The sequence below is a fragment of the Aeromonas sp. AE23HZ002T15 genome (assembly GCF_054165525.2).
Window position 1 is genome coordinate 4104223 of record NZ_CM201342.1, and the last position, 226901, is coordinate 4331123.

General features: G+C 62.6%; 201 protein-coding genes, 2 tRNA genes, 1 pseudogene and 1 riboswitch (3 of these 205 cut by a window edge). Of the genes and pseudogenes, 96 read left to right on the forward strand and 108 right to left on the reverse strand.

Going from position 1 to position 226901, the window contains the following annotated elements; all coding sequences use genetic code 11:
* A protein-coding gene (locus tag ACT5M9_RS19235; RefSeq protein WP_457979582.1) for a hypothetical protein crosses the window boundary here: on the reverse strand, position 1 shows a 1-nt sliver of it. It extends 500 nt beyond the left edge of the window; just 1 of its 501 coding nucleotides falls inside the window; only part of the start codon is in view: it crosses the left edge, with 1 base visible at position 1; its stop codon lies beyond the left edge, outside the window.
* On the reverse strand, positions 1-569 hold the 5' portion of the coding sequence (locus ACT5M9_RS19240; protein ID WP_438549958.1) for a TetR/AcrR family transcriptional regulator. 13 nt of this gene lie to the left of the window's left edge; 569 of the gene's 582 nt are visible here — the first part of the coding sequence; it begins with the start codon at positions 567-569; its stop codon lies beyond the left edge, outside the window. The genes ACT5M9_RS19235 and ACT5M9_RS19240 overlap by 14 nt, the downstream gene beginning before the upstream one ends.
* 8 nt (positions 570-577) lie before the next feature.
* The gene (locus ACT5M9_RS19245; protein WP_457979580.1) at positions 578-2011 is read right to left on the reverse strand and encodes a coniferyl aldehyde dehydrogenase; all 1434 of its coding nucleotides are present in this window, start codon (positions 2009-2011) and stop codon (positions 578-580) included.
* 210 nt (positions 2012-2221) lie between these two features.
* Between ACT5M9_RS19245 and ACT5M9_RS19250 the strand changes: the two genes are divergently transcribed.
* Positions 2222-2515 (forward strand): hypothetical protein, encoded by a 294-nt coding sequence (locus ACT5M9_RS19250; protein ID WP_457979578.1) that lies wholly within the window; start codon positions 2222-2224, stop codon positions 2513-2515.
* Positions 2516-2572: 57 nt separating this feature from the next.
* Here ACT5M9_RS19250 and ACT5M9_RS19255 read toward each other — a convergent pair whose 3' ends face one another.
* The 8 genes from ACT5M9_RS19255 to ACT5M9_RS19290 all read right to left on the reverse strand — a co-directional run bounded on the left by ACT5M9_RS19255 (position 2573) and on the right by ACT5M9_RS19290 (position 10680).
* Positions 2573-3028 carry a C40 family peptidase gene (locus ACT5M9_RS19255; protein WP_438549955.1) on the reverse strand — a complete coding sequence of 152 codons (456 nt, stop codon included), beginning with the start codon at positions 3026-3028 and terminating at the stop codon, positions 2573-2575.
* Positions 3029-3157: 129 nt separating this feature from the next.
* Positions 3158-4078: a hydrogen peroxide-inducible genes activator gene (locus tag ACT5M9_RS19260; RefSeq protein ID WP_457979576.1), complete on the reverse strand. Its 921-nt coding sequence runs from the start codon at positions 4076-4078 to the stop codon at positions 3158-3160.
* A gap of 303 nt (positions 4079-4381) precedes the next feature.
* A complete protein-coding gene (locus tag ACT5M9_RS19265; protein WP_438549953.1) occupies positions 4382-5347 on the reverse strand; it encodes an alpha-L-glutamate ligase-like protein in 966 nt (321 codons plus the stop codon).
* 3 nt (positions 5348-5350) lie between these two features.
* A complete protein-coding gene (locus tag ACT5M9_RS19270; protein WP_438549952.1) occupies positions 5351-6889 on the reverse strand; it encodes an inactive transglutaminase family protein in 1539 nt (512 codons plus the stop codon).
* Positions 6890-6892: 3 nt separating this feature from the next.
* Positions 6893-7681, reverse strand: a complete 789-nt coding sequence (locus ACT5M9_RS19275) for an ATP-dependent zinc protease family protein (RefSeq protein WP_457979574.1) — start codon at positions 7679-7681, stop codon at positions 6893-6895.
* A 52-nt stretch (positions 7682-7733) separates the two neighbouring features.
* Positions 7734-8711 carry a tRNA 5-methoxyuridine(34)/uridine 5-oxyacetic acid(34) synthase CmoB gene (gene cmoB / locus ACT5M9_RS19280; RefSeq protein ID WP_457979572.1) on the reverse strand — a complete coding sequence of 326 codons (978 nt, stop codon included), beginning with the start codon at positions 8709-8711 and terminating at the stop codon, positions 7734-7736.
* Positions 8708-9448: a carboxy-S-adenosyl-L-methionine synthase CmoA gene (gene cmoA / locus ACT5M9_RS19285; protein ID WP_371157288.1), complete on the reverse strand. Its 741-nt coding sequence runs from the start codon at positions 9446-9448 to the stop codon at positions 8708-8710. The genes cmoB and cmoA overlap by 4 nt, the downstream gene beginning before the upstream one ends.
* A 383-nt stretch (positions 9449-9831) precedes the next feature.
* Positions 9832-10680 (reverse strand): DUF72 domain-containing protein, encoded by an 849-nt coding sequence (locus ACT5M9_RS19290; protein WP_457979570.1) that lies wholly within the window; start codon positions 10678-10680, stop codon positions 9832-9834.
* Positions 10681-11095: 415 nt separating this feature from the next.
* Here ACT5M9_RS19290 and aspS point away from each other — a divergent pair, with 415 nt between their 5' ends.
* From aspS to ACT5M9_RS19305, 3 genes are all read left to right on the forward strand, one after another.
* Positions 11096-12874 (forward strand): aspartate--tRNA ligase, encoded by a 1779-nt coding sequence (gene aspS, locus ACT5M9_RS19295; RefSeq protein ID WP_457979569.1) that lies wholly within the window; start codon positions 11096-11098, stop codon positions 12872-12874.
* Between the two features lie 68 nt (positions 12875-12942).
* On the forward strand, positions 12943-13683 hold the full coding sequence (locus tag ACT5M9_RS19300) for a YebC/PmpR family DNA-binding transcriptional regulator (protein ID WP_005325689.1): 741 nt from the start codon (positions 12943-12945) through the stop codon (positions 13681-13683).
* A gap of 354 nt (positions 13684-14037) precedes the next feature.
* Positions 14038-15663 (forward strand): phosphoethanolamine transferase, encoded by a 1626-nt coding sequence (locus tag ACT5M9_RS19305; protein WP_457979567.1) that lies wholly within the window; start codon positions 14038-14040, stop codon positions 15661-15663.
* A gap of 186 nt (positions 15664-15849) precedes the next feature.
* On the opposite strand, the gene nagC is transcribed toward ACT5M9_RS19305, so the two are convergent.
* From nagC to nagB, 3 genes are read right to left on the reverse strand one after another with little or no spacing between them, the layout of a single operon-like run.
* Positions 15850-17064 carry a DNA-binding transcriptional regulator NagC gene (nagC, locus tag ACT5M9_RS19310; protein ID WP_025326348.1) on the reverse strand — a complete coding sequence of 405 codons (1215 nt, stop codon included), beginning with the start codon at positions 17062-17064 and terminating at the stop codon, positions 15850-15852.
* 4 nt (positions 17065-17068) lie between these two features.
* A complete protein-coding gene (gene nagA / locus ACT5M9_RS19315) occupies positions 17069-18214 on the reverse strand; it encodes an N-acetylglucosamine-6-phosphate deacetylase (protein WP_457979565.1) in 1146 nt (381 codons plus the stop codon).
* Between the two features lie 9 nt (positions 18215-18223).
* On the reverse strand, positions 18224-19024 hold the full coding sequence (gene nagB / locus ACT5M9_RS19320; protein WP_438549943.1) for a glucosamine-6-phosphate deaminase: 801 nt from the start codon (positions 19022-19024) through the stop codon (positions 18224-18226).
* 270 nt (positions 19025-19294) lie between these two features.
* On the opposite strand from nagB, the gene nagE reads away from it, so the two are divergent.
* The gene (nagE, locus tag ACT5M9_RS19325) at positions 19295-20749 is read left to right on the forward strand and encodes an N-acetylglucosamine-specific PTS transporter subunit IIBC (RefSeq protein ID WP_457979564.1); all 1455 of its coding nucleotides are present in this window, start codon (positions 19295-19297) and stop codon (positions 20747-20749) included.
* A gap of 121 nt (positions 20750-20870) precedes the next feature.
* Complete coding sequence (gene nagA / locus ACT5M9_RS19330; RefSeq protein ID WP_457979562.1) at positions 20871-23534, forward strand: beta-N-acetylglucosaminidase NagA; 2664 nt, start codon at positions 20871-20873, stop codon at positions 23532-23534.
* Between the two features lie 263 nt (positions 23535-23797).
* On the opposite strand, the gene ACT5M9_RS19335 is transcribed toward nagA (ACT5M9_RS19330), so the two are convergent.
* Genes ACT5M9_RS19335 through ACT5M9_RS19355 form a run of 5 tightly spaced genes read right to left on the reverse strand, consistent with a single transcriptional unit; the run spans position 23798 to position 29957 of the window.
* The gene (locus ACT5M9_RS19335; RefSeq protein WP_457979561.1) at positions 23798-24364 is read right to left on the reverse strand and encodes a nucleotidyltransferase family protein; all 567 of its coding nucleotides are present in this window, start codon (positions 24362-24364) and stop codon (positions 23798-23800) included.
* Positions 24365-24402: 38 nt separating this feature from the next.
* Positions 24403-25392, reverse strand: a complete 990-nt coding sequence (locus ACT5M9_RS19340) for an XdhC family protein (RefSeq protein WP_457979559.1) — start codon at positions 25390-25392, stop codon at positions 24403-24405.
* On the reverse strand, positions 25385-26602 hold the full coding sequence (locus tag ACT5M9_RS19345; RefSeq protein ID WP_457979558.1) for a c-type cytochrome: 1218 nt from the start codon (positions 26600-26602) through the stop codon (positions 25385-25387). Before ACT5M9_RS19345 ends, ACT5M9_RS19340 begins: the two co-directional genes overlap by 8 nt.
* On the reverse strand, positions 26599-27129 hold the full coding sequence (locus tag ACT5M9_RS19350; protein WP_457979556.1) for a (2Fe-2S)-binding protein: 531 nt from the start codon (positions 27127-27129) through the stop codon (positions 26599-26601). The genes ACT5M9_RS19345 and ACT5M9_RS19350 overlap by 4 nt, the downstream gene beginning before the upstream one ends.
* On the reverse strand, positions 27126-29957 hold the full coding sequence (locus ACT5M9_RS19355) for a xanthine dehydrogenase family protein molybdopterin-binding subunit (protein ID WP_457979554.1): 2832 nt from the start codon (positions 29955-29957) through the stop codon (positions 27126-27128). Before ACT5M9_RS19355 ends, ACT5M9_RS19350 begins: the two co-directional genes overlap by 4 nt.
* Positions 29958-30485: 528 nt before the next feature.
* Here ACT5M9_RS19355 and glnS point away from each other — a divergent pair.
* On the forward strand, positions 30486-32147 hold the full coding sequence (gene glnS / locus ACT5M9_RS19360) for a glutamine--tRNA ligase (RefSeq protein ID WP_457979552.1): 1662 nt from the start codon (positions 30486-30488) through the stop codon (positions 32145-32147).
* Positions 32148-32251: 104 nt separating this feature from the next.
* Here glnS and fur read toward each other — a convergent pair whose 3' ends face one another.
* Positions 32252-32680, reverse strand: coding sequence for a ferric iron uptake transcriptional regulator (gene fur, locus ACT5M9_RS19365; protein ID WP_100860447.1), 429 nt, complete (start codon positions 32678-32680; stop codon positions 32252-32254).
* A 243-nt stretch (positions 32681-32923) separates the two neighbouring features.
* Here fur and ACT5M9_RS19370 point away from each other — a divergent pair, with 243 nt between their 5' ends.
* Positions 32924-33406, forward strand: coding sequence for a DUF4442 domain-containing protein (locus tag ACT5M9_RS19370; RefSeq protein WP_457979550.1), 483 nt, complete (start codon positions 32924-32926; stop codon positions 33404-33406).
* 61 nt (positions 33407-33467) lie between these two features.
* On the opposite strand, the gene fldA is transcribed toward ACT5M9_RS19370, so the two are convergent.
* The 4 genes from fldA to ACT5M9_RS19390 are packed head-to-tail and all read right to left on the reverse strand — an operon-like array spanning position 33468 to position 35391.
* Positions 33468-33992, reverse strand: a complete 525-nt coding sequence (gene fldA, locus ACT5M9_RS19375) for a flavodoxin FldA (protein ID WP_349921596.1) — start codon at positions 33990-33992, stop codon at positions 33468-33470.
* Between the two features lie 40 nt (positions 33993-34032).
* Positions 34033-34329: a LexA regulated protein gene (gene ybfE / locus ACT5M9_RS19380; protein WP_005309699.1), complete on the reverse strand. Its 297-nt coding sequence runs from the start codon at positions 34327-34329 to the stop codon at positions 34033-34035.
* Between the two features lie 20 nt (positions 34330-34349).
* Complete coding sequence (locus tag ACT5M9_RS19385) at positions 34350-34571, reverse strand: DUF2788 domain-containing protein (RefSeq protein ID WP_042077338.1); 222 nt, start codon at positions 34569-34571, stop codon at positions 34350-34352.
* A 55-nt stretch (positions 34572-34626) separates the two neighbouring features.
* Entirely contained in the window at positions 34627-35391 is a 765-nt protein-coding gene (locus ACT5M9_RS19390) for an alpha/beta fold hydrolase (RefSeq protein ID WP_457980603.1), read from the reverse strand.
* Between the two features lie 289 nt (positions 35392-35680).
* Between ACT5M9_RS19390 and seqA the strand changes: the two genes are divergently transcribed.
* Positions 35681-36193, forward strand: coding sequence for a replication initiation negative regulator SeqA (gene seqA / locus ACT5M9_RS19395; RefSeq protein WP_438549932.1), 513 nt, complete (start codon positions 35681-35683; stop codon positions 36191-36193).
* A 57-nt stretch (positions 36194-36250) separates the two neighbouring features.
* A complete protein-coding gene (gene pgm / locus ACT5M9_RS19400) occupies positions 36251-37915 on the forward strand; it encodes a phosphoglucomutase (alpha-D-glucose-1,6-bisphosphate-dependent) (protein WP_457979548.1) in 1665 nt (554 codons plus the stop codon).
* Positions 37916-37989: 74 nt separating this feature from the next.
* Here the strand turns inward: pgm and ACT5M9_RS19405 are convergent, their stop codons facing one another.
* Complete coding sequence (locus ACT5M9_RS19405; RefSeq protein ID WP_457979546.1) at positions 37990-38871, reverse strand: DMT family transporter; 882 nt, start codon at positions 38869-38871, stop codon at positions 37990-37992.
* 94 nt (positions 38872-38965) lie between these two features.
* Between ACT5M9_RS19405 and ACT5M9_RS19410 the strand changes: the two genes are divergently transcribed.
* On the forward strand, positions 38966-39448 hold the full coding sequence (locus ACT5M9_RS19410) for a MarR family winged helix-turn-helix transcriptional regulator (protein ID WP_457980601.1): 483 nt from the start codon (positions 38966-38968) through the stop codon (positions 39446-39448).
* Between the two features lie 43 nt (positions 39449-39491).
* On the opposite strand, the gene mltB is transcribed toward ACT5M9_RS19410, so the two are convergent.
* From mltB to ACT5M9_RS19460, 10 genes are all read right to left on the reverse strand, one after another.
* On the reverse strand, positions 39492-40583 hold the full coding sequence (gene mltB, locus ACT5M9_RS19415) for a lytic murein transglycosylase B (RefSeq protein WP_457979544.1): 1092 nt from the start codon (positions 40581-40583) through the stop codon (positions 39492-39494).
* Positions 40584-40678: 95 nt separating this feature from the next.
* Positions 40679-41284, reverse strand: coding sequence for a CDP-alcohol phosphatidyltransferase family protein (locus ACT5M9_RS19420; RefSeq protein WP_457979542.1), 606 nt, complete (start codon positions 41282-41284; stop codon positions 40679-40681).
* The gene (locus ACT5M9_RS19425) at positions 41277-41939 is read right to left on the reverse strand and encodes an ABC transporter ATP-binding protein (protein ID WP_457979540.1); all 663 of its coding nucleotides are present in this window, start codon (positions 41937-41939) and stop codon (positions 41277-41279) included. The genes ACT5M9_RS19420 and ACT5M9_RS19425 overlap by 8 nt, the downstream gene beginning before the upstream one ends.
* Before the next feature lie 14 nt (positions 41940-41953).
* Positions 41954-43585 carry an ABC transporter permease gene (locus ACT5M9_RS19430; protein WP_457979539.1) on the reverse strand — a complete coding sequence of 544 codons (1632 nt, stop codon included), beginning with the start codon at positions 43583-43585 and terminating at the stop codon, positions 41954-41956.
* 39 nt (positions 43586-43624) lie between these two features.
* Entirely contained in the window at positions 43625-44812 is a 1188-nt protein-coding gene (locus tag ACT5M9_RS19435; protein WP_457979537.1) for an ABC transporter substrate-binding protein, read from the reverse strand.
* A 22-nt stretch (positions 44813-44834) separates the two neighbouring features.
* A complete protein-coding gene (locus tag ACT5M9_RS19440) occupies positions 44835-46973 on the reverse strand; it encodes a dihydrolipoyl dehydrogenase family protein (RefSeq protein ID WP_457979536.1) in 2139 nt (712 codons plus the stop codon).
* On the reverse strand, positions 46970-47605 hold the full coding sequence (locus tag ACT5M9_RS19445) for a carboxymuconolactone decarboxylase family protein (protein ID WP_457979534.1): 636 nt from the start codon (positions 47603-47605) through the stop codon (positions 46970-46972). Before ACT5M9_RS19445 ends, ACT5M9_RS19440 begins: the two co-directional genes overlap by 4 nt.
* A gap of 7 nt (positions 47606-47612) precedes the next feature.
* A complete protein-coding gene (locus ACT5M9_RS19450; protein ID WP_457979532.1) occupies positions 47613-48299 on the reverse strand; it encodes a DUF1499 domain-containing protein in 687 nt (228 codons plus the stop codon).
* A gap of 329 nt (positions 48300-48628) precedes the next feature.
* Complete coding sequence (locus ACT5M9_RS19455; RefSeq protein WP_349921608.1) at positions 48629-48907, reverse strand: peptidylprolyl isomerase; 279 nt, start codon at positions 48905-48907, stop codon at positions 48629-48631.
* Between the two features lie 118 nt (positions 48908-49025).
* Positions 49026-49400, reverse strand: coding sequence for a hypothetical protein (locus ACT5M9_RS19460; protein ID WP_438549920.1), 375 nt, complete (start codon positions 49398-49400; stop codon positions 49026-49028).
* 539 nt (positions 49401-49939) lie between these two features.
* On the opposite strand from ACT5M9_RS19460, the gene tamA reads away from it, so the two are divergent.
* Both tamA and tamB read left to right on the forward strand, forming a co-directional pair.
* Positions 49940-51712: an autotransporter assembly complex protein TamA gene (gene tamA / locus ACT5M9_RS19465; RefSeq protein ID WP_457979531.1), complete on the forward strand. Its 1773-nt coding sequence runs from the start codon at positions 49940-49942 to the stop codon at positions 51710-51712.
* A gap of 121 nt (positions 51713-51833) precedes the next feature.
* Positions 51834-55682, forward strand: coding sequence for an autotransporter assembly complex protein TamB (gene tamB, locus ACT5M9_RS19470; protein ID WP_457979530.1), 3849 nt, complete (start codon positions 51834-51836; stop codon positions 55680-55682).
* A 115-nt stretch (positions 55683-55797) separates the two neighbouring features.
* On the opposite strand, the gene ACT5M9_RS19475 is transcribed toward tamB, so the two are convergent.
* Both ACT5M9_RS19475 and ACT5M9_RS19480 read right to left on the reverse strand, forming a co-directional pair.
* Positions 55798-55882 (reverse strand) — tRNA-Tyr (locus tag ACT5M9_RS19475).
* A gap of 32 nt (positions 55883-55914) precedes the next feature.
* A tRNA-Tyr gene (locus ACT5M9_RS19480) sits at positions 55915-55999 on the reverse strand.
* Between the two features lie 126 nt (positions 56000-56125).
* Between ACT5M9_RS19480 and ACT5M9_RS19485 the strand changes: the two genes are divergently transcribed.
* Positions 56126-56650 (forward strand): VC2046/SO_2500 family protein, encoded by a 525-nt coding sequence (locus ACT5M9_RS19485; RefSeq protein WP_457979528.1) that lies wholly within the window; start codon positions 56126-56128, stop codon positions 56648-56650.
* A 77-nt stretch (positions 56651-56727) separates the two neighbouring features.
* Here ACT5M9_RS19485 and hpf read toward each other — a convergent pair whose 3' ends face one another.
* Positions 56728-57066 (reverse strand): ribosome hibernation-promoting factor, HPF/YfiA family, encoded by a 339-nt coding sequence (hpf, locus tag ACT5M9_RS19490; RefSeq protein WP_438549916.1) that lies wholly within the window; start codon positions 57064-57066, stop codon positions 56728-56730.
* Positions 57067-57454: 388 nt separating this feature from the next.
* On the opposite strand from hpf, the gene ACT5M9_RS19495 reads away from it, so the two are divergent.
* The 5 genes from ACT5M9_RS19495 to yciA all read left to right on the forward strand — a co-directional run bounded on the left by ACT5M9_RS19495 (position 57455) and on the right by yciA (position 64822).
* Positions 57455-59980: a putative bifunctional diguanylate cyclase/phosphodiesterase gene (locus ACT5M9_RS19495; RefSeq protein ID WP_457979526.1), complete on the forward strand. Its 2526-nt coding sequence runs from the start codon at positions 57455-57457 to the stop codon at positions 59978-59980.
* 75 nt (positions 59981-60055) lie between these two features.
* Entirely contained in the window at positions 60056-61972 is a 1917-nt protein-coding gene (locus tag ACT5M9_RS19500) for a transglycosylase SLT domain-containing protein (RefSeq protein WP_457979524.1), read from the forward strand.
* A gap of 181 nt (positions 61973-62153) precedes the next feature.
* Entirely contained in the window at positions 62154-63152 is a 999-nt protein-coding gene (locus tag ACT5M9_RS19505; protein ID WP_438549913.1) for a LacI family DNA-binding transcriptional regulator, read from the forward strand.
* A gap of 245 nt (positions 63153-63397) precedes the next feature.
* Entirely contained in the window at positions 63398-64213 is an 816-nt protein-coding gene (locus ACT5M9_RS19510; protein ID WP_457979522.1) for an NAD-dependent epimerase/dehydratase family protein, read from the forward strand.
* Positions 64214-64423: 210 nt separating this feature from the next.
* Entirely contained in the window at positions 64424-64822 is a 399-nt protein-coding gene (yciA, locus tag ACT5M9_RS19515) for an acyl-CoA thioester hydrolase YciA (RefSeq protein ID WP_438549911.1), read from the forward strand.
* A 6-nt stretch (positions 64823-64828) separates the two neighbouring features.
* Here the strand turns inward: yciA and ACT5M9_RS19520 are convergent, their stop codons facing one another.
* Positions 64829-65053, reverse strand: a complete 225-nt coding sequence (locus ACT5M9_RS19520; protein WP_438549910.1) for a hypothetical protein — start codon at positions 65051-65053, stop codon at positions 64829-64831.
* A gap of 111 nt (positions 65054-65164) precedes the next feature.
* On the opposite strand from ACT5M9_RS19520, the gene ACT5M9_RS19525 reads away from it, so the two are divergent.
* Complete coding sequence (locus tag ACT5M9_RS19525; protein ID WP_438549909.1) at positions 65165-66010, forward strand: endonuclease/exonuclease/phosphatase family protein; 846 nt, start codon at positions 65165-65167, stop codon at positions 66008-66010.
* Positions 66011-66077: 67 nt separating this feature from the next.
* On the opposite strand, the gene ACT5M9_RS19530 is transcribed toward ACT5M9_RS19525, so the two are convergent.
* Together ACT5M9_RS19530 and gloB are read right to left on the reverse strand one after the other, a co-directional pair.
* On the reverse strand, positions 66078-67625 hold the full coding sequence (locus ACT5M9_RS19530; protein WP_457979520.1) for a lytic transglycosylase: 1548 nt from the start codon (positions 67623-67625) through the stop codon (positions 66078-66080).
* Positions 67626-67693: 68 nt separating this feature from the next.
* Positions 67694-68458 carry a hydroxyacylglutathione hydrolase gene (gene gloB, locus ACT5M9_RS19535; protein WP_457979519.1) on the reverse strand — a complete coding sequence of 255 codons (765 nt, stop codon included), beginning with the start codon at positions 68456-68458 and terminating at the stop codon, positions 67694-67696.
* Between the two features lie 81 nt (positions 68459-68539).
* On the opposite strand from gloB, the gene ACT5M9_RS19540 reads away from it, so the two are divergent.
* Positions 68540-69262, forward strand: coding sequence for a methyltransferase domain-containing protein (locus ACT5M9_RS19540; RefSeq protein WP_457979517.1), 723 nt, complete (start codon positions 68540-68542; stop codon positions 69260-69262).
* Positions 69263-69308: 46 nt separating this feature from the next.
* Here the strand turns inward: ACT5M9_RS19540 and rnhA are convergent, their stop codons facing one another.
* Entirely contained in the window at positions 69309-69773 is a 465-nt protein-coding gene (gene rnhA, locus ACT5M9_RS19545; protein ID WP_438549904.1) for a ribonuclease HI, read from the reverse strand.
* A gap of 52 nt (positions 69774-69825) precedes the next feature.
* On the opposite strand from rnhA, the gene dnaQ reads away from it, so the two are divergent.
* Both dnaQ and ACT5M9_RS19555 read left to right on the forward strand, forming a co-directional pair.
* Entirely contained in the window at positions 69826-70560 is a 735-nt protein-coding gene (gene dnaQ / locus ACT5M9_RS19550) for a DNA polymerase III subunit epsilon (protein ID WP_438549903.1), read from the forward strand.
* A complete protein-coding gene (locus ACT5M9_RS19555) occupies positions 70557-71801 on the forward strand; it encodes a TIGR03503 family protein (protein ID WP_457979515.1) in 1245 nt (414 codons plus the stop codon). The genes dnaQ and ACT5M9_RS19555 overlap by 4 nt, the downstream gene beginning before the upstream one ends.
* A gap of 60 nt (positions 71802-71861) precedes the next feature.
* On the opposite strand, the gene ACT5M9_RS19560 is transcribed toward ACT5M9_RS19555, so the two are convergent.
* Both ACT5M9_RS19560 and fadE read right to left on the reverse strand, forming a co-directional pair.
* On the reverse strand, positions 71862-73379 hold the full coding sequence (locus tag ACT5M9_RS19560; RefSeq protein ID WP_438549901.1) for an HD domain-containing phosphohydrolase: 1518 nt from the start codon (positions 73377-73379) through the stop codon (positions 71862-71864).
* A gap of 166 nt (positions 73380-73545) precedes the next feature.
* On the reverse strand, positions 73546-76002 hold the full coding sequence (fadE, locus tag ACT5M9_RS19565; RefSeq protein WP_457979514.1) for an acyl-CoA dehydrogenase FadE: 2457 nt from the start codon (positions 76000-76002) through the stop codon (positions 73546-73548).
* 252 nt (positions 76003-76254) lie between these two features.
* On the opposite strand from fadE, the gene lpcA reads away from it, so the two are divergent.
* The 3 genes from lpcA (at position 76255) to ACT5M9_RS19580 (ending at position 78376) form a co-directional block, all read left to right on the forward strand.
* Positions 76255-76833, forward strand: a complete 579-nt coding sequence (lpcA, locus tag ACT5M9_RS19570) for a D-sedoheptulose 7-phosphate isomerase (RefSeq protein ID WP_039038837.1) — start codon at positions 76255-76257, stop codon at positions 76831-76833.
* Positions 76834-76942: 109 nt separating this feature from the next.
* Positions 76943-77740, forward strand: a complete 798-nt coding sequence (locus tag ACT5M9_RS19575) for a class II glutamine amidotransferase (RefSeq protein WP_457979511.1) — start codon at positions 76943-76945, stop codon at positions 77738-77740.
* 300 nt (positions 77741-78040) lie between these two features.
* Entirely contained in the window at positions 78041-78376 is a 336-nt protein-coding gene (locus ACT5M9_RS19580) for an Hpt domain-containing protein (RefSeq protein ID WP_438549898.1), read from the forward strand.
* 15 nt (positions 78377-78391) lie between these two features.
* Here the strand turns inward: ACT5M9_RS19580 and ACT5M9_RS19585 are convergent, their stop codons facing one another.
* On the reverse strand, positions 78392-79315 hold the full coding sequence (locus ACT5M9_RS19585; RefSeq protein ID WP_457979509.1) for a gluconeogenesis factor YvcK family protein: 924 nt from the start codon (positions 79313-79315) through the stop codon (positions 78392-78394).
* A gap of 108 nt (positions 79316-79423) precedes the next feature.
* Between ACT5M9_RS19585 and ACT5M9_RS19590 the strand changes: the two genes are divergently transcribed.
* Complete coding sequence (locus tag ACT5M9_RS19590) at positions 79424-80608, forward strand: FIST signal transduction protein (protein ID WP_457980599.1); 1185 nt, start codon at positions 79424-79426, stop codon at positions 80606-80608.
* A 23-nt stretch (positions 80609-80631) separates the two neighbouring features.
* Positions 80632-82713: a response regulator gene (locus ACT5M9_RS19595; RefSeq protein WP_457979507.1), complete on the forward strand. Its 2082-nt coding sequence runs from the start codon at positions 80632-80634 to the stop codon at positions 82711-82713.
* Between the two features lie 264 nt (positions 82714-82977).
* Here ACT5M9_RS19595 and ACT5M9_RS19600 read toward each other — a convergent pair whose 3' ends face one another.
* The 4 genes from ACT5M9_RS19600 to narQ form a co-directional block, all read right to left on the reverse strand.
* Complete coding sequence (locus ACT5M9_RS19600; RefSeq protein WP_438549894.1) at positions 82978-83553, reverse strand: LON peptidase substrate-binding domain-containing protein; 576 nt, start codon at positions 83551-83553, stop codon at positions 82978-82980.
* 316 nt (positions 83554-83869) lie between these two features.
* On the reverse strand, positions 83870-84295 hold the full coding sequence (locus ACT5M9_RS19605; RefSeq protein WP_457979506.1) for a globin domain-containing protein: 426 nt from the start codon (positions 84293-84295) through the stop codon (positions 83870-83872).
* Positions 84296-84507: 212 nt separating this feature from the next.
* Positions 84508-85146, reverse strand: a complete 639-nt coding sequence (gene narL, locus ACT5M9_RS19610; RefSeq protein ID WP_438549892.1) for a two-component system response regulator NarL — start codon at positions 85144-85146, stop codon at positions 84508-84510.
* The gene (gene narQ / locus ACT5M9_RS19615) at positions 85146-86858 is read right to left on the reverse strand and encodes a nitrate/nitrite two-component system sensor histidine kinase NarQ (RefSeq protein WP_438549891.1); all 1713 of its coding nucleotides are present in this window, start codon (positions 86856-86858) and stop codon (positions 85146-85148) included. The genes narL and narQ overlap by 1 nt, the downstream gene beginning before the upstream one ends.
* Positions 86859-86937: 79 nt before the next feature.
* Positions 86938-87078: riboswitch (molybdenum cofactor riboswitch) on the forward strand.
* Between narQ and moaA the strand changes: the two genes are divergently transcribed.
* From moaA to ACT5M9_RS19705, 18 genes are all read left to right on the forward strand, one after another.
* On the forward strand, positions 87066-88058 hold the full coding sequence (gene moaA / locus ACT5M9_RS19620; RefSeq protein ID WP_457979503.1) for a GTP 3',8-cyclase MoaA: 993 nt from the start codon (positions 87066-87068) through the stop codon (positions 88056-88058). Its footprint overlaps the riboswitch before it by 13 nt.
* 237 nt (positions 88059-88295) lie before the next feature.
* Positions 88296-88808: a ferredoxin-type protein NapF gene (napF, locus tag ACT5M9_RS19625; RefSeq protein ID WP_457979502.1), complete on the forward strand. Its 513-nt coding sequence runs from the start codon at positions 88296-88298 to the stop codon at positions 88806-88808.
* 82 nt (positions 88809-88890) lie between these two features.
* Positions 88891-89157: a chaperone NapD gene (locus ACT5M9_RS19630; RefSeq protein ID WP_438549888.1), complete on the forward strand. Its 267-nt coding sequence runs from the start codon at positions 88891-88893 to the stop codon at positions 89155-89157.
* A 193-nt stretch (positions 89158-89350) separates the two neighbouring features.
* Entirely contained in the window at positions 89351-91840 is a 2490-nt protein-coding gene (gene napA, locus ACT5M9_RS19635) for a nitrate reductase catalytic subunit NapA (protein WP_457979501.1), read from the forward strand.
* A gap of 13 nt (positions 91841-91853) precedes the next feature.
* A complete protein-coding gene (gene napG / locus ACT5M9_RS19640) occupies positions 91854-92588 on the forward strand; it encodes a ferredoxin-type protein NapG (RefSeq protein ID WP_457979500.1) in 735 nt (244 codons plus the stop codon).
* Entirely contained in the window at positions 92585-93460 is an 876-nt protein-coding gene (gene napH / locus ACT5M9_RS19645; protein WP_457979498.1) for a quinol dehydrogenase ferredoxin subunit NapH, read from the forward strand. The genes napG and napH overlap by 4 nt, the downstream gene beginning before the upstream one ends.
* Positions 93460-93915 (forward strand): nitrate reductase cytochrome c-type subunit, encoded by a 456-nt coding sequence (locus tag ACT5M9_RS19650; RefSeq protein WP_438549884.1) that lies wholly within the window; start codon positions 93460-93462, stop codon positions 93913-93915. Before napH ends, ACT5M9_RS19650 begins: the two co-directional genes overlap by 1 nt.
* A gap of 11 nt (positions 93916-93926) precedes the next feature.
* Positions 93927-94517, forward strand: coding sequence for a cytochrome c3 family protein (locus ACT5M9_RS19655; RefSeq protein ID WP_438549883.1), 591 nt, complete (start codon positions 93927-93929; stop codon positions 94515-94517).
* A 177-nt stretch (positions 94518-94694) separates the two neighbouring features.
* Positions 94695-95201 carry a molybdenum cofactor biosynthesis protein B gene (moaB, locus tag ACT5M9_RS19660; RefSeq protein ID WP_438549882.1) on the forward strand — a complete coding sequence of 169 codons (507 nt, stop codon included), beginning with the start codon at positions 94695-94697 and terminating at the stop codon, positions 95199-95201.
* A gap of 47 nt (positions 95202-95248) precedes the next feature.
* The gene (moaC, locus tag ACT5M9_RS19665; RefSeq protein ID WP_457979497.1) at positions 95249-95743 is read left to right on the forward strand and encodes a cyclic pyranopterin monophosphate synthase MoaC; all 495 of its coding nucleotides are present in this window, start codon (positions 95249-95251) and stop codon (positions 95741-95743) included.
* Positions 95740-95985 carry a molybdopterin synthase sulfur carrier subunit gene (moaD, locus tag ACT5M9_RS19670; RefSeq protein ID WP_457979495.1) on the forward strand — a complete coding sequence of 82 codons (246 nt, stop codon included), beginning with the start codon at positions 95740-95742 and terminating at the stop codon, positions 95983-95985. The genes moaC and moaD overlap by 4 nt, the downstream gene beginning before the upstream one ends.
* A 2-nt stretch (positions 95986-95987) precedes the next feature.
* Positions 95988-96467 (forward strand): molybdopterin synthase catalytic subunit MoaE, encoded by a 480-nt coding sequence (gene moaE / locus ACT5M9_RS19675; protein ID WP_457979493.1) that lies wholly within the window; start codon positions 95988-95990, stop codon positions 96465-96467.
* A 62-nt stretch (positions 96468-96529) separates the two neighbouring features.
* Complete coding sequence (gene modA / locus ACT5M9_RS19680) at positions 96530-97243, forward strand: molybdate ABC transporter substrate-binding protein (protein ID WP_457979491.1); 714 nt, start codon at positions 96530-96532, stop codon at positions 97241-97243.
* A 204-nt stretch (positions 97244-97447) separates the two neighbouring features.
* The gene (gene modB / locus ACT5M9_RS19685; RefSeq protein WP_457979489.1) at positions 97448-98128 is read left to right on the forward strand and encodes a molybdate ABC transporter permease subunit; all 681 of its coding nucleotides are present in this window, start codon (positions 97448-97450) and stop codon (positions 98126-98128) included.
* Entirely contained in the window at positions 98125-99180 is a 1056-nt protein-coding gene (gene modC, locus ACT5M9_RS19690; RefSeq protein WP_457979487.1) for a molybdenum ABC transporter ATP-binding protein, read from the forward strand. Before modB ends, modC begins: the two co-directional genes overlap by 4 nt.
* Positions 99181-99285: 105 nt before the next feature.
* Positions 99286-100065 (forward strand): alpha/beta fold hydrolase, encoded by a 780-nt coding sequence (locus tag ACT5M9_RS19695; RefSeq protein WP_457979486.1) that lies wholly within the window; start codon positions 99286-99288, stop codon positions 100063-100065.
* A gap of 110 nt (positions 100066-100175) precedes the next feature.
* On the forward strand, positions 100176-101219 hold the full coding sequence (gene parM, locus ACT5M9_RS19700; RefSeq protein ID WP_520395650.1) for a plasmid segregation protein ParM domain-containing protein: 1044 nt from the start codon (positions 100176-100178) through the stop codon (positions 101217-101219).
* On the forward strand, positions 101212-102036 hold the full coding sequence (locus ACT5M9_RS19705; protein ID WP_457979485.1) for a hypothetical protein: 825 nt from the start codon (positions 101212-101214) through the stop codon (positions 102034-102036). Before parM ends, ACT5M9_RS19705 begins: the two co-directional genes overlap by 8 nt.
* Positions 102037-102120: 84 nt before the next feature.
* Here the strand turns inward: ACT5M9_RS19705 and moeB are convergent, their stop codons facing one another.
* Complete coding sequence (gene moeB / locus ACT5M9_RS19710; protein WP_457979483.1) at positions 102121-102876, reverse strand: molybdopterin-synthase adenylyltransferase MoeB; 756 nt, start codon at positions 102874-102876, stop codon at positions 102121-102123.
* Entirely contained in the window at positions 102873-104099 is a 1227-nt protein-coding gene (gene moeA / locus ACT5M9_RS19715) for a molybdopterin molybdotransferase MoeA (protein WP_457980595.1), read from the reverse strand. Before moeA ends, moeB begins: the two co-directional genes overlap by 4 nt.
* A gap of 303 nt (positions 104100-104402) precedes the next feature.
* Here moeA and folE point away from each other — a divergent pair, with 303 nt between their 5' ends.
* From folE to ACT5M9_RS19730, 3 genes are all read left to right on the forward strand, one after another.
* Complete coding sequence (gene folE, locus ACT5M9_RS19720; RefSeq protein WP_438549872.1) at positions 104403-105059, forward strand: GTP cyclohydrolase I FolE; 657 nt, start codon at positions 104403-104405, stop codon at positions 105057-105059.
* Positions 105060-105387: 328 nt separating this feature from the next.
* On the forward strand, positions 105388-107043 hold the full coding sequence (locus ACT5M9_RS19725) for a methyl-accepting chemotaxis protein (protein WP_457979482.1): 1656 nt from the start codon (positions 105388-105390) through the stop codon (positions 107041-107043).
* Positions 107044-107305: 262 nt separating this feature from the next.
* A complete protein-coding gene (locus ACT5M9_RS19730; RefSeq protein WP_457979480.1) occupies positions 107306-109393 on the forward strand; it encodes a methyl-accepting chemotaxis protein in 2088 nt (695 codons plus the stop codon).
* A 144-nt stretch (positions 109394-109537) separates the two neighbouring features.
* Here the strand turns inward: ACT5M9_RS19730 and ACT5M9_RS19735 are convergent, their stop codons facing one another.
* Entirely contained in the window at positions 109538-111268 is a 1731-nt protein-coding gene (locus ACT5M9_RS19735) for a formate--tetrahydrofolate ligase (RefSeq protein ID WP_457979478.1), read from the reverse strand.
* A gap of 66 nt (positions 111269-111334) precedes the next feature.
* Between ACT5M9_RS19735 and ACT5M9_RS19740 the strand changes: the two genes are divergently transcribed.
* On the forward strand, positions 111335-111769 hold the full coding sequence (locus tag ACT5M9_RS19740) for a hypothetical protein (protein ID WP_457979477.1): 435 nt from the start codon (positions 111335-111337) through the stop codon (positions 111767-111769).
* A gap of 251 nt (positions 111770-112020) precedes the next feature.
* On the opposite strand, the gene ACT5M9_RS19745 is transcribed toward ACT5M9_RS19740, so the two are convergent.
* Positions 112021-112923: a LysR family transcriptional regulator gene (locus ACT5M9_RS19745; RefSeq protein WP_457979476.1), complete on the reverse strand. Its 903-nt coding sequence runs from the start codon at positions 112921-112923 to the stop codon at positions 112021-112023.
* Between the two features lie 110 nt (positions 112924-113033).
* Here ACT5M9_RS19745 and ACT5M9_RS19750 point away from each other — a divergent pair, with 110 nt between their 5' ends.
* From ACT5M9_RS19750 to ACT5M9_RS19765, 4 genes are all read left to right on the forward strand, one after another.
* Positions 113034-113594, forward strand: coding sequence for a YceI family protein (locus ACT5M9_RS19750; RefSeq protein WP_457979474.1), 561 nt, complete (start codon positions 113034-113036; stop codon positions 113592-113594).
* Positions 113594-114331: a hypothetical protein gene (locus ACT5M9_RS19755; RefSeq protein ID WP_457979472.1), complete on the forward strand. Its 738-nt coding sequence runs from the start codon at positions 113594-113596 to the stop codon at positions 114329-114331. The genes ACT5M9_RS19750 and ACT5M9_RS19755 overlap by 1 nt, the downstream gene beginning before the upstream one ends.
* 185 nt (positions 114332-114516) lie before the next feature.
* Entirely contained in the window at positions 114517-115638 is a 1122-nt protein-coding gene (locus tag ACT5M9_RS19760) for an adenosylhomocysteinase (protein ID WP_457979470.1), read from the forward strand.
* Entirely contained in the window at positions 115635-115940 is a 306-nt protein-coding gene (locus tag ACT5M9_RS19765; protein WP_438549863.1) for an Rdx family protein, read from the forward strand. Before ACT5M9_RS19760 ends, ACT5M9_RS19765 begins: the two co-directional genes overlap by 4 nt.
* An 83-nt stretch (positions 115941-116023) precedes the next feature.
* Here ACT5M9_RS19765 and olsF read toward each other — a convergent pair whose 3' ends face one another.
* Entirely contained in the window at positions 116024-117727 is a 1704-nt protein-coding gene (gene olsF / locus ACT5M9_RS19770) for a bifunctional ornithine lipid synthase OlsF (protein ID WP_457979468.1), read from the reverse strand.
* A gap of 118 nt (positions 117728-117845) precedes the next feature.
* Positions 117846-119069 carry a peptidase T gene (pepT, locus tag ACT5M9_RS19775; protein WP_457979466.1) on the reverse strand — a complete coding sequence of 408 codons (1224 nt, stop codon included), beginning with the start codon at positions 119067-119069 and terminating at the stop codon, positions 117846-117848.
* Positions 119070-120137: 1068 nt separating this feature from the next.
* Between pepT and speA the strand changes: the two genes are divergently transcribed.
* Complete coding sequence (speA, locus tag ACT5M9_RS19780; RefSeq protein WP_457979464.1) at positions 120138-122039, forward strand: biosynthetic arginine decarboxylase; 1902 nt, start codon at positions 120138-120140, stop codon at positions 122037-122039.
* A 112-nt stretch (positions 122040-122151) separates the two neighbouring features.
* On the opposite strand, the gene ACT5M9_RS19785 is transcribed toward speA, so the two are convergent.
* On the reverse strand, positions 122152-123258 hold the full coding sequence (locus ACT5M9_RS19785; protein ID WP_457979462.1) for an LPS O-antigen chain length determinant protein WzzB: 1107 nt from the start codon (positions 123256-123258) through the stop codon (positions 122152-122154).
* Between the two features lie 564 nt (positions 123259-123822).
* Between ACT5M9_RS19785 and ACT5M9_RS19790 the strand changes: the two genes are divergently transcribed.
* A complete protein-coding gene (locus tag ACT5M9_RS19790) occupies positions 123823-124410 on the forward strand; it encodes a histidine phosphatase family protein (RefSeq protein ID WP_457979460.1) in 588 nt (195 codons plus the stop codon).
* A 92-nt stretch (positions 124411-124502) separates the two neighbouring features.
* On the opposite strand, the gene ACT5M9_RS19795 is transcribed toward ACT5M9_RS19790, so the two are convergent.
* Both ACT5M9_RS19795 and ACT5M9_RS19800 read right to left on the reverse strand, forming a co-directional pair.
* Complete coding sequence (locus ACT5M9_RS19795; protein WP_520395651.1) at positions 124503-126602, reverse strand: EAL domain-containing protein; 2100 nt, start codon at positions 126600-126602, stop codon at positions 124503-124505.
* Between the two features lie 369 nt (positions 126603-126971).
* Positions 126972-127730, reverse strand: a complete 759-nt coding sequence (locus ACT5M9_RS19800) for an HNH endonuclease (protein ID WP_457979456.1) — start codon at positions 127728-127730, stop codon at positions 126972-126974.
* 183 nt (positions 127731-127913) lie between these two features.
* Between ACT5M9_RS19800 and ACT5M9_RS19805 the strand changes: the two genes are divergently transcribed.
* Positions 127914-128282, forward strand: coding sequence for a VOC family protein (locus tag ACT5M9_RS19805; RefSeq protein WP_457979454.1), 369 nt, complete (start codon positions 127914-127916; stop codon positions 128280-128282).
* Positions 128283-128391: 109 nt separating this feature from the next.
* Here the strand turns inward: ACT5M9_RS19805 and ACT5M9_RS19810 are convergent, their stop codons facing one another.
* A complete protein-coding gene (locus tag ACT5M9_RS19810) occupies positions 128392-128607 on the reverse strand; it encodes a DUF3955 domain-containing protein (RefSeq protein WP_457979452.1) in 216 nt (71 codons plus the stop codon).
* Between the two features lie 175 nt (positions 128608-128782).
* Positions 128783-130129, reverse strand: coding sequence for an NADP-specific glutamate dehydrogenase (gene gdhA / locus ACT5M9_RS19815; protein WP_457979450.1), 1347 nt, complete (start codon positions 130127-130129; stop codon positions 128783-128785).
* A gap of 594 nt (positions 130130-130723) precedes the next feature.
* Here gdhA and rluF point away from each other — a divergent pair.
* Positions 130724-131749, forward strand: coding sequence for a 23S rRNA pseudouridine(2604) synthase RluF (rluF, locus tag ACT5M9_RS19820; protein ID WP_457979448.1), 1026 nt, complete (start codon positions 130724-130726; stop codon positions 131747-131749).
* A gap of 42 nt (positions 131750-131791) precedes the next feature.
* Here the strand turns inward: rluF and ACT5M9_RS19825 are convergent, their stop codons facing one another.
* Together ACT5M9_RS19825 and ACT5M9_RS19830 are read right to left on the reverse strand one after the other, a co-directional pair.
* Entirely contained in the window at positions 131792-133054 is a 1263-nt protein-coding gene (locus ACT5M9_RS19825; RefSeq protein WP_457979446.1) for a cyanate transporter, read from the reverse strand.
* Positions 133047-133547 carry a nucleoside deaminase gene (locus tag ACT5M9_RS19830; protein ID WP_457979444.1) on the reverse strand — a complete coding sequence of 167 codons (501 nt, stop codon included), beginning with the start codon at positions 133545-133547 and terminating at the stop codon, positions 133047-133049. Before ACT5M9_RS19830 ends, ACT5M9_RS19825 begins: the two co-directional genes overlap by 8 nt.
* A gap of 127 nt (positions 133548-133674) precedes the next feature.
* On the opposite strand from ACT5M9_RS19830, the gene ACT5M9_RS19835 reads away from it, so the two are divergent.
* Positions 133675-134514 carry a LysR family transcriptional regulator gene (locus ACT5M9_RS19835; RefSeq protein ID WP_457980593.1) on the forward strand — a complete coding sequence of 280 codons (840 nt, stop codon included), beginning with the start codon at positions 133675-133677 and terminating at the stop codon, positions 134512-134514.
* Between the two features lie 13 nt (positions 134515-134527).
* Here ACT5M9_RS19835 and ACT5M9_RS19840 read toward each other — a convergent pair whose 3' ends face one another.
* The 5 genes from ACT5M9_RS19840 to ACT5M9_RS19860 all read right to left on the reverse strand — a co-directional run bounded on the left by ACT5M9_RS19840 (position 134528) and on the right by ACT5M9_RS19860 (position 136970).
* Entirely contained in the window at positions 134528-134995 is a 468-nt protein-coding gene (locus ACT5M9_RS19840; protein WP_457979442.1) for a GyrI-like domain-containing protein, read from the reverse strand.
* Between the two features lie 83 nt (positions 134996-135078).
* Positions 135079-135258 carry a pleiotropic regulatory protein RsmS gene (gene rsmS / locus ACT5M9_RS19845; protein ID WP_457979440.1) on the reverse strand — a complete coding sequence of 60 codons (180 nt, stop codon included), beginning with the start codon at positions 135256-135258 and terminating at the stop codon, positions 135079-135081.
* A gap of 70 nt (positions 135259-135328) precedes the next feature.
* Positions 135329-135799 (reverse strand): acyl-CoA thioesterase, encoded by a 471-nt coding sequence (locus ACT5M9_RS19850; protein ID WP_438549847.1) that lies wholly within the window; start codon positions 135797-135799, stop codon positions 135329-135331.
* A 20-nt stretch (positions 135800-135819) separates the two neighbouring features.
* Complete coding sequence (locus tag ACT5M9_RS19855) at positions 135820-136122, reverse strand: hypothetical protein (protein WP_457979438.1); 303 nt, start codon at positions 136120-136122, stop codon at positions 135820-135822.
* The gene (locus ACT5M9_RS19860) at positions 136119-136970 is read right to left on the reverse strand and encodes a DMT family transporter (protein ID WP_457979436.1); all 852 of its coding nucleotides are present in this window, start codon (positions 136968-136970) and stop codon (positions 136119-136121) included. The genes ACT5M9_RS19855 and ACT5M9_RS19860 overlap by 4 nt, the downstream gene beginning before the upstream one ends.
* A gap of 62 nt (positions 136971-137032) precedes the next feature.
* Between ACT5M9_RS19860 and ACT5M9_RS19865 the strand changes: the two genes are divergently transcribed.
* Together ACT5M9_RS19865 and ACT5M9_RS19870 are read left to right on the forward strand one after the other, a co-directional pair.
* The gene (locus tag ACT5M9_RS19865) at positions 137033-137683 is read left to right on the forward strand and encodes a tellurite resistance TerB family protein (RefSeq protein WP_457979434.1); all 651 of its coding nucleotides are present in this window, start codon (positions 137033-137035) and stop codon (positions 137681-137683) included.
* A gap of 142 nt (positions 137684-137825) precedes the next feature.
* A complete protein-coding gene (locus ACT5M9_RS19870) occupies positions 137826-138284 on the forward strand; it encodes a GNAT family N-acetyltransferase (RefSeq protein ID WP_457979433.1) in 459 nt (152 codons plus the stop codon).
* 74 nt (positions 138285-138358) lie between these two features.
* On the opposite strand, the gene ACT5M9_RS19875 is transcribed toward ACT5M9_RS19870, so the two are convergent.
* From ACT5M9_RS19875 to ACT5M9_RS19895, 5 genes are all read right to left on the reverse strand, one after another.
* A complete protein-coding gene (locus ACT5M9_RS19875) occupies positions 138359-139066 on the reverse strand; it encodes a hypothetical protein (RefSeq protein WP_457979431.1) in 708 nt (235 codons plus the stop codon).
* Positions 139051-139569, reverse strand: a complete 519-nt coding sequence (locus ACT5M9_RS19880) for an RNA polymerase sigma factor (RefSeq protein ID WP_457979429.1) — start codon at positions 139567-139569, stop codon at positions 139051-139053. Before ACT5M9_RS19880 ends, ACT5M9_RS19875 begins: the two co-directional genes overlap by 16 nt.
* Before the next feature lie 7 nt (positions 139570-139576).
* Positions 139577-139996: a COG4315 family predicted lipoprotein gene (locus tag ACT5M9_RS19885; RefSeq protein WP_457979427.1), complete on the reverse strand. Its 420-nt coding sequence runs from the start codon at positions 139994-139996 to the stop codon at positions 139577-139579.
* A gap of 15 nt (positions 139997-140011) precedes the next feature.
* Positions 140012-140830 carry a substrate-binding domain-containing protein gene (locus ACT5M9_RS19890; RefSeq protein ID WP_457979425.1) on the reverse strand — a complete coding sequence of 273 codons (819 nt, stop codon included), beginning with the start codon at positions 140828-140830 and terminating at the stop codon, positions 140012-140014.
* A gap of 105 nt (positions 140831-140935) precedes the next feature.
* A complete protein-coding gene (locus ACT5M9_RS19895) occupies positions 140936-142360 on the reverse strand; it encodes an aminotransferase-like domain-containing protein (RefSeq protein ID WP_457979424.1) in 1425 nt (474 codons plus the stop codon).
* A gap of 120 nt (positions 142361-142480) precedes the next feature.
* On the opposite strand from ACT5M9_RS19895, the gene ACT5M9_RS19900 reads away from it, so the two are divergent.
* Genes ACT5M9_RS19900 through cydX form a run of 3 tightly spaced genes read left to right on the forward strand, consistent with a single transcriptional unit; the run spans position 142481 to position 145317 of the window.
* Positions 142481-144052, forward strand: coding sequence for a cytochrome ubiquinol oxidase subunit I (locus tag ACT5M9_RS19900; RefSeq protein WP_457979422.1), 1572 nt, complete (start codon positions 142481-142483; stop codon positions 144050-144052).
* Entirely contained in the window at positions 144052-145179 is a 1128-nt protein-coding gene (gene cydB / locus ACT5M9_RS19905) for a cytochrome d ubiquinol oxidase subunit II (RefSeq protein ID WP_457979421.1), read from the forward strand. The genes ACT5M9_RS19900 and cydB overlap by 1 nt, the downstream gene beginning before the upstream one ends.
* Before the next feature lie 24 nt (positions 145180-145203).
* Positions 145204-145317 carry a cytochrome bd-I oxidase subunit CydX gene (gene cydX / locus ACT5M9_RS19910; RefSeq protein WP_005310033.1) on the forward strand — a complete coding sequence of 38 codons (114 nt, stop codon included), beginning with the start codon at positions 145204-145206 and terminating at the stop codon, positions 145315-145317.
* 63 nt (positions 145318-145380) lie between these two features.
* On the opposite strand, the gene ACT5M9_RS19915 is transcribed toward cydX, so the two are convergent.
* From ACT5M9_RS19915 to ACT5M9_RS19945, 7 genes and pseudogenes are all read right to left on the reverse strand, one after another.
* Positions 145381-146559 (reverse strand): MFS transporter, encoded by a 1179-nt coding sequence (locus ACT5M9_RS19915; RefSeq protein WP_457979418.1) that lies wholly within the window; start codon positions 146557-146559, stop codon positions 145381-145383.
* Positions 146560-146899: 340 nt separating this feature from the next.
* Positions 146900-147703 carry a 2,5-didehydrogluconate reductase DkgB gene (gene dkgB, locus ACT5M9_RS19920; protein WP_457979416.1) on the reverse strand — a complete coding sequence of 268 codons (804 nt, stop codon included), beginning with the start codon at positions 147701-147703 and terminating at the stop codon, positions 146900-146902.
* A gap of 110 nt (positions 147704-147813) precedes the next feature.
* Positions 147814-148087, reverse strand: a pseudogene (locus ACT5M9_RS19925) (putative quinol monooxygenase).
* A 115-nt stretch (positions 148088-148202) separates the two neighbouring features.
* The gene (locus ACT5M9_RS19930; protein ID WP_408819997.1) at positions 148203-148841 is read right to left on the reverse strand and encodes a HEPN domain-containing protein; all 639 of its coding nucleotides are present in this window, start codon (positions 148839-148841) and stop codon (positions 148203-148205) included.
* A 43-nt stretch (positions 148842-148884) separates the two neighbouring features.
* Positions 148885-149247: a VOC family protein gene (locus ACT5M9_RS19935; RefSeq protein ID WP_457979414.1), complete on the reverse strand. Its 363-nt coding sequence runs from the start codon at positions 149245-149247 to the stop codon at positions 148885-148887.
* A 46-nt stretch (positions 149248-149293) separates the two neighbouring features.
* Positions 149294-149680, reverse strand: coding sequence for a DUF6404 family protein (locus ACT5M9_RS19940; RefSeq protein WP_457979412.1), 387 nt, complete (start codon positions 149678-149680; stop codon positions 149294-149296).
* Positions 149681-149910: 230 nt separating this feature from the next.
* A complete protein-coding gene (locus ACT5M9_RS19945) occupies positions 149911-150258 on the reverse strand; it encodes a GFA family protein (protein ID WP_226044456.1) in 348 nt (115 codons plus the stop codon).
* 195 nt (positions 150259-150453) lie between these two features.
* On the opposite strand from ACT5M9_RS19945, the gene ACT5M9_RS19950 reads away from it, so the two are divergent.
* The 3 genes from ACT5M9_RS19950 (at position 150454) to ACT5M9_RS19960 (ending at position 154518) form a co-directional block, all read left to right on the forward strand.
* The gene (locus ACT5M9_RS19950) at positions 150454-151935 is read left to right on the forward strand and encodes a DUF1254 domain-containing protein (RefSeq protein WP_457979410.1); all 1482 of its coding nucleotides are present in this window, start codon (positions 150454-150456) and stop codon (positions 151933-151935) included.
* 67 nt (positions 151936-152002) lie between these two features.
* Positions 152003-153466, forward strand: a complete 1464-nt coding sequence (locus ACT5M9_RS19955; protein ID WP_457979408.1) for a DUF1254 domain-containing protein — start codon at positions 152003-152005, stop codon at positions 153464-153466.
* A 149-nt stretch (positions 153467-153615) separates the two neighbouring features.
* Complete coding sequence (locus ACT5M9_RS19960) at positions 153616-154518, forward strand: LysR substrate-binding domain-containing protein (RefSeq protein ID WP_457979407.1); 903 nt, start codon at positions 153616-153618, stop codon at positions 154516-154518.
* Positions 154519-154631: 113 nt separating this feature from the next.
* Here ACT5M9_RS19960 and glpK read toward each other — a convergent pair whose 3' ends face one another.
* Together glpK and ACT5M9_RS19970 are read right to left on the reverse strand one after the other, a co-directional pair.
* A complete protein-coding gene (gene glpK / locus ACT5M9_RS19965; protein WP_457979405.1) occupies positions 154632-156134 on the reverse strand; it encodes a glycerol kinase GlpK in 1503 nt (500 codons plus the stop codon).
* Between the two features lie 28 nt (positions 156135-156162).
* A complete protein-coding gene (locus tag ACT5M9_RS19970; RefSeq protein WP_457979403.1) occupies positions 156163-157011 on the reverse strand; it encodes an MIP/aquaporin family protein in 849 nt (282 codons plus the stop codon).
* A gap of 487 nt (positions 157012-157498) precedes the next feature.
* On the opposite strand from ACT5M9_RS19970, the gene glpT reads away from it, so the two are divergent.
* The 6 genes from glpT (at position 157499) to tyrA (ending at position 165440) form a co-directional block, all read left to right on the forward strand.
* On the forward strand, positions 157499-158854 hold the full coding sequence (gene glpT, locus ACT5M9_RS19975) for a glycerol-3-phosphate transporter (RefSeq protein ID WP_438549776.1): 1356 nt from the start codon (positions 157499-157501) through the stop codon (positions 158852-158854).
* Between the two features lie 100 nt (positions 158855-158954).
* The gene (locus ACT5M9_RS19980) at positions 158955-159713 is read left to right on the forward strand and encodes a DeoR/GlpR family transcriptional regulator (protein ID WP_349921707.1); all 759 of its coding nucleotides are present in this window, start codon (positions 158955-158957) and stop codon (positions 159711-159713) included.
* 373 nt (positions 159714-160086) lie between these two features.
* Entirely contained in the window at positions 160087-161574 is a 1488-nt protein-coding gene (glpD, locus tag ACT5M9_RS19985) for a glycerol-3-phosphate dehydrogenase (protein ID WP_457979401.1), read from the forward strand.
* Between the two features lie 100 nt (positions 161575-161674).
* Complete coding sequence (gene glpQ, locus ACT5M9_RS19990; RefSeq protein WP_457979399.1) at positions 161675-162757, forward strand: glycerophosphodiester phosphodiesterase; 1083 nt, start codon at positions 161675-161677, stop codon at positions 162755-162757.
* A 345-nt stretch (positions 162758-163102) separates the two neighbouring features.
* Positions 163103-164176 (forward strand): 3-deoxy-7-phosphoheptulonate synthase, encoded by a 1074-nt coding sequence (locus ACT5M9_RS19995; RefSeq protein ID WP_100859538.1) that lies wholly within the window; start codon positions 163103-163105, stop codon positions 164174-164176.
* Positions 164177-164300: 124 nt separating this feature from the next.
* Positions 164301-165440 carry a bifunctional chorismate mutase/prephenate dehydrogenase gene (gene tyrA, locus ACT5M9_RS20000; RefSeq protein WP_457979398.1) on the forward strand — a complete coding sequence of 380 codons (1140 nt, stop codon included), beginning with the start codon at positions 164301-164303 and terminating at the stop codon, positions 165438-165440.
* A gap of 78 nt (positions 165441-165518) precedes the next feature.
* Here the strand turns inward: tyrA and hdfR are convergent, their stop codons facing one another.
* From hdfR to ACT5M9_RS20050, 10 genes are all read right to left on the reverse strand, one after another.
* Positions 165519-166394 (reverse strand): HTH-type transcriptional regulator HdfR, encoded by an 876-nt coding sequence (gene hdfR / locus ACT5M9_RS20005; protein WP_457979397.1) that lies wholly within the window; start codon positions 166392-166394, stop codon positions 165519-165521.
* Entirely contained in the window at positions 166394-166753 is a 360-nt protein-coding gene (gene maoP / locus ACT5M9_RS20010; protein WP_438549751.1) for a MaoP family protein, read from the reverse strand. Before maoP ends, hdfR begins: the two co-directional genes overlap by 1 nt.
* Positions 166754-167045: 292 nt before the next feature.
* Positions 167046-167528, reverse strand: coding sequence for a serine protease inhibitor ecotin (gene eco, locus ACT5M9_RS20015; protein WP_438549750.1), 483 nt, complete (start codon positions 167526-167528; stop codon positions 167046-167048).
* A 199-nt stretch (positions 167529-167727) separates the two neighbouring features.
* Positions 167728-168285: an Lcl C-terminal domain-containing protein gene (locus ACT5M9_RS20020; protein WP_457979395.1), complete on the reverse strand. Its 558-nt coding sequence runs from the start codon at positions 168283-168285 to the stop codon at positions 167728-167730.
* Entirely contained in the window at positions 168282-169640 is a 1359-nt protein-coding gene (locus tag ACT5M9_RS20025) for an Lcl C-terminal domain-containing protein (protein WP_457980592.1), read from the reverse strand. The genes ACT5M9_RS20020 and ACT5M9_RS20025 overlap by 4 nt, the downstream gene beginning before the upstream one ends.
* A gap of 71 nt (positions 169641-169711) precedes the next feature.
* On the reverse strand, positions 169712-172126 hold the full coding sequence (locus ACT5M9_RS20030; RefSeq protein WP_457979393.1) for a proprotein convertase P-domain-containing protein: 2415 nt from the start codon (positions 172124-172126) through the stop codon (positions 169712-169714).
* Positions 172127-172167: 41 nt separating this feature from the next.
* Positions 172168-174189: a prolyl oligopeptidase family serine peptidase gene (locus ACT5M9_RS20035; protein WP_457979392.1), complete on the reverse strand. Its 2022-nt coding sequence runs from the start codon at positions 174187-174189 to the stop codon at positions 172168-172170.
* Positions 174189-176354 carry a TonB-dependent receptor, heme/hemoglobin family gene (locus ACT5M9_RS20040; RefSeq protein WP_457979390.1) on the reverse strand — a complete coding sequence of 722 codons (2166 nt, stop codon included), beginning with the start codon at positions 176352-176354 and terminating at the stop codon, positions 174189-174191. Before ACT5M9_RS20040 ends, ACT5M9_RS20035 begins: the two co-directional genes overlap by 1 nt.
* Positions 176355-176639: 285 nt before the next feature.
* Entirely contained in the window at positions 176640-178487 is a 1848-nt protein-coding gene (locus ACT5M9_RS20045; RefSeq protein ID WP_457979388.1) for a DUF3413 domain-containing protein, read from the reverse strand.
* 44 nt (positions 178488-178531) lie between these two features.
* Positions 178532-178759, reverse strand: a complete 228-nt coding sequence (locus ACT5M9_RS20050; protein ID WP_043761594.1) for a YejL family protein — start codon at positions 178757-178759, stop codon at positions 178532-178534.
* 73 nt (positions 178760-178832) lie between these two features.
* On the opposite strand from ACT5M9_RS20050, the gene yejK reads away from it, so the two are divergent.
* The 6 genes from yejK (at position 178833) to ACT5M9_RS20080 (ending at position 186301) form a co-directional block, all read left to right on the forward strand.
* Positions 178833-179888 carry a nucleoid-associated protein YejK gene (gene yejK, locus ACT5M9_RS20055; protein ID WP_457979387.1) on the forward strand — a complete coding sequence of 352 codons (1056 nt, stop codon included), beginning with the start codon at positions 178833-178835 and terminating at the stop codon, positions 179886-179888.
* Positions 179889-180282: 394 nt separating this feature from the next.
* On the forward strand, positions 180283-181464 hold the full coding sequence (malE, locus tag ACT5M9_RS20060) for a maltose/maltodextrin ABC transporter substrate-binding protein MalE (RefSeq protein WP_438549742.1): 1182 nt from the start codon (positions 180283-180285) through the stop codon (positions 181462-181464).
* Positions 181465-181539: 75 nt separating this feature from the next.
* Entirely contained in the window at positions 181540-183192 is a 1653-nt protein-coding gene (malF, locus tag ACT5M9_RS20065; protein ID WP_438549741.1) for a maltose ABC transporter permease MalF, read from the forward strand.
* A 12-nt stretch (positions 183193-183204) separates the two neighbouring features.
* Positions 183205-184095 carry a maltose ABC transporter permease MalG gene (malG, locus tag ACT5M9_RS20070; protein WP_438549740.1) on the forward strand — a complete coding sequence of 297 codons (891 nt, stop codon included), beginning with the start codon at positions 183205-183207 and terminating at the stop codon, positions 184093-184095.
* 62 nt (positions 184096-184157) lie between these two features.
* The gene (locus ACT5M9_RS20075; protein WP_457979385.1) at positions 184158-185294 is read left to right on the forward strand and encodes an ABC transporter ATP-binding protein; all 1137 of its coding nucleotides are present in this window, start codon (positions 184158-184160) and stop codon (positions 185292-185294) included.
* A gap of 206 nt (positions 185295-185500) precedes the next feature.
* The gene (locus tag ACT5M9_RS20080; RefSeq protein ID WP_457979383.1) at positions 185501-186301 is read left to right on the forward strand and encodes an alpha/beta fold hydrolase; all 801 of its coding nucleotides are present in this window, start codon (positions 185501-185503) and stop codon (positions 186299-186301) included.
* An 82-nt stretch (positions 186302-186383) separates the two neighbouring features.
* Here ACT5M9_RS20080 and ACT5M9_RS20085 read toward each other — a convergent pair whose 3' ends face one another.
* From ACT5M9_RS20085 to ACT5M9_RS20095, 3 genes are all read right to left on the reverse strand, one after another.
* The gene (locus tag ACT5M9_RS20085) at positions 186384-187193 is read right to left on the reverse strand and encodes a MipA/OmpV family protein (RefSeq protein ID WP_457979382.1); all 810 of its coding nucleotides are present in this window, start codon (positions 187191-187193) and stop codon (positions 186384-186386) included.
* A gap of 255 nt (positions 187194-187448) precedes the next feature.
* Positions 187449-188519 (reverse strand): AI-2E family transporter, encoded by a 1071-nt coding sequence (locus ACT5M9_RS20090; protein WP_438549736.1) that lies wholly within the window; start codon positions 188517-188519, stop codon positions 187449-187451.
* Between the two features lie 69 nt (positions 188520-188588).
* Positions 188589-188831 carry a sulfurtransferase TusA family protein gene (locus tag ACT5M9_RS20095; protein WP_457979380.1) on the reverse strand — a complete coding sequence of 81 codons (243 nt, stop codon included), beginning with the start codon at positions 188829-188831 and terminating at the stop codon, positions 188589-188591.
* Between the two features lie 128 nt (positions 188832-188959).
* Between ACT5M9_RS20095 and bepA the strand changes: the two genes are divergently transcribed.
* Positions 188960-190414: a beta-barrel assembly-enhancing protease gene (gene bepA, locus ACT5M9_RS20100; RefSeq protein ID WP_438549734.1), complete on the forward strand. Its 1455-nt coding sequence runs from the start codon at positions 188960-188962 to the stop codon at positions 190412-190414.
* An 82-nt stretch (positions 190415-190496) separates the two neighbouring features.
* On the opposite strand, the gene ACT5M9_RS20105 is transcribed toward bepA, so the two are convergent.
* On the reverse strand, positions 190497-190946 hold the full coding sequence (locus ACT5M9_RS20105) for a TlpA disulfide reductase family protein (protein ID WP_438549733.1): 450 nt from the start codon (positions 190944-190946) through the stop codon (positions 190497-190499).
* 84 nt (positions 190947-191030) lie between these two features.
* Here ACT5M9_RS20105 and arsC point away from each other — a divergent pair, with 84 nt between their 5' ends.
* From arsC to bsh, 3 genes are all read left to right on the forward strand, one after another.
* Positions 191031-191381: an arsenate reductase (glutaredoxin) gene (gene arsC / locus ACT5M9_RS20110; RefSeq protein WP_457979378.1), complete on the forward strand. Its 351-nt coding sequence runs from the start codon at positions 191031-191033 to the stop codon at positions 191379-191381.
* The gene (locus ACT5M9_RS20115; protein ID WP_457979376.1) at positions 191378-191758 is read left to right on the forward strand and encodes a DUF2069 domain-containing protein; all 381 of its coding nucleotides are present in this window, start codon (positions 191378-191380) and stop codon (positions 191756-191758) included. Before arsC ends, ACT5M9_RS20115 begins: the two co-directional genes overlap by 4 nt.
* A 225-nt stretch (positions 191759-191983) precedes the next feature.
* The gene (bsh, locus tag ACT5M9_RS20120; protein ID WP_457979374.1) at positions 191984-193045 is read left to right on the forward strand and encodes a bile salt hydrolase; all 1062 of its coding nucleotides are present in this window, start codon (positions 191984-191986) and stop codon (positions 193043-193045) included.
* A gap of 37 nt (positions 193046-193082) precedes the next feature.
* Here the strand turns inward: bsh and ACT5M9_RS20125 are convergent, their stop codons facing one another.
* Positions 193083-193688 carry an acyl carrier protein phosphodiesterase gene (locus ACT5M9_RS20125; protein WP_457979373.1) on the reverse strand — a complete coding sequence of 202 codons (606 nt, stop codon included), beginning with the start codon at positions 193686-193688 and terminating at the stop codon, positions 193083-193085.
* A gap of 159 nt (positions 193689-193847) precedes the next feature.
* Here ACT5M9_RS20125 and iadA point away from each other — a divergent pair, with 159 nt between their 5' ends.
* Entirely contained in the window at positions 193848-194978 is a 1131-nt protein-coding gene (gene iadA / locus ACT5M9_RS20130) for a beta-aspartyl-peptidase (RefSeq protein WP_457979371.1), read from the forward strand.
* Between the two features lie 102 nt (positions 194979-195080).
* On the opposite strand, the gene ACT5M9_RS20135 is transcribed toward iadA, so the two are convergent.
* On the reverse strand, positions 195081-195983 hold the full coding sequence (locus tag ACT5M9_RS20135; protein ID WP_457979369.1) for a LysO family transporter: 903 nt from the start codon (positions 195981-195983) through the stop codon (positions 195081-195083).
* 532 nt (positions 195984-196515) lie between these two features.
* Between ACT5M9_RS20135 and ACT5M9_RS20140 the strand changes: the two genes are divergently transcribed.
* The 4 genes from ACT5M9_RS20140 to ACT5M9_RS20155 all read left to right on the forward strand — a co-directional run bounded on the left by ACT5M9_RS20140 (position 196516) and on the right by ACT5M9_RS20155 (position 199786).
* On the forward strand, positions 196516-197286 hold the full coding sequence (locus tag ACT5M9_RS20140; protein WP_457979368.1) for an ABC transporter ATP-binding protein: 771 nt from the start codon (positions 196516-196518) through the stop codon (positions 197284-197286).
* Positions 197287-197350: 64 nt separating this feature from the next.
* Entirely contained in the window at positions 197351-198124 is a 774-nt protein-coding gene (aotJ, locus tag ACT5M9_RS20145; RefSeq protein ID WP_100859508.1) for an L-arginine-binding protein AotJ, read from the forward strand.
* A gap of 225 nt (positions 198125-198349) precedes the next feature.
* Positions 198350-199090, forward strand: a complete 741-nt coding sequence (locus tag ACT5M9_RS20150) for an ABC transporter permease (protein ID WP_438549725.1) — start codon at positions 198350-198352, stop codon at positions 199088-199090.
* A 3-nt stretch (positions 199091-199093) separates the two neighbouring features.
* A complete protein-coding gene (locus ACT5M9_RS20155) occupies positions 199094-199786 on the forward strand; it encodes an ABC transporter permease (RefSeq protein WP_457979366.1) in 693 nt (230 codons plus the stop codon).
* Between the two features lie 72 nt (positions 199787-199858).
* On the opposite strand, the gene ACT5M9_RS20160 is transcribed toward ACT5M9_RS20155, so the two are convergent.
* The 8 genes from ACT5M9_RS20160 to ACT5M9_RS20195 all read right to left on the reverse strand — a co-directional run bounded on the left by ACT5M9_RS20160 (position 199859) and on the right by ACT5M9_RS20195 (position 209758).
* Positions 199859-200500, reverse strand: a complete 642-nt coding sequence (locus ACT5M9_RS20160) for an energy-coupling factor ABC transporter permease (RefSeq protein ID WP_457979364.1) — start codon at positions 200498-200500, stop codon at positions 199859-199861.
* Positions 200501-200582: 82 nt separating this feature from the next.
* The gene (pflA, locus tag ACT5M9_RS20165; RefSeq protein ID WP_438549722.1) at positions 200583-201428 is read right to left on the reverse strand and encodes a pyruvate formate lyase 1-activating protein; all 846 of its coding nucleotides are present in this window, start codon (positions 201426-201428) and stop codon (positions 200583-200585) included.
* Between the two features lie 76 nt (positions 201429-201504).
* On the reverse strand, positions 201505-204441 hold the full coding sequence (locus ACT5M9_RS20170; protein ID WP_457979362.1) for a sensor domain-containing phosphodiesterase: 2937 nt from the start codon (positions 204439-204441) through the stop codon (positions 201505-201507).
* Positions 204442-204592: 151 nt separating this feature from the next.
* Positions 204593-205012 (reverse strand): ion channel, encoded by a 420-nt coding sequence (locus tag ACT5M9_RS20175; protein ID WP_438549720.1) that lies wholly within the window; start codon positions 205010-205012, stop codon positions 204593-204595.
* A 1-nt stretch (position 205013) separates the two neighbouring features.
* Positions 205014-206039, reverse strand: coding sequence for a hypothetical protein (locus ACT5M9_RS20180; RefSeq protein ID WP_457979360.1), 1026 nt, complete (start codon positions 206037-206039; stop codon positions 205014-205016).
* Between the two features lie 7 nt (positions 206040-206046).
* Entirely contained in the window at positions 206047-207141 is a 1095-nt protein-coding gene (locus ACT5M9_RS20185; protein ID WP_457979359.1) for an HlyD family secretion protein, read from the reverse strand.
* A complete protein-coding gene (locus ACT5M9_RS20190) occupies positions 207134-208660 on the reverse strand; it encodes an efflux transporter outer membrane subunit (RefSeq protein ID WP_457979357.1) in 1527 nt (508 codons plus the stop codon). The genes ACT5M9_RS20185 and ACT5M9_RS20190 overlap by 8 nt, the downstream gene beginning before the upstream one ends.
* Before the next feature lie 3 nt (positions 208661-208663).
* Positions 208664-209758 carry an AI-2E family transporter gene (locus ACT5M9_RS20195; RefSeq protein ID WP_457979355.1) on the reverse strand — a complete coding sequence of 365 codons (1095 nt, stop codon included), beginning with the start codon at positions 209756-209758 and terminating at the stop codon, positions 208664-208666.
* A 514-nt stretch (positions 209759-210272) separates the two neighbouring features.
* Here ACT5M9_RS20195 and ACT5M9_RS20200 point away from each other — a divergent pair.
* The gene (locus tag ACT5M9_RS20200; RefSeq protein WP_457979354.1) at positions 210273-215138 is read left to right on the forward strand and encodes an alpha-2-macroglobulin family protein; all 4866 of its coding nucleotides are present in this window, start codon (positions 210273-210275) and stop codon (positions 215136-215138) included.
* Positions 215139-215145: 7 nt separating this feature from the next.
* A complete protein-coding gene (pbpC, locus tag ACT5M9_RS20205; protein ID WP_457979352.1) occupies positions 215146-217512 on the forward strand; it encodes a penicillin-binding protein 1C in 2367 nt (788 codons plus the stop codon).
* A 101-nt stretch (positions 217513-217613) separates the two neighbouring features.
* Here the strand turns inward: pbpC and ACT5M9_RS20210 are convergent, their stop codons facing one another.
* Positions 217614-218573, reverse strand: a complete 960-nt coding sequence (locus ACT5M9_RS20210) for a hypothetical protein (protein WP_457979351.1) — start codon at positions 218571-218573, stop codon at positions 217614-217616.
* Positions 218574-218767: 194 nt separating this feature from the next.
* Between ACT5M9_RS20210 and thiI the strand changes: the two genes are divergently transcribed.
* Positions 218768-220216, forward strand: coding sequence for a tRNA uracil 4-sulfurtransferase ThiI (thiI, locus tag ACT5M9_RS20215; protein WP_438549712.1), 1449 nt, complete (start codon positions 218768-218770; stop codon positions 220214-220216).
* Between the two features lie 66 nt (positions 220217-220282).
* On the opposite strand, the gene ACT5M9_RS20220 is transcribed toward thiI, so the two are convergent.
* Complete coding sequence (locus ACT5M9_RS20220; RefSeq protein WP_457979349.1) at positions 220283-220690, reverse strand: hypothetical protein; 408 nt, start codon at positions 220688-220690, stop codon at positions 220283-220285.
* A gap of 101 nt (positions 220691-220791) precedes the next feature.
* On the reverse strand, positions 220792-221424 hold the full coding sequence (locus ACT5M9_RS20225) for a trimeric intracellular cation channel family protein (RefSeq protein WP_457979347.1): 633 nt from the start codon (positions 221422-221424) through the stop codon (positions 220792-220794).
* Between the two features lie 390 nt (positions 221425-221814).
* Here ACT5M9_RS20225 and ACT5M9_RS20230 point away from each other — a divergent pair, with 390 nt between their 5' ends.
* The 5 genes from ACT5M9_RS20230 to fliD form a co-directional block, all read left to right on the forward strand.
* The gene (locus ACT5M9_RS20230; protein ID WP_457979345.1) at positions 221815-222735 is read left to right on the forward strand and encodes a flagellin N-terminal helical domain-containing protein; all 921 of its coding nucleotides are present in this window, start codon (positions 221815-221817) and stop codon (positions 222733-222735) included.
* Between the two features lie 605 nt (positions 222736-223340).
* The gene (locus ACT5M9_RS20235) at positions 223341-224246 is read left to right on the forward strand and encodes a flagellin N-terminal helical domain-containing protein (RefSeq protein ID WP_457979343.1); all 906 of its coding nucleotides are present in this window, start codon (positions 223341-223343) and stop codon (positions 224244-224246) included.
* A gap of 572 nt (positions 224247-224818) precedes the next feature.
* Positions 224819-225703 (forward strand): flagellin N-terminal helical domain-containing protein, encoded by an 885-nt coding sequence (locus ACT5M9_RS20240; RefSeq protein ID WP_457979341.1) that lies wholly within the window; start codon positions 224819-224821, stop codon positions 225701-225703.
* 37 nt (positions 225704-225740) lie between these two features.
* On the forward strand, positions 225741-226199 hold the full coding sequence (locus ACT5M9_RS20245) for a flagellar protein FlaG (RefSeq protein ID WP_457979339.1): 459 nt from the start codon (positions 225741-225743) through the stop codon (positions 226197-226199).
* 30 nt (positions 226200-226229) lie between these two features.
* On the forward strand, positions 226230-226901 hold the 5' portion of the coding sequence (gene fliD / locus ACT5M9_RS20250; protein WP_457979337.1) for a flagellar filament capping protein FliD. Its footprint extends 741 nt past the window's final position; 672 of the gene's 1413 nt are visible here — the first part of the coding sequence; the start codon lies at positions 226230-226232; its stop codon lies beyond the right edge, outside the window.

The window sequence follows — 226901 nt, forward strand, 5'->3', positions numbered from 1 at the left end:
TGGGCACTCCTCGCGATGGCGGACCAGAACAGGGTGAAGGCGCCCTCCTGCCAGTCGGCGTCTCGCCCAAGCTCGGGCCGGTCGACGAAGAGGGAGGCGCAGGCCAGGAACTGGCTCTGGCACACCTCCAGCATCAGCTCGGGGGGAACGGGATGCAGGGCGCCGTCGGCCTGACCCCGGGCCAGCAGCCGGGGCAGGAAGCGCAGGGTGTCACTCAAGATCTGGCTGCGCAGGGGGCGTGCGAGCAGGGGGGAGTGGAAGAAATCCAGCACGAACTTGAGCTCATAAGGATGTTCGATCATCCAGACCATGGCCTGGCCCCAGTAATGGCGGGCCTGCTCCCTGAGGGGCAGGGCAGGCTCCGCCTCGCTGATGGCGGCCCCGAGGCGCTGTTTGATGTCCTGATAGAGCTGCTGGATCAGCACCTCCTTGCTCGGGAAATGGTGAAACAGGGTGCCGTTGGCCACCCCGGCAGCCTTGGCGATCCGGGCGGTGGCGGCCCCCTGCAGGCCATCTTCGGCGCACAGGGTCAGGGCGGCTTCCAGGATCTGGCGGCGTTTGTCTGTCATGGGAACTCCTAGCGCAGAAACAGGGCCATCATCAGTCGCTGATACCAGCGGCCATAGGGGGGGTGAACCAAGGCTCCCGGGTTGAATTTGCCCCGGCGCAGCACCGTCTTTGCCTTGGAGAAGGTGAGGAACCCCTCGTGGCCGTGATAGTGACCCATGCCGGAGGGGCCGATGCCGCCGAAGGGGGCGTCGTCCGCCGCCACCTGGAACAGGCTCTCGTTGATGGCCATGCCGCCGGCGTGGGTCTCCCGAATGACGCGGGCCTGCAGCGCCGGATCCAGCGTCATCAGATAGAGAGCAAGCGGGCGAGGGCGGGCGGCGATATAGGCCAGCGCCTGGTCCAGATCGTCGTAGGGGATGAGGGGCAGCAGGGGGCCGAAGATCTCCTGCTGCATCAGCTGGCAGTGCTCAGGCACCTCGGTCAGCAGGTGGGGAACCAGCCGCCGGCTGCCGTCATCCCGGGCCGGCGAGGCGCAAGGGTGCAGCTGGGCGCCCGCCTGCTCGGCCTCCGCCAGCCAGGCGGTGAGGCGCTGGTACTGGCGCTCGTTGATGATGGCGCCGTAGTCCGGGCTCGCCACCCCCTTGGGATAGAGGCGAGTGAAGTGGCGCCGGTAGGCGTCGATGAAGGCCTGCTCCTGACCGCAGGGCAGCAGCACATAGTCCGGGGCCACGCAGATCTGGCCGGCGTTGAGGCTCTTGCCGAAGATCATCCGCTCCACCGCCAGGGCCAGAGGCATGTCGGGGGCGACGAGGCAGGGGCTCTTGCCGCCGAGCTCCAGGGTCAGCGGCGTGAGCTGGGGGGCCGCCGCCGCCATTACCTGGCGGCCCACAGCGGTCGAGCCGGTGAACAGCAGGTGATCGAAGGGCAGGGTGCTGAAGGCCGCCGCCACCTCGGCATCCCCCTCGATGACGAGCACCTGATCTTCATCGAACACCTCGGCCAGCAGGGTGCGCAGGGCGGCATTGGTGTGGGGGGTGAACTCGGAGAGCTTGATCATGGCCCGGTTGCCGGCGGCGATGGCGCTGATGAGGGGGCCGAGACTCAGCATCACGGGGAAGTTCCAGGGCACCATGATGCCCACCACGCCGAGGGGCTGGTAGTGCACCTCGACGGTGGCCGGCGCCAGCAGCAACCCGGGGTGGCGCCGCTCGGGTTTCATCCAGCGGCCCAGGCGCTTGCGGCAGTAGTTGATCTGCATGACGCAGGGCAGGATGTCGGCGATCAGGGAGTCATGGTCGCTGCGCCGGCCGTAGTCGCTGGCCAGGGCCTGGCAGAGGGCTTGTTTGTGGGCGAGCAGGGCCTGCTTGAGCCGCAGCAGGCTATCCTTGCGCACATCCAGGCTCGGCATGGGCTCTGCCTGATAGGCCTGCCTGAGGCGAAGCAGTCGATCTGGCAGGGCAAACTTGTCGGTCTCTGTGGCGTGCAGCTGTATGGCTTCCATGAAAGACTCCGTTCGAAAAGTGGCCGACTGATTAGTCGGTCTGAATTTACCCTGATGTTGATAATTTGTAAATATCTGATGATGTGCACACTCACAGGGGGAGGGATAGGGGCCGTGAACTGTGCTCTGAGCCACAATTTTTGGGAGTACGGATTGGGTTTATATCTAATAGTGGGTAGTTTTGATGTGTCTATCTTATGGAGAGCAGCGATGACCAAGGAACTACACAGCCTGTTGGCCAGGCTCGACGATGTGATCGAGCGCATGCCGGAGAGTTTCAACACCTATGAGTTTGTCCAGAAGCTGGCGCTGCAACACCAGAGGGAGTATTTCGCCGCGGGCCACTCCCTGGCCGGGCAGGAGAAGAACCTGCTGCGGCTGCTCCATGAGAAAATTGCCGAGGCGCTGGCCGCGTGTGATGGGGTGATAGAGGGGGCCCTGCTGCCCTGCACCACCCCCTGGGGGGAGAGGGCCACCTCGCCCCGCTGGCACCGTAAACACTGAGGGGGCAGGCAGATAAAAAACAGGGCCCAATGGGCCCTGTTCGCTTCTCTGGCGTCCTCACTGGGTCAGGCGGCGGGCCTGCCAGTAGCGGCTGTTCCAGTAGACGTTGTCGAGACGGGAGCGGATCACCCCCTTGCTGGTGGAGGCGTGGATGAACTCCCCCGCCCCCGTGTAGACGCCGACGTGATACTGCTGCCAGCCGGTCTTGAAGAACACCAGATCGCCGTACTGCAGGCGGTAGCGATCCACGGGGCGGCCGAGGCTAGCCTGGGACTCCGTGGTTCTGGGCAACTGGTAGCCCAGCACCTGGCTGTAGGCGAGCTGGGTGAAGGCTGAGCAGTCAAGGCCGGCGCGATCCTCGCCCCCCATGCGATAGGGGACGCCGCGCCACTGCTGATAGAAGCCATCGAAGGCGCCGCTCTGGCGGGGCGCCACGGGCTGGGGCTCCGGGGTGCTGGAGCAGGCCGTCAGCAGCAGGGCCAAGAGGGGAGGTAGCAGCGAGGTGCGAAGCATCCGGACTCCTTCATGGGATACGAGGCTCATCATAGCCACATCATTCTGCCTGTAACCTGAATATCGATAGCATAACGTGCTGCATTTCGCTGATATTTTACTGGCAGCAAGGTGCCATTCAGGCAATTTCTATTCGGCCAGCTCCTTGGGAGGGGCGATCAGCGGTGCCAGCAACTCCGACAGCTTGTAGAAGGTCTGCACCCTGGTGGTGCTGGGGCGCCACACCAGACCGATCTCGCGATAGGGTTTCTCGCCGGGCAGGGGGATGGCCACCAGATCCGAGTTGTCCAGGATGCCGGCATCTATGGCCATCTGGGGCAGGAAGGTGGTGCCGAGGCCGGCACCCACCATCTGCACCAGGGTGTGCAGGCTGGTGGCGGCGAAGGGGTTGATCTTGCTCTTGTCCCGCAGCCGGCAGGCGCTCACCGCATGCTCAGTCAGGCAGTGTTCTCGCTCCAGCAGGAAGATGCTCTGGTTGGGCAGCTCCTTGTAGTCGAACGGCATGTGCAGAGTGGCAGCCATATTTGACGGCATCACCATGTGGAAGGGATCTATGCCCACCACCTTGCTGTGGAAGCCGCCGATCTCCACCGGCAGCGCCAGGATCAGCAGATCGAGCTGCCCCTGCTCCAGCTGCTTGAGCAGGTTGGTGGTGGTGTCTTCCCGCAGCAGCAGTTCCAGCTCAGGGTAGGCCTTGCCGCATACCTGCAGTAGCTTGCTTAGCAGGAAGGGGGCTATGGTGGGGATGCAGCCGAGCCGGACGGTGCCGTGCATGACCCCCCCCTGCTGCTGGCCGAGCTCCATCAGATCCCGGGCGTCGGAGAGCAGGTGGCGGGCCCGCTCGACGATCTCCATGCCCACCGGCGTCATGATGAAGCTCTTGTGATCCCGCTCCACCAGTTGCAGCCCCATCATGTCCTCCAGGGTCTGGATCCCGGTACTCAGGGTGGACTGGCTGACATGGCAGGCCTTGGCGGCGCGGTTGAAGTTCTTGTGCTCGTCAAGAGCGACCAGATATTGCAGCTGTTTCAGGCTGGGCCAACGTTGCATAAAGAAACCCGATAGTTGCTATCTATTTGATTTAATTAATCTACCATCGGCAAACGGGTTTGTCGCCGGGATTAGGCGCCAATCTGGTTGCTGGCAGGGCGTGGAACGCGTCCCCTGGCGGCGCCGTGGCAGGCCGGTACAGGGGCTCTGGCAGCTTATCCTCTTCATCCGCGCCGTTGAAGTGCCCCGGCGAGGGGATGTGATGGGGATCCGCATCGGACGCCGTGCCTCGCCTCTTCACCCGAGAGCGCCATAAAAAAACGCGCCATTGGGCGCGTTTTTACGATGGACTGCATCTCTGGGCTACTCGTCGAAGATACCGAAGTGATCCTTGGCGAAGTTGACCCGCTGATCCACCGTCATCTTGACCTGACCCAGCTTCTCGATGGTCTTGAGGTTGGGCACCAGGCCGCGGCCGTTGGCGATCTGGATGGCGAGGCCTGGACGGGCGTTCAGTTCCAGCAGCATGGGGCCGCGGAACTTGTCGAGCACCATGTCGGTGCCGATGTAGCCAAGCCCCGACATCTCGTAGCAGGAGGCCGCCAGGTTAAGCAGGGTATCCCAGTGGGGCACCTTGAGCTCGTAGAGATCCAGGCCGGTATCTGGGTGATGGCGCAGCGGGTTGCCGAACTGCACCGCCCGCAGGGCCCGGCCGGTACGCAGGCACAGACCCACCCCCACGGCGCCCTGGTGCAGGTTCGCCTTGCCGTCCGAGGCCGAGGTGGAGAGGCGCATCATGGCCATCACCGGGAAGCCCTTGAAGATGATCACCCGGGCATCGGGGACCCCTTCGAAGGAGTAGCCGTCGAACACGTCGTCGAAGTTGATGAGGCCTTCCACCAGCGCCACGTCAGGCTTGCCGCCGAGGGAATAGAGGCCTGCCAGGATATTGGAGACATGACGCTCCAGATCCTGACCGTTGCTGGCGCTGCCGTTCGGCTTGTAGAAGAGGCCATCTTCCTGGCGCAGGATCACCAGGATCCCCTTGCCGCCCGAGCCGCGGGCCGGCTTGATGCAGAAGCCGGGCCAATCCTTGACCAGGGTCGTGATCCGCCCCACGTCGTGCTGTTCGCGGATGGTGCCGATGAGCTCGGGCACCGTCACCCCCGCATCCAGCGCGATGCGCTTGGTCTTGAGCTTGTCATCCACCAGCGGGTAGAGGCTGCGCGGATTGTAGCGGCTGATGTAGGAGTGGTTGCGCTTGTTCATGCCGAGGATGCCTGCCTGGGACAGGCTCCACGGACTGGTGTATTTCTGCCAGAACCACATCTGTTACTTGTCCTTACCCGGGGTACCGCCGGACTTCATCTCGTCTACCAGCGGCTTGAAGCGCTTGAGCTCGCTCAGCTTGTAGCCGGTGTAGTTACCCATCAGCAGCACGGTGGCCATCAGCACCAGCTGCAGGCCGAGGAAGTTGAAGGTCAGGTGACGGATGAGCTCGTTATCCATGGCCAGGTAGGCGATGACTGCCACCAGCAGGGAGCCTCCACCCTGGCGAACCACCTCCTTCGGACCCTCTTCTTCCCACAGGATGGACATCCGCTCTATGGTCCAGGAGAGGATGATCATCGGGAAGAAGGTGATCTTCATGCCGTCTGTCAGCCCCAGCTTGAAGGCCAGCGCTGAGAAGATGCCGATCATCGAGATCACCATGATGATGATCGCCGATATTCGGGCCACCAATAGCAGGTTCAGTCTTGAGAGGTAGGACCGGATGATGAGGCCGGTACCGACGATGAGCAGGAAGCCCACCAGACCCGTGATGAGGGAGGTCTGGATGAAGGCCACCGCGATCAGCACCGGCATGAAGGTCCCCGAGGTCTTGATACCCACGATGACTCGCAGGAACACCACCATGAGCACACCGATGGGGATCAGCAGCAGCCCCTTGAACAGGGCTTGCTCTTCCAGGGGCAGGCTGTGGATGGAGAAGTTCATCATCTCAGACTTCTCGAACTTCTGGGCCAGGGCCACGTTCACCGGTTGTTCCTGCTCGATCATCGAGAAGGTCACGCGGGAGTTGTGGCCGCCGGTCACGTCCAGCAGGGCGCCTGAGTTGTATTCCCACAGCAGCAGGTTGGCCGGCTGGCCCTGTTCACCGGTCTGCGGGTTGAACAGCTTGTAGTCGGTCGGGCTGTTGAACACCTGCAGATAGTCCACCAGCTCCTGGCGGCGGCGACCATCTTCCATGTTCAGGGCATGAACCACCCGGGCCGGCACATCGGCGTTATTGAGCAGCTCGGCGATGAGGTTGGCGCGGGTCTTGTGGGATTTCAGCAGCTCGGCGTTCTGTTCCTGCTTCTCGATCTCCTTGATGATCTCGCGAGTCAGGGTGTAGCCGTCGGCGGAACGCTCCTGCGCCCGCTCCAGGATCTGCTTCATCGCGGTGGCGTAGGGCTCACTCTCGATCTGCTTCTCGATGGCAGGGGGCTGGGGGTTGGCGGCCGGCTTGGCATGGGCATCGGCCATCATGTCGACGCGGTAGTAGAGCTCCTGACGACCGGAGGCGGTGCGGATGGACCACTCGGCGCGGGCATCCCCGTCCTTCTCGACGAACGACAGACCATAGCCCGGGCTCGCGGCGTTCTCGTTCATCAGGGTGAAACCGGGCTGGGTGCCCGGGATGGCCAGGGAGGCGATGACGGGCTCACCGGTCGCCTCGAACTCCAGCTTGGCTTCGATGGACCAGATCTGACGTTTCTCACCGGGCGTCAGGGGAACATCCAACGCGGCGTGGTGATAGATAGTCATACCCAGGCCGACAATGTACAGCAGGGCAACCAGCAGATAGAACGGCTTGCGGGAGACCATGAATTATTTCACATCCTTGAGCTTGGGTTTGGGTTGGATATATTCGCGGGCCACATCGACCACGGCGATGTCTTTAAGGAATTCACGGCCCAGCAGCACGGGGAAGGTCATGTCGCTGCGATCTTTCAGGGTAAATTCGGCTTTCTCGGTCATATCGCCGATGCGCACCGCGAGGCGTACCACGGGGCGACGGTCGAGATCGTCGGCGGAGGCCTGACGGACGCGAACGTGACGCACCAGGGGGGCCTCGATCTGGATCTTGTCATCCATCTCCTGATGACTCAGGAAGAAGCGCACCCAGTTCTTGCCGTTGCGCTCGAAGATGGTGATCTCCTGAGCGCTGATGGAGGAGGTGGTGGCGCCGGTATCGACCCGAGCCTGGAAGGCATCGTTGGCCGCATCGACCCAGATCCACTCGGCTTCACCCACCAGCAGCTTGCCATCGACGGTGTGACCCTGGCTCGGCGCCGGGCACTTCTCGGTCGGGATGGGTATGGCCTTGGGGGGCTCTGGCGGAAGCTGAGCCAGCTTGCTGTCGACTTTATTCACGGACTCTTTCATGTTGGTGACATCGGTGTTGAGCTGAACCAGCAGGTGCTGTTGCTGCACATACTGCTTCTGTTGCTGTTCCATGGATGTTTGCAGGCGTTGTTCGCTGAGGCTTATCTCGTTGCGAAGGTCGGCCAGCGTCAGGGTCGGAACCGGGGGCGCTTTCTCCATACTGACACACCCGCCGAGACTGAGCAGGGAGAGCAGGGTCATTCCTTTTAATTTGCTTTTCATGTCATTCATTTAACTGTGCTTCCTGGAATTGGGTCAGTGTAACTTCCACAGGCGCCATCGGCTAGTCTTTGGCCTTCCTGGCAATCAGTACGGCACGCTTGGGTGCCGGATATCCTTCCACCGTGAGCGCCGGATCGGCGGGATCCAGATAATCGCTCAGGGATTCATTGATCATCCAGTCGGTACGACGCTGTTCGTCGGTGCTGGTCATATTCTCGTCCACGATCCGCACGTCCTTGAATCCGCAGCGTTCGACCCAGAGTTTGAGGGCAGCGCTCGAGGGGATGAACCAGACGTTGCGCATCTTGCCGTAGCGATCCGTGGGCACCAGGACGTCATTGACGCCACCGTCGATCACCAGTGTCTCCAGCACCAGCTCCCCATCGTCTTTCAACTGGTTGCGCAGCTGTTCGATGTGCTCGATGGGGGACTTGCGGTGGTAGAGCACCCCCATGGAGAAGACGGTGTCGAAGGCGCGCAGCTCCGGCAGCTCCTGGATGCCGAGGGGCAGCAGGTGGGCTCGGCTGTCGCCCCCGGCGAAGTGACGGATGGCCTCGAACTGGCACAGGAACAGGGGGCTTGGATCGATGCCCACCGCGAGCCTGGCCCCTTCCCCCACCATGCGCCAGAGGTGGTAGCCGCTGCCGCAGCCCACATCCAGCACGTAACGCCCTTCGAGCGGGCTGATGTGGGGCAGCACCCGATCCCACTTCCAGTCGGAGCGCCACTCGGTGTCGATGTGGATGCCGTGCACGGTAAAAGGCCCCTTGCGCCAGGGCATGAAGTGGCGCAGCAGGCTCTCGGTCTTCTTGCGCTCCCCTTCGTTCATGCTCTCAAGGCTGCCGATCTCGACCCGGTTCTTGAGCTCGATCTCGCCAGGGGCGACGACGGGCAGCTTGTTGAGGGCCCGGTTCCAGCGCGGCAGATCCCCGTGGAGGTTGTCGTGCTGCCAGGCGTGCAGCTGGGCGGGCAGGGTATGCAGCCAGTGGCTCAGCCGGTTCTTGGCGATCAGTTGATAAAAGTTGGCGAAATCGATCATGGCTGGGCGTCGCTTGATTTGATGGCAATCATGGAGCCGAAGTTGAAGCACTGGAACCAGAGATCCTGATGGGTGAAACCGGCGTCCCGCAGGCGGGCACGGTGGGTCTCCAGGCTGTCGGTGCGCATCACGTTCTCCAGCGCCGTGCGCTTCTGGCTTATCTCCAGCTCGCTGTAGCCGTTGGCCCGCTTGAAGTCCAGATGCAAGTCGATGAGCAGGGCGTTGACCTGCTCGTCCTCGAAGCGGAACTTCTCGCTCAGGATGAGGATGCCACCGGGGCGCAGGCCGTCATGGATGCGCGCGATGAGGGCGGCCCGTTTCTCGGGGGCGACGAACTGCAGGGTGAAGTTGAGCACCACCACTGAGGCGTTCTCGATGGCGATGTCGCAGATGTCCGCCTCCACCAGCTCCACCGGCACCTCGGACTTGAAGCCCGACAGGTGGGCGCGGGCGCGCTCTATCATGGGGTGGGAGAGATCCACCGCCGTGATCTGGCAGCCCGGCTGGTTGACATGGCGGCGCATCGCCTGGGTCGCCGCGCCAAGGGAGCAGCCGAGATCGTAGAGGCGGCTCTGGGGCTGGGCGTAGCGGGCGGCCATCATGCCGATGGCGGAGATGATGTTGCTGTAACCCGGCACAGAGCGCTGGATCATGTCGGGGAAGACATCGACGACCTGTTCGTCAAAGCAAAAATCCCCCAATTGGGCGATGGGGGCGGCAAAAATCTGATCGTGCATGCTGGCGCAACCTGACAGCCGGTGCGCGAACCGACTGTGTGTTCAATGGAGTCGTTGGGTGACGCCCGTCCGGGTCGTCACCGGTTTACGAACGGGGTGGCTGGCCTTGAGATCCTTCGGGCCCGCCCTGTTCGCAATGGACCATCATCCTGGTCCTTTATGGGGATGAGCCGTCTGCGGCAGGTGTTGCCATGGACAGCGGTCAGAGCCCTTTACCGGGAGCCGGACGGTCGCCTGCAACACTATGCAATGGCGGGCGTCCGGGTCCTTGCTTGGGGCGGTAGTGTAGAGGAAAGGTGGGCGTTTGTCTTGACGCCGAGCCCCGTGGGGCCACAAAAAAACGGCTTTTTTTAGCGGTGAAACAGGGGCGGGGAAGGGAGCGGCTAAAAGGGCAGCACGCCCTGGCGCGCGCGATCGTTTTCCCCCGGCCAGGGAGCCATCTCCTGACCGAGCAGCCGACTGACCTGACGGGCCAGCTCGGGGGCCCGGGCATTGTCGGCGGTATGGATAAAGAGGTAGAGATCCCTCCCCTCTGCCAACCATTGTTTCCAACGGGGCAACCATGAGGGCAAAAAGGGGTGATTGTCCTCGGGATGAGGAAGGCCGATGAGACGCACCACCGGACTGTTGGCCGTGGCGAGCAGGTGCACCGGCAGCCTCGGCTTCTTGCCCTGGGCGTCGACGAGGGCCGGCGTAGTGGCTGGCACCGAGAAGAGCGGTCGGCTGTCGAGCATGATGCGGTTGATGCCTTTTTCCATCAGCAGCCGGTTGAGAGCGCGCTCCGCCTCTCCCTTGGCGAAGAAGTCGGGGTGGCGCACCTCGAGGGCATAGGTGAAATCCCGCGGCAGCCGCTCGAAGAAGGCACCCAGACGGGCCAGCCCCTGTGGCCCGAAGCGGGCGGGCAGTTGCAGCTTGAGCAGCCCCAGCCTGTCGTGCAGGGGCGCCAGCAGCCGAATGAAGTCCGTCACCTGTTTGTCGGCGCTCACCAGATCGCTCTGGTGGCTGATTTCTTTCGGGAACTTGAAGCTGAAGCGAAAGTGGTCGGGGACCGCATCGGCCCAGCGGCGCACCGTTTCCGGGGTGGGGGAGGCGTAGAAGGTGGTGTTGCCCTCCACCGTATTGAACACCCGGGCATAGTGGGCGAGGTGCTCGGCGTGCCTGGCGCCCACCCCCAGCAACTGGCCGGGCCAGGCCGGGTGTGACCACTGGGGTAGACCCAAATAGAGGCTCATAGGGGATCCTGTCTGCGGGTTTGTCTCGTTTCGTACCCATTTTTGCGCCAGGACAAGAAAAAACAGGGCAAAGGAGGCTGCGGGCTATTTTACCCAAATGGGGGTTTTCCTCTATAATGCCAGCCCTTTTGTTTGCCAATTCGTTGTGACTCATGCGCTCATGTACCCGGAGAGGTCATGATGGCGCCCACGAATTGAGCAGACACGACGCTGCCGATGCCATCGTAGAGCCCTATCCGGGACCTGTGGTTGCACCGCCTCGGCAGTACTTATCCGGCTCGGGGGAGCCGGATGATATGAGACTGATTTCAAACCGGGTAAGAACCAAGATCTGGCCAGCTATGAGACAGACGGTGCTTGCCAGTCGTGCCCGGCGACCCAAACCGTCTCTCTACTATTTCGAAGGAAGAAGTCCATGCGCTCTATCTATTGCGGACAGGTCAATGAGGCCCATGCAGGGCAGACCATTACATTGTGCGGTTGGGTCCATCGTCGTCGTGATCTCGGTGGTCTGATCTTTATCGACATGCGTGACCGGGAAGGGATCGTGCAAGTGTTCTTCGATCCGGACAAGCCGGATGCCTTCGCCCTGGCCTCCGAACTGCGCGGTGAATTCTGCATCCAGGTGACCGGCGTGGTGCGCACTCGTCCCGAGTCCCAGCGCAACAAGGAGATGGCCACCGGTGCCATCGAGGTGTTCGCCCATGAGCTCACCATCATCAACCGTTCAGAGCCGCTGCCCATCGACTTCAACCAGGTCAACAGCGAAGAGGTGAGCCTCAAGTACCGCTATCTGGACCTGCGCCGTCCCGAGATGGCCAAGTACCTGAAGACCCGTGCCAAGGCCAGCGCCTTCGTCCGTCGCTTCATGGACGAGCAGGGCTTCCTCGACATCGAGACCCCCATGCTGACCAAGGCGACCCCGGAAGGAGCCCGTGACTACCTGGTGCCGAGCCGGGTGCACAAGGGCAAGTTCTACGCCCTGCCGCAGTCCCCGCAGCTGTTCAAGCAGTTGCTGATGATGTCCGGCTTCGATCGTTACTACCAGATCGTCAAGTGCTTCCGCGACGAGGACCTGCGTGCCGACCGCCAGCCGGAATTCACCCAGATCGACGTGGAGACCTCCTTCATGACTGCGCCGCAAGTGCGTGAAATCATGGAAGAGATGATCCGCAAACTCTGGATGCACATCCTGAACGTGGATCTCGGCGACTTCCCTATCATGACCTTCGACGAGGCCATGCGTCGCTTCGGCTCCGACAAGCCGGACCTGCGCCTGCCCATGGAGCTGGTGGATGTGGCAGATCTGCTGACCGCAGTCGAGTTCGCCGTCTTCGCCGGCCCCGCCAACGATCCCAAAGGCCGCGTGGCAGCCCTGAAAGTCCCGGGCGGCGCCGAGCTGTCTCGCAAGCAGATCGACGAGTACACCAAGTTTGTCGGCATCTACGGTGCCAAGGGCCTGGCCTGGATGAAGGTCAACGCCGCCGCCAATGGCATCGAGGGCGTCCAGTCTCCGGTGGCCAAGTTCCTGTCCGACGAGATAGTGCGCGAGATCCTGGCCCGTACCGGCGCCGCCGATGGCGACATCCTCTTCTTCGGCGCTGACTCCAAGAAAGTGGTGTGCGACGCCATGGGCGCCCTGCGCCTGAAGGTGGGCCGCGATCTGGGTCTGGTGGAGAACGTCTGGAAGCCGCTCTGGGTCATCGACTTCCCCATGTTCGAGGAAGATGGCGAAGGTGGCCTGGCTGCCATGCACCACCCCTTCACCGCCCCGAGCAACCTGGGCCCGGCCGAGCTGAAAGCCAACCCCCTGGGTGCCTATGCCAACGCCTATGACATGGTGATCAACGGCTACGAAGTGGGCGGCGGCTCTGTGCGTATCCACAACAGCGAGATGCAGTCCACCGTGTTCGACATCCTGGGGATCACCCCGGACGAACAGCGTCTGAAGTTCGGCTTCCTGCTGGATGCCCTGAAATACGGTACCCCGCCCCACGCCGGTCTGGCCTTCGGCCTGGACCGCCTCAGCATGCTGCTGACAGGTACCGACAACATCCGGGACGTGATCGCCTTCCCGAAAACCACGGCAGCGGCCTGCCTGATGACGGATGCTCCCAGCTTCGCCAACCAGGCCCAGCTGACCGAGCTGGCCATCGCCACCGTTGCCAAGGCCGATGCCAAGGCTGACGCCTGAGAAGATTGAAGAACGGGTCGCCATGCGACCCGTATCCCATTGATTTCAAATTATAACGGAGAGTTTTTATGGCAGGTCACAGCAAATGGGCCAACATCAAACACCGCAAGGCGGCGCAAGACGCCAAGCGTGGCAAGATCTTCACCAAGCTGATCCGCGAAATCACCACCTCGGCTCGCCTCGGTGATGCTGATCCCGCCAACAACCCGCGCCTGCGCGCGGCGGTAGCGGCTGCCCTGACCGGCAACATGACCCGCGACACCATCAACCGTGCCATCCAGCGCGGCGCCGGTGGTGGCGATGGCGAGCAGCTCGAGACCATCGTCTACGAAGGTTACGGCCCGGCGGGCTCCGCCGTCATGGTGGAGTGCCTGACCGACAACCGTAACCGCACAGTGGCGGAAGTGCGTCATGCCTTCAGCAAGTGCGGCGGCAACCTGGGCACCGACGGCTCGGTGGCCTACCTGTTCAGCAAGAAGGGTCTGCTGACCTTCGTGGGCGTGGACGAGGATGCCCTGATGGACGCGGCCCTGGAAGCGGGCGCCGATGACGTTGTCACCGAAGAGGATGGCTCCATCGAGGTCTACACCACCCCGAACGATTTCGGCACCGTGCTCGATGGCCTGGAAGCCGCCGGCTTCAAGCCCCAGAGCGCCGAAGTGACCATGATCGCCTCCACCGAAGCCGAGCTGGATGCCGACACCGCACCCAAGCTGATGCGCCTCATCGACATGCTGGAAGATCTGGACGACGTGCAGGAGGTCTACCACAACGGCTCCATCTCCGACGAAGTGGCCGCGCTGCTCTGATCGCCAGGTAGAGCACGTGTGAGAGAGGGGCACCACAACGGTCTCACCTCCCTCCGCCGAAGTGGCTGCGCTGCTCTGACAGCACAGCTTCTAGCCCCTGACTGGGGATAAACACCAGACGGCAGCCTCAGGCTGCCGTTTTTTTTTTATCTCCCAGACTCTTCTCAGACGCCATTTCCTTCGCTGTGCCTTCCTTAATTCCCGCTTAAGTTTGCTTTCTTACTCTTTCCTTGCATCCGGGCCGCTGTGCCCATCACCACCTTGTCTGCTCGGGAAGAGAGACGGGTGGCAGGGATGCCCACAACGGAGTCCCCATGCAGGGTCTCCAGATCACTGGTTTGTCGGAGTCTTCTTATGCGCCTCACTCTGGGAGTGATGAAGGTCAATCTGTTGCTGGTGCTGCTGTTTGCACTGGTGTTCAACTGGCCAATTTTCCTGCACTTTTACCGTATTCTCAGCGCCCTCGAGCACGTCAAGGCGGGTTTTGCCCTCTCTATCCCCCTGGTGCTGGTCGCCGCCCTCAATGCGGTCTTCCTGCCGTTCACCTTCCGCTATCTGCTCAAGCCCTTCTTCACCTTCCTGATCGTCACCGCCTCCCTGGTCAGCTACGCCATGCTCAAATACGGCATCATCTTCGATGTGGGCATGGTGCAGAACATACTCGAAACCAACAGCGGGGAGGCCACTTCCTACCTCAATGGTTCAGTGGTGCTCTGGTTCCTGCTGACCGCCGTGCTGCCGGTGCTTGGCCTCTTGTGGCTGAAGATCGAATACCCAACCCCCTGGTACAAGGGGCTGGCCCAGCGTCTGGCGGGGATCGCCCTCTCCCTGCTGTTCCTGGTCGGCGTCGCCGCCCTCTATTACCAGGATTACGCCTCGGTCGGGCGCAACAACCATACCATCGTCAAAGAGATAGTCCCCTCCAACTACGTGCGCGGTCTCTATCGCTACGCCCGGGATATTCTCTTCGCCACCCCTGTCCCTTATCAGCCGATAGGCGCAGATGCCAGGGTGGTGGACAAGGGCGGCAAGCCGACCCTGATGTTCCTGGTGGTGGGGGAGACGGCCCGCAGCCAGAACTACTCCCTCAACGGCTACCAGAAGCAGACCAACGACTTCACCATGAAGGAGCCGGATCTCGTCTCCTTCAGGGACGTGCGCTCCTGTGGCACCGCCACCGCAGTCTCGGTGCCCTGCATGTTCTCCAACCTCACGCGCCGGGAATATGACGAGACCCTGGCCAAGTCCAGGGACGGCCTGCTGGACGTGCTGCAACACGCCGGTGTCTCAGTGCTGTGGAAGGAGAACGACGGCGGCTGCAAGGGGGTGTGCAATAACGTGCCCACCCTGGAGATCGAGCCCAAGGCCTTCCCCCAATACTGTGAAGGGGACTCCTGCTATGACGAGGTCTTGCTGCAGGGGCTGGATCGGCAGATCGCCGGGATGAAGGGCAAGCAGGGCAGCAAGCTGGTGGCCTTCCACCTGATGGGCAGCCATGGCCCGACCTACTATCGCCGCTACCCGGCCGAGGATCGCGTCTTCCTGCCGGACTGCCCGCGCAGCGACATCGAGAACTGCAGCAATGAGGAGCTGGTCAACACCTATGACAACACCATTCGCTATACCGACAAGGTGCTGTCCCAGCTTATCGCCAAGCTCAAGACCCTGGAGAGCCAGTACAACGTGGGGCTGGTCTACCTGTCGGATCACGGGGAATCCCTGGGGGCGCTGGGGCTCTACCTGCACGGCACCCCCTACAAGTTTGCCCCGGACGATCAGACCCGGGTGCCCCTGCTGACCTGGTTCTCTCCCCAGCTGCAGCGGGATCGCGGGCTCAATCAGGATTGCCTGCGCCAGGAGGCGGACAGCAAGCGCTTCTCCCACGACAACCTGTTCCACTCGATGCTCGGCATCATGGACGTGCAGACCCAGGTCTATGACGGCAAGCTTGACCTGTTCAAGCCCTGCCGGGCAGGGTGAGCCAGGCTAACCGAACGCGACAACCTGCTGCCCCGCACCATGCTCGGCATCATGGACGTATAGACCCAGGTCTATGACGGCAAGCTTGACCTGTTCAAGCCCTGTAGGGCAGGGTAAACCGGCGAAAACAGACCATAAAAAACGGCAGCCACTGGCTGCCGTTTTTGTTTCCCAAGGCTTGGACCTTTACTTCTGCTCCATGATGATCTGCAGCAGATCCCCTTCCAGCAGGGAGCGCTTCACCAGGGCGAAGCCGCCTATGGTGGGCTGGTTCTGGAAGCGTGCCTTCACGATGGGCAGGCCACGGTGGAAGCTCGGCAGGGACTGGTGCTCGACGCAGCGACGGATGGCCGGGATCAATATCTCCTCGGCGGCGGTGATTTCGCCGGCGATCAGCACCTTCTGAGGGTTGAACAGGTTGACCGTGATGGCGATGGCCCGGCCCAGGTGTTCTCCCACGTTCTCGATCACGCTGCGTGCCAGTTCGTCACCGGCCACGGCGGCCTTGCACACCTCCTGGATGGTGATGTGCTTCTCCTGCAGCGAGCTCAGGTGGCCGCGGCTGATGAGCTCCTTCACCTTGTCGACGATGGCCTCGTTGGAGGCGATGGTCTCGAGGCAGCCGAAGTTGCCGCAGTGGCAGCGCTTGCCGAGGGGCTCGACCTGGATGTGGCCTATCTCGCCGACGTTGCGGTTATGACCGAGGAATACCTGCCCCTTGGTGATGATGCCGGAGCCGGTGCCCTGGTGGACGCTCACCAGGATGGAGTCCATGCAGTCGCGGGACTCGCCGAAGAAGTGTTCGGCCAGCGCCAGGGAACGGGTGTCGTTGCCCACGTAACAGGGGAGGTTGAAATGGTGCTCCAGCAGCTTGGCGAGCCCCAGGTTGCGGATCTGGTAGGTGGGGGTATAGATGACCATGCCGGATTCCGGGTTGACCAGACCCGGCATGGTGAGGGCGACACTGATGAGGTTGCGGCTGCGCTCGGTATTGGCGTCGATGAAGGCGCCAATCTCCCGCAGCAGCATGTCGACCACGGGCTGTTGCTCTATCTCTGTCACCTGGGTGATGTGCTGATCGAGCTCCTTGCCGTCGAGATCATACAGGGAGAGCTGCAGATAGCCGCGGCCAAGCTTGGCGGAGACAAACTGAAAGCGATGCTTGATGGTGGTCAGGGAGATGGCGCGTCGTCCGCCGGTTGACGCCTGGGGCGACGTCTCCCTGATCAGCCCATGCTCGATCAGTTGCCGGGTTATCTTGGTCACGCTGGCCGGGGCCAGCTGACTCAACTCGGCAATTTTGACCCGCGAGATGGGCCCCTGCAGGTCAATGAGTCGATAGACGACGGCACTGTTCACCTGCTTGATAAGATCTACGTTTGCTATTTGTCCGCCAGTCATAGTGTCACTGTGTTGTGTAGTGTCCGTTAACCACGGTCCCGCAGACCGTGAAGGCCTGATCAAAGACGGTGAGGTTGGCAATTTTTCCGACCTGGATACTACCGAGACGTGAGTCCCATCCAATGGCGCGAGCGGGATAAAGGGTGGCCATTCTCAGTGCTTCATCGAGCGGTAATCCGACCTGTTTGACCAGATTCTCCACCCCTTCAATCATGGTGAGGGCAGAGCCGCCGAGTGTACCATTCTCATCGACGCACTGACCATCGCGGAAATAGACGGTTGCGCCACAAAAATCAAACTGCTCAAAGCCTTCCGGTGCACCGGCCGCGGCGGTGGCATCGGTGACCAGCACCAGTTTCTCGCCGAGGATCCTGTGTGCCAGGCGCACATTGGCCCAGTGCACATGGTGACCGTCGACGATGATGCCCGCATAGACATCCTTGCGATCGTAGATGGCACCGACTACGCCAGGCTCACGGCCGTTCACGGTCGGGGTCATGGCGTTGTAGAGGTGGGTCGCGAAGCGGATGCCGCTGTCAAAGCCGGTCATGGCCTGCTCGTAGTTGGCGGCGGTGTGGCCCGCTGAGACCAGGATGCCGGCCTCTACCAGGCGGCGGATGTGCTCCGGCTTGTTGCGCTCCGGCGCCAGGGTGATCTTGGCGATGGCGTCGCCGTTGGCGCAGAAGAAGTCGATCATCTCGTCGGCGGGCTGGCGGATCTGCTCGGCCGGGTGGATCCCCTTGCGTTTGAGGTTGGTGTAGGGACCTTCCAGATGGACGCCGAGCACCTCGTTGGGGCGGGCGGCCATGTAGTCGCGAGTGACCGCCACCGCCTGCTTCATGTCCGCGTCCGGGCTGGTGATCAGGGTCGGCAGGAAGCTGGTGGTACCTGACCTGAGGTTGGCCGCCTGCATGGTGGCCAGGGTCTCGACCGAGATGTGGCCGTTGAACATGACGCCGCCGCAGCCGTTGAGCTGGACGTCGATGAAGCCGGCGCTCAGGTTGGCGCCGTGCAGATCATGTTGTTTGACACCGGCAGGCAGTTCGTCCTGACGCAGGATGGCGACGATGCGGTCGCCATCGATCAGGACGCCATGGCCGGTCAGCACGCAGCTGCCGGTATAGATGGTGCAATTAGTCAGTGCGTACATGGGGACTCCTCACAGGTGCTTGATGTTGTCGACTTCCAGTTGCTGGAAGTAGCGCACTGTCTTCACCTTCAGCTCCATGGTGGAGGGCTCGTCACACACGACGATGCCTTTCGGATGCAGCTGCAGGGTGGAGATGGTCCACATGTGGTTGACGCTGCCTTCTACCGTGGCCTGCAGGGCCTGGGCCTTGGCGTGACCGATCACCAGGATCAGGATCTCCTCGGCGTCCATCAGGGTGCCCACACCCACGGTCAGCGCCAGCTTGGGCACCTGATCCATGTCGCCGCCGAAGAAGCGGGAGTTGGCGATGCGGGTATCCTCGGTCAGGGTCTTGACCCGGGTACGGGAGGCCAGGGAGGAGGCCGGCTCGTTGAAGGCGATGTGGCCGTCGTTGCCGACGCCGCCCATGAACAGGTTGATCTTGCCGTAGGACTTGATCTTGTCCTCGTAGCGCTGGCACTCGGCCACCAGATCCGGCGCATTGCCGTTGAGGATGTTGATGTTCTCCGGACGGATGTTCACGTGGTTGAAGAAGTTGTTGTGCATGAAGCTGTGATAGCTCTCGGGGTGTTCCTTCGGCAGGCCCACGTACTCGTCCATGTTGAAGGTGACCACGTGCTCGAAGCTCACCTCACCGGCCTGGTACAGCTCGATCAGACGCTTGTAGGTGTTGAGCGGGGTGCCGCCGGTGGGCAGGCCCAGTACGAAGGGGCGGTCACTGGTGGGCTTGAACGCATTGATGCGGTCAACGATGTAACGGGCAGACCAGAGACCCACTTGGCTGGCAGACTTCAACGGGATCAGGCGCATTTCTATACCTCTGTACGGGTTGCGGCAGTCTATCGACGGCAAGGACGAGACACTTTTTTAAGTTGTTTTATAGCGTAAATAAAGATTGCGGACTAAGCCACATCAATCGACTACTTTTATCTCTGTTGAGTGATAATGATCACGAATGCTGGTTTATTAATTTGCGCAGCGAAATAAAACCCATAGACTGCCAATCAAGCCTTGATGGCTTATGCGTCGAACGTGATAAGCACTTAATTTCTAGAAAAACACCAACTAAGGAGAGGAACCGTGAACATTCTCGGTTATTTACAAAAGATCGGCCGCGCCCTGATGGTGCCGGTGGCGGTATTGCCTGCCGCAGCGATCCTGATGGGGATTGGCTATTGGATTGACCCGAACGGCTGGGGCGGTGGTAGCCCACTGGCCGCGTTCCTGATCAAGGCGGGTGCCGCCATCATCGACAGCATGCCCGTGCTGTTTGCCGTGGGTGTTGCCTACGGCATGTCCAAAGACAAAGACGGTTCCGCCGCGCTGGCCGGTCTGGTCGGCTTCCTGGTGGTGACCACCCTGCTGAGCCCGGGCGCCGTTGCCCAGATCAAGGGTATCCCGGCCGATCAGGTCCCGGCTGCCTTTGCCAAGATCAGCAACCAGTTCGTCGGTATCCTCTGTGGTGTCATCGCCGCCGAGCTGTATAACCGCTTCAGCAGCGTCGAGCTGCACAAGGCGCTGGCCTTCTTCTCCGGCCGTCGTCTGGTGCCGATCGTCACCTCCGTGGTCATGATCGTGGTCTCCTTCATCCTGATGGCCGTCTGGCCGGTCATCTACGGTGGCCTGGTCTCCTTCGGCGAATCCATCGTCAGCATGGGCTCCACCGGCGCCGGTATCTACGCCTTCTTCAACCGTCTGCTGATCCCGGTCGGTCTGCACCACGCCCTGAACTCAGTATTCTGGTTCGATGTGGCCGGCATCAACGACATCCCGAACTTCCTGGGCGGTCAGAGCTCCATCGACGCGGGTAAAGCCGTGGTGGGCGTCACTGGTATGTACCAGGCTGGCTTCTTCCCCATCATGATGTTCGGTCTGCCGGGCGCCGCGCTGGCCATCTACCACTCCGCCAAGAAAGAGAACAAAGAAAAAGTTGCATCCATCATGATCGCAGCCGCCTTTGCCGCCTTCTTCACCGGGGTGACCGAGCCGCTCGAGTTCTCCTTCATGTTCGTGGCGCCGGTACTGTACGTCATCCACGCCGTGTTGACCGGTATCTCCGTGTTCATCGCCGCCAGCATGCACTGGATCGCCGGCTTCGGCTTCAGCGCCGGTCTGGTGGATATGGTGCTCTCCAGCCGCAACCCGCTGGCGACCCACTGGTACATGCTGCTGGCACAAGGCCTGGTGTTCTTCGGTCTCTACTACGCCATCTTCCGCGCCGTGATCGTCAAGTTCAACCTGAAGACCCCGGGTCGTGAAGACGACGAAGCCGTACCGGTACAGGCTCAGACTACTGACCGCACCGAGCTGGCCAAGCAGTATCTGGAAGTGCTGGGTGGTCAAGACAACCTGGTCACCATCGACGCCTGCATCACCCGTCTGCGTCTGACCCTGAAGGATCGCAGCATCGTCGACGAGCGCAAGCTCAAAGCCCTGGGCGCGGCCGGTGTGGTCAAACTCGGTGAGCAAAACCTGCAGGTGATCCTTGGCCCCTTGGCCGAAATCATCGCCGGTGAGATGAAAGCCCTGCGTTAATCGAGCACGAGCTCACCTCAAGACTAAGTCCATTGTTGACATAAATAAGGGCCCCGCTCTGGGGCCCCATATAAAAAAAGCCAAGAAAATCCAACCTTTACTTCAAACGAGAGCAGCAGTTATGAACTTGAAACATTCTCTGTTAGCCATTGCCATGTCTACCGTTTTTACCGCCCAGGTACAGGCAGCCGATACCGCCAAGCAAGCCGTGGTCGATTCCATCGCCAATAACCTCGTCGTCAAGTACGAAGTGGTGACCAACGATGGGGCCGGTGCCGGTCTGGATTGCCAGGCGCTCGGTTCCGAGTGGGCGAGCTGCGGGGTGGCCAAGCTGCACCTGACCAACACGGGTGCGGACGTGACCTCCAAGGACTGGAGCATCTATGTCTCCTCCATCCGCCGCATTCAGCGCGTCGACAACGACCAGTTCACCATCACTCACCTGACCGGTGACCTCTATCGCCTCTCCCCGACCGACAAGTTCCAGGGCTTTGCCAAGGATGCGACGGTCGAGGTGCCCATGGTGGTGGAGTACTGGGTACTGTTTGAAACCGACATCATGCCGAGCTGGTACGTGACCGCCGAGGGCGCGGAGCCCAAGGTGATCGCCAGCATGAGCAACATCGACGATGCCACCACCTACGAGAAGCCGATGCCGGCGGATGGCTGGAAGCGTACCAAGGATGACAACAACATCCTGATGAACAGCGAGACCCGTTTCGCCGCCAACCAGTCCAGCACCCTGTTGCCCGCCAAGCAGATCGATGATCGCATCCTGCCGACCCCGCACAAGCAGGTGATCAAGGCTGGCCCCCAGGTGGATCTCTCCACCATCAAGCTCAATGCGCTGGACTTGCCGTCCGACCGCGCCGACGTCATCAAGGCTCAACTGACCAAGCTAGGTGTTACCCTCTCCGACACCGGCTATCCAGTGACCGTCAAGCTCGGCAGCAAGAACAAGCAGGCTGAAGGTTATGACATGACCATAGGCCAGAAGGGCGCCGTGATTCAGGGACACGACATCCAGGGTGCCTTCTGGGGGGCGCAGTCCCTCATCTCCCTGCTCGGGGTGGATGACAAGAAAGTGAGCCAGATGGTGGTCGAGGATGCGCCACGCTTCGAATACCGTGGCATGCAGACCGACGTGGCTCGCCATTTCCGCAACCCGGAAACCCTGCGCAAGCTGATCGACCAGATGTCCGCCACCAAGCTGAACACCCTGCACCTGGGTCTGACCAACGATGAGGGCTGGCGCATCGAGATCCCGGGCCTGCCGGAGCTGACCGAGGTCGGCAGCGAACGTTGCCACGATCTCTCCGAGACCCAGTGCATACTGCCGCAGCTGGGCTCAGGCCCTGGCAGCGACAACATGGGGACCGGCTTCTACAGCAAGGCCGATTACATCGACCTGGTGCGCTATGCCAAGGCCCGCGGCGTGACCGTGATCCCCGAGATCAACATGCCGGCCCACGCCCGTGCCGCCGTGGTCTCCATGGAGGCGCGTTACAAGCGTCTGATGGCGGAAGGCAAGGAAGTGGAGGCGAACCAGTATCGCCTGACCGATCCGGCGGACACCTCCAACGTCACCTCGGTCCAGTTCTACGACAAGATGTCCTTCATCAACCCCTGCCAGCCGGGCGCCGCCACCTTCGTGGCCAAGGTAATGGACGAAGTGGCCAAGATGCACGAGGCCGCAGGTCAGCCGCTCACCGCCTGGCACTATGGTGGTGACGAGGCGAAGAACATCATGCTGGGCGGTGGTTATCAGGATCCCAACACCACCAAGAAGGAAGAGCTGGTGGCCTGGAAGGGCAACACCGACTGGAGCAAGCAGGACAAGCCGTTCGGCAAGTCCCCCATGTGCCAGAAGATGATCGAGGATGGCAAGATCAAGGACGTGGCCGAGCTGCCTGTCTACTTCGCCAAGGAAGTGAGCGAGATGGTCAAGGGCCACGGCTTCTCCACCCTGCAGGCGTGGGAAGATGGCCTCAAATACGCCAAGGATGCCAGCGTCTTCGCCACCGACAAGACCCGGGTCAACTTCTGGGAAACCCTCTACTGGGGCGGCTTCAACGAGGCGATGAAGTGGGCGCACAACGGCTATGACGTGGTGCTCTCCAACCCGGACTACCTCTACTTCGACTTCCCGAACGAGGTGCACCCGGCCGAGCGTGGCTACTACTGGGCCACCCGCTTCAACGATACCCGCAAGGTGTTCGCCTTCGCGCCGGAGAACCTGCCGCAGAACGCCGAGACCTCGGTGGACCGCGACGGCAACGCCTTCGTCGCCAAGGGTGATCAGGAGCCGGTCAAGTTTAAGGGGATCTCCGGTCAGCTGTGGAGTGAGACGGTACGCACCGACGCCCAGTACGAGTACATGGTCTATCCGCGTATCTTCTCGGTGGCCGAGCGTGCCTGGCACAAGGGCGGCTTCGAGCTCGACTACGTGAAGGGTCGTGAGTTCTCCGGTGCCACCAAGTTCGTCAACAAGGCGACGCTGAACAAGGAGTGGAACCAGTTCGCGAACCTGCTGGGTCAGCGTCAGCTGCCGAAGCTGGATCAGGCCGGGGTGGAATACCGCCTCTCCGTACCGGGCGCCAAGGTTGTCGACGGCGTGCTGGAAGCGAACGTGGATCTGCCGGGTCTGCCCATCCAGTACAGCCTGGATGGCAAGAGCTGGAGCGCCTATGACGCCGCGGCCAAGCCGAGCGTGACGGGCAAGGTCTACCTGCGTACCACCAGCTTCGATGGCAAGCGTACCAGCCGCGTCACCGAGCTGAACTGATAGGCCGATAGATTGGCACAGGGTGGGTCGTAAGACCCACCTTTCCCAAGGCCGCCTCGGGCAGGCTGCATAGGTGCGGACTTGGGAAAGGTTGACTGTGCGTGTGAACCTTTGTTGTGTGTGTATTGTCTGTTTTTCATCACTTGTGACCCCGCCTAGTGCGGGGATTTTTTTATCTGCCGAGCGGCAATCTTTCGGTGGGAATGTCGTTGGCGTTGGCCGATGACAGAGACAAACACTGCCAAATAGGGAGGGGTCGCCGATCAGAGGGGGTCGTTTGGCCAGTCGATGTCTTGCACACAGCCGGGATCATCGAGTGGCAGGCAGCGCAGGCGCGCCTGGTGATGGGCCACTACGCGCTGCGCCCCCCGTTCACCGCTGAGGCTGGCCAGCTCGGGCAGCAGGTCGGCGGGGAAGCTGACGGGGTGACCGGGTTGCCCCAGGTAGAGGGGGCGGACTATCTCCCGTCCCGACTGGGCGCCCTGGAGCGCCAGCAGGCTGGTGGACGAGAGGTGGGGCATGTCGGCCAGGGCTATGGTCAGGCTGTGGATGGAGCGGCCTTGGGCCAACAAGGTCCGGACGCCGTGGGCCAGACTGTCCCCCAGGCCCCCGTCAAGGGGCACCTGGGTCAGCTCGGCCCCGGAATCCGCCAGCAGGTGGCGCAGCGCCTCGTCGTCTCGGCGCAGCACCACCAGCATGCGGTCATGCCAAGGGAGCAAGGTGGCGAGGGTGCGCAGGATCAGCGGTGGTGAGCCGGCGAAGCGCTTGTCGCTGCCGTAGCGGCGAGAGAAGCCCGCGGCCAGCAGCAGGGCAACCCGTTCAGGCGGCATCTGGGGTACTCCTCAATATGAGTTCATGCAGGGTTGGTTCAGGCCACATGGGCGGTGCGCTCCAAGGTGATGCCCTGGCGCACGGCGATCAGCTCCGCCAGCACGGCGATGGCGATCTCGATGGGGGTCTTGCTGCCGATGGGCAGCCCGATCGGTGCGTGGATCCGCGCAAGCTGGCTCTCGCTCGCCTCGCAAACCCGCTGCAGCCGCTCCAGCCGACGCGAGCTGGTATGGATGGAACCCATGGCGCCGAGATAGAAGGCTTCGGACTCGAGCCCCGCCATCAGGCCGGCGTCGTCGATCCTGGGATCGTGCGCCAGCGCGAGCACGGCGCTCTGGGCCGTGGCATGGCGCTCGACGAAACGCTCGGGATCGCACCATTCCACGTCGATGCCCCCCTGCTCAGGCCCCCAGTGCCAGTCGGTGCGGTAGGGCTCACGGGTATCGCACAGCCGCACCTCGAAACCGGCGGCCTGGCCGAGCCGTGCCACCTGCTCGCTCACCTGGCTGATGCCGAGCAGCAGCAGGCGCCAGCGCTGGGCATAGGCGAGCCGCACCCTGCCGGGCTCTTCCAGCTTGCTCTGCTCCTTGTTTTCACCGGCGAGATAGCGGCGAACCCCTTGCTCAAGCAGCAGCTCCCGCACGAAGGGGAGGCCTCCTTGCAGCCGGGTCAACCACTCATCCAGATCCGCCATGGCCTCGTCCCCCGAGAGGCGCTCCACCAGCAGCCGGATGCGGCCACCGCACGGCAGCTCGAACGCGCTGCCGTCGGGGGCGAGATGGGCGCCATAGTCCAGCAGGCTCAAGGTTGAGTCATGCTCCCCCCTGGCCAGCATGGCGACGAAGGCATCCTCGATGCAGCCGCCCGAGATGGAGCCGCTGCGGCTCGCACCGTCGGTGGCGAACAGGGCCCCCTTGGGACGGGGGGCCGAGCCATAGGTGTCGACTATGCTGCACAGCCAGATGCATTTTCCCTGAGCGAGCCAGGCGAGGCTCTGGCGCAGCACCTCCAGCTGGGCGCTACTCATCGTGCCCCCCGACAATCTCCTGCCTGAGCGCCTTGATGTCGTTGGCCGTCAGGGTCGAGGGCTGGTGGGCCCAGGTCTGGCGCAGGAAGTTCACCAGATCCGCCAACTGTTGTTCATTGAGCTCCTTGGCGTAGCTTGGCATGGGGGCGAAGCGCTCGGTCTGGCTGTAGCTCTGGGCCGGGATCCCGCGCAGCAGCACCGCCAGGGTGTTAGTCGGCGTCTTCTGATCCAGGGTGGCGTTGGTGTACATGGACGGCGTCACGTTCGGCTTGCCCTGACCCTCCTGGCCATGGCAACCGGCGCAGTAGCTGTTGTAGAGCGCATAGCCGGGGTGCGCGCTATCAAGCCGGACCGGCTTGGGTTCTGGCACAGGCAGCGGGGTGTCGCTATCGAGCAGATAGCTGGTGACGGCGTGCATGTCCTCGTCGGTCAGGTAGGCGAAGCTCTTCTCGACCACGGGATACATGCCGGCGAAGACGCCCCCCTTGACCGAGTAACCCTTGCGCAGCAGCTTGGTCAGGGAGTCGTGGGTCCAGCCCTGGCGCCTGAGCTCGGTGGCGGTGATCTCCGGCGCCATCACCCCCTCGATCATGTTGCCCTTGAGGTAGTTGGCTTGATCCATCGCCATGAACACGTTGCGCGGTGTGTGGCACTCGCCGCAGTGGCCCAGCCCGTCCACCAGATAGCGGCCGCGGTTCCAGTTGCTGCTCTTGGCCGGATCCGGCTGGAAGGGGCTGTCGTCGTGGGCCACCAGGTTCCAGGCCAGTAGACCGGTGCGTATGTTGAAGGGGAAGGGGACGTCGTTGTCACGGTTCGGGGTGGCGGCCGGCCTGGTCTGCATGAAGTAGGCGTAGAGCGCCTTCATGTCCTCATCCGTGACCAGATGATAGGAGGTGTAGGGCATGGCGGGATAGAGCCGCCCCTTGGGGGCGTCGCCGTTGTGCATCACCTCGCGAAACTGCTCGTAACTGTACTGGCCGATGCCCTGGGTCTTGTCCGAGCTGATGTTGGTGGAGTAGACGACGCCAAAGGGTGTCTCGAAGCCGAGCCCTCCAGCGTACTTCTGGCCGCCTTCTGCGGTGTGGCAGGCGGCGCAGTCACCGACCCTGGAGAGGTAGGCCCCTTGTGCGACCAGGGGATCCTGGGCGTCGGCCGCTTGCACCGTGCCTGCGCCAAGCAGCAGCGCGAATGTGAGTCTGGATAGCATCATGTGCGTACAACCCCCTCCGCGATCAACATGGCCTTGACCCCCTCGTAATACTTCTTGTAACCGGTGCAGCGGCAGACGTGATCCCTGAGTGCCCCCTCTATAGTGGACTCGAGATCGGCCATGGCCACCGGCTGTTTGCGCAGACGCTCAAGTAGGACTGTCGTCTCGTTGACGAAACCTGAGGTGCACCAGCCGCACTGGAAGGAGAAGTGATCGAGGAAGGTCTTCTGCACCGGGCTCAGGGCGATCACCTTGCCGAGGCTGTTGCGCTTGGCGTGGCCTTCCACCGTGCGTATGCGCTGGCCGTTGAAGCGACCCACCCCGTTGATGCAGGTGCGCACGCTCTCGCTGGTGCCGTCCGCCCCGTCGACGACTATGGTGCAGGCGTGGCAGACACCGACGCCGCAGCCGAACTTGGTACCGGTCAGATTCACATACTCGTGCAGGAAGTCGATCATCATGGTGTTGTCATCCACGTCGATCGGGCCGATGAGACTGTCGTTGATGGTCATGTTTACGGTGATCATTGGATGGCCTTCTGAATGTCGGTTGCAGTGACGGGAAGATGATAGAAGCGGGTACCGGTCGCCTGATAGATGGCTTCGACCAGGGCGGCGACGACGGGGATCATCACCACCTCGCCTATGCCCTTGGTGGCATCGGTGGGGGAGAGGGGTTCCAGCAGGGTGTGGGTCAGGTTCCAGACCGGCAGTTGATGGGCGAGCGGCACCTGATAGCGGTTCAGGTTCCAGGTACCGTTGCCCGGCCCCTCTTGTCCCGGTGGCAGGTATTCATAGAGGGCGTGGCCGACCCCCATGGCGAGACCTCCCTGGATCTGGCCTTCCACCAGTTCGGGAACGATGACCCGGCCGGCGTCCAGCCAGCTGTGGGCGGACAGGATATGCACCTTGCCCGAGCCCTTCTCCACTGCGATCTCGACCAGGGTGGCGCAGGGGGCGTAGTAAGTCACCATGGCGTTGTTCAGGCTGGTGCTGGGGTAATGGGCCTGGGTGCGCTCGAGCAGGTGATAACCGTTGGCATCGGCCTGGGCCCGCAGCTCGCTGCTGGCACCCTCGCCGTAGCGCAGCGCCAGCGCGTCTATGGGCAGGCGCTTGCTCTGACCCTCGATGGTGAAGTCGCATTCGGCCCAGGCCCAGCGGTTGAAGGCGTGCACCATGGCGCCGGTGATGAGGCCGTTGGCGTGGGCATGGGCCGCCAGCAGGGAGAGGGGCAGTGGCGGCATGCCACGGGTCGTGAGTCCTGCCGGGGTCCAGCTCGCCTCGCTGGAAGGGCCCAGATCCAGATTCGCCTGACCGACGAAATACTGCTTGCGCCAGATGGCGGTCGCCGCCGGCCAGAGTGACTGCTCAAACAGGAGGCGGGCCGCCGCTGCGGTGACGTGGCTCTGGAAGTAGGAGGAGATGGAGGCCGAGGAGGCCTGCGGAATGGCAAGCGTCCAGCGCGGGTTCTTCTGCATCTCGTCCTGGCGCTCCTGGGAGATGGTGTAGGGGTTGTCCGTCTCTTCCAGTTTGAAGCTTTCCCAGAGCGCGATTTCGGCGAGATCTATGGTGTCGGCCGGCTGGCCAAGGTAGCGGCTGACGATCTCGGCCTGGGAGGTCTGGATCCCGGTGCCCATCTCCATGCCGCTGATCTTCAGCAGTATCTCCCCCTTGCTGGTCAGCTCGACGCAGGCCGAGGGCGCCACGGCACCCGTGCCGTAGTCCTTGGTGGTGATGCTGAACCCTGTGCCGTGCAGGCGATCGGGGTGCTGGGCCTCATAAGCCTGCTTCCTGCTCTCACGCTGGGCCCAGACCTCGTGTTGCCCGGCCATCGCCAGGATCTCGGGGTAACGATTGTTGCCCTCGGGGATGGCACCCTGGGTATTGGGCTGACCGGGTTTAATGAGGTTGCGGCGCCTCAGCTCCAGGGGATCCATCTTGAGCAGTGCGGCGGCCTCGTTGACCATCATCTCCATGGCCGCCATGGTCTGCAGGGAGCCATAGCCACGCATCGAGCCGCAATCCGGGTTCTCGGACGGCAGGGCGACCGCCGTGATGTCGTTCCTAGGCAGGTAGTAGACGCCCTGAATGGCACTGGCCCCCACGCTGGCGACTGAGCCGGTGAAGTTCAAGCGACCGCCACCGTCCACCGTCATGGAGGAGATGAGGGCGCGTAACTGGCCGCTCTGCTTGTCGAGCACCAGCTTGTTTTTCATGTTGAACGGATGACGCTTGAGGCCACCCTGGAACTGCTCGAAACGGTCGTTGGCCAGGCGCACCGGGCCGTTGCCATAGATGGCGGCGAGCAGGCCATAGAAGGGGAATATAGTGTGATCCTTGGCGCCGAAGCCACCGCCGATGAAGGGGGAATGCACCACCAGCTTGTCGACCTTGCCCGCCAGCGGCCCCTTGGCCAGCATCTCGGCGGCTTCGTAGTAGAAGTCGTGAGGGGACTGGGTGCTCACCACCAGGTGCATGGTGCGCGCCTTGGCGTCGAACCAGCCGTTGAAGTTTTCCGGCTCCATCATCATGGGTTCGATGAACTGGGTCTGATAGGTGCGATCCAGCACCAGGGCGTCGTCGGCCTTGAGCTCCTCGTGCACCAGCTCGGCCTGATACATGCCCTGTTCGCCCGCATCGCCATCGGCCTTGGGGGTCGGCCAAACCGGCTGGTGATCGACGATGGCCGGGAAGAAGAGGCCGTTTTTCAAGGCGCTGTATTGATCGGCCATGCCGAGCTTGCCCTCGATCCGGATGATGCGCCAGCAGGCCCAGGGATCGCGGGAAGTTGCGACCAGCGGCGTCACGTCGCCGTAGCGCACCACCTTGTCATTGAATTGCAGGATCTGCTTGGCCCGATTGAAGGTGGCAAAGTCCGGGAAGAGGAGCATGGCGGCGGCCTGGCCCAGATAGTCCGGGGTGGCCCCTTCGCTCACCAGCATATTGATGCCGTAGAAGGCGGGCAGCTCGACGCCGTCGCGCAGCAGATCGGCTGCGGTGATCACCCGGCTGGGCTGGGCATTGGCAGGCAGCACGGAGAGATCCAGCCCCAGATAGCGGCGATCTGCCTTGTCGAGCCGGATCAGCAGCGCATGTTGCTGCTGGGACGGCCAGCCAGCCAGGTCCTGGGCGCGATAGTCCCGGCTGTAGATCTTCTGGCCGGTCACCTTGGCCAGGCCATCGCTGCGAAACTTGACCTTGCCCCCCTGTTTCCACTGGCCGAGCAAGGCGGGATCGAAGACCTCGTCCTCCATGCCGGACAGGGAGAGGTTCGCGAGGAGGGGGGCGCTGTAGACGGCGATGCCGGCGATGACGCACTGCTTGATGAATTCACGTCTTGATAAGGGATAGGACATGGTTCGGCTACCTGTGTGAGGGAGGCGGGTGGCAAGGGGGAAAGGGACAGGGCTGTCGACCATCTTCCCTGATGCCACAACAGAAAATGACAATGTTATAAATAAGATACTAGGGTGATGCGATTTGGAAAATGTCGGGTTTTTATTTATGCCAACTCGATCCGGTTTGGCGGCGCGATGCACTGATTGTTGGCAGTTAGTTTCGTCATGTTGGAATTTAATAGTGAAATGTTGGCAATCAATGGTGTTTTGTTTGTTCTCATAAGACGCCTATTTGTGCTCGGGTGACTCGCCCCACCTGTCATTCTGATCCGATAATCGCCTTTTGGGGTCACGATTGAGGCTTTGCCAAGGGGTTCTGAACTCGGGGAGCAGGCATCGCCCAAATGTGAACGGGGCTCTGTGTGATGTCATACAGAGCGCGGCGGCAAATTCCTGTTGAGCCTCATGGGTGAATAGTGGATCATTGTCGGTTTCTAAGCGGGGGCGCGCGGTTGCCCCATGAGCTGAGACTTTCGAGGTGAATTCATGAGCGAGGCGAGCAGCCCAACCAACTTTATCCGTCAGATCATCGATGAGGATCTGGCCAGCGGTAAGCACAAGAGCGTGCATACCCGTTTTCCACCCGAGCCGAACGGTTATCTGCACATCGGCCACGCCAAGTCCATCTGCCTGAACTTCGGCATCGCCCGCGACTACCAGGGCCAGTGCAACCTGCGCTTCGATGACACCAACCCGGCGAAGGAAGACATCGAGTTCGTGGAGTCCATCAAGCAGGACGTGCAGTGGCTCGGCTTCCAGTGGAATGGCGAGATCTGCTACTCCTCCGACTATTTCGACAAGCTGCACGGCTATGCCGTCGAGCTGATCGAGAAGGGCCTGGCCTATGTGGACGAGCTCACCCCCGAGCAGATGCGCGAATACCGTGGCACCCTGACCAGCCCGGGCAAGAACAGCCCGTTCCGTGATCGCAGCGTCGAAGAGAACCTGGCCCTGTTTGCCAAGATGAAGAACGGCGAGATGGCCGAGGGCAGCGCCTGCCTGCGCGCCAAGATCGACATGGCATCCCCCTTCATCGTGATGCGCGACCCTGTCATCTATCGCATCAAGTTTGCCCACCATCACCAGACCGGTGACAAGTGGTGCATCTACCCCATGTATGACTTCACCCACTGCATCTCGGACGCCCTGGAGGGGATCACCCACTCCCTGTGCACCCTGGAGTTCCAGGACAACCGCCGCCTGTATGACTGGGTGCTGGACAACATCAGCATCGACTGCCACCCCCGTCAGTACGAGTTCTCCCGTCTGAACCTCGAATACACCGTCATGTCCAAGCGCAAGCTGAACCTGCTGGTGACCGAGGGGCACGTGAGCGGTTGGGACGATCCGCGCATGCTGACCGTCTCCGGCCTGCGTCGCCGTGGTTACACCCCGGCCTCCATCCGCGAGTTCTGCAAGCGCATCGGCGTGACCAAGCAGGACAACATCGTCGAGATGAGCATGCTGGAAGCCTGCATCCGCGAGGATCTCAACGAGAATGCCCCGCGCGCCATGGCCGTGCTGCACCCCCTGAAGGTGGTGATCGAGAACCTGCCTGCCGACGAGGTGCTGAGTGCGCCGGCGCATCCGAGCAAGGCCGAGATGGGCAGCCGTGAGCTGACCTTCAGCCGCGAGATCTTCATCGACGAGGCGGACTTCAAGGAAGAGGCGAACAAGCAGTTCAAGCGTCTGGTGCTGGGCAAGGAAGTGCGTCTGCGCAACGCCTATGTCATCAAGGCCGAGCGGGTCGAGAAGGATGCGGACGGCAAGGTGACCTGCATCTACTGCTCCTATGATCCCGAGACCCTGGGCAAGGATCCGGCCGATGGCCGCAAGGTGAAGGGGGTGATCCACTGGGTCAGCGCCACTCACTCCCTGCCGGCGGAGATCCGCCTCTACGATCGCCTCTTCAAGATGCCGAACCCGGGTGCGGAGGATGACTTCGAGGCGGCCCTGAACCCGGACTCTCTGGTCATCATCGAGGGTGCCCGTGTCGAGGCCTCCCTGAAAGATGCCAAGCCGGAGTTTGCCTACCAGTTCGAGCGTGAAGGTTACTTCTGCGCCGACAACAAGCTCTCCAGCCCGGATCACCTGGTGTTCAACCGCACCGTGGCCCTGCGGGACGTCTGGGGCAAGGCCGAAGGCTGATAGCCAGATTTAGGGCAGGGGAGACCCTGCCTTGTTTAGCGGATAACGGATACAAAAAAAGCCAGCGTGATGCTGGCTTTTTTTATGGGCAGTGGCAGCAGGAGTTACTCCTCGTGCTTGCACTCACCGGAGGCGCAGTGACCGTACAGATAGAGGCTGTGGTTGGTCAGGCGGATGTTGTGGGCCTTGGCGATGTCCCGTTGACGCTGCTCGATGACCTCATCGGAGAACTCGATCACCTTGCCGCAGTCGAGGCAGACCAGGTGGTCGTGGTGCTCCTGGGTCGCCAGCTCGAACACCGACTTGCCCCCTTCGAAGTGGTGGCGAGTGACGATACCGGCATCATCAAACTGGTTGAGGACGCGATAGACGGTGGCGAGACCAATCTCTTCACCCTGATCGATCAGCCGTTTGTACAGATCTTCCGCACTGGTGTGCTGGCAGTCCGGCTGTTGCAGGATTTCCAGGATTTTGACGCGGGGCAAGGTGATCTTGAGCCCGGCCTTTTTCAATGCTTGGTTGTTGTCAGCCATGTTCTATTTATTCGCATTCTCGAAGGTGTGGTTATTCTGATTGACTGCCGAGGGAATGGCAACCACGAACTCGCTTGGCCTGTCATTATAGGTCGTAGCCATGCGGAAAATAAACCCAGTGATTCAAGGGCTTTTGTGGGTTAATGCCCTCGCGGGACAAATTGTGCCTGTGGTGTTCAGGCTTGCTCATGAAGGGAATGTTGATAAGATGTAACTTCTTCATAATCTGGTCGGATGAGATCCATGGATTGGCTTTTTGACAACGCGGCCTGGGTGCGCCGCGCCCTCAACGCCTGGCCCCCCTTCTGGGGCGCGGGCATCAAGATAGAGACCCTGAGCGATGACTTTCGCTTCTGCCGGGTCACCCTCAAGTCCCGCTGGTGGAACAAGAACGCAAACCGGACCCAGTTCGGTGGCAGCATGTTCGCCATGACGGATCCCATCTATCCGCTGATGCTGATGGGGCACTTCAAGAACCGTTACTACGTCTGGGACAAGGCGGGCAGCATCAACTACATCAAGCCGGGCAAGGGGATGCTGGTGGCGGAGTTCAACCTGACCGACGCCAAGCTGGCCTCCATCGTCGCGGCCACCGAGCGGGGAGACAAGCACTTTCCCGAGTTCGAGGTGCAGGTGCTGGACAAGGGGGGGGAGCTGGTGGCTCAGGTCAGGCGCACCCTCTATGTGAGATCCAAGCCGGAGCACAGGACGACCGGCCAGGGTTAACGGTGACTGCCACAAAAACAACAAGGGCCCCAGCGGGGCCCTTGTTGCGAGAGGAGGTGGATCAGGCCAGTTCGCCCAGATTCAGCTCGTCGTGCAACTGCTTGCACCAGCCCTTGACGCGCTCGGCGGTCAGCTCGGGTTGGCGGTCCTCGTCGATGCCCAGGCCGACGAAGTGCTTGTCGTCCACCAGGGCCTTGGAGGCTTCAAATTCGTAGCTGGCGGTCGGCCAGTTGCCGATGACGATGGCGCCCTTGGCTTCGACGATGTCGCGCAGGGTGCCCATGGCGTCGAGGAAGTACTCGGCATAGTCTTCCTGATCGCCGCAGCCGAAGATGGCTACCAGCTTGTTGGTGAAGTCGATCTCTTCCAGTTCGGGGAAGAAGTCATCCCAGTCGGCCTGGGCTTCGCCGTAGTACCAAGTCGGGATACCGAACATCAGCAGATCGAAGCTGTCGATGTCGGCCTTGCTGCTCTTGGCAATGTCACGGACTTCAATCAGTTGTTTGCCCAGTTCTTTCTGGATCATCTTGGCGACAGCTTCGGTATTACCGGTATCGCTGCCGAAAAACAGACCTACACTAGCCATAGTGTTTAGTTACCCGTATTTGGTGTTGATGCTTAACGGTTCAGATTGCGATGCCTGCTGCAAAAGCAGACTCAATCTGTTGCTTCAGGATAGATTGGATCAGCTCGGCTCGGCTGACGTTCTGTTGCAGCGCAAGTTGGTTCAGGCGCTCCAGCAACTCGGCCTCCACCTTTAACTCAACCCGTTTCAGACCGTTCTCCCGATCGCGCTTGAGCTGGTTGCGCTTGTTGATCTTGAGCTGGGTCTCACGGGGGAGTGGATTGGTCTTTGGCCTGCCGGGGCGCTTCTCATTGGCGAACAGATCCAGTGTTGTTCGATCAGTTTGCTGTTTGGCCATACATCACAGATGAAAAGTAGTTAGCCGATCCCTGAGCCTTCCCAGCCCATTTCGATCAGCCCCTTGGCGACAAAACCCGCGCAACCCAGAAACAGAACCAGCCAGACGACGAAACGGCCGAAACGGGGCACGTTGCCGCGTTTGAGCACGTCTTGAATGGCCAGACCAATCAGCAGGAAGATGGCCACGAAGAATAGCTTCAGGCCCAGACTCTCGATCAGATCGATATGTTCACTCAGCATGGATTGCGCACACTCCTTATGACGGGCGCACTATATCACAAAGGATTTGAAACTGTTAACCGCCTGTGGACAGGAAATCCACAACCAATTTATTGAACAAAACCGGTTTTTCGGCGTGCAGCCAATGACCGGTGCCGGCGATGACGCGGGCCTTGGCGGCCGGGAATTGCGCCATCACGGTCTGGGTGTATTCGGGCAGCACATAGTCAGAATCCCCCCCCTTGATGAAGAGGGTCGGCCCCTCGAAGCGGCTCTGTGCATCGGGCCAGCCCATGATGTTGGCGTAGTTGTGCTCGAGCGCCGGCACGTTGAAGCGCCATCCCCAGCCAGCGTCATTCTTGGCAAAGGATTTGAGCAGGAACTGACGCACCCCCGGGATCTCGATGTGCCGGGCCAAGGTGGCTTCGGCCTCGCTGCGGCTCTGGGGCGGATTGGCGAGGGTGGCGTTGAGGCCGGCGAACACATTCTTGTGACGGGCGTGGGGATAGGCGACCGGGGCTATGTCGGCCACCACCAGCTTGCTGACCCGCTCGGGGGCCTGCTTGGCCAGCTGCATGGCGACCTTGCCCCCCATGGAGTGACCCACGATCACCACTTGCGCCAGACCCAGGTGGTCCAGCAGGGCGAGCACGTCGGCGGCCTGCTGGGGATAGGTCATTTCCCCCGAGTGGAAGGAGGCGCCGTGGTTGCGCAGATCGATGCTGATGACGCGAAACTGCTCGCTCAAGGGACGGGCCAGCAGGCCGAGGTTGTCCAGACTGCCGAACAGGCCGTGGATCAGCACGATGGGGGCACCCTGGCCCTGTTCCTTGAAGTTCAAATACGGATTCTGTTGCAAAATGACACCCTATCGGTCGATGGCGCTATCGCCAGATTTTTAATGCATTGAAAGAAAAGGATTTCACTCTTTCGCGGAGATTTTTTTGTGGTTTTTTTTCAAAAAAATCCCCCCGGGATCGGCTATCAGTGCGGGGGATCACACATCTGGTTGCGCATTATGCCGTATTCTCCATGAGATTCATGCACATCTGTCCGCCCCTTGCTTGGGCTGCCGGGTTTGCCTATGTATAATCGCCGCATCCGAACTTCGACGAGCCCAGCGCATCCCTATGAAAACCATCGAGCTTGATGACGATCTCTACTTCTTTATCGCGAGCCAGACCCGGCACATCGGCGAGAGTGCGTCCGATATTCTGCGTCGCCTGCTGGAGCAACCCGGTCAGCGTACGCCGGTCGCCAAGGCCGTGGCGCCAGTCCAGGCTCAGCCCCAGCCGGTGGCTGATGCGCAAGGGCTGCAGGCCCTGCTCGATGCCGGGACCTTGCAGCAGGAAGAGAAGTCCATCAACCGCTTCATGCTGGTGCTGAGTACCCTCTATCGGGACAACCCGGAGGGCTTTACCCAGGCCACCGAGATCAAGGGGCGCAAGCGCGTCTATTTCTCCCGGGATCCGGAGGCGCTGAGGGCCAGTGGCAGCACCACCAAGCCCAAGCAGGTACCGGATACCCCGTTCTGGGTGATCACCAATACCAACACCAGTCGTAAACAGAACATGGTGGCCCAGCTGATGAACAGCATGGGTTATGACGAGGATTTGACTGCTCGGGTGTGCGCAGCGGTTTAACGGTTTATTGACTCAAGGCCTTGCCAGGCAAGGCCGCCATCAAGCAAGGAAAACGCCATGGCACAGCATCCTCACGCCGGCAAGCCGGCTCGTCTTTGCGATCTGACCAACATCCCCCGTCTGGTCAGCGCCTACTACCTGAACAAGCCGGACATGAGCCGCCCCGAGCAGCGAGTGGCCTTCGGCACCTCCGGCCATCGCGGCAGCGCCCTGCACAGCGCCTTCAACGAATCTCACATCCTGGCGGTGACTCAGGCCCTGGTGGAATATCGCCAGCAGGCCGGCATCACAGGGCCCCTGTTCGTGGGCATGGATACCCACGCCCTGTCGGAGTCCGCCTTCGCCAGCGCGGTGGAGGTGCTGGCGGCCAACGGGGTCGAGACCCGCATCCAGGCCGGCCTCGGCTTCACGCCGACCCCGGTCATCTCCCACGCCATCCTGCGCCACAATGCTGGTAAAGAAGGGGCGGGCAAGCCGGCGGCCCTGGCAGACGGCGTGGTGATCACCCCGTCCCACAACCCACCGGAGGACGGCGGCTTCAAGTACAACCCGCCCCACGGTGGCCCCGCCGAGGGTGAGATCACCAAGTGGGTGGAAGATCGCGCCAATGCGATCCTGGAGGCGAACCTCGCAGGGGTGAAGCGGATGCCCTTTGCCGAGGCGCTCAAGAGCGCTCTGGTTGTCGAGCACGACTACGTCACCCCCTATGTGGACGATCTGGAGAACGTGCTGGATCTGGCGGCCATCAAGCGTGCCGGCATCAAGATAGGGGTTGACCCCCTCGGCGGCTCAGGCGTCGCCTACTGGGACGTCATCGCCAAGCGTTACGATCTCGACATCGAGGTGGTCAACTACCGCGTCGATCCGACCTTCTCCTTTATGACGCTGGACAAGGACGGCAAGATCCGGATGGACTGCTCCAGCCCCTTCGCCATGGCGGGCCTGATCGCGCTCAAAGACAAGTTCGACATCGCCCTTGGCAACGATCCTGACTACGACCGTCACGGCATCGTCACCAAGGCCGGCCTGATGAACCCGAACCACTACCTGGCGGTGGCCATCCAGTACCTGTTCACCCACAGAACCGGTTGGGCAAAAGAGGCCGCCGTCGGCAAGACGCTCGTCTCTTCCTCCATGATCGACCGGGTCGCCGGCGAGATCGGCCGCACCCTGAAAGAGGTGCCGGTCGGCTTCAAGTGGTTCGTGGATGGCCTCTATAGCGGCGAGTTCGGCTTCGGCGGCGAGGAGAGCGCAGGCGCCTCCTTCCTGCGTAAAGACGGCACCGTCTGGACCACCGACAAAGATGGCTTCATCCTGGCCCTGCTGGCCGCCGAGATCCTGGCCGTCACCGGCAAGGATCCCCAGGCCCACTACGATGCCCTGGAGGCCAAGTTCGGCCGCTCCAGCTATCGCCGCATCGATGCCCCGGCCAACGGCGCACAAAAAGCCGTGCTCTCCAAGCTGGATCCGGCGCTGGTGGAAGCCTCTACCCTGGCGGGTGACCCCATCCTCGCCAAGCTGACCAAGGCCCCCGGCAACGACGCCGCCATCGGCGGATTGAAGGTCGTGACCGAACACGGCTGGTTCGCGGCGCGCCCCTCCGGTACCGAGTCCATCTACAAGATCTACATGGAGAGCTTCAAGGGCGAATCCCACCTGGACCTGATCCAGCAGGAGGCTCAGCTGATCGTCTCCGCCGCCCTGGCCAAGGCCGGCGTCTGACCCTTTCTGGCATCAACCCATGTGAATGAGGAGCCCTGGTGGCTCCTCTTTTTTTATGTCGTTTTTGGCACCTGTTAACCGTTATCAGTTCTATCGGTGGCGGCCTTGCGGGTCTGCCAGCGTTTGAAGAAGGGGCGGGCCGGCAGCTTCATCAGGAACAGGGAGAGCAGGATCACCCCGATGCCGAGCCACTGGCGACCATCCAGGCTCTCTCCCACCATCAGCACCCCGAGGGACACCGCCACCATGGGGTTGGTGAGGGCCAGCATGCCCATCACCTCGGGGCCGTGACGCTTGAGGCCCCAGAGCCAGGCCCAGTAGGCGAGCGCCGTGTTGAGCAGGATGAGCCAGCCAAAGGCGGGGGCACTCGCCAGGTGAGGCATCGGCATGGGCCCCGCCAGCCACCAGGCGATCGGGATCAGCATGAGGCCGCCGAGCAGCAGCTGCCAGGCAGTGAGGGCCAGCAGATCGCTCACCGGCCAGCGCTGCATCCAGCGACTGGATTGACCGATGAGCACGGTGGCGAGCAGGGCGCAGGCTACCCCGACGGGATCTAGATTGGCGGAGGGGTTGAGCAGCAGCAAGACACCGGCCAGCCCCATCAGCCCCAGCAGCAGCCACTTGAGGGTGGGTCTTTTGCCATCCTGTAGCCAGGCCAGCGCCATCAGGATCAGCGGCAGGGTGGCGCCCAGGGTGCCCGCAACGGCGCCTGGCAGGCGGAAGGCCGCCACGAACAGCAGGGCGAAGAAGGCGGTGATGTTGCAAAACGCCAGCAGGAATTGGCGGCTCCAGGTGAGCGGCGGCCAGCGCGGATGCAGCAACAGCAGCAAGACGCCGGCGGGCAGCGCTCGCCATACCGCCACCCAGTAAGGGGAGTAGTCGGTCAGGTAGAGGCTGACGAGGGCATAGGTGCTGCCCCACAGCAGGGGGGCGAGCAGGGCGATCAGCAGCGGCATGGTTATCTCATGAAGAAGTATCTTTAAGTAAAGATACATTAGCCACGAGTTGGTTTATTATCAAGTATCTTTATGAAAAGATAGTGGAGCCATGATGGAGACAGATCACGTGGATCAGCTGCTGGGGCAATGGGCCCGGCAGCGGCCGGATCTCGACTGCAGCCCCATGGGGGTGTTTGGGCGGGTGGCGCGGATGGCTGCCATCGCCGGGCGCGAGATCAACGAAGAGCTAAAAGAGTGCGGCCTGCTGGGCTCGGACTTCGACATTCTGGCGACCCTGCGCCGCGCCGGTGAGCCGCTGACCCCGACCGCGCTCTACCAGTCCGCCATGCTCACCTCGGGGGCCATGACGGCGCGCCTCGACAAGCTGGCGGAGCGTGGCCTTATCGAGCGGCAGGCCGCCCCGAGCGACAGGCGGAGCCTCCTGGTCTGCTTGACGGCAGAGGGACGGGAGCTTATCGATCTGGCGGTGGAGCGGCACGTGGCGAACGAGCAGCGCCTGCTGGCACCGCTTAGCGAGTCTGAGCAGACGCAATTGGCGGCCTTGCTCAAGCGCTGGCTGCTGGAGAACGAATAGCAAAACGGGCCTGATGGCCCGTTTTTACGCTTTAGCAGGATGATCAATAACTGCCCTTGGCATCCCTGACCGCCAGACCCAGCTGCCACACCGCCATGGCGTAGTGGGTGCTGTGGTTGTAGCGGGTGATGGCGTAGAAGTTCGGCAGGCCGTACCAATATTGATAGCCGGTCCCCACGTCCAGACGCAGCAGGCTCGCCTCCTTGTGGTTGCCCAGGGATGCGATGGGGGCGAGGCCGGCACCGCGCAGGGTGGCGACCGGGTAGCGGGTCTGGAAGCCGTGTTCATAGCCGGGCAACTGGCCCTGGCCGCGCACTGCCACCGGTTGTCCCTTCTCCCAGCCGTGGGCCTTGAAGTAGTTGGCGACGCTGCCGATGGCATCCACCGGATCCCAGAGGTTGGTGTGACCGTTGCCGTTGAAGTCCACCGCATAGCTGCGGAAGCTGGATGGCATGAACTGGCCATACCCCATGGCACCGGCGTAGGAGCCCTGCGGCTCGGCGGGATCCATGCCCTCGTCCCGGGTCATCACCAGGAAAGCCTCCAGCTCGCCGGTGAAGAACTCGGCCCGGCGCGGATAATCGAACGCCAGGGTCGCCAAGGCATCCAGGATGCGGGTCTTGCCCATCACCCGACCCCAGCGGGTCTCCACCCCTATGATGCCGACGATGATCTCCGGCGGCACCCCGTAGATCTGTTGCGCCCGATTGAGCTCGCTCTCGTATTCGCGCCAGAAGTTGACGCCGTTCTGGACGTTGTCCGGGGTGATGAACTTGGCGCGGTAGCGATTCCAGGCACCGGTCGGCCCTGTGGGGGGCGTGCTGGTCGGGGCCTGGGCATCCATCAGACGGATGATCCAGTCATAGCGCTGGGCCTGGGCCAGTACCTGATGCAGCTCGGCGTCGTTGAAGCCGTGCTTCTGCACCATGCGCTGCACGAACCTGTCCACGTTCGGGCGATTGGCGAAATCCCCCTTGCTGACCTCCTGGCTGTACATCGGTTTGCTCGGCGGCGTCTGATTGATGAAGGCGCTGTTGGGCTGTGGCTTGACCACGGGCTTGGGTGCCGGTGTGCTGCTGCAGCTCTGGAGCAGCGGCAGGGCGGAGAGGGTGAGAAGGCAGACAAGGCGGTGCATAGGGATCTCAAAAGGCCTGAAACTGAGTGTCGTCATGGTAGAGCATTGGCGCCGGTGCGCAAGTGCCGAGTCGCATCGCCACCTCTCAAATGAATCTAGTCCCGCAGGGTGTGATAACCGCTCCAGAGCCGGGTGAGCGTGGTGATGAGGCAGAGCAGGGCGAAGCCGTAGGCAAGCGCCGGGAAGGCGACGGGCCAGAGGCACATCAGCACGAACAGGGCTAGGGTCTCGCTCCCCTCGGTGAGGCCGCCGAGATAGTAGAGGGACTTGTGGTGATAGACGGGATTCTCGATCCCCCGTTTGCCCGCCATGATGGCAAAGGCCAGGAAGCTAGACCCCGTGCCCATGAAGGCGAACAGCAGGGTGGCGGCGGGCAGGGCATTGGCGGGGGTTGTGAGGGCAAATCCCAGCACCACGGCGGCGTAGAAGATGAAATCCAGCGTGATGTCGAGGAAGCCGCCGCAGTCTGTGATGCCATTCAGGCGCGCCACTGCGCCATCCAGCCCGTCCAGCAGCCGGTTCGTGAGGATGGCGAGCAGGGCCCAGCCGTGCAGCTCCAGCGCCAGCAGCGGCAGGGCCAGCATGCCGATGGCAAAGCCGGCGAGGCTTATCTGGTTGGCGCTCACCCCGGCCCGGCACAGGGGGCCGGCCATGAGCGCAAGGGGGCGACGAATAAGGGGAATGATATGGCGATCAAGCAAGGCTTTGTTCCTCGAAGGGTAGGAGATTGAGTATGGCGCCCGGCGCATCCTCTTCATCGTGGGTGACCAGTATGGCCGGGATCCGGCGCGCGGCGATGCGCTCGAATACCTGGGTGCGGAACGCGGCGCGCAGGGGTTTGTCGAGGCGCGAGAAGGGCTCGTCCAGCAGCAGGGCCGAGGGCTCGGCGAGCAGGGTGCGCATCAGGCTGACCCTGGCCTTCTGGCCGCCGGAGAGCTGGCCCGGCAGCTTGTCGGCCTCGGCGGCCAGCCCCACCTCGTGCAGGGCCGTCAGAGCTGCCTCCCGTCTGGCAGTCATCCCCCTGAGATGGGCGGGCAGACCGAACATCAGATTCTCCGCGGCGCTCAGATGGGCGAACAGCAGATCTTCCTGGAACAGCATGCCGATGTGGCGCTGTTGGGGCTGCAACGCCGTGAGTCGCCGCTCACCCAGGTACAGATCACCCTCCAGCCGGAACGGGCCTCTTCCCGTCAGCACGCCGGGCAGCACACCAGCCAGCGCCGCCAGCAGCGAGCTCTTGCCGCAGCCGCTCGGCCCCATCAGGGTTAGCACCTCGCCGGGGGCCACCTCAAGGGCGGGCAGTGCCAGCAGCAGGCGATCGTCGAGATGGAGGTGCAGGGGGGAGGAGTGCAGCATCGGGAGGTCTCGGGTTAGCGGGCGCTCTTGAGCGCCGGGTTGAGTTGGGCGGGCAGCCAGAGTACCAGGGCATACACGCAAAGAGGCAGCAGCAGTTGCAGCAGGCCGTAGAGCCCCGCCAGCCGCCGGTTGAGGCCGCTGCCGATGGCCACCGCCTCGGTGGTGATGGTGACCACCCGACCGGCCCCGAACAGCAGGGTGGGCAGGTACTGGGCCAGGCTGACCGCCGCCCCGACCCCGAAGGCGAACAGCAGCGGCCGCGCAAGCAGGGGGGCCTTCACTCGCCACCAGGCCCGCCAAGGGCTGGCGCCGAGCAGCAGGGCCGCCTGGCTGAGGCGACCGTCAAACTGGCGATAGGGGCCGTGCAGGCAGAGGTAGACATAGGGCGTCACGAACAACAGTTGGCTCCAGAGCACCCAGCCCCAGCCTATGCCCCCACCCAGCCCGTCGATTTGCAGCCGCAGGCCGAACAGCAGGCTGGCCTGTGGCAGCAGCAGGGGTAGGCAGATGAGCCAGAGTGGCCAGGGGCGCCGGCCCTGCTGCGCCTCCAGGCTGAGGATCACCAGCAGCAGGGCCATGGTGGCGGAGGCGAGGGCGAGCAGCAGGCTCTGCCCGAGCAGGGGGGCCAGGGTCGGCAGCAGATCCTGCCAATACTGGCCACTCCACTGGCTCGGCCAGAGCGCCGGAAAAGGCCAGCGCCGGGTCAGGGACCAGAGCAGCAGGCTGGCCAGCACCAGCAGGTTGATGGCGAGCAGGCTCCACACCAGGAACCCGGTCCAGTGATGACTGAGTGGGGGGCGGGCTCGCCTCACCCCATTGAGGCTATGTGCCTTGCCCATATTCAGATGACCCCACTCCAGCAGCCGCAGGGCGGCGAGCAGCAGCAGGTTGGCGGCCAGCAGCAGCAGGGCGCCGCTGGCGCTGACACCACGCCAGCCGAGATCCGGGTCCTGATACCAGAGCCAGAGCCGCACCGCCAGGGTGGGCGGCGCATCGGGCCCCAGCAGTTGGGCGATATCCACCACGGCCAGGCCATAGGCGGCCATCGCATAGAGGGGCAGGCGCAGGGCGGGCCAGAGGGCGGGCAGCAGCAGTCGCCACCAGATCTGGGGGGGGCTGAATCCCATGGTCTGACCAAGCCACTGCTGGCGGGCCACCCTGGCAGGGTCCAGGGCCGAGAGCGCCATCAGCAGCAGGAAGGGGGTCTCCTTGAGGATGAGGGCGGCGATGAGGCCGAGCCCGAGGGGATCGCGCACGCTCTGCCAATCCGGCGGCAATTCGAAACCGGTGAGAGCGGGGGAGAGCAGGCGCAGAAACCAGCCAGAGGGGGCGAGCAGGAAGGCAAAGCCGATGGCGAAGGCGACGTGGGGCATGGCCAGCAGAGGGGAGAGCAGGCGGCGCAGCCAGCACATCCAGGGCCGCCCGTCCCCCTGGGCGAGCACCAGTGCAGTTAGCAGCAGGGCTCCCAGGGTGGAGGCTCCCGCCACCCAGAGACTGAGCATGAGGGAGTGCCAGAGCCCGGGCTGGTCCAGCAGCAGGCGTAGATTGTGGACGGCCAGACCCTCGGCCAGCAGCAGGAAGAGGCCGCCCACCAGGGGGGCCCCGAACAACAGGGCACAGAGCAGGATGAACAGGGTGCGCCCCATGGTCAGCGGGCTGCCATCTCGATGGGTTTTGTCAAAGGGTCAATGGCCATAACGCTCGGCCCAGGCCGCTTCCAGTCGCAACTGCCAGCTAGGGTGGGGTTCGGCTTGCGCCTTGAAGCGCAGGGCCGGGGCCGAGCCTGCGGGTAGGGCATCCCTTCGCAAGACGCTGGGATCCCCCCAGACGGCGGGATCGGCCTTGCGGGCCTGGGCGGCGGGACTCAGCAGGAAGTTGGCCACCACCTTGGCACCGGCCCGGGCGCTGGCGTTGAAGGGGATGGTGAGGAAGTGACTGTTGGTCAGGGCCCCCTTGGCCATGGCCACGGCCTTGACGCCCGGCGGCAGGGTGCCGTTTTGTACCGAGCTTTGGGCCTCAGAGGGATTGAAGCTGATGGCCATGGCGAGCTCGCCATCGTCCAGCAACTGCTTGGTCTCGGCGGCGCCGGTGGGGAACAGCTTGCCCTTGCGCCAAAGGCTGGGGTGAAGCACATCGAGCCAGGCCCAGAGGGGGGCACTCAGCCGATCGAACTCGGCGTCGGTCGCCTCCCGGTAGAGAGGCGCGGGATCCGGCGTCAACTCCAGCAGGATCTGCTTGAGAAAGCTGGAGCCGTGAAACTGGGGGGGCTTGGGATAGGTGAAGCGGCCGGGGTGGGCCTTGGCCCAGGCGAGCAGGGCCGCCGCCGAGGTAGGGTGCGTGCCGACCTCCTCCTCATTGACCATCAGATTGAGCTGCCCTATGCCCCAGGGGGCCTCCAGTCCGTCCACCGGCACGGTGAAGTCCTCCGTCACCGGCAGTTGCCCATCCACCAGGGCCATGTTCGGCAGCTCATTGGTAAACGGTGCCCCCAGCAGCCCCTGTTCCTTGAGTGCCTTGAAGTTCTCGCCGTTGACCCAGAGCAGGTCGATGGGCCCTCCCGCGTTTTTGCCCGCCTGCTGGTTGGCGAGCAGCTGGCTGACGCTCTGGGCGATGTCATCCACCTTCACCTGCACCAGCTTGACCCCGTACTGGCGCTGGATCTCGGTGCCCGCCCACCGCAGGTAGGCGTTGATCTCAGGGCTTCCCCCCCAGGCGTTGAAGTAGACGCTCTGGCCCTTCGCCTCCTGCAGGGTCTGCTGCCACTGGGGATCATCCGCCGGCGCAGCCTGCAGGGAACCAGCCATCAGCAGGGGCAGGGCGGCCAGTCGCAGGGGGCGCAGCAGGGTGCGAAGCCTGGAGAGAGTTTTGGGCATGATGATGACCTCGTACATAGGTTCAGACGCCACGGCGCCAACGGTGATAACGGGCTAGCCAAGGCAGCAGGCGCCTGGGCTGATGGGCTCGTTGCCAGGTCCCAGCCAGGTATTTGTTCCCCTCCACCAGGGTGGGGTAGGGATGAATGCAGGAGAGGATCTTGCGAAGGCCTAGCCCCTGTTTCATGGCCAGCACGAACTCCGCTAGCCGCTCCCCGGCCGCTTCGCCTACCAGGGTAGCGCCGAGGATCCTGTCCTTGCCGGGCACCGTCAGCACCTCGACGAATCCCGAACGTTCCCCATCGGCGATGGATCGGTCGAGCTCCGCCATCTCGAAGCGGGTCAGTTCGAAGGGGATGCCTCGGGCACGGGCTTCCCGCTGGTTCAACCCTACCCGGGCGATCTCAGGGCTGGTGAAGGTGACAGTTGGGATCACGCGATAGTCGGCTCTGAAGCGTTTGAAGGGGCCAAAGAGTGCGTTGACGGCGGCGTACCAGCCCTGGTGGGCGGCCACGTGGGTGAACTGATAGGGTCCCGCCACGTCCCCCACCGCCAGCAGGCTGGGATAGGGGGTGGCGAGGTACTCGTCGACCCTGATGGTGCCGTCCGGGGAGAGGGGGATCCCCAGCTCCTCCAGTCCGAAGCCGCTGACGTTGGCGACACGGCCGAGGGCCAGCAAGAGCCTGTCCCCTTCGATGATCATTTGCTTCCCCTCCCGGGTGAGGTGCAGGTGCAGCGCCTCTTCGCGTCCCTCGACCCGCTCGGCGCGCCAGCCGGTGAGTACCCGCACACCGTCTTCTTGCATCCGGGCCCGCAACAGGGACGCGACCTCGGGTTCCTCCCTCGGCAGCAGCTGATCTGCCAGCTCCACCAGGGTGACGGGAACCCCGAGCAGAGCCAGGCTCTGGGCCAGCTCGCAGCCAATGGGGCCGCCCCCCAACACCAGCAGGTGGCGGGGCGCCTCCCGCAGTTGCCAGAGGCTGTCCGAGGTAAGGTAGGGAACCTCCGCCAGCCCCGGCAGATCTGGGACGCGGGGCCGTGCGCCGGTGGCGATGACGATGTGGCGAGCGGACAGGCGCCGGCCGTTCACCTCCAGCTCCCAGGGGGAGACGAGGCGGGCGGCGCCTTCGATGCACTCCACCCCCAGCCCCTGATAGCGCTCCACCGAGTCGTGGGGCTCGACGGTCTTGATCACCTCGGCCACCCGGGCCATCACGGCGGCGAAGTCGGCCCGGGACTGGGCTGGGGTGAAGCCGAATTCGGCCGCACGGCGCTGCTCGGCGGCGAAGCGAGCGCTTCGGATCAGCGCCTTGGAGGGGACGCAGCCGGTATGGAGGCAATCCCCGCCCATCCTGTGCCGTTCGATGAGCCCGACCCTGGCCTTGACTGCGGCGGCGATGTAGCTGGTCACCAGGCCGCCGGCCCCGGCGCCGATGACCAGAAGGTTGTAGTCGAAGCGGTCGGGTTTGCGATAGGGGGCGTGGAGGCGGCGCAGGGCCAGTCGTTGCATCAGCACCTTCATCAGCCAGGGCATGAGCCCCAGCAGGGTCAGCGTCAGGATGAGGCCGGGGGAGAGGATGTTGCCCGTGCTGGTGAGGGTCGCGAGCTCAGCGCCCGCCAGCACATAGACGAAGGTGCCCGGCAGCATGCCGAGCTGGCTCACCCAGAAGTAGGTGCTGACTCTGATGGGGGTGAGCCCCATCAGCAGGTTGACCAGAAAGAAGGGGAAGAGGGGGATGAGGCGCAGGCTCAGCAGGTAGAAGGCCCCATCCTTTTCCATCCCCTGCTCGAATTGGGCCAGCCGGTCGCCAAAGCGCCCCCTGACCCAGTCCCGCAGCAGGAAACGGGCGCTGAGCATGGCGAGGGTGGCGCCGAGCGTGCTGGCAAAGGAGACCAGCAGCAGCCCCCAACCGACGCCGAAGACGGCGCTGCCCGCCAGGGTCAGCAGGCTGGCCCCGGGCAGGGAGAGGGCGGTGCTGAGCACATAGAGGGCCAGGAACAGCAGCGCCGCCTGGCCGAAGTGGGCCTCCACCCAGGCGGCGCCATGGGCCTGGCGGGCCTGTAACTCGGGCAGGCTCAGGTAGCGGCCGAGATCCAGGGCGAAGAAGGTAGCGATCAACCCCAGGATAAGCAGCAGCAACAGCAGGCGAGAGCGACTCATTGCTGGGGTTTATCCTGCCGGGGCGGGGTTACCTGCTCGGTTGCCGGTTCGGCGCCGCCGGCTGTATCGGGTGCCGGGTCGCGTATGGGCTGCACCGGCAGCTGGCAGAAGCCCTGGGGCGCTATGTCGAGGGCGGCGTTGAACTTGGCGGACATGTTCTGGAAGGCGATGAGACCGGTCAGCTCCACCAGGGCGTCGTCATCGAACCAGGGCTTGAGGCGTGCGGCCTGCTCGTCGCTGACCCCGTCCAGCCCCGTCATGGCCTCGGTGTAGTCGAGCACGGCCCGTTCCCGCTCATCGAACAGGGGGCTGGTGCGCCACTGGGCCAGGGCCTCGACTTTCCCGCTGGAGCCCGCCCGCTTGATGAGCGTCATGGCGTTGATGTCGACGCAGAAGCGGCACCAGTTGAGTTGGGAGACCCGCACAGTGACCAGGGAGCGCAGCACGGGATCGATGGGGGAACGCTTGCGGTTGATGACCCCGTACAGGGTCGCCACGGCGGCGAACAGGCGGGGGGAACGGCCCCAGCACTTGCCGGGGATCAGCACCTGGCCATAGTTGCGCTTCTGCAGCCAGAAGAAGGGGCGGATAAACCAGGCGTAGTCCTGATCGGGTTTCACCTCGATGCGCATCTTGACCTCAATCTTTCATCTTGGGTTTATAGGCCTGGCCGAGTCGCTCGTTCAGGCGCTCCTTGAAGTCCAGGATCCGGGCGCGGTTGACCCCGAGATCGCTGCGGCCCTGGCGGGAGGCGGAGCGCATGTCGACTCGGGTCTCCTTGGGACCCTGGAAGATACGCAGCGCCACGTCGTCCTCGAATCCGAACCAGGGACTGGTGACCACGGCGTCGAGCCCGCTCGGCGTCTCCCTGACGCGCCAGCCGAGCTCAGTCATCAGCTCCTCGGCCTCGGCCAGCACCTCGGCGGGGGACGCCTGGGTATAGAGAGGACCGGGGTTGCCGGTAAATGCTTGCAAGGGCGCGGGATTGATCGGCAGATCCTGCGCCGTTCTGAGCTCTTCGGCCCAAGCGAGGCGGGGAGGATGGTAGGGATCCGTGCTGACGTCGTTGGTCAGCGGCGCGCGCAGCGCCTGCACCAGGAACAGCAGGGGCAGCAGCAGGGGGGCTATGCCCCAGAGATCCGGCCACAGGTTGGTGGTGCGGCGACGGCGCCAGGGCAGGCGCAGCAGCAGGCAGAGGCTGAGGAGGGCGCCGCCCAGGCAGAGGATGAAACCCGCCCACCAGGGCCAGAGATGGGTGCGGCTGCCGAGGGCTCCCCCCAGGGGCAGCAACCAGGCCAGCAGGGGCCACCACAAATAGCTGGGCATATCAGGGATCCACGGATTTTGATGGACAATGCTCAGAAGGATAAACTTAATTGCCTGATAACGTTAGTAAATTAATCCATCTCGCACAGCTTTTCACCCCGGCGGCGGCTCAGTCAGACCCGGTGGAGGGCCAGGTAGAAAGGCAGGCAGAGAGCCGGGTCCGGGTGGCGATACAGGGCGGCGGCATAGGATCGCGCTATCGGCGGGGACGCCGGCAAGGCGCAGGGAGTAGCAGGGGGAGAACCGGGTCGCAAGGCGGTTGGCAAGGCATGGCTCGGATCATTTACGAGGGGAGCAGGGGCGGTGAAACACCCCCCCTGCCTCGCAGCTCAGCTGCGGTAGAGCACCTTGATGAGGTGAAAGCCGAACTTGGTGCGCACGGGGCCGAGCACGGTCAGGAGCTCCCCCTTGAACACGGCATCGTCAAACGCCTTGACCATGTCCCCCTTGGAGAACTCCCCCAGATCCCCGGAGCGCTTGCCGGACGGGCAGGTGGAGAAGCGCTTGGCCATCTGGCCGAAGTCGGCGCCCTTCTCGATCTTCTCCTTGATCTCGAGACACTGCTTCTCGGTCTTGACCAGGATGTGCTGGGCACAGGCTTTCTTCATGGGGGGCTCCTCGGCGGATGACAATGGCTGAACAGGGTTGGCTAAAAAACCAGGGGCGCAAGATTACCCCAAATCGGCCGGGGCGTCAGCCGCCGATGGCTGAGGAGCTGCGCTGTCTTCAACCTCGGGCGTTGGCGGCCAGCCGCGCCCGGGGACGGGCCTGCCAGAGGATCTCCAGCCCCAGCAGGGCGTAGAGGCTCCAGATGGCCAGCGGGTTGAGCCATTCACCCCCGAGCTGCAGGGTGAGCAGGGCGCCGCCGGCGAGCAGCAGGGTAATGCCGGGCAGGCGCCAGTGGGCGGGCAGGGGGGCCAGCAGGGCCATCCCCAGCAGCAGGGCGAGGCCGAAGGGCAGGTTGAGGGCGGTGAAGGCCAGCGCCTGTTGTCCGCTCATGCCAGTCAGCAGGGCCAGCAGGGCGCTACAGCAGGCCAGGAAGGTGATGAATTCGAGTCGGTCGGCGATGTAGTCCGCCATCTGTTCGCTACGCATGGGCATGGGATCTCTCCTGCAATGGATGGGATCAGTGTGGGGCAGGGGGGTCGCCAGTGGCAGCGGGATAAATCGATTGGATTGAACGATGCTTTCAGATTTTCGGTTCAAGTTGTTGATTTAAACTTGTTTTCCGAACAAATGGCGACTGGCTAAGCGCGCCGGATGCAGGCATGATGTCAAGTAGCGCTTGACTCTCTGAGGGGCCGGGAAACCGCCGATCCGACAGAGGCTGTCGCGCGGAGACATTGGGGGAGCAGCCCGACTCCCTGGGGACGAGAAAGGGTCCCAGCGCCGTTTTTTTACCCAAGGCTGCCGAGAGAGTGTCCAGTTTCGCCCCCTGAGGGCGGGGTTTTCGCCGACGCCCCCTGATTAGGGGCCCGGCTTGGGGCAAGCCGCTGCCAGAATAGAGAGGGAAGCATGGGGGCATGCGCTGCTGCTCCGAGAGCGGTTATGCTAGGATGAGCGGCGCTTCTCGGGGTCAATCCCCATTATCATTCTAATTAATACAGCCATTTAATCACGTTATGCGGGGAAATCGACGTTTGACAGGATGCTATCCTCTCCTGCCAGCAGGGACCAGATCGCCCGGACGACATTGTCGTTCCGGGCTCGGTGCTTTGCTCGCCCTCTGCCTCTTGCTGCTGGCGATGCCTGCCATGGCCGCCAAGCTGACCTATCAGATCAAGGGGGTGAAGGGGGAGCAGAAGGATAACGTCGAGGCTTATCTCAACGCCCTGCCCGTCTATCAGGAGCGCCAGTACCGCACGGCGCGCACCCGGATTACCGAGGAAGTGCAAAAAGCGCTGCAGGTCTATGGCTACTATCAGCCCAAGATCACCCTGAACCGGGACAAGAAGGCCCCCGCCAAGGTGGTGATCGAGATAGACAGGGGCAAACCCGTGCTGATCTCGCGCCTCGACATCCTGCTGGAGGGGGATGCGAGCAACGACGAGATCTACAGCGCCCTGCTGGACAAGCTGCCCCTCAAGGAGGGGGATCCCCTCAACCACGGCATGTACGAGTCCATCAAGGCGGATCTCGGCAGCCTGGGACTGGCCCGGGGCTACTTTGACGCCAAGATCAGCAAGAGCCAGGTCAAGGTCTACCCGGATCAGGGCAAGGCGGAGATCTATATCCTGTTTCGCTCCGGCCCCCGCTACCGCTTCGGCGACATCCACTACGATGCGACCCCTGAGGCCCTGCGCCTGATCCGGCCCCTCATCAATATCCAGAGCGGCGAGCCCTATCTCGCCATCCGCCTCGCCGAGATGTCTCAGGATGTCTCCTCCACCAAGCTGTTCAAGCAGGTGGATATCAAGCCCATGATCAGCCAGGCCGAGAACAACAGGGTGCCGGTGCAGGTGACCCTCTCCAATCGGGTCGATCACGAGATCGAGGTGGGTGTCGGCTACGCCACCGACGTGGGGCCGCGCATGAGCGCCACCTGGGAGAAGCCCTGGGTCAACCGTTACGGCCACAGCCTCTCCAGCACCGCCAAGGTCTCGGCGCCTGAGGCTGAGCTCAGCTTCGACTACCAGATCCCGGTGGGCAACCCGCTGCGGGACTACTACTCGCTGCAGGCCGGTTACCAGTACACCAACAACAACGACACCCGCTCCGATCTCACCAGCATCGGGGTGCACCGCTGGAAACGGCGGCCGGAGAGCTGGGACAGGGACGTCTTCATCCGTCTCGAGAACGAGCGCTATGTGCAGGGGAGCGACGAGGGCAACAGCCTCTTGCTGATCCCCGGTGTCTCCTGGTCGCGGCTGCGGGTGCGCGGCGGCCTGGTGCCGGAGTGGGGGGATCGCCAGCAGCTGACCATGGAGTTCTCCAGCCCCTACTGGGGATCCGACATCAACTTCATGCGGGTGTGGGGGCGCAGCAAGTGGCTGCGTACCCTGGGAGAGGATCACCGCTTCCTGATGCGGGTCGAGCAGGGGGCCATCGTCGGGGACGACTTCTCCCTGGTGCCGCCCTCCCTGCGCTTCTTCACCGGTGGGGATCAGACGGTGCGTGGCTACGGCTATGAGACCATCTCCCCGCGGGATGCGGACGGCAAGCTGACCGGCGGCCGCTACACCAGCGTGGGCAGCCTGGAGTACAACTACCGCTTCAGCGAGAAGTGGCTCGGGGCCCTGTTCGTGGATACGGGCACCGCTACCGTCGACTACAGCGAGGCCTGGAAGATAGGCACCGGCTTCGGGGTGCGCTGGGTGACCCCAATCGGCCAGGTCAGGCTGGATCTGGCGGTCGGCATCTCCGAGGAAGACAAGCCGCTGCGGCTGCACTTCGCCCTGGGGCCAGAGCTATGAGGCAGAGTCTTGCGCTGCTTGTTAAATATTCTGTGACATCAAGTGCTGCCAACCCCACACTTGATGGTGTGATCCATCTATTCTGGCCGCTGCGGCTGCATTTTTCGCTGGGGTCTGCATCGTGATCTGGGTAAAACGCATTTTCTTGTGGTTGATGGGCATCATCTTCCTGCTGCTCATCGGCGTCAGCCTGCTGGGCTTCACCCATCAGGGCAACAAGTGGCTGTGGCAACAGGCCAAATCCGCCCTGCCTGCTCTCAAGGGGGAGCTGGTGGCGGGCCAACTCGGCTACGGCTGGACCCTGGAAGGGGTCGGTTGGCAGGATGAGCTGGTGGATGTCACCGTTGAGCGTGCCGTGCTGGACTGGGATCTCGGCAAGTTGCTGCAGGGCAAGCTCTGGATTAAGTCCCTGGCGGTGACCCACCCCGTGGTGCGGGTGGCCGAATCCGAGCCCGTGCCAGAGGAGCCGTCAGAGCCCTTTGTTTGGCACCCCTTGCCCCTTCGCATCCAGTTCGACAGCCTCAGGGTGGCGGATCTGGACCTGGTCGTGCCCGGCGTGGCGGTGACCCTCAAGGATCTCGACATCGGTGCCACCCTGAATCGGCAGGGGCTCATCGTGCGTGGGCCTGTGCTGGATGGCCTCAACATAGTGCTGGCGGAGGCCCCCAAGGACGCGGCCGACGACAAGAAGCCTGCCGACAAGACGAAGCAACCCGCCAAGCCGGCGCAGAGCAAGGCGGCCACTGACAAGCAAGACAAACAGGACAAGCAAGCCGGCAATGCCTCCCTGGCGGCCAAGTCGCCCGAGGGGGCCAAGGCAGACAGGAGCGGCAAGGGCAAGGCCGCGAGCAAGCCCGAACCCATCAGCCTGCCCGCCATTCGCCTGCCATTCCCCATCCAGCTGGAAGGGCTCAATGCCACCAAGCTGCGCTACCAGCAAGGGGAGCTCATCGAGGGGCTCGACAAGCTGCTGCTCAGCGCCACGGCCAGGGAGGAGCGGATCGATGTGCGCGAGCTCTCCCTGCGCCACGACATGGCGGATCTGGCCCTGAGCGGTCATGTGCGCCTGATCGACGACTATCCTCTGGCCCTGACCCTAGATGCCAAGGCCCGCAAGGGGCTCAAGCAGTGGGAGCTCGACACCGAGAAGGCGACCCTCAAGCTGGATGGCTCCGTGGGCAAGCTGGCGCTGGCGCTGCAGGCCAAGGGGCCGGTGGCCGCCAATCTCAAGGGGACCCTGGCGGCCCTGGATCCCGATTTGCCGTTCGAGCTGGCGCTGGACTGGCCGCGCCTCGGCTGGCCGCTTCACAAGCCCGCTAAGGATGAGCCCAGCTATCAGCTGGACAAGGGCACCCTGAGCGCCAAGGGCAAGCTCTCCGGCTATCAGTTTGCCCTGAAGACCGCCGGCAAGGGCACGGACGTGCCCCCCTTCAAACTGGCGATCGAAGGCAAGGGGGATCTGAACCAGCTCAGTCGCATCGAGCTGTTGCTCAATGCCCTGACCGGGGAGCTCAAACTCGACGGCAAGCTGGCCTGGAGCAAGGGGGTCCAGTGGCAGGGCAACACCGAATTCAAGGGGATCAACCCGGCCGAGCTGGTGCCCGAGATCAAGGGCAAGCTGGGGGGCAAGATCGCCAGCCGCTTCGAGCTGACCGAGGCGGGACACTGGCAGCTGGCGCTCCCCGAGCTCAACATCGAGGGCAAGCTGAACCAGTATCCCCTGGCCCTGAAGGGAACCCTCAGCGGCAACGACAAGATGGAGTGGACCATCCCCTCCCTGGCGCTGCAAAGCGGCCCGAACCGGCTGCAGGCCAAGGGGGCGCTGACCCAGCAGGCCTGGAAACTGGATGCGGATCTGGATGCACCCCAACTGGGAGGCCTCTATCCCGCCCTCAAGGGGGACATCAAGGGCCAGGTGCGCGTCACCGGCAACCAGCAGGCCCCCAGAGTGAACGCGGATCTGGCCTCTGGCCGCCTCGTCTATGACGGCATAGTGCTCAAGGGCATCGCCATCAAGGGCAATGTGCTGGCTTCCGACAAGCCTGCCGGCGAGCTGTCGATGACGGTGGCGAGCCTGGTGCAGGGGGTGAACAAGCTCTCCGATCTCGCCCTCAACGCCAGCGGCGATCTCAATCGTCATGGGCTGACCTTGACCATGAAGGGGGATCCGGTGGCGGCGAACCTCAGCATCAACGGCAGCCTGCGCGGGGATCACTGGCGCGGTGCCCTGTCCGAATTGAAGCTGAAGACGCCCCTCAAGCGCTGGACCCTGACCGCCCCCTGGGCGCTGGATGCGGATCTGCCCAGGCAGCGGCTGACCATGGGGGATCTCTGCCTCGGCTCCCAGGGCTCGACGCTCTGCGTCAAGGGCAGCCAGATCTCTGCCGCTCAGGGCAGCCTGGAATTTGCCCTCAGCCAGTTCGATCTCAAACGCCTGCGCCCCTGGCTGCCGGACAACTTCCGCTGGCAGGCTGTGCTGTCGGCGGATGGCCGGGCCAGCTGGCGCGGCTCTCAGCCGACCCTGCACGCCACCGTACGCACCACCCCAGGCACCCTGGTGGCGGACGAACTCAAGACCGATTATCAGCGCCTCGAGCTTGGGGTGGACTTCGAGCGCCAGCGGGCGGCCATTCGCCTCGATTTCGCCTCGGAGAAGATAGGCAACATAGACACGGATCTGCTCATTCGGGAGCCTGACGGACGGGGCCAGCTGTCGGGTCAACTCAAGTTCGACGACCTCAAGCTGACCGCCTTCGCCCCCCTCATTCCCGAGGTGCGCTCTCTGCAGGGGATCATCTCCGCCAATGCCCGCTTCGATGGCACCATCAAGGCGCCCCTGCTCTATGGGGAGCTCGCCCTCAGGGACGGCGAAGTGCAGACCCATTCCGACATGGTGACCCTCTCCAAGCTGGTGACCCGCCTCAAGATAGACGGCAACCGGGCCGAACTCGATGGCTCCATGCTGGTGGGCAAGGGCCCCCTGGCGCTGGGGGGCTGGATGAGCTGGGCCAGGCAGCCTCTCACCGGCAGCCTCACCATCCAGGGCAAGGATCTGGAGGCCCAGTATCCCGGCATGGGACGAGTGCGGGTGACGCCGGACATCGCCATCTCCCTCGGGGAGGAGACCAAGGTCAGCGGCAAGGTGGAGATCCCCTGGTCTCGGATCCTGGTCAAGAGCCTGCCGGACAGCGCGGTGGCGGTGTCGGACGACGTGACCGTGATCTACGATGATATCCCCCCCGTGCCCAAGGCCGAGCCCCTGCCGATGGAGATCAACCTCGCCATCCGGCTGGGGGACGACGTGCGCCTCGAGGCCATGGGTCTCAAGACCAAGATGGCCGGCGGGCTCACCATCCGTCAGGATCCCTCCAAGCCCCTGTCGGGCAACGGTCAGCTGGAGCTCAAAGATGGGCGCTTCAAGGCCTACGGTCAGAACCTCATCATCAAGGAGGGGCGGATCATCTTCTCCGGCCCCATCGATCAGCCTTATCTCAATATCGAGACCTATCGGGATCCCGATACCATAGAGGACAACGTGACCGTCGGGGTGCGGGTGACGGGACCGGCCGCCAAGCCGAAGATCACCGTCTACTCCGAGCCGCAGATGGCGCAGTCCGAGCAGCTCTCCTATCTGCTGCGGGGCAAGGGGTTGCAGACAGGTGGCGAGGATGGGGGCTTCAACGGCCTGCTGGTGGCGGGCGCCGTCAGCCAGGCCAACGGGGTGGTCTCCAGCCTGGGTGAATCCCTCGGCATGAGCGATGTGGCCCTGGATACCGCCGGCAGTGGGGATGACACCCAGGTCACCCTGTCGGCCTATCTGCTGCCCGGCCTGCAGTTCCAGTACGGGGTCGGGGTGTTCAGCCCCATCGCCGAGTTCAAGCTGCGCTACGAGGTGATGCCGAGGCTCTACCTGCAGGCCATGAGCGGGGTGGCCCAGGCGGTGGACATCTTCTATCGCTTCACCCTGTGAGGCCGGCATGAGCAGGAAACGGGAGGCGTCAGCCTCCCGTTTTCATTGGGGCTGGCGACAAGATGCGGGAGCCGAAAAAGCGAAAACCCGGCACGGGGCCGGGTTGTCTGAAGAGTGGTGGAGGGAGAAGGATTCGAACCTTCGAAGGCAGAGCCGTCAGATTTACAGTCTGATCCCTTTGGCCGCTCGGGAACCCCTCCACGGGGTATTTTCCTGATTGTTCGCACTTGAATGGTGGAGGGAGAAGGATTCGAACCTTCGAAGGCAGAGCCGTCAGATTTACAGTCTGATCCCTTTGGCCGCTCGGGAACCCCTCCCCAAGTGCGAGGCGCATACTAACAGATCCCTCACCGTTGTGAACCCCTTGCCGGGGATTTTTAATGCTTAAAGGATCGGGTTGACGGCCGATAAGCAATGAAACCCCCATTTATAAGATTTATCCCATGTTGCCAAACGCCATTCGCGATCGCCTGCTCGTCGATGAAGCCCAGCTGGGCCAGCGTTTAAACCAGGATCTGCGACAAGGGGACAGGGCCGACTTTCGGCTGCACCTGGCACTGCTGACCGACGCCGTTGAAGAGCAGCCCTGGTTTGGGGAGCGGCCTGCCGGCGCCCCCGACCGCCGGGAGTGGCGCCAGCACTTCGGCTTGCCGGCGCAGGCTCCCCTGCAGGGCGGTGTGGAGAAGGGGGATGCCAGCGATATCAACGAGCGCCTGCAGCAGGGGGGCTGCGCGCTGGATCTGCAGCTCTGGCTGGCGCTGCGCTCCCCCCCCATAGTGGCGAAGACATCGGCGCTGCCTCACGCCGTCTACGACAACCTGTCGGCCCTCGGCCGAGAGCGCTGGCAGGCCAGGCTATCGTCTGATGTACCGGGGTCGGTGCCGAGGGGAGAAGACCCTCTGTTGATGCTGCCCCTGCTCGATAAGTTGAAGGGCGGGGTGGAGGCGGGGTTGCACTGGCTGAGCTGATGGCTGAAAGAGGGGCAGCAAAAAAGGCGGGATAACCCGCCTTTTTCGTCAATCCTGGTGAGGAGTGCTGTGCCCTGTCAGACATCGGCCTCATCAGGTTCCAGCTGCGGCGCTTCTTTGGCCGAAGCGCGGCGCGCGATGGGCTTCTCGGTGTGGCGGTTGAGCTGGCGTTCCAGCTTCTGACCCAGTTCGGTGACGGCGGCGTAGAGATCCTCGTGCTCTGCCTGCGCAAACAGCTTGCCATTGGGGACGCCGGCCTTGGCCTCGACGATGTACATCAAACGCTCTTTCGAGATGATCACATGAGGTGTGATAAGAGGCACCTGAAGACGCTCGAGCTTTTCAAACCGGGATTCGATGCGCTCGCGGATAGCCGGGGTAATCTCAATGATTTTACTGGTAATTTCAATTTTCATATTGGCCCCCTTCGGGTCGTCTTGCTTGTGTCTTCACCTCCAGATTACCCATGTAGGCGGATGAATGTGTGATCTGGATCACGAAATATCCTCTCGGTTATTTAGCGAATTATAAATTGTGACCTTTTCCGGTTTCGTGCCAAAAACCGCTTGAGCTCAGCGAAACCGGCAGGCAGTATGGCGGAAGTAGGATCGTTTCTGTCCCCCCTTGGCAGCGCCTTGTGCCGACCTGATCTCTGGTCTCTGCCCCCTGGTCTCGAATATCTTTGTCCATATTCATCCCATCCCACCGCAGGCGGATTGCCGTGTGCCGGTGAAGATATGCGTTTACAGATACCGGCTCGCAGGTGTTCGGGCGGGTAAGCTGGTTGTAGTGTTGGAGTCGTAAATGAAACAGCAAGCCACTCAACTGATGTGGTTTTATGATCGGCAACTCGAGAAATGGAGTCTGTCCGATCATCTCTCCTGCCAGCCCTGGCAGGGGGAGGGGGCCCACCCTTGGGCCACAAGGCTGGTACAGGAAGATGAAGCCGGCTTCGCCGAGTTTCTCTCCAGACTCCATGACTCGGACCAACCCGGCCAGTTTATCGGCCACCTGCAGGACGAAGACGGAGCCATGCATCACGTGCTCTGGTGCGGCCAGTATGTGCCCGCCCAGGGTCTCTGCTGTGGCTGGGTGGCGCCTCTGGACATGGCGTCCCGCACCCCGGACAGCGGCCAGTCGGCCACTCTCTCCCCGCAACCCCCATTGCTGCAAGATCCCTTGCTGGCCCAACTGGCGCAGGCACTCTCCGCCAAGACGGGGCTCGACTTCTGCCATACCCTGGTCAATGAACTCGCCCATATTCTGGGGGCCAGCGCGGTCTGGCTGACGGAGTATCAGGGCAGGGACAGGCTCAAGGTGCTGGCGAGTCAGGGCATAGAGCTCAAGGAGTACTCGCCGGCCCAGATGCCCTGCCAACGCCTCTATGAGCAGGACGCCGCCAGTGCGGCGCCGGTGAGCGGGCGGCTGATGGAGGGGGCCGGCACCCTGCCCGGACAGTACTATTATGCCCAGCCGCTGCGGGATCGCGCCGGCCAGCTGCTGGGTCACCTGGCCCTGCTGTTCCCGAGCGAGATCCAGACCGCCAACCTGGACGCCGTGCTGACCCTCTTCTCGGCCCGCATGGTGGCCGAGCTGGAGCGCCTGCACAGCGACGCCCAGTTGCGACTCTCCGCGGTTGCCTTCGAAACCCACGAAGGGATCATCATCACGGACCCCGAGTTCAAGATCCTGCGGGTCAACCACGCCTTCAGCCAGATCACCGGTTTCGACAACCAGGGGGTGATCGGCCAGCACCTCGGCAATGATCTCTGGTCCGGCCTCGGGGGGCTTGGCTACGAGCTCAGCAGCCTCACGCGCTGGCAGGGGGAAACCCTGCGTCTGCACGCCGACGGCCGTGCCTACCCCCAATGGGAGATCGTCACGCCGGTGCAGGATGACAAGGGGGGGATCAGCCACTATGTCATCTTCTTCGAGGACATTTCCGAGCGTAAGGCGGCGGAGCGCCGCATCCAGGATCTCGCCTACTACGATGAGCTGACCGGCCTGCCCAATCGCCGCCAGCTCCATGAAACCCTGGCCCAGGCCTTCATCGAGGCGAGCCGCGAGCACCTGGTCGGCGCCCTGCTGTTCATCGATCTCGATCACTTCAAGACCATCAACGACTCCCTCGGCCACGCCACCGGCGACTGGCTGCTCAAGGAGGTGGCCAGCCGTCTCAAGCGCTTGGTGCGGCAGGGGGATTGCCTAGCCCGCCTCGGGGGTGACGAATTCGTATTGCTGCTGCCATCGCTCTCGGCCAGCCCGCCCCAGGCGGAGATGCAGGCCGACATGATTGCCGAGCGCCTCATCGGGGAGATTGCCGCCCCCTACAGCCATGGGGGCCAGGTGCTGCATATCGGTGCCAGCGTTGGCATCACCCTGTTCCCCGGCCGGGAGCAGGAGGCGGGGGACTTGCTCAAGCAGGCGGATACCGCCATGTATCAGGCCAAGTCGGCGGGGCGCAAGACCCGGCGTTTCTTCGATGCCTCCATGCAGTTGCAGGCCGACCGGCGCCTGCTCATCCACAATGAGCTGCGCAGTGCCCTCAACAACCAGGAGTTGACGCTCCACTACCAGCCCCAGCACATGGTGGAGGGCGGGGAGTTCATCGGGGTGGAGGCGCTGATCCGCTGGCAGCCGCCCGGCCGTGCCCTGGTGTCGCCGGGGGAGTTCATCCCCATCGCCGAGGAGACGGATCTCATCGTCGACATCGGCAACTGGGTGTTGTACGAAGCCTGCACCCAGTACGTTTCCTGGGAGGAGAGCGGCATCCACGTGCCCCAGCTGTCGGTCAATGTCAGCGCCAAGCAGTTCCATGCCCACGACTTCGTCGAGCGCATTCACGACGTGCTGGCGGCGACCGGCATGGATCCCGGCAGTCTGAACCTGGAGATCACCGAATCCGTGGTGCTCGGCCATGCGGAAGATACCATCAGCAAGATGGCCGAGCTCAAGACCCTCGGCATCAGCTTTGCCATCGATGACTTTGGCGCCGGCTACTCCTCCCTCAGCTACCTCAAGCGGTTACCGGCGGATGAGCTCAAGATCGACAGATCCTTCATTCAGGACATACCCAGGGATGGGGACAACATGGCCATCGTCGAGGCGGTGATCGCCATGGCGCGTCACATGGGTTTCAACGTGACGGCGGAGGGGGTGGAGTCGCGCCAGCAGTTGGAATTCCTGCAGGCTCAGGGGTGTCATTTCTACCAGGGATACCTCGCCTCCAAGCCGCTGCCCGTGCCCTATCTGGAGCGCTATATCGAGCGCCTGTCCCGCAGCGAACGGCACCCTCCTGCCGATAAAAATAGTGTGGCGTTGCCCCCCTGATTAGCGGGTAGAATGAGGGTCATATCACCACCGCCAACGGGCGGTGGCTCTGCTTCTCAAGGGAGTACGCTATTCGTGAAAGCCGTCTGGGGAATCATAGTATCGGCGCTGTGCGCATCCGGGTTTGTGGCGCAGGCTTCGGCACAAACCATGGAGCAATCCCTCTACCGTCAGGCCTATGATGCGGTGCGTGCCGATGATCAGGCCCGTTTCCAGCAGATCCGCGCCCGCCTGACCCACTACCCCCTGCTGCCTTACCTAGATTATTACCAGCTGGCCTTCCGGCCGGGGGCGGCGGATTATGGCGACGTGACCCGCTTCATCCGCCAGCATGGGGATACCCCCCAGTCCAATCGGCTGGAGCGCGCCTATCTCACCTATCTGGCCCAGAGCCAGCAGTGGTCCCAATTCCTGCGCTTCTACCCGGCCAAGCCCAGCTCCACCGACCTGCTCTGCCAGCACTACCAGGCCCGCTATTACACCGGGCAGCAGAAAGAGGCGCTGCGCGAGGCGGGCAAACTCTGGCTGAGCGGGCAGTCCAGGCCGGATGCCTGCGATCCCCTGTTCGATCTCTGGCAGCAGGCGGGGCTGCGTACTCAGGACAAGATCTGGCAGCGCATGCAGCTCGCGTTCGAGACGCAGAACCCCAACCTCATCCGCCACCTCGGCGGCCAGTTGGGGGGCAGCCTGAAACCCTATGGGGATCAGATGATCGCCCTCTATGATCAGCCGGCCCGGGCGATGAACCCTGCCTACTTCACGACGGCCCCCCAGTCCCGGCACCTGCTCGCCCTCGGCCTGGCGCGCTACGCCAATCAGGAACCCGAGGCAGTGCTGCGCCAGCTGGGGGAGATGAAGCGACGCTTCGGCCTCAGCCAGAGCGAGGTCGCGACCGTGGAGCGTGCCGCCGCCCGTCGTCTGCTGCTGGACAGATCCACCGCCCAGCGTGGCTGGCTGGATGCCACCCTGGCGCGCAGCAAGGATGCCGAGCTGCTGGAGCTGAGGGCTCGCCTCGCCATCTGGGAGCTGGATTGGCGCGGCCTCTCCGGCTGGGTCAAGAAGATGCCCATGGGGGCCCAGAAGGAGGATCGCTGGCGCTACTGGATGGCCCGCTCCCTCGAGGTGCAGGGTCAGCAGAAGGCGGCGCGGGATCTCTATCTCGAGACCGCCAACCTGCGGGGTTTCTATGGCTTCATGGCGGCCCAGCGCACCGGCGTGCCCTATCGCATGAAGAACCAGAGCTCGGGACACAAGGTGCCGGACTGGCGCACGGCGAGCAGCCGCTGGCCCTTCCTGCTGCGGGTGCGCGAGCTGTTGGCCATGAACGAGATCACGGCGGCACGCTCTGAGTGGATCCACAACATGGATCGCAACAGCGTGGCCCAGCGCATCGAGTTTGGTCACATCGCACTCAATCAGGGCTGGCACGAGCTGGCTATCCTCTCCAGCATCCGGGCCGAGGCCTGGGATGCCCTGGACTTGCGCTTCCCGCTGCCCCTCAAGCGCACATTCTCCCAGATGGCCCAGGAGCGGACCATGAACACCAGCCTGCTCTACGCCATCTCCCGCCAGGAGAGCGCCCTCTACCCGCTGGCGCAGTCGCCGGTGGGCGCGCGGGGCCTGATGCAGCTGATGCCGGCCACCGCGAAGGAGACCGCCAGCAAGCTGGGAGTGCCGTATCGCAATGAGCAGCAGCTGTTCGATCCGGCCATGAACATCCGCCTCGGCAGCGCCTATCTCAAGCGGCTGCTGGATGTGTATGACGGCAACCGAATTTTGGCTGCGGCGGCCTACAATGCGGGGCCTGGCCGGGTGAAACGCTGGCGGGAGCAGAGTACGGACAAGCCGATGGATGTCTGGGTGGAGAGCATCCCCTACCGGGAGACGCGCAATTATGTGCAGAACGTGCTCTCGTTTGACCTCATCTATCAGCACAAGCTGCAGCAGCCCCTTCGCTTCATGTCCGATCGGGAGCTGAATCACACCTACTGAGGCAAGGAGGCAGTCACCATGGTGGCTGCCTCCCATTGTTCCCCCAAAATGGTTATCATCCCTTAAGTTTTGTTACAAAAGGAAACCTGCCAGGTGATCGGGCACCCCATCTTGGGCTGGCAGGTTCGATATAATGACCCGATCAACAACACAAACAGGCTTTTCAACCAAGGACTAGAGAGTGGCAACGATCAAAGACGTTTCTCAGCTGGCGAATGTGTCCATCTCGACGGTGTCGCGCGTCATCAACAACACGGCCCAGGTCGCCCCCGAGAAGCGTGAGGCCGTGCTGGCGGCCATGAAGGAGCTGAGTTTCCGCCCCAACAGTTTCGCCCAGGCGCTGGTGAGCAAGCGTTCCAACTGCATCGGCGTGCTGGTGGGGGATCTTTGCGGCGGCCCCTTCTTCGCCCAGATGATGCGCGGTATAGAAAGCGTGGTCGACAAGGCGAACAAGTTCACCATAGTGGTCTCCGGCAACCACGACGCGGCCCGGGAACGCCACGCCATCCAGGCCCTGTTGCAGCGCCAGTGCGACGCCCTGATCCTGCACAGCAAGGCGCTGCCGGACGAGGAGCTGAGCGAGCTGGCGGCGGGTTCAACCCCCATCGTCTTCATCAACCGCCAGGTGCCGGGCTGCGAGGATCGCTGCGTCTGGCTGGACAACCAGGCGGGCATCACCACCGCCTGTCAGCACCTGCTGGATGCGGGACACCGCAAGATCGCCTTCGTCACCTCGGATGACGAGGAGTTCGTCGACGGTCAGCAGCGGATGGCCGGTTATCGTTTCGCCCTGCAGCGGGCGGGCATAGCGTTGGATCAGTCCCTCATCGGCCGCGCCTTCGCCGACGAGAAGGGGGGCTATGTGGCCATGAGCGAGCTGCTGGCGCGCGGGGTCGAGTTCAGCGCCGTGCTGGGCTTCAACGATGCCATGGTGGCGGGAGCCATCTCCTGCCTGCTGGAGCGGGGCTACAAGATCCCCCAGCAGGTCTCTGTGGTGGGCTTCGACGACATCCCCTACGCCCGCTACATCTACCCCAAGCTCACCACGGTGCGCTATCCCATCGAGGAGATGGGGGAGCGGGCGGCCGAGCTCGCCCTGCTGCTGCTGGATCACAAGCCGGCCGAAGGGCTGGCCCTGAAGTTTGAAGCCGAGCTGGTGAGCCGGGAGTCCGTCGCCTGAGCGAAAGTTGGCCCCAACTGGGCCGACTTTTTCGCCTCGAATTGAAAGCGCTTTCAGAAATCCTTTTCAACTGTGATCGGCTTCAAAGCTTTTTGCCCGCGCTGCCACTAGCATAGGCCCCACGAATTAGGAGCGTGCGCTCCCGATTTTCCCGCTGTGGGAGGTAACCGGTCAATCCGGCTATTTCCTTCGTTACTTTCGACGGTCATCATGGATGGCCGTTTTTTTTTGCCGAGATTTTAGCGATGACGACAGAGCATGAGTATCAAACGGGAATAGTGGGAGCGGGCTGGCTGGGATTGCCGCTGGCGAAGGCGCTGCTGGGGCAGGGTCACTCGGTCGCTGTGACGGTGAGCTCGGCCGAGAAAGCCGCACGGCTGCAATCGGAAGGCATCACCGCCTTCCCTCTGCGGCTCGCCCCCGAGCTGGCCGAGCCCCTGCCATTTCGCAGCCAGGCGCTGGTTGTCTGCGTGCCGCCGAGCAAGACGGAAGACTATCCCGCTGCGGTTACCCGTCTGTGCCAGCTGGCCTTGGCGGCGGGCACGAGAAGGGTGCTGTTTATCAGCGCCACCTCGGTGTGGGGGCCGGGGCAGACGGAGGAGGAGTCCCCGCGTCCGGCCCATGAGCGAGGGGAGCGGATGCTGGCCGCCGAGCGTGCCGTGCTGCAGGCCGGGTTTGAGTGCGCCATGGTGCTGCGTCCCGCCGGTCTCTACGGCCCGGCGCGGCATCCCGGCCGCTTCCTCGCGGGCAAGACGCTGGCGGGGGGCGGTCAGGCGGTGAACCTGGTGCATCTGGACGATGTCATCGGTGCCTGCCTGCTGATGCTGGACAAGGGGCAGGATGGGGAGGCCTACAACCTGAGCGCCCCCATTCACCCGCGTCGGGAGCAACTCTATCCCTTCGCGTCCCGTCTGCTCGGCCTGACGCCGCCTGTGTTCACCGAGCCGCGGGGGGAGTTTGCGCCCATCGAGGGGCAGCGCATCTGCCAGCGGCTCGGCTTCGTCTACCGCTGGCCCGATCCCGCCCACTGGTTTGCGGACCTGGCAGCACAATCAGATTGAAACAAGATGGGGCTCAATATTATCTGCTGCGTCCCATAGGTCCGGTTCACGTTTGGGCCCCAGGCAATTGCGATTTGCCAAGGGCGGTCTCCCCCCCTATCATGCCGCATCCATAGTGAGTGTGCGGTCATGATGCGGGCCGGGCGACGTCATCCAGGTGAGTCGCATCCTGCGCCATGGCGCCCTCTCTCCACATCATAGAGAGCCGTAATGATGGTCGATACCACGCGTCACCCCGATGGGGAGCTGTTGCTGAGAACCCTGGCAATGCCAGCCGATACCAACCCCAATGGCGACATCTTCGGGGGCTGGATCATGTCCCAGATGGATATAGGTGGGGGCATCATGGCCAAGGAACTGGCGAAGGGGCGCATCTGTACCGTCTCGGTCGAGGGCATGACCTTCCACAGTCCGGTCAAGGTGGGGGACGTGGTGTGCTGCTACGGTCGCTGCCTGAAGGTGGGTCGCAGCTCCATGCGGCTGAAACTGGAGGTCTGGGTCAAGCCGGTGCTGCGGGAGAACGAGGCCCAGCGTTACTGCGTGACCGAGGGGGTCTTCACCTACGTCGCCATCGACGATCAGGGGAAATCCCGGCCCGTGCCGGTCTGATCCGGTTCAGGCAAGCCGGGCGCTGATGATGGATATTTCCTGCTCAAGCCCGGTTTTTTGCCGTATCATGCGCTCCAGCATCTCTTCCGAGCCGACACACTGGAAAGTGTCGAACAGGCAGAGATCGCACTGGGGATCCCGCCTGATCTGATAGACGGTGGAAAGCTCCACTTGATGACAAGTTCCTTGTTGATCGTAGAATGTCACGCGGTACTGGTGCTGTCTCGCCATTGCGGGATCCCTCATGGATGAGTCGGGCCGGACACGAATAATGAGACTAGTCGGCGTTCATGACATTTGTGATGGTCGTGGCGCCTTGCAGAGGCAGGTGGTTGTTAGCCAATGAAAAATAGTTATCGCATTCTGGGGACCTCCCTGCTGACGCTGGGATTGGTCGGCTGTTTCGAGGTGCCGGATCAGGATCATCTGGTCACGGCGGCGGGCATAGTGCCCGGCATGAGCTGCCATAAGCCGCCGTTGGTGGCACTGGCATCCACCGCTTTGCCTCGAGAATTTGGCATCACCGTCTGGAATCTCTATAAGGGTCAGCGTAAAAACTGGCGAGAAGGGCTGGATGAGTATGCCAAGTCCCAGGATCTGGTGCTGTTGCAAGAGTCCGCCACCCGGCCCGAGATGCTGGACTGGCTGAAGCGAGGCGACTTCCAGTGGCAACAGCTGCAGGCCTTCACCCAGGGGGGCGTCTCCTTCGGGGTGATGACGGTCGCCAAGACGCCCCAGGCCTTCGTCTGCGGCGTGCGCTCTCCAGAGCCCCTGCTGCGGATCCCCAAGTCCGGTCTGGTGAGCCTCTATCCCCTGCAGGGGGATCCGGACGGCGTGCTGGTGGTGAACCTGCATGCGGTCAACTTCGAGCTCGGCATGGCCACCTTCCGCGAGCAGATCAACGATCTGACGGCTCTGGTGCATCGCCATCAGGGGCCCGTGATCCTGGCCGGGGATTTCAACACCTGGAGCGACAAACGGGAATACTGGCTGAACAAGCTGGTGGGAGAGCTCGGCCTGCAGGAGGCCATTCCGGTACCGGATCTGCGCCGTACCGCCTTCGGCCGTCCGCTGGATCACCTCTACTACCGCAACCTGGATCTGGTGGAGGTGAGCTCGCCGGCCACCGATGCCTCGGATCACAACCCCATCATGGCGCGCTTCGCGGCCCAGGCCATCACGCCCTAGGGGGTAATGGATGCCAGGCAAAAAAATACCCCGCACTCGCGGGGTATTTTTTATCTGGCTTCAGCCATCAGCTGTTGTTCTTCACGAACAGGGTCAGCTCCTGGCCCGGTTTCAAGTAGTCGCTCTTGCCGAGCTGATTCCAGCGCATCACGTCGTTGACGGCGACCTGGAAGCGGGCGGCGATGGAGGAGAGGGAGTCTCCGCGACGCACCTGATAGACCATGGACTTGTTGCTGCCCTTGCCCTGCTTGGGCCAGACCACCAGCTTCATGCCAGGCTTGAGGGCTGACTTGGCGTTCAGACCGTTCCACTTGGCCAGATCGGCGTGGGTGACCCCGTGCGCCTGGCTGATGCTCCACAGGTTGTCACCGGAGCGCACCTGATACTGGATCTTGTTGCCACCGTTGCTGGCGAGCTGTTGCGGCTTGCTCTGGGCGGCCTGACTCACCATGGCTTTGCCGCCGTTGGGGATGATCAGGCTCTGGCCACGGCGCAGGTTGTTGCTGCGCAGGTTGTTGGCCAGCTTGAGCTGCTGCACGCTCACCCCGTGATTCTGGGCGATGCGGGACAGGGTATCCCCGCTGGTGACCTGATAGGAGCGCACGCCACGGCTGCGTTCACGCTGGGGCAGATCGGCCAGGGCCAGCTCCAGGGTGTCGGCATACTCGACGGGCACCAACAGGTTGTAGGGGCCACGGGGCGACGTCATGCCACGCTTGAGCGCGGGATTGAGCGCCTTCAGCTGGGAGGCAGAAACCCCCGCCAGCTGCGCTGCCACGTTCAGATCGATCTGGCCACCTGTGTTGATGGTGCGCAGTTGCGGCTTGTTGGCCAGCACCGGCAGGGTGACATTGTATTTGTCCGCGTTGCGGATCATGTCGGCCATGGCCAGGATCTTGGGCACATACATCCGGGTCTCGCGGGGCAAGTCCAGGGACCAGTAGTCGGTCGGTCGACCGGCCTTCTGGTTGCGGATGATGGCATTGCGCACCCGGCCTTCACCGGCATTGTAGGCCGCCAGGGTCTGCAACCAGTCACCGTCGAAGAAACGGTTCAGGTACTCCAGATAGTCCAGTGCGGCGTTGGTGGACGCGATCACATCGCGACGACCGTCATACCAGTTGTCGTGGCGCAGGCCAAAGTTCTTGCCGGTCGCAGGAACGAATTGCCAAAGACCGACCGCATTGCTGCGGGAGCGGGCATTGGGATCGAACATGCTCTCGATCATGGGGATGGTAATAAGCTCCATTGGCAGCTCACGCCGTTCGATTTCCTCTACCATCAGATACAGGTAGGGCTCAGCCCGGCTGGCAATGGTCGCCATATGCTTATCATTACGCAGTAACCAATCACGCTGTTGGCGGACTCGGGCATTATCGTGCGAGTCCAGCTGCATATCATCGCTGATACGCACCCACAGGTTATCAGTGTCATCCAGCTCTTCTATCTGTTCGTCACCGAACAGCAATCGGGAAGAGTGTTTCTTGTACGTTTTCTTGTTGACTTGGGGGGATTTGATCGGCTCGATTGCCGTTACCGCCCGGTCATCCTGATGGCTCAGGTTTTGACAGCCGCTGAGAAACAGCGCCGCCAATAAGGCCGTTCGTAGCTTCATCTCGCTCAGGTCATATTGGAAAAACAGCCCGCATCATAAGGGGCAATGGCCCCCTGATCAAGGTTTGTTCAAAAAACGTCCTTCCAGCGACGCAGGACGGCGAAGGTATCCTCTGGATTTTCCAAGCATTTCAGGGCGTATTTTTCAGCAGAAAATTTCACCGAGTCCTGCTCACAGCGCATAAATACGTTGAAATGACGTTCATCCCCCAGACGGGAGGGGAGACTCGGCAGGCCCTGCTGGCGCAGCTTGCTGATCAGCCCGATCTGGCGCTGGATCGCCAGGTTATCCGGCTCCACCGCGTGAGCGAAACGCAGGTTGGAGAGGGTGTACTCATGGGCACAATAGAGGAGGGTGTCGTCGGGCAGGGTCGCGAATCGCTGCAAAGAGGCATACATCTGGGCCGGGGTGCCTTCGAACAGACGACCGCAGCCGGCGGAGAACAGCGTATCGCCACAAAACAGCATGCCGTTGCCGTGATAGGCGATGTGGCCCAGGGTGTGGCCGGGCACATGCATGACCTCGAGACTCAGGCCATGCCAGTCGATCCGGTCGCCGTCTTCGAGCCACTGCCCCTGGTGATCCGGCATGGGGTCGTGCCTGGGGCCATAGAGGCGGGCGAGGGGGAACCGGCCGAGTAGTTCGCCCACGCCACCCACATGATCCTTGTGATGATGGGTCAGCAGGATGGCGTCGAGCTCGAGCCCCAGGGCCTCGAGCCGTGCCAGCACGGGGGCCGCCTCGCCCGGATCGACCACCAGGCAGCGATTCTCGTGTCGGATCAACCAGATGTAATTGTCGCTGAAGGCGGGAATTGTGATGACGGTATACATGGGTCGGCGTCTCTTAGTGTTCTCTTTGTGGAAGGGATCTTATATAACAGGATGGCATTCGAACCCCGGATTGGTCCCATTATGCAGCTGGCTCGTACCGAACAACAGATCGCGATCCCGACCAGCTGGTCGATGCTGCCCATGGGTGACTGGGTGGCCGCCGAGCTGCAGGAGCGCCTCGATAACTGGTGCCCGCATCTGTTTGGCTATCATCTGCTGAAGATTGGCGCCCTGAGCGCCGAACTCTCCTGCGGCAACTCCTCCATCCGCCACCAGGTTGGCATAGCCCCCGAGGGGCGGGCGCTGGACATAGTGGGGGATCCCCTTGCCCTGCCGGTGCGCAGTGCCAGCGTGGATGCCTGCCTGCTCGCCCATTGTCTCGATTTCTCCCAGGATCCCCATCAGGTGCTGCGCGAGGCCGAACGGGTGCTGACCGACGACGGCTGGCTCATCGTCAGCGGTTATAACCCGATGAGCCTGGTGGGGCTCGGCCACTATGTGCCCTTCATGCGCCAGCACCTGCCCTGGTCGGCGCGCATGTTTACCCCGACCCGGGTAACGGACTGGTTGCAACTGCTGGGGTGCGAGGTGATGTTCGACGAGCGTTTCGGCTTCTCCTTCATGGGCAGGCAGAGCCGGGTGGCCTGGTGGCGGGAGAGTCTGGGGCGGGATTATTGCCGTTCCCTGGCGTCTGTCTACGTGATCGCCGCCCGCAAGCGGCGCTTCCCCATCACGCCGGTGCGCCGTCGCTGGCGCCTGCCAAATTCGATGGCGGCGCCGGGCATGGCGCGTCAGGGTGGGTAAGCCGCCACTCAGGCCGAGTCGTGGCAGGGGATCTTCACCCTGATGCTCAGGGCTGATAGCCGGTGTCTTCGGCGAGCTGTTTGCCGCTCGCCGCATCCCGGGCCAGCTCGTCGCAGCGCTCGTTCTCCGGGTGGCCGGAGTGGCCCTTGACCCAGAGCCATTCGATCTGGTGGCGCGCCACTTCCGCATCCAGCGCCTGCCAGAGGTCGACGTTCTTGACCGGCTGACGGTTGGCGGTCATCCAGCCTTTCTTCTTCCAGCCGATGATCCACTGGGTGATCCCCTGGCGCACATACTGGCTGTCGGTGGTGAGCCTGACCTGGCAGGGTTCGTTGAGGGCACGCAGTCCCATGATGGCCGCCATCAGCTCCATCCGGTTGTTGGTGGTGAGGCGATAACCCCCCGCCAGCTCCTTGCGATGCTTGCCATAGACCATGACGGCGCCATAGCCGCCGGGGCCCGGGTTGCCGAGGCAGGAACCATCCGTATATAAATCAATCTGTTTTAACATGAGCCTTGGGGTAAACTAGCGAGCAAAGCTGAAGTTTGACATAGATTGGATCATGAGCACACCCCAACTGAATCGCCAGATCATTCTGGATACTGAAACCACAGGTATGAACACGGCAGGCGGTCCCGTCTACCTCGGCCACCGCATCATCGAGATCGGCTGTGTGGAGGTGATCAACCGCAAGCTGACCGGCAACCATTTCCATGTCTACATCAAGCCGGACCGCCTGGTGGATCCCGAGGCCATCGCGGTACACGGCATCACGGATGCCTTCCTGGCGGACAAGCCGGCGTTCAGCCAGATAGCGGACGACTTCATCGAGTTCATTCGCGGCGCCGAGCTCATCGCCCACAACGCGCCCTTCGACGTGAGCTTCATGGACTACGAGTTCAGCAAGCTCGGCCTCAGTTTCAAGACCGCCGATATCTGTGGCATCACGGATACCCTGGCGATGGCGCGGGATCTCTTCCCCGGCAAGCGCAACAACCTGGACGTCCTGTGCGATCGCTACGGCATCGACAACTCCCACCGAACCCTGCACGGGGCCTTGCTGGATGCGGAGATCCTGGCGGACGTCTACCTGCTGATGACGGGTGGCCAGACCAAGCTCAATCTGGCCAGCGAGAGCAGTGAGAGCGACAGCAATCAGGACACCAGCATCCGACGGCTGGCGGACGATAGGGCCCCCTTGCGGGTGATCCGCGCCAGCGACGAGGTGGTCGCGACCCATGAGTCGCGCCTCGATCTGGTGCAAAAGAAGGGGGGAGCCTGCCTGTGGCGGCAATGAGCAAGTTCTGGGGTGGCCTGCTGTTGCTGGCTTCGTGCGGATTGATGGCCAACGAGGTGTTTGCCCCCTCCGACATCCCCTTGCTCGACAACCGGTTTCGCATCGATTACGGGGTGAAGGAGATCACCTTCATCATCAAGCGCCAGCCGGATACCCCCTCGGTGATCCTGGTGCGGCCAGATGGCAGCAAGCTCTATGTGGGCAAGGTTACCCCTCCCGACGTGGGCTGGCTGGCGCTGCCGGATCAGGATCTCATCACGGTGCGCGACCCCATGCCGGGTCCCTGGCAGGCCATAGGGGCGGTGGATCCGGACAACCGGGTGCGCCTGTTGACCGACATCCGGCTCGAGAGCGAGCCGCTGCCGGCCCGCCTCTATCAGGGGGAGCGCGTCAAGTTGCAGTCCCGCCTGCTGATCGATGGCGAGGCCCCCGATGCCGGCTACTACCTCACGGATCTCGGCATGACGGTGCGGCTGCAGCAATTTGGCGACGACAGTCAGAGCGGCGAACCCGTGCTGGAGCAGACCCTGGGGCACTATCACGATGACGGCAAGGGGCTCGATGAGCGGCCAAGGGATGGCATCCTGACCGCCGAGGCCGTGCTGGATGTGCCGGCGGGCAAGTACCGCGCGCTCTACAGCACGGGCAATCAGGTGTTCACCCGTGCCCAGTCACAGCAGGTGCTGCTCTATCCCATGCCGCTGAGCTATACCCTGACTCCTCCCTCGGACGAGGCGGGGGCTGGCATCGCCCTGCACATCGATGGGGAGGAGCTGGATCCGGCATCCGTGGTCATCCAGGGCAAGGCGGCGAGCACCGCCGGGGATCGCCAGGTGTTCAATGCCGTGGCGAGCGGCCCCGACGTACGCATCGCGCTCTCTGCACTTAAAGAGGTGGGTCAGTACAAGGTGGAGGCCACCCTGTTTGGCACGACGCGCCTCGGGCGCGAGATCCAGATGCAACTGCCTGCCAAGTCCTTCAACATCTTGCCAGTGCTGGCCCCCACACCCTCCGCCGCCCCGGCACCCAAGCCGGTGAAGTTCGAGGAGCGGGAGAGCCGCCCCTGGCTGCCCTGGGCCCTGGGGGGCGGTGCCGCCTGCCTGCTTCTGCTGGGAGGCGCAGGTTTCCTCCTGCTGCAAAAACGCCGTACCCTGCACAAGGCGATGGCAGCGCAGAAGGCGCAGAGCGAGGCCGCCGCTCCCCCTGTGCCCAAGCTGGATCTGAACCTGCCGCAGCAGTGATGCCCGCCTGTGAAAAAGCCGCCCATCGGGCGGCTTTTTCATTACGCGTTTCAGCAGGTCTCAATGTTCCCCGACGTAGATGTCCTTGTACTGATCCCGGATGTCGAGGAACTTGTCCAGGTTGGTCAGCATCAGATCCACCAGCTGGGGATCGAAGTGCTGGCCCCGCTCGGATTCAATCAGAGCGAGCACCTTCTCCTGCGGCCAGGCTTTCTTGTAGCAGCGATCCGACCCCAGGGCGTCGAACACATCGGCAAGGGCCACGATGCGCCCCTCCAGCGGGATGGCTTCGCCGCCGAGCCCGTTGGGGTAGCCGCTGCCGTTCCATTTCTCGTGGTGACTGCCGGCTATGGTGGCGCCTATCTGGAACAGGGCCAGATCGCTGCCGGAGAGCATGTCCTGCCCGAGCTGGGCGTGGGTCTTCATGATCTCCCACTCCTCGGGGGTGAGCTTGCCCGGCTTGTGCAAGATGGCGTCGGGGATGCCCACCTTGCCGATGTCGTGCAGGGGGGAGGCGCGCTTGATGAGCTCGCAGCGCTCCTCCTGCATGCCGAGCAGCTGACAGAACAGCTCGGTGTAGAGCGCCACCCGCTTGACGTGCAGGCCGGACTCCTTGGATCGGGTCTCCACCAGTTCGCCGATGCGGTAGATGATCTCCCGCTGATTGTCGCCGATCACCTCGTTGAGCCGGATGTTCTCCAACGCCACTATGATGTTCTCGGTGAACAGGCTCAGCAGGCCGGTGTCCATCTGGTTGAGGGGGCGGCTGGTCTCGATGTGGAACAAGAGGTGGTGGCGGGCATTCTGGCAGTAGAGCACCAGCTGGTTGCCGTCGTAGACGTTGGCGCCCTTGGTCATGGCATGACGCAGTATGGCGGGCGCCTCGCTCAGACGCAGGGCGGGCCCGTCGCTGAGGAGGGGTTCCAGCACCTGATCCCGCACCTCGTAGGCCAGATGCTTCACGTCGTAGATCTGGGACTCCTCCAGATTGAGCAGGGCGCTGAGCTGGGTCTGGGCACCCTCGACGAACTGGCGCAGGGCCCGCTGCTCGAAGATCCCCTTGGAGGCTTCGATCACCTTCTCCAGCCCCTGGCGGTTGCTCTCCAGGGTGCGGATGTCCCGATAGGAACGCAGGCTGGCTCGCAACAGGGTGCGCAACTTCTGGGAGGTGAGCTCGGTCTTGTCCTTGTAATCGTTGATATCGTAATTGGCGACGACGTCATCTTCCGGCGCCTGGCCGGGCTGGCCGGTGCGCAGCACGATGCGCACCATCTTGTTGTGCAGTTCGCCCCGCACGAATTTCACCACCTCCAGGCCGGCGTGATCGGCTTCCATGACCACATCCAGCAACAAGAGGGCGACATCCGGGGTACTGGCGAGCAGGGCCTTGGCCTCGGCGGCCGAATAGGCATGCAAGAAGTCGATGGGCTTGCCGTCGAACTCGAACTTGCTCAGGGTGATCTTGGTGATGCGATGCACCTCGGGCTCATCGTCCACTATCATCACCTTCCAGCCGGGAAGCCGGCTGCTGGGCTGGTCCAGATCGTCATCGTCAATAATCAGGATTTGATCATCCATTATGCAATCCTGTCTTGGGTTCTGTGGTTACCTTAACCGCTTCACCAAGGATAGGAAACGGCTTGATAAACAAAATATGATCCAGCTTCCCTCTCTTTTTTATCCCCCATGCCGGCCATGAAAAACGCCTCCACAAAGGGAGGCGTTTTGGTGTTCAACCGTCGGTTCAGGCTGCCCTGTGATAGGCCGAGGGTTCAAACAGTGCCTTGTTGGCCACCAGGTCGACGGGATCGAAGTCATCGACGTTGATTGTGTGCAGACGGCTCTGCTCGGCGCGGCGTAGCAGCTCGGCTTCGCCCTGGTTGATGATCCCGAGTGCGAGGCCCGCGTCGGCGACCTTGTCCAGCTGGGTGAAGGGGCGTTTGCTGCCTTCGGCCTTGCAGATCTTGTCGAACAGGGGCTCTGCGGCCAGCACGTCATCCAGCGCCTGCTCCAGCAGGCCGAAGGGGTTGCCCTCCTCGCGGGTGAGGTACTGACCCTCGGCCAGACGGTCGCGGGTGGCGCTCGGTGTCTGCAGCAGCCGGGCAACCTGCTGGTCCAGCTTGTCGGACGGGCGCTTCAGGTCGCGGCCGAGGGGCAGCACGATGGCGCGCAGGGCCAGGCCAACCCAGCGATTCGGGAAGTTGCGCAGCAGCTCGTCGATCGCCTCCTGTGCCTTGAACATGGCGTCTTGCAGCGCCCAGTGCAGCAGCGGCAGATCCGCCTGCTGGCGACCCTCGTCCTGGAAGCGCTTGAGGGCGCTGGAGGCGAGGTAGAGCTGGCTCAGCACGTCGCCCAAGCGGGCTGAGACCCGCTCCTTGCGCTTGAGCTCGCCCCCCAGGGTGCCCATGGCCATGTCGGACAGGAAGGCCAGGTTGGCAGACAGCCGGGAGAGCTGCTGGTAGTAACCCTTGGTCTGATCCTTGTACGGCGCGGCGGCGAAGCGGGCACCGGTCAGGCCCAGCCAGAAGCTGCGCACCAGGTTGCTGATGGCGAAGCCCACGTGGCTGAACACCGCCTTGTCGAACGCCTTGAGCGCCACTTCCTGATCCGGGTGGCTGGCGGCCAGCATCTCCGGCAGCACATAGGGATGGCAGCGGATGGCACCCTGGCCGTAGATGATCATGCTGCGGGTCAGGATGTTGGCCCCTTCTACCGTGACGGCGATGGGGGCGCCCTGATAACCGCGGGCCAGGTAGTTGTTCGGCCCCATGCAGATGGCCTTGCCGCCGTGCACGTCCATCGCATCTATGATGCACTTCTGGGCACGGTCGGTGAGGTGGTACTTGACGATGGCGGAGATGACCGAGGGCTTCTCCCCGAGATCGATGCCGGTGACCGTCAGCTTGGCGGCGGCCCCCATGATGTAGGCGTTGCCACCCAGACGGGCCAGGGGCTCTTCGATCCCTTCCATCTTGCCGATGGGCAGCTTGAACTGGCGGCGGATGCGGCTGTAGGCGCCGGTGGCCAGGGCCAGCATCTTGACGCCACCCGTGCTGTTGGAGGGCAGGGTGATGCCGCGGCCGACGGAGAGGCACTCCACCAGCATGCGCCAGCCCTGGCCGGCCATGGCGGGGCCGCCGATGATGAAGTCCAGCGGCACGAACACATCCTCGCCGCGGGTCGGACCGTTCTGGAACGGCACGTTGAGGGGGAAGTGGCGGCGGCCTATTTCGACGCCAGCTATGTGGGTCGGGATCAGGGCGCAGGTGATGCCGAGCTCCTCTTCCTCACCCAGCAGGTGATCCGGGTCGCGCAGCTTGAACGCGAGGCCGAGCACAGTGGCGATGGGGGCCAGGGTGATGTAGCGCTTGTTCCAGGTCAGGCGCATGCCGAGCACCTCTTCCCCTTCCCACTCGCCCTTGCAGACGACGCCAAAGTCGGGAATGGAGCCGGCGTCCGAGCCCGCCTCCGGGCTGGTCAGGGCGAAGCAGGGGATCTCCTTGCCTATGGCCAGGCGGGGCAGGTAGTGGTCCTTCTGCTCCTCGGTGCCATAGTGCTGCAACAGCTCACCCGGGCCGAGGGAGTTGGGTACGCCCACGGTGGAGGCGAGCACGGCGCTGGCGCCGCACAGCTTTTGCAGTACGCAGGACTGGGCATAGGCGGAGAATTCCAGCCCGCCGTATTTTTTCTTGATGATCATGGCGAAGAACTTGTGGTCCTTCAGGTACTGCCACACCTCGGGGGAGAGATCCGCACGCTCGTGGGTCACTTCCCAGTCGTTGACCATGCGGCACACTTCCTCCACCGGACCGTCCATGAAGGCCTGCTCCTCGGCGCTGAGGGTGGCGACCGGGATGGCATGCAGCTTCTTCCAGTTCGGATTGCCGGCAAAGAGGTCGGCCTCCCACCAGGTGGTACCCGCCTCGATGGCTTCCTTCTCGGTGCGGGACATCTCCGGCATGATGGATTTGTAGATCTTGAACAGGGGCTTGGTCAGCTGATTGCGGCGAAACTCCACCAGGTTGAGGGGGATGGCAACCAGGGCGAACAGTACCCACACCAGCAAGGGGACATGGCCATAGAAGGCGCCGATAACCAGGGCTGCAGCCGTGGCAAGGGTGGCGGTGAACAGGGACGCCCGGCGATAAGCCATGGCGCCGATCACCAGGATCACTCCGAGCAGAGTGAGGGTCGTCGTCATTTTTCGCTCCTTGAATGAGTTGCCAAGTTTGATTGAACTGATCCAGAGGTCTGACCTGTTGGATGTGGCCTCTGTTGTAATTCATGGGCACAAAATTATCAAGCTGTTTACAACTTGGTTACCTCCAGGCTGTGAGCCAGCTAACGGGGGCCGTTTCCTGCGCCCTTGCCGGGGCAGGGGGGCGACGGCGGGATCAGCTTGTGCGACAATGGGGCGACCCTATGTTGGACGATACAAAGAGACATCAGACCCATGTACCAAGAACTTATCCGCAATGAATTGACCGAAGCTGCCAGCGTGCTCCAGGCGTTCCTGGCCGATGAGCAGAATCTGAAGAACATCGAGGCCGCCGCCAAGCTGCTGGCGGACTCCTTCAAGCAGGAAGGCAAGGTGCTTTCTTGCGGTAATGGTGGTTCCCACTGTGATGCCATGCACTTCGCCGAGGAACTGACTGGTCGTTACCGGGAGAACCGCCCGGGTTATGCCGGCATCGCCATCTCGGATCCGAGCCACCTCTCCTGCGTATCCAATGACTTTGGTTACGACTATGTCTTCTCCCGCTACGTGGAAGCGGTCGGTCGTCGCGGCGACGTACTGCTTGGCATCTCCACCAGCGGCAACTCCGGCAACATCCTCAAAGCCATCGAGGCGGCCCGTGCCAAGGGCATGAAGGTGATCGCCCTGACCGGCAAGGACGGCGGCAAGATGGCCGGCCTCGCCGATGTCGAGATCCGGGTGCCCCATTTCGGTTATGCGGACCGCATTCAGGAAGTGCACATCAAGGTGATCCACATCCTGATCCAGCTGGTCGAAAAAGAGATGGCCAAGTAAGAGCCCCTCTCAGGATGGGGAGCAACGAGGCGGCATCGACCGACCGTGTCGCTTCCCATCTGCAGAGATCGCTAGAAAAAATGCAATGGATCCAGGCAGTGGAGGGGATATGTGTGAACTGCTCGGCATGAGTGCCAATGTGCCGACCGACATCTGCTTCAGCTTTACCGGGCTGATGCTGCGGGGTGGCAAGACGGGGCCTCACAAGGATGGCTGGGGGATCACCTTCTACGAGGGGCGCGGTTTTCGCACCTTCAAGGATCCCGAGCCCAGTGCCGAGTCCCCCATCGCCAAGCTGGTGCAGGCGCTGCCCATCAAGAGCCGCGCCGTGGTCAGCCACATCCGGCAGGCCAACCGGGGCTGCGTCTCCCTGGAGAACACCCATCCCTTCACCCGGGAGCTCTGGGGGCGTTACTGGACCTTCGCCCACAACGGTCAGCTGACGGGTTACAAGAAGCTGCCGACCGGGCGTCATCGTCCGGTGGGGGATACCGACAGCGAGCACGCCTTCTGCTGGCTGCTCGGCAAGCTGGAGCAGAAATACCCCAGATCTCCTGCCAATTTCCCCGCCATGTTCCGCTACCTGGCGACCCTGTGTGACGAGTTGCGCACCCTGGGGGTGTTCAACATGCTGCTGTCGGATGGGGAGTATGTGATGACCTATTGCAGTAACAACCTCTACTGGCTGACCCGCAGAGCCCCCTTCGGGGAGGCGCGTCTGCTGGATGAGGACGTGGCCATCGATTTTCAGAGCGAGACCACCCCCAACGACGTGGTGACCCTGATCGCGACGAGGCCGCTGACCGGCAATGAAAACTGGGTTAAGATGGCCGCCGGGGAGTCTTGTCTGTTCCGGCTGGGGGAACTGGTGCAAGGCAAGGCCCTGAGGCCTCAGACGTCTGAATAAAAAAATACCAGGGTAGAATCCTACCCTGGTTCTTCGCAGCAGCCATACAGGCAAAAAGGGATGAGAGAGGTGTTGCTGAGTCGCATCATTCTCATGGCTTGCATTGTTATTTTATTGTTAATTTTGTTGCAACATTAATTTTCATCTCGCCGTGTCGGCATCTCGATAACTTGAGCTGGTTCACATTATGGTGAGCCCCCCGGGCGGGTTGGGTTGACCGCTGTGTGAAGCCCGGGTGACAGCCGGTTTCATGATCGACTATATTGTGGTCTGTTTGGATACCATCAAAGGAATGGGAAGATGGAGTGGCTGGATCAGAAGGTGCTGCGGCAACTGGCGGAAGACATCGGTCAGGAGATGATGCCCGTGGTCATTTCAGTGTTTGTCGAGGAGGTGGGTGAGCAGCTCGCCCAGCTCAGGCCGCTGTATGAACAGCGGGACTGGTCCGCCCTGGCTCGTCTTGCCCATAGCATGAAGTCCTCCTGTGGCAGTTATGGCGCAGAGCCCAGCTATCGGCAGGTGCTGGCGCTGGAGCTCGCCTGTCGTGAGGAGGATGCCGATGCGGCCGGAGAGCTGCTGGCCCAGCTGGAACACTCCCTGCCGCAGGTGTTTTCTCACCTGGCGCGCTATCACTGATCCTGACCGCCGGGCTCAGCCCAGCTTGTCATGGGCGAGGTGCCAACCCTGGATCACGCCGTCCAGCGCCAGCCTGAGTTTGCGACGATCATGGCGATGGGGCAGGGCCGCCTCGCCGAGATCCGCTAGGATGAGGCGGTGGGCCAGCTCGGGGACCGCCTGCTCCTCGGGGGCCAGGATGGCATCGATGCGACCGCTTCCAATTCTCTCCTCCAGCCAGCGATATTGATTGGGCAGCGTGAGCTGACCGGCCGGCCCCTCTTCTGCCACCAGATTGCTGATGAAGACGACGATGGCCCGGCTGTGCCGAATGGCATCCGCCAGCTCGTCGAGCAGCAGGGGCGGCATGACGGAGGTGAGGAAGCTGCCGGGCCCCAGGATGATCATGTCGGCCTGGATAAGGGCCTGCACTGCCTCCTTAGTGGCCGGTACCATGGGGCTGAGCCCCAGGGCCTGTGGCGGCGTCGCGAGCTGATCGATGGAGACCTCTCCTAGGATCTGGTCGCCACAGGGGGTGTGGGCGCACAAGTCCGTGGGTTGCTCGGACATGGGGAGCAACTGGGGCTCGATCTTCAGCATGTCGCTGATGAGACGGATGGCGTCGAGGGGACGGATGCAGAGGTTGTCCAGGGCTAATAGCATCAGGTTGCCGAGGTTGTGTCCCGCGAGTTCCCCCTTGCCGGTGAAGCGGTATTCGAACAGCAGGCTGCCGATGCCGGGTTCGGTCACCAGCTGGTTCAGGCAGTTGCGCAGGTCCCCCCAGGCGATGCACTCCTGATTCTTGCGCAGGCGGCCGGTGGAGCCACCGTTATCCGTGGTGGTGACTATGCCGGTGAGGCGGGGCCCCAGAAACGAGAGGGAAGAGAGCACCCGGCCCATGCCGTGGCCACCACCAATGGCGACGACGCGTTCAAAGTCATTGATATTGTTCTGCCACATGTCTTCATCCTGCGGGGGGCGTGAGCATCATTGTAGCCAAGCTGGCCAGTTAATTAGTTGATAAGGGTATGGTTTTTGCTTGCCTTGTGCATCGCATACCACGAGGAGATGGTGTTGAACTTCCTGACGGCTCACTCTATTGCACAGACGACCCCGCTGGCCGCCGAGCAGATAGCGGATCGGCTGTTCGATCAGATACCCCACCCCCCTGCACTCTTGCTGGTCTATTTTACTCAAACCCACGATGTTGCGGTACTGCGCCAGACACTCAAGAAACGTTTTCCAGAGAGCCGGCTCATCGGCTGCAGCTCATGTTGCGGGATCCTGACCCAGGCCGGCCACCATGCAGAGCAGGGGTGGGGCCTGGCGGCAGCCGCCTTCTATGACAGCAAGGGGGCCTACGGCGTGGCGGGCCAGGCCGGGGATCGGCTGGATGCCCGTCAATTGCTGCGCACTGCCATCGCAGATGGAGGGCGCCCTGGAGAGCTGCCGCAACTCATCTTGCTCCATACCAGTCCCGGGCTGGAAGAGGTGATGCTCGCGGGGATAGAAGCGGAATTTGGCACGACGGTTCCCGTCGTGGGCGGCTCGGCGGCGGATGACGGCGTCAGGGGTCAGTGGCAACTGTGCTGGGATGAGGGAGATAGCCAGCAGGGTTGCGTGCTGGCGGTGCTCTACCCCGATTGCCAGCTCGCCTTCCAGTTTCATTCCGGCTATGTGCCGACCGAGCGACATGGCATCATCACGGCGCTGGATGGCCGGGAGGTGCTGACCATAGATCACGAGCCGGCCGCCCGTGTCTATGCCCGCTGGACGGAGCGACAGGAGCTCTGGCCGGTGGGCCCCATACTGCGGGAGACGACCCTCTCCCCGCTGGCCCGCCAGGTCGGCTTGCTCGATGATCTGCCCTATTACAAGCTCTCCCATCCCGAGGCCGTGACCCCCAGAGAGGGACTTCGCCTCTTCACCGAAACCCGGTTGGGGGAACGGTTGCAGCTGATGTACAGCAGTCAGCAGGGCTTGCTGCAACGCAGCCTGAATGCGGTGCGGATCGAGCCCGAGTATGGGATGGCGGGCACCCTGCAACCCTTCGGGGCCCTGGTCATCTTCTGCGCCGGCTGCCGCCTGGCGCTGGGGGATGAGTTGAATGATGTGGTCAAACAGTTTCGCAATCAGTTGGGGGAGATCCCCTTCGTCACCCCCTTTACCTTCGGCGAGCAGGGGCGTCTGCCCCATGGCGAGCTGGCTCATGGCAACCTCATGGTATCGAGCGTCATTTTCCTCGATAGCTGAGCGGATACAGAGTTGGACACAAGATGATAGGCAATAGCGAACTCGAGGCCCTGGGCGACAAGCTGCAGACCACGCTGGTGGAACTGGTGCGTTGTCGGGAGCGGGAGGCCAAATATCGCCAGGAGTCCCAGGCGTTGTTGTGCGGGGTGGCCACCCTGGCGGATGCCCAGAGCCTGGAGCAGGTGCTGGACAGCCTCATCCTCGCGCTCAAGCCCTTCATCGGCTTCGAGCAGGCGGATGTGATTGCCTGGGGGACCTCGAACGGTACGACCCATCTCAGCACTCAACCGGACGAAGTGGGCCGCCCCTGGCCCCTGACCCCGCTCTTCTCGCGTGCCATCGCAGGGGAGACCCTGGTCATCTATGACCCGACCCAGCTGCCCGAGCTCGCTCCTCTGGTGGGGGTGGCGGGTTGGGCGAGTGTGATGATGACGGGACTACAGGCCCCCGGCTTCTGCGGGATCCTCATCTGCCGGCACAGTGTGGCCGGCACCTTCGATCTCAAGAGCAAGGCGGCCATGCAGCGCTGCCGACCGCTCATCTCCCAGGCCCTGGTCAATATCGCCTACCGGGCTCGCCTGCAGGAGCAGGTCGAACTCAAGACCCTGGCGCTGCAAGCGAGCGAGCAGCGCTTTCGCAGTTTCGCCGCCATGGCCTCCGACTGGTTCTGGGAGACGGATCCCGAGCATCGGCTCAGCTATGTGTCGGCCCCCGGTTACCAGGGGGAGCTGATCACCCGCCAGACGGGCCGCAGCCTCTACGACTTTGCCCATGACAAGGGGGATCCGGAGTGGTGCAAGTACCGGCGGCTCATTATGAATCACCTCCCCGTGCGGGGGATGCGCGCCCAGGTCACCCTGGCGAACGGCCCCTGCTGGATGGAGATCAATGCCGAGCCCTGTTTCGATGGGGCCGGTGCCTTCGTGGGCTACCGGGGCACGGCGCGGGACATCGGCAACCAGATCCGTCGTGAGCAGGAGCTGGCGAGGGCGAGAGATGACGCGGAGAGTGCCAACCGGGCCAAGTCACAATTCCTGGCCATGATGACCCACGAGATCCGCTCTCCCATGAACGCCGTGCTGGGGATGCTGGATCTGTTGCAGCACGGGGGGCTGGAGACGCCACAGCAGGCGCTGCTTGGCCACGCCACCCACTCGGCTCACCTGCTGCAGACCATCATCGACGATGTGCTCGACTTCTCGAAGATCGAATCCCACACCCTGGCGCTGCACTGCGAACGCTTCGAACCCGCCCGGCTCTGCCAGGCCCTGGTGGAGCCCTTGTTGGCTCAGGCGGATGGCAAGGGGGTGCGCCTTCACTGGCAGTTGCATGAGGCCCTGCCAGCCCAGTTGCTCGGGGATCCGGTTCGTCTCTCCCAGGTGATCGGCAACCTGCTCGGCAATGCGCTGAAGTTCACCGCCAGCGGCGATGTGCGATTGCTGCTGGAGTGGCGCTGTGAGCGATTGAGGGTCTCGGTGACGGACACCGGCATCGGCATCTCCCCCGAGGATCAGGCCCTGCTGTTTGAGCCCTTCTATCAGGTCGACAGCTCCGCCAGCCGCCGTTTCTGTGGCTCCGGCCTGGGGCTCGCCATCAGCCGACGCCTGGTCCAGCTGATGGGGGGAGAGATAGGTCTGCAGAGCACTGTGGGGCAAGGCAGCTGCTTCTGGTTCGAGCTGCCCGGCATGGCGGCCCCTGATCCCATCGCCGTTCAGGTGCAGAGGGATGAACCCGGGATCCAGGATCTGGATGTGCTGGTGGTGGAAGACAGCCCGGTCAATCAGCTGGTGGTGTCTCTCATGCTGCAGAAACTGGTGTGCCGGGTACGGGTGGCCAGCAATGGTCTGGAGGCCTTGGCACGGGTCGGTGAGCAGCAGCCGGACCTCATCCTGATGGACATGAGGATGCCACAGATGGATGGGCTGGAGGCGACCCGGCGGCTAAGGGCCATGGGCTGCGAGGTGCCGATAGTCGCGCTGACGGCCAATGCCATGGCAGAAGACAGGGTGCGCTGCCTGGCGCAGGGCATGAACGACTTTCTGGCCAAGCCCATCAGTCTGACCCGGTTGCGCAGCTGTCTGCTGCGCCATTGCCGGGTCTTGTGAGCGAATTTTGGATAAAAAAATGGTCAACCTGTTGGTTGACCAATTCTTCAGCAAATACTGAAGAGAGCACGGGATAAATCGGGTTGTACGATCCTATATGAAAGAGTCGTGCCAACTTTTATTAACCTGTTATTGCGGCTTGCGGCGCTATTTTCATGGTTTTATGGCTGCATGCGAGTCGCAAAATGCGAATGTTATATTTTCATTGTAAGAATTTTCGCATTTTGCAACGCTCGGTTGACCCACTACCGGTTCACTACTGACTCACTGTGCGATCAGTCGGCGCAAGAACTGACGCGCCGCTTCACTGTTCTGTTTGGCAATCAACATCTGTTTCTCATAGATGGGCATGGGCAGGATCTCGAGCCAACGCTGGCAGAGCCAGGCGGCATCGTCAAACTGCTTGTCCGGGTAGAGCTCATCGAGTTCCGGATACTGTTCAAACACCTCCTGCAAACGGCTCACCAGCTGCTTGTCGCTGAGATCCGAGTGGGCGCTCGGCCAGTTGGGCAGGGTTTCTACCTGAGCAAGGCGCAAGCCCGACTCGCCGGTTTCCATCTCATGAATGCAGAAGCGTTCCAGCCCGAGTACGGTGACCCCGAGCAAGCCATCGTTGAGGGTATAGAAATCCGTCACCTTGACCCGGGTGCCGACCGGCAGGATCCGCCCGCTGGCCCCCGCGTTGGTGGTCTCTTCCATCACTATGCCGAAGCCCCGATCGTCGATGAACGACTCCTTGAGCATCTCTATGTGGCGTGGTTCGAACAGACGCAGGGGGAGCTTGCCGCCCGGCAGTATGTGAGAAGGCAAGGGGAACAGTGCCAAGGGTTGAAGTTTCATGTTCCATCCTCCGAGTAGTCATGTCTGAATATGACAATGCAGTGACTGTGCCAGAGGGTGAGAAATCATCGATAAACGGCTGTGGTTCGGCTTGGATATGACTAATAGTCCTTTACAATCATATGCTTATTTATTTTTCTAAATCTGACAGAAATGCGAGACTGGATGGGGAGTGGATGGCATGACTGGGCCTCGAACATGACCCATCTGCAGAACGGGAGAAGAGTTGCAGATTGCAAATAATTCTCATGCATAATGCACGTCTCCAATGAGTCGCATTGTGCACACAGTTCAATTCGTTTGGGGGCCTTGAGGGTCAGACAAGGGTATCTGTGGGTTGCCTGAGGCCTTCTTGCATCAGGGCTGCAATCTCGTCATACATCTGCGACCAGGCGGCGGCCAATTCGGGCGTGAACCGCCCCTCCAGCCGTCTTGACAGCACCACTGTCATCGCCTGCTTCAGCAGGTCGAACTGGTGTGGCTGCACGTTGAACTTCTGATGGCGGCGGCCGAGATCCCGAATGATGAACCCCAGCGCGTCGAGCTGCTCCAGGCTGGTGATCACCGTGTTCAGGGTCTCGGACACCTTGGCGATCGGCATTCCCGAAGGATCGGGAAAGAGGTTGATCAATTCAGGCGAGAGGCGAAACAGCTCCTCGTATACCTCCAGCACATAGGAGTTGTTCAGGGCGGTGACCTTGCCCCATGCCTTTTGTACCAGTTCGATCTGTGTGGGGGTCATGCTGCCCATCCTTTCGCTGTGGTCGCCTGAAATAATAATGCATCTACTCAATAGAAGGTTGAGAGAGATCAAAAGTGTTTGAGTGCCTCGCTCGTTGCAATAGAGGACGAGAAGCGAGCAGCAAAAGGCCCCGCCATGGCGGGGCCTTGTTGACCGGGAACAAGCGCAGGTGGATGGCCCTGGCCCGCTTTGCGAGAGTCGAAAACCCCTGACTAGTTGCGCTGCTCCAGGTACATGACGGCGGCTTCCACCCGGCTCTGGGCCTCGAGCTTCTTCAGCAGGCTCTTCACGTGAACCTTGACGGTGCCCTCGGAGATATGCAGCACGGAGGCGACCTGCTTGTTGGAGAGGCCCTTGGCAATCTCCCGCAGGATCTGCATCTCGCGGCGGGTCAGGCTCTCGAGCTTCTGTTGCAGGTGATCCAGCTCGTAGATGTTCTCGAGATAGGGGCGCAGCGGCTCGCTCAGGATCTGCTTGCCGGTCATCACGTCGGCGAGTTGACCGAGCAGCATGTCGGGCTCGGTGTCCTTGAGCAGATAACCATCGGCGCCGGCCTTGAGCAGGGCCACCACATCCTGGCGGGCGTCGGAGACGGTCAGGATCACCACCCGGGAGGTGACCTCTTCGGCCCGCAGTGCCTTGAGGGTATCGAGACCGGACAGTCCCTTCATGTTGAGGTCGAGCAGGATCAGATCCGGCTCGGACTCCTTGGCAATGGCGACGGCGTCGGTCCCGTTGGAAGCCTCACCGATCACCTCGATGTTATCCTCCAGGGCCAGCAGTTGCACAATTCCCTTGCGCATGAGGGGATGGTCATCCACGACCAGAACACTGTATTTCATCTCGTCCATCAGGCGTCTCTTGTTAGGCTGGTGGGGAAGGTCAGGTGCACACGGGTGCCACCGGAGGGCGGCTCGCTGATGGTCAACTGACCGTGCAGCTTGCTGGCGCGCTCGTTCATGATGCTAAGACCGTAGTGATTGACCGCGGAGCTTGCGCCCCCGATCCCGACACCATCATCTGAAATCTGAACCTGGATGTTACCATCAGTCAGGGTCTCACAGCTAACCTGGATACGCCGTGCACCGGCATGTTTGATGGCATTGAGCACTGCCTCACGAATTAGCTGCAGGATGTGAATATGCTGCCCCGCCTCCAGATCCGTGTCGGCCAGACCGTATTGAAGCCCTATCTCCGCTCCGGTCTGGGGCTTGAGCTGTTCCAGCATGACGCCGATGGCTTCCCCCAGATTCGCATCGCCGATGCTGAGGCGGAAGGTGCCGAGCAGCTCGCGCAGTTGGATATAGGCGCTGCTGAGCCCCTCGTCGATCTGCTGCATGGCCGCCTCGGCCTTGACGCCGTCCCCCTTGGCGACGGAGCGCTTGAGCAGGGTGGACTGGATCTTGAGGTAGGAGAGGGCCTGGGCCAGGGAGTCGTGCAGCTCGCGGGCGATGACGGCTCTCTCCTCCATCAGCAGCAGGCGCTGGTGTTGCAGCAGGGTCTGATCCTTGTGCAGCACCTGGGCCAGCAGCATGGAGAAGTTCTTCATCAGCCGCTCGTCGATGGGGTGGTCGCTGATCATGTCAAGTCGGCCGTACTCCTGCTCATCCATCTGCAGATAAAAGCTCACCACGGTCTCCAGATCGCCGGGCCAGCCGTTGCGCCCCGTGATGTAGACCGGCATGGCGTTGTGCTCGAAGCGGGTCAGCCGGATGTAGTCGATGTGCTGATGGGCGGCGGCCCGCTCCAGCAGCTTCTGCAGGGTACGGCGGCTGAGCGGCGCCGCGTGCAGCTTCTGGGCCGTGGAGTAGAGGAAGGAGAGGGTATCGTTGGCCTGCTGCAGCTTGGCGGTCTTCTCCTCCACCTTGCTCTCCAGCTCCCGATAAAGCTTGCCGAGATCGTCCGCCATGGTGGCGAAGGCCCCCGACAGCTCTCCCAGCTCGTTCTCGCAATGGGGGGGCAGGGCCAGGTCGAACTCCTGGCGCTGGATCTGGCGGGCGCAGTGCACCAGCTGGTTGAGGGGGGCTACCACCTGCTGGCGGGTGAAGCGCACGGTGAACCAGGCGATGGTGATGATGGAGAGCAGCCCCAACCCCTCCGCCAGGGCCAGCATGCGCACCTTGAACTCCACGTGATACTGCATCTGGTTGACGAAGTCGTCGATGGCGGCGACAAACTGCTCGGTGTTGTCGGTATAGCGCCTGGGGGTGGCATTCTCGATGTGTTCGCGCATCACCTGCCACTGCAGCAGAACCTCGCCATAGGTGCGGCGCAGGGAGGCGGGGGTGATCCAGCGCTGGGTCTCCTGCAACTCGGGGGCGCGCAGGGTCTGCTCGAACTGGGCGAGGCGCCCGAGCACGGGCTGCTCCTTCTCTATTTCATAGGCCATCCGGTAGGCCTGCATCCGCAGGGATCCCGACAGGTTGATGGCCTTGGCGTCGGGCACTGAATAGAAGAGCGTGACCATGGCCACCACGGCGATCAGGCTCGCCATGAACAGGATGAGCAGCATGGAACGGCCGATGGCGCTGCTGACCGAATGCACTCTGAACCACTTTCCCATGTCGCTTGTTCTTCCCCGGATCCGGCAATAACCCCACAAAGTAGCATGGGAGTGTACTCCAACTTGTGCTAGCATCGAAAAACTAGATGAACTCCGAGCTGTTTTCGCCTAAGTCGTTGAGATAAGGGGAAACAGCCGTCAGCCGCCGTTTGAGCTGTAAGGGTCAGGAAAGAAATGCCCTGGCCTCCCGTATTTGGAAAGGTGTTTATGTTGCCACTTGAAGATGGGTTTTCCCGTCGTTTTTACTATCTGCGTCTGTCGGTGACCGACGTCTGCAATTTTCGCTGTACCTACTGTCTGCCCGATGGCTACCGCCCCGCGCAAGGAAACGAGGCGCGCAAGTCCTTCCTCTCTCTGGATGAGATCCAGCGCATCGTCTCCGGCTTTGCCGCCATGGGGACCCGCAAGGTGCGCCTGACCGGCGGTGAGCCCTCATTGCGCCGTGACTTCACCGCCATCATCGACACCGTGGCCAATACCCCGGGCATCGAGAAGGTGGCCATGACCACCAACGGCTATCGCCTGAAAGAACGGGCCAAGGAATGGTTCGATGCGGGCCTGACCGCCATCAATGTCAGCGTCGACAGCCTGGATCCCCGCCAGTTTCACCAGATCACCGGCGAGAACAAGCTGGCGGAGGTGATGGAGGGGATAGAGGCCGCCCTGGCCGCCGGCTTCAAATCGGTGAAGATCAATGCGGTGCTGCTCAAGGGGCTCAACGATCACCAGCTCGGGACCTTCCTGGCCTGGATAAAAGACATGCCCATCGAGCTGCGCTTCATCGAACTGATGCAGACCGGGGAGATGGATGCGCTGTTTCGCGATCACCACACCAGCGGCGAGCTCATCAAGCAGCAGCTGCTCGGCAATGGCTGGGTGCAGCAGTTGCGCGGCCAGGACGATGGCCCGGCTCAGGTCTTCATGCACCCGGAGTCGCAGGGGGGGGTGGGACTTATCATGCCCTACAGCAAGGACTTCTGCGCCGGTTGCAACCGGCTGCGGGTCTCCTCCGTCGGCAAGCTGCACCTGTGCCTGTTTGGTGACAGCGGGGTGGAATTGCGAGATCTGCTGCAGGGGGATGACCAGCAAGATGCGCTGCAGTCTCGGATCCGCGAGGCCCTGATCGGCAAGGCGGCGACCCATCGTCTGCACGAGGGTAATGCCGGTATTACCCCCCATCTCGCCTCCATCGGCGGCTGACTGGTTCATCTCCCGTTCAAAATAGCCACCGATTAATAAGCAATCCTCACATAGGGGTATTTTGAGTTGCCCCTCTGTTGCTTTATTGCGCCAAGGGTTTGATCCAGCGCAAGAATCCCCCCTGTTTATCTCCCTGGTGGTATATCCCTGAACTTGTCAGGGTCGCAATATACACCCAATCTTATAATCGGTATTAAAAATGCCAGTCACGCATCTCCCCTGGGAAGAGGAAGCCATATGCCGGATGGGGTCGACCTGTCACGTCGCGGTCTGTTTCGAGGCAAGCTGAGTGCCCGCACGCCGGAAGTGCAACTGCCCTGGTCCATCCCCTGGCCCGATTTCGTGGCCGATTGCACTCGCTGTGGAGACTGTCTGGCGGCCTGCCCCGAGCAGATCCTGGTGAAGGGGGACGGCGGCTTTCCGATCGTGGATTTCCAGTTGGGGGAGTGCACCTTCTGCACCGAGTGCGTCTCTGCCTGCAAACAGCCCCTGTTTCGCCCGACCACCGAGGTGGCATGGGACTATGTGGCCCATATCGAGGCCGGTTGCCTGGCCCTGGACCAGGTGTACTGCCAGCGTTGCCAGGACAGCTGCGAGCCGAGGGCCATAGGTTTCTCTCCCCGGTTGGGGCAGGTCCCGACTCCGGTGATAGACGCCGATAGGTGCAACGGTTGCGGTGCCTGTGTCGCGGATTGTCCGGTTGGCAGCATCAAAATCAGCATGCCGGGTGGTGCAGTGTCACTTGGCTAGCACATCTGAATGCCATTCTGGTGGCATGGCGGCGATGCCGGTGCCAACCACCCAGAGCAGAACAAGGGAGTAGGGAAACCATATGAGCCGAGAAGAGTTTCACGTATCCAGTCTGGTGGTGCTGACCCAGCCCCCCCTGCGCCATCAGCTCGCCCAGCAGATTGCCACCCTGGATGGGGCCGAGATCCATGCCGTCAGCGATGAGGGCAAGTTGGTGGTGACCCTGGAAGGAATGAGCCAGCGCCCCATTATGGATGCCATCGACGCCATCCAGGCCATGCCCGGGGTGCTCTCCGCCGCCCTTATCTACCACCAGTTTGATGAGCTCGACCAGCAGGGCGAGGAGTGAGGGGGCAGAGGCAGGGCCGTCAAGGCTCGCCTCGATGCCAGATAGCAAGGAATACGTGTTCAGGGTTGCGCCAACGGGCTTCATCGGGGCGGCCAGGGATGCGAGAAAGGCGAGGCGTGTTGTTCACCGCCCTGAGCTACTAACAGATCGATACACTCGACAACTTACGCGATAAGCGATGTGAGGATATGCCATGAAGCTGAGTCGACGCGACTTTATGAAGGCCAATGCGGTGGCGGCAGCCGCTGCGGTGGCCGGTGTCAGTGCCCCCACCCTGGCGGCGAACCTGATCACCAGCACCGACAAGACCGCCATCACCTGGGACAAGGCCCCCTGCCGCTTCTGCGGTACCGGCTGCTCCGTGCTGGTGGGCTCCCAGGAGGGCCGCGTCGTGGCGACCCAGGGGGATCCCGATGCCCCGGTCAACCGTGGCCTCAACTGCATCAAGGGCTACTTCCTGTCGAAGATCATGTACGGCCAGGACAGACTGACCCAGCCCATGTTGCGCATGACCAACGGCAAGTTCGACAAGAACGGCAACTTCGCCCCCATCAGCTGGGATCAGGCGTTCGACATCATGGCGGAGAAGTTCAAGGCCACCCTGAAAGAGAAGGGCCCGACCGCGGTCGGCATGTTCGGCTCCGGCCAGTGGACCGTCTGGGAAGGCTATGCCGCCGCCAAGCTGATGAAGGCGGGTCTGCGCTCCAACAACCTGGACCCGAACGCCCGTCACTGCATGGCCTCCGCCGTGGTCGGCTTCATGCGCACCTTCGGCATGGATGAGCCCATGGGCTGCTACGACGACATCGAGCAGGCCGACGCCTTCGTGCTCTGGGGCTCCAACATGGCGGAGATGCACCCCATCCTCTGGTCGCGCATCTCGGATCGCCGCCTGTCTCATCAGGATGTGCAGGTACACGTGCTCTCCACCTTCGAGCATCGCAGCTTCGAGCTCGCGGACAACGGCATGGTGTTCACGCCCCAGACCGATCTCGCGATCCTCAACTACATCGCCAACTACATCATCCAGAACGACAAGGTGAACTGGGAGTTCGTCAACAAGCACACCCAGTTCCGCAAAGGGGTGACCGACATCGGCTACGGCCTGCGTCCCACCAACCCGCTGCAACAGAAAGCCAAGAACCCGGACAGCGGCGACTCCACCCCCATGAGCTTCGACGACTTCGCGAAATTCGTGGCGGATTACGACGTCGACTCCGTGTCCAAGCTCTCCGGCGTCTCCAAGGATAAGCTGGTCAAACTGGCGGAACTCTATGCGGATCCGGCCAAGAAGGTGGTCTCCTACTGGACCATGGGCTTCAACCAGCACACTCGCGGCGTCTGGGCCAACAACCTCTGCTACAACATCCACCTGCTGACCGGCAAGATCTCCACCCCGGGCAGCGGTCCCTTCTCCCTGACCGGTCAGCCTTCCGCCTGTGGCACCGCCCGGGAAGTGGGTACCTTCGCCCATCGCTTGCCCGCCGACATGGTGGTGACCGAGCCCAAGCACCGCGCCATCGCCGAGAAGATCTGGAAGCTGCCGGAAGGCACCATACCGGACAAGGTTGGCTATCACGCCGTGCTGCAAAACCGCATGCTCAAAGACGGCAAGCTCAACGCCTACTGGGTGATGTGCAACAACAACATGCAGGCCGGCCCAAACATGAACGAAGAGGGGCTGCCCGGTTATCGCAACCCGGCCAACTTCATCGTGGTCTCAGATCCCTATCCCACTGTGACAGCACAAGCTGCTGACCTTATCCTGCCCACCGCCATGTGGGTAGAGAAGGAAGGCGCCTACGGCAACGCCGAGCGCCGCACCCAGTTCTGGCACCAGCAGGTCAAGGCGCCGGAAGGGGCCAAGTCTGATCTGTGGCAGCTGATGGAGTTCTCCAAGCGCTTCACCGTGGACGAGGTGTGGCCGGCCGAGCTTATCGCCAAGATGCCGGAAGTGAAGGGCAAGACCCTCTACGAGGTGCTCTACAAGAACGGCCAGGTCGACCAGTTCCCGAAAGAGCAGAGCAAGGGCGCGCTGAACGACGAGGCGGAGCATTTCGGCTTCTACGTCCAGAAGGGGCTGTTCGAGGAGTATGCGAGCTTTGGCCGCGGCCATGGCCACGATCTGGCTCCCTTCGATCAATACCACGAGGCGCGCGGCCTGCGCTGGCCCGTGGTGGACGGCAAGGAGACCCTGTGGCGCTATCGCGAAGGGTTCGACCCTTATGTGAAGGCGGGCGAGGGGGTGCGCTTCTACGGCAAGCCGGACGGCAAGGCGGTGATCTTCGCGCTGCCCTATGAACCGGCCGCCGAGGCGCCGGACAGCGAATACGACATGTGGCTCTCCACCGGCCGGGTGCTGGAGCACTGGCACACCGGCACCATGACCCGCCGCGTGCCCGAGCTCTATCGCGCCTTCCCGGATGCGGTGCTCTTCATGCACCCGGAAGACGCCAAGGCCCGCGGCGTGCGTCGTGGGGAAGAGGTGATCGTCTCCTCCCGCCGCGGCGAGGTGAAGACCCGTGTCGAGACCCGGGGTCGCAACAAGCCCCCCAAGGGCCTGGTGTTCATGCCCTTCTTCGACGCGAGCCAGCTGGTCAACAAGCTGACCCTGGACGCCACGGATCCGCTCTCGAAAGAGACGGATTACAAGAAGTGCGCCGTCAAGGTCGTGAAGGCCTGAGGCGGGTAGGGGGATGAGTCGCAGCCGTCGCCAGTTCCTGGCCGATCTCGCCAAGGGGGCCTGCTCAGTGGGCCTGCTTGGGGCGGGGCTCGGCACGGTGGCTCGCCAGCAGGCGCAGGCGGTGCCTGCCCAGGCGCTGCGTCCCCCTGCGGCGCTGACCGAAGCCGAGTTCCTCGGCGCCTGCGTGCGCTGCGGGCTCTGCGTCGAGGCGTGCCCCTACGACACCCTGAAGCTCGCCAGGCTGCTGAGCCCGGTGACCACGGGCACCCCCTACTTCGAGGCGAGGTCCGTGCCCTGCGAGATGTGTGAAGACATCCCCTGTGTAGTGGCCTGCCCGAGCGGGGCACTGGATCGGGGGATGACTGACATCAATCAGGCGCGGATGGGGGTGGCGGTGCTCATCGACCACGAGACCTGCCTCAACTATCTGGGCTTGCGCTGCGATGTCTGTTACCGGGTCTGTTCGCTGATCGATCAGGCCATCACCCTCGAACTGCAACGCAACCCGCGCACCGGCAAGCACGCCATGTTCCTGCCCACGGTGCACAGCGAACTGTGCACCGGCTGTGGCAAGTGCGAGCACGCCTGCGTGCTGGAAGAGGCGGCCATCAAGGTGGTGCCCCGCGGGCTCGCCAAGGGGGAGCTGGGTCATCACTACCGGCTCGGCTGGGAAGAGAAGCAGAAGGCCGGCAAGTCCCTCATCGGCGAGCGGCTCACCCTGCCCACCCGCAAACCGGAGGGGTTATGAGCCGGTATCCTGGACAAGAGGCGAGAGAGAGGCTCGGCTGGTGGCGGTCGCACCGCTTCCTGCTGTTGCGCCGCCTGAGCCAGTTCACCGTGTTGGGGCTGTTCCTGCTGGGGCCGCTCGCCGGGGTCTGGATCCTCAAGGGCAACCTCTCCAGCTCCCTGTTGCTGGAGACGGTACCGCTCGCGGATCCCCTCACCCTGCTGCAGACGGTGGCATCGGGTCACTGGCCCATCGCTACCCTGTGGCTCGGGGCTGGCCTGGTGCTCGCCGGGTACTGGCTGGTCGGGGGGCGAGTCTTCTGCTCCTGGGTCTGTCCGGTGAACCTGGTCACGGATGCCGCCGCCTGGGCTCGGGCCCGGCTCGGTCTCAAGGGCAACGGCCAGTTCAACCGCAACACCCGCTACTGGCTGTTGGCCATGGTGCTGGTGGTGCCCGCCATCGCGGGCGTGCTGGTGTGGGAGCTGGTCAACCCGGTGTCGCTGGCCCTGCGCGGTCTGCTGTTTGGCATGGGGGCGGGCTGGGGCCTGCTGCTGGCGCTCTTCCTGTTCGATCTGTTCGTGGTGGAGCGGGGCTGGTGTGGCCATCTCTGTCCGGTGGGGGCCTTCTACGCCCTGGTCAACCGGGTCGGGTTTATCAAGATTTCAGCCAAAGGGCGTGAGCGCTGCAGCAACTGCATGGACTGTTATGCGGTCTGCCCGGAGCGTCCCATACTGCGCGGCCCGGTGCACGGTGCCAGGCGCGGTCATGGGCCTCTGATCAGGGCTCAGGAATGTACCAATTGCGGCCGTTGCATCGATGTCTGCGCGGAGCAAGTTTTTGAAATCACTGTAGGTTTTGCCGTCAAGGCAGAGACAATGTCGGAGAACACATAATGAAAAAGCTGATTGGAGCAATGCTGGCCTGCCTGATGGCGGGTTCCTTGATGGCGGCCGTGCCTGAGATCACCAACAGCACGGGGGGGATCAAGTCGGAGCGGGGCAGCACGGATCTCGCGACCGAGGCGGAGGCAGCCCCCCTCAAGAACTTCCGCAAGGATGGGGACACCTATGACCGCCAGTACATGCATCAGCCGCCGCTGATCCCCCACGACATCCGCAACTATGAAGTGGACAACAAGGTCAACAAGTGCCTGGCCTGTCACAGCTTCAAGAATGCCAGCGCCATGAAGGCCCCCAAGATCAGCCCGACTCACTTCGAGACCCGTGATGGCCTGACCCTGGGAGAGGTCTCCCCCCGTCGCTACTTCTGCCTGCAGTGCCACGTGCCGCAAGCGGATGCCAAGCCCCTGGTGGGGAATACCTTCAAACCGGTCGAAGCCCTGAACTGAGGAGTTCATCGATGAAATTACCTGGTTTTGTGCAGCGACTGTGGGTCACCTTCAAATCCCCCTCCAAGGCGGCCCTCTGGGTGCTGCTGCTGATGGGATTCTTCGGCGGTGTCATCTTCTGGGGCGGCTTCAACACCGCCATGGAGGCCTCCAACACCGAGAAGTTTTGTACCGGCTGTCACGAGATGAAGGACAACGTCTTCATGGAATACCGTGACACCATCCACTACGCGAACCGCTCCGGGGTGCGTGCCAGCTGCCCGGATTGCCACGTGCCCCACGAATGGACCTACAAGATCATTCGCAAGGTGCAGGCCTCCAAGGAGCTGTGGGGCATGTTGACCGGCAAGGTGGATACCCGCGAGAAGTTTGAATCCCATCGCCGGGAGATGGCGGAGCGGGAGTGGAAACGGATGAAGGACACGGATTCGAGGGAGTGCCGCAACTGCCACAACTTCGAGTACATGGACTTCTCCCTGCAGGGCCGGCGCGCCGCCCAGATGCACTCCACCAACCTGGCGAGCGGGGCCAATACCTGCGTCGACTGCCACAAGGGCATAGCGCATCAGTTGCCCGACATGAAGGGCGTGCCTGGATTCTAAGCCAAAGACCATGGGGCCAGCCTGGGCCCCATGGTCTTCGTTTGATCTAATCATCCCTGTCAGCCCCACTTCTTTGTTAGAATCCGCCCTCGGTAACGCTGCCAGCCAACCTGTGGCCGGTTTTGCCCCCTGGGTGGTGGCCTTTTCTCTCTTCTCTCGTGTTACAGGACTCGCTCCATGGCACCTAAAAACAACGAATTCATTCCCCTCAAGATCGCCGTCCTGACGGTCTCCGACAGCCGCAGCGCCGCCGACGACAGCTCGGGGGACTACCTGGTCTCGGCCCTGACCGAGGCGGGCCACCTGCTGGCCGACAGAGCCCTGTGCGCCGACAATCTGTTCCGCATCCGGGCCCAGGTCAGCGACTGGATCGCCGACGAAGGGGTGCAGGTGGTTCTGGTCAATGGCGGCACCGGCTTCAACCAGCAGAACCGGGTGCCCGAGGCGGTGGGGGTGTTGTTCGAACGCACCGTGCAGGGCTTTGGCGAACTGTTCCGCCAACTCTCCTTCGCCGAGATCAAGGGCTCAGCCATGCAGAGCCGGGCCCTGGCCGGGCTAGCCAATCGCACCCTGATCTGCTGCCTGCCGGGCTCCACCGGCGCCTGCAAACTCGGCTGGGAGCAGCTCATCCGGGATCAGCTCGACGCCCGCACCAAGCCGTGCAACTTCGTGACCCATCTGTGATCCCGGGCGTTTTCCCGGATCATCCATTTTCCTGATAGGGGGCATAGATGAACCTGACCCATCTCAACCAGAGTGGTGAGGCCCACATGGTGGACGTCACCGACAAGCGGGTGACCGAGCGGGAGGCCCGTGCCGAGGCCTATGTCTCCATGGCCCCCGCCACCCTGGCGCTGATCCTCGGCGGTCAGCACCACAAGGGGGACGTGTTCGCCACCGCCCGCATCGCCGGCATCATGGCGGCCAAGAAGACCGCCGATCTCATCCCCCTCTGCCATCCCCTGGCCCTCACCAAGGTGGAGGTAGAGATAGAACCCCAGCCCGCGCACAATAGGGTCCATATTCGCACCCTCTGCAAGCTCTCCGGCAAGACGGGGGTGGAGATGGAAGCCCTGACCGCCGCCTCGGTGGCGGCGCTCACCATCTACGACATGTGCAAGGCGGTGCAAAAGGACATGGTGATAGAGCAGCTGCGGCTGGTGGAAAAACGCGGTGGCAAGTCCGGTCACTTCCAGTTGACCCCGAATGCAGGAGAGCCCGCATGATCAAGGTGCTGTTTTTTGCCCAGGTCAGGGAGCTGGTCGGCTGCGATGAGCTGAGTATCTCCCCTGACTACGATACCGCCGAGGCGCTTCGCGCCGCCCTGTGCGAGCGCGGCGACAAGTGGGCCCTGGCCCTGGAGTCCGGCAAGCTGCTGGTGGCGATCAACCAGACCCTGGTGCCGCTGGACACCCCCCTGACCGATGGGGACGAGGTGGCTTTCTTCCCCCCGGTGACCGGAGGCTGACCATGCGCGAGGCAAGCACAGTGGATCGCATTCTGGTGCAGCGGGCCGACTTTTCGCTGGCCGAGGAGTACGAGCGACTCGCCAGCCGCCACGATACCGGCGCCATCGTCACCTTCGTGGGCAAGGTGCGCGACTTCAATCAGGGGGAGGAGGTGAAAGGGCTGGCCCTCGAGCACTACCCGGGCATGACGGAGAAGGCGCTGGCGGACATAGTGGCCGAGGCCCGCAGCCGCTGGCCCCTGCAGGAGTGCACCCTCATTCACCGCATCGGCGAGCTGCTGCTCGGCGATCAAATCGTGCTGGTGGCGGTGAGCAGTGCCCACCGCGAGGCGGCCTTTGAGGCCTGCCATTTCATCATGGATTTTCTGAAAACCCGGGCGCCGTTCTGGAAGAAAGAGCTGACGGCGGCAGGGCAACAACGCTGGGTAGAGGCCAAGGAGAGCGATGACGCCGCCGCGGCCCGCTGGCAACAAGGGGAATAGATCCGCCAGGATCCCCCACGACAGAGCCGCAAACAGGCTCAGGCTTGAACAGGAGTAAGGGAATGAAAAAGCTGTTATCCGTGGTGTTGTTGAGTGCTTGCGCCACCGCCGTGCAGGCCGATGAGGTCAAGGTGGCCGTGGCGGCCAACTTCAAGGGCACCATAGAGCGCATCGGCAAGGAGTTCACCGCCAAGACCGGCCATACCCTGGCCATCTCCTCCGCCGCGACCGGGGTGCTCTACACCCAGATCACCCACGGTGCCCCCTTCGATCTCTTACTCTCAGCCGATGTGAAGACCCCTGAGAAGCTGGAGAAAGAGGGCAAGGGCAGCGATCGCTTCACCTATGCCATCGGCCAGCTGGGCCTGTGGAAGAAGGGGGGCCCGGCCCCTGACGAGGCGGCCCTGCGTGACTGGAAGGGCAACCTCGCCATCGCCAACCCGAAAACCGCCCCCTATGGCACCGCCGCCATGGCGACCCTCGCACACCTCAAGATCGATCCCAAGCAGTATCGGGTGCTGACCGGTACCAACATCGGCCAGACCTGGCAGTTCGTGGATACCGGCAACGCCGAGATGGGCTTCGTCGCCTGGGCCAACCTGGTGGAAGCGGGCAAGACAGGCGAAGCCTGGGCCGTGCCTAACCAGTACTATCCCGCCATCGAGCAGCAAGCCCTGGTGCTGAAGAAGGGCGAGGCGGTGGATGCCCTGGTGGCCTGGATAAAAGGCCCGGGTCAGGAGCAGATCAAGGCCGCGGGTTACGCCCTGCCGCAATGATGGCGAACCTGTGACCCCCTGATGACTGGCCGGCCCTGTGCCGGCCAGTTTGTTGACTCAAGGAGGAAAGCCATGAATATGCGCATCCCCATAGAAGGAGATGGCGATGAATGACGCGGAGCTGCTGATAGCGTTTTGCCAGGCCCTGAGCGGGGGCTCCTCATTTCGGGGCCTGTGTGTCGTGCAATCCTGGGAGAAAACGCCATGAGTGAGGGTGATCTGCTGGCGGTCTGGTTGACCCTGAAGCTGGCGGCCAGCACCACCGGCATACTGCTGCTGCTGTCTCCGCCGCTCGCCTGGTGGCTCTCTCGCAGCCAGCACAGGCTCAGACCCGTGGTGGAGGCCATGGTGGCCCTGCCCCTGGTGTTGCCCCCCACCGTGCTCGGTTTCTATCTGCTGCTCGCCTTCTCCCCCGAATATGGCTTCGGCGGCTGGTGGCGGGAGACCTTCGGTACCCCGCTCGCCTTCAGCTTCCTCGGCCTGCTGTTCGCCTCCGTCATCTACTCGCTGCCCTTCGTGGTGCAGCCCCTCACCTCCGCCTTCGTCAACATGGGCAACAGGGAGCTGGAGGCGGCCGCCACCCTGGGGCTCGGACCCCTCGAGCGCTTCTTTCAGATCATCTTGCCCATGACGCTGCCGAGCTTCGTGATGGCAGCGGCCCTGGGCTTCGCCCACACCCTGGGGGAGTTCGGGGTGGTGCTGATGATTGGCGGCAACATCCCCGGGGAGACGCAAGTGCTCTCCATCGCCCTGTTCGATCACGTGGAAACCATGGATTACCAGAGTGCTCACTACCTGGCCGGCGGCCTGATGGGCTTCTCCCTCGTCATGCTGGTGCTGGTCTACGGCGTGCTGCAACGCCGGCAACGGAGGCTGTTCGGATGAAGCTGGATCTGAGAGCGAGGCGTCAATTCGGGGGCTTCACCCTGGATTGCGATCTCCAGTTGGCCTTAGGCGGTATCCTCGGGCTGTTCGGCCCTTCCGGTTGTGGCAAGAGCACCCTGCTGCGGATCCTGGCGGGGCTGGATCGCCAGCCGACCGATGGCCTGCACTGGCAAGGGAGGGCGCTGGCCGACCTGCTGCCCGAGCAGCGCCGCATCGGCCTGGTGTTTCAGGACTCGCGCCTGTTCCCGCACATGACGGTGCTGGCCAACCTGCAACTGGCCGCCCGCAAGGGCAAGGGGCGCTGGCAGCCCGAGTCCCTGGCGGAGCGGCTGGGCTTTGCCGAGCTGCTGGGCCAGCCCGCCCACGGCCTCTCCGGCGGTCAGCGCCAGCGGGTGGCGCTGGGCCGGGCCCTGCTGGCGGAGCCGGATCTGCTGCTGCTGGACGAGCCCTTCTCGGCGCTCGACAGGCGCAGCCGCATCCACCAGGCCCATGTGCTCAAGGGACTGCAGCGCGAGAGCGGCATGCCGATGATCTTCGTCAGCCACGCCATGGAGGAGGTGAGCCTGCTCTGCGATCAGCTGGTGCTGCTGGCACAGGGCAAGGTGGAGGCGCAGGGGCGGCCGAGCGAGATCTTCGCCCGCACCGATCTCTCCTTGGCCAGCCGGGACGACGCCGGCGTCATGCTGGAGGCGACCCTGGATCACTATGATCCGGGTGAGCAGATGGCGAGCCTGCGCCTCGGGGATCAGCTGCTGATGGTCACCATGGAACACGCCCCCGACGAGACCGGCCCCCTGCTGATCAAGGTGGCGGGGCGGGATGTGGTGATCGCCACGGCCCCCATCACCGACTCTAGCCTCTCCAACTGCCTGGAGACCCGGCTGCTCCATGCCCAGGAGGTGCGGCCCGGGCAAACCCTGTTGCAGTTGGCGCTGGGGCAGCAGATACTGCTGGCCCGGATCACCAGCCGCTCCGCCAAGCGGCTCGCCTTCGCGCCGGCGCAGCGCCTCTATGCCTATATCAAGGCGGTGAGTCTGGTGGGGGAAGGCTGAGAGAGCGATATGGTACGGGATCACTCCCTGCGCCATGGGGTGCGCTCTTCAGGGTGATCCTGTGGTTTGACTGGGAGCCGGTATAAACCGGGAGGGAGAGGGGAAGTGCGTCGTAATCAGGTAATGAAATCCCACGGTCTGGCCCTGCGCAGTGCGGGGGAGGGGCCCCTGCTGGTGCTGCTGCACGGGCTCGGCTCCTCCAGCCTCGACTGGCAGGCCCAGCTAGAGCACTTCTCCGATCACTATCGGGTGGTGGCCCTCGATCTGCGCGGTCACGGCCAGAGCCTGCAGGAGGGCCCCTTCGACGTGCCGACCCTGACCCGGGACGTGGCGCGCTGGCTCGATGAACAGCCCGAGCCCGCCTGGGTAGTGGGGCTCTCCCTGGGGGCCATGGTGGCGCTGGAGCTGGCGCTGCAACGGCCGGAGAAGGTGCGTGGCCTGGTGCTGGTCAACGGCTTCAGCGAGTTTTTGCTGGAGAGCCCAAAGGATCAGGAGCGCTACGCCCAGCGGCTCAAGTGGCTGCGCTGGTTTGGCCTGCGCCCGCTCGCCTGGTGGCTCGGCCGTGAGCTGTTCCCCGGCCCCGAGCTCGCCCAGGTACGCCACGCCTTCCGCCAGCGCTTCGTGCGCAGCAACAAGAAGAAGACCTATAGAGCGCTGCTGGGGGATCTGCCCGGCTGGTCGGCCCGGGCACGGCTTGGTCAGATAGTGCAGCCGGTGGCCATCATCTCCACCACCCAGGACTATCTGCCGCTGGCCAAACGGGTGGAACAATTCGCCGCCCTGCCGAACGCCAGCATCCACACCCCGCCGGGGCACCATGCCTGGCCGGCGGAAGATCCCGCCGGATTCAATCATTTGCTTCACCGGATTTTAGAAACTCATTAAACTTGTCGCCCCTTAGCCTTATTCACCGTGTATGTATTGGTCCGATCGCCTTGCCAAGGGCATAAGGCAAGGCAATCGGACCCATTTGCCCTATCAACAGGTATTTCCTCATGTCTGAAGTAATAAAAATGGCCATCGACGATGGCTCGACCAACGTCAAGGTGAGCTGGATCGAGAACAAGGTGCTCAAGACCATCATCTCTCCCAACTCTTTTCGCAAAGACTGGAAGAGCGCCGCCTTGCGCAAGGACAAGAAGATCTACAACTACGAGATAGGCAACACCAAGTACACCTATGACGCCACCTCGGACAAGTCCCTGGCGACGACCCATGTGGAATACCAGTACGACGACTTGAACCTGCTCTCCGTGCACCACGCCCTGCTGCAGACCGGCGTCACGCCCGGGGATGTGGCCATTACCGTCACCCTGCCCATCACAGAGTTCTACAACCCGGACGACTGCCAGCGCAACGAAGAGAAGATCGAGAAGAAGCGCCGCAACCTGATGCGAGCCATCACCCTCAACAAGGGTGAGCTGTTCAATATCGTCAGCGTGGAAGTCATGCCGGAGAGCCTGCCGGCGGCCCTCTCCCGCCTGGTGGGATCCGGTTGCAACGAGTTCACCAAGACCCTGGTGATCGACTGCGGCGGTACCACCCTGGACATGGGGATCATCGTCGGCGAGTTTGACGATGTCTCCGACGTCTATGGCAACAACGAGATCGGTGTCTCCATGGTGACCGACGCCACCCGCAAGGCCCTGGCGGCGGCGGACAGCGACTCCAGCTACCTGGTGGCGAACGAGTTCATCAAGCGTCGCCACGACATGAGTTTCGTACGCGACGTGGTCAACGACGAGAGCCAGATCCCGCGCATCCTCGAGAAGATGCAGAACAAGATCGACGAGCTGGGCTCCCAGGTGGCTCACGAGGCGAAGAAGTTCGCCAAGAACCCGAACCGGGTCTACCTGGTCGGTGGCGGCGCCTCCCTCATCCATGAGGCGATCAAGAGCGCCTACCCGACCCTGGGTGAACGGGTCGAGCTGCTGGAAGACGCCCAGTCCGCCCTGGCACGGGAGATCTGCCTCTACACCACGGAAGAGGAAGAAGTGTATCGGGAAGCGGCCGTGATGGCCGAGGTGGCGGATGAGTAGTCAACTCAAGCGCATGACCTTCTCCATCTACATGGATCCGGGTGCGCTGGAGTCTGACCGCTACGCGGCCGGGGTACTGCAGAGCTGGTACCAGCGCGCCCGCAAGATCCAGGATGGGGTCGAGGAGTTCGACTTTTCCAAGAGCCGCTTCCACAAGGACATCTACCTCTCCGGCATGTTCATGTACGTGCTGGCCCCCAGCCTGTGCAAGGCGGTGGCCAATGCCTTCGGCCCGGAGCAGGTGAGCCTCGCCACCCTGCGCCACGCCTTCGCCAGTTGCGGCTTCGATCTGGGACTGGGGGCAGCTGCTCCGGCCCTGACCGACACCATGATCGATCAGATAGTGGCCAAACTCGCCCCCCAGCTGGGTCAGGACAAGGGCGCCCCGGCCGCGGTGAACGAGCGGCTGGAGGCGATCATGCAGCGCCTGGGGCAGCCCCAGCCGACGGATCACCTGGTGGATGAGATAGTGAGCCGTCTCGGCGAACAGCAACCCATGGAGCTCTGGGATAAACTGCGCCAGGGACTGCCGGGGGCCGTGGATCACGATCAGCTGGCGGACGCCATCGCCGGCAAGTTGCCGGCCGCCGGGGGGGAGACGGATCTGGCGCCACTGCAGAGCAGCCTAGCGCTGCTCTCCCGCCAGCTGGAGGAGCAATCCAAACTCATCCGGGAGCAGCACAGGCTGATCCAGCGCCTGGCCAGCCAGCCGGGCCGGCAGCTTGGAGGGGACGAGGCGAGTGTCGAGCCGCTGATCGAGGATCTCTCGAGCCAGGTGGCCAGCATGAAGAAGGTCAAGGCGAAGGGCATCTTCTAAGCCCGGAGCCAGTAAAAAAGCCGAACCCAGGGGTTCGGCTTTTTTGTGGACGCAAGCAGGGCTCAGTGCCTCATCTCAATTCCCTCAGGGCTGGGCGCAGACCGGGCAGTCGGGACGTTTGGGCAGCTTCAGCTCCCGAAAACCGCCGCCGAGGCCGTCGATCATCAGCAGGCGACCGCTGTAGCTCTTGCCCATGCCGGCCAGCAGCTTGATGGCCTCCAGTGCCTGCAGGCTGCCCACCAGCCCCACCATGGGGGCCAGCACCCCGGCCTCGACGCAGGTGAGGGACTGTTCGCCGAACAGGGAGCTGAGGCAGGCGTAGCAGGGCTCGTCCTCCTGCCAGGTGAAGCTACATAGTTGTCCCTCTAACCGGATGGCGGCGCCGGACACCAGCGGCACGCGATGCTGTCTCGCCTTCTGGTTGAGCAGGTTGCGGATGGCGACGTTGTCGGTGCAATCGAGCACCAGCTGGTGGCGCGGCAGCAGGGCATCGAGCAGCCCTTCGTCCGCGACGGCGGCGTGGGTCTCTACCTCGAGCCAGGGGTTGAGGCCACGCAGCGTCTCGGCCGCCGAGTCCACCTTGTACTGGCCGATGCGCGCATCGCTGTGCAGCACCTGGCGCTGCAGGTTGGAGAGCTCCACCTTGTCGAAATCCACCAGGGTCAGCCGGCCGACCCCGGCCACCGCCAGATACTGGGCGGCGGCGCAGCCAAGGCCCCCCGCGCCTATCACCAGCACATGGGCCTGCTTGAGCGCCTCCTGCCCCTCGAAGTCGAAGGATTTCAGGATGATCTGGCGGTTGTAGCGAAGGAGCTCCGCATCCGAGAGGATCTCGCTCACAGCAGCAGCCCCGCGAAGGGCTCGACGGTGACGGTTTCCCCCGCCGCCACCTTGCCCCGCGCCTGCTCGAGGACGATGTAGCAGTTCGCCCTGGAGAGGGAGCTGAACACCCCGGAGTCCTGGGAGCCGGTGCTGCGCACTTCGAGGCCGTTCGGACCCGCGCTCAGTATGCCGCGCTGGAAGTCGAGTCGGCCCGGCGCCTTTTTCAAGGGTTCGCTCGCGACGGCGCCGATGCGAAGTGGTGGCACCCAGGTCTGGCCGGCCAGCTTGGCCAGCGCCGGGCGCACCAGCTGATCGAAGGTGACCATGGCGGAGACGGGGTTGCCCGGCAGGCCGAAGAACCAGGCGTTCGGCAAGCGGCCGAAGGCGAACGGCTTGCCCGGCTTGATGGCGAGTTTCCAGAAGCCGATCTCGCCCTGCTCTTCCAGCAGCTGTTTGGTGAAGTCCGCCTCACCGACCGAGACGCCGCCCGTGGTGATCAGGGCATCGGCCTCGCGGTCTGCCTGGATAAAGGCGGCGCGAAGTTGGGCGGGGTCGTCCGGTATGATGCCAAGGTCGAGGCACTCACAGCCGAGGCGCGTCAGCATGGCCTTGACGCCGTAGCGGTTGGAGTCGTAGATGTCCCCATGGGCAAGGGGGGTGCCCACCGGTTTGAGCTCATTCCCTGTGCTGAAGATGGCGACCTTGAGCGGGCGGCGCACGGTGACGCTCGCGATGCCGAGGGATGCCAGCAGCGGCAGCTCCCGGGGGCTCAGGCGCAGGCCGCTCGCCAGCACCCGGGAGCCTTCGGCCATGTCCTCCCCGCAGCGGCGGATATTCTGCCCCGCCCTGGGTTGACTCAGGAAGCGCACCCGCTCCCCTTCGAGCTCAGTCTCTTCCTGCATGACCACGGCCTCGGTGCCGGCAGGGACGGGGGCCCCGGTCATGATGCGGATGCAGTGGCCGGCGGGCCACTCTCCCGCATAGGGCTGACCGGCGAACGCCTTGCCCGCCACCTTGAGGGGAGTACCGGCGGCGAGATCGGTCAGGCGCACGGCGTAACCGTCCATGGCGGAGTTGTCGAAGGGGGGCACAGAGAGGGGGGAGGCGATATCCTCGGCCAGTATCCGGTCCAGCGCCTGGGGCAGCGGCAACTGCTCGGTGTCGCAGCAGCAGGCCAGTTGGTCCAGCATCCCTTGCAGGGCATCGCTTAGGGGGAGGAGTGTGCCGGTATCGAATCCCATCATCATGACCTCTTTATTGTGGTGAGGGCGGATTATCCCAAAAAAGTGGCCTCTTGGGCAGGTCGGCGTCGGGATTAAAGGCCCTGGCGTGATCCCGCGAGGTTGGGGCGGTATTCACGGCCGGCCTCCCCATCCGGGCAGGGTGACAGGCGGGTAAAACACGACGGATTGACATAAAGTCAGGTACCGGGCTTGAGTTAGTTCGAATTATGACAATAATCGCCCTGTAAGATTGCGCCACAGTAGAATGCCGCCGCAACAGACGGCGACCATCACAGTCCCTGAGCGTGGGAGAGAAAGACGATGACGAATTTGAGTCAGGAAGCCCTGTTGGTCAGGGCTGCTCTTGAGGCCGAGGGTCTCGAGACACCGCTAGTGGCCAATACACTGGACAGCCAACAGAAGAGAGAGAATATCGAAGGCCACATGCGTGCCATCATGGAGACGCTGGGGCTGGATCTCGCCGACGACAGCCTGGCGGAGACGCCGCACCGCATCGCCAAGATGTACGTGAACGAGATCTTCTCCGGCCTCGATTACGCCACCTTCCCCAAGGTGACGGTGATCGAGAACAAGATGAAGGTGGACGAGATGATCATGGTGCGGGACATCAGCCTCACCAGCACCTGCGAACACCACTTCGTCACCATAGACGGGCTGGCCCACGTGGCCTATATCCCCCGTGGCAAGGTGATCGGCCTGTCGAAGATCAACCGCATCGTCCAGTTCTTCGCCCGCCGTCCCCAGGTGCAGGAGCGTCTCACCCAGCAGATCCTGCTGGCGCTGCAGACCCTGCTCGGCACCCGTGACGTGGCCATCAGCATCAAGGCGACCCACTACTGCGTGAAGGCGCGCGGTGTGATGGACTCCACCTCCTATACCACCACCACCTCCCTCGGTGGGGTATTCAAGACCCAGCCGGACACCCGCGCCGAGTTTCTGGGCGGTCTGAAAGGCTGATCAGCCAGAGGCATGCCATCACGGCATGCCTCATCTTTGTTTCCCTTCGCTATTTTGTGCTGAATTTTAATCAAAAAACGCCTAAAGGCATGGCTGTATCGGGTCGATATAGCTCTCCATACCAGTGAGTGATCTCTGCCAAGCACAGGATGCTCTCGCGGCGATGACCCGTTTCGACCAGGACCTGCGAGCCCAAGGTCCTGGTGCCCCCGTTTCAGCGAGGCGGGGCGCTTTATCTACTGCAATGGATGGCAGCTATCGTGTTTCGTGCCAGGAGGGCACAACCCAGAAGACGGATGCCAGTTAATCACCCATTGCAGGACATGCCATGAACCCCAGTACCATGACGATAGGTAAGAAACTCACCGCCGGTTTTGCGGTGCTCGGCCTGATGATGGCCTTCATCGGCGGCTTCTCGCTGCTGCAGTTTGGCAACATGAACCGGGCCGCCACCGGTTTCACCGACAGCATCCTGCCTGCCGTGGTGCGCACCAGCACCCTGGGTGAGACCATCAATGCCCTGCGCCGCTATGAACTGGATGTGTTCCTGGTGGCGGATGACCCCCAACAGAGGGCCCATTATCGCGATGCCAGCGAGCAGAGCCTGCGGGAAGCCGATCGGCAGGTCGCGGCCCACGATGCCACCATCTGGGCGGAGGATGTGGAAGAGCGCCGCGCCTTCGACATCGTCAAGGCGGACTGGAGCAAGTACGTCGCCCTGCACCAGCGCATCAAGCAGATGCAGGACAGCGGCCAGATGGCAGAGGCCCAGCGCATCTTCATGAGCGAGGGGGTCAATCTCTACATCACCTTGTCCAAGTCGGTGGCCGAGCTCATCCGCATCAACCACGGTTACTCCGTCAACTCCCGCGCCGAGGTGGTGGGAGCCTTTGACAGCGCCAGGCTGAGCATCATCCTCTCCCTGGTGCTGGGCCTTGGCCTGGTCACCGTGCTCTCCGTGGTGCTGACCCGCCAGATCCGGGATCCCCTGGTGATGCTGGCCCGTCAGGCTCAGCGCATCGCCGGCGGCGATCTCGGCAAGGGTGAGCTGCAGGAGTGGATCCGCGGCAACCGCTTCAAACGTGACGAACTGGGTCAGCTCGGCACTGCCATCGATCGCATGCAGGGATCCCTCGCGGATCTGGTGAGCGAGATAGCCGGCTCGGTGAGCCAGCTCAGCAGCGCGGTGGAGGAGGTGAGCGCCATCTCAGAACAGTCCGCCAAGGGCATGGCCAGCCAGCAGAACGAGGTCTCCCAGGTGGCGACCGCCATGAACGAGATGCAGTCCACCGTGCACGAGGTGGCCCGCAACACCACGGACGCCATGAGCGCCGCCAAGGCCGCCTCCCAGACCTCGGGTGAGGGTCATCGGGTGGTGGGCCGCGCCATCGGCAGCATAGAGCAGGTCTCCTTGCAGATTGAGCAGGCGGGTAGTGTGGTGCAACAGCTGGAGCAGGACAGCACCAACATCAGCATGGTGCTGGACGTCATTCGCGGCATCGCCGAGCAGACCAACCTGCTGGCGCTGAACGCCGCCATCGAGGCGGCCCGTGCCGGCGAGCAGGGTCGCGGCTTCGCGGTGGTCGCCGATGAGGTTCGCTCCCTGGCCCAGCGCACCCAGAACTCCACCGCCGAGATCAGCAAGATGATCGAGGTGCTGCAGGAGCGCACCGCCGAGGCGGGCAACGCCATGCAACTGAGCCGCCAGCAGATGCAGAACAGCGTCGGGCTGGCGCGTGAAGCGGGCAACAGCATCGACAGCATCAATGGTGCCGTCACCCAGATCACCGACATGAACACCCTGATCGCCACCGCGACCGAGGAGCAGAATGCGGTGACGGAGGAGCTCAACCGCAGCATCGTCAACATCCACAACGCCGCGGACGAGAATGCCCTGGGAGCCCAGCAGACCGCCCAGGCCTGCATCGAGCTCAGCAAGCTGGCGACCTCCTTGCACCACATGACCCAGCGCTTCAACCTCTGACGGGCGCCTGGTACAACCTATAAGGGAGGCCCCGCCCGTTGGCGGGGCCTCCTCGTCTGCGGGCTTCCCTTCCTGTGTGGCGGCTCAATGTGCTGCACGGGTCGTATTTGACCTTGCTCTTTATCTGTCTATTACCCCCTTTACCACATCTCATTTGGCGCCGCTCACAAAATGGCGATGAAATTCACCGTGGTGAGTTCACGCCGCCCGGATCAGCCCTTATGATGCCTGCCTTTTTTGGCCCTGGAGACGCTCCTTCGTCATGTTTCGTTCCATCAAATATCAAGTCATGTTCTTCGCCGGCTGCATCCTGCTGGCTACCGTCCTCAGCGTGGTGGGATACGGCTACCTCTCCCTGTCCGGCATGCAGGCTCGGATCCAGCAGGAGAGCCATGACAGCGCCCGCCAGCAGTCGGGGCAGTGGCTGCTGACCCTGGCGGACGGCCAGGCGAGCGAGGTGGCGCGCTCCTTCGAGCTGGCGCTGGATGCGGCCGAAACCCTGGCGGCCCTGCTGGCGGGCAACGTCCATCAGAGCAAGCCCCTGGATCGGGAGGCGGTGACGGCCCTGCTCAAGGACATCGGCGATCGCAACCCGGACTTCCTCAGCATCTACAGCGGCTGGGAGGCGAACCGTTTCGACGGCCTGGACGAGCTCTATCAGGGGGGCAGCCAGCACAGCCAGGCCTCCGGTAACTTTGCCCCCTACTGGAGCCGCGGGGCGGCGGGCTTTGCCCTCAAGCCCCTCGGGGACTTCTACAGCAAGACGCCAAGTGCGACCGGGATCCGGGCCTCAGAGTGGTACCTCTGCCCCCAGGAGAGCAAGGCGAGCTGTGCGGTCGACCCCTCCGTCTATCAGGTCAACGGCCAGTCGACCCTGCTCACCTCCTTCGTGGTGCCCGTGCTGGACGGGGGCAACTACCTCGGCATGGTGGGGGTCGACTACTCCCTGAACTATCTGCAGCGCCTCGCCGACGGCATCAGCCAGCGGGTGTTCGACGGCCAGGGGCGGGTGCGCATCATCAGTCCCATGGGGATCATCGCCGCCGACTCCGGTGACGGCGATCACGTGGGGAAACGGCTGCAGGATGCGGACCTGCTGGCGCAGCTGCGGCGCGCCGAAGCCGGGATGGCGGAGAGCGACGCGGGGTTGAGCGTCTTCTCCCCCATCCGCCTCAACAAGGTGAAGCAGGCCTGGGGGATCGCCATCGAGGTGCCAAGCAGCGCCCTCTATGCCCAGTACGAGCAGCTGGCCCAGGCCAGGGCCAGTGACTTCAGCCGCGGGCTCTGGACCCAGCTGCTGGTGGGCATGCTGGTGGCGGGGGCGGGCCTCGTCGGTCTCGCCCTGGCGGCGGGTTCCATCTCCCGGCCGGTGCAGCAGACGGCGCGCATGGTGTCCCGGCTCTCCAGCGCGGGGGGGGATCTCACCCAGCGCCTGGATCAGAACCGGCGGGACGAGACCGGAGCCCTGGCCAAGGGGATCAACCAGTTCGTCGCCACCGTGCAGGGCATAGTGAGTGACACCGCCACCAGCGTGCACGAGTTGCAGCAGGCAGCAGTGGCCTCGACCCGCCAGGCCCAGCAGGGGCTGGCCAGCAGTCAGCAGCAGCTGGAGCAGGTGGAACTGGTGGCCACGGCGGTGCATCAGATGTCCTCGACGGCGGACTCGGTCGCCAGCAGCGCCCAGATCACGGCGGAGGCGGTAGACGAGACGCGCCACGCGGTGCACAAGGGGCAGCAGGTGGTGAGTGCCTCCGCCAGCGGCATTCGTCAGCTCAGCAGCCAGGTGAGCGAGGTGTCGGACAAGATCACCGCCCTGCAGCAGCAAGGGCTGCAGATAGGCAGCATCCTGGATGTGATCCGGACCATCTCGGAGCAGACCAATCTGCTGGCGCTGAACGCCGCCATCGAGGCCGCCCGGGCCGGTGAGCACGGGCGTGGCTTTGCGGTGGTGGCGGACGAGGTGAGGGCGCTCGCCTCCAAGACCCAGGTCTCGACCCAGGAGATCCAGCAGATGATCGACAGGCTGAGGGATACCACCAGCGAGGCGGTGGACACCATGGCCGAGGGGCGTCATCTGAGCAGTGTGGCGCTCGAGGATGCGGAGCAGGCGGTGCGGGAGCTTGCGACCATAGTGCAGGCCGCCGATCGCATCGGCGACATGGCGACCCAGATAGCGAGCGCCGCCGAGCAGCAGTCCAAGGTGAGCGAGGAGATCAACCACAACGTCAGCAACATCCACGAGGCGGCCAGCGCCTCGACCCGGGTCGCCCGGGAGCTGGATGCCCAGAGCCAGCAGATGCACGGCCTGACCGAGGCGGTGATGAGCAAGCTGGGGCGCTTCCACTACTGATATCGTTCTGCTTGTCATAGCAAAGACCCCGCCAATCGGCGGGGTCTTTTGTTTTGTGAGCCGGCAGCGCGGCAGGCCGTGATTGGCTCAGCCCGACGATGTCGCCATCGTCGTCGATATCGATATGGTGGGTAACCGGGGGCTTCAGCTCAACCCCACTATCTCACCGTCGTCGTCGATATCGATATGACGATAAGCGGGCAGGCTGCCGAGCCCCGGCATGGTCATGATAGGGCCGGCCAGGGCGTAGACGAAGCCGGCGCCGGCACAGAGCCGCACCTCCTCGATGGGTACCTCGAAGTCCGTGGGCACCCCCTTGAGGGCGGGGTCGTGACTGAGCGACAGCGGCGTCTTGGCCATGCAGACCGGCAGATGATCCCAGCCCGCTTTGGAGAGGGCCGCCAGCTGTGTCCGGGCCTTGTCAGAGAGGATGACGCCACGGCCGCCATAGCCGCACTCCACCAGGGTGGCGAGCTTGGCGTCCAGGCTCATGGCATCGGGGTAGAGCAGTTGAACCTCGCTCGGTTGGTCGCAGGCTTCGACCACGGCGCGGGCCAGCTCGCTTGCCCCGGCGCCGCCTCGGGTGAAGGCGTCCGACAGGGCCACGCCGCAGGCACCCGCACGGCGCGCCTCCTCCTCCAGCAGGGCCAGCTCGGCCGGGCTGTCGCTCGGGAAGCGGTTGATGGCCACCACCACGGGCACCCCGTAGCGGCGGGCGTTGCGAATGTGCCAGGCGAGGTTGGCGCAGCCCTGGCGCAGGGTCGGCAGATCCTCATCCTGCAGGCTCACCGGCAGGGGCTGGCCCGGGCGGATGTCGAGTAGGCCGCTGTTGGCCTTGAGGCTGCGCACCGTCGCCACCAACACCACGCAGGAGGGGGTAATGCCGGACTGGCGATGCTTGATGTTGAAGAACTTCTCCAGTCCCATGTCGGAGCCAAAGCCCGCCTCCGTCACCACGTAATCGGTGAGTGCCAGCGCCATGCGATCGGCGATGACCGAGGAGTTGCCATGGGCGATGTTGGCGAAGGGGCCGGCGTGCACCAGCACCGGGGTCTGCTCCGTGGTCTGCATCAGGGTGGGTTGCAGCGCATCCTTGAGCAGCACCGTCATGGCGCCGGCCACTTCAAGCTGTTCGGCGGTGATGGGATTGCCGCGCAGATCCAGGGCGAGCTGGATGCGGCCGATACGCTCGCGCAGATCCTTGAGATCGCTGGCCAGCGCCAGTATGGCCATCAGCTCGGAGGCGGCTGTGATGACGAAGCTATCTTGGCGCTCGATGCCATCTGCCGGGCCGCCCTGGCCTATGGTCAGGTGGCGCAGGGCCCTGTCGTTCATGTCCAGGGTGCGTGGCCAGAGGATGTTGGCGGCGTCGATATCGAGTCGAGCCAGCCCGGTTCTGAGAGTAAACTCATCGCCGAGCTTCTGCTCGTGGAACAGGCGGGCGTCCAGGGCGGCGGCAGCCAGGTTGTGGGCGGCGGCCAGGGCGTGGAAGTCCCCGGTCAGGTGCAGGTTCATCTCCTCCATGGGCACCACCTGGGCGTGACCACCGCCGGCGGCCCCCCCCTTGACCCCGAACACGGGGCCGAGACTCGGCTGGCGTATGGTGGCGATGCTGGGCTGACCGATGTGGTTGAGCCCCATGGAGAGGCCGATCGTAGTCACCGTCTTGCCCTCCCCGAGGGGCGTCGGGGTGATGGCGCTCACCAGCACCAGCTTGCCATGCTTCTTCGGGGGCTCTTTGAGCAGGGCCAGGCTGAGTTTGGCCTTGTGGTGGCCATGGGGGTGGATCAGGTGCGGCGGGATGGCGAGCCGCCGGGTCAGTTCGTCGATGTGCAGGCGGGGGGACTGGCGGGAGATCTCGATATCGCTTAGCATCAGCACCTCGTTGGCATGTCGGGTCAAAGATGCGGCGAAGTCTAGAGGAATCAACAAGGTTATCCAATGAGTAATAATATTTTATCCGGTAGTCGTGAGCGGCATCTAAGCCCCATACTGCTGGATCTCAACGCCCTCTATCATCCCCCCAAGCAGCAGCTCACCGCCCTTGGCATCGTCAGCGCCTTCATTCCGCTGTTCGGCTACGGCTGGCAGGCGATGACCCAGGATCCCGAGACTCACTTTCGCCACGAGCTCGGCAAGCGCATCAACAAACACAAGACGGATGAGGCCAACCTTGTCCTGACCCTGCAACTGGCGGGCATGCTGGACTGCCACTGCCTGCACATCAGCCTGCCCTATGTGCTGGAGGGCGATCAGTTCGCCGCCTTGCAGCGCCGCCTGCCGCGCTGGCAATTGACCCTGAGCGGGCAACTGCTGGTGGCCGAACTGCCCCTGCCCGAGACGCCTTCCCGGAGCGGCTCCCAAACCAAGTCCTGAACATCGGCCTCGCCTTCTGCCTTGGGGGGCGAGACCTGCCATCTTATTTCTCAGTCCTCCCGAACCCAGCACTCGGTAATGAGAGGCGAGGTAGCGCTTCTGCACGAATTCGATAAAGCAGCGCACCTATCACGCAGCCATCTGATCACTCAGGCTTCTCGATCCCAGTACTCGGTAATGAGAGGCGAGGTAGCGTTTCTGTACGAATTCGATAAAGCAGTGCACCTATCACATCGTCGCTGTCTGCTCTCTCAGGTTTCCCGATCCCAGTAATGGGGGGCGAGGTAGCGCTCCTGCACGAACTCGATGAAGCAGCGCACCTTGGCGGAGACGAAGCGGCGATGGGGGTAGAGGGCATAGAGACCTATCTGCCCCTTGTCCCACTCGGGCAGGAGCGACACCAGCTCCCCCGAGCGCAGGGCATCCCCGACGATGAAGGTGGGCTGCCAGATGATCCCCATGTGATTGCAGGCGGCCCGGGTCAGCACCACCCCGTTGTTGGCCCGAAGGGGCCCTTGCGGCCGCACGTTGACTTGCTCCCCGTCCCGTTTTAATACCCAGTCCGGCTGGGTCAGGGTGTAGATGAGGCAGTCGTGCTGCTTGAGATCCTCCGGGGTCTTGGGAGTGCCGCGTCTGGCCAGATAGTCCGGGCTGGCGCACAGCTCCAGCTTCATCATGGCGAGCGGCTTGGCCACCAGGGAGGAGTCCGGCAGGTTGCCGATGCGCAGCGCGAGATCGAAGCCCTCTTCCACCAGGGCCACCCGCCGGTCGCTGTACTCAATGTCCAGCTTGAGTTCGGGGAAGCGTTCATGGAAGAGCGGCAGGGCGGGGGAGAGGTGCAAATAGCCGAAGTCCATGGGCACCGACAGCTTGAGGGTGCCCTGGGGCTGCTGGTTGTTGTGGGTGAGCTGGCTATGGGTCTCTTCCAGCTCCGCCAGCAGGGCCAGGGAGCGCTGGTAGTAGAACTGGCCCGCCTCGGTCGGGTTGACCTGACGTGTGGTGCGCGACAGCAGCCGGGTCGAGAGGGACTCCTCGAGCTGCTGCATCAGCTTGGAGGTCATGGCCACCGAGATGCCGAGCTGGTGGGCGGCCTTGGTAAAACTCTGACACTCCACCACCTTGATGAAGGTGCGCATGGCGGCTATCTGGTCCATATTCCACTCTCGGTTGATAATTATTTTAATAAATCGATGATTATCTATCGCTACAGGGAGGTTAGCATTTTGGGTATCGATGTGAACCCCCTAATGAAGGAACGAACGGAATGAAAATGACCAAGGCCCTGCTGGCTTCCTGTCTGTTTATGGCGGCTCCCCTGATGGCGGCCGATTATGATGTCGATGCGGCGCATACCACAGTCCAGTTCAAGGTGGGCCACCTGGGCTTCTCCGAGCTGGTGGGCCGTTTCAACACCTTCAGCGGCACCTTCAGCATGGACGAGGCCAACCCGACCGCGGCCAAGGCGAGCTTCGAGATCGACGCCGCCAGCGTGGACTCCAATCACGAGGCCCGTGACAAGCACCTGCGCAGCCCGGACTTCCTGGACGTGAAACAGTACCCCAAGATGACCTTCGTCAGCACCGGCTATGAAGGCACCAAGGACAAGGGCGTGCTCAAGGGCACCCTGACCCTGCACGGCGTCGCTAAGCCGGTGGCGTTCGAGCTGGTCCACATCGGTGAAGGCAAGGATCCCTGGGGTGGCTACCGCAGCGGCTTCAATGCCACCACCACCATCAAGCGCAGCGACTTTGGCGTGAACTACATGCTGCCCGGCATCCCTGACGAGATGGGCATCAACCTGTTCGTCGAAGGCGTGCGCAAGTAATGGGCGCAGCACTCCTGTTGCAAACCCTGGCGGCTCCTTTGGGGGCCGCTTTGCTGTCATGGCGCTGGCCACGGCTGGGTTACCTCTGGGGCGCCCTGGCCCTCTGGCTGGTGGGCTGCCTGCTCGGCGGCGCCTACGGGTTGCCGGTCAAGGCGTGGCAATGGCTGCCCCTGACCCTGCTGGTGCCCGCCATCGCGGCCCAGGTTGAGGACAAGCGCGCCGCCCTGCTGCTGTTTGCGGCTCTGGGGGCCCTGGTATGGTGGCAGGGGTTGGCGACGGTGATCGCCAGCGAGCCGCGTATCTGGCTGGCGCTCCTGCCCGCCATCGCCTGGTATGGCTGGGCGGGGTGGCGGGGTGATGGCGCAGAGGGGCTCGGCTTTGCCCTCGGCTTCATCTGGCTGGCGCTGGTCATCGGCATCGATGGCAGCCTGCTCATCGCCCAGCTCGCCGGGGCCCTGGCGGCGTTCGCCGGCTTCCGCGCCCTGCTCGGGGTCTTCGCCGGTGTCACCACGTCCCCGGCGGCCCTGGGATTGGCGCTCGCCTTCGTGCAGATGCTGGCCTGGCAATACGTGGAAGTGCCCCTCGTGGTGCTGCTGCCGGTCTGGCTGCTGCCCCTGCTGGAGTGGGCATTGCGCAGCAAGCCCTGGCTGGCCCGCTGGGGTCTGCTGATCCTGGTGGCGGGAGTCGGTGCCGGACTGAGTCTGTGGTGGGTCTGGCCCGAGGCCTCACTCTACTGATTTTTGCATGAAAAACAGGCTATTACCCCTTAATTTGCATGGCCGGTCATAGTCTGCACAGATAAAGATTGAGCCCCATAGTGGTTTCGGATAAAAAGGATTTTCAATTATCTGGACACACACAGAACCCGGCTTGGCCGGGTTCTGTTTGCCTGCATGCTTGCGGCACACTAAGGAGGCCACAGTTGCGCAGTCAAGGATCTGAGCATCTGTTTTTTCGCCATTTCATCGAGCAGCCGCGCCTCGAGGATCTCTGTATCCTGCTGGTGACCCATCTGCTGCCCGATCGCCCCCATTTCATTCAGGTGCTGGACCGGGTCGGGCGCGTCGGCGCCATCTTGCCCAAACCCAAGTCGGTACACGGAGCGACCCTGAGCTGGGCCCAGCAGCACTACCCCGTCTTGCCCCTCAACCGCCACTGGACCTCGGATCCGGACGAGGTGATCGCCCAGATAACCCCCCTGATCCAGGATCATGAGCGGCTCATCATTCTGGACATTGGGGGCTACTTCGCCAGGACCCAGTCCATCCTGGCCGAGCACTTCGGGGACCGTTTCATCGGGGTGGTGGAGATGACCGAGAACGGCCATCAGCGCTACGAGCAGGAGCCCCTGGCCGCTCCCGTGGTATCGGTGGCCCGCAGCCCCCTCAAGCAGGCGGAAGATATCCAGATTGGCCTCAGCGTGGTTTACTCCGCCGAATCCCTGGCCCGCACCCTGAGGCGCACCTTCAACGTCTGCCAGGCCGCCCTGTTCGGCTATGGCAAGGTGGGGCGCAGCATCGCCCGCGAGCTGCGCTGCCGCAACCTGCACCTGGAGCTGGTGGAGACGGATGCCCTGCGCCAGGTGGAGGCGCTCTCCCACGGCTTCAAGCTGGTAAACAAGGCAGAGGCCCTCAGCCGGGCCGAGCTGGTGATCTGCTCCACCGGCAACGGCTCCCTCGATATCGAGGATCTGCTGGCCCTGCGCCCAGGCGCCATGCTGGCCTCGGTCACCTCGGCCGACGACGAGTTCGCGTTCTGCCTCTCCCAGCTCTCCTGGCCGAGCGCCGAGGTGTGCCCCCACGTGCTGGCCCTGACCCGGCCGGATGGCAGCACCATCTTCCTGCTCAACCGGGGGGAGGCGGTCAACTTCGTCCATGGTGCCGTCATCGGCGAATACGTCTACCTGGTGCTGGCGGAGATCATCGAGGGGGTGCATCAACTGGCTCGCCAGACGCCGCCCCCGGGCCTGTTCGAGCTGCCCCAGACCACCATGAATGCCATCGCCTGCCACTGGTTGGCGGATTTTCACGGAGTGACCCAATGACAGATCCCCTCATCCTCAAGCCCCGCATCGAGATCCGCTACTGCACTCTCTGCCGCTGGATGCTGCGGGCGGCCTGGCTGGCCCAGGAGCTGCTCTCCACCTTCGATAGCGATCTCGGCGAGGTGGCCCTGGTGCCCGCCAGCAAGGGGGAGTTCAAGATCCTGGTCAACGGGATCCAGGTGTGGGACAGGGTGGCGGACGAGGGCTTCCCCGAGGCCAAGGAGATCAAGCAGCGGGTGCGGGACATCATAGCCCCCGAGCGGGATCTCGGGCACTCGGACCGCAAACCCGCCGCAGAGTGAGCCGCGGCAACATGACGACACAAGGGAGGCTGATGCCTCCCTTGTGTTTTTGGACGTTCACGTCGGCTGCAGGGCCGAGGAGGTCATGGCGTGGTGGACGGCTGATCGATATAGCGGGCCCGCTTGTGGGGCTTGATGCGGCTCACATCCACCCACACCAGGCCGTCGATGCAGTGGTTGAAAGCCGGGTCTATGCCAAAGTCCATGAACTGGACACCTCCCGGCTCACACAGCTCCGAATACTGCTTGTAGAGGGTGGGGATGGCGCAACCCAGGTTATCGAGGCGGGCCTTGAGCACCTTGAGATCGGCGCCGTAATCCTGCCCATCGAACAGGGGGGGCGTGGCCGGGTAGGGGCGTCTTGAGGGGGCCAGCGCCAGCTCGGGGGCGAAGTGCTGGCGATAGAAGCTCACCAGCAGATCCTTGGCCTGGGGCGGCAGGCTGCCGGAGAGGGAAACTGGCCCAAACAGGTAGCGGTAGCTGGGGTAGCGGGCCAGGTAGGCGCCGATGCCGAACCAGAGGTAATCGAGCCCCCGCTTGCCCCAGTAGGCGGGCTGGATGAAGCTGCGACCGAGCTCGATGGCCTGCTCCAGCCGGGGCAGCAACTTGTCCTCGAAGCCGAACAGGCTGTGACTGTAGAGGCCGGGAAGCCCTTTGCGCTCCAGCAGCTCGGCCACCGGAATGAAGCGGTAGGCCCCGACTATGTCGAGCCGGGCGGGATCCCAGAGGATGAGGTGATGGTAGTCATCGTCGAAGGCGTCGAGGTCTCGCCGTCGCCCCGAGCCTTCCCCCACCGCCCGAAAGGCGATCTCCCGCAGGCGCCCGAGTTCGCGCAGGATCACCGAGTGGCTCTGCTCGTGGCGGCGATAGAGCAGGATCCGCTGGCCGTCCGGGGTCTGCCCCAGCACCTCGCAGACGTCGATGGCATCTTTCAGCTGACGCCGATCTTCCGGCAGGGCGATGGGGGCCTCGGTCAGCAGGCGGCCAGACTTGCCCCGGCCGATGCGATAGAGGTGGCTGCGCACCAGGCTCGCCGCCGTCCTGGCCGGCAACTCGCCGAGACTCGCCGGCGGAATGCGCTCCCCTATGGTGAGGGGGATGCGCCCCCCTTGCTGGCGAAACAGCTGCTTCACCAGCAAGAGCCCCGCCAGCTCTTTGTTGAGCCAGGAGGTGAGATAGAAGCCCGCACCGTTGCGCCCGCCGAGGTGGACGGGTACCAGGGGGCTCATGGTGCGTCTGGCCAGCTTGATGAAGCCCCCCTGCCAGGGGCCGTCTTTGACCCCCTTGGGGCCGAGGCGGGAGACTTCCCCCGCCGGGAAGATGATGAGGGCGCCGCCTTGGGCCAGATGTTCCCCCATGGCCAGGATGGCCTGCCTGTCTGTCTTGCCACCCAGGTTGTCCACCGGCAGCAGCAGCGGGCGCAGGGGCGCGATCTGGGCCAGCAGCCGGTTGGCCACTATCTTCACGTCCGGCCGGATCCGGCCTATGAGTCGCAGCAGGGAGAGCCCGTCCAGGGAGCCGATGGGGTGATTCGCCACCAGGATGACCCGGCCGCTGGCGGGGATGTTTTCGAGTTCCGCCTCGCTCACTCTGTAGTCAAAATCGAGCTGCGCCAGGGCCTGCTCGATGAAGTCGAGGCCGCGCAGGTGCGGGTAGTGTTCGGCAAAGTGCTGGAAGGCCTGCTCGTGCAGCAGCCAGCCGAGCCCTCGTCTGAACAGGGGTCGGAGCAGAGGCTGGCGGCTGAGTTGGGGCAGGTGCTGTTGCAGCAGGGTATCGACGTTGAACATGGGGTGGCTCCACTGATCCTTTGCCCCAGCGTGCGCCCCTTCTGTGCCTGCCTCGTGGCAGTGAGATGACAGTTTGATGGCAGGGCGACGGGCTCGCCCTGCTGTCAGCGCGCCGGTTTCAGCCTCGCCAGGCGGCGGTGAGTCGCACCAGCTCCACCAGGGTGCTGACAGCTTTCTCCATGGATTGCAGCGGGATGAACTCGTGCTTGCCGTGGAAGTTGTGGCCACCGGTGAAGAGGTTGGGGCAGGGCAGACCCATAAAGGAGAGGCGGGCGCCATCGGTGCCGCCGCGGATGGGCTTGATCCTGGGCACCACGTCGGCGGCCTCCATGGCGGCCTTGGCCAACTCGACGATGTGCATGTGCGGCTCTATCTGGCTGCGCATGTTGCGGTAGCTGTCGGTGATCTCGAGCTCGATGCGCGCCTTGGGGTTGTCCAGCTTCATGGAGGCGACCCGCTCCTTGAGCTGGGCCTTGCGGGCGGCGAAGCCGTCGTCGTCGAAGTCGCGGAGTATGTAGTGCAGGGTGCTCTCCTCCACGGTGCCGCTCATCTGGGCCAGGTGGAAGAAGCCCTCATAACCCTCGGTACACTCGGGAGTCTGGGCCTGCGGCATGTCGGCGTGGAAGCGGGCGGCCAGGGTCTGGCTGTTGATCATGCCCCCCTTGGCGGTACCTGGGTGCACGTTGTTGCCGACAAAACGCACCGTGGCGCTGGCGGCGTTGAAGTTCTCGTATTCCAGCTCGCCGAGCTCACCGCCGTCCACCGTATAGGCCCACCTGGCGGGGAAGCGGTCAAGCGGGAAGAGATCGGCGCCCCGTCCGATCTCCTCGTCCGGGGTGAAGCCGACCCAGAGATCCCCGCGGGGGATCTCTGGGTGGTTCTGCAGGTGGTCGATGGCGGTCAGGATCTCGGCGATCCCCGCCTTGTCGTCGGCGCCGAGCAAGGTGGTGCCGTCCGTGGTGATGAGATCCTGGCCGAGGTAGTTCTTCAGGAAGCGGTATTGGCGGATGGCCAGCACCTCGTCCCCCTTGCCGAGGCAGATATCCCCCCCCTGATAGTTCTCGACTATCTGGGGGACCACGAACTCGGCCTCGTAGTCGGCGGTGTCCATGTGGGCGATCAAGCCGATGGCCGGCGCCTCCGGCTGGTTGCCCGGCAGGCAGGCGGTGAGATAGCCGTTGTCATCCAGGATCACCTGGCTCAGACCAAGCTGCTGCAGCTCCCCCTGCAGGGCGCGGGCGAAGAGGCGCTGCCCCTCGCTGCTCGGGCAGGCGGGATTGCACGCATCGGAGCGGGTATGGAAAGTCAGGTAACGCAGAAAACGCTCAAGCAGGGTATCCATTGGCAGGCCTCAGACAGATGATGAGGGGTTATTGTGGCCAAAGCGGCCCCGCGGCTTTTTGCGTCAGCGCAGTTTTTGGCGCATTTGTGAAAATGGATGCAGAAAAGTTTCCCCGGGGGCGCGGGCGAGGGGAAAGCGTCATGTTTGAATAAAAATTCCAAATTAAAGGAGGAATAAGCGGTTCTGATGTGGCCGGATATGACCTCGTCCCAGCACTGGCAAGGCATCGGGGAAAAAGGGCTGTTCACTCGTTATTTTCAGGGGAAATCATGAAGGGGGTCATGATGCGCCATCCCAGAGCCCGCGTGGCTGACAGCCGGATCTGAACGAGCGGCAAACACCGATTTTTTTACGCGATTTTTTATTGTCACTGGCCGCGGTAAATGTGTACACTCCGCGCCGATCCAAGGGTAACCCTGCGCCGGCAAGAGGCCGCCAGAACCCGGAGGATCACGCGCCTATAGGGCGAGGCACGCAGAAACGACAGACACTGCTAGGGCATGGTTTCTTTAATACCGGTTAGGCTCCGGTATCAGGGAGAACAACGGACTCTCATCATTTCGCAGACCGAGTGGGCCAATGGCTCATCATCTTCCCTTGTCATGGGCGGTCGTCGATGTTGAGTTGGCTGTGGTGGTTGTCGTCTAACAACACGGTTGCGTGCAGATGCCTTCCCTCTCTTCCTGGACACCTCCCTACGTCGTCGCGACGGCTGCCGAATGATGAACAAACGGCGTGGCTGATGCCGCTTGTCATCAAAGTACCGCGGTGCCCCCTTACAGTGGCGCCGTATACCGTTGAGCTTGATGTAAAGCCACCAGCCCCACATCAAGACTCGTTACTTCCCCAAGATCCACCAGGCAGCCTTGGCTTGCCGCGATTTGCAGATGGTCTGGATGTGATGGCAGGAAACCCCTGATCAGAGGATGGCGAACGTCGCCACCCTGGCGCGGACCCTGACCGGTTCCAGCAGGCAGCTTTGGCTTGCCGCGATTTGCAATAGATGGTCTGGATGTGATTGAGGGTAACGAAGGCGGCCACTGGCCGCTCATTTGCGAGGCATAGCCCATGACTAACTGGTCCAGCAAGGACTCCTTGAAGGTCTACAACGTTCCCTACTGGGGTGCGGGTTTTTTCAATATCAATGACGCCGGTCATGTGACCGTCTCCCCCGACAAGTCTCGTCCCGAGGCGCAGATCGTGCTGTCCGATGCCATCGAACAGCTGCGCCAGTCCGGGCTGACCACCCCGGTACTGCTGCGTTTCCCCGACATCCTCAAGAGCCGGGTCGATGCGCTGTTCAACGCTTTCGGTCAGGCCATCGAGAAGTCCGCCTATGAGGGGGACTACCTGTGCGTTTACCCCATCAAGGTGAACCAGCAGCGCCGCGTCATCGAGACCATCAGTCAGTCCTACAGCGACAAGCCTAGGCTTGGGCTGGAAGCGGGCTCCAAGCCGGAGCTCTTGGCCGTGCTGTCCCATCACCATGAGCAAGGTTCGGTGATCGTCTGCAACGGCTACAAGGACCGTGAATACATCCGCCACGCCCTCTTGGGCAACCTGATGGGCCACAAGGTCTACATTGTGGTGGAAAAACCCTCCGAGCTGGAAATGGTGCTGGACGAGTCGGCTCGTCTAAACATCAAGCCCAACATTGGGGTGCGTGCCAAGTTGGCTTCTACCGGCTCCGGAATGTGGGAGTCCAGCGGCGGCTCCATGTCCAAGTTCGGCCTCTCCGCCTCCCAGATCCTGGCGCTGGTGGAGCGTCTGCGTGGCCTCGGCAAGCTGGACTGCCTGCAACTGCTGCACTTCCACCTTGGCTCCCAGATCGCCAACATCCGCGACATCCAGGGCGGCATCCGCGAGTGCGGCCGCTTCTACGCCGAGCTGCGTCGCCTCGGCGTGCCCATCGACGTGGTCGATGTGGGCGGCGGCCTGGGCGTGGACTATGAGGGCACCCGCTCCCAGAGCCACTGCTCCGCGAACTACAGCCTCTCCGAGTACGCCAACAACGTAGTCTGGGGCATCGGCGATGTGTGCCGCGAGTTCGACCTGCCGCACCCGACCATCATCAGCGAGTCCGGCCGTGCCCTGACCGCCCACCACGCCGTGCTGGTCACCGACATCATCGGGGCCGAAGGGGTGGAGATGAACGACATCAGCGAGCCGGACGAAGACGCGCCCACCATTTTGCAGAACATGTGGAAGGGCTGGCTGGATCTGCGCACCGAGGATCCCTCCCTGCTGGAGATCTACCACGACTCGGTGGCAGACCTTGGGGACGTGAACGCCCAGTACACCATGGGTCTGCTGAACCTCGAGCAGCGCGCCTGGGCCGAGATGCTGCACCAGAACACCTGTCTGGCGCTCAAAGAATTGCTCAACCCGGTCAACCGCAACCACCGTGCCCTGGCCGACGAGCTGAACGAGAAGCTGGCAGACAAGTGCTTCGCGAACTTCTCCCTGTTCCAGTCCCTGCCGGATGCCTGGGGTATCGGTCAGGTGTTCCCCGTGATGCCCCTTGCCGGCCTCGAGCGTCCGCTCAGCCGTCGCGGCATCCTGATGGACATCACCTGTGACTCAGACGGTCAGGTGGAGCACTACGTCGACGGCCTCGGCGTCGAGAAGACCCTGCCGATGCCGGAGTACGGTGCGAACGAAGCGTGCCACATCGGCTTCTTCCTGGTCGGCGCCTATCAGGAGATCCTCGGCGATCTGCACAACCTGTTCGGTGACACCCACTGCGCGGAAGTGTGGCTGGACGAAGAGGGCAAGATGGACATTCGCAACGTGGTGCGCGGCGACACCGTCGACCAGCTGCTGCGTTACGTCAACATCGATCCTTCCGTCATCCGCGAGAACTACCAGCGGATCGCCTCCCACCCGGCGCTGGACGACGCAACCCGCAAGGCCCTGCTCGACGAGCTGGAGCTGGGTCTGCAAGGCTACGCCTACCTGGAAGACGAATAAGCCGCGGCTTGTTCACCCGCTCCGCGAGAACATTCCCTAAGAACAAAAGCGGAGTGGAAATAAGAAACGGCGCCTTAGGGCGCCGTTTTTATTCGTTGATGGAAGGTTCGTATTAGCTCGCCTTGGCATACTCAGGTTGATAATCGTAACCTGCAGCCAGTGGTCTCTTCTCTTGGCGGAAAGCGTGCTGAACCAACACCATCCCAACCCCCAACATGCCACCCAGCATTGTCGCCAAGATGACGATCAGCGGGCGTTTGGGCTTGTCACGCCGCAATGGTGAACTCGGTGTATCCAAGTAAGAGAAGGGTACCAGCTTCATATTATTGAAACTGATATTCTCCAGCCTATTCAGCTGAACCTTTAACTCCATAATTTCTGGCATGTAGTCTTCAATTTTTAATGACTTGAGTATGGCTAGCTTTCTTTCCAGCGCATTCTTCCCAAGCGTGATGGGGAAACGATCACCATAGTTGAAGTTTTCCAATGGCTTGCTGACTCCAGCTGCATTGGCAATGCTCATGCTGTATTCAATGCCTTCGATCTCTCTTGCCAGGTTGCGTTTGGCATCCTCTGTACGCAGTTTTATTTTTAAACTAAGGTTTTCAATTTGACTATTTCTGTTGTTCTCCAAAATTTCAAACAGCTCTTTGCTCTGGAGCCCAACAATATAGTCAATATAACCGGTCAACATTGGTAGCGTATCTGACTTATCAAAGAAAGAGAAAGAGAGATGAATGCCAGGTTGCTGCTCTTTCTTATCCTCTGGAGATATTCTCATCCAATCGGACCAGGTTCTCAAAAGTCTTTGTTTCTCTACATCATTCAAATTATTGTTCTTGACATAGTTTTCAAACTGAGTTGTCGTTTGCAGATAGTCACTTACGTTATTGTAAGATTTAAACTCCAACAAAAAATCATCATAAATAGCAGTATTGCTCTTTGTGCCAGCCAGACCTTGTATATTCAAAATGGCTCTGAGTCGATCCAATTCCAGAGTATCTCGAGGTTTGGGTTGATAAATAGTCGCGTTGGCAGTCCATTGTTCGGGTGCCGTCATGGCATAGAATAGCCCCAGACAACTACAGATACATGTCACGAGTAAAATACGGAATTTCTTCTTCCATACTAGTGAGATCAACTCATAGAGATCTATCTCATTCTCGCGATACGTTATTTCATGTCTGGCACTGAGCTTGTTGTCTATTCTATCATTCATGGCTGGCTCGGTCACAAATTGTCGCAGGCTTTCGTTTATACTGCATTTGAGACCTATTTTCACCTATTCATTCACTGTTTTTAGATATCAAACCATGATTGGTATTCTTATGAATACCTTTTGGTTACTCTCAATTGTTTTCATTTATGAGTGATTGTTAATTTTTGTGATATCTCGAGAATGACAAAAAACATGGGTGTTTAATAACCAGTTTGTTAATGAAAGCCCTCGTGAAAACGCTGATATGTAATATCCGTCAATGTTATTAAGGCTATCTATTGAAGCTAAATCACCTCCCGGTTACCACCAGCAGGAGATGGAGAAAGATATAGATACCCTTGGCGTGAGTATATTCCTGCGCCACCTAGGTGAAGTTGGAGCTGTACTTCTCGATGTTCTCAATAGGTGGGTCGACATAGATAAAGTCGTCCTCTCCTCGGGTTTCTGAGTCAGCAGAGCGTGATGCTTCAGTAGGAAAATGAAGGGCATCGCACATCCTCCCCCTTGGCTGATATCTGCTATCCTGCCCCTTCGTTTTATCTCGTTGAACCTGTTGGAGAAATCATGTCTCGCATCATCTATCTGCTGCGCCACGGCCAGACCCGTTACAATGCCGAGCAGCGCTTGCAGGGACGCTGCAACTCGGATCTGACCGCCAAGGGGGAGGCCCAGGCCATCGCCATGGGGGCTCGCCTGCGCGAGATCCTGGATGAGCCGGCGCGCTGGACTCTCTACGCCAGCCCGCTGGGGCGCGCCCGCCAGACGGCGGAGTTCGTCTGTCAGCAACTTGGGCTGGATAGTGAATGCATCGTCTGGGATGAGCGGTTGGTGGAGCTCGGTATGGGGGAGTGGGAGAGCTGCCGGGTGCCGGATCTGCTGGAGGATCATCCCAGCCTCGATATCAGCCAGCCGGACTGGTATCTGCAAGCCCCGGCGGGGGAGAGTGTCGAGAGCATCCAGCGCCGCGCCCGGAGCTGGCTGATGGATCCGACCATCGCCGAGCGTGCCATCGTGGTCTCCCACGGCCTGCTTGGCGCCATGCTGCGTGGTGCCTACGCGGATCTCGACTACAGCACCACCTGGCGCCAGGAACTGCCTCAGGATGCCTTCTTCAAGCTAAACGGTGGCCGTATCGAGCGGATCCCGTGCTAAGGGGCTGCTCGCTCCCTTATTAGAGAGGGCTTTTGTGAGGGATTGCCAGCGCCATCTTAGTCCTGCCCCAGGCAACCTCGGATGGTGCCTGGCTATGCCTGGCATAGCAAGGGCGCCTGGTTTAGGGAACAGTGGTCCAGCAGCTGATCCGCAGGCATGGGTCTGCCGAGCAGATAGCCCTGCAGGGTGTCGCAACCCAGGGCGGTCAGCAGGGCGCGCTGCCGATCCGTCTCCACCCCTTCCGCCACTATGCGCATCCCCAGGGCCTGTCCCAGGGCGATGATGGCACTGATGATGGTGGCGTCCTCATTCGTCTGCTCCAGGGTGGTGACGAAGCCCTTGTCTATCTTGAGCTCGCAGGCAGGGAAGCGCTTGAGATAGAGTAGGCTGGAGTAGCCGGTGCCGAAGTCATCGATGGAGATCCCTATGCCCAGCTGCGCCAAACGGTTGAGGATGATGAGGCTCTCCTCCGCATTCTCCATGGCGGTGGATTCCGTGATCTCCAGGGTCAGGTGGCGGGCCTCCAGCCGATGGCGGCGCAGGCTGGCTTCCACCTCCTCCAGCAGGCCCGGGCTGGCGAGCTGAATGGTGGAGAGGTTGACCGCCACACTCCAGTCGTGGTGGCCCGCGGCGCGCCAGTGGCTCATCTGGCGGCAGGCTTCGTCGAGCACCCAGTTGCCGATGGCGATGATGAGCCGGCTCTTCTCCGCCAGCGGCAGGAAGCTGGCCGGAGAGATGGCGCCATGGAGCGGGTGGTGCCAGCGCAGCAGCGCCTCGGCACCGACCACCTTGCCCTCTTGGGCGTCATATTTTGGCTGGTAGTGCAGGGAAAATTCCCCCCGCTCCAGCGCATGGCACAGCTCCTGTTGCAGCAAGAACTGCTGGTGAGCGTTGGCGTTCATGGCGCTGTCGAAGAAGTCGTAGTCGTTGCGTCCCCGCTTCTTGGCATGATACATGGCGGCATCGGCGTTCAGGGTCAGCTCATGCAGGCTGGTGCCATCCTGAGGATAGACGGCGATGCCTATGCTGGCGGTCACGTGCAGGCTGTGGTGCTCCCAGGTATAGGGCTGGGCCAGGCTCGCCAATAGGCGCTCGGCAAACGCACTGGTCTGCGCTTGCTCCCCAGGCGCCAGGGCCAGCACAAACTCATCCCCCCCAAAACGGGAGGCGCAGTCGTTGGCGCCGAGCAAGGCTTTGATCCGCTGTGCGACCTGCGCCAGCAGCAGATCCCCGGTGTGATGACCATGGGCATCGTTGATGATCTTGAAGCCATCCAGGTCGAGAAACAGTAGGGCGAAGCTGTCTTGGCTATGCCGGCACTCCGAGATGCGCTGCTCCAGCCGATCGGCAAACAGCAGGCGGTTGGGCAACTGGGTCAGGCTGTCGTGCAGCGCCAGCTTGAGCAGCTCGTCGTGCGCCTGATGCAGAGAATCGGAGAGCCGGGCCGCGTGGGCATCCAGCATGGAGAGCACCAGGGCGATGGCAAACACGGCCAGGGTGACGATGATGACCACGGTGGCCAGCCACTGGGTATTGAGCCCGGTGTAGAGGGCGCCGCACAGGCTGTGTTCCGGAAACTCGGCGGCCGCCATGCCGGTGTAGTGCATGCCGATGATGGCGCTCCCCATCACCAGGGACGCCAAGGCCTTGCTGAAGAAGGCGCGCTGATGACTGTCGCGCAGGCGAAAGGCTATCCAGAGCGCGGCGCCGGAGGCGAGCACGGCGATGAGAATGGAGAGGATGACGAGGCCGACATGGTAATGAATGCCGGGCATGATCTTCATGGCGGCCATGCCGATGTAGTGCATGCTGGCGATGCCGGCCCCCATCAGCAGGGCGCCGATGAGGATATGACGCCACGGTAACTGGGGCCTGCTTACCAGCCAGAGCGCGAAGGCCGACGAGACGATGGCGGTCACCAGAGAGAGCCCGGTCAGCACCAGATCGTAGCCCAGGGCGATAGGCAGATTGAAGGCGAGCATGCCGATGAAATGCATGGACCAGATACCGAGCCCCATGGCGAAGGCGCCACCAGCGAGCCAGAGCGCGGCGGCGCGGCCCTTGCTTTGGCTCACCCTGCTCGTCATGTTCAAGGCCGTATAGGAGGCGAGCACGGCCACCAGAATGGAGAATAAGACCAGGTCCTGGCTGTAAGAGCTGTCGAGCATGGTGTGGGTCGCGGTCACGTTCATTCACTCAGGAATAGGGCGGTTTGACAGGGCGGGTTGGATGGTCAGGCTGGGGTGCCGATTGTACATGAGGACCATGAAAAATTGGCCAGGGGTAAGTGCCAAAATGAGTGTCGGCACTGGGATTTAGTGCTGATTTCTCTCCTTTTGATGCACTTTGCATCCATGAACTCTTTTCTTGGACCCAAATATTCCCACTTAAAAATCATGGGGATAGCTAAAGGCGCTCGATCCTATGCCCTGCCCATCTCCATGGGGTACTCAATAAACCCCCGACGAGCGAGGTGAGAAATGCGTGTTGCCTGCAGCAGGCGCTGGGCATTCGCTAAGGGCCCGTCTGGGGGCATAGTGGGGAGATAGAAAGTGGTTCCCCTATTCTCGAACCAGTCGTACCAACTTTTGATATAGCGCCTCTCTCAACACCCCCTGGTCGGCGCCATAGTGCAAGGCTCGGTGACAGTTGGGGCAGAGGGCCACCGTATTGCCGATGGTGTCTGAGCCTCCGTCCGCCAGGGTGCGCAGGTGGTGGACCTCCAGGAAGGGGGCTCCTGTGGTTGTGGTGAAGGGGGCTGGCTTATCGCAGCATTCACACAGACCCGCCGCTGTCATCAACACCCAGGCCTTGACCTTAGGGTCGCGTGCATAGCTAGTTGCAGCGCTATAGAGCGGTTTGGGATCTTGAATACCTGCTGGGGGTAGGGGGTCGGGTCTTGCCTGATAGGCGATGACCTTGTGCTCAAACTCGGCGAGCCCGGTATAGGACAGGCCTTCCTGCTCACAGATGAGGCGCTCCAGAATGGGAGTATGCTGAGGGCCGACATTCTTGGCAGGTTTTAACCCAGAGACCCAGGTCAGGCCCAGCAAGGCGTAGAGGTAGGAGATATTCTGCATCCGATATTCGAAGGCTTTCTCGGTACGTCCGAATCGCTCGGCCAACTCGGCGTAATAGTGCCGCTTTGTATAAGACTCTCTAGCCTGCTCTTTCTTGCGCATCTCGCTGTAAGCCGCAACCGCCGCCCTCAACTCTTCTTCTATCCAAGGCTTTCCTAACGCCACCCATGCCTCCGCGTGGTGAGGTCGATCCTGGCTTCCCCTTATGGTCTGGTCATCTGGGTTGGCAACAAGGGTCATGGTCGACTCCGATCATCTGGGATGCAACCTTACCTCAAACGACACCGTGATGCAGCGGATAATCACCATAAGATTAAGATTCTAAAAGCATTTAATGAAAAGTAGAGAGCCTGCGCTTTCGCACAGTTCTGCCGATTATTCTGGCGTAGGATGAGAAAGGATATTCGGCGCCAAGGAGGCAACATGATCAGCCATATCGACCATCTGGTGTTGACGGTGAGCGACATAGATCGCTCGGTCGCGTTTTACAGTTCGGTGCTGGAGATGGAGGCCATCACCTTCGGGGCTGGGCGGCGGGCCCTGCGCTTTGGTAACCAGAAGATCAATCTGCAGCTGCTGGGGCAGGAGCCGCGCAACCGGGCCCGGGTGGGGGCGGGGGACATCTGCCTTATCACCCACTGGCCCCTGGAGCAGGTGATGGCGCAACTCCATCATCACGGAGTCGAGATAGTGGAGGGCCCCGTGACCAAGAGTGGTGCCTGCGGACCCATTGAATCCGTCTATTTCCTGGATCCGGATCAGCACCTTATCGAGATAAGTCGCTACCTCTAAGGCGACTTATGTTGATTTAGAAGGCAAAGGCAGTGCAGACAGCCTGTTATGTCGATAGTTGTCGAGCCTCTGATACCCAGGGCCCGGATGGGGAATGGCGATAACTGGCTCAGTCTACCTGTGAGCGCCCTTGCCGGTGTCGCGCCCTGATCGCACCGAGGATAGCCACACCCGCCCCCGCCAGCAGTAACAGATAGCCCAAAGGGAGCAGGGCGAAGGGTTCATGCAAGAACCCCTCTTCATCCAGGGTGGAGCCGATCAGGCTGAACGCCATAAAGCTGGCGACTCCCAACCCCATCAGAAAAACGCCGCACTTGACCATCATATTGTCCTCGCTCCGTGTAAAGAGCGGGCACTCTGTCATGGCCGGGTGAAGGGAGTGTGAAGTGGGATGCAAAAGGCACAGGTGTGAAGTTGCTGAAAACGCATGTGAAGAGGGCAGCCATGAGCTGCCCTTCGTGCTCGAATGTCGCGGAGCCTTCCCCGCTATGGCGCCGGGATCAGCAGACCCCTTGCGCCAGCATGGCGTCGGCGACCTTGACGAAGCCGGCGATGTTGGCGCCGCTCTCGTAGTTCACATGATGATCCCCGTCCTGGCCGTAGCGCACGCAGGTGCCGTGGATGCTGGTCATGATCCCCTTGAGGCGGGCGTCCACCTCCTCCCGGGTCCAGGAAAGGCGCTGGGCGTTCTGGCTCATCTCGAGGCCTGAGGTGGCGACCCCACCGGCGTTGGCGGCCTTGCCCGGGGCGAACAACACCCGGGCCTGATGGAACGCCTGGATGGCAGCGGCGCTGGAGGGCATGTTGGCTCCCTCCGCCACCAGTTGCACGCCGTTGGCGATCAGTTGCGCCGCATCTTCGGCATCCAGCTCATTCTGGGTGGCGCAGGGCAGGGCGACCTGGGTCGGCAGGTGCCAGGGGGTGCGGCCGGTGAAGAACTCGAGCCCCAGCTCGTGGGCGTAATCCGCTACCCGTTTGCGCTGCTCGTTCTTGAGCTCCATCAGGCGAGCTAGCTTCTCGGGGGTGAAGCCGTCCGGATCATAGACGGTGCCGCCGGAGTCGGAGGCGGTCACGACCTTGGCGCCGAGCGCCATCGCCTTCTCGATGGCGTACTGGGCCACGTTGCCCGAGCCCGATACCGAGACCGTCATGCCCGCGAGAGACTGGCCGCGGTGAGCCAGCATGGCCTCGACGAAGTAGAGCAGGCCGTAGCCGGTGGCCTCCGGGCGAATGAGGCTGCCGCCGAAGGAGAGCCCCTTGCCGGTGAAGACGCACTCGGCGCTGTTGGTGAGCTTCTTCATCATGCCCGCCATGTAGCTCACCTCGCGCCCGCCGACGCCGATGTCACCAGCCGGCACATCGGTGTTGGCGCCCAGGTGGCGATAGAGTTCCAGCATCAGCGCCTGGCAGAAGCGCATCACCTCTCCCTCGCTCTTGCCCTTGGGATCGAAGTCACTGCCCCCCTTGCCGCCGCCCATGGGCAGAGTGGTGAGGGCGTTCTTGAAGGTCTGCTCGAAGGCGAGGAATTTCAGCACGGAGAGATCCACCGAGGGGTGGAAGCGCATGCCCCCCTTGAAGGGGCCGATGGCGGAGCTGTGCTGGATGCGATAGCCGCGGTTCACCTGCACCCGGCCCTGATCGTCCACCCAGCTCACCCGAAACTGCACCAGCCGCTCTGGCTCCACCAGACGCTCGAGCAGGCCGTGCTGCAAATAGCGGGGATGGCGCTGGATGAAAGGCCAGATGGAGGCGACCACCTCGTTCACCGCCTGAATGAACTCGGGTTGATGGGGGTTGCGCTTGGCCACCTGGGCCAGAAAGTCGGCCTGGGAGAGGGAATGACTCATCGATAACTCCTGTCGTGAATGATGCATTTGGCTTCTTGCCGGAGACGATCATGCCCCGCACCCACATGGCTGCGCGATGGCGGGAATGAGCGATGATCGCAGGGTTGCGATCCTTGCCGACCCCGGTGGCGCCGAGGCGGCCGAGAAGGCAAGATAATTCGTGCTGGCGAAAATCTTTTTATGCATTTTTGATTAATAAATAGCAAGCAATAGTTCAGCTGTTTTGCACTGGCGTGGTGCGAGCCGCGCCGCTACTGTGCCCTCACAGGGCGACCCATAGCGATTTCCTCGGGTGAACCGGCCTGGGTAAAAGTTGCGTCAAATATGCATGAATGGAAGAGGGATGGTCTTGGTGATCTCGAGGGGGCCTGAGCGGTGACCAAGGCGCTCGTGGGGATGGCGACCCTCCCCTTGGGGAGGCGGATGCCAAGTATCCGGCGAAGGATGCGGGGCAATATGCTACTGTAGCGGCGTTTTTTGATGATGCAGGCTTCTTGCCTCCTTGAAGATGGAATTCTATGCAGACTAACCCGACGACGCGCTGGTCAGCCCAGCCGACCCCTTTCTCGACCCTTCAGCACAGGCAGGTGACCCATGCTGGCCGATGAATCCATGCGCCTGAACAAGTACATCAGCGAGAGCGGCATCTGCTCGCGCCGCGAGGCGGATCGCTTCATCGAGCAGGGCAACGTCTTCATCAACGGCAAGCGCGCCGGCATCGGTGATCAGGTGTTTGCCGGGGATCTGGTCAAGGTCAACGGTCAGGTGATCGAGGCGCGGGAGGCGGACAGCCTGGTGTTCATCGTGCTGAACAAGCCGGTGGGCATCGTCTCCACCACGGAGGCGGGAGAGAAGGACAACATAGTCGACTTCGTCAACCACAGCACCCGCATCTTCCCCATAGGCCGGCTCGACAAGGACTCCCAGGGGCTCATCTTCCTCACCAACCACGGGGATCTGGTGAACAAGATCCTGCGGGCGGGCAACGATCACGAGAAAGAGTATCTGGTGACCGTCGACAAGCCGGTGACCGATGAATTCATCCGCGGCATGGGGGCCGGGGTGCCCATCCTCGGTGCCGTCACCAAGAAGTGCAAGGTGAAGAAGGAAGCCCCCTTCGTGTTCCGCATTACCCTGGTGCAGGGGCTGAACCGCCAGATCCGCCGCATGTGCGAGCACTTCGGCTTCGAGGTGACCAAGCTCGAGCGCATCCGCATCATGAACGTCAGCCTCAAGGGGCTGCCGGTAGGGGAGTGGCGCGATCTCACCGACGACGAGCTGATCGAGCTGTTCAAGCTCATCGAAGACTCCTCCTCCGAAGTGAAACCCGCCAAGGGAGCGGCCCCTGCCAACAAGCCGGCTGCCAAGGCCCCAAGCGGTGCAGGCGGCAAGGCGGCGCAGGGCAAGAAGCCCAGTCGGGACGACGATCACGAGATCGGCGGTCGCCCCAATGTGCCCGGGCCCGAGGCGTTCGAGAGCAAGGGGCCCGCCAAGGGGGCCGCTGGCAAAGGCGGTGCGGGGAAAAATGCCGGAGGCAAGGGTGCCCCGGCCAAAGGCGGTAAACCCGCAGTGGGCAAGCCGCGCACCAACCAGGGTGGACGGCAGAAGAAGGGGCGCTAAGCGCCCCGTCACTCGCTTTTCAACCTTCCCAAGACACCGGCCCTAGGCCGGTGTCTTGCTTTGGGTGCTCAGCGGAGCATTCGTCTCGCCAGCCAAGGGGACAGCCGTCTCGCCAGTCACGGGCAGGCGCATGGCGCTCGGGTAGTGCGAGGGGTTCAGGCGCAGCACCAGCAGGCTCATCAGCACCAAGCCACCGAGCTGCCACTGCCAGGCGCTGGCAAAGTCGCCGCTCAGGTGATGCAGGCGCGCCGCCACCCAGGGGCCGGTGGCCGCCAGTATGAAGCCAAACCCCTGCATCAGGGCGCTCAGGCTGCCGGCCCGGCGCGGATCCGGCAGGTGATCGAGCGCTATCACCATGATGAGGGAGAAGCTGCCGCCAAGGCCTGCGCCGCACAGCAGGCACCAGAGGATGGGGGCGGCCTGCGGAGCCAGCCAGAGGCCGCCAAAACCTATCACCTGCAGCAGGATGGCGAGCCCCATCCAGGGGCGCCTGTCCAACCTGCGCGCCGCCAGCAGCGGCAGTCCCAGGCCGCTCAGGGTCTGGGCCAGGGCCAGCCAGGCTACCAGCTCGCCCCCGGCCTGGGCACTCCAGCCCTGAGCCATATACGAGGGGGCCAGCCAGGCTACGACGATGCCGTAGCCGCTGTTGATGATGCCAAAGCAGGCGATCAGCAGCCAGCTGCGGGGCAGGGCGACGAGGCGCTGCTCCGTCTGTGATTGAGGATTCGGCGCCGGGCGCGGCAGCCGTACCCGCCAGGCGAGCCAAGCCAGGGCCAGCAGCACCGGCAGGCTCCAGAGCGCCAGCACCCGCGACCAGTCGATGACGGCGGCGAGGCGCGGGCTCAGGATGGCGCCCAGCGCCCCGCCCCCCATCATGCAGGCGGAGAAGATCCCCATCACCAGCGGTACCCGTTGGGCGAAGGTCCCCTTGATGAGGCCGGGCAGCACCCCCTGTACCAGGGCCGAGCCCAGGCCGCAGAGGGCGGCGCTGGCAATCAGCAGGGCGCCGTTGCTCACGTCAAGGCGCAGGGCGCTGCCGAGTGCGAGCAGCAGCAAGGCCGCCCCGAGCAGGGCTCCGGCACTGCTGCGGCGAAGCAGAGCCGGGGTGCAGAGCACGCCGACGCCGATAAGCAGCAGGGGCAGCAGGGTGACCCAGGCGAGCTGATCCATGCCCATGGCGAGGCGCCCGTCTATCTGCCCCGCGAGGGGGCCTATGGCGGTGAGGAAGGGGCGCAGGTTGATGCCAATCAGCACTACCAGCACCAGCAGGGCGCCGGCTCCTTGCCGAGTAGACGGCTTACTCATGCTGGTTGCCGTAGAGGGCAGAGGCCGGGATGGGGCTCTTCAGCTTGATGAGGGGCAGGGGCGGCGGGGATAGCGGCAGTCGCAGCCTGTCGTAACTGGCGCTGCTGTCAAAACCGAAGGGGGCCGCGTCGGCATTATCGAAGGCGTAGTAGACGGCGCTGATGCCGTTCATCACCAGGGCGCACAGGCACATAGGGCAGGGGTGGCCGCTGGCGTAGACCACTGCGCCCTTGAGCGGCCCCTGCTGGCTTGCCTCCCGCAACGCCTCCATCTCGGCGTGGCGGGTGGGATCTCCCGCCTCCAGCATGCGGTTCACCGCGCTCGCCACCAGCTTGCCCTCTTTCACCAGTAGGGCGGCGAAGGGGCGCCCCCCTTGCCGGCGATGGGTCAGGGCCAGGTGCAGCGCCTGCTCCAGCCACTCCTGATGGCTGGGACCAGTGAGAGCGGTGAGGGAGTTGACGAGGCGGGTACCGGATTGGTGGTGGGGCGACATGGGGTCATCCTGGGGTAGAGAAGGGGATGGAGGGAGCCTAGCGGGTCGCCAATTCATTTGGAAATTAAATGATAGAATGACTATCAGTGATTTCATAAATGGATATTGAGGCCAAATGGAGAGACCCATCCTGGATCCCCAGCTGCTGCGCAGCTTTGTCGCCATCGTCGAGAGCGGCAGTTTCACCCGGGCTGGTGAGCGGGTGCACCTGACCCAGTCCACCATCAGCCAGCAGATGCGGCGCCTCGAAGAGCAGCTCGGCTGCCCCCTGCTCGACCGCAGCGGCCGCACCGTGGTGACCACGGTGGCCGGGGAGAAGCTGCTCGGGCTGGCACGGCGCATTCTGGCGCTGCTGGAGGAGGCCCGGGACAGGATAAGCGAGGCGAGTCTGCCTCTTCGCCTCGGGGTGCCGGAGGACTTTGCCGCCGGCGCCATGGCCCCTGTGCTGGCGGCCTTCGCCCGCGACTATCCCCTGGTGCGACTGGAGGTGCGCAGCGGCCTCAGTCACGAGATCTGGCGGGACTTCAAGGCCGGCGAGCTGGATCTCGCCCTGGTCAAGCAGGGGCGTGGGCAGGGGGATCCCGTCGCCCGCTGGCGCGAGCCGCTGGCCTGGGTCGACAGCCGCGACTGGCCCGCCCGTGAGCGGGATCCTGTGCCCCTGGTGGTGTTCCCGAGCGAGGGGCTCTACCGGCGGCAGATGACGGAGGCGCTGGATGAGCGGGGGCTGCGCTGGCGCATCGCCTACGTCAGCGCCAGCCTCGCCAGCCTGCAGGGGGCGGTGAGCGCCGGCATAGGGGTCAGCCTGTTGCCGAGTCGACTCGTGCAGGGGGATCAGGTCGAGCTGACAGACTGGCCCCCCATGGGGGCGGTGGAGCTGGCCCTGCACCTTGGGGGCGAGGGGGAGGCCCTTCACAGCCTGAGCCAGGCCCTCATAACCCTGTGCGACGAGGTGATGGGGCCGCGCTGATCCCGAGCGGGGATCAGGCGATGGCCTGTTTGGGCAAGACGGCGAGCCAGACTTCCACCTCGCCGCTGCCGGTTTGGGCGTCAAACTCGGGGCCGTAGCGCTCGAAATCCGGCTTGTGGGCGGAGCCGTAATCGGATTGCACGAGCCAGTCCAGCGCCTCCTGCCAGGTCCGGGGCAGGGTAGATACCTGGCCCTGATGCAGGAAGACGGCGTAAGTCTGGGGAGTGATGCGCATCCGGCCCAGGGTGGGGGGCAGGACTTCCAGGGCGCTCACTTCCACCGCGCACATGTATTCACAGCCGCTCTCGTCGGCGCCGCAGATGACACCGTAGGCGTGCTCACCGAGCTGGCCCGGCAGCGGGCCCAAGGCGCCGAAGTCCCGCCACTGGCCGCCGAAATCTCCCTGTGCGAACAAGTGGTGACGACGCAGGCCCCCCAGCAACATGGGCCGACCCTGCTCGAATCGAATGGGTGCTGTCATGACGTCTCCTCTCTGCCGGTTGGATAAATGAGGCCTGCCTTTTTCGGCCACCAGCGCGGCCTGCTCAGCCTTGCACTTTCCCCTCAGTCGGGGTCAGTGCCGTCTGCTTGGGTGTGCGCCGCCTGCTGGAGCTTGCGCTCATAGTCTCTTTGTACTATGGCGAGCGCCGCCAGGGCCAGGGCCGGTTCTATCTCGTTGGTCTCAAGCAGTTCGATAAGATCCACCGCGAGTTTGATCTCGGGGGGGGCATTTTCCAGTGACATCTCTTCTCCACGTCTCGTCTGATCCTGGCGGCCAGTATACAGGGCCGCGCCCGGGTTGAGGGGCTCGACCTCACAGATGTTGGCGCATCTCCTTGTCTATCTCCTCGCGCAGGGCCATGAGCTTCAAGGCGTACTGCTGCAACTGCAGATCCCCCTCGCTCACCGGCTGCCACTGGGGCACCTTGCCCGGTTTGCCGTGCTCGTCCATGGCGACGAAGATGATGATGCAGTGGGTGGTCTTGTGGCGATCCCGACTGGTCGGGTGGCGGCTGTAGACATCCACCGCCAGGTGCATGCTGGTGGTGCCGGTGTGGATCACCTGGGCGTGCACCTCCACCAACTGGCCTATCTGGATGGGGCGCAGGAAGCGGATGCCCCCCACGTAGACGGTGACGGCGTAGCCACCACACCAGCCAGCGGCGCAGGCGTAGCCCGCCTGATCGATCCACTTCATCACCATGCCGCCGTGCACCTTGCCGCCGAAGTTGACGTCGGCGGGCTCGGCCAGGAACTGCAGGGTCAGCTCGCGGGGTGGGGTCATGCTCTCTCCTTGTCTTCGGCTCATTGCCGGTTGCTCTTGCGGTAAGCCTCGGCCTGCTGGCAGGGGGCCAGGGGCGACACATAGGGGCGCTCGTTGCCGGTGCGCTGGCCGACGCTGGCGTATTGCTGCTGACATCGGTTCGCCTTGCCCCCCGCCCTGACGCAGGCATCGATGAGTTGCTGCTTGTCCTGCACCGTCTGCTGTTGGCGGGCGTTGATACAGGCTCTGTCCAGTCCGGCCTGATGGGTCTGTTTGTCCGGATTGGCGGCGAGCAGGCCGCCGCAGAGGGTGCAACCGAGCAGCAGTATGACCATCTTTATCATGATTTGTCTCCTTGCGGGGGGCGCCCCGCTATGACCAGGGCTATCCCCCCGAGTATGCCGAGGGACGACAGCAACAGCCGCCATGAGCCTGACTCATCGAGCCAGATCAGTCCGGCCAGGATGGCGAGGGGAGGCACCAGTAGTTGAACGCTGGCGGCCAGGGTGCGGCCGAGGTGGGGCAGCACCCCATACCAGAGGGCGTAGCCGAGGCCGGAGGCGAGTCCCCCCGAGGCCAGGGCGTAGCCAATGGCGGCCGGGCTGGCGTCGAGATGCCCCAGCAACAGGTAGATCAGGGCCGCAGGCAGGCTGGCCATCAGGAAGTGGCCCGCATTGGCGGCGAGGGCATCGCTAAAGCGCGGCCCGCGCAGGGTATAACAGGCCCAGGCTATGCCTGCGGCTATCATGAGTACGGCCCCCAGGGGATCCGGTGCCTGGATGCCGGGCAGCAGCAGGCATACCAGACCCGCCATGGCGAGCAGCAGGCCGGCCAACTGGCGAGGGGGAAGCCGTTCGCCCCGGAGCAGGGGCGGGGCCAGCATGCTGAGTTGGACGGCGGCGAACAGCAGCAAGGCCCCGGTGCCTGCGGTCAGGGTCAGGTAGGCAAAGGAGAAGGCGGCGGCGTAGGTGATGAGGCAGAGGGCGCCGCCCCAGTCCCCCTGGCGGGGCGGTGGGGGACGGCGGGCCGAGCAGAGCAGGATCAGCACCAGGGCCCCGCTAGTCAGGCGCAGCAGGGTGAACAGCGCCGGATCCATGCGCTCTTCAAACAGCGCCAGGCGGCAGAGCACAGAGTTGGCGGCGAACGCCATCAGGGTCAGCAGGGTCAGCAGCAACAGGCGGGGCAGCGGCATTTATTCACCTTGAGTTCAGTGGCGGCGAACCAGCATAAAGCACTATGCAATGAGGAGGGCCTATGAAACAAATACTCGATCAACTGCTTGGCGCCGGCAAGGGCTGGCTCAACGACGGCGGTGACAGCCGCAAGGCCCAGATGAAGGGCATGGCGCAGGGCGGTCTGGCAGCCGGGGCCATGGCCTTGCTGCTCGGCAACAAGAAGGTGCGCAAGTATGGCGGCAAGGTGGCGGCGGTGGGCGGCGCGGCAGCCCTCGGCGGTCTCGCCTACAAGCTCTATCAGGATTGGCAGAGTCAGCAGGGCGGCGCGGCCCAACCTGCCCAGCCCCTCGATACCCTGCAGGGGCAGGCGCTGGACGCCCGCTCGACCCTGCTGGTACGTGCCATGGTGGCGGCGGCCCGGGCCGACGGCCACATAGACGCGGCCGAGCGCCAGAAGATCCAGGATTATCTGGCCGAGCAGGGGCAAAGTGACGCGGCGCGCTGGATTGATGCCGAGCTGGCCCGCCCGCTGGCCCCCCAGGCCCTGGCGCGGGAGGTCACCGACATGGAGCAGGCCACCGAGGTCTACCTCGCCTCCCTGCTCGCCATCGAGGTAGATCACTTCATGGAGCGCGGCTATCTCGATGAGCTGGCAAAGGCTCTCAAGCTCGATGACAACCTCAGGGGCAGCATAGAGAAGCAGGTTGCCCAGCTGGGGGCGCCGAGCTGATCCGCACGTTTGTACTGGATGAAAAGGCCCCGTCATGGGGCTTTTTTATTGCCCGCTTATCCCATTAAGATGCTTCTTTCTCACCCAAGTGGTGACGAATGACGCTTTTTATATCGGAAACCGAGAGAGCAAGGATCACCCGTTGGAGATACGCAAGGCAACCGAGCAGGATATCGACGCCATCCTCGAGCTGAACAGGCAGATAGGGCTGATCCACTTCGAGCAGGCTCCCGAGGTGTTCTGTCCACCTTCCCCCGAGGAGCGCGGCTTCCTGCTCGGCGCCATCGGCGCCGAGGGGCGACTGTTCTGTGTGGCGGTGGACGAGGGGCGGGTGCTGGGGTTTCTGACCGCCCGCATTGACATCAACGAGTCAGTCCCCTTCCTCAGCAAGCTCCCCATCTGCCGCATCGGCTCCGTGGTGGTGGATGAGGGTCATCGCTCCCTCGGCATCGGCAAGGCCTTGATCGCCCACTGCGATGAGTGGGCCAGGGCCCGGGATGCAAACCAGATCCGGCTGGAGGTGATGTCATTCAATGAGAGGGCCAAGTCGCTTTACGAGTCTCTGGGCTTTACCCGCCAGTCTGAGATCTACGCCCGATAAGTCGGGGAACAGCGCTAACAACAAGGCCCCGTGATGGGGCCTTGCTGTTGCTGACGTAGGGGCTGCGCTCGCGCTCAGCTCTGTGCCGGCCAGGAGCCGAGCTCGATGCAGTGGCCGCGATAGAGGGGGCGCTCGCTCCCCTTGTCCATCACCAGCAGTTCGCTGCTCTCCTTGAGCTGCTTCCACTCGGTGGGGGTCATCAAGCGGCCGGCGATCACCTCTGCCAGCGGCGCCAGGGGCACCAGCCTGGCCGATTCCCGGTCGCGCATCCAGAGCATGGCGTCGGCGGGCAGGCGCAGCGGGCTCGCCTGATTCTGCTGCAGGCGGATGCTGGACTGGCCCGGTTTGTCACCCTGATAGGCGACCAGCACGAAGGGGGTCTCTTCGCCCCCAGAAGACATCATGGCCAGGTAACTTACCGGCTGGATGGGGGCTGGGGCTTGCCAGGGCAGCAGGGGTTGCAGCCACAGACCGAGCAACAGGGAGGCGGCCATGGCGAGCGGCCACCACAGGCGGTTTGGCCTGGGTTTGGGGGAGATCCCTTGCTCTATCCTGCGCCAGGTGTTGCGGGGTAAGGGTGGCGCGGACTGGCCGTTGTGCATGATGGGGTCCAGATGCTGTTGCCACTGTTCCACCCACTGCCACCAGTCGGGGTCGCGGGCCATCAGGGCGTCGAGCCTGGCCCGGACCCGGGGGCTCTGAGTGCCCAGCACGTATTCGCCGGCGAGCCGCTCGCGCAGGACGGGGTCCCGGTAGCGTTTGGGGGTCATTGGGTCAGGCATAGCTTGAGCTCCTCCAGTCCGCGCCGGATCCAGGACTTGACGGTGCCAAGCGGCGTCTGGGTGTGGCTGACGATCTCCTGATGGCTCAGCCCGTGGCGATAGGCCAGCACGATGGCGTTGCGCTTGTCGGCGGAGAGTTGCTCGAGACAGCGCTCGAGGGAGAAAGAGGGGGGCAGGCCCCCCTCGCTGTGCCCAGCCAATCCCTCATCCCAGGGCACCTCCCCGTGGCGAGCCCTGGCCCGCAAGGCATCGATGGCCAGATTGCGCATGCACTGGCAGAGCCAGGCCCAGGGGTAATCGACGGGATAGGCGCTCTGGCCGTGCCAGATCTTCAGAAAGCCCTCCTGCAATATGTCCGCGGCCCACTGCTTGTCTTTGAGCAGGCCATAGAGCATGGCGTACAGGGGCTGACCCGTCAGCTGGTAAAGCGCCTCGAAGGATTGCTTGTCCCTGAGCCGGCAGCGCGCCAGCAGGTGGGAGAGTTGCTGGTTGTCGATATTCACTCAGACCTCATAACTGGACACGGTGCCAGACGTTTTTCACCCCGTCGCCGCTGCTCTGGCCGGGCTGCTCATCCTTGATCCAGCGATAGAGGGGCTGGCCAAGGTAGCTCCACTGGGATTGGCCGTCGTCTCTCAGGATCAGGCCAAAACCGGCATCCGCCCCCTTGCCAAGGCCCGCCTCGATCTGCTGCGCACTGGCAAGGGCGGGGGGCCACTTCTCGGCGCACTCAGCATAACAGTTTGATTTTCCTTGGGCATCCTTGTCGAAGCGGTAGAGACTGAAGCCCTTGGCATCGACCAGATAGGCCTTGCCGTTCTCTGTCATCCAGGCGAGGGGCAGCTGTTCGGCGCCGGGGACGGGCTGCATATCCATGGCCCAGAGGGAGCCGAGTGGCAGCAGGGTGAGGGCGATCAGGGTCTTTTTCATGGGTCTCTCCTTGGGTTAACGGGTCCAGCCGTCCTGGGTGAAGAAGGGCTCCCCCTTGGGGCTGTCGATGAAGTCGATAAACTGCCGGGTGCTGGCATCCGCCCCCTGCGCCTTGCTGATCAGCAGGCCGCGATAGATGCGGCGCTCCGGCTCGATCTCGACGAAATCGGCCTTGTCCTTGTGGTCCAGGGGCCAGTGCACCCAGGTGATCCAAGCATCGGCCTGCTGGCCGGTGAAGGCTCGCAGGCTAGCGCCGCTACCCTGGGCGAAGGCGATGATGTTGCCTCTGAGCTTCTGTACATCGGCCAGGGATCCCTTGCGCCCGGCGATGTCTTCCCAAAGGCCTGTGCCCGAGGTGTTGTAGTTGCCGAGCCCCTCGGTCACCACCACCTTGAGGGGGCGGTTGATGAGATCCGCCATGCCGCGGATCCCGGCCGGGTTGCCCTTCTGCACCGCGATGACGCTGCGGCGCAGGTAGTGGGCGTGGGTGCTTTGGGGATCGAGGAAGGGGTAGCTCTGCAGGTAGGCGGACATGGATTGCTCGGCGCCGGCGAAGATGAGATCCGCATCCCTGACGGCCCTGTCGCGCCAGCTGGATTCCGGGCCTGCGATAACCTCGACCGGGATCCCTGTCTCCTGCTGGAAAGCCGCGGCGGCGCGCTTCAATGCGCTGTCGGGCCCGCCAGGGCCATAGAGGCGGATCACGCCGTCATTGGCCTGATGAATAGCGTCGGTCTGGGGGGACGCGCCAGCCTGTTGGGCAAGAGGGGCGGCCTGCAGCGGCTGAACAAGGGCCGAGCAGAGCAGGGTGAGCCAGAGGGGGTGGGATTTCATCGTCTCTCCTTGAGTGAGGTTCAAGCAAGAGACGACGATGGGAGGCGATTGGATGCAGCCCCGGAAAAATAAAGTGAGAAAAGGGGCTGCGACTGCCTCAGGGGCTCAACGCAACGAGGGTTTGTCCAACTGCTGCCGGATAAGCTCCGCCAACTGGCTGAGGGCGGCCTCCAGCGCCGGACTCCAGGGATGGGAGCTGTTCAGGCGCAGGCAGTGATTGTGCTGGCCCTGACTGGAAAACAGGGCCCCGGGCGCCAGGGAAAAGCCGCAGGTGAGCGCCTGGGCGTGCAGGGCGCGGCTGTCGAGGCGCTCGTCAAATTCGAGCCAGAGGAAGTAGCCGCCATCGGGGGAGGAGATGCGCACATCCAGGGGCAAGAGGCGCAGCAGGGCGGCCCGCATCTGCTGCTGGCGCTGGGCCAGGGTGTGGCGCAATCGCCGAAAATGGGCATCCACCCCGCCCTGGCGCAGCATGTCGGCGAGCGCCAGCTGGCTCGGCACATTGGTGGACAGGGTCGACATCAGTTGCAGCCGCTGGATGCGCTCGGCATGGGGGCCCGCCACCACCCAGCCGACTCGAAAGCCCGGCGCCAGGCATTTGGAAAATGAGCTGCACAGCAGGCTGTCCCCCCGCGAGTCCCAATGCTTGAGCGGGCGCGGTCGCTCGCGGCCAAAATAGATCTCCGCATAGACGTCGTCCTCCACCAAAGGCACCCGGTGGGCGTTGAGCAACAGCATCAGCGCCTCCTTGTGGCCATCCGGCATGGTATGGCCGAGCGGATGCTGGACGTTGCCCATCAGCCAGCACGCCTTGATGGGGCGCTGGGCGAGGGCCTGTGCCAACAGCGCGAGATCGATGCCGACCCCGGGGATCACGGGGATCTCCACCGCCTTGAGCTGCAGACGCTCTATGGCCTGCAGGGCGCCGTAGAAGGTGGGGGACTCCACCACCACCCAGTCTCCCGGCTCGGTCAGCACCTGCAGGCTGAGGGAGAGCGCCTCCATGGCCCCTGTGGTGATGATGATCTGCTGGGGGTCGACCAGCAGGCCGTCGTCCGCATAGCGGCGAGCGATGGCCCGGCGCAACGTCTCGTTGCCGGGGGGGAGGTCTGCCACCGTGCTGAAGGGATCGAGCCGGCGCATGCAGCTGCCCAGCGCCCGGCCGAGCTGGGGGTGGGGGAAGAGGGCGGGATCCGCCACCGCCATGCCGAGCGGCACCAGATCCCGGGACTTGCTCGCCTGCAGCACCTCGAACACCAGATCGTTGATGTCCACAGAACCGCTGTAGTGCGCCTGCTGGGGAGCGCTGATGCGCTGGGGGGAGGCGGCGGCCTTGACGTAGTAACCGGACTGGGGCCGCGCCAGCACCAGGCCGCGGCTCTCCAGCAGCTGATAGGCTTGCAGCACCGTCATGGGGCTCAAATGATGGGTCTTGCAGCTCTGGCGGATGGAAGGGATGCGCTCCCCCGGCCGCCAGACGCCGCTCTCTATCTGCTGCTGCAGCTGATCTGCCAGTTGGCCGTAGCGGGACATGATGGGCTCAAACTGTTATAGGTGTATTTAACTATAACTGCATCTGTTATAGGTGTCATGGCACGTGTTGTACTTAACGGGCGAAAACCTGTCTGTTAAATGCAACATAGAGAGTCATGCATGATAAGCCTGGATGATGTGGTCAGCCTCTCCCGAATACAGTTCGGCGCGACGGCGATGTTCCACTTTCTGTTTGTACCCCTCACCCTGGGGCTGTCCTGGATCCTGGTGATTGCCGAGTCGGCCTACGTGATGACCGGCAAGGTGATCTACAAGGACATCACCCGCTTCTGGGGCAAGTTGTTCGGCATCAACTTCGTGATGGGGGTGACCACCGGGATCACCCTGGAGTTCCAGTTCGGGACCAACTGGGCCTACTACTCCCACTACGTCGGCGACATCTTCGGCACCCCGCTGGCGGTAGAGGGGCTGATGGCCTTCTTCCTCGAGTCCACCCTGGTGGGGCTCTTCTTCTTCGGCTGGGACAAGCTCTCCCGCGGTCAGCACCTGCTGGTGACCATGCTGGTGGCGCTCGGCTCCAACCTCTCCGCGCTCTGGATCCTCATCGCCAACGGCTGGATGCAGAACCCGGTCGGTGCCGAGTTCAACCCCATGACGATGCGCATGGAGCTGGTGGACGTGGCCGCTGTCATCTTCAACCCGGTCGCCCAGGTCAAGTTCGTGCACACGGTGGCGGCGGGCTATGTGGCCGCCTCCCTGTTCGTGATGGGGGTGAGCAGCTGGTATCTGCTGCGCCGCATGGAGGTACGCTTCGCCCTGCGATCCTTCGCCATCGCCTCGGGCTTTGGTCTGGCCGCCATCCTCTCGGTCATAGTACTGGGTGACGAGTCTGGCTATCGCACCGGCGAGGTGCAGAAGGTGAAACTTGCCGCCATCGAGGCGGAGTGGCACACCGAGCCGGCCCCTGCCTCCTTCACCCTGTTCGGCCTGCCGGATCAGAGCGCCGAGACCACCCACGCCGCGGTCAAGATCCCCTATCTGATGGGCATCATCGCCACCCGCTCTCTCGATGAGCAGGTGACGGGCCTGAAAGATCTCAAGGCCGAGCACGAGGTGCGCATCCGCAGCGGCATGCTGGCCCACGACGCCCTGGAAGCCCTGCGAGCGGATGGTGGCAATGCCGAGGCCAGGGCCACCTTCGAGCGCCACCGCGCCGATCTCGGCTACGGCCTGCTGCTGACCCCCTACGCCAAGGAAATTGGCAAGGCGGACGAGGCGGCCATAGCCCGGGCGGTGGACGACTCCATTCCCCAGGTGGCGCCGCTGTTCTGGAGCTTCCGACTGATGGTGGGCATAGGGGTGGTGTTGCTGCTGCTCTTTACCGCCGCCTTCCTGCAACTGTGCCGGGGCAGGCTGGTGCAATCGACCCGCTTGCTCAAGGCGCTGCTTTGGAGCATACCGCTGCCCTGGGTTGCCATCGAGGCGGGCTGGTTCGTGGCCGAGTTCGGCCGCCAGCCCTGGACCATCAGCGACGTGCTGCCGGTGTCGGCCTCTGTCTCCTTGCTGCAACCGGGCCAACTCTGGTTCAGCCTCATCTCCATCTTCCTCATCTACAGCACGCTGCTGGTGGTGGAGCTGTTCTTGTTGCGTCACGTGATCCGCAAAGGGCCCGCCAGCCTGCAGACGGGTCGTTATCAAGGTGAAGTGTTGAAAAACGGGAGTCCCGTCTGATGGATTACGAAACCCTGAAACTCGTCTGGTGGGGGCTGGTGCTCTTCCTGCTCATCGGCTTCGTGGTGATGGATGGCTTCGATCTTGGGGTCGGCATGCTGTTGCCCGTGGTGGCCAAGAACGATGAGGAGCGGCGGGTGCTACTCAACAGCGTGGGCCCCGTGTGGGAGGGCAACCAGGTGTGGCTCATCGCCGGCGCCGGCACCCTGTTCGCCGCCTGGCCTCTGGTCTATGCCGCCTCCTTCTCGGCGCTCTATGTGCCCTTCATGTTCCTGCTGTTTGGCCTCTTCCTGCGCCCGGTCGGTTTTGACTATCGCAGCAAGCTGCCGGATCCCGTGTGGCGCCGCTGGTGGGACCGGGCCCTGGTGATGGGAGCCCTGCTGCCGACCCTGGTGTTTGGCGCTACCCTGGGCTTCCTGCTGCAAGGCTTGCCGTTTCGCTTCGATTCGGCCCTTCGCATCCACTATGGTGCCTTCGATTTCAACTGGCCCCTGCTCTTCACCTGCATGGGTACGGCGCTGGCCCTGCTGATGCTCCATGGCTGCAGCTTCCTGCAGTGCAAGACCCAAGGGGTGATAGCGGCGCGCTGCGCTCGTCAGAGCCGCTGGCTCGGCCCCCTGGCAAGTAGCCTATTTGCCTTGGGCGGCTTCTGGCTCAGCCAGATGCGCGGCTACCAGATAGCCGAGATTGGGGATCTCAACAGCTCCCTGACCCCCCTGATGAAACAGGTGACGACGGCGCCGGATGGCTGGTTTGGCAACTTCATGGCGCACCCCGTGCTCTGGGCTGTGCCGGCCCTTGGCCTCTTGCTGCCGCTCTTGAGCGCGCTGGCAAGCAGTCTTGGTCGGGCGCGCCTCGCCATCGTCACCAGCGGCGGTGCCTGCGCCGCCATGATGCTGACCATCGCCATCGCCCTGTTCCCCTTCGTGCTGCCCTCGTCCCTGGATCCGTCGAGTAGCCTGACCCTGTGGGACGGCACCTCCAGCGAGCGCACCCTCTTCATCATGCTGGGCATAGTCGCCGTGCTGATGCCCATCAACATCGGCTACACCCTCTGGGTCTACTGGGTGGCGCGGGGCAAGATGAGCACCGAGCAGGTGCGCGAACACGGCCATAGCCTCTACTAACACAGGAATTGAGGAGTCTTCGATATGTGGTATTTCACCTGGATACTGGGGCTGGGGTTTGCGCTGCTGTGCGGCCTGGTCAACCTGCTCTGGCTCGAGGCGCGCTGGGCCGCGGATGAGGATCTCAAGGAGTCTTGAGCCGCACCATCTTGCCAATGAAAAAGGCCGACACTGGGTGTCGGCCTTTTTGTTGCCCGGGGCTTAGGCGATCGCCGGGCGTGCGGCGCGCCGTGCACTGACCTCGCTGATATGGGTGAGACCATAGGCCAGCAACACGATCAGCGCCCCGATCCAGGGGGTGTGCATCAGCCCCAGGTGCTCCACCACGAAACCGCCCACCACAGAACCCAGCGCGATGCCGACGTTGAAGGCGGCGATGTTGAGGCCGGAGGCCACGTCCACGGCGTTGGGGGTGTGGATTTCGGCCTGTTTGACCACCAGCACCTGCAGCCCAGGCACGTTGCCGAACGCGAAGGCGCCCCACACCAGCACGGTGAGCACGGCGAGCACAGGGTGCGGCGCGGTGAAGGTGAGGATGAGCAGCACCAGGGCGAGGCCGGCAAACAACAGCTTCAAGGCGGGCAGTGGGCCCATCTTGTCGGCCAGCTTGCCACCCCAGATGTTGCCGACCGCCACCGATACCCCGTACACCAGCAGGATGAGGCTCACCGCGTTGGCGCCGAAGCCGCTCACCTGCTGCAGGATGGGGGCGAGGAAGGTAAACGCCGTGAAGGCGCCGCCGTAACCGAGCGCCGTCTTGGCATAGACCAGCAGCAGCGGCTTGTGGGTCAGCACCGAGAGCTGTTCACGAATACTGGAGGCCGCCCCCTTGGGCAGGTTATTCGGGATGAGCAGCAGGCTGCCCACCATGGCGATGACCCCGAGCAGGCTGACCACCAGGAAGGTTTCGCGCCAGCCAAACTGCTGACCAATCCAGGTGCCGAGCGGCACGCCGGTCACCAGGGCGACGGTCAGGCCGCTGAACATGATGGCGATGGCGCTCGCCGCCTTCTCCTTGGCCACGAGGCCCGTGGCGATGGTGCTGCCCACCGAGAAGAAGACCCCGTGGGCCAGCCCGGTCAGCACACGGGCGACGATCAGGCTCTCGTAACCGGGGGCCTGCCAGGCGAGCAGGTTGCCGGCGGTGAAGAGCGCCATCAGCCCCACCAATAGCCACTTGCGCGGCAGCTTGCCGGTCAGGGCGGTCAACAGGGGGGCGCCGATGGCGACGCCGAGGGCATAGAGACTGACCAGCAGGCCCGCCGAGGGCAGGGAGACGTGCAGCTGCTCGGCTATGGTGGGAATGAGCCCCACGATGACAAACTCGGTGGTGCCGATCGCAAAGGCACTTAGGGTGAGGGCAAACAACGCCAGTGGCATACAAACTCCTTGAATGGTGACTCCCGACGGGAGAATGGCGGCAGTATGCCCCCGGAGTTTGTTGGCAAAAATGACGATGACATCAAATTACTTTTGATCTATTTGCATCAATGGCAGGGTGACACGGGATGAGTGGCGCGAGGGCCGTTTTAAGGGGACGGCAGTCAGCCTTGCAGGGCGGCGATGGGCTGGGTAGCGTCCTGTGTCAGATGCCTAGTGATGGTGGGGAAGACGAAAAAAAGCGGGAGGCATGATGCCTCCCGCTGGGGTCACAGAAAGGCCCCGGACTGCTGTGTTCTTCCTTCTCCCTTGGCGGGAGAAGGGGCGGGGATGAGGGGGATCAGTCCCAAGTAGGTGCAAAATCCGGATTGGCGCAGCGCTCGCCCCGATCCAGGGTAGCTATCTGTGCCATCTCCTCGCCGCTGAGCTGAACCTCGAGGGCGGCCAGGTTGGCGGCCTGATTCTCCCGCTTGGTGGAGCTCGGGATCACCGTCATGCCCTGGGCCAGCAGCCAGGCCAGCGACACCTGGGCCGGGGAGACGTCGTGGCGTTTGCCGATCTCCAGCAGGAGCGGCTCGGTGAGCACCTTGCCATAGGCGAGCGGCATATAGGCGGTGAGGGCGATGCCCTGCTCCTGGCAGAACTCCACCACCTTGCGGTTTTGCAGCAGGGGGTGAATTTCCACCTGCTGATGGTCAATGGCGCCCGGCCCCAGGATGGCGATGGCCTCTTTGAGCTGAGCCACGGTGAAGTTGGAGACCCCTATCTCCCGGGTCAGGCCCTGGGCCTTCGCCTCGGCCAGCTGCTCCAGGTAGACGGCCATCGGCACCTCATCTTTGGGGGAGGGCCAGTGAATGAGCGTCAGGTCCAGATAGTCGGTACGCAGCTTCTCAAGGCTTACCTTCAGGCTTGGGATCACCTTGCCCGGGCCGAACTCGCTGGTCCACACCTTGGTGGTGAGGTAGATATCCTGGCGGGGGACGCTGGTGCTGGCCAGCACCTGTCCCACCTCGGACTCGTTGTCATAGATCTGGGCTGTGTCGATATGGCGATAGCCGAGCTCAAGGCCGGTGTTCAGGGTGGCGACCAGGGGCTCGCCCTTCAGGCGGAAGGTACCCAAACCGATTGCAGGCATTTTCATCATCAATTTCCTCATGTTCTCTATTTTTACGCTCTTGTGTATCGGGTTTGCCCATCACGCGGGTCGCCATCGTCGGCTGACCCGCTTGATGGGTAGCAAGGTGGTGCAGGGGCTCAGGCCAAGTGATAGCGGCGAACGGCGCTTCTGGCAAACCAGCCCCGGGTCTGGGCCACGAAGGCAATAAAGTGGGGCGTCTGCTGGTGGGCATTAAGAGCCTCTTCGCTCGCCCACTCCTCGTGCAGCATCCAGGCTCTGGTGCAGCTGGTAGCGCAGGCAACCGGCTTCTTGTTGGCTGGCCGCTATAAGCGGTGCCAGGGCTTCCCTGCACCGGGCGGCGAATTTTGGTTTGGCTTCAAGCTGGGCAATCACTATGACGGGGGATGACATCTGAACCTCCTCGCTAAAACGAGGGCCAGTATGCCCGCCCCCCAAAGCGGGAAACAGGGCTGCAGTCGCAAAACACTATTGAGGTGAGCGCAGCAATGAGGAGAAACTACAAAGTTTAAACTCCTTGCTTTTCATCCACAATATTAATGGTGTGAGACATTATTTTTGATGCTACATCAAAAATATCTTTAGCTGTTATTTCATTGTCTTCTGCAATTTCAAATATCTCTGAAGCATCATCTTCTCTGCCTGAGCCAGGATCGGGATAACGACCAGCCCAATACACGAAGTGAGTTAATCCTTGTAAGATGGCCTTATCTTTTCTAGTTAAGTTTGGCACTATTCCAGATAATTCATGTAAGCGATGGTGCCGATTTTTTCGTTCTATTTCTATATAACCATCCACACCGTGTTTGATAACCATCATGGCTTTAAGCGCGACTTCTAAGCTGTACCCAACCAGCATTAAACCTATGGCACAGAATTGGCTATCACATATTCCTCTAAAATGAATTGGCATATTTTCAAATTTAGGCTCTGACTTTATTATTGTAACCGCAGCCTGAGTCAGTGCTTCTGCTTGTGATATCCATAAGATAGGGTTTTTTAATATTTCATTGGTAGGTGGAGTATATGGATCAAAATCTGAATTTGTGACCATTGACTCAATCATACGCCATTGAAGAAATCCCTGAGCGCTATAACTTAAAGGGTCTTTCTTGAATTTGTTTCGGTCTGCTTCCAATCCAAACATAATTAAATTCCTTTGTTTTTCTTGAAAATAAGTTGATATGTCGTCAGGTGCTTTTTTCAGACCAGACAGCAAACTCATTGCCGCTGGGCTCGACGAAGTGGAAGCGACGGCCACCGGGGAAGTCGAACAGCGGGCGAATGATGGTGCCCCCATGCTGGCACACTCTGGCCTGGGTCGCCGCAATGTCGGCGCTGTAGAACACCAGCAGGGCACCGCCCTGAGCGCTCTGGCCGCACAGATCCGCCCGGTAGAAGCCGCCATCCAGCCCTTCCCCCGCAAACGCAGTGTAATCTGGGCCGTAATCCACGAACTGCCAGCCGAAGGTGGCGGTAAAGAAGGCCTTGGTGGCCGCAAGATCCCTGGCGGCAAACTCCACATAGTTCAGTTTTTCATGGGCCTTGGTCATGGCTGCTTCCCTCTGTTGCAAACGATCTGTGATGGCGATCTCGCGCTTATCTGTGCTGCCAGCGCTGCTGGGTCCGTGGCGTGGAGCCGGGCAGTGCCTCCCAGGGGGTCAGCTTGAGCTGCCGGCGGCGCACCCAAAAGACGATGGCCATCAGCAGGCCGACACCGATGGCAAAGAAACTGGTCTGGCGCAGGGCATACCCCATGCTCACCTCATGCTCCCAACCGAAGAACCACATCAACAGACCCCAGATGATGCCCACCGGCAGCCCCAGCACGATCAGGTTGACCATAAAGCGCTCATAGTAGGGTGGTCTGATATTGAGTCCCGCCTTGCGCAGCAGCCAGATGAGCGGTGGGTTGTAGTTGAGCTCCATAACGCCCTTGCAGGCCAGCTCCTTATGGGCGGCGAACAGGCGGTGTTCAAATGGCATAGTACTTCCCTTTCATGACAACAAAGCGGAGCTGGCGACAAGACGCCGGCTCCGAACATCCCTATGTGGGCGTCGATTGTAACCTTGTTGTCGACTCGGATGCTTGCACAAGATCACATCGTCAGTGTGCGGGGTTGGCAGAGTCCGGGGAATGTCGGTGGCAGGAAGGGGGCTTATCGCACGCCTGAGCTCACTGCCCCGATGTGCGAGTTATCTGGCTCAGCACCCGCTCACAGGGCCCGGCCATCGTAGTGCTGCACCGGCAGTGCCTCGGGATCTACCCCTTCCAGGCAGCGGACATTGACGGCGACGATGTGATTGCCCTTGGGATCCACGCCATCGCAGTAGGGGTGGATGCCGCAGACCGGGCAGAAGCGGTGTTTGACCACGTGCTTGTGGAAGGTGTAGGTGCTGGCCGCCTCGTCCGGGGTCAGCAGCGTCAGCTTGGCGCGCGGCAGCATCCACAGCAGGGACCCCTTGCGCTGGCAGATGGAGCAGTTGCAGGCCATGGCCTGGGTCAGCTCCCCTTCAGCTTCAAATGCTATCCTGCCACAGTGGCAGCTTCCCTTGTATCTCATTTCCGCTCTCCTCATTGGCATGGATCCGGCCAGATGGCTCAGGGTCTCATTGTTGCAATCTGTGTATTTTCATTTCGAAAGAAGCATATACGTTAAGTCAATGTTGTGTTGACCACGCACTCAGGAGAGACCATTCTCGTAGGCGGTATCTTGTCATTCCGTTTCCCGCCGCCGACAAAAACACAGGAACTCCTTATGAAACATGGATATCTCGCATCGACGATCCTCATCGCCCTGCTCGGGGCCAGCCCCATGCTGGCGGCGGCAGAGGCCCCCATGTCCCCCCTGATGACCCAGCTGAACAAGGGCAACTGGCTGGATGAGACCGAGGCCAAGTCCCTGAGCGATGAGCTCTATTACCAGGATGCGATTCAGGCCTATCTGGTCTCGTTGCCGCTGATGAACACAATCGGCCTGCGGGACGGCTCAGAGGCAACCTTTGGCAGCGGCTACAACGTGTTGCCGGTGTGGAAGGAGCGCATGGACAGCCGCGCCGTGGTGCCGACCCCGAACGGCGACGTCATCTACTCCATGAGCTATCTGGATCTGAAAAAGACAGGCCCCCTGGTGATCAAGGCGCCGGCCAACGTCATCGGCATGTTCACCGACTTCTTCCAGCAGACCATCACGGACGTGGGGGCCATAGGCCCGGATCGCGCCCGCGGCGGCCTCTACCTCTTGCTGCCGCCGGATTATGAAGGGCCCGTGCCCCAGGGCTATTTCGCGTTCAAATCCTCCACCTACAACGTCTTCCTGTTCTTCCGCACCATCATGGGCAAGGGGGAGGGCAAGCCGGATCCGGCCCCGGCGGTCAAGAATGCGGAGACCACCCGTGTCTACCCCCTATGGGACGTGGAGAAGGATGTCAAACCGATGCAGTTCCCGGATGCTAGCGGTAAGCGGGTCACCATGATGTATCCGACGGACGGGACTTATTGGCAAAAGCTGAAGGCGTTCGTCGATTACGAGCCCCTGACGGCCATTCCGGATCAGACCCGCAGCGCCCTGCTCAGCATCGGCATCGTCAAGGGCAAGCCCTTCAACCCGAGCAAGGAGCAAGAGGCGGCGCTTAAAAAAGCGGTAGAGATGGCGCCCCGCATGATCCTGGCCCGCCGTCAGGTGGGACGCGATGATCAGCGCCAGCTCTACTACCCGAACCGCCAGTGGGAGAACTCCTGGGCGGGGGCCACCGCCGAGTGGATGCAGTATGCCACCCTGGACAAGAACCAGCGCGCCGCCTTCTTCCAGATCGCCTACTCGAGCGCGGCGGCCATGGTGATGCACACCACGGGGGCGGGCTCCAAGTACCCCTATGCGACCAAGGACAAGGACGGCAAACACCTGGATGGTGGCAACACCTACAGGCTGCACCTGCCCGCCAACCCGCCGGCGGCCCTGTTCTGGGCGGTGACCGCCTACAACATCACGGATGGCACCATGCCGGAGACGGATCAGCTGCTGCCCTCCACCAACGGCTATTACGACATTCCGAAGAACCAGGATGGCTCCATCGATCTCTGGTTTGGGCCCAGCAAGCCAAAAGATGTTGCAGACAGTGCCTTCATCAAGACCATCGAAGGACGCAACTTCCTGGTAGCCCTGCGCCTCTATGGCACGGAAGACGGCTTCTATGACCAGACCTGGATCCCGGACGATCTGGTCCAAGTTAACAAGTAAGACTGACCTGCACCCGGCCGCCGTCCTGGTGTGCCGGGAAATGGCATCATCCCTTGAGGAGAATTCGATGAAATTGAAGAAACTCGTCTGGCTGACCGCCCTCGCCCTGAGCGCGGGAGCCATGGCCCAGTCGGCCCCCTTGACCATTCCCCATCCCACGACATTCGATCAACTGAACAAGCCCGCCGCCGAAGTGCGGATGCCGGAGGCCTATGTGAAGGCCATCGCCCAGCAGGCCTATATCTGGGGCTATCCCATGGTGAACCAGTTCAATCGCCGGGCCACCATCACCCAGGCCCCCGAGCCGGCCCTCAACGGCGGCATGGTACCGGTCGCCCCCATGGGGCAGCTGAGTATGCTGACGGATTACATCAAACCGGCGGAGACCTTCGTCACCTGCCCGAATCAGGACGTGGTCTACGGGCTCGGCTTCTTCGAGCTGGAGAAAGAACCCGTGGTCATCCAGGTGCCTGACTTTGGCGATCGCTTCTGGGTCTACGCCATCTACGATGCCCGTACCGACCAGATAGCGAACCTCGGCAAGCCCTATGGCTCCAAGCCCGGCTTCTACCTGCTGGTGGGACCGACGTGGCAAGGGGAGACTCCCAAGGGGATCGAGGGGGTGATCCGCTCCTCCACCGAGATGGCCAACGTGATCCCCCGGGTGCAGATGGACGACACCCAGGCCGATCGTGCCGCGGTGCAGGCGCCGGTGCGGGAGGTGATGACCTACCCCCTCAGCCAGTTCGACGGCAAGATGAAGTCCTATGACTACGCCAACATCCCCTCCATCGGCGAGAAGCCCAACCCCAGCGCCGGTGAGACCAAGTGGGTCATCCCGGACAAGTTCTTCGATCAATTCGACAATGTGCTGACCAAGGTCGCCCCCCTGCCCGGGGAAGAGGCCCTCTATGCCCAGTTCCGCCATCTGGTGGCGGCCGGCAAGCAGGACCCCAAGGTGCGCCAGTGGATGAACGAGGCGGCGGAGCAGACCGACAAGACGGTGATCGCCGACTTCTTCAAGTGGCAGAACAACGGGGTACCGGCGGGCAATGGCTGGAACCGCTCCAAGCACAACGCCGAGTTCGGGGTGGACTACTACAACCGCACCGGCACCTCCAAGTCGAACATGTTCGACAACAAGCCCGACGAGACCCAGTACTTCTACACGGACAACGATGCAGGCGGAGTGCAGCTCGATGGCAAGCACGACTATCAGGTCACCTTTGCCAAGGGGCAGTTGCCACCGGTGAAGGGGTTCTGGTCCCTGACCCTCTACAACAGCAAGCACCTGTTCAGCCCGAACGAGCTGAACCGCTACTCCCTTGGCACCAAGAACAAGGATCTCAAGCTCAACGACGATGGCTCCCTGACCCTGTATGTGAGCCACAAGGCGCCGGCCAAGGAGAAGCTCAACAACTGGCTGCCGGCTCCCGAGGGAACGCTCTCCCTCTATATCCGCGCCTATTGGGGCGAGCAGGCGATCCTGGATGGCAGCTGGGTGCCACCCAAGGTTGAGAAAGTCAAATAAGTCAGTGGTTTGCTGCTGATATCATGAGGCCCTGCGGTTCGCCGCCTGGCCTCTTTCTTTTTTGCGCAAAAGGATAGCCGGGAGAATGGCTTGCCAATCTATCGACATTGCGTCTATAAAACGCCATTGCTCTTGCCAGGATAACAACAATGAAGACCCATTCCGATGAACTGACCCTGTTCGTGGCCGTGGTGGAGGCGGGCAGTTTTCGCCAGGCGGCGGAGAACCTGGGGATGGACAATTCAGTGGTGAGCCGCGGCATCAAGCGCCTCGAAGAGAAGCTCGCCACCGTGCTGCTCAACCGCACCACCCGCCGGGTCAGCCTGACCGAGGAGGGGAGCTGGTTCTATCAGCGGGCGGTCAGGGTGCTGACCGAGATGAGTGAGGCCGAGAGCCACCTGCTGATGCGCCGGGAGCAACCCGAGGGCATATTGCGGGTCGATGCCGCCACCCCCTTCATACTGCACCGGCTGGTGCCCATCATCGGGGAGTTTCGTCGTCGCTACCCCGGCATAGAGCTGCAACTGCACAGCTCCGAGGGCTTCATCAACCTGATGGAGCGGCGGGTGGACATGGCCATTCGCATCGGCGAGCTGACGGATTCCTCCCTGCGCGCCTTGCCACTCGGTCGCTCCAAGCTGCGGCTGCTGGCGTCTCCCGACTATTTGCGCGAGCGCGGTACCCCGCGCCAGCCGGCGGATCTGCTGGCAGGGCACGAGCTGCTCGGTTTTTTGCACCCCGATCACCTCAACCACTGGCCGCTGTTAAGTGCAGAGCAGGGGGACAGATTCGCCATCACCCCGACGCTTAGGGCCAGCAGCGGCGAGACCCTGCGCCAGCTGGCGCTGGCGGGGCAGGGGATCGTCTGCCTGTCGGACTTCATGACCGGGCCGGATCGTGCGAGCGGCGCCCTGGTGGAGGTGCTGGCCCGCAGCAACAGCGGCGCGTCGCGCCCCGTCCATGCGGTCTTCTACTCAGACGCCCAGCGCGACATCCGGCTGCGGGTCTGGCTCGACTTCCTGAAGGAGCGGCTCGGCGCCAATGAGTTGTGATGAGCCGATTTTGACGGCGCAGTTATGCTGCTTATGGTGGATTTGAAACATATAGAAGAGGCCGACATCGCTGTCGGCCTCTTTTTATCTAACGGAAGTGACAGGTCGCCCTATCAATCTTCCTCGGCCCAGCGGCGGGAGCGCTCCACCGCCTTCTTCCAGCCATTGTAGCGCTTGGCGCGATCTTCTCTGTCCATCTGCGGGATGAACTCGCGGTCCACGCTGAACTTGTCTTCCAGCTCCTCCGAGCTCTTCCAGAAGCCGACCGCGAGGCCGGCCAGGAAGGCGGCGCCCATGGCGGTGGTCTCGATGCGGGTCGGACGCACGACCGGGGTGTGCATCATGTCCGCCTGGAACTGCATCAGGAAGTCGTTGGCCACGGCGCCGCCGTCCACCTTCAGGGCCGCCAGCTTGATGCCGGAGTCCTGCTGCATGGCATCCAGCACGTCGCGGCTCTGGTAGGCGATGGATTCGAGCGCGGCGCGGATGATGTGGTTGCGGTTCGCGCCCCGGGTCAGGCCGACCATGGTGCCGCGAGCGTACGGATCCCAGTAGGGGGCGCCCAGACCCACGAAGGCCGGTACCAGGTAGACGCCGTTGGTGTCACCCACCTTGGAGGCGAAGTAGTCGGTATCGCGGGCGTCGTGGATGATTTTGAGCTCATCGCGCAGCCACTGGATGGTGGCGCCGCCCATAAACACGGCACCCTCGAGGGCATAGTTCACTTCCCCTTTCGGACCGATGGCGACCGTGGTCAGCAGGCCGTTATTCGAGCGAACCGGCTCTGTGCCCGTGTTCATCAGCATGAAGCAGCCGGTGCCGTAGGTGTTCTTGGCCATGCCCTTCTCGAAGCAGAGCTGACCGAACAGGGCGGACTGCTGGTCACCGGCGATGCCGGCGATGGGGATGCGGGCGCCACCGCCACGGGTGGTGTAGCCGTAGATCTCGGAGGAGGGCTTGACCTCCGGCAGCATGGACATGGGGATGCCGAGTTCGTCCAGCATGCGCTGATCCCACTTCAGATCCCGGATGTTGTAGAGCATGGTGCGGGACGCGTTGGTCGGGTCGGTGACGTGCACCTCGCCGTTAGTCATCTTCCACACCAGCCAGGTATCGATGGTGCCGAACAGCAGCTCGCCGTTCATCGCCTTCTCGCGGGCCCCTTCGACGTTGTCCAAAATCCACTTCACCTTGGTGCCGGAGAAGTAGGCGTCCAGCACCAGGCCGGTGTTCTCGCGCACATACTCTTCCAGACCGCGAGCCTTGAGCTCCTCGCAGATGGCGGCGGTGCGGCGGCACTGCCAGACGATGGCATTGTAGATGGGCTTGCCGGTGGCTTTTTCCCACACCACTGTCGTTTCACGCTGGTTGGTGATGCCGATGGCGGCGATCTGCTCGCTGTGCAGGCCGCTCTTGGCCAGCACCTCGGTGAAGACGGAGGATTGGGTGGCCCAGATTTCCATGGGGTCGTGCTCGACCCAGCCCGCTTTCGGGTAGTGCTGGGTGAACTCGCGCTGGGAGGTCGCGACTATGTTGGCATTCTGGTCAAACACGATGGCGCGGGACGAGGTGGTGCCTTGATCCAGGGCGACGACATATTTCTTTTCAGCAGACATGATGTTCTCCATGTTTGGGGAACCGCTCTTAGGCGGCGGCCTCTTCTTTATTAGACAGTTTGGTGGCGTCTTCGGTGGCGACACGGTTGCCCGGGACACAGGGAGCCAGCACTTTCACATAGAGGGCGGTACCGATCTGGGCGCCGACGATGGGGCCCAGGATGGGAACCCAGAAGTAGGGGTTGTCGCGACCGCCGGTCAGGGCGACGTCACCCCAGCCTGCGAAGAAGGCGAACAGTTTGGGACCGAAGTCACGGGCCGGGTTCATGGCAAAGCCGGTCAGGGGGCCGAGGGAGGCACCGATCACCGCGATCAGGATGCCGATCAGCAGGGCGGCGGCGAAGCCCTTGGGGCCGCCGTTGTTGCTGTCACCGAGTGCCATGATGCCCAGCATCAGCACGGCGGTGATCACCAGCTCTACCGTGAACGCCTGCATGTTGGAGAGCAGGGCGTTGGGGTAGGTGGAGAAGATGCCGGCGGTGCCGAGGCTCTCTATGCTGCCGCGCACCACGTTGTGGGTCAGTTCCCACTGGGTGAACAGGTTGGCATACAGGAAGTAGACCAGGGCGGCGGAGGCGAAGGCGCCCGCTATCTGGGCGATGATGAAGGGCACCACCTTGCGCTTGTCGAAGCCGGCGAAGGTCATCAGTGCCAGGGTCACGGCCGGGTTCAGGTGGGCACCCGAGATGCCGCCGGTCACATAGATGGCGATGGCGACGCCGAGCCCCCAGGTAATGGAGATTTCCCATTGCCCGAAGTTGGCACCGGCCAGCACCAGGGCGGCCACACAACCGACACCGAAGAAGATCAGCAGGCCGGTTCCGATAAACTCGGCGAGACACTCGCCAAGCAGGGTATTGGGTCTTTGTATGCTCATACCTTTTATTCCTTATATCCACCCAGAGTAGGTTTGATGTTCCGTTTCGTTATCTTTTTGTCCCATTCATTGCGCCCGAAAACGTTTCTTCTTGTTGTTTGAGTTGACGCAAACGTTATGCTCGTTTGCGCTCGTTCTTGGACGGGAGAGAAAATAACTCTTCTGTGCCAATTCACCAGACCCCTGCCATCGGAAATGTGGACAAGATCCCACTCATTGCTAAGAAAATGTGACAAATAGCCGCTAACTTGGATTGGCTTACCACTTAGTGGGTATCTGTAATCCTTGTTCTATCAGGGGTTCAGGCTAATGAGCGAACACTCACTCGGTGATTTATTTTGTAATAAAACTGCAATAATTTAGCCGCCATCACAGATTAAATGTTCACAAATGAGCACAATTGGCTCGCTTACGAATTAGGACTCACTGGTCGTAAACATGTCCAGGGCACCCTCTACTGCCCATTACAACAATAAGGAAGCAGAACATGCTTAGTCTCTTCAGGCCCGCGCCCCATATCGAGCGGTTGCCGGCCGACAAGGTCGATCCCTTCTACAAGCGCATGCGTTGGCAGGTTTTCTTCGGGATCTTCTTCGGCTATGCCGGCTACTACCTGGTTCGCAAGAACTTCAGCCTGGCGATGCCCTACCTCATCGAGCAGGGCTTCTCCCGCGGCGATCTGGGCCTGGCCCTGTCCGGGGTCTCCATCGCCTATGGCCTGTCGAAATTCCTGATGGGCAACGTGTCGGACCGATCCAACGCCCGTTACTTCCTCTCCGCCGGTCTGCTGCTCTCGGCCGGCATCATGTTCATGATGGGGACCATGCACTGGGCCACCTCCAGCATCGCCATCATGTTCGTGCTGCTGTTCCTGAACGGCTGGGTGCAAGGGATGGGCTGGCCCCCCTGCGGCCGTACCATGGTGCACTGGTGGTCACAGAAGGAGCGGGGCGAGATCGTCTCGGTCTGGAACGTGGCCCACAACGTGGGCGGTGGCATGATAGGCCCGCTGTTCATCCTCGGCATGGGCTGGTTCAACGACTGGCGCAGCGCCTTCTACGTGCCCGCGGCGGCGGCGGCGGCCATCGCCGTGATCGCCTTCTTCGTGATGCGCGACACCCCGCAATCCGTCGGTCTGCCCCCCATCGAGGAGTACAAGAACGACTACCCGCAGGATTACAACGAGAGTCACGAGCAGGAGTTCTCCGCCAAGGAGATCTTCATGAAGTACGTGCTGCACAACAAGCTGCTGTGGTACATCGCCATCGCCAACGCCTTCGTCTACCTCATTCGCTACGGCGTGCTGGACTGGGCGCCGACCTACCTGAAAGAAGCGAAAGATTTCAGCGTGGATCACTCCTCCTGGGCCTACTTCCTCTATGAGTGGGCGGGGATCCCGGGCACCCTGCTGTGCGGCTGGATCTCGGACAAGATGTTCAAGGGCCGCCGCGCCCCGGCCGGCATCCTCTTCATGGTGCTGGTGACCCTGGCCGTGCTGGTCTACTGGCTGAACCCGGCGGGCAACCCGAGCGTGGACATGATGGCCCTGGTCGCCATCGGCTTCCTCATCTATGGCCCCGTCATGCTGATCGGCCTCTACGCCCTGGAGCTGGCACCGAAGAAGGCCGCCGGTACCGCCGCCGGTTTCACCGGGCTGTTCGGTTACCTGGGGGGCGCCGTGGCCGCCAACGCCATGCTGGGCTACACCGTCGACCACTTCGGCTGGGACGGTGGCTTCATGGTGCTGGTGGTTTCCTGCGTACTCTCCATCGTACTGCTGGCCATGACCCTCAAGCACGAGAATCAGTCTCTGGCTCACAAGGCCGCCGCCAACAAGGCATAAAACGTGATCCTGCCCTTATCCATCGGAAAAGGGATAGGGTACACTGCCAAAGGCCCCGCACTGCCGGGGCCTTTTTTCGTCTCATCTGCGGAGTGCAAGCGTGAAGCAAACCCAACGACATCTGGAGATCCTGGACGTCCTGACCAGGCAGGGCTTTGTCTCGACCGACGATCTGGTGACCCACTTTGACGTCAGCCCCCAGACCATTCGCCGGGACCTGAACGATCTGGCGGAGCAGAACAAGATCCGGCGTCATCACGGCGGCGCCTCCCTGCATTCGAGCACGGTCAATACCGCCTACAGCGCTCGTAAGGTCATGCAGCTCAAGGAGAAGGAGCGCATCGCCCGCGAGGTGGCCGCCAACATCCCCGACGGCTCCTCGCTCTTCATCGACATCGGCACCACCACGGAGGCCATAGCCCGCGCCCTGCTCGATCACCGCGAGCTGCGCATCGTCACCAACAACCTGAACGTCGCCAGCATACTCACCGCCAAGGATGACTTCACCGTCATCATCGCAGGGGGCGAGATCCGCAACCGGGATGGGGGTATCGTGGGGGAGGCGACCCGCGACTTCATCGGCCAGTTCCGCATGGATTACGGCGTCATCGGCATCTCGGGCATCGACAACGACGGCTCCCTGCTCGATTTCGACTATCACGAGGTGAAGATCGCCCAGGCCATCATAGCCCACTCCCGCCAGGTATTTCTGGCCGCCGATCACACCAAGTTCGGTCGCAACGCCATGGTCAATCTCGGCAACCTCAGCCAGATCCACGCCCTGTTCACGGACGAGGAGCCCCCGGAGCGGCTGATGCGGCTGATGACCCAGCACCAGATCCCCTGCCACATCTGCTAACCCCTCTCTGATCAGGCATCAGGCCGCCGACTGGCGGCCGCTTTGTCTCTGCACTTCCCGAGCCTCGCTTCCATTCCCCCGTATCACTCTTTCACAGCCCTGACCCTGACCCTGACCCTGACCCTGACCCTGATTTTCACCCCTTTGCCCGGCGCATTCGCGGCCTTTCTCACAGGCTGTGGCCTGGTACAGGGCTGCCGGGTTGCACCCGAGTGACCCTCTGGTCACCGACTGGCAGCATTTTTAGCATTGTCAGAACAATCCCGATCACATTTCCTCCATAAAATGTTCGTTTATCATTTTTTCATGTTCTAATATGAGCGAAATCAAACATTGCTGTCATGGCAAAGCCAAAATAAGAAAGTAGGTGAACATGAGCGAACATTATGATCTGGTCGTCGTCGGCGGCGGCATCAACGGCGTCGGCATTGCGGCGGATGCGGCGGGGCGGGGGCTGAAGGTGGCGTTGTTCGAGGCGCAAGATCTCGCCTCGGCCACCTCCTCCAACTCCAGCAAGCTGATCCACGGTGGCCTGCGCTACCTCGAGCACTACGAATTCCGGCTGGTGAAAGAGGCGCTGGCGGAGCGGGAGGTGCTGCTCGGCATGGCTCCGCACATCGCCCGCCCCATGCGTTTTCGCCTGCCCCATCGCCCGCACCTTCGCCCGGCCTGGATGATCCGCGCCGGCCTCTTCCTCTATGACAATTTGGCCAAGCGGGACAAACTCAAGGGCAGCTGCGGCGTGCGCTTCCTGCCTCAGGATGGCCTGAAAAACGGCATCAGCAAGGGCTTCGAGTATTCCGACGCCTGGGTGGACGACGCCCGTCTGGTGGTGCTCAACGCCATGCTGGCCAGGGACAAGGGCGCGCTGGTCGAGACCCGCACCCGCTGCGTCAAGGCGGTGCGCGGTTCCAAACACTGGACCCTGACCCTGGAGCGGGCCGGCGGTGAGCAGTTCAACGTCACCTGCCGAGGCCTGGTCAATGCGGCCGGCCCCTGGGTCAAGACCTTCTATGATGAGAGCCTGCACGAGAAATCCCCCCGCGGCATTCGCCTCATCAAGGGCAGCCACATAATCGTGCCGCGTATCCATGAGCGCGAAGAGGCCTATATCCTGCAAAACGAGGACAACCGCATCGTCTTCGTCATCCCCTATCAGCAGGACTACTCCCTCATCGGCACCACGGACGTGGAGCACAAGGGCGACCCACGTGAGGCGAAGATCAGCAGCGCCGAGATCGAGTACCTGTGCAAGGTGGTCAACGCCCACTTCACCCGCCAGATCTCCCCCGAAGAGGTCATCTGGACCTACGCCGGGGTGCGGCCGCTCTGCGATGACGAGTCCGACTCCCCCCAGGCGGTGACCCGCGACTACACCCTGGAACTCAGTGGCGAGTCCGACGGCGCACCCCTGCTCTCCGTGTTTGGCGGCAAGCTCACCACCTATCGCAAGTTGGCCCAGGCCGCCTGCAACAAGCTCAAGCCCTGGTTCGGCCAGATGGGGGAGGATTGGACCGCCACCACCCGCTTGCCCGGTGGCGAGTTCGACTGCTCCACCGCCGAGCTGGCCCGCGCCTACATGCTCGAGTTCGATTGGCTGGATGAGCGCGGCGCGCGGCGCATCGCCGAGGCCTATGGCAGCCATGCCCGCCTCTGGCTGCACGAGGATCGCGGCCAGCACTTTGGCGCCGGCCTGTATGAGTCAGAAGTGCGCTACCTCATCAACCGGGAGTGGGCTCACTCACTGGAAGACATCCTGTGGCGCCGCAGCAAGCTGGGGCTGCGCCTCTCCGAAGTCGAGCAACAACAGCTGCAGGCCTGGCTCGGCGAACATCACCACGCCCTGCCCAAGGCGAGCTGACATCCAGGCGGGCGGCCTAGGCCGCCCGCCGTAAAACTGCAATAAACCTCTGCTATAACAACAACCTACATCCAATAAACAATAACAAAGAGCACACTTCATGAAAAAAATCCCTCTCTCCCTGATTGCCCTTGGCCTCGGAGCCGCCCTCACATTGCCGGCCCTGGCGGCCGATGAGGGCAAGGTGGTCATCGCCCACCGCGGTGCCTCCGGCTACCTGCCCGAGCACACCCTGGAATCCAAGGCGCTTGCCTATGGCATGGGGGTCGACTATCTGGAGCAGGATCTGGTGATGACCAAGGATGACCAGCTGGTGGTGATGCACGATCACTTCCTGGATGGCATCACGGACGTGGCCGAACGCTTCCCGGGCCGGGCCCGCGCCGATGGTCGCTACTATGTGGTGGATTTCACTTTGGATGAGGTGCGCTCCTTGCGCATGACGGAGCCGTTCCAGCTGGTGGATGGCAAGCAGGTGCCCGTCTACCCGGCGCGCTTCCCCCTGTGGCAATCGAGCTTCAAGATCCACACCTTCCAGGAAGAGATAGAGATGATCCAGGGGCTCAACAAGAGCACCGGCAAGAACATCGGCATCTACCCGGAGATCAAGGCGCCCTGGCTGTTCCGCCACGAGGGCAAGGACATCTCCAGCGCCGTGCTCAAGGTGCTCAAGCAGTACGGCTACACCAATAAAGAGAGCAAGATCTACCTGCAGAGCTTCGATGCGGATGAGCTCAAGCGCATCGACGGCGAGCTGATGCCGGCCCTCGGCATGGATCTCAAACTGGTGCAGCTGATGGCCGAGACCGACTGGAACGAGACCATGGTCTACGATACCAAGGGCAAGGCGACCCCCTATGACTACGACTGGATGTTCAAGCCGGGGGCCATGAAGACCATCGCCACCTACGCCGATGGCATAGGTCCCTGGAAGCCGATGATCGTCACCGAGCCGGGTATCCTCGGCAAGCCGGTCATCACCGGCATGGTGAAGGAGGCCCACGCCGCTGGTCTGAAGGTGCATCCTTATACCTTCCGCCAGGATGAGGGTCAGATCCCGGCCTATGCCAAGGACTTCAACGACTTGCTCAACATCTTCCTCTATCAGGCAGACGTGGACGGGGTGTTCAGCGACTTCCCGGACAAGGCGGTGACCGTCATCAAGGCGCACAACAACGGATAAATAGAAGAAGAGAGTACGGGAACGCAAGCGGGGCCAGGTGCCCCGCTTTTTTATACCCGATAATGGGGAAGGGGAGGCGTCCCCTGTGGTCCATCCCATCTCGCTGAATGTAAATTAATGTTTACGATATTTTGCTCTTTGGTGACGGTCAGTACCCGATTTTATGGCTATTTAGGTCAGCGCGGTGGTCGTTTATTCATCTGTTGAGCCATTTCACCGCTGGTTTCACTTGATTGTTTGTTTTTCCTTGGTAAGGTGGGGGCGGTTGCGTAACAAAGTGATGACTGGTGTAAACTTAAAAATACAGTCGCGCTTTTGGCTTGATACAGTAGAGAGAATGAGAAAATGCAAAGAGATCCCCTGAACAACATCCATATCCAGTCCGAACAAGTGATGATCACGCCTGCCCAGCTCAAGGAGAAGTTACCCATCTCCGATCGTGCGCTGGCATTCGTACAAGGGGCCCGCAACACCATAGCCGATATCATCCATCGTCGCGATCACCGCCTGCTGGTGATCTGTGGACCCTGCTCCATCCACGACATGGACGCCGCCAAAGAGTACGCAACCAGACTCAAAGCGCTGCATGACGCCTATCAGGATTCTCTCTACATTGTCATGCGGGTCTACTTTGAGAAGCCACGCACCACGGTCGGCTGGAAAGGCTTTATCAACGATCCGAACCTCGACGGCACCTTCGACGTGGAGCTGGGGCTGCACCGTGCCCGCGAGCTGCTGTGCTGGCTCGCCGAGCTGGAGTTGCCGCTGGCGACCGAGGCACTGGATCCCATCAGCCCCCAATACCTGGCGGAGCTCTTCTCCTGGTCGGCCATCGGTGCCCGCACCACGGAATCCCAGACTCACAGGGAGATGGCTTCCGGTCTCTCCATGCCGGTCGGCTTCAAGAACGGCACGGATGGCAACCTGGGCACCGCCATCAATGCGCTGCAGGCGGCCTCCAGCCCCCACGCCTTCATGGGCATCAACCAGCAGGGCCAGGTCGCGCTGTTGCAGACCCAGGGCAACCCGGATGGCCACGTGATCCTGCGCGGCGGCAAGCACCCGAACTACGACTCGGTCAATGTGTCCCTGGCGGAAGAGGCGCTGGAAAAGGCCGGCCTGCTGCCTGGCCTGGTGGTGGATTGCAGCCACGGCAACTCCAGCAAGGATCACCGCCTGCAGCCCAAGGTGGCGGACAACGTCATCCACCAGATCCAGGAGGGCAACCGCTCCATCATAGGGGTGATGCTCGAATCCAACCTGTTGGAAGGTAACCAGTCCAGCGAGCAGCCCAAGGAGCAGATGCGCTACGGGGTCTCCATCACCGATGCCTGCATCGACTGGGATACTACCGCCGATCTGCTGGCCCGCTGCCATCGTCAGCTGGCCGCGCCCCTCAAGGGCAGAACCGCGCCTTAAGCCGTGGTATCTTGTCAGGCAGATATAAGCGCGGCACGACCCTGGGTCGTGCCGCGTCCATGACATTCATGTCATCGATTGGATCACAGGGCGCGGCCTGGGGTGGCGCCAACAAGGACTGGATATGGCCGAAGAGTTGAATGCCCTCAGGGACAAGATAGACGCGGTGGACAAGCAGCTGATCGATCTGCTGGCCGCCCGTCTGGCCCTGGTGGGGGAAGTGGGTGAGGTGAAGAGCCGCCATGGCCTGCCCATCTATGCGCCGGATCGGGAGGCGAGCATGCTGGCCCGCCGCCGTGCCGAGGCCGAGACCCTGGGGGTGCCCGGGGATCTCATCGAGGATGTGCTGCGCCGGGTGATGCGCGAATCCTATATCTTGGAATCCGCGAGCGACAAGGAGCACCACTTCAAGTGCATGAAGCCTGAGCTTGGCAAGGTGGTGATCATCGGCGGACAGGGCCAGCTCGGTCGCCTGTTCGGCCAGCTGTTCAGCCTGTCGGGCTACCGGGTCGAGAGCCTGGAGCAGGCCGACTGGCCGCGTGCCGACGCGATATTGAGCGGCGCCGGCATGGTGATGGTGGCGGTGCCCATCGACGTGACCTGCGACATCATAGACAGGCTGGGCAACTTGCCGGCGGACTGCCTGCTGGTGGATGTCACCAGCGTCAAGGCCGAACCCCTTGCCCATATGCTGGCGGTACACCAGGGGCCTGTACTGGGGCTGCACCCCATGTTCGGGCCGGATGTCGGGAGCCTCGCCAAGCAGGTGATCGTCTGCTGTCAGGGGCGCGAACCCGCCGCCAGCCAGTGGCTGCTGGATCAGATGACCATCTGGGGCGCGCGCCTACAGCAGGTGGAGGCCAGGGCCCACGACGAAGCCATGACCTTCATCCAGGCGCTGCGCCACTTCGCGACCTTCGCCTACGGTTGGCATCTCTCCCGGGAGCAGGCCAATCTGGACAGGCTGCTCAACCTGAGCTCCCCCATTTACCGGCTGGAGCTCGCCATGGTGGGCCGGCTGTTCGCCCAGGATCCGCATCTCTACGCCGACATCATCTTGTCGTCGCCGCAGAACCTCGCCATGATCCGCCGCTACTACCAGAACTTCGGCGAGGCGCTGGGACTGCTGGAGCGGGGCGATCGGGCGGGCTTCATCGACGCCTTCTCCCAGGTCTCCAGCTTCTTCGGTGAGCGGGCGGATGAGTTCCTGCGCGAAAGCCGCATGTTGCTGGCCCAGGCCAACGATCGTCGGCATCACGGCTGAGACTCGGAAATCATCCATGCAAAAGGGGCCATCAGGCCCCTTTTGCTTTTGCATTCCAGCTTACGTGCTGCGCCGCCTTTATTCCGGTTGCGGCAGCCGCAGATCGGCGTTGTCCCAGCCAAGGGGCAGGGTCAGCAGCTGATCGATAAGCTCACGGCGATCGGATTTCTCCAGATAGGCGAGGTAGAGCGGGCGGCTCAGGGCCTGGGCCCCGTCCACCAGATGCAGCTTGCCCTGTTCCAGGAAGGGGCTCACCATCCGCCGCGGCAGATAGGCGGCGCCGCCGTTGGCCAGCACGAACTGCAGCGCCATGTTGGCGGAGCTCGAGTGCAGCACAGGGGTCTTCTGCAGGCTCTGCAAGCGGCTCGGCTGGGCCTCGAAGCTGGTGCCCCAATCCAGATGAATATGGGGCATCTGCACCAGGCTGTCGGCGTTGGCACTGGCATCCCGGCTCACCAGTTCAAACACCAGCTCGCCGATGGGGTGCAGGGCGATTTCGTCGATCTTGGTCGGCTCCGAGAGCAGGGCCAAGTCGAGGGAGCGTTCCAGCAGCTGACGACACAGGTGCTCGCGGGACGCGGTTTCGAGCCGCACCGCGAGGCCGGGGGCCAGGGCATAGACGTGGTTGAGCCAGTCGTTGAAATCGAGCTCCCAGAACACGGGCGGGGCGCCGATGGCGAGCTGCTGGCTGAAACCGGGGGAGAGGGCCACGTCCTGCTTGGCGCGGCCCAGGGTGTGCAAGATGGCATCGGCGTAGGGCAACAACCGCTCACCGGAGGCGGTCAGGCGGATGTTGTTGCGATGGCGGGCAAACAGACTGACCCCGAGTTGCTGCTCGAGCTGGCGGATCCGAAAGCTCACCGCCGACTGGGTCAGGTAGAGATTCTCAGCAGCCCGGCCGAAGTGCCGGGTCTTGCTCACCTCGATAAAGGTCCGAAGCAGTTCGGTATCCATTAATCGAGGGACTCGTCACTGCCACCACCACCACTGCTCTCGAAGCTGCCACCGGCATCTTCATTGGCGCCACCGGCCACGGTGCAGAGACGATGCACCCGCTTGGGGCCGATGACCTTGAGGTACTTGAACCACACCTTGGCGTGGGGGTTGGTGCCGGCGGCACCGGATTTCACCTGCTCGATGAAGGCGCTCTCGACCTCGTCGCGGGGGGCCTGGTTGCCCTGATAGAGGGCCAGCATGACGGTGCCGTATTTTTCCAGACTGTCCGCTTCGGCGACGGTGAATTCACCGCTGCGACGCAGGCCACGGGGGAAATGTTTGAAGTCATTGAAACGCTTGTCTGATTCGAAGCTCATAGTCTCTTGTTCTGGTTAGTTTGACCTTTGCGGGCAAGTATCATCAGGCCGTCGCAGAGTGCAAAATCAATTTTCTTACTATGTTAATAAATATCTTTCATCGAGAGCGCTTTGTCTCATCCCGGAGGGTCATTTTGCGGTGGCTGACACAAAAAAGCCTGAAAAATAGTGGAGTTATGTCAGCTTCTGTAAAGAAAACGTCAGGAATTGACGGTCAAAAACCTAAAAATAAGGCGCCATACGGCGCCTTGTTTGGGTCTGGGTGAAGCCGCTGAACCTGAGCTTCAGAGACTCACTCAATCATGGCTGGCTGAGCCAGGTTGTCGGCACGCCACAGACGGTAGCGCACTTCATACTCCTGCGGCACATAGATGACGAACGGCAGCTTGGAGTTGTAGTTGACGAAGAAGCCCTGACCGTAGATCTGGATGAAGGTCTCCTTCTTCTGGCCATCCGGGCAGGCCATCAGGGTGCTGACGGGGCCGGAGACCTGGCCCAGGGTCAGGTAGTTGTAGCCCCAGCCCTTGACGCTGTGCTGTTCCAGGTTGCCGGCGAAGCGCGGCAGGTTGCAGTCCACCAGCATCTTCTTGCCGACCTGCAGCTCGACCATCATGTCCGCTTCGTTCTCGACTTCCGGCAGACGGATCACGACACGTTCCTGGTTCACTTCGGCGGCGGGGAACATGCTGATATCGAATTTTTTCGGCTCGGCGGCGAAGGCATTGCCGCCCAGCAGCAAGGCGCCCAGCAGGCTAAAACGCAATACGGTTTTCATCTGTACCTCATGGGGTTGGTTCAACGCCGCTAGACTAACCGCTCTGCCGGTTTCATTCCAGCGCCCCGGGGGGCAAAACCTGCATGAACCGGCACCGAATGACGTAATTTGATGCTTTTTTGACGAGTCGCCTCACAAATCGACGCCTTCTTCATCGGGGACGGGGCCGGATCCTGGAGATCCGGCCCCGTCCCGGCGGTCAGCGAACCAGCAACACCTGCTTGGCCCAGGCGCTGGGGGCACGCAGTCCGACGGAGCCGCTGGTGATGTCAAGGTAGGCCACCGTCTTGCCCGCGGGGAAGGGGGTGGATGACCAGAGGTAGACGTAGCCGTCGTTCACCTCCTTGCCGTCGCCGGCCATGGCGCGGGGGAAGATGGTCTCGTTCAGTGCCGGCTTGTAGCAGGCGGACTCCAGGATGCTGGTTAGCTCCTTGATGGTGGGCAGGCGCCAGTCTTTGTGGCCGCCGAAGTCATGGAGGGCGTGGTTGGATTCGGTACGGATCCGTTCGGCCGTCAGCAGCGCCTGTTGCCAGTAGAGGCGGGTCGGTTCGCCGCTGCAGCTATTCCCCTGCCAGGTTTGACCCAGCTGACAGCGCATCCAGGTGAGGCCGGATGTCCGGTCCGTGATGGTGCCGTTGCCGTGATCGAGGAAGCGGGAGCTGGGGCTGGTTCTGGGCAGGCTGTCGTCACAGATGGCGATGGCCAGGGCCAGCGGGCTGCAGAGACCGAGCAGCAGGGTCAGGAGAAACTTGTTCATCGGGTTACCTCGGCCACCAGGCGCAATTGCAGGGCATTGGTGTCATCAGGGGTTTGTACGGGAGTGGGGTAATCGGTGCCAGCATCCTCACCCCAGAAGAGCGGGGCCATGACGCTGAGGGGCACGCTCTCGAGGCGACGGGACGGGGTCAGGGTCTGGCTCCAGTAGTAGCCGTCAAAGCCATTGAGACCTGTTCCCAGATCGGGGAAGTAGCGCACATCCAGGGTCGCAATCTGGCCATCCTGCTGATTGAGGGAGCCGAAATGCTGCAGACTCATCAGCTCCTGGGCGTGGGGCAGGCGCCAGTGCCGGATGCCGCATAACTGTTGGCCGTTGAGCCACTGGCGGTACTCTTCGGTGGAGCAGATGGCATTCCCGTCCGGGCAGGCGTAATCCCGCTCCTCCTGGGTCGGGTGGTAGTTGCCAAACTCCCAGGCAAAGGCGCGGTGCAGATCCCGCGGGCTGTCCGGGTCGTCCAGCTTCTTCTCCCAGATGAGACCCGTATTGAGATCCTCCACGCAATCCCACTGGGTCGCGCCGTCCGGCAGCGGCTTGCCCTGGTTGTCCAGCTTGCGATAACGCAAGGGGGCCTGCTTGAGGCTGGCATCCTGGCCAGGGTGATCGGCAGGCTCCTGGGTCAGCAGATAGTCCACCCCGTCCGTGTAGGTGGTGACGCCGCTGGCGGTGACCAGGGCTCTGGGTTGCTGCTGCTTCAGCACGGCAGCGAGACGGGGTTGCAGGCTGAGGAGCTCGGGGCTTTGTGCAAAATGCTGGCCGAGCTCGGGCAGCAGGGTGACCAGGCCCTGCCAGATCTGGCGTTGGCGCTCACCGGCCGGGATCCCCGGCAGGGTGCCGGCATCCTGGATGGCGGCCAGCGTGAGTTCGGCGAGGGCCTGGTTGAACGCCCCAAGCTGGCCGAGGGCGGCGAGACCCTGGCCCGGTTGCAGGGGGGCCAGAGTCGCCAGCAGATCGGCCAAGGCCTGGGCGGGGGGGAGTCCGTCGCCGATGCGGACCTGCAACAGGGTGCTGAGCGGCGTGGGGCTCAAGGTTTGACCATCCAGGCGAGCCGCCGGATGAGTCAGGGTCAGCGCGGCGGCATCCGTCGGGATGAACAGCAGCGGGCTGGTCAGCAGGGCGGGGGAGGTGCCGCTCAGCTGGCGGGCACCGGCGGCGCCACTCACCTGGGGTTCGCCGGCGTCACACTGATCGTTCTGGTTCAGGTTGACGCACAGGGTGCCCGCCTGGGGCAGCTCAACCGTCAGGTGATAGTCCGGCGCCGCCAGCGGCGCCTCATCCGTACCGCCGCCACCACAGGCGGTGAGCAGGGGCGCCAGCAAACAGGCCAGCGGAGTCATTCTCATCTTCATCTTTGTTCCTTGGAGGAGCCTCTGGCCCCTCTCTGCCATTTAAGGGTGAATAAGGTCTCTTAGCCGCGGCGAGTCCATCGGCGCCAGAGCGCCAGTGGCAGCAGCCAGAGCAGGTTGAAGGCGCCGCCCCCGCTGCTGTCGGAGACGTTGAAATGAAGGATGCCGTCATCCGGCAGGGGAACGGGGTCACCACAGAGCGCGCCGACGCGCTGGCTGATGCTCCAACCGTTGAGGCGGCCCTGCTTGCCGGGGGCGTTGTCGACGATCTCCAGGGTCCACTGGCCCGCCAGCGGCTCGCCGTTGAACAGACTCAGGGGCTGGAGGGACTGCAGTTCGCTCGGGAAGGTCCCCTTGAGCCGTGGCAGCGGGCTGTAACCCTTGTCCCAGATCTGTACCCGGGTGCCCGAGGGGGAGTTGAGCCAGATCTCCAGCTGATCCAGGGCCTCGTGTTGCAAGTCCAGGTTCAGTTGCAGCTCGCCGCTCACCCTGGCATCGCTCTTCGCCACGATCAGGCTGGCCTGGCTCAGTCCCTTCTCTTCGGTGCTCTGGGCATCCTTGAGGGTCTGGGCCTGGCCGCTCGCCCGGGCGATGACCGGGGTGCCGATGGGCAGACTCAGGGACTGCTGCCATTGCCGCTCGCTCGGGCTGGCGCCGGTGAGACCGAGCGTCACCGGCAGCTCCGCCACGTCGCCACAGGCGAGGGGGCTTTGGGCCAGCAGCCGCAGGGTGGTGCTCATGCTGGCACCCGCCGCCAGGGTGCTGGCCTGCCACTGGTAGGGGTCGGCCTGCAACCCGGTCGGCAGGGCCAGGGCCAGGCTGTGCAGGGTCACCGGGCTGTTGCCCGGGTTGCTCAGAGTGAGCACCACGGATTGGGGTTGGCCCAGCTCGATGGCGCTGCCATCGGCCAGGGCCAGGTTGACCGGGGCCTGCAACAGGCCGTGCTGACGGAATGCCAGCTCCAGATGGCGGCCATAGTGGCGATTTGGATAGAGCCGCTCGGCGGTTTCCACCGTGAGGCGCGCCAGCTGTGGCATGCGAATGGCCGGGCCCAGGCCGAAGTGGGATTCGATGATCAGGCGATCGAACTCGTCTCTCGCCACCTCGCCGTGTTCGGCGACCGAGGCCAGCAGGGCCTGGAACAGGGGGGTGCCCCAGAGCTGATCCCCGTTGCTGCCGTTGACTGTCCTGTGGGCCGGATAGGTGTAGTCCGGGTGGTAGCGGGCGCGCATGTCGTCCAGCTGGCGCGGCGCACGATCGGTGAAGCGGGCATCCCAGTTGAAGACGATAGCCGGTTCGAAGTTGCGGCCTGCCTCGCTGCGCTGGCGGTGGCTGGCGGCTAGATAGTCGCTGAAGCCCTCTCCGATGGCGCCCCAGTCCGCCTCGTCACCGAGATCCGGCACTATGTGGTGCTGCACCGCATGGCCGAACTCGTGCCAGACCACCATGGGATCCTCGGCATCGGGCACCCCGCTGCGCCCCAGCTCCAGCCTGCGCTCGAAGGGATCGTAGAGGGAGTTGTCCTGATAGCCCGCATCCGTGTCGATGTCGAGGGCGCCGGGGATCAGGGTGGCGAAACCGAGCGCCTTGAGGTGGCGCTGTGCCAAGTCCAGGTGGTAATAGGCGTTGATGTCGGCAAAACCCGCATCATCCCGGGTCAGGCGGAAGGCCTGCGGGTTGTCGGCGCTGTAGGGGGCCGTGGAGGGCTCCATGGTATCCACCACCCGGGCGTTGGGACCGCTCAGCACATAGTCGCTGCCCTGCAGGGTGACGGGCAGGGCCACCTTGTCCTGATAGGCGGCGTCCGCCAGCACCAGGGACTCGTGCCAGACCAGGCTGGCATCCTGCAACTGGGTGCGGGGATCCGGGTCGAACACCCGAGCCTGGACGCTGACGTCCCCCGCATCCGGGGTGAAGGGGGCCGCCGTGGTGGCAGTGTCCATCCAGCGGCCGAGCTCCTGGCTGCCATCACAGCTGGCGAACAGCTGCTGGTAGGCGGCCTTGGCGTTGCCATCCTTGTGCTCGCGCACCCGCTGGCGCAGGGCCGCTACCAGGGTTTCTCCATCGCGCCAGTACCAGGCCTCGACCGGGCCGAGCGGGTCTATCTGGGCACCTGCATCCCGCAGGCTGGTGAGCAGGGGATCCAGGCTGGTGTTGGGGTCGCAACCGGGCGCCGTGCTCTGCAGCGGGCGCAGGTTGTGATAGAGGCGCCAGGGCTTGCCGGCCGCGTCTATGCTGACGGCGGCCTGGGTGGTGGCCACCGGCAGACCGTTGACCAGCTGACGGAAGCTATAGTGGTGGCCGAGCAGGCTGGCCCTGTCGTAGTCGGGGGCCAGGGTCACACCGAGGCGGCTCTCGAGCCAGGCTTGAGGCGTGGTGGAGAGCGGCGCCTCATCGATATAGGTGAGCTCGGCCGCGATCAGGGGCTGGGCGAACAGGGTGGCCGCCAGCCAGAGGGCCAGGGAAGAGGGTTTCATAGGTGACTCCAAAACAGGAAGATAGGAGGTGAGTGCAGGCATCAGTGCTGGACTCCGGCGAGGGAGAGCAGGAAGGCATACTCCCGGGCTGCCCGCTGGGTGGCGGTGTTGGGGTTGGCAAGGTGTCCCCCCTCGAGTTCGGTGCTGAGCAGGTAGGGACCCGTGCCCGTGCTGTGGGCTCGCAGGCGGGCCAGCCACTTGAGGGGCTCCCAGTAGGGAACCTGGCTGTCGTGCAGCCCTGCCGTCACATAAAGCGGCGGGTAGGGGGCGGCATGCAGGTTGTCATAGGGGCTGAGTCGACGCATGGCAGCGTAATCTGCTGCCACGGCGGGATTGCCCCACTCCGCATACTCCTGCCGGGTGAGGGGGAGCTCGGGGTCGTTCATGGTGCCCAGCAGGTCGACGAAGGGCACCTGCAGCACGGCGCCGGCGAAGCGGCTCGGTGCCTGGTTGAGGGCGGCGGCCACCAGCAGGCCGCCGGCGCTGCCCCCCATGGCGAACAGCCTGTCAGGATCGATGGCGGGATCCCGGGACAGGCTCTGTGCCACAGCCAAGAAGTCATCCACGCTGTGCTGCTTCTGCTGACCGCGACCATCCCGGTACCACAGATCCCCGAGCAGGCCGCCGCCGCGCACATGGGCGATGGCGTAGACGAAGCCGCGATCCAGCAGGCTCAGCACCTGGGGCTGATAGTAGGGGCGCATGGGAGTGCCGTAGGCGCCATAGCCGTAGAGCAGCAGCGCCTTGGGTGCGCCGATGTCTTTGCGCCACACCAGGGAGACCGGCACCTTGACCCCGTCCTTGCCCTGCACCCAGCGCCGCTCGCTCTGGTAGGGGGATTCCTCGGCCGGTTTGCCCTCGGCCTGCCATTGGCCCGAGTCCAGGTTCAGCCAGCGCTGGTGCGGGGCCTCGGCCATGCCCTGGCGGCGAATGAGCACCTTATTGCTGGCCGGATCCTGGCTGCCCTGGATCCAGGCCGTGCCGGCTCCCTCTGTCAGCGGCAGGCTGTGAGTCAGCTTGCCGTCGGCGCCGAGCACGTCGAGCCAGTCGTCCCCCTCCTTGCGGTATTGCAGCACGGTATGGTGTTCGAACAGGCGCCACTTCTCGAGGCTGCGATCCTGTCCGGACCAGAGCGGCTGCCAGGGTTGACTGGCTACCTCGGCCAGGTTGCTCGCCTGATAGAGGCCGAGATCCCCGTCCAGATTGCTCTTGATCAGCACGCGATCCCCCTGGGTATCCAGGTAGTACTCGAGCCCGGCCTGGCGCGCCTTGACGAGGGTCGCCAAGCCGTCATCCAGCAGATATTGCTCCGAGCTGTCGTGGTTGTTGCTCTGCAGGATCAGGTGGCGCTTGTCCGTGGTGCGATAGAGGCTGAGCAACCAGGCGGGGTCCCGCTCCTGGTGTACCAGGGTCTCCTTGTCGTCCTGCCAGGCCCATAGCTGCCAGGGGCGCAGGGTGTGGCGCTCGTTGGCGACCGTGTAGAGGCGCTTGCCGTCCAGGCTCCAGAGCAGGTCGCTGGCTCTGTGGGGCAGGGTGGCCAGGGTCTCGCCGCTCGCCAGATCCAGCAGGCTGATGCGGTAGTCCCTGTCGCCACGGCTGTCTTCGGCCAGGGCCAGCCAGCGCCCGTTCGGGTGCAGAGACCAGGCGGCGAGCTCGTAGTAGCCGCCCGCCGGTTGGCGCGGCGCCAACCGTTGGCGGGGCTCAGCCTGCTCATCGTTTCGCTGCCACAGGCTGCCGTCTGCGCCCATGCGCCACTGGCTGCCGGCCTGGCTCAGCCACTCCACGGGCATGGGTTCGCCCCGCTCCCTGGCCTGCCATTCGGCTTGCAAGGCTTTCTCGAGGGGCTGCTGGTCGGCGAGTTGCTGCTCGGTCCAGCGGTTCTGCTCGCGCAGCAGGGTCAGCAACTCGGGGGAGCTGCGGCTGTCGTCGCGCCAGCCGCCGTAGGGATCGACCCTGGCTATCTCGCCCTTCATCAGGGTGGGACGCTCGGGGATCCGCGGCGCCTCTCCTGCGGCCAGCGCCGGGGTGGCCAGCAGGCTGGCCAGTATCAATAGGCTGCGCATCAGAGCCCCACGAAGGTGTAGCGCAGGCTGGCGCTCAGGGAGCGGCCTGTCTGGGTGAAGAGCCCTGCATCGGTACCGGCTTCCAGCCCGGCCACATCCTGATAGCGGGTGTAGCGGGTGTCGAACAGGTTATCGAGTTTGAGGTTGATCTTGAGGGCATCGGTGACCAGCCAGTCGGCGGTCACCGCCATGCTGAACCAGCCGGCGCTCTTCAAGCAGTCACCCTGGCTGCCGGTCAGGCTGTTGCTGCAGGTGGGCACCCGGTCCATGGCGGCGGCATAGTCCGCCTGCAGCCCCAGGCTCCAGTCGTTGGCCTGATAGGTCAGGCGGGTGTTGCCCTCCAGCGGGGTCAGGGTGCGCAGGGACTCGCCCTGGCTGTCTTGCCCGTCGACCCAGCCGAGCTTGGTGGCGAGTTCCCACTCCGGGGTCAGCCAGTAGCTGGCGGCCACTTCGGCGCCCCAGGTTTCGGCCTTGGCCACGTTGCGGTACTGGCGCAGGTAGACACCGTCTCGCAGGCGCAGGCCCACTTCACGCCAGTCGATGAAGTTGTAGTAGCGGTTGTAGAACAGGGCCGGTTTGATGCTCCAGTTCTCCCCCTCACCACTCAGACCCCACTCGAAGCTGTGACTGGTCTCTTCCTCCAGTTCGGTATTGGCGATGATCTCGAACGGCGGCAGGGCGAAGTAGTGGGGGATGTTGCCGTACACCTTGTCATAGGAGGGGGCGCGGAAGCCGTTGGCGTAGCTCAGCCAGCTGCGCCACTCCTCGGTGAAGCGGTAGCTGGCGGCCAGGCTCGGGGAGAGGTGCCAGCTGTGGTTTTCGCCGTTGCTGCCATCGAGCGGCTTGAGCCACTGGTGATCCATGCGCAGGGTGGGGGTGAATTGCCACTGGCCCAGGGTCGCCACGTCGCTCAGCCAGATCCCGGCCCGGTCGGTGCGGGCACGGCTGAAGGGGGCGGATTGCTGGGGCTGGGGCACGCCGGCCTCCAGGCTCAGTTTTTCCACCGGCCGTTCGTGGGTGGTGCGCTCCAGTTCCAGGCCATAGCTCAGCTTGTGGGCGATGTCGCCGGTGACGAGATCCCGGCGCACATCCAGCTCGGTGCCGACCCTGTCCTCGGTGAAGGTGGCGAGCTCCCGCTCGCTGCGATAACGGGGATAGCCGCTCAGCAGATCGTTTTGCAGCAGGCTGCGCTTGTTGGCGGTGTTCTTGGCGTGGTTGCCATAGGCACTCCAGGTGAAGCCGTCGGCCAGTTGTGTGCCGAGATCGCTCCCCTCCCAACTCAGCTTGCCCCCTTGCGTCTTCTGGCTCGCGTCTTCCCGGTACTGGCGTACCTGCCACTTGCCGTCGGGCTGGGGTACCTCGAGGGGGCCCTGATCCCGCTTTGCATTGTCCTCGAAGTAGTCGAGCTCGAGGCGCAGCAGGTGATGGTCGTTCAGCTGGAAGCGGGAGCTGGTGGAGGCGCTGAGGCCATCCAGATCCGCCGGGATGCGGCTCTCGTCATAGTTGGCGGTCTCGTGCCCCTGCCAGCCGGAGACTCGCAGCAGGTGCTCGGTATCCATCACCCTGGCGGCGCCGGTGGCGCTCAGTTTCTGCTTGTCGCTGCTGCCATCCTGCAGCACCTTGCTGCTCAGGTAGGCATCCTGACCCTGCAGGTAATCTTCCGGTTGCTTGGTGCTGATGACTATGGTGCCGCCGATGGCGTCCGAGCCGTGGAGGGAGGAGCCGGCGCCCTTGGCGACTTCGATCTGCTTGACGTCGTCCAGATCGAAGCTAAAGCGGCCCACCTTGTCGTTGAGATCGTCGGCACCGAAGCCGTCGCTGACCCGGACTCCGTCCTTGATGATCAGCACCCGGTTGCCACCCATGCCGCGGATGATGATGTTCTGGGGTCGGCCGGCGGAGCCGGTGACCGAGACGCCTGGCTCATTCTTGAATACGTCGGTGAGCTCGGTGGCGACCTGGCGATCCAGATCCTCCTCGGTGATGACGGTGATGGAGCCGGACACGTCGGATAACTTCTGCTCTATCCGCTGGCCTTTGACTACTATGGTCTCGCGCGCCTTGAGTTCCGGATTGATGTCGGTTGAGTCGATCCGCGCCGGATCGCTGGCGGCCAAGGCTGTACCGGACAACAGCATGGGCCAGTAGTGCAGTAGTGTTTTCATTGTTGATAATGATTTTTATTTAAGCCTGAAGGGCGCGGATTATTGCAGATGAATCTTTTCTCATCAAGAATTGATAATCATTATCATTTTGTTTTTATGATCTTGATCAGACTGATATTTTTGACTGATGAATCATTAGTGGATGACATACGTTTGCAGTGAAATTTATCAATAGAGGGCTGAATGAGGCCGACTGAGCGGGTGCAGGGGGAAGGTCTTGGATGGGTCTTGCAGGCAACAAAAAGCCCGCCGAAATGGCGGGCTTTTTAGGCTTCACAGTGCCTGTTAGTGGCTCCGATAGAAGCGATTGAGCTCGTTCATCACCTGGATCATGGCGCCCATGTCCGGGGTGCCGTGCTTGATGGGTTTGTAGCTCGCACGATCCCGCAACTCGAAATCCCCCTGCTTGTTGAAGTGGGTGATGGTGTTGTCCTGGTAGATGGCGAAGTCGTTCTGATCCCCCGCCAGCAGCCAGTTGCGCGGGCTGGTATCGAACAGGCTACGGCCTATGCTGTAGTCCCGCGGCGGGTTGCGCACCCCCAGCATGCCCTTCATCAGGGTGGGCACCAGATCCAGGTGGCTGCTGGCCTGCTCCTCGGGCTTGCTCTCGACCCCCGGCCAGGCGAGCACGAAGGGCACCTGTACCTGATAGGAGGAGTAGTTGCTGCCATAGCCCCAGCTGTTGCTCTGGGTCTCGTTGAACTCCTGACCGTGGTTGGAGGTGACCACGACTATGGTCTTCTCGCTCAAGCCCTGCTGCTGCAACCGCTCCAGCATCTGCTCGAGCAGCTGATCCGTATAGAAGACGGTGTTCTTGTAGCGGTTCTCCAGCTTCTGCAGGTTTTCCGGTTTATAGGCGGTGGCCGGATTGAAGCGGGTCAGCTCCGGCTGGAAGGGACCCTTCACGTCGGCGGGCACCTGATAATCCCCCGGGCTCGACAGATAGACCAGGGAGAACCAGGGACGATCGGCCGAGCGCTTGCCGAGCCACTGCTGCCAGTCGGCGATCAGGCGGGTGTCGTCGGTCTGCTCGGACACAAACACCTGCTTGCGCAGGCCGGCCAGCAGGCTCTGGCGATACTTCTGGGCATCTTCGAGGGAGCCGAACAGACCGAACTGATAGTCCTGGCGCAGCATCTCGTCGAACAGCACGGGGGGACGCTTGTCGGCACTGATGTCATCGTAATAGTGGCCGGGCAGCCCGTAGAAGAGGCCGAACATGCCCATCACGTCGTCGTTGCCGCCGCTCATGTGCTGGCGGAAGTTGAGGTGGTTGTCTGCGTAGCGCTGCAGGTTGGGCATGTTGATGTTGTTGAGCATGTCCGCCCGCAGGGAGTCCACCACCACCACCAGCAGGTTCATGTGTTCGGCAGGGGCGTTCACGTTGAGGGGGCGCAGGGGATAGAGCAGCCTGTGCTCGGCGCTGCCCTGGTTCTCGGCCTTCTTCTCGTACTGCTCCAGATCCAGCCAGCCGTGCTTGGCCAGGAAGCTGCGCGCCGTCATGGGGTAGGAGAGGGGGAAGTTGGCCCGTTGCATGGTAATGGGCTGATACAGGGTCGCATCGGCCCAGCTGTTGACCAGATGGGTCAGGATGAAGCAGACCAGCAGGGCCAGCCCCACTTGATTGCCGTACTGGCGGCGTTTGCGCTTGTTGATCTTGCGCCACACATAGGCCGACAGCAGCAGTTCAAGCAGGAAGATGGTGGGCACCGCCACGAAGATGATGCTCCAGATCGAGCCCTCCTCGGTTTGGGCCTGATCCAGCAGCAACTGCCATACCTGACCATTCAGGTGGAACTTGAACAGCTGGAATACCTGGGTGTCGATGAGCAGCAGCACCAGCGCCAGGGTGGCGATGACCGCCGAGGTGAAGCGCAGCACCCGCTCCTTGGGCAGCACGAAACTCAGGGGGAATATGGTCAGCAGGTAGGTGACGAAGCTCAGGAACGAGAAATGGCCTATCCAGCTGATGATGAGATAGGTGACGCCGAGCGTGGTCGATGGCCAGCTGATGGAACCCAGGTAGCGGGTCGCGATCAGCATGGCCAGGATGATGTTGAAGAAGGAGAACCAATGCCCCCAGGTGATCAGGCGAGAGACATTATCACGATAGGGGTTGCCGGTTTCGACCATAGTGATCCATCAGGGTTGAGAAACGTCAAAGAATGCGAAGAAACTCAGTGAGCATCGTGACGATGATCCACCGAGGCGGTGAGCGCCTGGACGAACTTCTCGGTGATCGCCTGACGCTGGGCCGGGGCCATACCGTTGATGATATTGGTGGTCAGGTTGCCAAGCACCATCAGACTGAGATCCACCGGCGCCTTGTGCTTCTCCAGGGCGGTGATCAGGTCGTTCATCAGGGCGTCAAACTGCTCGTTATTGTACTTTGATACGATGGGCATAATCTTCAGTTCATCTCGGTTCAAAGCGCCTTATAATACTTCACCCTTTCGGCTAACACTATGGCTTTGTGACATGAGTCTCGATATCGACAAGATCATCCTTCACTCCCTGCGCCAGGGCGGCGATGGTCAACCCCACGCCGACACCCGCAGCCAGACCCTGCCCGCAGACGAGGCGGTGCAAGGGCTGATGGCTGAACTGCATCGCATCTACAACGGCAAGGGTGGCAAGGGCTTTGGCTTCTTCGCAGATCCGGAAGCGGCCGTCGCCGAGCTGGCGGAAGGGGAGGAGGCCCCCAAGCAGCCTTCTCCCGCGTTTCGCATCGCCCTCGAACAGCTGCTCGGCGAGCAGACCGAATTCGTCCCCTTCTCGGTGACCATGACCCAGCTGCTGGTGAAGCACCTGATGGAGCATGCCCTGGGGGAGCAAGGGGTGTTGCTGTTCGCGAAATACAACTACGTGGGGGTCGATTATCTGATGATTGCCCTGCTGGAGGGCAAGGAGAGCGTCACCGTCAGCGAGGCGCTGGAACTGCGTCACATCCAGTATCTGGACATCGGCAAGCTCAACCTGGTGGCCCGCATCGACCTGACCGAGTGGAAGACCCAGCCTGATTCCCGCCGTTATATCACCTTCAGCAAGGGGCGGGTCGGCCGCAAGCTGGGGGACTTCTTCATGGATTATCTGGGTGCCCGTGAAGGCATGGATGCCAAGGTGCAGAACAAGGGGTTGCTGCAGGCGGTGGATGATTATTGTGACAGCCGCCAGCTCGAACCCGCCGAGCGCAATGAATACAAGAAGCAGGTCTTCAAATATTGCACCGAGCAGGCGAGCGCCGGTGAGGAGATAGAGATAAAAGAGCTCTCGGCCGAGCTCTGTGCGAAAGACGAGGGGGATCTCGACTTCTATAGCTTCATCGGCCAGGAATACGAGCTGGAGGATCGCTTCCCGGCGGACAGATCCACCCTGCGAGGTCTGACGAAATTCGTCGGCTCGGGCGGCGGCCTTACTTTGAGTTTCGAGCAGAAGCTGTTGAACAGCCGCGTGTTTTACGATCCCCAGACTGACACCCTGACCATCCGTGGCGTGCCGCCCAACCTCAAGGATCAGCTGCTGCGCCAGTCATAATGTGATCCAGGCTTCATTTCTGGCAAAAAGACACCAGGGCTCGCCCTGGTGTCTTTTTATTTAAGGGGTTGGCGCACATCGAAATCGACTCGGTATTTTGTTAACACATTGAACAAAATAAAGGATGTGAAAGGGTTTTCAGGGGGGTGAAACCCCTTTCATTGATGTAATTTCATTACTGATTGGTAATTATATTTCTTGGTGAAGTCAAAAATAAGGGAATAAACCCCCGGTATTCGCCGAAATAAGAAAATGTTTTCAGAACTTTCTGGAAGAAAATACGTAATTGCATTTCAAAAATGCGAGGCGTGTCATGTGAGGCATGAACGGCTTGGGATAATATTCACTTGCACACAATGCTCTTACAGCGCGGAACTCATACAAGGAAAGGCTCATGAAAAAGAAATTGCTGTCATCCCTGATCGGTCTGGCTACCCTTGGCGTGGCTTGCTCTGCCACCGCCGCCATTGATGAAGGTCAACTGACCATCTGGATCAACGGTGACAAGGGCTACAACGGCCTGGCCGAAGTCGGCAAGAAATTCGAAGCCGAGACCGGCATCAAGGTGACCGTGGCTCACCCGGATCAGGTTGAAGTGAAATTCCAGCAAGCCGCTGCCACTGGCAACGGTCCTGACATCTTCTTCTGGGCTCACGACCGTTACGGTGAGTGGGTCAAGGCCGGTCTGCTGGTTCCCGTGACCCCGAATGCCGCCGAGAAGGCCAAGTTCGAGCAGTTCGCCTGGGATGCCATGACCGTCGATGGCAAGACTTACGGCTATCCGGTCGCGGTTGAAGCCGTCAGCCTGATTTACAACAAGGATCTGTTGCCGAACCCGCCGAAGACCTTCGAAGAGATCGCCAAGATCGACGAAGATCTGAAGAAAAATGGCAAGCGCGCCATCATGTGGGCCTATGACACCCCCTACTTCAGCTATCCCCTGGTGGCTGCCAACGGGGGTTACGCCTTCAAGAAAACCGCTACCGGTTATGACGTGAAAGACACCGGCGTGAACAACGCGGGCGCCAAGGCGGGCGTGGGCTACATCTCCGAGATGATCAAGTCCGGTCACCTGGAGAAGGGCATCGACTACGGTGTCATGGATGCCAAGTTCAACAAGGGCGAAGTGGCCATGATGATCAACGGTCCCTGGGCCTGGAGCAACCTGGACAAGAGCGGCATCAAGTACGGCGTAGCCCCGCTGCCGACCCTGAACGGCAAGCCGGCCAAGGCCTTCGTCGGTGTGCTGGGCGCGACCATCAACGCCGCCAGCCCGAACAAGGATCTGGCCATCGAGTTCCTCGAGAACTACCTGCTGACCGATGCCGGTCTGGCGCCAGTGAACGCCGACAAGCCGCTGGGTGCCGTGGCACTGAAATCCTTCCAGAAGACCCTGGAAGCGGATGCCAACATCAAGGCCACCATGCAAAACGCCCAGAATGGCGAGCCGATGCCGTCCGTGCCTGAGATGAGCCGTTTCTGGTCCTCCTTCGAAACTGCCCTCAAGAACGTCACCTCCGGCCGTCAGAGCGTTGACGAAGCCCTGGATACTGCTGCCAAGCGTATCGTTCAGTAAGCATGCACTGCCCGGGAGGCCGCCTCGGCCTCCCACTCTCTCAACTCTCTCTTGGCGTAATAAAGGTTAATTGGCATGGAAGTAGTACCTTCTATTGAATCCTATGCCGGTCCGAAGGCTAAGCACTCCTGGCTCAAGTGGACCATCGCTGCCCTGGTCGCCATCCTCAACGGCTATGCCGCCGTGATGATGTATGCCAGCGGTGAGTGGGTGTTCGCGCTGCTGGATCTGGTGGTGGTTTCCGTCGGGCTGTATGTCTTCATGAACAAGAAGACCTATGCACACCGCTATATCTTCCCCGGTGTGGCTGGCATGGTGGTGTTTATCATCTTCCCTCTTGCCTATACGATCGGCATCGCCTTCACCAACTATTCGGGCACCAACCTGCTCTCCCTCGAGCAGGCACGCAATTTCCATCTGAAAAAGATCTACAAGGTGGCGGGGGGCGAGTTCGACTTCACCCTGCTGGGCGGGGAGAACAATCAGTACCAGCTGCTGTTGCAGCAGGACGATCAATCCTTCATCAGCCAGCCTCTTCACCTGCAGAACAACAAGGCGCACACCCTGGCCGTTCGCGAGGGCAGCGCATCGAGTGAACCTCAAGTCGTGCAGCTGCAACCCCTGAACGGGGAAGCCGTCGGCCAGGCGGCGCCCATTCGCGCCATCGTCGACCATCGCAGTCACCTGAATGCCCTGGATCTGGTGTTGCCGGACGGCAGCGTCCACCTGACCATGAGCAGCCTGCGCAAGTTCGCGGCCCAGAAGCCGCTCTACACCCAGCTGACGGACGGCGCCGTGCTCAAGTCCGGGGTCATGCTGAAAGACAGCAACCTGCTGCGTGACAACCAGAATGGGGAGCTGATGCTGCCCAACCCCGACACCGGCTTCTACCAGTACATAGACGCTGACGGTCATTTCGTCGGCAAGGGACTGGCTCCGGGCTTCGTGGTGAGCGTGGGCTGGAAGAACTTCGCCCGCATCGTGACCGACCCGGGTATCCAGGCTCCCTTCCTGCAGATCTTCGTCTGGACAGTGATCTTCTCTGCCTGCTCGGTCGCCTTCACCCTGGCCATCGGCATGGTGCTGGCCTGCCTGGTGCAGTGGGAGCAAGTCAGGGGCCGCGGCTTCTACCGGGTCATGCTGATCCTGCCCTATGCCATACCGGCGTTCATCTCCATCCTGGTGTTTAAGGGCTTGTTCAACCAGAACTTCGGTGAGATCAACATGTTCCTTGAGGCCGCCTTTGGCATCAAGCCGGACTGGTACACCAATCCCTTCCTGGCCAAGACGATGATCCTCATCGTCAACACCTGGCTCGGTTACCCCTACATGATGATCCTCTGCATGGGGCTGCTCAAGGCGATTCCGGAGGATCTCTACGAGGCGTCCGCCATGGACGGGGCGGGTCCGGTGCAGAACTTCTTCAAGATCACGGTACCGCTGTTGATGAAGCCGCTGACGCCGCTGCTGATCGCATCCTTTGCTTTCAACTTCAACAACTTCGTGCTTATCCAGCTGTTGACCAACGGGGCGCCGGACATCATAGGGGCGAGCACGCCGGCCGGGACTACCGACCTGCTGGTGAGCTACACCTACCGGATCGCGTTCCAGGGCTCGGGTGGTCAGGACTACGGTCTGGCCAGTGCCATCGCCACCGCCATCTTCCTGATCGTCGGCGCGCTCGCACTGCTCAACCTGAAATTGTCCAAAGCCGACAAGCAACTGTAAGGAGGCTTCAACATGGCAATAGTACAACCCAAATCAGTCAAATACCGGGTGTGGGCAACCCACCTGGTCATGTGGGGCTTCCTGGCGCTGATCATCTTCCCGCTGATCATGGTCATCGCCATCTCGTTCCGTAACGGCAACTTCGCGGTGGGGGAGATCATCCCTTCCAACCCGACTCTGGATCACTGGAAGCTGGCGCTCGGCATGTCCATCACCAACGCCGATGGCAGCATCACGCCGCCGCCGTTCCCGGTGCTGACCTGGTTGTGGAACTCCATCAAGGTGGCGGGCATCACGGCCCTGATGATAGTGACGCTCTCCACCACCTGTGCCTATGCGTTTGCCCGTCTGCGTTTTCGTGGCAAGTCCACCATTTTGCAGGGCATGCTGATCTTCCAGATGTTCCCGGCGGTGCTGGCCCTGGTGGCCATCTATGCGCTGTTCAACAAGATTGGGGACTACATCCCCTGGCTGGGTCTGAATACCCACGGCGGCCTGATCCTGGCCTACATGGGGGGCATAGCCCTGCATGTCTGGACCATCAAGGGCTACTTCGAGACCATCGACTCCTCCCTCGAGGAAGCGGCGGCCATCGACGGTGCCACCCCCTGGCAGGCATTCAGGCTGATCCTGCTGCCCCTGTCGGTGCCCATCCTGGCGGTGGTGTTCATCCTGGCCTTCATCGGTTCCATCACCGAGGTGCCCATGGCGTCCATCCTGCTGTCGGATGTGAACAATCTGACCCTGGCGGTCGGTGCCCAGCAATACCTCTATCCGCAGAACTATCTGTGGGGTGACTTCGCCGCAGCCGCCGTGCTGTCCGGCTTCCCCATCACCCTGGTCTTCCTGCTGGCACAGCGCTGGCTGGTGGGTGGTCTCACCGCCGGTGGCGTAAAAGGTTAATGACCGGGGGAGCCTCTCCCCCTGTCGTCACGATTTGCAAAGATTCAAGAGCGGAGCTCGACATGGCTGAAGTAGTACTCAACAAGGTTCGCAAGAACTACGATCCGGCGGTCCACAAGGACACCCTGCGCAACATCAACCTGGCCATCAAGGAAGGGGAGTTCATCGTCTTCGTCGGCCCGTCCGGCTGTGGCAAGTCCACCCTGCTGCGGATGATCGCGGGTCTGGAAGACATCACCAGCGGCGAGCTGACCATAGGCGGTCGCTACATGAACGACGTGCCGCCGGTGGAGCGCAACGTGGGCATGGTGTTCCAGTCCTACGCGCTTTACCCGCACATGAATATCTACGAGAACATGGCCTTCGGCCTCAAGCTCAAGAAGATGGACAAGGAGAACATCCACAAGCGGGTGATGCGCGCCGCCGAGATCCTCGGCCTCGAGCCTTTGCTGGACCGCAAACCCAAGGCCCTCTCCGGCGGTCAGCGCCAGCGGGTCGCCATCGGTCGATCCATCGTCCAGCAGCCCCAGGTATTCCTGTTCGACGAACCCCTGTCGAACCTGGATGCGGCCCTGCGGGTCAAGATGCGCATCGAGATCGCCAAGCTGCACAAGGAGCTCAACTCCACCATCATCTACGTCACCCACGATCAGGTGGAGGCCATGACCCTGGCCAACCGCATCGTGGTGCTGAGCCCCCTCAAGGGCGAGGCCGAGAGCAACCTGGAGCAGTTCGGCACCCCGCTCGAGCTCTACCACAACCCGGACAACAAGTTCGTGGCGGGCTTCATCGGCTCTCCCAAGATGAACTTCCTCGGCGGCGAGCTGACCCAGATCGGCGAGCAGGAGGCCGTGGTCAAGCTGACCACGGGTGACAGCGTGCGGGTGCGGGTCGATGCGCGCCGCGGCGCGGTCGGCGACAAGGTGGAGCTGGGCATTCGTCCCGAGCACCTGGTGCCGCTGGATCACCCCCATGCCGACAGCAAGGTGAGCGGTGTGGTGCAGGTGGCCGAACACCTGGGGGCCGAATCCTTCGTCTACATGGACGTGGATGGCCACGACTTCACCGTCAAGGCGAGCTCCGACATCGACGTGGCCACCGGCCAGCAGTACAGCGTCGGCATCCCGGCCGAAGCCTGCTACCTGTTCGATGCCAAGGAGCAGGCCTTCCCGCGCACGGCCAAATATATCCGCGCCTGATGGCGCAGCGGTTTTCCGTTATTCAATGCCTTTTTGCCGGTCGAAAGACCGGCTTTTTATTGCCCGGGATCCGGCCTGGGGGCCATCTGGTGAGACGGGGCGCCGGTCTGGCGGCAGGGTCCCCACAGCGCGCTTGCCACGGGAGAGGCCAGGGGTGGTGCCCTCGTGCTACACTGCCGCCCCCTTTGCCGGCAACAGGAGAAAACATGAAGCAAATGATGGAGATAGCGGGTCGCCAACTGGCCTATCTGGACGAGGGGCAGGGCCCCGTCCTGTTGTTTGGTCACAGCTATCTGTGGGACAGCGCCATGTGGGCGCCGCAGATCGAGGCCCTCAGGGGGCAGTACCGCTGCATAGTGCCTGAGCTCTGGGGTCACGGGGATTCAGATCCCGTGCCGGATGGCCCCTGCACCCTGGCCACCCTGGCCCGGGATCACCTGGCCCTGCTCGATGCCCTCGGCGTCGAGGAGTTCGTGCTCATCGGCCTCTCCATCGGCGGCATGTGGGGCATGGAGCTGGCCAGACTGGCGCCGACCCGTCTCAAGGTGTTGGTGTTGATGGACACCTTCGTTGGCTGGGAGCCCCAGATCACCTGCGAGCGATACCTCGCCATGCTGGCCGCCATCGAGCAGATCGGCAGCCTGCCGGCCCCCATCATCGATCAGGTGGCGCCCCTGTTCTTCGCCCATCAGCCGGATGCGGCGCTGATGGAGGGCTTCAAGGGGCGGCTTGCCAGCTGGCCGGCGGCCAAGGTGGCCAGCCTGGTGGCGGTGGGGCGTAGCTTCGTGACCCGGGAGGATCGCATGGAGTGGCTCGAAGAGATCACAGTGCCGAGCCTGGTGATGACAGGCTGCGAGGACAAGGCGCGCCCCGTGCTGGAAGGCTATCTGATGGCCGAGACCCTCGGCTGTCCCTTCAAGGAGATCCCGGCGGCGGGCCATATCTCGACCCTGGAGAACCCGGCATTCGTCAACCAGGCGCTGGCGGCGTTTCTCGCGACGCTCTGAGGCGTGTCAGCCACCATCTGATTGAGAAGAAGGGAGCCTCGGGCTCCCTTCTTGTTTGAGATGGATTGCGACGAACAACCGCTTACCAGATATAGCCGACCCCGAAGCCGGCGTAGAGTTCGCCCTGGTGCTGGACTATGGGGCTGTTCTCCACATCGTTGTCATAGAGCTCGTAGTTGGCGGCAAACATGCCGATCCAGTGGGGGCTGAAGCGGTAGCTGGTGATGAGGGCCGCCATGGGGGAGAAGGTGGTGCCCGTGTCCCACTCGGGGCGCTGGGCGGTGGCCTCGCTGCCGGAGACGCCGCCGAAGTAGTAGTTCGCCATCTTGTCGCTGCGGATCATCACCCCCATGCCGGGCATGATGAGCAGCTTGTCCCGAATGATGGGGAAGTCGGCCCACAGCAGCAGCTCCTGGCCGTTGCTGCGTCCGGTCACGTCCGTGCTGAGGCGGGTGCTGAGCAGGGCGTAAGGGGTGATGAGGCTGGCGCCGACGCCCCCCTCCAGCTCCCATTTTCGCTCCTCCATGCCGGCCAATTCAGGGGCATCGTCGGGATCCAGGTTGCCAAAGCGCATCCTGCCATAGGCGTAGGCGGCGAAGCTGTCATCCTTGTGGAAGTAGTAGCGAGCCCTGTCCCCGAGGAACATGAACTGCTCGCCGAAGTAGACGAAACCCGGCACGGCCAGGGCTGTGTCATCCTGGCCCTGGTAGCGGGCGTTGCCGGCGATGACGGCGCCCCCCAGCACCAGCCCCTTGGGCACCGGGCTGGTGGGGCTGTCCTGAGCGAATACATCGAGGGAGCCGAGATCGATCTCGGCCCAGGCGGGGGCCGCGAGCAGCAAGGTGATCAGACCGGCAAGGGAAGCGTGACGCAGGGCGAGAACTGGGGGCATGGCGGGATCCTTCATGGTCTGGTCGGCCTGGGAGATATCATGGGCCGGGAACGCCATCAGTGAAGCTTGTTTTTATTTTAAATTCAAGCCGATAGCCTAAGGTTGCCAGCTTCTGTTCAGAAAATCGTGGCAGGGTGTTCAATGGGAACTGTCTCAGGGGGGATGACGTCTGTATGGGGCCATTCTTCAGGTAATACCGGCCAGAAACAGCGAGAGAGGCCTGGGCCTCTCTCGCTCTCTGATCATGCCCCGGGATCAAGGGGCGGGGCGGGGCAGCTCCTCGCGCTTGGGCCAGGCATTGATCACCGCCTTGACCAGGGTGGCGAGGGGAATGGCGAAGAAGATCCCCCAGAAGCCCCAGAGGCCGCCAAACACCAGCACGGCGATGATGATGGCCACAGGGTGCAGGTTGACCGCCTCGGAGAAGAGCAGGGGTACCAGCAGGTTGCCATCCAACCCCTGGATGACCAGATAGGCCACCATCAGCCAGGCGAAGTCCGGGGTCAGCCCCCACTGGAACAGGGCCACCATGGCCACGGGCACGGTCACCGCCACCGCCCCTATGTAGGGGATGAGCACGGAGAAGCCCACCGCCACCGCCAGCAGCACGGAGTAACGCAGTCCCATCAGGGCGAAGGGCACATAGGTGGCGATGCCGACGATGAGGATCTCGATCACCTTGCCGCGGATGTAGTTGATGATCTGGTCGTTCATCTCCACCCAGACCCGGTTCACCAGGGTGCGGTTGCGCGGCAGGAAGCGGCGCAGCCCCCCCATCAGCACCTGCTTGTCCTTGAGCATGAAGAACACCATCAGGGGCACCAGGATGGCGTAGACCAGGATGGCGACCACGTTGACCAGGGAGCTCAGGGAAGCGCTCACCAACTGCTCGCCCCCCGCCAGGATGCGCTGGCGGATGTTGTCGATGATGGTCTCGACCAGGCTGACGTCGATGATCTCCGGGTACTTCTCCGGCAGGGCGCGCACATAGTCCTGGGCGTGGTTGAGCATGGAGGGCGCTTCCTTGGCCAGGTTGATGCCCTGACTCACCAGTGTCGGAATGAGCCCGAGGAAGGCCATGACGGTGAGTGCGATGAACAGCAGCACCACCAGGCTGGTGGCCAGGGTGCGGGAGAGCCCGGCCCGTTGCAGCCGGCTCACCGGCCACTCCAGCAGGTAGGCCATCACCAGTGCGACAAGCAGTGGCGCCAGGATATCGCCAAACAGCCAGAGCACGGCGAAGCAGAACACCAGCAGCAGGAACAGGGTGACCGCATCGGGATCGGAGAAGCGGGTCTGGTACCAGCGCTTCAGGACTTCTAACATCGGAGCTTCCTTACATTACTGGGTCATGCATCGTGCATGAACCCGACGGCGGAGTGCAAAGAGAGGGCGTCATGGGGATGGGGCGCCGACCACGAGTCGCAGCCGAAGACAGGTCTCTGTCTCCTGCAACGGTTGTACCCTATGGCCCTGCCGGTGCAGCCAGGCGGGGATGTCCTGCCGGGAGCCGGGGTCGGCCAGCAGGATCAGCAGGGTCTGGCCGCTTTGAGCCTCACGCAGCCAGAGCTTGAGCCGGATGAGGGGTTCCGGGCAACGCCAGGGGGTCAGGTCGAGCTGTTCCCAATGCTGTTCCATCTCAGGGAGGGCTCCATCACTCATGATGGACGTCATTATGGCCGCGATGGCGGGATGAAACAACGCTTGTGGGCCTTGATGGGCAAGGGTATTCTGCCCGAGCACTTTCTGATGGAGATAGAGATAAAGTGGCCCGCTTTTCCCCCTTGATGGCATCCTTCCCCCTGCTGGTCTCCCTGATGAGCGCGACCTTCCACGCCCAAGCGAATAACCAGCTGCCCGATATCGGCACCGCCGGGGTTGCGGCCCTGCCCATCGAGCAGGAAGTGCGCTACGGCAATGCCTTCATGCGATTCGCCCGGGCGGGCTTGCCTATCATCGACGATCCCGTGCTCAGCGAATACATCGACGATCTGGGTCAGCGACTGCTCACCAACGCCGACGGGGTGCGCTTCCCCTTTACCTTCTTCCTCATCAACGATCCCAGCATCAACGCGGCCGCCTTCCTGGGGGGCCGGGTCAAGGTGCACACCGGCCTCTTCCTCTACGCCGACAGCGAGAGCGAACTGGCCTCGGTGCTGGCCCACGAAATCACCCACGTGACCCAGCGTCACATCGCCCGTTACATGGAGTCCCAGGCCAGCAGCTCCGCCATGACCCTGGCCGGCCTGGTGGGCTCCATCGCGCTCGCGGTGATCAACCCCACCGCCGGTATCGCCGCCCTGCAGACCACCCTCGGCCTGTCCATGCAGTCGGCCATCAACTACACCCGGGACAACGAATACGAGGCGGACCGGATCGGGATGAAGACGCTCTATGACGCCGGCTTCGATCCCATGGGCATGGCGACCTTCTTCCAGAAGCTGGCGGCGGAGTACCGCTACGCCAGCAAGCCGCCGGAGATGCTGCTCACTCACCCCCTGCCGGAGACCCGGATCAGCGAGGCCCGCGCCCGTGCCAGCAGCTATGGCCGCCGCACCCTGCCTCCCAGCCTCGACTTCTGGCTGGCCAAGGTGCGCATCCAGGTGCGCTACGGCACGGAGACGCCCCAGGGGCTGCTGAGCTACTTCGACAACCGGCTGCAGAAGGGGGACTACCCTCTCAAAGACGCGGCCCTCTACGGCAAGGCCCTGGCCCTGCTGCAGCTCAAGCGCACCGACGAGGCGGACAAGCTGATGCAGGAGCTGGCGGCGCGCCATCCGGAAGACTTGTTCATGCTCGACGCCATGACCGACATCGATCTCGCCAAGGGGCGCAACGCCCAGGCCATCGCCCGGCTGGAGCGCTTCCGCACCCGGATGCCGGACAACGAGGTGGTGGTGGTCAACCTCGGCAACGCCTATCTGGAGGGGGGAAATTACCAGAAATCCATCGCCATCCTGGACCCCTATGCCCGCGAGCACGAGGAGAACAGCCTGGCCTGGAGCCTGTTGTCGGACGCCTATCGCAAGTCGGGCCGGATGACGGATCTGCACATGGCGCGGGCGGAGACCCTCTCCCTGCGCGGTGACTATCAGGCGGCCATCGACGAGCTGGTGGTGGCCCGCGGTACCACCACAGACAAGCTGACCCTGGCCCGCATCGAGGCGCGCATCACCCAGCTGGAGCGGGCGAAGAAGGATCTGGACAGCCTGAAGGGGTGATCCCTCAAGCCCTCGGCCGCCGTCAATGCAACGGGGTGCACCAGCGATGGTGCACCCCGTTTTGCTGCGGCTTTCGTGCCCCTCAGCGCAGCGCCGCGGCCCGCTCCTTGAGGTCGGCGAGTTTTTGGGCATCCAGTTCCCCGACCAGGGTCTCCAGCAGCTCGCCCTCGGCGCTGAGCAGATAGCTGGTGGGCAGCATGCTGGGGCGGGGGAAGGGGAGGCGAGACTCATCCTCCGGGATCAGCAGGGGCACGGCTATCCCGTGCTGGCGGGCGAGCTCGCTCAGCTCGGGGGGGGTTACGGGATCGTAGTTGATGGCGATCACCCCAATCCGCCCCTCCCGGTGCAGCGCCGCCAGCAGCGGCATCTCCCGCAGGCAGGGTGGGCACCAGGGGGCGAAGTAGTTCACCAGCAGCGGCTTGCCGGCAAAGTCGCTCAGGCTGACCGACTGGCCCGCCCCATCGGTAAAGCTGGGGGCCGGCGAACAGGCCGTCAGCAGGCCGGCCACAAACAGCCAACAAATTCGTTTCATTTCCCGCCTTGCCCTTACCCTCATCCTGCGTTTCCCCTACAATAGCGCCGTTTCTTGTCCCATCTGTCATATCAGGGAGTTACCATGAGCGAGACCCAAATTTACCACAATCCGCGCTGCTCAAAGAGCCGTGAAACCCTGGCCCTGCTGGAACAGAACGGGATCGCCCCTGATGTGGTGCTCTATCTGGAACAGGCGCCGAGCGAGGCGCAGATCCGCACCCTGCTGACCCAGCTCGGTTTCAGCGATCCGCGCCAGCTGATGCGTACCAAGGAGGATCTCTACAAGGAGCTGGGACTGGCCGAGCAAGAAGGCGATGCCCTGATCGCCGCCATGCACCAGCACCCCAAGCTGATCGAGCGCCCCATCGTCATCAGGAACGGCCAGGCCCGCATCGGTCGCCCCCCCGAGCAGGTGCTGGAGATCCTCAAGTGAGCACCCGCTTCGCCCGTCTGCTGACCCTGGTCGGCTTCTTCGGCCTGCTGGCCTGGGTAATCTTGTGGCATCTGTGGCTCTCCCCCCACCCGGATCTCAATCCCTGGCTGCTGCCGGTGATCTGGACAGTGCCCCTGCTGTTCCCCTTAAAGGGCATAGTGCAGGGCAACCCCTACACCCACGCCTGGGGCAACTTCGTGCTGATGCCCTATTTCCTGCACGCCCTGACGCTCATCACCACGGACGAGGGAGAGCGATGGCTGGCGGTGGTGGAGCTGGTGCTTACCAGCCTCGCCTTCATCGGCACCATCTACTATGCCCGCCTGCGCGGTCGTGAGCTCGGCCTTAGCATCCGCAAGAAGAAAGAGCAGAGCTGAGCTCTACACATCATCAAACCGGACTTCGCGTCCGGTTTTTTGATGGCGGCATCCGTCAGCAATTGACCCAGAGGCTCTCTCCTGGAAACTCCCTAAAGAGGTAGAGTGATAAAATAAGTGTCGGCCGGAGCTTGGCTATCCTTTGTGCGAGCCGGCTCCCGATCGTCATCCGCGAGATGACCTGATGAGTCTGTTGCCTCTGGGCGCCAGATCTGCGAGACCCTTATGAAGATCACACTTGCTCCTCTCTTTCGACAATGCCTGTTGACCCTGGCGCTGGCCTGCTCGGTCAGCGGGGCGGCACAGGCGTGCACCCGCGCCCTTTATCAGGGGGAGGATGGCCTCATAGTCACGGGGCGGACCATGGACTGGCGTACCGCCATGCCCACCAACCTGTGGGCGCTGCCACGGGGCATCAGCCGGGATGGGGCCGCAGGCCCCAAATCGTTGCAGTGGAAGGCTCGTTACGGCTCTGTGGTGGCGGCGGGGTTCGATGCCGGCACGGCCGATGGCATGAACGAGAAGGGGTTGGTGGCGAACCTGCTCTACCTGACCGAGTCGCAGTATGTGACCCCCACCGATGGGGACAAGCGCAAGACCCTCTCCATCTCCCTCTGGGCCCAGTACGTGCTGGACAACTTCGCCACCGTGGAGGAGGCGGTGACGGCGCTGTCGAAGGATGAATTTTACGTGATGACCGGCATGACGCCGGATGGCCGGCCGGCCCAGTTGCACCTCTCCCTCTCGGATGCGAGCGGCGACTCGGCCATCTTCCAGTATGTGAACGGCAAGCTGCAGATCCATCACGATCCCGGCTACCAGGTGATGACCAACTCCCCCACCTTCGACAAGCAGCTGGCGCTCAACGACTACTGGGAGGAGATAGGGGGGCTGACCATGCTGCCAGGCACCAACCGCTCGGCGGATCGCTTCGCCCGCGCCTCCTTCTACATCAAGACCCTGCCCAAGACCAACCAGATGGAGCAGGCGGTGGCCGGGGTGATGAGCGTGATGCGCAACGTCTCCGTGCCCATGGGGATCAGCACCCCGGATCAGCCGAACATCTCCACCACCCTGTGGCGCAGCGTGGCGGATCAGCAGCATCGCCGCTACTTCTTCGAGCTGACCAACCTGCCCAACACCTTCTGGGTGAGCATGGACAAGCTGGATCTCAAGGACGGGGCTCAGGTGAGGAAGCTGGCTCTGACCGAGGGCCAGCTCTATGCGGGGGAGACCGCCGACAAGTTTGTGGCGAGCAAGCCGTTCGTCTTCCAGCCGGCGATCTGAGCCGTGACCGGAGAGAAAACGCCCCGCGGGGCGTTTTTTATGGGCGATCGCCCCGTCGATAGGCCGCCAGCTGCCGCTCGCTGAACGTCATCAGCTCGGGATAGAAGCGCAGAAAGCCCTGCTCACCGGCCTGCCACTGTTCGGTATCCAGGGTGAGGAGCGCCTCGCCGAGGGGAAGGGGGCGGCGCAACCGGCGGCCTATGCCGTCGAGGGCCTGGGCCAGCCCCTCCTTGTGGTGATAGGAGGCGATCCAGTCCTGCTGCGCCATCCGCTTGAGGGGCAGGGGCAACCCTTCCGGCAAGGAGGCGTCATCGGCCAGCAAGCGGCCATAGCTCTGGCGCAGGAAATCGGGCTGGGGGAGGCTGGCGTAGCGGGACCAGTGCAGACAGAGCCAGTGGTCATAGAGCATGTCCACCAGGATGCCGCCGAAGCGGCGCCAGGGCGGCTCGAAGCGGGCGACCGCGGCCCTGTGCGCCGGGTGGGCATCGGTGAAGGCATCTATCTTGCGATGCAGCCAGATCCCCTCGTCCAGCTCGGGCCCGAGACCGCTCGGGAGCGAGCCCTTGACGAAGTCCCCCAGCAGGTTGCCGGTGAGGGAGCTCTGGGTGTGGGCGGCCAGGTGCAGGTGGGCCAGAAAATTCATGGGAGTGGGTATCGACCAGCGAAGGTTGCTGGTGAGCCTAGCGGATCCGCGCAGCTTTGCCTATGGGCAAACGACTCAAGTCCTTCCCCTGGCGCGACAAAGGTGGGTTAATGGAGTCCCTCGCCGGCTTCCTGGCAATGTTTCTCAAGGAGTGATCCCATGTTGACCCTGATCGAAGGTGCCGAGATCTACAGCCCCCACTCTCTCGGCCAGCAGGATCTGCTGGTGGCCGATGGCCGCATCGCCTGGATAGGCAAGGGGTTGGATCTGCCCGCCAACTGGCCGCTCAGCCGGGTGGATGGCCGTGGCCACTATCTGGTGCCCGGGTTGGTGGATCCCTTGGCCCATATCACCGGCGGTGGCGGAGAGGGGGGCTTTGGCTTTCGCACCCCCGAACTTGCCGCCGAAGAGGCCTTGAAATCGGGTGTCACCACCTTGGTGGCGGCACTGGGCACCGACAGCCTGACCCGCAGCCCGGCCCAGGTGCTCGGCAAGGTGCGGGAATTTCGCGCCGCCGGGGTGAGCGCCTTCATGTACACAGGCTCCTACCATCTGCCGGTCAAGACGCTCACCGGCTCGGTGGAGTCCGACATCATGCTGATCCCCGAGGTGCTGGGGGTGGGGGAGGTCGCCATCAGCGATCACAGATCCAGCGCCCCCACCCACGACGAGCTGGCCCGGCTGGTGAGCGAGGCCCGGGTGGCGGGCCTGCTCGCGGGCAAGAGCGGGGTCAGCTTCTTCCACCTGGGGGATGGCCGCAGGGCGCTGGCCCCGCTGCGCGCCCTGCGCGATGAGACGGATATTCCCCTGCGCCAGCTCTATCCCACCCACTGCAACCGCAACCCCTGGCTGTTCGCCGAGGCCATCCATTGGGGCAAGGCGGGGGGCTGGGTCGATCTCACCACTTCCAGCTTCCCCGACCTGCTGGAGGATGGCGAGCGGTTGGCGGCGGATGCGCTGGTGGAATTGCTGGCCGCCGGCGTGCCGGCCGATCGGATCAGCTTCAGCTCGGATGCCAACGCCAGCCTGCCGCGCTTCGATGGCGAGGGGCGGTTGATCGAGATGCGCTGCGGCCAGATAGGGAGCCTGTGGCAGGAGCTGGTGCAGGCCTGTGCCAAGGGGGTGGCGCTGGAGGTCGCCCTCGGCGTCGTGACCGCCAACCCGGCCCGGGCGCTCGGCCTCGCTGGCAAGGGAAGCATAGGAGTGGGGCAGGATGCGGATCTGTTGCTGGTCGATCCAAAGACGCTCGCCATCACGCGGGTGATGAGCGCCGGTCAGTGGCGCACCTGAGGTTGGACGTCGCAGAGAAAGCGCCGGCAGCTCACAGGCCGCGATCGTTCAAAACGAAGAAGCCCGACCTCAGGTCGGGCTTCTTCGTGGGAGCCGCGGCGTTTAGATGGCCAGGAAACCCAGGATCAGGATGGGGCCGAGCAGGCTCAGAATGAAGCCGGAGACGATGGCCACCGGCACCACCTGGATGCCGCCGGACTTCTGGATCACCGGCAGGGTAAAGTCCAGGGCGGTGGCGCCGCCATAGCCGATGGCGGCCGAGGGGTGGCGGCGCATCAACACCGGGATGATGAGGATGGCGATGAGCTCGCGGCCGAGATCGTTGATGAAGGCGGCGGAACCCAGCACGGGCCCCAGCTTGTCCGCCACCAGGATGCCGGACAGCGAATACCAGCCGAAGCTGGAGGCGAGCGCCAGGGCATGGTTCCAGGGCATGGTCAGCAGCTGGGCCGCCAGCAGGCTGCCGAGCCAGCTGCTCAGGATCACGGTGGCGGCTATCTTCATACCCCAGGGGTTGAGCAGGATCTGGCGCAGCCGCATGCCGGAGTTGCGCATCTGGATGCCGATGAGCAACAGCAGCAGCATCAGCGCCCACTCGCTCAACTTGTCGATGGGCAGGATGCGCAGGTCCACCAGCAGGCCGAGCCCCACCCCGGCCAGCACCACGAAGCAGAGCTGCAATGACTCCCACAGCAGGTGCAACTTGCTCGGCATCTTGCCGTCGCGGGTCTCGTGGGTGGGGGGGCTGCGCCTGTCCAGCCACCAGAGCGCCAGCAGGTTGCAGGCGGTGATGGCGCCGAGCATGACGGCCGCCACCTTGAAGATCACCGCCAGGTTGGTGCCGAGGTTCTCCACATAGGCGAGCCCCAGCCCCATCAGGAACAGGATGAGGTAGACCATCTTGCCGAGGGACTGGTTGACCAGCTTGATGAGGCGGGCGGAGGAGAGGGGGACAAGATAGCCGATCACGAGCGGCAGCAGGATCAGCAACACATTCAGCAACATTGGGGCCTCGGTCACAAAACTGGGAAAAACGACACACTATCACTTCTTATTGCACAAGCGTCACAAATCCAGGGGTTTGAATGGCCCATGCGAGGCTTTTTTACCATATTGTTATGATTTATGGGTAGTCTCGAATGGAGAAGAAGCCGTGTTTTGGCGAGTTCATCGCCAGTAAAATCAATTTCATCCCCAAAAATGGCCTGATGAAGGGGGATGAGAGTGATGAATAAAGTTGTTCCGGCCATGATCCCGGTCTGATAGCGGAATTTTCTTGCTACTCGTGCATTGTGGGTATAAAAAAGCGGTATCCGGCATATGACAAAAGTCGGATTTTATGCAGACAAACTGCTGAAAAAACCGTTATTGACCAATAAAAATACAGATAAAACACCAAATACCTCGGTTCTGTATTGTTTTTTGACTACCTGAGTGATATTTTCGCTAGAGGTTGCCATCGGTTAACACTTTGTTAAATGGACGATGGTTGAGTCACGCCCAATGAGGCGTCTAGGGACAGACAAGGTTGTAATGGATGAGCGACGTCGCCGCACTGGAAGTTCGTGATCTGCACAAGTATTTTGGCACCCACGAAGTGCTCAAGGGCATCGATATGACCGCCCGCAAGGGGGATGTCATCTCCCTGATCGGCTCCTCGGGTTCGGGGAAGTCGACTTTTCTGCGTTGCATCAATTTACTGGAAACCCCCTCCGCCGGCACCGTCTCCCTGCACGGTGAACTCATCCGCATGAAAAGCAATCGCGCCGGTGAACGACTGCCGGAGGACATGCGTCAGGTGGAGCGGATCCGCAGCCGGTTGGCCATGGTGTTTCAGAGCTTCAATCTCTGGTCCCACATGACCATCATGCAGAACATCATCGAGGTGCCCATCCAGGTGCTCAAGGTGCCCCGTGTCGAGGCCATCGCCAAGGCGGAACATCTGCTCAACCGGGTGGGGCTCTGGGAGCGTCGTGACTACTACCCCGGCCACCTCTCCGGCGGCCAGCAGCAGCGGGCGGCCATTGCCCGTGCCCTGGCGGTGGAGCCCGACGTGATGCTGTTCGACGAGCCCACCTCGGCGCTCGACCCCGAGCTCGTGGGGGAGGTGCTCGGCCTGATGCGCGAGCTGGCCGAGGAGGGTCGCACCATGCTGGTGGTGACCCACGAGATGTCATTTGCCCGGGATGTGTCGAACAAGGTGATGTTCCTGCATCAGGGGCGGGTGGAGGAGGAGGGCAACCCCAAGGAGATCTTTGCCCACCCCAAATCGGAGCGCTTCAAACAATTCATCTCCTCCATCTATTGATGGCGGGCTCTATTCTCAACAAGCTGCATTTTCAACGATCGACGTGTTTATCAAGGAGAGATACATGAACAAGCTGATGCTGGCGACTGCCATCGTGACCGCCCTGTCTTCCGGCAGCCTGATGGCCAAGGAGTGGAAAGAGGTGCGGATCGGGGTTGAGGGTGCCTATCCCCCCTTCTCCTGGACCGAGCCGAGCGGCGAGGTGAAAGGCTTTGACATCGACATCGCCAACGCCCTGTGCGAAGAGATGAAGGTGAAGTGCACCCTGATCAAGCAGGACTGGGACGGCATCATACCAGCGCTGCTGTCGCGCAAGTATGACGCCATCATCGCCACCATGGACATCACCGAAGAGCGCAAGAAGAAGGTGGACTTCACCCAGAAGTACCAGCATATCCCGGCCCGCTTCGCCGCCAAGAAGGGCACAGAGGTGAAACTGGAGAAGGCCTTCATGGATGGCAAGACCATCGCCGTGCAGCGCGCCACCTCCATGGACACCTACATCACCGACAACTTCCCGAACGCCACCATCAAGCGCTACGGCACCGCCGACGAGGCCTATCTCGATCTGAAATCCGGTCGTGTTGACTACGTGATGGCCGACTCCGCCGCCATCAGCGACGGCCTGCTCAAGAAAGAGGGGGGCGATGCGTTCGAGTTCGTCGGCCCGAAACTGACCGATCCCAAGTGGTTTGGCGAGGGTGCCGGCATCGCGGTGCGCAAGGCCGACAAGGATCTGAAAGAGAAATTCAACGCCGCCATCCTGGCCCTGCGCGCGAACGGCAAGTACAAGGCCATCAACGACAAGTACTTCGACTTCGACGTCTACGGCGAATAAGGACCACCCCGGTGGTGTGCCCTCGCCAACGGGGGCTGCCGCCAGTCGTCATCAGGCCCGTTGGCTCCCGCCGGGAGTGACGGGCCTACTTGATTGCAACGAAGCTGTATCTGGTTGATTTGAAAGTGCATGTCCGTCGGCAACAGCGTGACGGGCGGCATGACATGGATCTGACAAGGATATGAAGCTGCTTATTGAGTCCACTCAATGGCGATGGAGCCGCATATGTTTGACTTGAAAGGATACGAGGCCTCCCTGCTGGAGGGGGCCTGGGTCACCCTGGAGGTGGCGCTCGCCTCCCTGCTGCTGGCACTGCTGCTCGGCATGCTGGGGGCGCTGGCAAAACTCTCCCCCTACCGCTGGGCGCGGGGCGTCGCCGCGGGCTACACCACCCTCATTCGCGGCATCCCGGATCTGGTGCTGATGATGCTGCTGTTCTTCGGCGGCCAGGTGCTCATCAACAACTTCTGCACCTGGGTCAACGAGACCTACAACAACTACCTGCTGGCGAGCAATCCGAACCAGGAGTGGGTCTCACTGCTGCCGGATTACATCGACATCAGCCCGTTCGCGGCTGGGGTCGCCACCATAGGTTTCATCTTCGGGGCCTACATGACCGAAACCTTCCGCGGTGCCATCCTGGCGGTGGACAAGGGGGAGCTGGAGGCCGCTCGCGCCTTCGGCATGCGGGCCCGTCAGGTCTTTGTGCGGATCCTCTTCCCCCAGATGATGCGTCACGCCCTGCCGGGCTTTGGCAACAACTGGCTGGTGCTGCTCAAGACCACGGCCCTGGTTTCCATCATCGGGCTCGATGACATGGTGCGCAAGGCGTCCCTGGCGGCGGGATCGACCCAGCTGCCCTTCACCTTCTACATGGCCGTGGCACTGATCTTCCTGGTCTTCACCGCCGTCTCCACCTCGGCGCTCAAGTGGGCCGAACGTCACTACGCCATCAAAACGAGGTAAGCCATGGACTTCTCAATCATCCTCAAAGAGTGGCCCACCTATTGGCAGGGGCTCTACACCACGGTGCTGCTGGTGGCCGCCTCCCTCGCCCTCGGTCTGGCGCTGGCGGTGCCGCTTGGCATCTTGCGCAACAGTCGCAACTGGCTGATCAAGGGGCCGATCTGGGCCTATATCTACTTCTTTCGCGGCACCCCGCTCCTGGTGCAGCTCTTCATCATCTACTACGGCGCCGCCCAGTGGGAATGGCTCAAGAACAGCGCGGCTTGGGATCTGTTCGCCCAGGCCTGGTTCTGTGCCCTGCTGGCGTTCACCCTGAATACCGGCGCTTATACGGCGGAGATCGTGCGCGGCGCCGTGATGAACATGCCCAAGGGGCAGATAGAGGCGGCGAACGCCTTCGGCATGACCCGCTGGCAGACTCTCACCCGGATCATCTTGCCAAACTCCTTCCGCCGTGCGCTGCCCGCCTACAGCAACGAGGTGATCTTCATGCTGCAGGGCTCTGCGGTGGCGGGGATAGTCACCATAGTCGACTTGACCGGCGCGGCGCGGATCATCAACTCCCGCTACTACAGCCCGTTCGAGGCCTTCCTGACCGCGGGCCTGCTCTACATGCTGCTGACCTTCGTCATCGTCTGGCTGTTCAAGAAGTGGGAGGCTCGCTGGCACGCCCACCTGCGCCCCCGCAGCGTGTGAACAAGCAGACATGCCAGAAACAACCAAGCCCGCGATTGCGGGCTTTGTTGTTTATTCCTCCCCGATCCGGCATCAGCGCCCCAGATATTCCCGATCGAAGAAGGTGTTGACCCAGTGGGGGCGATAGACGGCGAGCAGGGTCATGGCCATGCCGTTGAGCAGGGCCTCGGGGAAGAGCAGCAGCGGCCAGATGGAGAGATAGTCGTTGCCGATGGTTTGCCAGCTGTAGCGGCCATCCAGCCCCATCCAGAGGGCGCAGGCGAGGATCTTGACCGAGATGGCGAGCGCCCCGCCGAGAAAGGCGGCCACGAACAGATACACGAACAGATGGCGGGGCAGCCAGGCCCAGCTCGCCAGAAACAACAGCCAGCTGGTGGCGACCGGCAGGGCGATGCCGATGAGGGCCTGCCAGCCGAAGTCCGCCGGGTCCGTGACGCCGAAGTAGCCGAGGATCAGCAGGGTGAGGCTGGGGGCCAGCAGGGCGAGGCGCCAGCCCAGCAGCAGGGTTAGGCTGGTGAGGCCGAGAAAATGGATCTCCAACCCCTCGTGCAGACCGGCTCGCAAGATCCACAGTGGCACCAGGGCGATGGCGCCCCCGAGGCAGAGGTGCTGACAGAGGGGGTTGGCATGGAGGGTGCGCAGCAAGGGGCCGTTCAGGCTGAAGGCGAGCAGTACCAGCCAGAGCAGGAGGGCGGCGACTTGTCCGTCGGTCATGGCAGCGTCCTTGGCCTGTCACGAAAAGGAAGTGGTGTGGCTGAAGAAAAAGGGCCGACCCGAGAGAGTCAGCCCTTTGCCATCAATATTTGACGTTGGGGTGGTACTTGCCAAGGATGGCCTGGACCCTGTCCATGGTCTCCTTGCTGGGAGGCTTGATCCCGGTGAGGTCGTAGTGATCGCCCAGTACGTCCCACTTGTGTTTGCCGAGCTCGTGATAGGGCAGCAGCTCCACCTTCTCCACGCAATCCCCCAGCTCGGCGATGAACTGGCCGAGGCCCTCGGCACTCTCGTCATCATCGGACCAGGTGGGGACCACCACGTAGCGGATCCACATGGTCTGACCCCTGGCCGCCAGATAGCGGGCGAACTCCAGGGTGTACTTGTTGCTGACGTGGGTGAGAGGGATGTGCTTCTCGTCGTTGATCTGCTTGATGTCGAGCAGCACCAGATCCGTGTTGTCCAGCACCCGATCGAGCAGTTCGTCGTAGTGGCGCACGAAACCGTTGGTGTCGAGGCAGGTATGGATCCCCTGCGCCTTGCAGGCGCTGAACAGATCGGCGATGAACTCCTGCTGCAGCATGGCTTCCCCACCGGAGGCGGTGACGCCGCCGCCCGAGGCATTCATGAAGTGGCGATAGCTGGTGAGATCCTTCATCAGCTCGGGCACCGTCACCTCGCGACCGCCCTGGGTGTCCCAGGTGTCCCGGTTATGACAATACTTGCAGCGCATCAGGCAGCCTTGCATGAACACGATGAAGCGGATGCCGGGGCCATCGACGGTGCCGCAGGTTTCAACGGAATGGATACGGCCAATAACGTCGGTGCTGCTGGCGTCACCGGTGGTGACGGCAGGGATCCGCTGGGTGCCCTTGCTGCCGGCAGGGGCTGAGGTTTCAACGGCAGGGATCCGGTTAGTGACTGACATAGACGACTCCAATAATTCGTGCTGGGGGCGAGCAGGTCGTTATTTTATTACAAAAAGCCCTATAAATCCTACATGTTTAGCCCATGGGCCTGGCGCCAAGCAGGCTCTCCAGCGCCTTGACCGGCAGGGGCCGGCTGGTCAGGAAGCCTTGATAATGCTGGCATCCCAGCTGTTTTAGCACATCGAGCTGCTCCTGATCTTCCACCCCTTCGGCGGTCACCGTGAAGCGAAACACCCGGGCCAGATCCAGGATGGCCTTGACGATGGCCCTGTCCTGTTCGCTGTGAACCAGCGTCTGGATGAAGCTCCTATCCAGTTTGACCTCATCGGCGGGCAGATCGCGCAAATAGGCGAGAGAAGAGTAGCCGGTGCCGAAGTCATCGATGGAGATGAGGATGCCCAGTGCCTTGAGCTGGCGGATCCTGGCTATGCTCTCCAGCCGGTTCTCCAGCACCACGGATTCGGTCACCTCCAGCAGCAGGCGGCAGGGGGGCACGCCGGTATCGCGCAATATGTACTCCACCTGTTGCACGAAGCCTGTGGTGTGGAACTGGCGGGCGCTGACGTTGACCGACAGGTGAGGAATGGCGAGACCGCTGTTGAGCCAGAAGCTGTACTGGGCGCAGGCGGTCTTCATCACCCAGTAGCCAATCTCCTGGATGAGGGTGGTCTCCTCGGCGACGGGGATGAAGTCGCCGGGTGGCACCATGGTGCCGTCGCTCTTCTGCCAGCGCACCAGGGCCTCGACCCCGGAGAGGCTGCCATTGTCGACCCTGTACTGGGGCTGGTAGTGCAGCACCAGCTCGTTGTTGCGAAGGGCGTCCCTCAGCTGGTTGTTCAGGGCCAGCTTGCTCTTCTCCTTCTCCGCCATGGCCTCGCTGAAGAAGACATAGTTGCCCTGGCCGGCCCGTTTGGCCATGTGGGCCGCGGTGTCGGCCTGCTGCATCAGGACGAGGTGATCCCTGTCCTCATCGCAGAAGAGGCTGATCCCCACGGAGGCGCTGCAGTGCAGCTTGTGATCCCCCACATCGAAGGGGTTGCGGAACATGCCCATCAGCTCCCGGGCGAAGTGCTCCGCCAGGATCTTGGCGGTCACATAGCCCTGGCCAAGGGCGGTGAACAGCAGGGCAAATTCATCCCCCGAGGTGCGGGCCAGCACCAGATTCTCCTGGGGCAGGGACTTGAGTCTGACCACCACGGCCTGGAGCAGCAGATCGCCGCAGGCATGGCCGAGGGAGTCGTTGACCGACTTGAAGTTGTCCAGATCCAGCAGCAGCAGGGCGCCCCATTGCCCCGTCGGATGTTGCAGGATGCGCTGCATGATGTCGTTCAGGCTGCGCCTGTTGTAGAGGTCGCAGAGATCGTCGTAATAGGCCAGGCGCTCGATGTGGTGAGCCGTCTCCTTCTCCCTGCTGATGTCGTGGAAGCTGCAGACGAAGTGGCTGATCTCGCCCTCCTCCTTGACCCCGGTCACCATGAGCCGCACCGGGAAGAGGTGTCCGCTCTTGTGCAGGCACTGCTCCTCCCCCAGCCAGAAGCCCTCGCTGTTGACGGCTGTGGTGACATCCGCTTTCAGGCTGTCCCCATAATAGGTCGGCCGCAGCCTGGTGATGTGCAGGCCCAGCATCTCGTCCCCTTCGAACCCGGTGACACGGGTGAAGGAGTCGTTGACCTTGAGGATGATGCCGTCCTGATCCATTACCAGCAGGCCATCGTGGGTGTTGAAGGCAACCTCGGCCAGGCGCAGGGCCTGGTCGGTGGCGAGGCGCTGCAGCTCGACGGCGGCCCGCTCCCGCTGGCCGCTCAGCATATCGAGGACGGGGGGGGGATCCGCGATGGGCTCATCGAGCAGCAGGGTGAGCTGGCCGAAGGGCACGCCGGGCTGAGTCGCGAGAGGGATGCCGATGTAACCCTTGGCCTTGAGGGCGTTGAGCTGCTCGGCCTGCGGGTAGCGCAGGGGCAGATCGTCGATGTAGAGGGCTTGGCCGTGGCGGAAGATCTCGAGCCCGGGGCCGGCCTCCAGCCGCAGGGGTTTGACGGTGGAGAAGGTCTCCCCGTCCAGAGTGCAGCGCGGAATGATCCAGAGATCCTGGCCGCGGGGCTGGAACTCGGCGAGCCAGCCGATGCGGGCGCCGCTGATGCCCATGGCCCAGTGGAGCAGGGCCCGGCAATAGTCGTGGCCCGTCTTGAGGGCGAGATCCGCTGGTGGGGTGAGGAGGGGAGTATCCGCAGGTGTCGGCTCGGGTTGCCAGTGGCCGAGCAGCTGGGCGCAGTGGCGCACCAGTTGCAGCGCCTCTTCGCCGATCAGGGTCGACTCCTGGTATTCGAGGCTGAGGACGCCGATGAGCTTCTCCTGCTCTAGCAGGGCGCCATCCAGGCGAGAGCTGACGTGGGCCTCCCCCAGATAGTAGTGCTGCCCCAGCATGGGCTGGTGGGCGGCCTCGGAGAAGCTCAGGGCGCCACGGGTGCGCAGGGCCCGGATGTAGCGACTGTCTCCCCGGATGGGGGCCAGGGTATCCACCCCCAGGGTGAAGACCGGGGTCAACTGCTCGCTGCCGAGGGGGCCGTTGGTATGGTAATGCCAGAGGATGAGGCGATCGGCGCCGAGGCACTCCTTGAGGCTCTCCAGCATGGGGGCATATTGCTGTTGGCTCGCCATCTGGCTCAGGCGTGGCAACTGCAGGGCGAGGCTTGCCACGCTGTCCTGGCGCTGGGTCTGCAGACAGATGAGCCAGAAGGCATCCTGTTCATGGGACAGGGAAATGTTCCACTGAAGATCCGCAAAACGAAGCAAGAGTCTGCCGCCCTGGCCGCTGGCGAGCCGCTGCTCGATGGGCAGGCGCAAGGCCTCGGGCAACTGGGTTGGCCAGTCCTCTCTGGGCTCATCGAGCCAGTGAAGGGGCGTCTGCATCACATCTGTCAGGGCCACCAACCGCTGGCTGCGGGTGTCCAGGCGAAAGAACAGCGGCGCCTGGCTGGCCGAGGGGAGGTGACTGAGCGCGGTAGACGACATGAACGGGCACTGTCCTGTTGGGAAACTGTCGGATGGCAAGAATACTGCAAAACCGTGCCAAACAACATTTTGTTGGCGTGATGCAGGGCGCACTCTGCGCCCTGGCGGGGTTGCAAATCAGGGGGAGGGAGGCGTCTCTGCGCGCTTCGCGCTATCTGGGAAATTGCTTGCGGACATGGTGCTGCAGCACCGCCAGCATGCAGGCGCCGGAGAGGCCTATCATCAGGGCGCCGTTGACCGCCTCCAGCGGTCCCAGCAGCTTCCACTGCGGGCTCATGACGATGTCGCCATAGCCCAGGGTGGCGAAGTTGACCCCGGAGTGATAGACGGCCTCCTGCAGGGTGGAGAACTCCCCGAGCCAGAGGAAGAGGGCCCCCCAGATGGCGATCTGGGCCAGATTGCCCAGCATCACCAGAGTGATGATGCCAAAGAGCGCCAGCACCCCGGCGAGGATCCCCTCCCGCTCGCCGAAGCGCTTGAGATAGAAGCGGATACACCAGACCGACACCAGGGACTGCAGCAGCATGTTGGCCAGGATCACCGGGATCCCGACCAGAAAGATCGTGAACATATCACTCTCCAATGGGTTGATCTGCCAAGGGGCGGCCGACCGGCCATCCCTGCTCGAACAGCCAGATACAGAACCAGCCGTAGCCAGCCACCAACAGATAGAGGCCGCAGCGCATCGCCGCGGCGAGCCAGACATCCTTGCCCGCCGCGCTGTCCTCTATGGCCGGGCCGAACAGAATGAGCGCGGTGATCCAGGTGTTGCTCCAGAACGAGGGGGGGAAGCGGGTCGGCACCAGCCCAAGCAGCCGCCGCGCCAGCCAGAGTGTCATCAGGGCCAGCATCGACATCAGCATCAGCAGGGAGGGCCAGATGCCGAGCCCCATCCAGAGCGCAAAGGCGAGTAGGGCCCCCATCAGGGTCGAGAACAGCAGCTCCTTGCCCGCCGCTCTGGCATTGAGGGCGCTGCTCTGCTGGCCGAGGGCCACCGTCTTCATCACTGCCGGGATGTAGAAGGCGGGGTTGCCGAGGGCCAGCAGCCAGACCGGCAGCACTATGATGACGGCGCGCAGGGCCAACCGTCTTGGATGCTCCGGGGGGGCGGGCCTTGGCCTCGCGGCCTGTGCCGACGGCCTGGGGGGAAACAGGCGGTGGGCCAGGGCATTGACCAGGGTCCCCACCAGGATCCCCACCGCCATCATCTGGGCGATGGCGATGGCCAGCCGCTGTTCGACGAGACCGGCCACCGGGATCAGCGTGATGGCCATGATGAGCAGCATGGAGGCCGCCCCCTTGCCCGCCATCCCCTGCAGCATCAGCAGGTAGAGCAGCAGACTGACGAGCAGCACGGTCGCCAGGGCGTAGTGGGTCAGCAAGGGGACCAGCAGTACGCCCCCCATCATCATCGCCATCAACAGCAGGCCCCCCGCCAGCCCCTTGGTCAAACCAAGGGGCTCACCGGGTTTGCACAGCACCACCCAGGCCATGATGATGCCGAGGTGGGGCATGGGCAGGGCGAGCCCGTAGCAGATCCCCGCCGCCAGCGCGATGCCGGTGCCGATACGAAGGACTGCCCTGTCGGCGTTATGCATAGGCCACCTAGTAGAGGAAGGAGCAGAGGCTCATCAACCGGATGTAGAGCGCCCCCAGCAGGTTCATCGGGCCGCTGTCGCCCGCATAGACCATGACGTCGGCCTGACCGCCGACCCTCAGCCCCTCGGCCGGCGGCAGATCCCCCTCCTTGAAGGCGATCTTGACCGGGAAGCGCTGGGCCTGGCGCAGCCAGTCCCGGTTGTTGTCCACGGTCGGCAGGGTGCCGGCGGGCTGGCTCTTGCCGTCGCTCACCCCGTAGCCGATGCTGCGCACCTCCCCCTCAAACAGGTGACCGGGCAGGCTGTCCAGCAGGATGGCGACCCTGTCGCCGGGCTGGACGTTGCCGAGGTTGTTCTCCGTCAGATCCGCCGAGATCCAGACGTCATGGATGGCGATCAGGGTCATGGCCGGGGCACCGGCACCGATAAACTGGCCGGCGTCCGTGCTGAGATCCGTGATGAGGCCGCGCCCTGGCGCCACCACCCGGGTGTTGGCTCTATCCAGCTCCGCCTTGTGCACCGCCGAGCGGGCGCTGAGGAGCTGGGAGTTGTCGTCCCCGCTGGCGCCGGCGGCCTCGATGGCACGGCGCACGTCGGCCTCGGCGGCCGCCACCTGGCTCTTGGCGGTCTCCCGGCTGGCCTGGGCGACCTCTAGGCGGCGTACCGAGATGGCACCCGGATCCTCCCGATAGAGCCGCTCCTGGCGGGCCGCATCCTTGGCGGCGTTGTCATAGGCGGCCCGCATGGCCATCAGGGCCGCCTCGGCCGCCTTGACCCCCTCGTTGCCCGCCTTGACGCCGCTCAGCACCGTCTGGTAGTCGGAGCGCGCCTTGGCCAGGGCGATGTCATAGGGTTCGGGATCGATCTCGAACAGGGGATCGCCGGCCGCCACGTCCTGGTTGTCTCGCACATGGACTCGCTGGATCTGGCCGGCCACTTCGGCGGCGATCGGGACCACGAAGGCCTGCACGCGGGCCTGGGAGCTGTAGGGGGTCAGCCGGTCGGCCAGCAGATACCAGCCGAGCAGCGCGGCGATGAGTCCCAGCAGCCCCAGGGTGGCGTTGCGGCTGGCCTTGCCGGGGGGGAGGGCCTTGTCAGTCATGGGTACTTACCTTCTGGGAGGAGGGATTGGGCTGAGGCTGGACCTTGTCGAGCAAGGGGACCCAGTCGGCGCGCTGGCGCAACTGAGCCTCGACGGCGGGAGTAACCAGAGGGCGGGAGCGCCCCTGCTCCCAGCCGCCACCCAGAGCCTTGTAGAGCGTGATGAGATCGCGCATGCGGGCCCCCCGGCTGTTGACCAGCCGCTCCTGCTGGCTGAACAGGGCGCGCTGGGAGTCGAGCACTCGCTGGAAGTCGGCCATGCCTTCCCGGTACTGGGTGTTGGCGATGTCCAGGGAGCGTCGCGCCGCCGCCCCCGTCTGGATCAGCAGGGCGATCTCGTCCTGACCGTTGGCGTAGGCGATGGCGGCGTCATCCACCTCCCGGGCGGCCTTGAACAGGGTATCGCGGTAGCGCTCATGGAGCTGCTGGAAGCGGGCGTCCTGCACCAGCACCTGGTTGCCGAGGCGCCCCTGATCCAGCAGGTTCCAGCTGAGAGACGGACCCACCGCCCAGGAGTAGGTGCCGCTGCTGCCAGCGGTGGCGCTGACCCCCAGCGTGCCGAGCAGGGTGATGGAGGGGTAGAGCTCGCTCTCGGCCACCCCGATGAGGGCCGACTGGGCGGCCAGCTGTCGCTCCGCGACCCGCACATCTGGGCGACGGCGCAGCAAGTCGGCGGGCATCTCGGCGACCAGTGCCAGGGTGCCCTGGGGGATCTGCCCCGTGCCCGCGCCCATCTCGGGCAGGGGGCCAGGCGTGCGGGCCAGCAGGGTGGAGAGGGCGTTCTGGCTCTGGCGCAAGCTGGTCTGAAGCTGGGGGATGCCGGAGAGGGTGCCCAGATACTGGGTCCTGGCCTGCTGCACATCCAGCTCGGCGCTGTTGCCGCTCTTGAACAGTCGTTCGGTGATCTCCAGGCTGCGGCGCTGGAGGCGGGCGTTCTCGTGAGCTATCTGAAGCCTGGCCTCGACGGTCCTGATGCTCACGTAGAGCTGGGCCACCTGGGCAATCATCAGCACCTGGACATCGTCGTATTGGGCCAGGGTAGCGAAGTAGTTGGCATCCGCCGACTCGACCCCGCGCCTGAACTTGCCCCAGAAATCGAGCTCCCAGCCGAGGTTGAAGCCGGCGCCATAGTTGCTGCCCGAGGTGCTGTGGCCATCGCGGCTCTGGCCGGCCTGCAAAAACTCCCCGGTGCCGACCGTGGCCTGCGGGCCGAGCAGGCTCTCGGCGATGCCGAGCTGGGCCTGGGCTTCCAGGATCCGCAGGCCCGCGATGCGGACATCCGGGTTGTTGCGAAGGGCCTCCTCGACCAGGGCGCTGAGCACGGGATCGTGCAACTGCTCCCACCATCGCCGGTAGTCAGCCGCGTTGGCGGCCGCTTGGCCCTGGCTGGCGCTGTGCCAGGACGCCATCTCGGTGACCTGGGGCGTCTGATAGTCGGGGCCAAGCAGGGTGCAGGCACTCAGAAACAGGCATGCGCCCCCTGCAAACAGGGGGCGCATGGCGTGATGGACGACGACCATGGGTTATTGCTTCGCGCCGGGCTGACCTTCGTTGACCCAGGCCATGAAGATGCGATAACCGATGGAGAGCAGGGTGGCGCCGATGAACATGCCGAGGATGCCGTTGGTGGCCATGCCGCCGAGGGCACCGAGCAGCACCACCGGCATGGGGGCATCCACCCCGCGTCCCAGCAGCAGCGGCTTGAGCACGTTGTCCGCCATGCCGGCGATGACCAGCAGCACCGTGTAGATGATGTTGACGACGGTGCCGTGATCCCCGGCCATCCACATGTAGGCAATTACGGGCCCGGTGACCAGGATGACGGGTACCTGGGCGATGCCGAGGATCAGCGCCAGCACGAAGAAGATGCCCACCGCCGGGATCCCCGCGAGGGACATGATGATGCCCGCCAGCAGCGCCTGGATGAAGGCCACGCCGATGACCCCCTGGGCGACCGCCCTGATGGTGCTGGTACACAGCTTGGTGAGGGCTATTCCCTTGTTCTCATCGGTGAAGCGAATGGCGATGCGAGTGGCACTGACCGCACCCGGCGCCCCCCAGGCCATGATGATGCCGGCTACGATGAAGGAGGCGACGAAGCCCAGCAGACCACCCCCCATGCTGGCCAGCATGCCGACGACCTGCTTGGCGAGATCGCCGAGCTGGGGTTGGTAGCTCTTGATGAGGCTAGGCAAGTCCACCGAGGCCTTCAGCCAGAAGGCGTGCAGTTTCTCGCCCACCAGCGGGATGGCCGCGATGCTGTCGGCGGGAGCCGGTATGGTCAGGGTATTGCTTTCCACCTTGTTGACGAGGGCGCTGACGCTGTCACCCAGGGAGCTGACCATGGCGATGGTGGGGGCGACGATCAGCACTATTCCCAGCAGCACCAGCAGGGTGGAGGCACGACCCTGCTTGCCGCCGAGCCGGGCGGCGAAGCGTTGGTGGAGCGGATAGAGCGTGACCGCCAGGATAAGACCCCACAGCATCATGTTCATGAAGGGGGAGAAGACGGTAAAGCAGAAGGAGGCCAGACCCAGGATAAGCCCGAACTTGATAAACATATCCAGGAATCGGGTCACCACTCTTTTTTCGACTATGGCGAGATCGTTATTTTCCATTCTGGTATGACTCCAGCAGGTGATGAGCGCACAACGATGCTGGCCCGACATCAACGCCGGGCCAGCAGGAATTAACTTGCGCAGTAATAAATGAACCTGAGTTCAAGAATTGGGGTGCGCCTTGGTATTGCAACATGCCCGTGCTTCATTTATGGCACAGGCGATGGGCTTGTAAAGAAACGAGCTAACTATTTGATATGTATTTGATTGATTGAGCAGATTTGGCGGTGGTAGAGGATAAATAGTCCCCCCGTACCACACAAGTGGACTATTGTTTCCAGTTTAGCCTGGGTTCAGAAAACAGAAAGAATTTGCTGCATATATGATCGCCAACCCAGCCTGAGTTTCGAATGAATTATATTGCCCGGCGAATGAAATGCAGCGGGAGCGACTGCTGGCCCACATTTATATAGAGACTCATTCTGGTGTCATGATTTTGTATTAATGGGTCGGGATCCTTTACTCTATTGGCCATTGTGCCGCGTCGGCGGCGATTCCATCCGGGATGAAACCTATGCACCTCTTCGCGCTCAACCCTGTGCCTCCTGTCCCCTCTCTGCTGCAACGCGGAGCTGTCTGGCTGTTGGCCGGCCTGCTGCTGGCGGGCTGCGGTCCCGACACCCCGAGCAAGCAGGCCGGGAGCGAACCCGTCGCCACCGCGCAGGAGGCGGGGGCACCGAGCGAGGTGAGCCAGGCCAGTGCCCGTCAGTATCGGGACGCACCAGCGCTGGCGCTGGTCTTCTCCGGCGCACTGGCCCCAAGGCGCAGCTGGCAGAGCTGGCTTGGGGTGACGGAAGGGGGCAAGCAGGTGCAGGGGGAGTGGATCCTGGCCGAGGATGGCCGCACCCTCTATTTCCCGAGCGTTGAGCCAAACAAGAGCTATGAGGTGACCCTCAAGGAGGGGCTGGGACCCAAGGCCCAACACTGGACCCTCAAGACCCGGCCGCTGGAGGCCGGGGCCTCCTTCACCGCCAGCGGCATGGTGCTGCCCCTGCGCCAGGAGCTGCGTCTGCCCATCAGCGCGGTCAACGTGGACGAGGTCAATATCGACTTCTTCAGGATTGATGCGGACTATCTGCCGCGCTTCCTGGCCGAGTACAAGCCGGGGGCCGGCATGGGCAACTGGGATCTGGAGCAGGTCAGTGCGCGGGCCAAGCGGGTGTTCAGCGGTCGCTACGCCCTGGCGCTCGATCCCAACCGCCGAGAGACCCGTCTCATCAACGTGAAGGAGCCGCAACTGGCACAGGCCGGCGTCTATTTCGCGGTGATGTCCCCCCTTGGCGACTACAACTGGCGCAAGGAGACCACCTATTTCGCGGTGAGCGACATGGGTCTGAGTGCCCGTCGCTACCCGGATCAGCTGGCGGTGTTTGTCAGCTCCCTGGCCAGCGCCTCTCCCCTCAAGGATGTGCAACTCTCCCTGCTCGATGAGAAGGGCAACCGGCTGCAGGTGCAGAGCACGGATGCCCAGGGGTACCGCCGCTTCGAGCAGGTGCAGGGGGCCAGGCTGCTGCTGGCCGAGCAGGGCCAGCACCTGGCGGTGCTGCGCCTCGACGGCGCGGCGCTGGATCTCTCCGCCTTCGATCTCGGCACCCAGCCCTGGCAGGCACAGCAGCTCTATCTCTTCAGCGGCCGGGATCTCTATCGCCCCGGCGAGCGGCTCGACAGCGAGATCCTGCTCAAGGGGCAGGATGGTCAGCTGCTGCCCGGCATGGCGGTGGAGCTGGAAGTGAAACAACCGGACGGTCAGCTGCTGGAGCAGAAGCGGTTGTTGCCGGACAACCTGGGGGCGGCGGGTTACAGCCTGAGATTGCCCCAGGATGCCCCCCTGGGTCGCTGGACCATCAATCTGAAGACAGCCGCCGGCAGCCGTTTCGAGTGGCCCTTCCTGGTGGAGGAGTTCCTGCCCGAGCGGCTGAAGCTGCAGCTCGGCAAGGGGCCGGATGGGGAACTATTCGGTGAGACCGACGCGCTGACGCTGTCCCTCAAGGGGGATTATCTCTACGGCGCCCCCGCCAGCGGCACCAAGGCCAAGGCCGAGGTGACCATCAGCCGCGCCCTCATGCCCTTCAGCCAGTGGCAGGGGTTCACCCTGGGGGATGTGCGGCTGCTGGAAGAGGCGAAGGAGCCCGAGCCCCTCTCCCTGACCCTGAATGAGCAGGGGGCGGGGCTGTTTTCCCTTGCGGATCAGCTCGACAGCGTCAAGCCCCTCGGGCCGCTCCAGGTGGCGTACCGGGTCTCCCTCTCCGAGCCAGGTGGCCGGGCGGTGAATCGTAGCCACACCCAATACGGTTGGCCGGCGGGGAGCCAGTGGCCAGCCCTCAAGGCAGACTTCGTGGCGGAGCGGGTGGAGGGGGGCAGACCCTTGCCGTTCCAGATCCTCAACCTGGATGAACAGGGTCAGCCGGTGGCGGGGGCGGTGAAGGTACGTCTCATCAACGAATACCGCGACTACTACTGGCACTATTCGGGGGGCGAGGGCTGGAAGTATGAATACAATCCCCAGCCCTACCTCGAGCAGGAGCTGACCCTGCAACTGGATGGCAAGGGCCCGACGCCCCTGAGCCTGCCGCTGGCGGCCGGCTGGTATCGATTGGAGGTGCAGAACAGCCAGGGTCATGAGTCCAGCCTGAGAGTCGAAATAGGCAGCTACGCCTGGGGTGGCGGCGGTGAACAGGCGCGCCCCGACAAGATTGCCATCAGCCTCGACAAGCGGGCCTATCAGGCCGGTGACAAGGCCAGGGTGACCCTGGTCGCCCCTCGCGCCGGCAAGGGTCTGCTGATGGTGGAAGATGGCGACGGCCTGCGCTGGTGGCAGCGCATCGAATTGCAAGCCGAAGGCGGTGAATCGAAAACGGGGCGCGGGGAGTTCGAGATCCCCATCAGCCCGGAGTGGCTGCGTCATGACTTGCATATCTCGGCCCAGATAGCGGCCCCGGACAGCGAAGAGCTGCCGGTGAGCCAGGCGCGGGTGCAGAGCCTGCGCTCGGTCGGTCTGGTGCCCCTCACCCTGGACAGGGAGGCGCGCCGCCTGCCGCTGACCCTGAGTGCGCTGGACAAGGCGGTGCCCCTGACTCGCCTCGAGGTGACGGCCAGCTCCACCCCCAACAGCCGGGGACGGGTGGTGCTGGCGGCGGTGGACAGGGGGGTGCTCAACATCAGCGACTATAAACCCCTCGACCCGTTCGAGATCTTCTTCGGTCGCAAGCGCTTCGCCCAGGACCTGTTCGATAACTATGGCCAGGTGATCCCCCCTCAGGACGGAAAGCTGGCGCGCCTCAACTACGGCGGCGATGCGCCCGCCCTGAAGAAGGGCGGCGCCCTGGAGAGCCGGGTCGAAGTGGCGGCGCTCTGGAGTGGGGAGGTGAGCTTCGATGAGAGCGGCAAGGCGGTCATACCGCTGGAGCTGCCGAACTTCAACGGCGAGCTGGCGCTGATGGCCCTGGCCTGGAACGAGCAGCAGGTCGGCCAGGCCGAGCGCGCCGTCAAGGTGGTTTCCCCCCTGGTGGCCGAGATAGGCTGGCCGCGCTTCGGCGCTCGCGGGGACGAGACCCGCGCCCTGGTGCAGCTGCGCAACATGAGCGGCCAGGATCAATCCCTCTCCCTGAACTGGACCCTGAGCGGCGGCCTGCAGGCGGGCGCTGAACTGCCCAAAACCCTGGACCTTAAAAACGGCGAGGAGCGCTGGCTCACCCTGCCGCTCACCGTCACGGGTGCGAGCGGAGTGGCACGCCTGGCGCTGGCTGCCAGCGGTGAGGGCTTTGCCATGAGTCGCGACTGGTCGCTGCCCCTGCGATCCCCCTGGCCGGCCCAGACCCGTCAACGTTATCAGATGCTGGCGCCCGGTCAGCAGATGAGCTTCGCCCCGGAGGATCTGGCGGGGTTGGCCCCTGCCAATCTGCAGGGGTTGCTGAGCCTCTCGGGCACTCCCCCCTGGGATCCGGCGGCCCAGTGGCAGGCCCTGGCCGACTACCCCTACGCCTGCCTGGAGCAGACTCTGTCCCGCGCTTGGCCCTATGAGCTGACCACGGCCGCCGAGCGGGAGGCCTGGTCCAAAAACTTGCCCAAGCCCGCCAAGGCGCAGAGCGAGGCCGAGGTGCAGCGGACCCTGATGCAGCGGCTGCAGCGGCTGCAACTGCCGAGCGGTGGCTTCGGGCTCTGGGACGGGCGCTCCGACGAGGAACAGTGGCTCACCGCCTACGCCGCCGACTACCTGCTGACCCGCAAGGAGGCCGGGGAGGCGGTGCCCGAGGCCATGCTGAGCCTGGCCCTGATGCGACTACAGAATTACCTCACCGACAGTCAATATAGCGAGCGCTGGAGCAGTGCCCCCGAGCACAGCCGGCTGGCCTATCAGGCCTACAGCGCCTATGTGCTGGCGCGGGTGGGCAAGGCGCCGCTCTCCACCCTGCGCCTCATCTGGGAGCAGCAGGCGGATCACGCCCGCTCCGGCCTGCCCCTGCTGCATCTCTCCCTGGCCCTGTCCGCCATGGGGGATCAGCAAGGAGGCGCCGAGGCCCTGACCCGGGCGCTGGCGACCGAGCGGGGGGATGATTACCTCGCGGACTATGGCTCCCCCCTGCGGGACGGGGCTCTCGAACTCGCCCTGCTGCGCCAGCACAAGCTGGCACAGGATAGCTGGGCCGGACTGAGTGCTAGGCTGGCCGATACCCTGGCCCACCGTCAGTGGCTCAGCACTCAGGAGCGGCTCGCCCTGCTGCGCCTGGCCCAGGTCGACCCCGCCGTCGACTGGCAGGCCAGGGTGGCGAGCGCGAGTGGGGCTCTGACCCTCGCCGGCCAGACTAGTCAGCAGCTCGGTGCCCCCGAGGCGCTGGCGATGACCGGCATCGGTAACGACGGCAAGGGCTCCCTCTATGTGCAGCGTACCCTCATCGGTTACCCGGAGCAGGCGCCCGCGCGTCTCAGTCAGGGCATGAGCGTCACCCGCAGCTGGTTCAATGGGGATGGCAAGCAGCTCGATCCCGCCAGGGTGCGGGTAGGGGATCTGGTGGTGGTACGGCTGAACGTATCGAGCGAGCAGGCGGTGCCCGACGCCCTGCTGGTGGATATGTTGCCGGCGGGCTTCGAGCTGGAAAACCCGGCCCTTGGCAACAGCATCAAGCTCGAGGAGCTGAAAATCGAAGGCAAACCCGCCTGGCAGAGCGACTGGAACGACTACCTCAAACATCAGGAATTCAGGGATGACCGCTACACCGCGGCCCTGGACCTGAGCGAGGGGGGCAATCAGCAACTGGTCTACCTGATGCGGGCGGTGACTCCGGGTCGCTATCAGGTGCCACCGACTCAGGTGGAGGACATGTATCGTCCCGAACTCAGGGCGGTGGGGCAGGACATCCACGAGGTGACCATCTCTGAGTAAGGCCCCCATGCAAGAGGAGGTGCGTCCGGCCGGTTGGTGGCACCAAGGGCGCCGGTGGCTGCATAAGCACTGGCATGCCCTGCTTCATGGGCTGCGTCGTCTGCCGTTCTGGCTGCGCCTTGGGGTTGCCGGGATGGGGGCCCTGCTCCTGCTATTGCTGGTGCTGGACAGGGCCTTCCCGCCACCGCCGCTGGATCCCGCCTATGCACGGGTGGTGCTCGACCATCAGGGCAGGCCCCTGCGGGCCTTCGCCGACACCAGCGGAGTCTGGCGCTACCCGGTCACCCTGGCTCAGGTCTCCCCCCGCTACATAGAGGCGCTGCTCGGTTATGAGGATCGCCACTTCTGGTGGCACCCCGGGGTGAACCCCGTCGCCATGGTGCGAGGGGTCTGGCAGTGGCTCCATTATGGGCGGGCCGTCTCCGGCGGTTCCACCCTCACCATGCAGGTGGCGCGGCTCATCGAGCCCTACCATCGCAGCGTGCCGGGCAAGCTGCGCCAGATGGCGCGGGCGTTGCAACTGGAGTGGCACTACGACAAGCGCACCCTGCTCACCGTGTACCTCAACCGGGCCCCCTTTGGCGGCAACCTGGAGGGGGTGCAGGCCGCGAGCTTCGCCTACCTCGGCAAGAGTGCGGCCAAGCTCACCCACGCGGAGGCAGCCTTGCTGGCGGTGCTGCCCCAGGCCCCCAGCCGTTATCGGCCGGACCGGCACCCGGAGCGGGCTCGTGCCGCCCGGGACAAGGTGATGCAGCGCTTGGTGGTGCAGGGCACCTGGGCGACATCCGTCTGGGAGCAGGGGCGCATCGAGCCCGTGCTGGCCCGTGGTCACTTCACCCCCATGGAGGCGCCGCTGTTTGCCCGTCTCGCCGCCAACAGCCAGCCGGGGGCCCTGGTGCACACCACCATAGACGGCAGTTTGCAGCGCTGGCTGGAAGACAGGGTAGAGAGCTATATCCGCCGCTTCCCCGAGCAGACCTCGGCGGCCCTGCTGCTGGTGGACAACCAGACCATGGCGGTGCGCGCCTACGTGGGCAGCGCCGAGTATGGCAACCTGAAACGCCACGGCTACCTCGACATGGTGCAGGCCATTCGCTCGCCGGGATCCACTCTGAAGCCCTTTATCTATGGCCTGGCGCTGGATGCGGGACTGGTGCACTCCGCCTCCCTGCTCGCCGATGCGCCGCGCCTTGGCTCTGACTATCGCCCCGCGAACTTTACCGGTGCCTTCCAGGGGCCTGTGACCCTGACCCAGGCGCTGCAGCAATCCCTCAACGTGCCGGCGGTGCAGGTGCTGGAGGCGTTGGGGCCGGACAGCTTCGTCAACCGGCTGGATAACGCCGGGGTGCGGCTGGCGCTCTCGGATAGACCCAACCCGGCCATCGCGCTCGGGGCGGCGGGTATCCGGCTGGAGCAGCTGGTGGCGCTCTACAGCGCCCTCGCGCGCCAGGGGCAGGTGGCGATGCCGGTCTGGCTCGCGGGGCAGCAGGCGGTGTCGCGTCCCTTGCTGAGTCCGGGGGCGGCCTGGATCATCTGGCATATCCTGAGCGCCCAGGGGCGAGCGGATCAGCCCTTCACGAGCGAGGCGACCGGCCGAGTCAATCGCCTGGCGTGTAAGACGGGCACCAGCTACGGCTATCGCGACAGCTGGGCGCTCGGGGTCTCCGGGCGCTGGACGATTGGCGTCTGGCTCGGGCGCCCCGATGGCACCCCCTTGCCGGGCTTCTACGGTCAGAGCGCGGCCATCCCCCTGCTGCTCTCTGTCTACTCCCGCCTCGGCGATACCAGCCCCTTGCCGGTTCAGCCCAACACCGTGAGCGAGGCCGACATCTGCTGGCCGCTCGGGCGACGAGCGAGCGCCACCCTGCCAGAGGCCTGCTTACAACAGCAGAATGCCTGGCTGCTGGATGAGCGGGATCCCCCCACCCTGCCGGATCCCATGGACTGGTCCTCACCCCTGCGCAAGGTGGCCCTGACCGAGGAGGGCAAGCCGACCCTGGCCCGCTGCCGTGATGCCGATGGCTTCGCCTGGCGGGCGCTCTGGCCCCTCTCCCTCGAGCCCTGGCGCGAGCCTTCGGAGCGGCGCCGGGCGCTGCTGGCCAGCGGCTGTGAGGGGGAAAACCGGGGGGCGGATCAGCAGGCCCCCATCCGCATCGTCGCGCTGGGGGAGGGGAATCTTATCCGCAGCCAACGTTATCGGCTGCAGCCCAGGGTGCTCGGTGGCATCGGCAAGGCGCACTGGTTTTTGAACGGCGAGCGGCTGCGCTGGGACGGGGATCAGGTATTGAGCGCGGCGGGACGCTATCAGCTGGTGGTGGTGGATGAGGCGGGCAACAGCGATCGTATCGAGTTTCGACTGGAAAACCCCTCCTGAGCAGGAGGGGCATCTCTTTTAACCCGCAGCGGCGCGACAAAATATTGACGCCTGTTTATGACATGGGTTGATGAATGGCGAAGAGATTGGCCCCAATCGGCTCAGGGTTTGACCTGTCCCAACCGGGTGAAGAAGTGCTGACTCTTGCGCTGGTGGAAGTGGCTCTTCTTGATGGAGTGAAAGACGAGAGCGCTATCCGGGTGGCTCTCCTTCAGACGGTGGATCATCGCCATGGCCGGCAAGCCGGTGCTGACGAGGGTGGTGAGCGGCAGGCTCCGGGTGTCGGGCCCCAGCAGCAGATTGAGACCTTGCTGGGCCTGCTCGAAGCGGGTCAGCACTGCGGAGTCGGCATAGCCGCTGGCGAGCATGGCGAGCAGGGCGTCAAGGGCCTGATGGAACTCGGCCAACTGCTGACGAAAGCCGCTGCGCCCGCGCAGGGCGACAAGCTCGGCAAAGGGTATGTCGGCGAGGTGAGTGGGCACTCGCAACGGGATCTCGAGGTGGAAGCAATCCTGGCCGCCGCGATTGTGGTAGCGGGATTCGAGCAGGTGCAGCAGCCGATCCAGATAGTCGTGATCCGTGATGAGGGCGCCCTCATTGGCGAGCGCCCACTCACGGGCGAGGCGCATGGATAGCAGGTTGGCGAAGCGCCGCGCCATCCGTATTCCCCCCTCATCCTGACTGGCAAAGCCGTGGGTGAGACAGAAGCCGTGCAGCCGCTCAATCCCCGCCTGGGCCGGGCAGAAACAGTCGTGATTCGCGCTTGCGCGCCAGCGCGTGATCAACTCCTTGTTGCCGAATACCTTGTGGCGCACGAAGTCCGGGGCGATGAGGCCGGCGATCTGGTTTTCGATCTGGGGGGTGATGGCGGCGAAGAAGTCGGCGCTGGGCCGCTCGGCGAGCAGATCCGTCTGCTGACGCAGGGTCTCCAGCAGGGCGGTGAGACCACTTTTTTCACTGACGGTGAAGACGAAGGCGAGCCGCTCCAGATAGAGCAGGGCAAATTTTAGCCAGAGTTCATCCCGCACTTCCATGCCGGGGTAGTAGATATAGGTCTTCATCGTGCCTATCTGTTGCTTGTTGTTGGGGTTGCCAGACCGCAGGCAGGGGAATATACGCAACAAGGCCGGTCGGCGGCAAATATTGTGTGGGGAAATGCGCGGGATATCCGGGGGGAGTGCTCAGCCTGTAGGCGCTGGCCGCAAACTTCTGATATAATCCGCGCCCTTAAATCGAGGCTACCCGAGTCATTATCATGAAGTTCATTATCAAGCTGTTCCCGGAAATCACCATCAAGAGCAAGTCGGTTCGCCAGCGTTTCATCAAGATCCTGCAGGGCAACATCCGCAACGTCCTACGACGCTTCGACGACGACGCCCGGGTGCGGATGGACTGGGACAAGCTGATCGTGAGCTCCCGCAACGACCAGTTCCGCGAGCAGACCATAGCGGCGCTGGCCTGCATCCCCGGTATCCAGGCCTTTCTCGAGGTGCAGGCGAGCAAGTTCACCGATCTGCACGATATCTTCGAGCAGGTGAAAGGCGTCTGGGGTGAGCAGCTCAAGGAGAAGACCTTCTGCGTGCGTGCCAAGCGCCACGGTAAGCACGAGTTCTCCTCCCTCGAAGTGGAGCGCTACGTCGGGGGCGGCCTCAACCAGCACTGTGAAAGTGCCGGCGTTCGCCTGAAGAACCCGGATGTGAAGATCAACCTGGAGATCGACGGCGAGGAGCTGTTTATCGTCAGTGCCATCCACCAGGGGCTGAGCGGCATGCCCATCGCCACCCAGGAAGATGTGCTGAGCCTGCTCTCCGGCGGCTTTGACTCCGGCGTGGCCTCCTTCCAGTTCATCAAGCGCGGTTGCCGCGTGCACTACTGCTTCTTCAACCTCGGCGGCGCCGCCCACGAGATCGGGGTCAAGCAGGTGGCCTATCACCTCTGGAACCGCTTCGGCTCCTCCCACCGGGTGCGTTTCACCGCGGTGGACTTCGAGCCCGTGGTGGCCGAGATCCTCGAGAAGATCGACAACGGCCAGATGGGGGTGGTGCTCAAGCGGATGATGATGCGCGCCGCCGCCAAGGTGGCCGACGAGTTCCAGATCCCGGCCCTGGTGACCGGCGAGTGCGTAGGCCAGGTCTCCAGCCAGACTCTGACCAACCTCAACGTCATCGATCGGGTGACCGACAAGGTGATCCTGCGCCCCCTCATCACCTGGGACAAGCCGGACATCATCAGCGAAGCGCGCCGCATCGGCACCCTGGAGTTCGCCGAGACCATGCCGGAGTATTGCGGCGTTATCTCCAAGAAGCCGACCGTGAAGGCGGATCTGGCCCGCATCGAGGCGGAGGAGGGCAACTTCGACTTCGCCATCCTGGACAAGGTGGTGAGCGAGGCTCGTTACCTCGACATCCGCCGCATCGGCGAGGAGACAGCTGCCCAGGTGCAGGAAGTGGAGATGACCCAGGAGCTGGCCGCCGGCGAAGTGATCCTGGATATCCGCTCCAACGACGAGCACGACGACAAGCCCCTGGTGGTGGAGGGTCGTGAGGTGCTGCACATCCCCTTCTTCAAGCTGGCCACCGCCTTTGGGGATCTGCCCAAGGAGCAGACCTATCTGCTCTACTGCGATCGCGGTGTGATGAGCAAGCTGCAGGCCCTCTATCTCAAGGAGCAGGGCTTTGACAATGTGAAGGTCTATCGCCCCTGAGTGAGTACTCTGCTCCAATAAAAAATCCGGCCATGTGCCGGATTTTTTATTGCCGCCTCCCGAGCCCTAGGGGTTGACGGTCGACTCGGGGCAGGGAACCGGGGTGAAGGTCTCCTGACCCAGGCAACGCCAGCCCATCTGGGCCTGGCGCATCTGCCAGAGGTTGTCACTGCGAAACAGCGTCAGTATGTAGATCATGTCGCTCTTGTGACCATCGAGGGCTACCGAGAGAACCAGATCCTTGTCCAGCTGCTGGGCGTGGATGCGGCTTGGCATGTTCTCATGGCCCACAAAGCGCCGCGCCACTTCACGATAGTCGTTGACCCAGCTTTGCTGGCTGCTGCTGGCCTGGCGGATCTGCTGGTTGAACTGCTGCACCGGGGTCGATGCCAGGCGCCCAAACAGAGCCTGTGCTCCGGCATTTGCCGCCACCGTCATCAGTATCAGGGTGGTCATGAACCCAAGTTTTTGCATGAGATAGTCCGGATTGAAACGACCCCTTTATGACAACAGAAAAGCGGGCTTGGTTCAATCTTGCTCCGGCCGGGGTGGGATCTCCCCCGCCGGAGCGTGGGTCAGTTGCGCTGCAGCGAGAAGGTGGGCAGCGACAGGTGCCAGTAAATGGCTGCCACCCGCAGACCGAACACGGCCGTCATGCAGATGAGCATGGCGGTCACCCTGTCCACATCGACCTCGAGGGCCAGGGTATAGAGGATGCCGCCGAGGATGCAGGCGGTGGCATAGATCTCCTTTTGCAGCACCATGGGCACTTCCCGGGCCAAGACGTCTCGGATCATGCCGCCGGCGACCCCTGTCATGGTGCCCATGAGCACGGCTATCAGTCCCGAGGTGCCGAAATTCAGCGCCTTCTGGGCCCCGATCACGGTGAACAAGGCCAAACCGAAGGCGTCCGCCACCGGCAACACATACCAAGGCATGCGCCTTGGCAGCTTGACCATCCACATGCCGATCAGCGCCGTGGCGATGACCACCCAAATATAGAGGGGGTCGCGTACCCAGAATACCGGGGTGGCGCCCAGGATCATGTCGCGGATGGTGCCGCCGCCGATGGCGGTCACCGCCGCCAATACCATGACGCCGAAGCCATCCATCCGCAGGCGACCCGCGACCAGGACCCCGGAAAATGCGAATACCGCGGTACCAAACATGTCGCTGATGTAAACAATCTGCTCAACTAGCGTCTGCATGGGGAACAACTCAGGTCCGATAAATGATGGGGCGGCGATTTTAGGGGTAAGCCGTGTGGACGAGCAATACTGGCGTGCAAAAGTGGGAGCCAGGCCAAGTTTCCGGAGCCTTGTGGCCAGGGGGGAGCTAGTGGCAGCTGGGCTTGGTCCCTGACCCGAGAGGGGATGGAACCTGAGTGGAGTACTCCATTGGCAAAAAATTCCAACATTTCTCTCAAGACCCGGCAAGAGGGGCCGATATATAAGTCAGGCGGCGATAACAGCACCAAAGGCTGTAAAAAAATACTAAAGCATCATCAAAACGCGCCGTTAACTTAAACATATCAGGCACAGACAACAATAAAGCCTGAGTGAATTAAAGATAAAATTTAATAGCTTAGGAGAAAAATCATGAGTCTGTATATCAATACCAACGTTTCATCGCTCAACGCCCAGCGTAACATGATGAACAGCACAAAATCCCTGGATACCTCCTACACTCGCCTGGCATCTGGCCTGCGCATCAACAGCGCCAAGGACGATGCGGCCGGTTTGCAGATCTCCAACCGTCTGACCTCCCAGGTCAACGGTCTGGATCAGGGCAACCGCAACGCCAACGACGGCATCTCCCTGGCGCAGACCGCTGAAGGGGCCATGGATGAAGTGACTGGCATGCTGCAGCGCATGCGTACTCTGTCTCAGCAATCCGCCAACGGTTCCAACTCCGCCAAGGATCGTGAAGCCCTGCAAAAAGAAGTGGATCAGCTGGGCGCAGAGATCAACCGTATCTCCACCGCGACCACCTTTGCGGGCACCAAGCTGCTGGACGGTTCTTTTAGTGGCACCTTCCAGGTAGGGGCGGATGCCAACCAGACCATCGGCTTCAGCCTGTCCCAGGCTGATGGCTTCAGCATCTCCGGGATAGCGGCAGCGGCAGCAACTACAGTTAACGTCGTATCCGGTCCTGCGGGGAGTGTCGTAACAGCTGTTGGTGTATCGACCATCTTTACGGGCGGCAGTGCCGGCGGTATCAGCATCAGTAGCCAGAGCAACGCACAAAACGTGTTGGCGGCTGTCGATTCTATGCTGAGTATTGTCGATGGCAAGCGTGCAGAATTGGGTGCGGTGCAAAACCGGTTGGATTCCACCATCCGCAACCAGGCCAATATCTCTGAAAACGTCAGCGCCGCGCGTTCCCGTATTCGTGATGCCGATTTCGCGACCGAGACTGCCAACATGACCAAGCAGAATATCCTGCAACAGGCAGCCTCTAGCATCCTGGCTCAGGCCAACCAGCGCCCGCAGTCTGCACTCTCCCTGCTGCAGAACTAAACGCTTGTTTCAGAAAAAAAGAAAAGGGCGGTTGTTCAGGCCGCCCTGGTAAGAAAGATGGAACAATGGGGTGTTCGGATTTACGCCTTGTTCTATCGAAAGAGAGATTCTCTTATTGGTATACCCCTCGAGTGTTACGCAGATCGTTCACTCTGTCACCCTCGAGGTTATTCTCCTGAGCGTAAGCTCTTCTTTGGCCGACATTGTCGGCCTTTTTTATGGGCGTCGATAAATCGACACCCCATAAATCAAAGCACAAACTGTGCCAGCTATAAACTCCATGGATATTCAGCTCTTCCTGAGGAGCAATCATGCAATCGACTCTGGATTGAGCGACTCTGGGTTGAGTCTTGATGGCTGCTCGGTTGATAAGAACGGCAATAAATTCTTTAAAGCTTCTGCTGGAACTGCCGTTACAGAGTGTGAAGCAAATTGAGGGGTGTTCGGAAATCCAACATTTGCGCGACTGCGGGTCCGATGTCCGTTCAAACAACGGATCCGCCAGATGGCACAGACCGTTCAATCTGTCCGTCTGAACGGTGGGATCCTGACTGTATCGACCTCAGCAGAGCCCGCAGTTTCTTGTTCATCAGGAGAAATCTTTTATGGCCATGTTTATTAACACCAATACTTCATCATTGAACGCCCAGCGTAACTTGATGAACACCACCAAATCGTTGGATACCTCATACACCCGTCTGGCATCCGGTCTGCGTATCAACAGCGCCAAGGATGATGCGGCGGGTCTGCAGATCTCCAACCGTCTGACCTCCCAGGTCAACGGTTTGGATCAGGGCAATCGCAACGCCAACGATGGCATCTCCTTGGCGCAGACTGCCGAAGGGGCCATGGACGAAGTGACCGGTATGCTGCAACGCATGCGTACCCTGGCACAGCAATCCGCCAACGGCTCCAACTCCGCCAAGGATCGTGAGGCCCTGCAAAAAGAGGTGGATCAGCTGGGCGCCGAGATCAACCGCATCTCCAAGGACACCACCTTTGCCGGCACCAAGTTGCTGGATGGCAACTACAGCGGCAGCTTCCAGGTAGGGGCTGATGCCAACCAGACCATCGGTTTCAGTCTGTCGCAGGCTGGTGGTTTCAGTATTTCAGGTATTGCGGCAGCGGCAGCAACAACTGTTAACGTGGGGACCGTCATTGGTACTGCCATTGCAGTTGATACGATCTTTAACGGTGGTAGTGCGGGTGGTATCAGCATCAGTAGCCAAGACAACGCACAGAAGGTATTGGCCGCTGCTGATGCAATGCTCGGCGTTGTCGATAGCAAACGCGCCGAACTGGGTGCGGTGCAAAACCGGCTGGATTCCACCATCCGCAACCAAGCCAATATCTCCGAGAACGTGAGCGCCGCGCGCTCCCGTATCCGTGATGCGGACTTTGCGACCGAGACTGCCAACATGACCAAGCAGAACATCCTGCAGCAGGCGGCCTCCAGCATCCTGGCTCAGGCCAACCAGCGCCCGCAGTCAGCTCTCTCACTACTGGGTTAAGCAAAAAGAAAAAGGGCGGTTGTTCGGGCCGCCCTATCAGAAAAATGGAACAAGGGGTGTTCGGATTGACGCCTTGTTCTATCGAAAGAGAGATTCTCTTGTTGTGATATACCGCCTCGGGGGCTGCGCATTCGTTCATTCTGCCACCTCGAGGCTGCTCTCCTGAGCGCAAGCTCTTCCATGGTTAAGTGTCTGAAAAATGGTGACTAACCGCTCCAGCATATTCCACATCATACTCTGGGGTCCTAAAGGGCCTGTGGTCTCGATACATTTTCCACCTTCATTGGCATATCCCTTTATGGTGCCCATAGGGGAGGCGGAGTATTGCCTCCCTGCGGATGCAAGCGGCAATAAATTTCCTAAAGCTTCTGTTGGGACTGCCGTTACAGGATATGAAGCAAATTGGGGGGTGTTCGGAAATCCAACATTTGCGCAACTGCGGGTCCGATGTCCGTTCAAACAGCGGACCCGCCAGATGGCACAGACCGTTCAATCTGTCCGTCTGAACGGTGGGATCCTGACTGTATCGACAGCAGAGCCCGCAGTTTCTTGTTCATCAGGAGAAATCTTTTATGGCCATGTTTATCAACACCAACACTTCATCATTGAACGCCCAGCGTAACTTGATGAACACCACCAAATCGTTGGATACCTCATACACCCGTCTGGCATCCGGTCTGCGTATCAACAGCGCCAAGGACGATGCGGCGGGTCTGCAGATCTCCAACCGTCTGACCTCCCAGGTCAACGGTCTGGATCAGGGCAATCGCAACGCCAACGACGGCATCTCCTTGGCGCAGACCGCCGAAGGGGCCATGGACGAAGTGACCGGCATGCTGCAGCGCATGCGTACCCTGGCGCAGCAATCCGCCAACGGCTCCAACTCAGACAAAGATCGTGAGGCCCTGCAGAAGGAAGTGGATCAGCTGGGTGCCGAGATCAACCGCATCTCCAAAGACACCACCTTTGCCGGCACCAAGTTGCTGGATGGCAACTACAGCGGCAGCTTCCAGGTTGGGGCTGATGCCAACCAGACTATCGGTTTCAGCCTGTCTCAGGCCGGTGGCTTCAGCATTTCAGGGATCGCTGCTGCGGTGTCTGCAGCGGGTGGTTCTCCAGTTGGAAGCGTATTTACCAGTGGTTCAACTGTTGGTGGTATCAGTATCAGTACTCAGACCAATGCGCAAAATGTACTGGCTTCAGTAGACTCCATGCTGGAAATCGTTGATGGCAAGCGTGCCGAGCTGGGGGCGGTACAAAACCGGCTGGACTCCACCATTCGCAACCAGGCCAACATCTCCGAAAACGTGAGTGCTGCGCGCTCCCGCATCCGTGATGCGGACTTTGCGACCGAGACCGCCAACATGACCAAGCAGAACATCCTGCAGCAGGCGGCGTCCAGCATTCTGGCCCAGGCCAACCAGCGTCCGCAGTCAGCCCTGTCGCTGCTGGGTTAAGCAGTTCAACCGCCAACACTGAAATAAGGAGCAGCAGATGGCCACTGAATCCATAGCCTTGCCTTCTGTTACTTCGACGCTAACTCAACATGGCGGCCCTCAGGCCGCCATGTCTGTCTCTTCTTCCGATGCGGAAGGGAATGTATGGATCGAGCAGGCGAGTGCTGAACCAAAAGTCCAGACATTGCAGGAAGCGTCTGCCCATGTTCAGGCAGCAGAGTTGCGTAGAGACAAGGCCTTGATTGAAAAAGAGGCCCAAGAATTGCAAGACAGATTGGACAGCCTGAGCAAGGTGAAAGGGTGGACGATCAACTTCAGCCTGGTTCCCGAGCTCGATCAGCCGGTTATCAAGGTGATAGATGCGGATACCAAGCAGGTCATCCGTCAAATTCCGAGTGAAGAAATGCTCTTGATAAGCAAGCGGTTACAATCGCTGGATCAGACGAGTAGCGGTGGGGTCAACCTTTCCGGGCTGTTGTTCGATGGTCAGGTGTAATCTTATTTTTTAGTTGATAGACAGGAGGACGTGATGGCAATTACCTCTGCGGGGGCGGGTTCAGGGCTCCAGCTTGAAAATGTGATCGCGGCTAGTGTAGAGGCTAAAAAAGCCCAGTTGCAACAGCCGATCATTACCAAGCAAAACAGCACCCAGATCACCTTGTCTGGCATAGGTCAGCTCAAGTCCTCCATCTCTGCTTTCACCGATATTCTCGACAAGTTGAGTGCCCCGGGGGCTTTCAACAAACGAGCCATCAACATCACCCAAAGCAAAGACGACCCCATCATGAAGGTGGAGAGCAAGTCTGGTGCCTCCAACGGGCAATACAACATCACCGTCAATAAGTTGGCAGAGACGAGCCGTCAGGAGGGGGTCTTCGATAGTTCTACCACTCCCATGGTGACTCAGGATGGTCAGCTGACGTTCAAGGCCGGCGACAAGACGTTCAAGGTGGACGTCAAGGCGGGTTATACCCTGCAAGACATCCGCAAGAGTATCAACAGCAACGGGGACAATTTCGGTCTCAGTGTCAACATAGTCAACACTGCGGATGGCAAGGCCAAGCTGATGATTGACTCCGGTATTTCGGGGGATGGCAAGGATCTGACCATCACCGGCAGCACCCCTGAGCTCGAGGTTTTCGATGCGAGGACACCCGGTAGTGTGATGAGCCAGACACGTGCTGCCAGCAGCGCCGAG

What these genes read in the sequence shown, in the direction of transcription:
- ACT5M9_RS19245 (WP_457979580.1), bottom strand. Translation starts at nt 2,011, where the DNA reads ATGGAAGCCATACAGCTGCACGCCACAGAGACCGACAAGTTTGCCCTG.
- ACT5M9_RS19250 (WP_457979578.1), top strand. Translation starts at nt 2,222, where the DNA reads ATGACCAAGGAACTACACAGCCTGTTGGCCAGGCTCGACGATGTGATC.
- ACT5M9_RS19255 (WP_438549955.1), bottom strand. Translation starts at nt 3,028, where the DNA reads ATGCTTCGCACCTCGCTGCTACCTCCCCTCTTGGCCCTGCTGCTGACG.
- ACT5M9_RS19260 (WP_457979576.1), bottom strand. Translation starts at nt 4,078, where the DNA reads ATGCAACGTTGGCCCAGCCTGAAACAGCTGCAATATCTGGTCGCTCTT.
- ACT5M9_RS19265 (WP_438549953.1), bottom strand. Translation starts at nt 5,347, where the DNA reads ATGTGGTTCTGGCAGAAATACACCAGTCCGTGGAGCCTGTCCCAGGCA.
- ACT5M9_RS19270 (WP_438549952.1), bottom strand. Translation starts at nt 6,889, where the DNA reads ATGGTCTCCCGCAAGCCGTTCTATCTGCTGGTTGCCCTGCTGTACATT.
- ACT5M9_RS19275 (WP_457979574.1), bottom strand. Translation starts at nt 7,681, where the DNA reads ATGAATGACATGAAAAGCAAATTAAAAGGAATGACCCTGCTCTCCCTG.
- cmoB (WP_457979572.1), bottom strand. Translation starts at nt 8,711, where the DNA reads ATGATCGATTTCGCCAACTTTTATCAACTGATCGCCAAGAACCGGCTG.
- cmoA (WP_371157288.1), bottom strand. Translation starts at nt 9,448, where the DNA reads ATGCACGATCAGATTTTTGCCGCCCCCATCGCCCAATTGGGGGATTTT.
- ACT5M9_RS19290 (WP_457979570.1), bottom strand. Translation starts at nt 10,680, where the DNA reads ATGAGCCTCTATTTGGGTCTACCCCAGTGGTCACACCCGGCCTGGCCC.
- aspS (WP_457979569.1), top strand. Translation starts at nt 11,096, where the DNA reads ATGCGCTCTATCTATTGCGGACAGGTCAATGAGGCCCATGCAGGGCAG.
- ACT5M9_RS19300 (WP_005325689.1), top strand. Translation starts at nt 12,943, where the DNA reads ATGGCAGGTCACAGCAAATGGGCCAACATCAAACACCGCAAGGCGGCG.
- ACT5M9_RS19305 (WP_457979567.1), top strand. Translation starts at nt 14,038, where the DNA reads ATGCGCCTCACTCTGGGAGTGATGAAGGTCAATCTGTTGCTGGTGCTG.
- nagC (WP_025326348.1), bottom strand. Translation starts at nt 17,064, where the DNA reads ATGACTGGCGGACAAATAGCAAACGTAGATCTTATCAAGCAGGTGAAC.
- nagA (WP_457979565.1), bottom strand. Translation starts at nt 18,214, where the DNA reads ATGTACGCACTGACTAATTGCACCATCTATACCGGCAGCTGCGTGCTG.
- nagB (WP_438549943.1), bottom strand. Translation starts at nt 19,024, where the DNA reads ATGCGCCTGATCCCGTTGAAGTCTGCCAGCCAAGTGGGTCTCTGGTCT.
- nagA (WP_457979562.1), top strand. Translation starts at nt 20,871, where the DNA reads ATGAACTTGAAACATTCTCTGTTAGCCATTGCCATGTCTACCGTTTTT.
- ACT5M9_RS19335 (WP_457979561.1), bottom strand. Translation starts at nt 24,364, where the DNA reads ATGCCGCCTGAACGGGTTGCCCTGCTGCTGGCCGCGGGCTTCTCTCGC.
- ACT5M9_RS19340 (WP_457979559.1), bottom strand. Translation starts at nt 25,392, where the DNA reads ATGAGTAGCGCCCAGCTGGAGGTGCTGCGCCAGAGCCTCGCCTGGCTC.
- ACT5M9_RS19345 (WP_457979558.1), bottom strand. Translation starts at nt 26,602, where the DNA reads ATGATGCTATCCAGACTCACATTCGCGCTGCTGCTTGGCGCAGGCACG.
- ACT5M9_RS19350 (WP_457979556.1), bottom strand. Translation starts at nt 27,129, where the DNA reads ATGATCACCGTAAACATGACCATCAACGACAGTCTCATCGGCCCGATC.
- ACT5M9_RS19355 (WP_457979554.1), bottom strand. Translation starts at nt 29,957, where the DNA reads ATGTCCTATCCCTTATCAAGACGTGAATTCATCAAGCAGTGCGTCATC.
- glnS (WP_457979552.1), top strand. Translation starts at nt 30,486, where the DNA reads ATGAGCGAGGCGAGCAGCCCAACCAACTTTATCCGTCAGATCATCGAT.
- fur (WP_100860447.1), bottom strand. Translation starts at nt 32,680, where the DNA reads ATGGCTGACAACAACCAAGCATTGAAAAAGGCCGGGCTCAAGATCACC.
- ACT5M9_RS19370 (WP_457979550.1), top strand. Translation starts at nt 32,924, where the DNA reads ATGGATTGGCTTTTTGACAACGCGGCCTGGGTGCGCCGCGCCCTCAAC.
- fldA (WP_349921596.1), bottom strand. Translation starts at nt 33,992, where the DNA reads ATGGCTAGTGTAGGTCTGTTTTTCGGCAGCGATACCGGTAATACCGAA.
- ybfE (WP_005309699.1), bottom strand. Translation starts at nt 34,329, where the DNA reads ATGGCCAAACAGCAAACTGATCGAACAACACTGGATCTGTTCGCCAAT.
- ACT5M9_RS19385 (WP_042077338.1), bottom strand. Translation starts at nt 34,571, where the DNA reads ATGCTGAGTGAACATATCGATCTGATCGAGAGTCTGGGCCTGAAGCTA.
- seqA (WP_438549932.1), top strand. Translation starts at nt 35,681, where the DNA reads ATGAAAACCATCGAGCTTGATGACGATCTCTACTTCTTTATCGCGAGC.
- pgm (WP_457979548.1), top strand. Translation starts at nt 36,251, where the DNA reads ATGGCACAGCATCCTCACGCCGGCAAGCCGGCTCGTCTTTGCGATCTG.
- ACT5M9_RS19405 (WP_457979546.1), bottom strand. Translation starts at nt 38,871, where the DNA reads ATGCCGCTGCTGATCGCCCTGCTCGCCCCCCTGCTGTGGGGCAGCACC.
- ACT5M9_RS19410 (WP_457980601.1), top strand. Translation starts at nt 38,966, where the DNA reads ATGGAGACAGATCACGTGGATCAGCTGCTGGGGCAATGGGCCCGGCAG.
- mltB (WP_457979544.1), bottom strand. Translation starts at nt 40,583, where the DNA reads ATGCACCGCCTTGTCTGCCTTCTCACCCTCTCCGCCCTGCCGCTGCTC.
- ACT5M9_RS19425 (WP_457979540.1), bottom strand. Translation starts at nt 41,939, where the DNA reads ATGCTGCACTCCTCCCCCCTGCACCTCCATCTCGACGATCGCCTGCTG.
- ACT5M9_RS19430 (WP_457979539.1), bottom strand. Translation starts at nt 43,585, where the DNA reads ATGGGGCGCACCCTGTTCATCCTGCTCTGTGCCCTGTTGTTCGGGGCC.
- ACT5M9_RS19435 (WP_457979537.1), bottom strand. Translation starts at nt 44,812, where the DNA reads ATGCCCAAAACTCTCTCCAGGCTTCGCACCCTGCTGCGCCCCCTGCGA.
- ACT5M9_RS19440 (WP_457979536.1), bottom strand. Translation starts at nt 46,973, where the DNA reads ATGAGTCGCTCTCGCCTGCTGTTGCTGCTGCTTATCCTGGGGTTGATC.
- ACT5M9_RS19445 (WP_457979534.1), bottom strand. Translation starts at nt 47,605, where the DNA reads ATGCGCATCGAGGTGAAACCCGATCAGGACTACGCCTGGTTTATCCGC.
- ACT5M9_RS19450 (WP_457979532.1), bottom strand. Translation starts at nt 48,299, where the DNA reads ATGCCCAGCTATTTGTGGTGGCCCCTGCTGGCCTGGTTGCTGCCCCTG.
- ACT5M9_RS19455 (WP_349921608.1), bottom strand. Translation starts at nt 48,907, where the DNA reads ATGAAGAAAGCCTGTGCCCAGCACATCCTGGTCAAGACCGAGAAGCAG.
- ACT5M9_RS19460 (WP_438549920.1), bottom strand. Translation starts at nt 49,400, where the DNA reads ATGCCCATGCGTAGCGAACAGATGGCGGACTACATCGCCGACCGACTC.
- ACT5M9_RS19485 (WP_457979528.1), top strand. Translation starts at nt 56,126, where the DNA reads ATGTTGCCAAACGCCATTCGCGATCGCCTGCTCGTCGATGAAGCCCAG.
- hpf (WP_438549916.1), bottom strand. Translation starts at nt 57,066, where the DNA reads ATGAAAATTGAAATTACCAGTAAAATCATTGAGATTACCCCGGCTATC.
- ACT5M9_RS19495 (WP_457979526.1), top strand. Translation starts at nt 57,455, where the DNA reads ATGAAACAGCAAGCCACTCAACTGATGTGGTTTTATGATCGGCAACTC.
- ACT5M9_RS19510 (WP_457979522.1), top strand. Translation starts at nt 63,398, where the DNA reads ATGACGACAGAGCATGAGTATCAAACGGGAATAGTGGGAGCGGGCTGG.
- yciA (WP_438549911.1), top strand. Translation starts at nt 64,424, where the DNA reads ATGATGGTCGATACCACGCGTCACCCCGATGGGGAGCTGTTGCTGAGA.
- ACT5M9_RS19520 (WP_438549910.1), bottom strand. Translation starts at nt 65,053, where the DNA reads ATGGCGAGACAGCACCAGTACCGCGTGACATTCTACGATCAACAAGGA.
- ACT5M9_RS19525 (WP_438549909.1), top strand. Translation starts at nt 65,165, where the DNA reads ATGAAAAATAGTTATCGCATTCTGGGGACCTCCCTGCTGACGCTGGGA.
- ACT5M9_RS19530 (WP_457979520.1), bottom strand. Translation starts at nt 67,625, where the DNA reads ATGAAGCTACGAACGGCCTTATTGGCGGCGCTGTTTCTCAGCGGCTGT.
- gloB (WP_457979519.1), bottom strand. Translation starts at nt 68,458, where the DNA reads ATGTATACCGTCATCACAATTCCCGCCTTCAGCGACAATTACATCTGG.
- ACT5M9_RS19540 (WP_457979517.1), top strand. Translation starts at nt 68,540, where the DNA reads ATGCAGCTGGCTCGTACCGAACAACAGATCGCGATCCCGACCAGCTGG.
- rnhA (WP_438549904.1), bottom strand. Translation starts at nt 69,773, where the DNA reads ATGTTAAAACAGATTGATTTATATACGGATGGTTCCTGCCTCGGCAAC.
- dnaQ (WP_438549903.1), top strand. Translation starts at nt 69,826, where the DNA reads ATGAGCACACCCCAACTGAATCGCCAGATCATTCTGGATACTGAAACC.
- ACT5M9_RS19555 (WP_457979515.1), top strand. Translation starts at nt 70,557, where the DNA reads ATGAGCAAGTTCTGGGGTGGCCTGCTGTTGCTGGCTTCGTGCGGATTG.
- ACT5M9_RS19560 (WP_438549901.1), bottom strand. Translation starts at nt 73,379, where the DNA reads ATGGATGATCAAATCCTGATTATTGACGATGACGATCTGGACCAGCCC.
- fadE (WP_457979514.1), bottom strand. Translation starts at nt 76,002, where the DNA reads ATGACGACGACCCTCACTCTGCTCGGAGTGATCCTGGTGATCGGCGCC.
- lpcA (WP_039038837.1), top strand. Translation starts at nt 76,255, where the DNA reads ATGTACCAAGAACTTATCCGCAATGAATTGACCGAAGCTGCCAGCGTG.
- ACT5M9_RS19575 (WP_457979511.1), top strand. Translation starts at nt 76,943, where the DNA reads ATGTGTGAACTGCTCGGCATGAGTGCCAATGTGCCGACCGACATCTGC.
- ACT5M9_RS19580 (WP_438549898.1), top strand. Translation starts at nt 78,041, where the DNA reads ATGGAGTGGCTGGATCAGAAGGTGCTGCGGCAACTGGCGGAAGACATC.
- ACT5M9_RS19585 (WP_457979509.1), bottom strand. Translation starts at nt 79,315, where the DNA reads ATGTGGCAGAACAATATCAATGACTTTGAACGCGTCGTCGCCATTGGT.
- ACT5M9_RS19590 (WP_457980599.1), top strand. Translation starts at nt 79,424, where the DNA reads ATGGTGTTGAACTTCCTGACGGCTCACTCTATTGCACAGACGACCCCG.
- ACT5M9_RS19595 (WP_457979507.1), top strand. Translation starts at nt 80,632, where the DNA reads ATGATAGGCAATAGCGAACTCGAGGCCCTGGGCGACAAGCTGCAGACC.
- ACT5M9_RS19600 (WP_438549894.1), bottom strand. Translation starts at nt 83,553, where the DNA reads ATGAAACTTCAACCCTTGGCACTGTTCCCCTTGCCTTCTCACATACTG.
- ACT5M9_RS19605 (WP_457979506.1), bottom strand. Translation starts at nt 84,295, where the DNA reads ATGACCCCCACACAGATCGAACTGGTACAAAAGGCATGGGGCAAGGTC.
- narL (WP_438549892.1), bottom strand. Translation starts at nt 85,146, where the DNA reads ATGGACGAGATGAAATACAGTGTTCTGGTCGTGGATGACCATCCCCTC.
- narQ (WP_438549891.1), bottom strand. Translation starts at nt 86,858, where the DNA reads ATGGGAAAGTGGTTCAGAGTGCATTCGGTCAGCAGCGCCATCGGCCGT.
- moaA (WP_457979503.1), top strand. Translation starts at nt 87,066, where the DNA reads ATGTTGCCACTTGAAGATGGGTTTTCCCGTCGTTTTTACTATCTGCGT.
- napF (WP_457979502.1), top strand. Translation starts at nt 88,296, where the DNA reads ATGCCGGATGGGGTCGACCTGTCACGTCGCGGTCTGTTTCGAGGCAAG.
- ACT5M9_RS19630 (WP_438549888.1), top strand. Translation starts at nt 88,891, where the DNA reads ATGAGCCGAGAAGAGTTTCACGTATCCAGTCTGGTGGTGCTGACCCAG.
- napA (WP_457979501.1), top strand. Translation starts at nt 89,351, where the DNA reads ATGAAGCTGAGTCGACGCGACTTTATGAAGGCCAATGCGGTGGCGGCA.
- napG (WP_457979500.1), top strand. Translation starts at nt 91,854, where the DNA reads ATGAGTCGCAGCCGTCGCCAGTTCCTGGCCGATCTCGCCAAGGGGGCC.
- napH (WP_457979498.1), top strand. Translation starts at nt 92,585, where the DNA reads ATGAGCCGGTATCCTGGACAAGAGGCGAGAGAGAGGCTCGGCTGGTGG.
- ACT5M9_RS19650 (WP_438549884.1), top strand. Translation starts at nt 93,460, where the DNA reads ATGAAAAAGCTGATTGGAGCAATGCTGGCCTGCCTGATGGCGGGTTCC.
- ACT5M9_RS19655 (WP_438549883.1), top strand. Translation starts at nt 93,927, where the DNA reads ATGAAATTACCTGGTTTTGTGCAGCGACTGTGGGTCACCTTCAAATCC.
- moaB (WP_438549882.1), top strand. Translation starts at nt 94,695, where the DNA reads ATGGCACCTAAAAACAACGAATTCATTCCCCTCAAGATCGCCGTCCTG.
- moaC (WP_457979497.1), top strand. Translation starts at nt 95,249, where the DNA reads ATGAACCTGACCCATCTCAACCAGAGTGGTGAGGCCCACATGGTGGAC.
- moaD (WP_457979495.1), top strand. Translation starts at nt 95,740, where the DNA reads ATGATCAAGGTGCTGTTTTTTGCCCAGGTCAGGGAGCTGGTCGGCTGC.
- moaE (WP_457979493.1), top strand. Translation starts at nt 95,988, where the DNA reads ATGCGCGAGGCAAGCACAGTGGATCGCATTCTGGTGCAGCGGGCCGAC.
- modA (WP_457979491.1), top strand. Translation starts at nt 96,530, where the DNA reads ATGAAAAAGCTGTTATCCGTGGTGTTGTTGAGTGCTTGCGCCACCGCC.
- modB (WP_457979489.1), top strand. Translation starts at nt 97,448, where the DNA reads ATGAGTGAGGGTGATCTGCTGGCGGTCTGGTTGACCCTGAAGCTGGCG.
- modC (WP_457979487.1), top strand. Translation starts at nt 98,125, where the DNA reads ATGAAGCTGGATCTGAGAGCGAGGCGTCAATTCGGGGGCTTCACCCTG.
- parM (WP_520395650.1), top strand. Translation starts at nt 100,176, where the DNA reads ATGTCTGAAGTAATAAAAATGGCCATCGACGATGGCTCGACCAACGTC.
- ACT5M9_RS19705 (WP_457979485.1), top strand. Translation starts at nt 101,212, where the DNA reads ATGAGTAGTCAACTCAAGCGCATGACCTTCTCCATCTACATGGATCCG.
- moeA (WP_457980595.1), bottom strand. Translation starts at nt 104,099, where the DNA reads ATGGGATTCGATACCGGCACACTCCTCCCCCTAAGCGATGCCCTGCAA.
- folE (WP_438549872.1), top strand. Translation starts at nt 104,403, where the DNA reads ATGACGAATTTGAGTCAGGAAGCCCTGTTGGTCAGGGCTGCTCTTGAG.
- ACT5M9_RS19725 (WP_457979482.1), top strand. Translation starts at nt 105,388, where the DNA reads ATGAACCCCAGTACCATGACGATAGGTAAGAAACTCACCGCCGGTTTT.
- ACT5M9_RS19730 (WP_457979480.1), top strand. Translation starts at nt 107,306, where the DNA reads ATGTTTCGTTCCATCAAATATCAAGTCATGTTCTTCGCCGGCTGCATC.
- ACT5M9_RS19735 (WP_457979478.1), bottom strand. Translation starts at nt 111,268, where the DNA reads ATGCTAAGCGATATCGAGATCTCCCGCCAGTCCCCCCGCCTGCACATC.
- ACT5M9_RS19740 (WP_457979477.1), top strand. Translation starts at nt 111,335, where the DNA reads ATGAGTAATAATATTTTATCCGGTAGTCGTGAGCGGCATCTAAGCCCC.
- ACT5M9_RS19745 (WP_457979476.1), bottom strand. Translation starts at nt 112,923, where the DNA reads ATGGACCAGATAGCCGCCATGCGCACCTTCATCAAGGTGGTGGAGTGT.
- ACT5M9_RS19750 (WP_457979474.1), top strand. Translation starts at nt 113,034, where the DNA reads ATGAAAATGACCAAGGCCCTGCTGGCTTCCTGTCTGTTTATGGCGGCT.
- ACT5M9_RS19755 (WP_457979472.1), top strand. Translation starts at nt 113,594, where the DNA reads ATGGGCGCAGCACTCCTGTTGCAAACCCTGGCGGCTCCTTTGGGGGCC.
- ACT5M9_RS19765 (WP_438549863.1), top strand. Translation starts at nt 115,635, where the DNA reads ATGACAGATCCCCTCATCCTCAAGCCCCGCATCGAGATCCGCTACTGC.
- olsF (WP_457979468.1), bottom strand. Translation starts at nt 117,727, where the DNA reads ATGTTCAACGTCGATACCCTGCTGCAACAGCACCTGCCCCAACTCAGC.
- pepT (WP_457979466.1), bottom strand. Translation starts at nt 119,069, where the DNA reads ATGGATACCCTGCTTGAGCGTTTTCTGCGTTACCTGACTTTCCATACC.
- speA (WP_457979464.1), top strand. Translation starts at nt 120,138, where the DNA reads ATGACTAACTGGTCCAGCAAGGACTCCTTGAAGGTCTACAACGTTCCC.
- ACT5M9_RS19785 (WP_457979462.1), bottom strand. Translation starts at nt 123,258, where the DNA reads ATGAATGATAGAATAGACAACAAGCTCAGTGCCAGACATGAAATAACG.
- ACT5M9_RS19790 (WP_457979460.1), top strand. Translation starts at nt 123,823, where the DNA reads ATGTCTCGCATCATCTATCTGCTGCGCCACGGCCAGACCCGTTACAAT.
- ACT5M9_RS19795 (WP_520395651.1), bottom strand. Translation starts at nt 126,602, where the DNA reads ATGAACGTGACCGCGACCCACACCATGCTCGACAGCTCTTACAGCCAG.
- ACT5M9_RS19800 (WP_457979456.1), bottom strand. Translation starts at nt 127,730, where the DNA reads ATGACCCTTGTTGCCAACCCAGATGACCAGACCATAAGGGGAAGCCAG.
- ACT5M9_RS19805 (WP_457979454.1), top strand. Translation starts at nt 127,914, where the DNA reads ATGATCAGCCATATCGACCATCTGGTGTTGACGGTGAGCGACATAGAT.
- ACT5M9_RS19810 (WP_457979452.1), bottom strand. Translation starts at nt 128,607, where the DNA reads ATGATGGTCAAGTGCGGCGTTTTTCTGATGGGGTTGGGAGTCGCCAGC.
- gdhA (WP_457979450.1), bottom strand. Translation starts at nt 130,129, where the DNA reads ATGAGTCATTCCCTCTCCCAGGCCGACTTTCTGGCCCAGGTGGCCAAG.
- rluF (WP_457979448.1), top strand. Translation starts at nt 130,724, where the DNA reads ATGCTGGCCGATGAATCCATGCGCCTGAACAAGTACATCAGCGAGAGC.
- ACT5M9_RS19825 (WP_457979446.1), bottom strand. Translation starts at nt 133,054, where the DNA reads ATGAGTAAGCCGTCTACTCGGCAAGGAGCCGGCGCCCTGCTGGTGCTG.
- ACT5M9_RS19830 (WP_457979444.1), bottom strand. Translation starts at nt 133,547, where the DNA reads ATGTCGCCCCACCACCAATCCGGTACCCGCCTCGTCAACTCCCTCACC.
- ACT5M9_RS19840 (WP_457979442.1), bottom strand. Translation starts at nt 134,995, where the DNA reads ATGACAGCACCCATTCGATTCGAGCAGGGTCGGCCCATGTTGCTGGGG.
- rsmS (WP_457979440.1), bottom strand. Translation starts at nt 135,258, where the DNA reads ATGTCACTGGAAAATGCCCCCCCCGAGATCAAACTCGCGGTGGATCTT.
- ACT5M9_RS19850 (WP_438549847.1), bottom strand. Translation starts at nt 135,799, where the DNA reads ATGACCCCACCCCGCGAGCTGACCCTGCAGTTCCTGGCCGAGCCCGCC.
- ACT5M9_RS19855 (WP_457979438.1), bottom strand. Translation starts at nt 136,122, where the DNA reads ATGATAAAGATGGTCATACTGCTGCTCGGTTGCACCCTCTGCGGCGGC.
- ACT5M9_RS19860 (WP_457979436.1), bottom strand. Translation starts at nt 136,970, where the DNA reads ATGCCGCTGCCCCGCCTGTTGCTGCTGACCCTGCTGACCCTGATGGCG.
- ACT5M9_RS19865 (WP_457979434.1), top strand. Translation starts at nt 137,033, where the DNA reads ATGAAACAAATACTCGATCAACTGCTTGGCGCCGGCAAGGGCTGGCTC.
- ACT5M9_RS19875 (WP_457979431.1), bottom strand. Translation starts at nt 139,066, where the DNA reads ATGCCTGACCCAATGACCCCCAAACGCTACCGGGACCCCGTCCTGCGC.
- ACT5M9_RS19885 (WP_457979427.1), bottom strand. Translation starts at nt 139,996, where the DNA reads ATGAAAAAGACCCTGATCGCCCTCACCCTGCTGCCACTCGGCTCCCTC.
- ACT5M9_RS19890 (WP_457979425.1), bottom strand. Translation starts at nt 140,830, where the DNA reads ATGAAATCCCACCCCCTCTGGCTCACCCTGCTCTGCTCGGCCCTTGTT.
- ACT5M9_RS19895 (WP_457979424.1), bottom strand. Translation starts at nt 142,360, where the DNA reads ATGTCCCGCTACGGCCAACTGGCAGATCAGCTGCAGCAGCAGATAGAG.
- ACT5M9_RS19900 (WP_457979422.1), top strand. Translation starts at nt 142,481, where the DNA reads ATGATAAGCCTGGATGATGTGGTCAGCCTCTCCCGAATACAGTTCGGC.
- cydB (WP_457979421.1), top strand. Translation starts at nt 144,052, where the DNA reads ATGGATTACGAAACCCTGAAACTCGTCTGGTGGGGGCTGGTGCTCTTC.
- cydX (WP_005310033.1), top strand. Translation starts at nt 145,204, where the DNA reads ATGTGGTATTTCACCTGGATACTGGGGCTGGGGTTTGCGCTGCTGTGC.
- ACT5M9_RS19915 (WP_457979418.1), bottom strand. Translation starts at nt 146,559, where the DNA reads ATGCCACTGGCGTTGTTTGCCCTCACCCTAAGTGCCTTTGCGATCGGC.
- dkgB (WP_457979416.1), bottom strand. Translation starts at nt 147,703, where the DNA reads ATGATGAAAATGCCTGCAATCGGTTTGGGTACCTTCCGCCTGAAGGGC.
- ACT5M9_RS19930 (WP_408819997.1), bottom strand. Translation starts at nt 148,841, where the DNA reads ATGTTTGGATTGGAAGCAGACCGAAACAAATTCAAGAAAGACCCTTTA.
- ACT5M9_RS19935 (WP_457979414.1), bottom strand. Translation starts at nt 149,247, where the DNA reads ATGACCAAGGCCCATGAAAAACTGAACTATGTGGAGTTTGCCGCCAGG.
- ACT5M9_RS19940 (WP_457979412.1), bottom strand. Translation starts at nt 149,680, where the DNA reads ATGCCATTTGAACACCGCCTGTTCGCCGCCCATAAGGAGCTGGCCTGC.
- ACT5M9_RS19945 (WP_226044456.1), bottom strand. Translation starts at nt 150,258, where the DNA reads ATGAGATACAAGGGAAGCTGCCACTGTGGCAGGATAGCATTTGAAGCT.
- ACT5M9_RS19950 (WP_457979410.1), top strand. Translation starts at nt 150,454, where the DNA reads ATGAAACATGGATATCTCGCATCGACGATCCTCATCGCCCTGCTCGGG.
- ACT5M9_RS19955 (WP_457979408.1), top strand. Translation starts at nt 152,003, where the DNA reads ATGAAATTGAAGAAACTCGTCTGGCTGACCGCCCTCGCCCTGAGCGCG.
- ACT5M9_RS19960 (WP_457979407.1), top strand. Translation starts at nt 153,616, where the DNA reads ATGAAGACCCATTCCGATGAACTGACCCTGTTCGTGGCCGTGGTGGAG.
- glpK (WP_457979405.1), bottom strand. Translation starts at nt 156,134, where the DNA reads ATGTCTGCTGAAAAGAAATATGTCGTCGCCCTGGATCAAGGCACCACC.
- ACT5M9_RS19970 (WP_457979403.1), bottom strand. Translation starts at nt 157,011, where the DNA reads ATGAGCATACAAAGACCCAATACCCTGCTTGGCGAGTGTCTCGCCGAG.
- glpT (WP_438549776.1), top strand. Translation starts at nt 157,499, where the DNA reads ATGCTTAGTCTCTTCAGGCCCGCGCCCCATATCGAGCGGTTGCCGGCC.
- glpD (WP_457979401.1), top strand. Translation starts at nt 160,087, where the DNA reads ATGAGCGAACATTATGATCTGGTCGTCGTCGGCGGCGGCATCAACGGC.
- glpQ (WP_457979399.1), top strand. Translation starts at nt 161,675, where the DNA reads ATGAAAAAAATCCCTCTCTCCCTGATTGCCCTTGGCCTCGGAGCCGCC.
- ACT5M9_RS19995 (WP_100859538.1), top strand. Translation starts at nt 163,103, where the DNA reads ATGCAAAGAGATCCCCTGAACAACATCCATATCCAGTCCGAACAAGTG.
- tyrA (WP_457979398.1), top strand. Translation starts at nt 164,301, where the DNA reads ATGGCCGAAGAGTTGAATGCCCTCAGGGACAAGATAGACGCGGTGGAC.
- hdfR (WP_457979397.1), bottom strand. Translation starts at nt 166,394, where the DNA reads ATGGATACCGAACTGCTTCGGACCTTTATCGAGGTGAGCAAGACCCGG.
- maoP (WP_438549751.1), bottom strand. Translation starts at nt 166,753, where the DNA reads ATGAGCTTCGAATCAGACAAGCGTTTCAATGACTTCAAACATTTCCCC.
- eco (WP_438549750.1), bottom strand. Translation starts at nt 167,528, where the DNA reads ATGAAAACCGTATTGCGTTTTAGCCTGCTGGGCGCCTTGCTGCTGGGC.
- ACT5M9_RS20020 (WP_457979395.1), bottom strand. Translation starts at nt 168,285, where the DNA reads ATGAACAAGTTTCTCCTGACCCTGCTGCTCGGTCTCTGCAGCCCGCTG.
- ACT5M9_RS20025 (WP_457980592.1), bottom strand. Translation starts at nt 169,640, where the DNA reads ATGACTCCGCTGGCCTGTTTGCTGGCGCCCCTGCTCACCGCCTGTGGT.
- ACT5M9_RS20030 (WP_457979393.1), bottom strand. Translation starts at nt 172,126, where the DNA reads ATGAAACCCTCTTCCCTGGCCCTCTGGCTGGCGGCCACCCTGTTCGCC.
- ACT5M9_RS20035 (WP_457979392.1), bottom strand. Translation starts at nt 174,189, where the DNA reads ATGCGCAGCCTATTGATACTGGCCAGCCTGCTGGCCACCCCGGCGCTG.
- ACT5M9_RS20040 (WP_457979390.1), bottom strand. Translation starts at nt 176,354, where the DNA reads ATGAAAACACTACTGCACTACTGGCCCATGCTGTTGTCCGGTACAGCC.
- ACT5M9_RS20045 (WP_457979388.1), bottom strand. Translation starts at nt 178,487, where the DNA reads ATGGTCGAAACCGGCAACCCCTATCGTGATAATGTCTCTCGCCTGATC.
- ACT5M9_RS20050 (WP_043761594.1), bottom strand. Translation starts at nt 178,759, where the DNA reads ATGCCCATCGTATCAAAGTACAATAACGAGCAGTTTGACGCCCTGATG.
- yejK (WP_457979387.1), top strand. Translation starts at nt 178,833, where the DNA reads ATGAGTCTCGATATCGACAAGATCATCCTTCACTCCCTGCGCCAGGGC.
- malE (WP_438549742.1), top strand. Translation starts at nt 180,283, where the DNA reads ATGAAAAAGAAATTGCTGTCATCCCTGATCGGTCTGGCTACCCTTGGC.
- malF (WP_438549741.1), top strand. Translation starts at nt 181,540, where the DNA reads ATGGAAGTAGTACCTTCTATTGAATCCTATGCCGGTCCGAAGGCTAAG.
- malG (WP_438549740.1), top strand. Translation starts at nt 183,205, where the DNA reads ATGGCAATAGTACAACCCAAATCAGTCAAATACCGGGTGTGGGCAACC.
- ACT5M9_RS20075 (WP_457979385.1), top strand. Translation starts at nt 184,158, where the DNA reads ATGGCTGAAGTAGTACTCAACAAGGTTCGCAAGAACTACGATCCGGCG.
- ACT5M9_RS20080 (WP_457979383.1), top strand. Translation starts at nt 185,501, where the DNA reads ATGAAGCAAATGATGGAGATAGCGGGTCGCCAACTGGCCTATCTGGAC.
- ACT5M9_RS20085 (WP_457979382.1), bottom strand. Translation starts at nt 187,193, where the DNA reads ATGCCCCCAGTTCTCGCCCTGCGTCACGCTTCCCTTGCCGGTCTGATC.
- ACT5M9_RS20090 (WP_438549736.1), bottom strand. Translation starts at nt 188,519, where the DNA reads ATGTTAGAAGTCCTGAAGCGCTGGTACCAGACCCGCTTCTCCGATCCC.
- ACT5M9_RS20095 (WP_457979380.1), bottom strand. Translation starts at nt 188,831, where the DNA reads ATGGAACAGCATTGGGAACAGCTCGACCTGACCCCCTGGCGTTGCCCG.
- ACT5M9_RS20105 (WP_438549733.1), bottom strand. Translation starts at nt 190,946, where the DNA reads ATGAAACGAATTTGTTGGCTGTTTGTGGCCGGCCTGCTGACGGCCTGT.
- arsC (WP_457979378.1), top strand. Translation starts at nt 191,031, where the DNA reads ATGAGCGAGACCCAAATTTACCACAATCCGCGCTGCTCAAAGAGCCGT.
- bsh (WP_457979374.1), top strand. Translation starts at nt 191,984, where the DNA reads ATGAAGATCACACTTGCTCCTCTCTTTCGACAATGCCTGTTGACCCTG.
- ACT5M9_RS20125 (WP_457979373.1), bottom strand. Translation starts at nt 193,688, where the DNA reads ATGAATTTTCTGGCCCACCTGCACCTGGCCGCCCACACCCAGAGCTCC.
- iadA (WP_457979371.1), top strand. Translation starts at nt 193,848, where the DNA reads ATGTTGACCCTGATCGAAGGTGCCGAGATCTACAGCCCCCACTCTCTC.
- ACT5M9_RS20135 (WP_457979369.1), bottom strand. Translation starts at nt 195,983, where the DNA reads ATGTTGCTGAATGTGTTGCTGATCCTGCTGCCGCTCGTGATCGGCTAT.
- ACT5M9_RS20140 (WP_457979368.1), top strand. Translation starts at nt 196,516, where the DNA reads ATGAGCGACGTCGCCGCACTGGAAGTTCGTGATCTGCACAAGTATTTT.
- aotJ (WP_100859508.1), top strand. Translation starts at nt 197,351, where the DNA reads ATGAACAAGCTGATGCTGGCGACTGCCATCGTGACCGCCCTGTCTTCC.
- ACT5M9_RS20150 (WP_438549725.1), top strand. Translation starts at nt 198,350, where the DNA reads ATGTTTGACTTGAAAGGATACGAGGCCTCCCTGCTGGAGGGGGCCTGG.
- ACT5M9_RS20155 (WP_457979366.1), top strand. Translation starts at nt 199,094, where the DNA reads ATGGACTTCTCAATCATCCTCAAAGAGTGGCCCACCTATTGGCAGGGG.
- ACT5M9_RS20160 (WP_457979364.1), bottom strand. Translation starts at nt 200,500, where the DNA reads ATGACCGACGGACAAGTCGCCGCCCTCCTGCTCTGGCTGGTACTGCTC.
- pflA (WP_438549722.1), bottom strand. Translation starts at nt 201,428, where the DNA reads ATGTCAGTCACTAACCGGATCCCTGCCGTTGAAACCTCAGCCCCTGCC.
- ACT5M9_RS20170 (WP_457979362.1), bottom strand. Translation starts at nt 204,441, where the DNA reads ATGTCGTCTACCGCGCTCAGTCACCTCCCCTCGGCCAGCCAGGCGCCG.
- ACT5M9_RS20175 (WP_438549720.1), bottom strand. Translation starts at nt 205,012, where the DNA reads ATGTTCACGATCTTTCTGGTCGGGATCCCGGTGATCCTGGCCAACATG.
- ACT5M9_RS20180 (WP_457979360.1), bottom strand. Translation starts at nt 206,039, where the DNA reads ATGCATAACGCCGACAGGGCAGTCCTTCGTATCGGCACCGGCATCGCG.
- ACT5M9_RS20185 (WP_457979359.1), bottom strand. Translation starts at nt 207,141, where the DNA reads ATGACTGACAAGGCCCTCCCCCCCGGCAAGGCCAGCCGCAACGCCACC.
- ACT5M9_RS20190 (WP_457979357.1), bottom strand. Translation starts at nt 208,660, where the DNA reads ATGGTCGTCGTCCATCACGCCATGCGCCCCCTGTTTGCAGGGGGCGCA.
- ACT5M9_RS20195 (WP_457979355.1), bottom strand. Translation starts at nt 209,758, where the DNA reads ATGGAAAATAACGATCTCGCCATAGTCGAAAAAAGAGTGGTGACCCGA.
- ACT5M9_RS20200 (WP_457979354.1), top strand. Translation starts at nt 210,273, where the DNA reads ATGCACCTCTTCGCGCTCAACCCTGTGCCTCCTGTCCCCTCTCTGCTG.
- pbpC (WP_457979352.1), top strand. Translation starts at nt 215,146, where the DNA reads ATGCAAGAGGAGGTGCGTCCGGCCGGTTGGTGGCACCAAGGGCGCCGG.
- ACT5M9_RS20210 (WP_457979351.1), bottom strand. Translation starts at nt 218,573, where the DNA reads ATGAAGACCTATATCTACTACCCCGGCATGGAAGTGCGGGATGAACTC.
- thiI (WP_438549712.1), top strand. Translation starts at nt 218,768, where the DNA reads ATGAAGTTCATTATCAAGCTGTTCCCGGAAATCACCATCAAGAGCAAG.
- ACT5M9_RS20220 (WP_457979349.1), bottom strand. Translation starts at nt 220,690, where the DNA reads ATGCAAAAACTTGGGTTCATGACCACCCTGATACTGATGACGGTGGCG.
- ACT5M9_RS20225 (WP_457979347.1), bottom strand. Translation starts at nt 221,424, where the DNA reads ATGCAGACGCTAGTTGAGCAGATTGTTTACATCAGCGACATGTTTGGT.
- ACT5M9_RS20230 (WP_457979345.1), top strand. Translation starts at nt 221,815, where the DNA reads ATGAGTCTGTATATCAATACCAACGTTTCATCGCTCAACGCCCAGCGT.
- ACT5M9_RS20235 (WP_457979343.1), top strand. Translation starts at nt 223,341, where the DNA reads ATGGCCATGTTTATTAACACCAATACTTCATCATTGAACGCCCAGCGT.
- ACT5M9_RS20240 (WP_457979341.1), top strand. Translation starts at nt 224,819, where the DNA reads ATGGCCATGTTTATCAACACCAACACTTCATCATTGAACGCCCAGCGT.
- ACT5M9_RS20245 (WP_457979339.1), top strand. Translation starts at nt 225,741, where the DNA reads ATGGCCACTGAATCCATAGCCTTGCCTTCTGTTACTTCGACGCTAACT.